The organism is Salinibacterium sp. TMP30, assembly GCF_038397785.1.
In the GTDB taxonomy this organism is placed as follows: Bacteria; Actinomycetota; Actinomycetes; order Actinomycetales; family Microbacteriaceae; genus Rhodoglobus.
The window spans coordinates 402,359-633,044 of the sequence record NZ_CP151642.1; the positions used below are offsets into that span (position 1 = coordinate 402,359).

Genomic DNA, 230,686 nt, shown 5'->3' on the forward strand with positions numbered 1-230,686 from the left:
CGGTCAGGGTCGTGGCTGGGGCCTGAACGTCGGGCAACAATATCGAGGGCAACGGAATCCCGGAGCTTGCCGAAGAAGATATACGACACCGTGAATCCGACGATTGCGGCAATCAGGGCTGAAAGCCACCAGTCAACCTGCGCGACCATCAGCAGCGCAAACACCGCCGCGAAGATTCCGAGCCGCACCAGTGAGTAAATGATCCAAGGTTTCACGCCAACAGTCTAGGCTCGCATCCCGTTTGCAGTCTGCGAGGATAGAATGTCTGTATGCCTCGCTTACTGGTAGTTCTCGCTTTCGCGGTCGTCGCGGTCGACGTGTTCGCCATTGTGGATGTGATCCTGACTGACCGCCGTCGGGTGCGCGCACTTCCCAAAGTGTTGTGGCTGCTGGTCATTCTGCTTCTTCCCGTAATCGGGGTCGTGCTGTGGTTCATGCTCGGCAAGGCACGCAGTGGCAGTGCCGGTCGTACGCGCACGCTTGCCCCCGATGACGACCCGGATTTCTTGCGCAATATGCGCCTCAAAGAAGAACAAGATGAACGCATCCGCCGCCTTGAACAGGAACTAGCAGATCTCGACGATGACGATAAGACCAACTAGCTCTCCGGCAACTAATTTCTCGGTAGCCCTTCTCGAAGAGTTCGTTCGTCTCGGCGTTCGAGACATTGTGGTCAGCCCCGGTTCGCGTTCACAAGCACTTGCGCTCGCGGCAGCCGAATTTGAGAAGCAGGGGCTCCTGCGTCTGCGTGTACGAATCGACGAACGTGTCGGTGCTTTTCTCGCGCTGGGCCTCGCTGTTGAGACGGGCTCACCCGTTCTTGTTGTCACGACTTCAGGAACGGCCGTCGCCAACCTGCACCCCGCAGTGCTCGAGGCACATCACTCTGCCGTTCCTCTCATCATCATTAGTGCGGATCGCCCCGATTCGTTGCGCGGCATCGGCTCAAACCAGACCACGCAACAGCCGGGCATTTTTGGCACCGCTGTTCACCAAACCTGGGATGTCGCAGCGCCCACTGGGGCAGCAGGCGAGATGGATGCTGCGGCGCAACTAGCGCGCGAAGCCATCGCCGCCGTCAATGGCCCCGTGCACCTCAACCTCTCGTTCGACGAGCCGCTCTCCGCGCCGTTCACGTGGCAACCATCAGAGCGCGATGTCGCCCCCGAGCCAGCGGTAGCCCGCCGACATCCCTTCCCGGATCTCTTCAGCGACCTCGATCCTGTCGTGGAAACCACCACGCAGCACTCGCCAGGTGCGCCAACGCGACTTGCGCTCAGCCCCGCCCCCGCGACGGTCGTCATCGCCGGCACCGGTGCTGGGCCGCGGGCGGAACAGGTTGCTCGCGAACTGGGGGCACCACTAATTGCTGAGGTTGCCAGTGGGGCCCACTTCGGCCCCAACCTTGTCGTCGCCTACCGTGAGCTTCTCAACACCGCCAACTTTGGTGATCGAGTGGCGCGCGTAATCGTCTTCGGGCATCCCACGTTGAGTCGCGAGATTCCGGCGCTGATTCAACGAGCTGGGGTTCAGACCATTGTCGTGCGGCATCCATCTGTCGACGACTACAACCCCGGCCGCTGCGTTCGACTGTTCGTTGACGAAGTTTCTGTATCGGGAGATGCGACTGATCGAGCCTGGCTCGGCCGCTGGGTCAGCTCTAGCCGTCAGCTTCTTGAAACCGAAAGCATTGCGCCCGACATCGATGCGGATGCCGGCACGCACGCCAAGTCAGAGCTGGCGATTGTGCGTACCCCGGTTGACCGTCGCATGCTCGCCGAAGCTGTGTGGCGAGCAACGTGGCCGCACGACCGACTTGTGCTTGGTGCATCACGGTTGATCCGCGAAGTAGACCGCGTGGTTCCGGGCAAGAAGATTCCCGTACACGCTAACCGCGGCCTCGCGGGAATCGACGGGACGATCTCCACCGCACTCGGTATCGCCCTTGCCAGTCAAGCCGAGGCCGGAAATGAGGGCGTCACGCGGGTGCTGCTGGGCGATCTCGCGATTTTCCACGATGTTGGTGCACTCATGTTTGGGATGGGGGAGCCGCGCCCGCGCATCCAAGTCATTGTTGGCAACGACGGTGGTGGCACTATTTTTGACGTCCTCGAGGTTGCGAGCCAAGCTGGCGACAGCTTTGACCGCGTGTTGTTGACGCAACAGAACGCATCCATCGAAGCGCTCGCAGTGGCATACGGTTGGCGCTATCTATCCGCGGCGACGCGCGGTGAACTCGATCAGGCTCTCTCGGCGCACCCAGAGCCGACCATCATTGAGGTTCCGCTCGGCCGCTAGTTGTGCCAGCGGAGTAGCCTTGAGCCCATGAGCACCCTCACCCCTGTCTCCGTCGATTTTGAGCTCGCCAGCATTGATCCGTCATCAACTCCCGAGTTTGACGCTGACAAGAAGGATGCCGAAAAGGCGCTCGAAAAAAACGGAGAACGGCTTGCCGAGCTGCAAGAGCGACTCTTCGCCGAGAGCAAGTATGGTGGCGAGCGTCGCGTTCTCCTGGTGCTGCAGGCGATGGATACGGCGGGCAAGGGCGGCATCCTGCGTCACGTGATTGGCGGTGTTGATCCGCAGGGTGTGCAGATTCACGCTTTTAAGGCGCCAACCGAGGAAGAGAAGTCGCATGACTTCTTGTGGCGCATCCGCAAAGAGCTCCCCACCGCGGGCAACATCGGGGTCTTCGATCGTTCTCACTACGAAGACGTGCTGATTCACCGGGTGCGTGGATTCTCCACGCTTGAGACGATCGAAGAGCGTTACGGCATCATCCAAGAGTTCGAGAAAGAGCTCGTAGCGCAGGGAACCACGATCATCAAGGTCATGCTGCATATCAGCGCTGACGAGCAAAAGGAGCGGTTAGCGGAACGGCTCGACCGCGACGACAAGCATTGGAAGTACAACCCTGGCGATGTGGATGAGCGACTGCTGTGGGGCGAATACCAGAAGGCCTATGAGATCGCCCTTCGTCGCACCACCACCGAAAATGCGCCATGGTATGTGATTCCTTCAAACCACAAGTGGTATGCGCGCTGGGCTGTGCAGCAGCTTCTGCTTGAGGCTCTCGAGGGGCTTGACCCGCAGTGGCCGGAAGCCGATTACGACGTTGAGGCCGAGAAGGTGAGGCTCGCCAACAGCTAGCCGAACGCTTCGATGATCGGCCGGAACTTCAGTTCGGTCTCGGCGAGCTCGCGCTTCGCGTCCGAGCCCGCAACAATGCCAGCACCGGCATACGCGGTAATGCGCGTGCCGTCGACTTGCGCACAGCGAAGTGCGACCGCCCATTCGCCATTACCATTCGCATCGACCCACCCGACCGGTCCGGCGTAGCGACCGCGATCAAAGCCCTCGAGTTTGTCGATGATCCGGATTGCTGAGGGGGTGGGAGCGCCAGCCACTGCCGCCGTGGGATGCAGTATTTCGATGAGGTCGAGCGCGCTCGAACGCTCAGTCAACTGGCCCTCAATGTCGGTGGCGAGATGCCAGAGGTTCGGCAGTTGAAGGGCAAACGGGGTGGATGCCGCAACCAGTTCACTGCTCAGCGGCTGCAGGGCATCCATGACGCTGGCAAGCGCAAGCGCATGTTCTTGCTGATCTTTGGGTGATGCTGCCAGGGTTGCTGCGGCTCGCCCATCGGAGATTCGGTCTTCGCCGCGCGCGGCACTGCCCGCGAGGACGCGGGCGCTAACGTGTCCGTTGTGCACCCGCACCAGCGTTTCGGGGCTCGAACCAATGAGTCCGTCTATCGCAAAGGTGAATGTGTCTGGGTAGCGGTGGGTGAGCGCTTCGATCGGTACCCGAAGGTCGGCGCCTGCGGGGAGGGTGGCGACTTGGTCGCGGGCGATCACAATTTTTGCGGCGTTGCGGTGGGAGATTTCGCGCAACGCAGCTCTGACGGTGCTTGTGAAACCTTTAGCGCTCATTTCTCCGGGCGTGAAGGAAATGTGCACGGGCGAGCCGTGCGGTGTGCGGGGGATGCTGGCTAAAACATCCGTGGTGTCGGGGAGCCCGCCAACTTCGCCGACGGTGATGGAGGTTACCCACTGGATTCCGTTTCGGCTGCCGGTGATGATGCGGGGCACAATGAGCACGCTTACAGCGGCGGAGGAGTCGGCGAACGCGAAGCTGCCGAGCGCGACAAGTCCAGTTCCCGCCCGCTTGACACTGTCGTGAACGATTGCGGTGCGCGAAATCTCACTCCACGCTGTCGCCGCCTCGGAAAACCGATTGGGGCCGCGGAATTCGAGGCGGAGCAACTCACCGATTCCGACGATTCCCTCGCCGTCGCGTACGAAGGCGAGGGGGTTGCTGGGGGAGATCCAGTCGAGGATGTCGCCGACAGATGCGCTCGGACGCGTAACAATCGTGAGTGGTTCGCGAGCGCTAGCCATCGCACACGCCTGATTTGGTGCCGGGGATGGGCTGCTCTGGAGCCCCATAGTGCCTCACAAGTATCAGAGTACCTGTCAGTTGGGGCGGAGAAAGTGAGCATCTGGCGCGAGCGCCCTAGACTAAAGGGGTGGGTAAGGCTGACATGAATAAGCGACCGGACGACGTGGCCGGGATGTTCGACGGTGTCGCAAAACATTACGACCGCACGAATACCGTTTTATCGGCTGGAAATGCACTTCTGTGGCGAGCGGCCACGGTGCGGGCGGTTGCTCCAGCGGCGGGCGAACGCATCCTCGATATCGCTTCTGGCACGGGAACGAGTTCTGCTGCACTCCACCGCAATGGCGCCAGAGTCGTTGGACTCGACTTTTCCCCCGGCATGGTTGAGCAGGCCCTCAAGCGTCATAAGAAGATCGAATTCATTCAGGGCGACGCAGAGAAACTCCCATTCGGCGACGATGAGTTCGATGCTGTAACGATCAGCTTTGGTCTGCGCAATGTCAATGATCCTCGTGCCGCTCTCTCTGAGATGTACCGGGTGGTGAAGCCTGGTGGTCGACTGGTGATCACAGAATTTTCGAAGCCGCCCGTCGCGATCCTGCGCGCTGGCTACTTCACCTACTTAAACCGTGTGATGCCGATCATCGCTGACCGCACGAGTTCCAATCCTGAGGCCTACACCTACCTCGCGGAGTCGATTCGTGAGTGGCCAGATCAGGGTGAACTCAGTCAGTGGATTCGGGCTGCCGGATTCACTAGGGTTGCCTACCGTAATCTCACTGCGGGCATTGTTGCCATGCACCGCGGCCACAAGCCCGCTGATGAAACCGTGCTCGCGTCGGTTGCTAAGCGCAAAGACCTTGCCACTCGGCCCATTAAGACCATCAAGACTTCCAAAGACGCCAAACCGAAGCCGTAGCGCTTCGCAAAAGAAATCGGTTGATAGTGAATCGGAGCGTTCCGCCTGCTCGCCGCAGCAATACTTTGAGTTCCTCCTTGGGGCTCGGCGAGAAGCTTTTCGCGTCTAGCGACGAGCGTCGATTTGCTGCTGCCATCGAAGAGGGTCTTGAACAGGTAGAAGCCGGCCTCCTTTCGCAGATGACATTTGCCGACGAGATCGCGGATGCCACGAGTCGCTACCTGCTCGAAGCTGGCGGCAAGCGTGTGCGCCCGGTGCTCACTCTGCTCACAGCTCAGCTCGGCAGTGGCAACAACCCCGATGTTGTTACGGCCGCTCAGGCTGTGGAGATCACCCACTTGGCGTCGCTCTACCATGATGACGTTATGGATGAGGCGCAGTTGCGCCGAGGTGTCCCCAGCGCACAAAACGTGTGGGGCAACTCGGTAGCGATCCTCACGGGCGACCTACTTTTTGCTCGGGCCAGCAAGCTCATTGCGGGTCTCGGGGAGCAAGCTCTCATCCTGCAGTCGAATACTTTTGAGCGCCTGTGCCTGGGCCAGCTTCACGAGACTCTCGGGCCGAAGCCGGGCGAGAATCCGGTTGAGCACTACCTGCAGGTGCTCGCTGATAAGACCGGGTCGCTCATCGCTACCGCGGCCGAGGTGGGCGTGATGTTCTCCGACGCTCCGGATGAGTACACGGTGCCCGTGCGCGACTTTGGCGAGAAGATCGGTGTTGCTTTCCAGCTCATTGATGATGTCATTGATCTCTCCGCTGAAACCGGCAAGACCGGTAAAAAGGCTGGCACTGACTTGCGCAGCGGAGTGGCAACACTGCCGCTGCTGTACCTGCGTGAGCTTGCGGTTACCGACAGCGATGCTGCAGAGCTGCTCACTCGCATCGAGCGCGACGTGAACGCTAATTTCTATGGTGAGGGTGACGACGCAGCAATTGATGCCGCGGTGACTGACCTGCGCGAGCATCCGGTGACGACGAAAACTTTGGAAGAAGCACGTCGCTGGGGTCGCGAAGCGGTTGAAGCACTCGCACCACTGCCCAAAGGCCCGGTCAAGAAAGCTCTCACGCGTTTCGCCGACAGCATTGTCGAACGGTCCAACTAGCACGCCCCACTCGCCCGCGCCCGGGCGCCTCGAGATGAACGGAAATTACAGCCAATGAGCAAGCTCAGACTCGCCATTGTTGGCGCCGGTCCTGCCGGAATCTATGCCGCCGACATCCTGCTTAAAGCAGAACGACAGTTTGAGGTCTCGATTGACCTGTTCGAGCAACTGCCGGCACCGTATGGGCTCGTGCGTTACGGCGTTGCTCCCGATCATCCGCGCATCAAGGGCATTGTCAACGCGCTGCGTGACGTGCTCGACACCGGTAACATCCGCCTCTTTGGCAATGTCACTTACGGCCGCGATATTACGCTCGACGATCTCAAGAAGCACTACAACGCCGTGATTTTCTCTACCGGTGCCGTTCGGGATGCTCCACTGCAGATCCCCGGAATTGATCTGCCAGGCAGCCACGGTGCCGCCGACTTCGTTAGCTGGTACGACGGGCACCCCGATGTTCCCCGCGAGTGGACTCTCGACTCGAAAGAGGTTGCCGTCATCGGCAACGGAAACGTCGCACTAGATGTCGCCAGAATGCTCGCTAAGCACGCAGACGATCTACTGCCGACAGAGATCCCCGCCAACGTCTATGAGGGCCTCACCTCGAGCCCCGTGACTGACGTGCATGTCTTTGGCCGTCGCGGCCCCATGCAGGTTAAGTTCACCCCGCTGGAACTTCGGGAGCTCGGCGAACTCGATGACGTGGACTTGATCGTCTACGAAGAAGACTTCGACTACGACGCCGCGTCGAAAGTGGCCATCGAATCGAATAAGCAGATCATGGTGCTCGACCGCATCTTCACGAAATGGCGCGGCGAAGTCACAGGCACGGCCTCACGTCGCCTGCACTTGCACTTCTACGCTGGCCCCGTCGAGGTGCTGGGAACCGACCGCGTCGAAGGCTTCCGTTATGAGCGCACTAAGCCAGACGGGCAGGGCGGCGTTGTCGGTACCGGCGAATTCCGTGAGGTCGCGGTGCAGAGCCTGTACCGTGCTGTTGGGTACTTTGGGTCGCCACTTGACGGTATCCCTTTCGACGCTCACCGCGGTGTGATCCCCAACCGCGAAGGTCAAGTCATCGACGATAACGACCAGCAAGTGCACGGTGTCTATGCCACCGGATGGATCAAGCGCGGACCCGTCGGTCTCATCGGCCACACGAAGTCCGATGCGATGGAAACCATCAAGAACGTGATGAATGACCAGGCAAACTGGTGGAGCCCCGAGCACGCAGAAGAGCAAGCCGTGGTTGACCTTCTGAAGAGCCGCGACGTTGATTACACTAACCTTCAGGGTTGGCAGCTCCTAGATGCTCAGGAGATCGCTCTCGGAGCGCCGGAGGGTCGTGCGCGCATCAAGCTCGTCGATCGCGCCGAAATGATCGCCGCATCGACGGCTTCCAGCAGCAACTAGCTCGGCAGCAACAGAGTCGACTACTGAACGGCGGCGGTGAGCCGTGCGATGTTGTCGAGTGCCTTGGAGCGCCGGGGGCGTTTCATCCACTCGTCAAGGGTGAGCTCTCGGCTGACACTTCGATACTGGGCTTCGAGCTCGCGCATGTCTTCGATGAACTCGGTGCCGCGCACCATGACCGAGATTTCAAGGTTGAGGCTAAACGAGCGCATGTCCATATTGCTTGAGCCGATCACCGCAACCTGATCGTCGATCGTGAAGTGCTTGGCGTGAAGAACCGTTGGTGTCGGGAACAACCAGATTTTCACACCGGCGCGCAACAGGGTCTCGTAGTAGCTACGCTGTGCGTGATAAACCAGAGCTTGGTCGCCGACCTCAGACACAAAAAGCTGTACGTCTAGCCCACTCTGGGCAGCCGTCGTAATCGCATAGAGCATCGAATCGTCGGGCACAAAATAGGGGCTCGTAATGATCACACGTTGCTGAGCCGCATAGAGCAGCGAGTTGAACAGGCGCAGATTGTTTTCGCCTTCGAAGCCGGGACCGCTCGGCACAACTTGCGCGTCGAGGTTTGCGGTGGTGGCTATTGCCGGTGTTCTGGCGCTCTCGCGCACAAGCAGTTCATCAGTTTCGCTGTACCAGTCGGTAATAAACAGCGCATTGATTCCCGCAACGATTGGACCTTCAAAGCGCACCATGAGATCTTTCCACGTGAGACCGCGCTTTTTGTTGACACGCTTGTTGTAGGTGGAATCCACCATGTTTTGCGAACCAGTGAAGGCGAGGTTTCCGTCGATGACAAGTATTTTGCGATGGTTGCGCAGATCTGGTCGTTGGAACTTCCACTTGAGGGGCTGCACGGGAAGCATCACGTGCCACTGCACACCAATTTGTTTGAGACGGCGGATGGTCGTGAAATATCCGGGCGCACGGAGCGACGCAATGTGGTCGAGCAGAACTCGAACGCGAACCCCACGCTTCACAGCAGCTTCCAGTGCAGTGAAGAACGGAGCGGTCGTAGTGTCGAGGCTGAGAATGTAAAACTCGACGTGCACAAAGTTGGTTGCGTCGTTCACGGCTTCGGTCATCGCATCCAGCGACTCCTGGTACTCAGAGAAAAGCTTCGCCGAGTTGCCACCGACGAGCGGCATCGCGCCGAGGGTGCGATTGAGTTCCACGACTGGCTCAAGCCACGGCGGCCACGGCTGATCGCGCCTCACCTGATCCATTCCCTCGGTGGTATCGAGAATGAACTCGTTGATCTCTCGCTGCTTGTCGCGACGGCCCTTTGGCAGCTTGCGGCTTCCCAGCATCAGGAAAAGCAGGATGCCAACGTAGGGAAGAAAGAAAATTGCCAACAACCAGGCCATTGCGGTTTGCGGCCGCCGGTTGCGGGGAACATAAATGAGAGAAAGAACGCGGACTGCGAAGTCGATGAAAATGAGTACGCCGGCAATGACTGCCGTGAAATTGATCGTGATTCCGCCGACGTCCATGGCTCGAAGTCTATCTATTTACTGAGAGCTACTCGCCCCGCGTCGAGGAGGGTCCCGCGTCAGAGCTAGCGCCAGATTCGGGGCCCGGTCCATTGTTGATCGGGGGACCCTGCCAGGCGGGTGTCTCATCCGGTTCAACGAACGAACGAGCGACCACCACATCGGTCGACGAATGCGCAACAATCGACAGCGCGATCGTGAGCGCGACGAGGTGGAAGATCAGATCACCCTCAGGGATGCCGGCCGTAACCACCACAAGCACGTAGACGACTGACGCGAACCCCTTGGGGCCGAACCACATTGCGGCCACTTGTTCGCGCATCGAGAGCCCGGAGCCGAGGAATGAGACATAGAGTGCCGCGGGTCGGGCGGCGACGAGAGCCAAGATTGCGAAAACCCATCCGGTCCACTCTATTTCGCTCAAGAACTTGAACGACAGCAGAGCACCAAACACCATCAGCGCGAGTAACTTCAGCAACTCGGAGATGATCTCCCCAAACTCTTCAAAGGCTTCGCGTTCCTTCTGCCCGACGGTTGCGACCGTTACGCCAGCCGCGAAGGCAGCGAGGAAGAGGTTTGCGTGCACGGTAGTGGAGAGGGTAAAGACGAGCAGCCCGATAGCGATCGGCACGATTGGCTCATACACACCGACAGCCGCGAACACTTTGGTGTGGAGTGCTTTGATGACGAGCCAGGGCACAGCAACGCCGATAAGGGTTCCGGTGAGGAATTCGATGCCGAGTTCTCCGAGATGAAGATCTTCGGCGCCAGAACTCACCGCTAGGAACACCACAACAAAGGGCAGCGCGAGCCCATCGTTGACACCAGATTCGACATTCAGTAGTTGACGCAAACGCTGGGGGACGCGTTTGTCACCGACGAGAGCTGCGGCGAACACCGGGTCAGTCGGAGCAAGGATTGCTCCGATGAGGAGCGCCGAAGGCCAGTCGAGGCCGACCAGAAAATGTGCGAGCAGCGCGGTGATGCCGAGAGTAAGGGGCAAACCCCAACCGAGAGCCCGACCGGGGAGACGCCACGCTTTGCGAAGGTCAGCCCAGCCCATCTTCATTCCGTCGGTAAAGAGCACCACGAACAGAGCGATCTCGGCGATTGTCGACACTTCGGGCGACCCCGAATCGAGGTTGAGGATGCCCGTAGTCTCCGACCCAATCACAAAGCCGACCACCAAAAACAGCACGGCCGCTGACAGCACGGTTCGCCCTGCGAGCGCAGAGAAGAGCACAGCAACCAAGAGGGTTGCTGCGAAGATCAGCAGGAAGATGTCCACGCTGCGCGGGAGGTGTTAGCGGAAGTTCACGAACTGAAGAGCAACATCGAGGTCCTTGCCCTTGAGCAGAGCCATCGTCGCTTGAAGGTCATCACGGCTCTTGGACTGCACCCGCAGCTCGTCACCCTGAATCTGCGACTTCACACCCTTGGGCGCTTCATCTCGGATCACCTTCGAAATCTTCTTCGCATCCTCAGAGGAGATGCCGTTCTTGAGGCTGATCTCAATTCGATATTCCTTCCCGCTGGGAAAAGGGTCGCCAGCGTCGAGGCTACGCAACGAGATACCGCGTTTGATGAACTTTGCTTCAAGCACCTCAAGCACTGCCTTGACGCGTTCTTCGGCGCTTGCCTTCAGCAGAAGACTCTCGCCGGTCCACTCCACCGAAGCGCCAACGCCCTTGAAGTCGTAACGCTGGGCAAGCTCCTTCTGTGCCTGGTTGACGGCGTTTTCCGCCTCCATTTGGTCAACTTTGCTCACAATGTCAAACGAGGAATCAGCCATGCGCCCATGTTACCCGCGCAGCGCGCAGAACTCTCGTCGGCAAGTTTTGCCGATGTGGTCACGTGGGGGGCAGATTCCTTGTATTCTTGTTCAGCGCGTTCGGTCAGATGAATACATGTGACCGGAGGCGTCACGGCGAGTTACCCAAGTGGCCAAAGGGATCTGACTGTAAATCAGACTGCATCGCATTCGGGGGTTCGAATCCCTCACTCGCCACCACTTATTTCATCACCCCTGTTCTAGCTCTAGGGTTAAGCAATGTCTCACGCCGAACTCCTTGACCTTGCCCGCAGTGTTGCCACGCAGGCAGCAGAACTGGCAGCTCGGCGCCGCCGTGAAGGTGTCGCGGTTGCTGACCGCAAAACATCCTCGGTGGATGTCGTAACGCACGCCGACCGCGAGAGCGAACAACTCATCCGCAGCCTGCTTGCTGACGCGCGCCCCGCTGATGGATTCTTGGGGGAAGAAAGTGCAGCAACAGGAGGCTCGAGCGGGCTGACCTGGGTTGTTGACCCGATCGACGGCACCGTGAATTACCTTTATGGCATCCCTCACTATGCAGTGAGTGTGGCGGTAGTGGAAGGTGAACCCGATCCGTCGACCTGGCGGGCGATCGCCGGCGCTGTCGTCAACCTGGGGGCAAACGAGACCTACACGGGCATGATCGGCGGAGGGTCATTTCTCAACGGTCACCCGTTGAGAGTCGCTGAATCAGTAGACCTCTCAGAGGCTCTTGTGGCAACCGGGTTCTCCTACCTGCAAGAGGTGCGGGCGGAACAGGGGCGGGTCGTCGCCGAACTGCTACCGCAGGTGCGCGATATCCGGCGGATGGGTACTGCCTCGCTAGACCTCTGCATGGTCGCAGCGGGACGGGTCGACGCCTACTTTGAACAGGGCCTCAACCCTTGGGATCATGCGGCCGGTGCACTCATTGCTCGAGAGGCGGGGGCAACCGTAAAAGGTCGTGGCGATAACGCTGAAGGCAAGGACTTTATCTTGGCCGCTGAGCCTACTGTCGCGCTGCTTGTGGACGCTGCATTGGCGAGACTAGACGCCTAGGTAGACCACTTGAAAGTGGGGTGGCGAGTAGACCACTTGCGCGCTAGCCTTTACGAATCTGTTATCTACGCGCAACCCGAACCCGCGTAGTCAACTACCCGAATTATGCATTCACACCTAGCAAGTGAATCGCGTGGAGGAGAAGAATGTCACTGACGAGCATGAGTGCCGCAGTGACGTTCTCCTCACGTGAAACGAGGCTCGTGAAGTGAACCACGACACCGCGTCCCCACAGCAATCAGGAACCGGGGATGACATCCCCCTGACTCGCAGACAATTGCGCGAACGCGAACGCGTAGCAGAACGGCGCACAGCAGTCACGCCTGAGGTGCCTGCGCGCACACGAAAGGCACGAGGCTCCGCCGTAAAATCGAAGCGAGTTCGGGTGTCGCCTGCGACCTTCACCCCGAGTGGCCTACCGCGTCGCCGGGGCAAGGCTCTCGCATCCAAGGCCCTCTCGTTTGTTGCAATGCTCTTTGCCGGCGCGCTCCTGGTGGGCGTCTCGGTGCCGTCGAATGCCTTCGTCAGTTCAGAGGATATGGCAGCTGCCGCAGCCCCGCGATCAGAGGCTGCGAACCTCGCCGCTGACTCACGACCGAATCAGTCACTTGCTGTCTCCGATGACGTTGTCAATGATGTGGCCAGGCAAGACAACATCAAGGTCATCTCATACGCCGAAGTGCTTGCCCTGAAGTATGCGGGAGTGAGCTACGAGTATCGCGCCACTGCTGGTGCGATCCGCTGGCCATTCCCCTATGAAATTCCTATCACCGATGGGTTTGGTGACCGCATCGGTGGTTTCCATAAGGGAACAGACTTTGCGGCCCCCGAGCGCACTCCGATCTACGCGATAGCCGAGGGTGTTGTCTCCTACATCCAGTCCGACTACTCGGGGTACGGCTACAACGCGATCATCACCCACGTGGTCAACGGTCAGCAAGTCCAGAGCCAGTACGCACACATGGTCACTGGGTCGAGTCCGTTAGTTGTCGGGGATCCGATCAGGGTCGGTGATTTCGTCGGCCTCGTGGGGGCAACAGGAATTTCGTATGGTGCTCATTTGCACATCGAGATTCATCTCGATGAGGTCCCGGTGGACCCCTTTGCGTGGTTGACCTCGAATGCTGTCAACTAATCTGGCGCGACGTTCAGATTTCGTTCAAAACCGTACGATGAGCCCTTAAACGGGTGCTAGTCTCTTACGGTGCCAATCGCGCGATATGCGCTTTTGTGTGCCCCCTTAGCTCATTGGTAGAGCACTTCCTTGGTAAGGAAGAGGTAATGGGTCCGATTCCCATAGGGGGCTCGGTCATCCGGTAATTCGGGTGCCGTGGCTGAGTAGCTCAGTTGGTGAGAGCGCACGACTCATAATCGTGAGGTCGCGGGTTCGAATCCCGCCTCAGCTACAAGTGGCGGTTTCATTCTTTGAAACCGTATTCTTCATTCAATTGATTGACCGCGGAGATCTTGATGAGATCTTTCCGTTTGCGGTCGATCCTGACGGCACTTTAGGTCGCGGATCTTGCCGGGGTTCTCGTTACGACGAATAAGCCTGCTTTTGGGCAGGCTGAATTGTTTCGGTCGTGCGGTAGCGGAAGCGGTGTCTAAATTCGGGCGCTGATTACCCTGGCGGTGCGGCGGCCTGAGCGGTGACTAGGCGGGCCAGCGGGCGCTTGTTCTCGTCTTTTCGACGGCGTGCACGTATGGGCTTCTCGACGGCTTTGTCTCGGAGCTTCAGTATGAATGCCGCTATTGACCGCAGGTTGAACGAGCTGATGGAGAGAGCGGTGACTAGGTAGTTCGAACTAAAACCTCGGCCGGAGCGCTTTTTGGTGTTCCCGAGGTCTTCTTGATTGGCGTCTTTGAAGCGCGAGTTCGAAGCTTCGACGAGGTTGCGCATGCCGTAATGATTGGACCACTCTTCGCTCATGTAGGCGAATCGTTGCAAGTGCTTGAGGGGCTGGAGGACACGTGACTTGCCACCGGGTTCTTTTGCCTTGACAGTTTTCTCCGGAATCAGCAGGGGAATCATGATGCTCTTCTTGCCGTCCAACGAAGTATGTGGCACGGGGGACCCGGTTGGATAGGTGAACCTTTGGTAGCCGTCAGGGTCAGGCAGACCCTTGGCAATCATGCGGTAGTTGCTGCGGTTCTTCAGGCGAGCGAGGAGGGCGGCGCGTTTCTGGTTGTAATCGACTCGCTCGAACTCAGACCGCGATTTCTCCAAGTCGACAAGGTCTTTGGTCGCGTCGATGAGTTTTTGGGGCATGCTGCGAACATGCCAGTTTCCATCGACTAGGTAGAGGTCTGCGTAAATCCCTTGTAGTCCTAAGTCCTTAGCTCTGTAGTCGATGACGAGTTCGACCCCGGCTTTGCGGGCGGGAATATGGAACGTCTCGACTCGACTGTTGTTGTAGGCGCGGTCGGCCATGACGAGAAAGCGCTCAAGGCCGAAAGCGGCCTTGTGACGCTCGATGAGCTTCATTCCGTGGCCAACGAGCATTCCAGGTTTATGGAAGCTGATGGCGGTGACAACGGATGGGAACAACTCACTTTCAGAGGGGCGATTCCATACTGTTGTTGCCGTTTCGACTTCGTACCCTGCGACATCAGTTTTCGCGCCCTTGCCATCGTGTTTACCACCGCGACGGTATCGTCCTGAAAAAGGGTCGGGGTTGCTCCGATTGAGCTCCAGGTTGGTCGGGTTCTGCCTTCCTTGCACTGCAATGAGGCTTGCATCTATAGCGCAGTTGCCTTGATATTGGCGCAGGAACTCCTCCGGCATGGTTCGCGCCGACGCGAGCACTAATTGGTTGCAGAGCCAGTCGATACGTTCGAGATTGCGCTCGTGCTGCTCCTTGCTGTCGCCATGGGCTAGGTCCGCGAGTCGTGCGGCGTAGTCCCCGGCTTTCATTCTTCCATCCAGCGGGAACGGGTAGGGGTCGATGTGGCCAAGTATTTGTTTCAGTCCGCGCCAAAAGCGGTGATACCAGTCCATCTTGTCGGATGGCTTGTTCGGGATTCCCAACAGCTCGAAGTGTTTTGTCCCAAACCGTCGGTGAAGAGTGTTCGCGATGTCCAAGTAGACGACGCCTCGCCCCATTTGAATGTGTAGCAGCATGATGGGAAGGATGGCGGTCAAAGGCAGGACGCGTTTACGTCCTGCGTTTGAAGTGCGAGCTTCGCCGTCCCACTGCATAATCTTGTCGTTGATTCCGGAGTTCTCGATGAGCGCGATGGAACTGCGAAGGTAGGCCAGAGATACGGGGCCGAGAGCGTGCTCGTCGTCGCGTTCCTCGGAGCCCATTCCGAATGTGTCGGCCATCCGCTGCTCGCAGAGGGCGAGGGCAGCTTCGCTCGATTCGGTTGTTGTGCTCAAGGGCGCTCATCACCTCGCAGCATCGCGCGATACTCGGCTATCGGCGCGGACTCCACGTAGGCCAAATACTGGTTGAGGTTTTCGAATTGGGCCATGCCGCCAGCACGAAGGAGTTCCTTTATTGAGGTGCCCATTCCGAGGTGGGTAGTTATCCACGTTGCGCGAAGTCGTGTGAGTACAGGAACGACACCCATGGTTCGATACATGAAGTCACTCACCATGTTTTTGCCACTGGGCGCACGCGGCCCGCCCCACAGCAATTCGGCGTCGGGATAACCGTCGACAAGACGCGTTGCCCACTCTTCCCACTCGCGAAGCATGGGCACGGAGCGTTCGTTTCTGCCGCGAACTCTCACAAGCACGCCGTCGTCGTCGATAGTCACGTCAGTGCGGCGAAGAGTGCTCAGCTCACCAGGCTGGAGGCCGGCTCCGACAGTGAACGCGACAAGCAGCATGCAGCGGTGGCGGGAGAGTGCAGTTTTTTGTCCCGCGGCCCACAGGGTATGAGCTTTCATCTCAGCCGCGGTGTAGGGGGCTTGTATCTTGCGCTTGTGCATCGCGGTCATCTTGGGGCGCGAGTTGGGGAGCACGGAGGCTGAGATTGCCAGAAGCACCGAGCGGTAGGAGCCGCCAGTTCCCTCACGCGTAAATTTGGTCGTGCAGTAGCGGTCGATGAGGGTCGGCGCAAAGATGAGCTCGGCGCGGAGTTCCAGGCCGTGTTCTTCAACGCACCACATCACGTATGGGGCGGCAATGCGCATCAACTTGCTGGCATCGCGATTACTTGCGAGCGCCGTGGTGGTGACGGCCTCCATGACGAACGGGCGCGCGTCGTCCCACGCGAGCCGATGCTGTTTCGGCTTGTAGCGTCTAGTCAACAGGGCGATGACCTCCGCGGCAGAGAGCGCCACCCCGGCGCCCGAAGCTTCGGTTTTGGCTGCTTGTTTTGTCGATGGAGTTGAGGATGATGTCTTCATGCCCATCTCTATGCGGCGAGTTTTTCACCGGGTGGGAGTTGTCGCGTTCATTCCCGAAAGCTCGCTCGTCAACGAGGGGACCATAGGGTATCTCGTGACAACAGCTCATGCGACTGCGCTCCCCTCAATTGGTGGTTATAACTACAGCCACTAACTATGGTGAGGGCCGCCGACATTGCCGCTACGCTCGATGCATGAGCCCTCGCCCCTCGCGCGCCCTTCCGGCCGAAATGTGTGAGGACTGGCCCGAAGTGCCATGCGCAGATCCGGTTGCAGAAAAAGCTAGGCAGCTCGTATTGAACCTCCGAGACGCCATCGGAGAGCGCAGTATCCGCGAGATCGCGACGATGGCCAGCGTTGACCGTGCAACGATCGGGGCAGTCTTGCAGGGCAAGTCCTGGCCAGACATCGTCACCTTGGCGAAGCTCGAACAAGAACTTGGTCCGCTCTGGCCTAGTCCATAGCCCTCGTCGGCCCATAATTCGCTACTGGCCCGAATGGGGTCCCTCCCGATATCGGATGTCACCGATAGCCTGTGAGAGCGCACCGCGGATACGACCGCGAGTGCGTTGCTTATGAGGAGACACAGAACGAATGACACGAGCCGTCAAGCTTGAAGACCACAGGTCACTTGAAGTCTGTTCACGGGCGGTGTCGCGCTAATGGCAACCACCACCAAAGAATCGCAGCGCGCTGAACTGCACAAGACGATCTGGCGTATCGCCAACGATCTGCGGGGAAGCGTCGACGGGTGGGACTTCAAGAGCTACGTGCTCGGGATGCTCTTCTACCGCTTCATCTCGGAGAACCTCACCGCCTACGTCAACGCTGGAGAGCGCAAGGCAGGCACCGCAGACTTTAATTACCGGACGCTGAGCGACCCTGATGCCGAGTTCGGGCGCCATGAGACGGTCTCGGAAAAGGGTTTCTACATCCTCCCGAGCGAGCTTTTCGCCAACGTTCAGCAGCGAGCGCAGCAGGACGAGAATCTCAACGAGACCCTGCACGCGGTGTTCCGCAACATTGAGGGTTCGGCGGTCGGCACCGACAGCGAGGACGATCTGAAGGGTCTGTTTCACGACCTCGATGTGAACAGCCCGAAGCTGGGGCAGACGGTCGCGAAGCGCAACGAGAAGTTGGTGAAGCTACTCGACGCGATCGGTGATCTGCCGCTGGGCAACTTCGACGACAACACGATCGATCTGTTCGGCGACGCCTACGAGTACCTGATGCAGATGTACGCATCGAGCGCAGGCAAGTCGGGTGGCGAGTACTACACGCCGCAAGAAGTATCAGAGCTCCTGGCCCGCATCACCGTCGTCGGCAAGACTGAAGTCAACAAGGTCTACGATCCCGCGGTCGGGTCAGGATCACTCCTACTGAAGTTCGCGAAGGTGCTCGGCAAAGAGAACGTGCGTCAAGGTTTCTACGGTCAAGAGATCAACCTGACCACCTACAACCTGGCGCGCATCAACATGTTTTTGCACGATGTGAACTACGAGAAGTTCAACCTGGCCCACGGCGACACCTTGATCGACCCGGCCCACTGGGATGACGAACCATTCGAGGCGATCGTCTCGAACCCGCCGTACTCGATCAAGTGGGACGGCGATGCCAACCCGCTGCTCATCAACGATCCCCGGTTCGCCCCTGCGGGAGTGCTGGCGCCAAAGTCAAAGGCCGACCTCGCGTTCACAATGCACATCCTGTCCTGGCTGGCGGTTAACGGCACCGCGGCGATCGTCGAGTTCCCCGGAGTGTTGTACCGCGCCGGTGCAGAGGCGAAGATCCGCAAGTACCTGATCGACAACAACTACGTGGATGCGGTCATCCAGTTGCCGCCCGACTTGTTCTTTGGCACCACCATCGCGACCTGCATCATCGTTCTGAAGAAGTCGAAGTCCGACAACTCGGTGTTGTTTATCGACGCCTCGGCAGAGTTCACCAGGGGCGGCAGCAAGAACAAACTGGCTGAGGCAAACCAGACGAAGATTCTGGATGCCTTCACGGTCCGCGCTGACGCCGACTACTTCGCGAAGCTGGTCCCCAATGCGGAACTCGCCGAGAACGCATACAACATCGCGGTTTCATCCTACGTAGCGCAGGAAGACACCCGCGAGGTTGTCGACATCGCAGAACTGAATGCTGAGCTCGCACGCATTGTGGCGCGGCAAACTGAACTCCGCACGTCCATTGACGCAATTGTGTCCGATTTGGACAGCGGACAATGAGCCGCATCGATGACTTGATCGCCGAGATTGCTCCACAGGGTCTTCGGATGCTAACCCTTCGAGGGATCGCCCGAGTCAAGAGCGGCGCTGCTGTCAGCAGGCTATCCATTGAGCAGGATTCGGGCCCTTATCCCGTTATCAATAGTGGACGAGAGCCACTGGGCTATATCAACTCCTTTAACACGGAAAATGATCCCATTGGAGTGACTTCTCGTGGAGCTGGCGTGGGGTCCGTAACTTGGCGCGAAGGGCGCTACTTCCGCGGGAACCTTAATTATTCGGTCACGATCCTCGACCATTCAAGTGTTGATACTCGGTTTCTTTACCACTCGTTGCTCTTCCTTCAGCCTCAAATTCAAAAGTTGTGCACGTTTCAGGGAATTCCCGCGTTAAACAAAGTGAACCTAGAGAAGCTGCTCATCTCTGTGCCGCCGCTTGAGGTGCAGCAAGAAATCGCGCAAATCTTGGACAGCTTTTCGGAGCTGGAAGCGGAGCTGGAAGCGGAGCTGGAAGCGGAGCTGGAAGCGCGACAAAGACAATATATCGCTTATAGATCCGAGCTACTTTTGTTCCAGGTGGCCGGAGCCGACGAGTGGCGCCCGGTGCGAGAAGCCGTGAAACAGGTCGCAACCGCGCGCGGAGTGAAACGTCAGGACTACGGGCTGGGATCACTGGTCCCGATTGTCGACCAGGGCCAATCGGTGATTTGTGGCTACACGGACGACGTCTCAATTGCACTTCCGGGTGGCGAATATGTCGTATTCGGCGACCACACCCGCGCCGTTAAATGGGTCGATACTTCGTTCGCGCCGGGTGCCGACGGAACGAAAGTGTTACGTGGCGTGGATGGGGTCCTCACCCGTTACCTCTTCCACGCGCTGTCCGCGCTCGACATCCCGAGCCGCGGATACAACCGCCACTGGGCAGTGCTTAGAGATATGTCGATCCCCGTTCCTTCGTGTGCCGAGCAGCAGCGCATCACGAAAATCCTGGACCAGTTCGATGCACTCGTCAACGATTTGAGCATTGGGCTCCCGGCTGAGCTGGCGGCGCGGCGGAAGCAGTACGAGTATTACCGTGACAAGTTGCTTACCTTCAAGGAGCTGGCGGCGTGAGTGAGAGCGGAATTGGCGCACCGGGCAGCGGCACGCGGTTCGAGCCGATCGCGGTCAGCTCAGAAAGCACCGTCGTGGCCGAATTCGTGCCCGACGCTTCGACTGCGTCGAGCTACCAGTCTGAAAATCAGCTCGAACACGAATTCATTCGGCTGCTGCAATCTCAAGCCTACGAATTCTTGCCGATTACAAGTGAAGAGCAGCTCGTTACGAACCTCCGGGTGCAGTTGGAAGTGCTCAACGGCATCCACTTTTCTGACGCTGAATGGGAGCATTTCTTCAGCGAGAAGATCGCCGGCGCCAATGAGGGCATTGCCGACAAGACTGTGCGCGTCCACGAAGACCACGTGCAATTGCTCCAGCGCGACGACGGGTCGATCAAAAACATTGCGCTGATCGACAAGTCGAACATCCACAACAACAGGTTGCAGGTGATCAACCAGTACGAGGTTGCTGGCGGCCCCGGCACGCTAACAAACGCAGATGCTCGGCCGGCGAAGTATTCGAATCGGTACGACGTCACCGTGCTCGTCAACGGGCTGCCGATGGTGCATGTCGAATTGAAGCGGCGCGGGGTCGACATTCGCGAAGCGTTCAACCAGATCGACCGTTACCAGCGCGACAGCTTTTGGGCTGGCTCGGGCCTGTTCGAATACGTGCAGTTGTTCGTGATCTCCAACGGCACGCTCACCAAGTACTACTCCAACACCACCCGGCGCGAACACCTGACTGAGGTTGGCAAAAAGGCGAGTGGGCCCAAGCGTAAAACGTCCAACTCATTCGAGTTCACGTCCTGGTGGGCGGACGCGCAGAACAAGCCCATCCAAGAGCTCACGGCCTTTGCGAAAACCTTCTTTGCAAAGCACAGCCTGCTGAACGTGCTCACCAAATACTGTGTGCTCACCGCTGACCGGATGCTGCTTGTCATGCGGCCGTACCAAATCGTCGCTACCGAGCGGATCCTGCAACGTATCGATGTCTCCAGTAATTACAAGACGCTCGGCAGCCTCAAGGCAGGTGGCTATGTGTGGCACACCACCGGCTCAGGGAAGACACTCACGTCGTTCAAGGCCGCCCAGCTCGCATCGCGGTTGCCCTCCGTCGACAAAGTGTTGTTTGTCGTCGACCGCAAGGACCTCGATTACCAGACGATGCGCGAATACGATCGGTTCGAGAAAGGTGCTGCGAACTCCAACGCCTCAACGGCTGTCTTGAAGAAACAGCTCGAAGACCCGAACGCGCGCATCATCATCACCACGATTCAAAAGCTCGCCGGGTTTATCGCTGGCAACAAAGGCCACGAGATCTACAGCGGGCACATCGTCATCATCTTCGACGAATGCCACCGCTCTCAATTCGGCGACATGCACACCGCCATCACCAAAGCGTTCAAGCGATACAACCTATTCGGATTCACCGGCACACCGATCTTCGCTGCCAACTCCGGCAGCGGCGGCAACCCTCAATTGAGGACCACCGAGCAGGCATTCGGCGAGAAACTGCACACCTACACAATCGTGGATGCGATCACCGATAAGAACGTGCTGCCGTTCCGCATCGACTACGTCAACACAATCAAGATCGGTGCGGTTGACGATAAGCAGGTCTCCGCGATCGACACCGAGCGGGCGCTGCTCGCGCCGGAACGTGTGCGGCAGGTCGTCTCCTACACGTTGGAGCACTTCGACCAGAAGACGAAACGTGCCGAACACTTCACGCTTGACGGCAAAAGAGTGCACGGTTTCAACGCACTTTTCGCCACCGCCTCCATCGACGCGGCACGGATGTACTACAACCAGTTCGCCATCCAGCAACAAGATCGCACGCCCGACCGCCGACTCAAAGTGGGCTTGATCTTCTCGTATGCCTCCAACGAAGCCGTCGAGGATGGGGCGCTCGACGAAGAAGCCTTCGATGCCGACGGGCTCAGTGGCGATGCGCGCTCTTTCCTAGAAGACGCCATCCAGGACTACAACGAGATGTTCGGACAGAGCTACAGCACCTCGTCTGACGGCTTCCAGAACTATTACAAAGACCTTTCTTTGCGGATGAAGAACCGCGAGATCGACCTCGTGATCGTCGTTAACATGTTCCTTACCGGTTTCGACGCGACCACGCTGAACACGCTGTTCGTCGACAAAAACTTGCGTGCCCACGGACTCATTCAGGCATACTCGCGCACCAACCGCATCCTGAACTCAGTCAAGACTTACGGCAACATCGTTGCCTTCCGAAATCTGGAAGAAGAAACCAACGACGCCATCGCACTCTTCGGTAACAAAGACGCGCGCGGAGTGGTGCTGCTCAAGCCATATGCGGAGTACTACGGCGAGTATGCGGAGAAGGTCACTGAGCTGGTGGAGAAATTTCCGCTCGGAGTGCCCATCGTCGGCGAAGCAGCGCAAAAGGAGTTCATCGCTGTATTCGGAATGATTCTGCGCTTGCAAAACATCCTCACGTCATTCGACGAGTTCGCCGGGCATGAAATACTCACCGAACGGCAGAGCCAGGACTACCGCAGCATCTACCTGAACTTGTGGGCCGATTTCCGCCAAGAGACGGATGCCGAGAAGGAGTCGATCAACGACGACGTCGTGTTCGAGATCGAACTCATCAAGCAGGTCGAGATCAACGTCGACTATATCCTCATGCTGGTTCAGAAGTACCGCGACGAACGAGGAGACGGAGACGACACCGAGATTCGGGCCGCGATCTCCCGAGCGGTAGACGCATCGCCGTCGCTGCGCAACAAGCGAGACCTCGTAGAAGCCTTCGTCGACTCGCTGTCGACCACGGGTGAAGTCGATGAGGAATGGCGAGCCTTCATCGATGCACGACGCGGCGCTGAGCTAGACGCGATCATCGAGGCCGAAGGCCTCAAGCCGGAAGAGACTCGCGCATTCATGGACACAGCGTTCCGTGATGGTGCTATTCAGGCGGGCGGAACAGCCGTCACGCGCATCCTGCCTCCCGTCTCGCGTTTCGCGGCCCACGGCGGGCACGGCGAGAAGAAGCAGCGGGTTCTCGGACAGCTCGGCGCGTTCTTCGAGCGGTTCTTCGGGCTGAACTAAATCGCGCGGCCGCAATTTTCGGCCTCGGCCAGAGGTGCGTTGACACATGCGAGATAGCAATTTTTGAAATAAGTGAAATGAAGTCCCGAGACTCGGGACGATTTGGATGGGAACCAGATGAGTGTTGCGTGGGTTGTAAGAACCGGTCGTTACGGAGAGCGTGATGCGTGGGCGCTTGAGCATGGTTATTCGGGTGCCGGCTGGGGCGAGATCCCGGACCTCACTGAGTGCAAGACTCGCGAGGAGGTCAGCGCCGCCTTGGCCAAGGTGTACACCGACGCCAGCGATGGAGCCCTCGCCAACCGCACTGGACAAATGTGGGCGATCCGCGGCCGCATCGCACCGGGCGACCTTATGGCGATGCCCCTCAAGACGACTAAACGCATCGCGATCGGCAATGTCATCAGCGGGTATGAGTACCTTGCTGATGAAGAGGACCCAGAACGCCGTCACGTCGTGAGGGTCGATTGGAAGGTGACTGACCTTCCTAGGGCCGCAGTGAAGCAGGATCTGCTTTTCTCGCTAGGTAGTGCGCTGTCTGTTTTCGCCCCGTCGAAGAATCACGCTTTCGAGCGGTTGTGTGAGCTGATGGACAAGGGCGCAGACCCTGGCCAAGTGCCATTCATGAACCCGGCAGTTCCCGCAGGTGCCGACGAAAACCTCGTGCTCGACGACGATGTAGATGAGCCGGAGTTGCACGCCGACATCGACGAGATCGCTCTCGACCGCATCACAGCGAAGATCGAAGAGGAGTTTGCCGGCCACGGCCTGGCAACCCTCGTCACCGAGATTTTGGAAGCCGAAGGATTCCTTTGCATGCAGGCTCCGCCGGGACCTGACGGCGGAATTGACGTTATCGCCGGCAAAGGAGTGCTCGGACTGGATTCACCACGAATCATCGTTCAAGTGAAATCGGGTTCTCAAGTCGGCGACCCAGTCGTTCATCAGCTTCAAGGTGTGATGAGTTCACAGGGCGCCGATCAGGGTCTCCTTGTTGCATGGGGTGGCGTGTCCAAACCAGCGCGGGACTCGCTCAAGGGACGCCAGCTCAGCATTCGGGTCTGGGAGTCTGCGGATATTGTTAGCGCCGTCCTTCGAACATACGATCGCCTATCGGAAGACACGCGCACACGTCTTCCGCTGAAGCATGTATGGATGTTGGCGGACTAATGCCCAACGTTGCCGCCGCTGACCTCGATGATGCGCTTCGTGCTCTCAGCGGCGCGACAGTACCTATCGCCGAAGCGCCAGCGCATGTGCCGGACAGACGAGGTCTCTATGCGCTCTACGCCCCGAAGGGAGCGTGGGGCGAGCTGGGCATTGGATGGCGTGACGGGCCACTTTATGTGGGCAAGGCGGAACGTAGCCTCGTATCCCGTGATCTCGGCACTCATTTCATAACCGGCAAGACCGGCAGCTCGACCCTGCGGCGCTCGTTGGCCGCCTTGTTGAGAGACCCGCTGGAACTCGTCGCTGTTCCTCGGAACTTGGTTAAGCCGAGCCGCTTCGCAAACTTCGCGCTCGAACACATCGACGACAAGAAACTAACCGAATGGATGTGGGCGAATCTACGAATCGCAGTTTGGGCTGCGCCCGACAGCGTTTCGAGTTTGGTTCTCGTCGAACGTGCGGTCTTGGCGCGGCTAGAGCCTCCGTTGAACCTCAAGGACGTTCCGAACCCTTCTCGGATGCTTTCGGCAGCCCGGACGGTAATGGCTAGTCAGGCGAAAACGTAGGCGGATAACGTGCCCTCTCAACGCCTGCCTGTTCTGCAAGACGTCGTTAGCTTCATCATTGGGTACTTCGACGAATATGCAGAAGAGGCCCCCGACGTGGCCCCGGAATCAGTCGCGTGGAGAGTTCGACGGCGCCGCTATGGGTGGCAGATCGACACTCAGCCGAGTTCCGGGGAACTTCTGCTGGGGCCCGGCCCCTTGATCGTTGATGGGCGCACTGGCGACTATTGGAGGACCTCGTCCAGCCCAGTAGATGTATTCGGCGAGCCGGGCGTGCTCGGGTGGTCACAGCTCACGAGCCGGCGCCTCTTCGAGCAGTGGAGGCGCGAACGCGGGCTGCCGGATGGAAACATCCTTCGTGGCGCTACTCACATCGAGTAAAGGGCTTCAGCGCAGGAACCCATTCGGTGTTGTCGGACGGTGTCGCTAACGTCTAGATCATGACCTCAGAGAACGCCGCCGAGTCCGCTTCCCCGGAGCGCGCGAGCATGGCCGCGGCCGCCCTCGATCTAGCCAGCGGGGATCTCGTATCGGTGCGGGGAGGGATCTTGACCAAGGTTCACCGCCCCAACCTTTGCTTAGGCACCAACTGTTGGGTGCACAACCCAAGCGAACATCACATGGTTACTTGGCAGATTGACTGGCGAGAACGAAAACGAACTGCGGAACGGCTCTGCCCACACGGCATCGGGCACCCCGACCCGGACGATGTGGCCTTCAACGCCCGCTTGGGGCGAGACGTTACCAACCATAGCTGTGACGGTTGTTGCGTGGCTCCTCTCTGAGCCTTAGCCGCGCTTGGACTTGACGTGAGCCATCGATTGCAGGAGTTCGACCGCTAACTTTCTTCGCATTGAAGGGACAGCCCGTCGGGCTAGGAAGCTCAGTAGCAGACATGACGAGCTGTACCGTCGGGCGGCGCTGTCGGTGCCGTAGTGAATACTCGGGGCATGACAATCGATCTCTCGTGGATTCTCGCAGTGTTGCCGCCAGCGCTGGCCGCTGCTGCTGGCGCGTATTTCAGTGCACGGCTGGGGGTGGCCCATGCTGAGCGGGCAGAAGCGAGTCGATTTCGGCGGGATTCGGCAGAAGAATTGGTTTCCGCTTTCATGACGCTGAGAGATCTCTTACGTGGCGTGCAGCAAAATCGCGACGTCGAGCCCTGGAAAGCTGCGGTGGTCGTCGCCTACGACGCGATCGAAGACGCGAGGTACCGAACCCCGACGAGTTTTCGGCACCTCAAACAGAGTCTCCGTTCCGCGCTGGGAGAGGCGGTTGGCGGAGTGTCGTGGGCCGACCTCCGATCTCCTCGGGAGCAGGAAGAGCTTTCTGAGTACAACCATCGCTGGAATGAGTACGCGATCGAGTATGTGGGGATGGCGCTGGACGCCATCCGGGAGTGGCGCGACGCTCCGGTGAAAAACGCTCCAAAGGTGCGCCTGCTCGCGTTCGACCGGTGGTTGGCTAAGACGGAACGTTACGTTTCTGGCCAAGACAGCGCTCCGGTGACATAACGTCCGATATCGGACTAGTCCGCGGTCTTTGGTCGGGAAATCCAGTCCATTTATGGTGAAAGAGTCAGAGCGGCCTTGAACGATGCAACATTCCAAGAGATTCGCAAAACGCACGAACTCAGTGGGCTAGGGATTCGTGGCTTGCCGCTGATATCGCCATGCAGACGCCACGGAAAGAAGATCATCGTCGTTTAGGGGTGGTGATTGCCACGCGAGGTCAAAGTCCACATCTTGTGACTTCGGTAGCTGTTCTTCAGAGAGCTGCCGAATAAGGATTCGAGATGGGAGTGCGGCTGCTTGCCCAACAAAAATAGCCTCGCGTCGCCGGAGGCTTGAAAGGGTTCTTACAAGTCCTGCTGTCGAGTCGGGCAACATCCCACGGACGTGTTCTCGGTCACGGTCATTGGTGATTCGTAAAACGATCCAGGTGTTGCATTGGGACAGCACAGTTGCTTCGACCTCGCTAGGTCGCTGCGACACTATCATCAGCGCCAGACCATACTTACGCCCCTCCTTAGCTATGCGTCGGATGGCATCTTTCGCGGCCTCATATTGCGCTTCTCCACTACTAGGAACATAGCGATGGGCCTCCTCGCAGACGAGCAGAATCGGACTTCGCTCTCTCTGGCCCGTTGACTGCCAAACCTTGAGATTGAAAAGCGAGCGAGCAATGACCGCGCTGCATATCCCGGCAACTTCATTTGGAACCCCGGAAAGATCGATGACTCTGACCGGTATCGTGCCGCCGATCAGCACACCAATTACTTCGGCGAAGGGGTCGGTAGCGCTTTCCGCCCAGTCGTTCATAAGGAAGTTCAATCTTGCATCTTGTCGCAGCAGATCGAGTTTCGCCAAAATGCTGCGGTGCGAGTCCTTTTTGCTCTCCGCTGAAATTAGAGACGCCTCGTTCGCCACAAGGTCGTATAGCTTTTGGATACTGTACGGGACAGGTGAGTCAACTGTAATGTCGTCCTTAATCAAGCCGAGCGCATCTGCGCCTTGCCTCCGTGCTTCGAGTAGCGCTGTCTTCACGATGTTGGCTTGGCTGGTGGCCACAAACTCGGTTTTGCCGATTAGCAAGTCGAGGGTCTCTTGTAAGGAGAGAAGCCAGTACGGAAGGTTCAAGGAGCCGTCCGAGGTCGATAGGCGTGAACTTTCCGGGAAGGCCGCCTTGTACTCGTTGTGTGGATCAAGGATCACAATTCTTGGGTTCCAGTGTTCAAGATTCTGACGTTGACCGTGTTCCATTATTGAGTGGATCAGCGCAGAGACTGTGGCCGATTTTCCAGCGCCGGTTGAACCCAATATCGCGCTGTGCTTGCCAAGAAGTTCGTTCAAGTCCGCAAAACACGGGGAGCTATTAGAGCCGACGTGAGTTCCTATTTCTATTTGAGCAACGCCATCGCCGCGTCCATATATCTCCCGCAGTTCCCGCTTTGGCGTGAGGTAGAGCGTTTGTTGTGGCAGCGGAAAAGTTGTAACCCCCCGATCAAATCGAAGTTTCCAGGATTTTTCACCACCGTCTTCGGAGAGGTACCACTCGCCTTCTCCGAGGAGATCGGCTTCAATGATTCGTTCGTCTTCAGCCGCGGCAACGCGGATACCCTTCTCTGCCTCGTACTCGGACTTCAGTCGTAAACGGGTCACGAGACCGTAGAGGATCGTTCTCCCGTAATGCATTCGGACTACTGAACCAAATTGACCGATGGCGTATGTTTCGCCTGCGTAAACGCGCGAGAGCTCAGAGATCGAGCTGGCAAGCTCAGCCACGATATGTGCCCCGTCGACCTCGATGATGTGACCTATCGCGAGATTTGGCACTTCTGCTGCTGGGCTTACCGAAATCATTGTTCTCCTTCAGCGATTCGCGCTAGGGTCTCGAACTTCCACCAGGGAAGGTCTGTCTCAGCTTTCTCCGAGGTCAATCCGTGCCAGAAACCAGTTCTGCCGAACGTCAGCACATTTGGCCCGATTGTCGGATCTTGCAGCCAGCCGCTTAGGGACTCGGGCGGCTCCTCGTCGCCGATGAAAGCGACGACAGTAAGCCGCCCATCCGATTGCCGAAGAGCGTCATCGACCTCAGCGTTAATATGTGTATCGCCGAAGCTATAACCACTGATTAGCAGCAGCCGTGAATCGCCAGGTGGGGGATTGAGAACTTTCCGCGCACGTTGAATCAGTTGGGCGAATGGGTCTCTTTGGGCTTCGGCATACTTCGTGGATGCGGGCCAGATCATAACTTGAGAGGCTTCCGGCGAAGGTCGTTGGTTACGAGTGCTGCGTCGGCGTGGGAACGGGTCCCCTGCTAGTTTTGCCCAGTCGATCGAACCGTGGAGTTTGAGTACGCGGGCGGATACCCCCTCCCGCGAAAAAGTACTCTCTGGACTCCACCATCCATTGGGCCCACCTTCTAGACCGTCAGCGTAGATTACCTTTTCGAGCGATAGCGCATCCTCGATGAAAGTGTCGTAGTTAAGAACCAAGTAATCGAAAGTGCGATTAGTTCTGCGACCGGGTCTAACGGACCGGTGCATTGCGGCGATCAACTTCCGGTGATGGTGCAGATCGTTGGGAACTTTGCATCCTTCTATTTGGTGCGCGATTGAGAGTTTTATTGCTGCTAACGACTCTTGGAGCTCTTCAGCAGAGTAATCAGCCGCGCCGATGGCTAAACGAACAGGGCTGCCGGAATGAAGATCTCTCCGTGTCGCGATCGCTAGATGGTCGCTTAGTTCGCTTAGGAAGTCTTCGATATTGCTTCGCTTGCCTCCGTCAAACTCATCTTGGACGGCCCTGAGCACGGATTTGGTGTCTTCGTCCAGCGCATCATCGGCGAGAACCGCCGCAGTTAGCTCCGCCATCAGAGGCATAGATTCGCAATAGCTTGTCCCCGCTCCGAAAAGAAAAGCGATGCTGTCACGGGCTAACAGTTCGTCTAACTGAGAAAGAGCTTCGGAAAAAATGGGGTGATTTCTGATTGGAGCGAAAGAATCTTCGGACATCATCACGCCTCCTGACGGAATAAAGCGATCGAAATGCGTCAAGTTGCCACGCACACCGCTTGCACCCAGCACTATGGCACATATAACAATCGCGAGTGCCCAACGACGCTCAATTGGTGGCGTCACTGTTTCCACCAGGCGAACTATCGTTCCGCCACGAATCCGACTAACGGGCAACCAGCGGCTGCCCACGCGTGAATGTGCGTGCGACTGCTGACGCCTGCCCTGGGTGTTCTAACCTCAGCGTCACGAGAATCGCAAAACGTTGGCATAACGGGTCTGCTGCAAAATCAGCTAGCGGGTCAATACGTCACCTATTCAAGTAGCGGACCCGATACTCGAATGGTTGCTTTGCGCTAAGACTTAAGGCCACCAACGCTTATGCGTCTTCTCGGACTAAGTCGGCGAGCAGGGATGGATAAAGATTTTCAAGCGCCTTGTTGTTGCGGAATCTCGGAAGCGGCAATTGGAACACTGGACGCTGCCCATAGTGCAATTCGAGAGTTGGGTTTCGTGGGAAGCGCGCTTCCGATCCCATGTCCTCATCTGAGTACGGCCGTAAGTCGATGACTGTCAGTTCGGTGAGACTAGCCCTGGACCACGCGGTTGTCCGCACCGTGGCGTTCTGGTGGCCCGCGGTATCAGTTAAGCCCGAAACCTGCGCGTGAATTGCGAGATTCGCGGTAAAGGCGTAAACGTCGTCGCCGTCGATTTGGGAGTCTTGGATGCTGCTGGTGATGTATTCGATGGGGGATCCCGCCGCGAGAGCGTGAATCTGATTCAGCAACTGTTGGTACCAGTGTGGCCACTTGTCTCTGCCCCAAAGCAATACTCGCAGGTTGGCGGATTCGTTGGAGCTGGTGATCGCTTCGCTGATCGCTTCGAGCGCGGTCCACGTAGTGGCCTGGTCGGTAGACGGCATTCAGTACCCTTCCGGTTAGTGGTTCGAAGAGTGAAGGTTAGCGTTGACGCGATTCCGTGAAGTTCCGAATTAGTGAGCGAACTAAAGTCGCAGCGACCTCGTCCGCTCCTCGGTCTAGCGCAGCGCGCGACACAGACTCGTCAGGCAACACATGTACGGGCCCGCTCTCCATGGTCATTGGCGCACTGTTACGTGGGGGTTGCCCAGCCACGCCGATCGTCACCATCGATTTCGAGCTCAGCCCGATGCCGATAGCAATCTTGGTCGCTCTTGTCATGTCGAGCTGGCCCACAAGGCGAAGCGCTGACGCGACGCGAGCGGTCGCGTCCCCTGAGTCCAAAATCTGGCCCATCTGGTCGCTGGGGAGGCGAAATGCTATGGCTGTCTGTCCGTCCGTTGACACTCTGACGGTCGCGAGTGATCCGCTCCGTACGGTGTTCCAACCTCCCGTCGCAGTCGGGGGGACGTTAAGTCGAACTGCGTCACTCGCTTGGTCGATATCGAGCGCTTCAGTAGCACTCACTAACCCCGCGGAACGTACGTGGGATGGGACTCCGGTGAGAACCTGCTCCAGCATGCGCGACGACAAGGGCTGACCGTCTAAGGGAACGACGTGCACTTCCAAGAGGGGGTCGCTCGATGAACCTAAACCCCTGTTTGCGTTATTGCCCTCTAGCCAAGCGACATCCACGATGCCGTCGAGTGGTTCGAACTCTAGTAGCCCCGGAGACTGCTCCAAGCTTCTGATTGCTCCAGCCGCAGCTTGCTGCGCCTCAGCGACTGTCTCAAAGAACTTGAAGAATCGACCCGACCCGTAGTCGCCGAGCGCTCTCTCAAACACTTGCTGCGGTTGGTCGAGCTCGACACCTGTTTTCCGAAGAACAAAGCGAGGTTTCCCTAAGCGTTCGGCAGTAGTCCATTCGTCGTGAGTAGCGGAGCGTCCTGTCTCAGGAAAGATGGTGCCGTAGTGGGGGCCGAGAAGAAGGAGGTAGGCATCACTCGACTCGACCGCTCGAATGCATGCCTCGCGACTAGGAATGGGCTGCGCGGTGAAATCTTCGAAGCGCACTGGCTCGTGGCCCATGGCCATGATTAGGCCAGGAAGTGCGTCGCGTTCGGCTTCGAGTCCGTTGCGGACGCTGCTTATAAAAATCTTCACTCTTACATTGTGCTTGAATCCGCCGACAACATCTCAAGTTCTTGTCGGTACGGACCTCATGATCGGGTCGCTGTTGCGGCTTCGTACCCACAACTGTAAAGAGAAATGCGCCGACAGCGTTTTCAAGCGAGAGGGATAACGGGGGATCGCTGGGCGGTTGTGGAACAAAACCTGTCTTAGCGTGGAACAAGCTCTAGCAAATTCGAGAAGTGCCCAATGGCCGCAAGGCCACTTCGATTTAATGAAAGGGCCACAAGTGGCGGTTTCATTCTTTGAAACCGTATTCTTCATTCAATTGATTGAGCACGGAGATCTTGACGAGATCTATCCGTTCGCAGGAGACCCTGATGGCATTTCGGGTCGCTGATCCTGCCCGAGGCTTCGTTAACGACGAATCAGCCTGCTTTTGGGCAGGCTGAATTGTTTCGGTGAAGCGGTAGCGGAAGTGGTGTCTATATTTTGGCGCTGATTACCCTGGTGGTGCGGCGGCCTGAGCGGTGACTAGGCGGGCCAGCGGGCGCTTGTTCTCGTCTTTTCGACGGCGTGCACGTATGGGCTTCTCGACGGCTTTATCTCGAAGCTTCAATATAAAAGCGGCTATCGAACGCAGGTTGAACGAGCTGATAGCGAGGGCGGGGACGAGATAGTTCGAGCTAAATCCGCGGCCAGAGCGCTTCCCGCGGTTTCCCAGGTCTTCTCGGTTTGCATCCTTGAACCGCGAGTTGGAGGCTTCGACGAGGTTGCGCATGCCGTAGTAACTTGCCCACTCTTCGCTCTTGTAGGCGAACCGTTGCAGGTGCTTGAGCGGCTGGAGGCGACGCGACTTACCTCCGCGCTTCTCGGACTTGACGACTGTCTCCGGAATCATCAACGGAATCATGATGCTGTTCTTGCCGTTGAGCGGAGCGTGTGGCACGGGGACCCGGTTGGATAGGTGAAGCGTTGGTAGCCGTCAGGGTCAGGCAGACCCTTGGCAATCATGCGGTAGTGGCTTCGGTTCTTTAGACGAGCGAGGAGGGCGGCGCGTTTCTGGTTGTAGTCGATGACGAGTTCGACCCCCGCTTTGCGGGCAGGGATATGGAACGTTTCGACTCGACTGTTGTTGTGGGCGCGGTCTGCCATGACGAGAAAACGGTCAAGGTCGAAGGCAGCCTTGTGTCGCTCAATGAGCTTCATTCCGTGCCCGACGAGCGCGCCGGGCTTATGAAAGCTGATGGCGGTGACGACGGATGGGAACAGCTCGCTTTCAGAAGGGCGATTCCAGGCTGTTGTTGCTGTTTCGACTTCGTACCCGGCGATATCGGTTTTCGCCCCCTTGCCGTCGTGGTTATCACCGCGACAATTTGGATTAAATACGGTGGTCAGAGCCCGATTGGGGGGTACAGTTTCTTCAGCAGGCTCGACTTGGCTGTAGGAGTAAGGCCGTCGGAGCTTAACGAAATGGAGCAACACCATGGCAACACTTCTCTGGATCATCGCGGCAATTCTCGTTATTTCTGGCATCGTCGCGATCTTTCGCCGCCAGCTTATCTGGGGCATTGTGCTCATCGTCTTGGGACTGCTGGTTGGTCCAGGTGGTGTGAGCCTCTTCACCTAAGGCCGCGGACCAGCGCGGTATGGAGCGCACGCCGAGTCCTGTGCTTCCCGACCGGGAGCGTGGGTCAGTAGTCGCTGCGCTGGCTATGTGGTGAGTCGCGGTGTAATGATTCCGCGCTTTTGCTGGTGACAGGGTGTGGCCGGGGGAGGTGCTGTCGTTCTGCGCCCCCAAGACCGGGTGTTGCGCGTCTCACCCTCTGCCGGATTTCGTCTGCGCGCCAGAGGAGGGCCGACCAGCGCCCCATTCCGGCTGCACTACGAAACCAACCGGGACAGGCCCGCGATCGGGGCCGCCGCTCGGTTAATCACTTGTGACCAGGTCGTTTGCATCTAAGAGCTCCTCGGTAGCAACAGCTTCGGCATAGCCGTTCGCCACGGGTACACCGCGGACGAGAATTGGTCCTGCGTGCGGTTGAACACGACGCCGAAGGCTCCCCGACTGCCCTCACCCCGTTATCGCGCTACCCCTATGAGAACCAGTCACCGACCGGCGCCCTTGAGTCCGCAGCGCTCGTGCTTGCTCTCTGGTGGGTTTGAGTTTATGCGACATGGGTAACTAATTGGCTCGACCCGGCACGTTTTCCAGTGCGTGCCGCGGTCATCGGGCTCGCGCTCGTCGGGCTCATCATGAGCGTCTCAATCTTTGAATCATTCGGCGATCGTGGTCTGACCTTCGCGATCGCGTACGTCGTGCTCCAGATCGGCCGCAAGGTATTCATGATCGCCGCCGTAGCCCGCCATAATCGCGATCTGTCCCACGATTTCGTCCGCGTCCTCATTTGGCTTGCTGCGTCGGGTGTCTTTTGGATCCTCGGCGGGCTCGTGTCGATCGAATTTCGGATCTGGTTCTGGCTCATTGCGTTCGGGATTGAATACATGTCGGGAGCGGTGGGATTCAGGCTTCCCGGACGAGGTTCGGCACGGATCGAAGACTGGGACATCTCCGGTTCGCACATCGCCCAACGCAGCGCCCTGTTCGTCATCATCGCGCTTGGTGAATTGTTTCTCGTTACCGGCTTTGCGTTCGTTGCCCAGGAGCCTTCCGTCGTCGGCGTCGCCTCTGTACTGCTCGCATTCGTCAACACGGTGACCCTGTGGTGGCTCTATTTCGACCACGCTGAGCGTGCACGGGTGAAGCGATCGCTCGTGCCGACAAACCGGGCCGAATTGGAAATCGCGCGTACACCTGCACTCACGCCATTATTGTCGCGGGGATCGTGCTCGGTTCGGTGGCAGACAAAGAGGTCCGCGGTCATCCGGATGACGCCGTTCGTGCTTTTCGCCGTGATGGCCGCGATTCTCGTAGCGACGGCGGCGTGGGAGACCGTCACCCGCGTGCGCGCAGGGGAAACGATGAGCAGGCAGGGTAGGGCCAGTTTTCGGTAACGGGAGCTGATGTCGCACAACTGAAGCGGGTGAGCACATTCGATACGGTCGATTGAGGCAGGCGCAGGTTTTTCCCGATCCGGTGCGGACTCCACCGTCGAGTGAACCTCGACGCGAGGATGTGCTGCTCGGTGTGACCAAACCTTCAGCAGTCCCCTTCTTTAGATCCTCAAAGCTACGGATCTATTCGGGCCGGACTGCTGGGATGTCCGCTGGTGTTGGAACGATTCGCGGCCTAGCCTGGAATCGGTTTCCGCGCTTTCAAAAACTGCGGTTCCTGATCAGGACTTTTTCAATCGAATGAAACCGCCACAACCTGCCGTTCCTGGACTCGGTTGTCTCCCACGTCATCTTCGCGTTGCGTGAAGCGCACTTGAGCCCGTCGTGCAACGCACTCAAGCGCGCGACAAACAGTGCCGATTCGTCAAAGCTCCACCGTTGAGAGGGCGCCAATTGACGAAGTAATAAGTGAAATATCGTGTCTTTGTCGAGAGATTCATTCGAACTTCATGGTTATTTCATAGAAACGTGTGGTTCTATTTGGGGATGGACTCCTTTATGAAGCCCACATTTGTCGTGCTGGAAAGCTCGACCCTTCGACTGCGGGAGGGTGTGAGCAACCGGTGAACCTATTCCCACGCCCGCGATTGATTCGTGGCTCCGCGCTTGAGCGGGCCATAAGCGCGCCGACCCTGCACACTCAGCGACTCGTGTTGCGCCCTCACCGCATGGACGATGCCCAGCGCTGGCAAGAGATCGAATCGTCGCCCGATGTGCGCGCCTACACCTCATGGCCCAAACGCACCGCTGCCGAGTCGCGTACACACCTTAAACACCGCACCAAGCATGTTGAGCTCAAACAGGCCGACGACTTTTTGGCGTTAGCTATCGAACACGACGGAAAGTTAGTGGGGGATGTCGGGCTGCATTTGCGGTCAGTTTCGCCCTCGACGCGTTTCGCGGAGATCAGTTGGATTCTGCACCCCGATAGCTATGGCCACGGTTACGCGGCTGAAGCCGCCACAGCAGTGATGGAATTCGCTTTCGCTGAAGTGCAGATTCGGTGGCTGGTGGCGATCGTCGATCCGGCCAACGCGGCATCCATCACGCTGGCTAGCCGCTTGGGCTTCACCCAGCTCGACAACGTTGAGGGGGCGCTGACTTTCGTCGCAAGCGGCCCACCCGCACGCCGCCAGAAGCCATACCGCGCAAGCTGACGTGCGCCCGTCCGGCGAAGGTGGAAATGCGGTGCTAGCGTGGCACCCACACCGTCGAAGGGAACGTCATCATGGCGAAAAAGGCCTACACTCCGGAGCAGCAAGTGGATCGGCTGCGGATTTACAACGTCGTCGCAGGCAGTCTGCATCTGCTGCAGGCGATCGGCTTTGCGGTGGTGCTCACGATGCTCAGTTCTCAGGTGCTGTTTGCAGTAACAGCCGACTACTTGGCCGGGCCTCCCGGGGTGCCGATCCCGCCCGAGCGCGTCACGCTGTTCGAAGTCAACATCGGCATCGGTGTTGTTGTGTTCCTCGCTCTCAGCGCGCTATTCCACTTCCTCATCTCTAGCCCGTGGTTCTTCGGCCGCTACAAGAATGGCCTTCTGCAGAATCGCAACTACTTCCGCTGGACCGAATATTCGCTGAGCTCGTCGATCATGATCTGGCTCATCCTGGCCATCAACGGTGTAACCGACATCGCCGCCCTGGTCGCCGTATTTGCGGTGAACGCCGCGATGATCCTCTTCGGAGCGCTGCAGGAAAAATATGAGAAGCCGGGCTCCGGTGGGCTTCTGCCGTTCATTTTCGGCTCGATGGTTGGTATCGTGCCGTGGATCTTGATCCTCATCTTCTTCCTGCGCCCCGGAAGTGAAAACGAGGTTTCCCCACCCGGCTTCGTCGTCGGCATCGTCATTTCGCTGTTCTTGTTCTTCAATACCTTCGCGATCAACCAGTGGCTTCAGTACAAGCAGATCGGCAAGTGGAAGAGCTACCTGCAGGGCGAACGCACCTACATCACTCTGAGCTTGGTTGCCAAGACTGCACTCGCCTGGCAAGTGTTCTCGGGCGCAATCATCCCGGCGATCACTGGCTAATTCTGAGGCGCTGCTAACTCACTAAACACGCAGAAACGCACCCCGAGCAAAGCTGCTTCGGGGTGCGTTTCGTGTTTGTGCTGGTTGTGGCTGATCGCTGGAACCCGAGCGCACCAAGGTGGCTAGCCCCACCGCTAGAGACGGTCTGGGAAACTCACTACTCATCGAGAGCGAGGCTCTCGCTTGGTCCCCGCGCGTTTCACGGTCATTATCGCCACGAATGGCGTTGTCGCTTGCGCACCACTTGGAAGGCGGAGTAAGTGACGAGCTGAGACCTTCCGAACGCAGCCGGGTTAAGGCCTACGCGCGACGGCTATTCGAATCTCAAAATTCCGCCCAGTTATTGAGTGGCTACATGGCCAAGCGGGCGGTGCGGCATTCTTTCTCAGTCTCGGTGGACGACATTTCAGATCTGCGCCGCGACCGCCGACTGGCCTTATCAGGCGTAAGCGCTCCCATCTCGCGAATGTCCGCGTCCGATGTTGTCGAAGGCTATGTGTCGGAGAAGGATCTCCCCATTCTTGTTCAGGAGTATCTTCTGCGAGAAGCTGTTAAGGGAAACGTAATTCTGCGCGTTCCGTCACGTGAAGCACAGGTGGGCCCTGTGTTTGTGGCAGCCGATCTAGCTGATTGGAATCGCCCCAGAGAGCAAAGGCAGGCGCGGATAATACTCGGCGAACTAGACCCGGCAAAGCAGCACGATGATCACGGTTGATCTTGGCGAGCTTGAACCCGCGGCTGCTGCGGCATGGCACGGGCTCATCGACGTCTCGGAGATACTGCCTCAGGGGTGGGCGGTCGCTGGCGGGCAAATGGTTTACTTGCACTGCGCACAGAGAGCGACGTTTCCCGAACGACCAAGCGCTGATGGCGATGTTGTCGTAGATGTTCGCGCCCACGGATACGCACTCCGAGACTTTGTCGCTGCGCTCAAGCACGTTGGTTTTCGATCCGCGGGTTCGACCCTACAGGGATACCAACATAGGTGGGTTCGAGATGACGCTCAGATCGACGTACTGGTTCCACGGCACCTCGGGCCGATTGCTGAAAGGCGAGACAAGGTGACCGGACTATCGACCATTGCTGCCCCGGAGCGCAGCATCTTTTGAACCGTTCAGAGCAGATCGAAGTGCTGATCGATGGGCGACGAGGCGTAGTTCACCGTCCCGACTTAATGGGTGCACTCTCCTCCAAAGCAGCCGCTTTCAAGGAAATTCTTGTAGAGGAAGCCAAAGATAGGCACCTCATTGATGTGCTGACGGTGGCAGGATTTGTTTCACGACGAGAGCTAAGTGGGCGCGAGCCCTGGGAGAAGCTCGAAAAGCATAGAGTGGCGAACGCAATCGGAGCAATCCGGTACCGACCTGACATTCAAGCAAGGTTTGACGACAGTGATGAGCGGCTGGACTTGTTGGTGCTCGCGCTGCGCTACTTCGGGGAGTAGTCGCGAGCGACGCGACAACCGTTCAGCCGGACCGACTCTGCCGTTGACCAAGCCCAAACCCGAGGTAGCGCAGCGCGAAGCCTTTTCTCTAGGGCTAGATGCGAACAATCGCCTTGCCCACGTTTGCGCCGTTCATCATGCCAGTGAAGGCGTCGAAAGCGCTATCGATCCCATCGGTGATGGTTTCGTCATAAACGATCTTTCCTTCGCCCAGCCACCCCTGCATTGCTTCAGCAAACTGAGGTGCGAGGTAGAAGTAGCTGCCCATTGTGAAGCCCTTGATCGTCAGACCACGAGTCACAATGTTCTGGCTGTTGTGGATGCCGGTGTCGCCTTTGGCGTTATAGAGCGAGATCGCGCCACAGATTGCCGCGCGGCCGCCATCCTTGAACGCTCCGAGTGCTGCCGAGAGGTGCTCGCCACCAACATTGTCAAAGTAGACGTCGATTCCGTCGGGAGCTGCAGTGTGAAGCTGTCCGGCGATGTCACCGTCACGGTAGTTGAAGGCTGCGTCATAGCCGTACTTGCTCGTGAGAAGTTCGACCTTCTCGGCGGTGCCGGCACTGCCAACAACGCGTGCGGCGCCAAGGATTCGAGCAATCTGGCCGACCATGGTTCCGACTCCACCTGCAGCGCCCGAGACGAACACGGTGTCGCCTTCCTTGATGTGAGCGATCTGGGTGAGTCCGGTCCAGGCGGTGATTCCGGTGATGCCGAGAACGCTGAGGAACAGCGAGGGCGAGATGCCGGGGACGCTGGGGAGCGCCTTAAAGTGCTCGGCAGGGCCTTGCGCGATGTCGCGCCATCCACGTTGGTGCTGCACGAGCGCACCGACGGCGAGCGCGTCATCCTTCGATTCGATGACCTCTCCGACGGCCGCGCCTCCCATGGTTTCGTGGAGGGAGTAGGGCGCAACGTACGAGCGGCCCCCGTTCATACGACCACGCATGTACGGGTCAACCGAGATGAACGAATTGCGAACGCGAACTTCGCCTCCAGCCAACTCGGGAAGTTCAACCTGAACCTTGACGACGTTCTCGCTGGTGGGTTCACCGGCTGGGCGTGAAGCAAGTTGCCATTGCGTGCTTATGGTGGTGCTCATGTGGTGCTCCTTGAGTTTCTGAATGTGCTGAACGCGGGTGAAGCGCTATGACTTGTCGGCGACGATGCGCTCGGCAATGGCAACGGATGATGCGGGGTTCTGCCCCGTGTACAGCTGACCGTCGACCACCACGTAGGAGGCGAAGGGCTCGGGGGCTTTCGAGTAGTCGGCGCCCAGTTCAACGAGACGATCTTCAACGAGCCACTTGGCCTTGGGGGCAAGACCGCCAATCTCCTCTTCGCTATTCGCGAAGCCCGTCATCTTGCGGCCCTTGAGAACCCATTCGCCGGTCGCCTTGTCGTTTGCGGCGAGGAGTGCGGCGGGAGCGTGGCAGAGCACACCAAGAGTTGTGTTCGATTTCACGGCTTCAACGATGAGCTGGCCAGAGTTGTCGTCGACCGCGAGGTCTTCCATGGGGCCGTGGCCGCCGGGGTAGAAGATCACGTCATAGTCACCGGCGTTGACGGCATCCAAGCGAAGTGGATGCTGCATCACGGACTGTAGGCCGGCGATGCGTGCTTCGAAGTCGGCGACGCGTTCTGCAGAGCCGACACCACCTTCGCTGAGGCTTACGGCGTCGAAAGTAGGGGAGGCGCCTGCGGGGCTGGCGACCTGAACCTTCCAGCCGGCTTCGCTAAAGATGCGGTACGGCTCGAGGAACTCTTCTGCCCAGACACCCGTGGGGTGATGTGTGCCGTCGGCGAGCGTCCAGTGTGATGCAGCCGAGAGAACCATTAGTACGTTTGTCATGACAACTCCTTATCAAACCGATTGGCTCCTTACCAAACCAATTGGTTCGACAGTACGTCGGCGTGTAGGCTAAGTCAAACCAACCGGTTCGATTTGGAGGTGTTTGGTGGTTTCGACAGAAATGCCGCGTGATCAGCTCCGTGGCCGCGAAACAAAACAGCGCGTGCTAGAGGCCGCAGCGGCCGAGTTCGCCGAATACGGCGTTGCCGGTGCGCGCATCAATCGCATTGCAGAAACAGCGAAAGCGAGCAAGGAACGCATCTACGCGTGGTTCGGCGATAAGGATGCGCTCTTCGACCACGTGATGCAGACCGGTCTTGACAGGCTTGCCCACGCGGTGCCGATCGACGCAGACCTCGTCGAATACACCGTGCGCCTGCACAACTATTTCGTCAACGACCACACCGCTCAACGCGTCACCATGTGGGCGTGGCTGCACGATGTCGACACCCTTGGATCGTTCTCCGAAGGACGTGTCGAAGGTTATCGACACAAACTCGAGGTTATCCGCGATGCTCAACACCGTGGCATTGTCGACAACACCTGGAACCCCGAAGAGCTGCTAGCTCTACTGCTCGCCGTCGCCAGCAACTGGGAACGCGCGCCCGCAGAATTGCGCTCGCTGGGTTCTGCCGAATTTGCCGGAGACTTAGAGGCCTGCAGCGCATCGGTGCGCGAAGCTGCCCGACGCCTCGTCGAGCCTCGGAGCTGAACTAGCGCCCGTTACTCTGGCGGTCGACTTGTGCTCGATCGCACTACCAGGTCATAGCCAATCGGAGTGTTCTCGGGTATCTCAGGGTGCTTGCCGGGAATGAGCAGGTTCATCAGAATTTCGACGGCATGCTCGCCCTGCGCCTGGGGATACTGCGAGACCGTGGTGAGTCCAAAAAATTCTGAGAGTTCGTGACCATCGATTCCGATAATGGAGATATCGCGTGGCACGACCAAACCTAGATCGCGTGCGGCAAGAATGCAGCCAATGGCCATCTCATCGGAGGAAGCGAAGATTGCCGTAGGGCGCCGTAGCGGACTGCCGAGGAGCTGCTTTGCAGCGTGATAGCCACCCTGAATCGTGAAATCAGCGGTGGCAAAAAACTCTGGTCGTGGCTCAATCCCGGCCTTGCGCAACGCGGCCTCGTAGCCGTGGCGGCGATTGGTAGGGATGTGGAATTCGAGATCGTAGTCTTCGGAGCCACCAATGTGCGCAATGCGCGTATGGCCAAGCGCCAACAAGTGACCGGTAGCAAGACTCGACACTGCGTCATCGTCTAAGGTCAGGGTTCGCACACCCTCGATCGGGCCACCCACCCCCACAACAGGTTTGCCGAACGCATGAAGCCGCTCAACCTCGGCGGCAGAAAGCTTCAGCGAAACAGTAATGATCCCGTCGATCCGTTTTCGCTGCAAAAACACATCGAACACAGTCTCGCGTTCAGCGACGCTCCCCGAGAGGTTGTACAGCGTGACGTCATAACCGTGTCGCATTAACGCTTGCTGGGCGCCTTCCACGACCGAGGTGAAAAACCAGCGGGCCAAATAAGGCACCATGAGCCCAACATTTTTGGTGCGACCCGAAGCCAAACTCGACGCGGTCGATGACACGACATAGTCGAGAGCGGCCGCGGCCTCCGCAACTTTTTCACGAGCGGACGCCGATACAGGGCCATTTCCGCTGAGCGCTCGCGATACCGTGGCCGTTGAGACCCCAGCACGCTGGGCAACGTCTTCGATGCTCACCATCAGTTGCCCTTCTTTGGATTCTGACGAGATTGGATGCCGACCGGCAGTCAGCGTGCCGTTGCCGATTCTAGCGACCGGGCACCCATTCGCGTGAACAGGCTTACGCGCGCAACCACACAGTCGTGTCTGCAGGCAGTTTTCCGTCGCCGAGCGGACCGCTCGCAAGCAGCACCTCGCCGGCGGGTAGCGCGACCGCAGCATCACCCGTGTTGGCGTACACACGCACGTCGCCATTGCGCAGCGCGAGCACCGTTTTGTCGCCAGAGTCGAGCCACTCGAGCTCGCCCATGCCGAGTTCGTGGGCTCGGCGCAGGGCGAGTGCCATCATGTACATCGTGAGGGTCGAGTCGCTGACGTTGCGCTGTGCGTCGCGGGCGAACGGAGCCCAGTCTGCGGGTTGTGGTAGCCATGAGGCAGCCGTGGGTCCGAAGCCGTAGGAGGGGGCGTCAGCCTCCCAGGGGATCGGCACGCGGCATCCATCTCGACCGTAACGTTCCCCATTGGTGCGGAACCAGGTGGGGTCTTCGCGGGCCTCATCGGGAAGGTCGATTACTTCGGGCAAGCCAAGCTCTTCGCCCTGATAGAGGTAAGAGCTCCCCGGAAGCGACAGCATGAGTGCCGTTGCAGCCCGCGCACGATGTAAGCCCAACTCGGGATTCGGGAGACCGGCGGAGCGCGGGCCAATACCGTGGCCTTGAGGGTTCACCGCGGTGAGCGCGAGTCGTGAGGCATGACGAACAACGTCGTGGTTTGAGAGCACCCACGTGCTGGGCGCGTCAACCGCAGAGAACGCGCTAATCGATGCATCAATGACAGCACGAAGTGGCTCAGCCGCCCACGGAGTTTCCAAATAGGGGAAATTGAAAGCCTGATGCATCTCATCGGGACGCACCCAGTTGGCCATGTCGGTGAGAGGATCAACCCACGCCTCAGCGGCGAGAATGCGCTCGCCGTCGTAGCTGTCGAGAACGCGGCGCCATTCGCGGTAAATCTCGTGCACGCCATCCTGAGCCCAGTACGGTGCTCGGGATGCCGCAAGCTCGGCAGCGTCGGCAGCGGTACCGGTTCCGCCCATGCTGCCGCCCGCGACGGGAGGGGTCCAGTCGGGTAGGCGGTCGGCTTTGATCATTCCGTGGGCGACATCCACTCGGAATCCATCGACGCCACGGTCGAGCCAGAACCGAAGCACGTCTTCGAACTGGCGGCGAACCCACGGATTGTGCCAGTCGAAGTCGGGCTGGGTGCTGTCGAACAGGTGCAGGTACCACTGGCCGGGGGTGCCGTCAGAATTTTCGGTGCGGGTCCAGGCTTGGCCGCCGAAGACGGAGTCCCAGTTGTTGGGCGGGAGTTCGCCGTTCTCGCCGCGCCCTTCGCGGAAAATGTAGCGGGCGCGCTCATCGCTGCCGGGTGCTGCGGCGAGCGCTTCTTGGAACCAGCGGTGATCACTTGATGAGTGGTTGGGAACGAGGTCGACGATCACACGCAGGTCGAGTTCGTGAGCACGCGCTGTCATCGAGTCGAAATCGTCGAGCGTGCCGAAGAGCGGGTCGACGTCGCAGTAATCGGCAACATCGTAGCCGGCATCGCGTTGCGGCGAGGTGTAGAAGGGCGACAGCCAGACGGCGTCGATGCCGAGCTCAGCGAGTTCCGGTAATCGGTCACGGATGCCGAGCAAATCCCCCATTCCGTCGCCATTAGAGTCGGCGAACGACCGGGGGTAGATCTGATAAATCACGGCGGAACGCCACCATTGGCTGCTCGGGAGAACGCTAGTCATAGTCGCCACAGTATCGCTTTCTTTCAGAATAGCTAAGCGCTTGCACACGCGTTGTTCTGATTTCTCCCCGAAAAGGTTGTTCATTTCGGCAATGCGGGCGTGCCGCGCCATTGCCCTATGGGGCATAGATGAAAGCGCTTGCAGTTTGCGACGGCTTCACTGACGAAAGGCAGCACCAACGAGAGTGAACAACGGCGCCTCAGCGCGGAAGTGCGCCAGCTCACGCGCTCAGCGCCCGCCAGAGCCCTGCTCTACCGAGGGCTCACGTGCCGCATTTGCATGCTGTGTTTGGTGTTAGTTGACGACTCGGGTGTTAGGTTCTGGTTGTCGTGGACGAGCGCGCGTGGGGCGCCCGCGCTAGGAGAGTGGAGTCGGATGCCGTTGGTCGCCAGCAGAGAACGATCTGCCGCCCCCTTTCTGCGAGCGCTGGCGATTGAGTCCTTGTGGGCGGTAGCGGCTGTTGCCCTCGCCCTCACCGTGGTGACCCACTTGGCGGGGCCCGCAGGCCGGGCCGAGCTGATGTTTCTCGATGGCGACTCGATGATCGTGCCGCTGTTCTCGCACTCCATCCTTGAGGGCACTGCGGAACAGTGAGCGATGTCTGCGGTGCTGAACTTTGTGGGGCTCTATCTCGCCTTTCGTGTTGCCGCCGTCACCATCGCCAAGGGAAACCGGGCGGCGCTTGCGGCAACCGCGGGGTTCGTGGCGGTATGTATGACCGCGCTGACGGAGAGCAACGGTGACGGTGACAGCCTGCAACTTGCCTCCCTGCTCGCGATGACCACTTACTATGCCGCGACCGTTCTCGGCGCGGTTCTCACCGTCAGACTCACGCGCCGCATTCTCGAGACCATTTCGCTGCAGCGAGTGCTCGCGATAACGGTGTTTGTCGTCGCAACCGTGTCGGTGTTCTCCAATCCGCTCTATCTCGCTTGGGTCACCGCCCCGCTCGTTCTCGTTGTGCTTGTCGTGTGGGCGGGGGCCGTGTGGGGGCGATCTCCGACGTGGGCTCTCGCCGCGCTTGTTGGAGGGTCTGTGCTTGGGTTGTTGCTCAGGATCCCGTTGGCGCCGTGGATCGTGGCGAACCCCGATAACTATTTTCAGCCGGGGCGTGCACGCGGGTCCTTCGCCTACTACTGGTCTCTCCTCGTCGAGCGACTCTCAAGCCCCGCGGGTGTTTTCGCAGTCGCGATGGTGATTGCGTTGAGCTTGCTCGGCGCATGGCTAACGGTGCGCTCGCTGCGACAGGGCGCAATCGCCTCGGCCGTTGTGGCGGCGTACTCCTGGTTCGCCCCACTGGCTGCCACCGTCGGGTTCATCCTGATGGGCACCGAAGCAGCCCGTTACTTGCAACTCTGGGCTTTCGCGCCGGCTCTCGCGCTTGTTGTTCTTGTAGCGGATGCTCGGCCCGCGAAGCTCGCAGCAGCACCGTGGCGACGGCTCGCCGCAGTCGCCGCGATCCCCGCTCTGCTGGGTGGAGTGCTGTTCGTCGTTGCGCTTCCGGCAGCCGTCGAGCGAGCGACCGCTGCAGATCCGTCTCTTGAGTGTGCGGTCAACTGGGTAAACCAATCGGGCGCGGTCGGTGCTGGGCAGTTCTGGAGCGTACGAGCGATCAAGACTCACGTGGCTAACCCGTCGCAACTCATCCAAGTCGACTTTGCGCTCCGGGATTACGCCTGGATGGTGGACCGAGCAGACTTTGCCCAGCCTGCGGTGTCATTTTTGATCGTTGACGACCAAAGCGTTCCCTTCACGCTTCCGCCCGGCGCAGAGAATCCTTCCTCGGCCTCGATCGATTGCGGGCGCTTCCGGATTCTCGACTACAGCCCGGCGAGCATCATTCGGCCGTAACGTCGATCAGCACTTTGCCGACCGCTCCGCTCTCGACCATGGCATGGGCATCCGCTGTGTGTGCAAGGTCGAAACGGTGGAGGGGCAAACCAGTCTCTTCGCCTACGCTCAGCGCGCCGTCGCGAAGTGCAGCGTTGATGGCCTCGGCCGCAGCATGAAGGACAGCGGGGCCCACCGTGTAGAGCAGCACAAATTGGTAGCGCACGTTGAGGCTGAAGTGGCGGCGAACGTCGAGAGTCACGAGGTCTCCGCCATTGTTGGCGTAAACGGCGATTGACCCACGATTGCGGATGACGGCGAGGTCGAGTTCAGCATTCTGGGCGGGTGCGACTTCGACGATGAGGTCCACGCCGTCCGGTGCAATCGCACGAATCTGCTCGACGATGTCGGCGTCGGTGTAAGTAAGCACGTGCTGTGCGCCAGCGGCGGTCGCGAGTGCAGCTTTCGCCGGCCCGCTCACTGTGGTGACGACGGTTGCTCCGCCCCAGCGAGCAAGTTGGATCGCTGCGTGGCCCACGGCACCCGCCCCACCAGCCACGAGCACGACCTTGTCGGCGAGGGCGCCCGGATGAAGTCGACCTGGTCCGTCTTCGGCCACCGTCAGCGCGCGGTACGCCGTGATCGCAGGAACACCGAGGCTCGCACCCTGGTCAAAGCTGGCGCTAGCGGGAAGGGCGAAGACCCGTTCTGCCGGAAGCACGGAGGTTTCTTGGCTCGCGCCACTGCTTGCGCGTTGATAGGCGGCGAGTGCTAGCCAGACGCGGTCGCCGACGCTGACATGCTGCACGTCAGAGCCGATTGCCTCGACGATACCGGCGCCGTCTTGGCCGGGAACAACATCATCGAAGGGCAACGCCTGGCCGGGAGCCCCGCCGCGGCGCGACTTCCAATCAGTGGGGTTCACACCACTCACCACGATCCGAACGCGCACCTCGTCAGGCCCGGGTTCGAGGAACGGCCGATCAACGAGCTGAAGTACGGAGGGGTCACCGGTCTCGCTGTAGACAATTGCTTTCATAGCAAGGTCAACGTGGCTGCGTTGCGGGATATTTCCCCCACCACGAAAATCGCCGTCTCAGGGATCCGCTACGCCGCGATCGACTCCCGAGCCGCAACAAAAGCCTTAACACAGCGAGTGATGTCGTCGCTGGAGTGGCCAGCCGACACCTGCACGCGAATACGGGCTTTTCCTAGAGGCACGACGGGGAACGAGAAGGCGATCACGTAGACGCCATGCTCGAGCAGAGCATCCGCCATCGCAACAGCTTCGTGCTCATCCGCGAACATGACCGGAATGATGGGATGCTCGCCCGGCAGTAGCGTGAACCCGGCCTCAGCCATACCGCTGCGAAACTGCTCTGCGTTAGACTTCAGCTTCGCCCGGCTCTCCGCACCGTCAGCCACAAGGTTGAGCGCTTCGATCGAGCCTGCCACCACCGACGGGGCGACAGCATTGGAGAACAGGTAGGGGCGGGCGCGCTGCCGAAGCAGTTCCACGATTTCGGCGTGAGCGCTGATGTATCCACCCGAGGCGCCGCCGAGTGCTTTGCCGAGGGTGCCCGAGATGATGTCGACGCGGTCGGAGACACCGCAGTGTTCGGGGGTTCCCGCGCCGGTGTCGCCGACGAAGCCCACGGCGTGCGAGTCGTCGACCATGACCATTGCGTCGTACTGTTCGGCGAGATCGCAGATCGCTTCGAGGGGGGCAAGATAGCCGTCCATCGAGAAGACTCCGTCGGTGACGATGAGGCGGCGTCGGGCATCCTTCGCCGCTATTAACTGGGCTTCAAGGTCGGCCATGTCGCGGTTCTTGTAACGGTAGCGCGCCGCCTTCGACAGGCGAATTCCGTCGATAATCGACGCGTGGTTGAGTTCATCCGAAATCACCGCATCCTCGGCACCGAGCAGCACCTCAAAGATGCCGCCGTTCGCATCGAAACAGGAGGGGAACAGGATGGTCGCCTCCATGCTCAGCAGCGCCGAGAGCCGGTTCTCTAACTCAACATGCTGGGTCTGGGTGCCGCAGATAAAGCGCACGCTCGCCATCCCGAACCCCCAGTCGTCGAGAGCTTCCTTGGCGGCGGCGACGAGTCGTGGGTGGTTAGCGAGACCGAGGTAGTTGTTGGCGCAGAAGTTGAGCACCGGTTTTCCTGCCGACTCCACGTGGGCCGACTGGGCGGTATCGAGCTGGCGCTCGGTCTTGTAGAGGCCTGCCGAGCGGATCTCTCCCAGAGTTTCGTTGAGTTGTTCGCGAACGGTTCCGTACATTGTGTTCTCCTAAAATCGTGTGGGGCGACCGAGTTGGGTCTGCAGGTCGCTAGGCCGGGTGGCGCCCAGTCGGGCTACGACCAATCGATGATGACTTTGCCGCTGTTGCCGCGGCGGGCGGTCGCGAATGCTTCTTCCCAGCGCTCGGCGGGGAACCTGTCAGTGACGACGCCTGAGACATCCAAACCGGTGTGCACCATGGCGTTCATCGCGTACCAAGTCTCGAACATCTCGCGGCCGTAGATGCCCTTGATGGTGATCATGTGGGTCACGACGGTCGCCCAGTCAATGCTGATTGGTTCCGCGGGGAGACCGAGCATGGCGATGCGGCCGCCCTGATTCATGTTGCTGATCATCTCGGGCAAGGCAGTGGGGTGCCCGCTCATTTCGAGGCCGATATCGAAGCCTTCCTTCATTCCCAGTTGCTCTTGCGCTTCGGCGATGCGCACCTTGGACACGTTGATCGCGAGGCTCACTCCCATATCGCGGGCGAGTTGGAGTCGCTGCTCGTTGACATCAGTCATCACGATGTGGCGGGCACCAATATGGTGGGCAACTTTGGCGGCCATGAGCCCGATGGGTCCAGCTCCGGTGATGAGCACGTCTTCCCCAACCATCGGGAACGACAGTGCGGTGTGCACGGCATTGCCGAGCGGGTCAAAGATTGCGGCAAGCTCCGGGTCGATATCGAGTGGATGCTGCCACACATTCTGTTCCGGAATGACAACAAACTCAGCGAATGCCCCATCGCGGTTCACGCCAATGCTGGAGGTGAACTTGCACAGGTGGCGACGGCCAGCACGGCAGTTGCGGCAGTGGCCGCAGACGACGTGACCTTCGCCAGAGACGAGGGCGCCGACCTCAACCGAGGTGATTCCTTCGCCGAGTTCAACGACGTGGCCCGAGAATTCGTGGCCCGGAATGAGGGGAGCGTTGATAGCACCGGCGGCCCAGACATCCCACGATTCAATATGCAGGTCGGTGCCGCAAATCCCTGTGCGGGCGACACGGATCTTGACCTCTCCACGCCCCGGGGTGGGCTCTGGTCGTTCGGCCAAGATGAGGCCTGGTCCGGCCTTGTCTTTATAGAGGGCTTTCATCGTTGATTCCTCTCATGCATGACACTGGCGACTGGTGCGCACTTGTGGCGTGCACCATCCGACGTGTCCGCTGCTGTGTCTCAGCGCTTTAGCACTGACAACAAATTCCACTCGTTTGCGGGCGTCATACAAATCATAATTTGAATGAGTGGTGTTTAACACGAATGTCCCCGTTCAACTTCTTGCAAGAGAAACACCCGATACACTTACAAAGTGATGGGGACTGCACGTATAGCGCTGATCGGCGTGCTCGCGATCGCGATAGTCGCCAATATCCTCCAGTTTCAGAGTATCGATGAGGCTGCACCCGACAACTATGAGGCGATTAGTCGCAAGCCGAGTTCTGACATCGTCGAAATTGCGGGTGGAAACGCGGCGGTCAATCGAGCATACGGGCTCTATTGGGCCATTTCTGAAGACCAGCCTGCTGCCGAAATAACGATGTCTGCAAACGATGAAGTCGCTTTCGTAGTCACCAGATTCCTCACTCTGGGCTTTGCCAAGGCCGAGAGCTTTGAACTCTCAGCAATTTCGCTCTCCGATGAAACGACACTAGACAGTCTTCTCGATAGTCCAGATGTGTCATCCGTTCAGACTGGTCTCTATGACGGGCACGGCCACCGGAGTGAGAACTGGTTCTATGTGCGCGGAACATGTGACAGTGCCGATGTTCCCTCTCTTCTGATTGGCCATTTGCCAGAAGACGCTGGGGAAGCATTTGTTGTCGTGGATAGCTGCCTAGTGCCGAATAGCGGGGTCAACGGATGATCGTTGAAGTAACCCTAATCTTGGCTATTGTTCTCGGGGGATCCGCCCTCATGCAGTCTTTCGGCGCTCGCGGCCTTGGGGTTCCGATCTTGGGAGCGACCGCGGGCCTCGCGCTCTACCTCTGCATTGGTGCGATTCAAGTGATGACCCCGGTGACAAGCTCTCCGATCCTCACAATCGCGCTGACGGTGCTTATTCCCAGCACACTGTGGTTGTGGCTCCGGCTGAGTAAGCGAGCGGAGTTCGGTCTTCGGCCAGGCTGGGCGGCGATCATCGTCGCTGGCGTGGTCGGATCAGTGGCTGTGTTTCGTGCGCTTCCGCAGGTTGCCTGGTCGAACGACAGCTTGCAGTATCTGCTCAACGGATCACTTATTGCGAGCAACAACATCACGATCGCGTCCACCTCGCTTCTCCCCAAGAGGCTCATCGGGGTGCCCGAGTTGCACGCCGCAGCGAATCTTGGCGGCGAATACTATGTGCAGTCGATCACTCCGCTCATAGCAGCGCTCCTGCTCGCACTTCTCGCGTGGATGCTGTGGGAGTCGCTGTCGCCTCACCTCAGCCGTTGCGCGTTGACCCTGCTTGTCGTTGGGGGGGTCGTGTTCCTCGTATCAATGAACCGTTTTGTCTTCCATGCCTTCTATCTCAACGGCCACCTGTTGTTCGGCATGTTCATGCTTGTCGTCGTCGGTGGCGGGTGGATGCTGGTCTCAACCGATTCGGTCAAGAAAACGGCTCTCGTCATCGCAATGGCGCTCGCTGTTGGAGCGCTGGTTTTTGTGCGCGCAGAGTCATCGATCTTGGTATTTCTTGTACTGTTACCGATCCTGTTCCATCATTCGGTAAGCAGAATTCATAAGTCAGTTCTTCTGGCGGTGCTTGGGGCAGGAACTATTGCGTGGCAATCATTCATGGCTGCCGTGTATCTCGCTCAGGGGCTTTCCGTTGCTTTCTCGATCTGGGGTCTGCTCGGGTTCGGCGTCATGATTCTTGCCGCCATCCCCTTACTCCAGTGGAATCAGCTCATGAAGCGTGGTCGCCTCGTTTTGGTGCTTACTGAGGTTGTTCTGTGGTTAGCACTTCTTGCGCTTTTTGTTCGTGAACCGCAGATCCTGATCGAAAGCGTTTCAGCGACGTTTGAGAATGTGTTTCTCGGCGCTGGTTCGTGGGGTCTGTCGCTCATATTCATCGTGGCGCTGCTTGTGATCGCGTCCTTTATCGCGACACCGAATCGGGTCAACCTCCGATTCCCGCTGACGAGTTTTATTCCGCTAGGGTTCTTGCTCGCTTATTTGCGCGACGCGGCGTACCGGGTGGGCGACGGTGACTCTCTCAACCGGATGTGGATTCAGCTCATCCCCGTTGCGCTGTTCTACGTGCTCATCGCGCTCGGTGTTGGTCAGTGGCGCCGTCGCTCATCGGCCCCATCCTCCGCACCAGCGCCAATCTCCTTGGCTTCGTAGCAGATATAGTTGCTGTGGCGTTGACGTGCCTGCGCTCAGCTGAGCGGGCTCGGCGCCTCGTGACGTTCTGGAGTGCGGAGAGAATTTGCTGAAAAAACTCAAGACCATCGCTACGAATCTTTTAGCGATTTCGTGGATTCGAAAGTGCTATGAGCTCGTCAATCGAGTATTTCTCGAAACATTCGGTTCGAGTCGAATCCTTGCGCACTTTTTTTATATGTTCGCGTTTCTTGCATTCAACCGCGAGCAAGCGGGCGTCCTCCGCGGGCGTCGAAATTACTACCGAAACAAGAATCACGACCGAACCTCGCGCGTGGAGTTGCGTCGCAACATCCATCGCCTGGAAAAGGGCATCATCATGATGCCTCGGCGGGACATCTTTGCGCGGGATTACATCACCGAGACGGTCGAATTTTACGAGCTGGCCGCTCGCCAGTGCTCGACAGATCCATCTTCGCTGGAAGCGAGCGAAGTCGAGTGGGCTAACAACGTCTTGACGGAGTACTTCCGCGTCAGCACGGGGAGCGATCCGGTCGTAGATTCAGCGCGCAAGCGCTTCTTCGAGCTGGAATATCACCCCTCCGACAACGGCAAGGTACCCTATGTGAAAAAGAACCTGTCGAGCATTTCGTACGATCAGCTTCACGAACTAGCAATGCAGCGTCGTTCAGTTCGCTGGTTTGAACAGAAGCCGGTACCCCGCGAACTGGTCGACAAAGCTCTCCTCGTCGGACGCCAATCGCCCACGGCGTGCAATCGTTTGCCTTACGAGTTCCGCGTGTTCGACGACCCGGCCATCGTCAGCACAATCGCTGGCCTACCGTTCGGTGCAACAGGCTACGCACAAAACATCCCAACGATCGTCGTGGTTGTGGGCAAGTTGGAGAGCTACTTCAGCCCGCGCGACCGACATGCGATCTACATTGACTCGTCACTGGCCGCGATGTCATTCATGTTTGGTTTAGAAACTCTTGGGCTCAGTTCAAGCGTGATCAACTGGCCCGACTTCGAGCCGCTTGAAGCCAAGATGCAGAAGACGCTCAGCCTCGACGTCACCGATCGAGTGATCATGTTGATCGCCGTTGGCTACTCGCACCCCGAGGGCCTTGTCCCTTACTCGCAGAAGAAGGAACTCGACACCTTCCGCTCATACAACAAGTTGCGATGACCACCCCGTCATCGTCGAAGCTACCTAAGCGACTTCTGAGGTACGGGCTTACCGCGGTAGTCCTTGCATTCATCGCTGTACTGTTCTGGCGCGCTCTTTCTGACAACTGGGCCGAGGTTCAAGCGCAGCAGTTGCAGTTCAATTGGCTGATGGTTGCTGGGGTTGCGCTATTTGCCGTCGCGGTGCCGATCTCTGGTCTGCTGTGGGGCGCAATCGTCAATCGGCTCACCGACCGACCGGCCGTGTCACCTCGGGAAGCTATGGCTGTGCACTCTGCATCGTGGCTGCTCAAGTACGTGCCAGGCCAGGTAGGGTCACTGCTCAATAAGATTCTGTGGGGCAAACAGCGCGGCATCAGCCGCAGCGTGATGGTGATTTCGTTCATCTATGAGAATGTTTTCCTTCAAATCTCATCCATTGTTCCCAGCGCGGCAATCTTGCTTGTCAGCGTTGGCCTCGCCGTATTCCAAGACAACGCAATCACGCTGCTTCTTCCCCTCCTCGCCCTTATCCCTCTGCTCGTGGTACTCGACCGCAGGCTATTCCATCCGGTCATGAATTTCGGGGCACAGCGGATTCTCAAACAGCAACTTCCGAAGGAGTACTTCCTTCCGCCAGTCGCGGTTGGCGGCTACCTCGTAAGTTTTGTCGGCCCGCGAATTATCAATGCGGTTGGATTCGTTGTGGTCGCTGCATCGTTTCTTGACGTGTCGCCAGCCGCGTGGCTTCCTCTTGGAGCAGCGTATGTACTTGCAGGGGCTATCGGCATCTTGGCAGTTTTTGTTCCCAGCGGTCTCGGGGTGCGCGAAGCGGTAGTCTTCGCATTTGCTCTTCAATATGTCACTCCAGCACAGGCGGTTATTCTCGCGCTGCTTGCTCGGCTACTGAGTACGGTTGCGGATGCCCTGGTGGCATTGTTCTACTTGTTGCTCAGGGTTTCGTTGAGGCGTCGACCCCCTAAGCTCGTTCAGGGCACTTAATGTGCCTCACTGACTTCCGTTTATACGCCGCCACAATCTAAGATTCACGCGCTGAATCTTTCGCACCTGGAGCTGATTTTCTCGTGAAAGTTTTCGTTCAAATCCCTTGCTTGAATGAAGAGCACACTCTGCCACTCGTTCTCAAGTCGATTCCGAAAGATATCCCCGGTGTAGACGAGCTGCACGTTTTAGTGATCGATGATGGTTCAACCGATCGCACCATCGAGGTGGCCAAGGAACACGGCGTCATTCACTTTGTGCGCCACTCCGGCAACCGGGGCTTGGCTCGCTCGTTCTCCGACGGCGTCAGTTACGCGCTCGCTCACGGTGCCGACATCGTTGTGAACACGGACGGCGATAACCAGTATCCCCAGGACCGAATCCCCGATCTCATCGCACCGTTGATGAGTGGGTCTGCAGACATCGCAATCGGCGACCGTCAAACGGCCACCATCGCTCACTTCTCGCCCTTCAAGCGACTCCTTCAGCGCTTCGGCAGTCGGGTTGTCAACATGGCTGCAGGAACTGATGTTCCGGATGCCGCGAGCGGATTCCGCGCGTACTCACGCGAGTCGCTGCTCCGGCTCAACGTCGTCACCGAGTTCAGCTACTGCATGGAGACGATCATCCAGGCGGGCCACAAGAGGATGCGCTTGGCGAGCGTTCCGATCGAGACGAATGCGAAGACTCGCGAGTCTCGCTTGTTCTCGTCGATCTGGCAGCATGTGGGAGAGTCCGCAAGAGCTATCATTCGTAGCTACCTCATGTTCCGCCCGCTGGCGTTTTTCTTGCCGTTGGGAACTGCGCTCACTGTTGCTTCGTTGATTCCATTCGTTCGCTATCTAATTCTGTGGCTGTCGGGCACTACGGGCGACCACATCCAGTCGCTGATTCTTGGTGCTGCATTGCTTGTTGGAGGCTTGTTGAGCTTCGCGCTTGGTCTGCTCGCCGACCTCATGCGCATCAACCGCATTCTGCTGGAGGACTCAATGGAGCGCACGAAAAGGATTGAATTTGGCCCCGGCTACACGGCTGTCAAGCAGCGCGGAAAGAGTGCATAGTGACGGCTCCACACATTACGATCATCGGTTCTGCGTTAGCAGGTAATAAGGGCGCTTCAGCGATGCTGGAGAGCGCGATTCAGACGTTGAGTCCGCGCATTCCCGGTGTCAGTTTCACCCTGCTCAGCATGTATCCGGAAGAGGATCGCGCTCAGAACGTCTACGACAACCTCGACATCGTGGCTGCGCAACCGCGCCAACTCGGTGTGACCATCAATTCGCTCGCTCTGCTGTACCGAGTAATTCCGCCGCTTCGGCCGCTCATCCGCAAAAAGTCTAAGGCGATCGCCGCCGTGGCGAAGTCACAAGTGCTCCTTGATCAGGGGGGTATTACTTTCACTGATGGTCGCGAGAAGTTTCTGCTGTACAACGTGGCATCCATTCTTCCTGCGATGTTTGTGAAGACCCCGGTTTTCAAGTGCGCTCAGGCGATCGGCCCATTCAAGAACCCAGTAAACCGCCGTGCGGCACGCTTCTTCTTGCCCAAGGTGCACACCATCGTTACCCGGGGGGCGAAGACTCATGAGTTTGCCGAAGCTCTGGGCCTATCGAACCTCTATGCGGGTGCCGATTACGCATTCTCGCTGCAGCTTGATGGCAGCGAAGGTGCTGTAGTTTCGCGCGAATTTGATATGACGTTTTTTGAATCGGGCACTGTCGTTGGTGTGTCGCCAAGCGTCGTTCTGCAGAAAAAGGTCGATGCTCGCGACGGTGACTACATCGGGCAGACTGCCGATTTCATCAAGCATCTCCTCACCTCCGGCCGCAAGGTCGTAATCCTGCCTCACAGCGCGCGTGAAGACTCGACGAAGACGCATAACAATGATCTGCCGCTCTGCCGTGAGATTTTCGATCGCATAGGAGCCGATACGAATCTGCTGTTTATCGACAAGGAGCTGCCGTCACAGCAGCTTCGCTACATTATTGGCGAGTGCGATCTCTTCGTTGCAAGTCGTTTTCATGCAATGGTCTCGGCGTTGGCTATGGCCGTGCCTACACTCGTAATCGGGTGGAGCCACAAGTACCAAGAGGTGCTTGAGATGTTTGAGGCAGAAGAGTGGGCAATGCCCCACAGCGAAGCGGAACTTGGCGCGCTTGTAGCGCGCTTCGAGCAGCTTGCCGAGGCGCGCACCGAGGTTGCTGCGTCGCTGCGGCAGCACCTGCCTGCTGTTCAAGAGCGCTCACTGGCTCAAGCGGATCTCATTGCGACCATTGTGACGGAGCGGGCAGCCTAGAAGCCCAATGCTGCACTAGCGGTGGTGAACGTGCTCCCGGTCGATGTTGCTTTCGGGCTCGATTTGGAACGTTGAGTGCTCGATGCTCAGTGAAAAGTGTTCAGCGACGCACTTCTGCAGCGAGGGAAGCATTTCGGCGGCATGGCCGTCGATGAAGCAAGAGTCTTCGACGATCACGTGGGCGGTGAGCACGGGCAGGTCAGAGGAGATGCGGGTGATGTGGAGGTCGTGCACATCAGTCACATGCTCCATATCCATAATGTGTGCACGAACGTCTGCGGGATCGATGCCCTTGGGGGTGGACTCCAGCAGCACGCCGACGCTCGCCTTGAGCAGAATGATGGTGCGGGGCACGATCAGTATGGCGATCAGGATGCCGACCACGGCATCCGCCTGATACCAGCCAAAGAGGGCAATCACGATTGCGCTGAGGATCACACCGACAGACCCGAGGGCGTCGTTGACGACTTCGAGGAACGCGGCCTTCATGTTGAGGTTCGAGTTGCGCCCGCCGGTCAGCACGATCATGGCGGCGATGTTGGCGACGAGGCCGATGATTCCAAAAATCAGCAAACCTGTTGGCTGGATTTCGGGTGGATCGAAGAGTCGTCGCACGCCCTCGATGAGGGCGTAAATACCGACCGCAAAAAGCAAGCTCGATTGGGCCATCGCGCTGAGAACTTCGGTGCGTTTGAGGCCCCACGAGTGGGTGGCGGTCGCGGGGCGTTGCATGAGTCCGGCCGCGAGCAGTGCCATGAGAAGGCCAGCAGAATCGGTGAGCATGTGCGCGGTGTCGACGAGTAGCGCGAGGCTGCCAGTGACAATCGCACCGATTGCCTGAGCGATAAAGACGCCGACGGTGATGATGAAGGCGATGAGCAACCGAGTGCGGTTCCTATTTCCGGTGGCGTGGTTGTGGCTGGTGCCCATCAGCGTGCCCCAGTCATGGCGCCGCGCCGAAGCTTTTCGCGGGCGCTTGCGCGATACGCGATCCTATTTCGGCTCATGAGCCGAGTCTAACTGGCCGACCTGCACCGCGCCGAGGGTGGGTCTGCGAGCACAGGTCGAGAACTAGATCGTAGGTTTAGCCGCGCCCTTGGCCGCCGCGGATTGTGTCAGCTGAAGCTGTCGCTGATGGCGCGCCTTCGCTTCGTCGAGCGTTGTGCAAGTGCCGAGTGGGTGCGCGTGCTCGTCGGTGATGAAGTATTCACCGCGGGAACTTCGCTCGATCATGCCAGCGAATTCACCGCCAACGTTGCCCACCCAGAGACCAGCTTGGATGCTTGTCCACGCCACCGTCGGGCGTGCCTTGTCTGCTGAACCTTCGGTCGGACGGGGTGAGGCAATCGTCATAGTTTTCTACTCCTTCGAGTTCACACTATTGAAGACATCAGACACTGTGCGGTGAATCGTGCGGCAGTGAAGATGTACTCTATCTCCGATTCAACCCCTCGTGCCTATCCCACACAGCCGCCGCAAGTTATCATCGGTGTGAGTGGCTCGGAGCAGTGCTGATCGTTGCCGAACACTTGACAGTTGCGCTACCGCGGTGGCGAAACTGTCGGTAGCACCCGCTGGCTCAAGGCCCGACGGTGCATCGATTGGCATACCGTATTTCTCGTTACAGAAAGCTGCCATGACCTCGACCGATTCCATCCTGCGCGGGTATTTGAGTGACAACGCTGCCGGTGCTTCGCCACAGATATTGGATGCCGTTGTTGCGGCATCCGCTGGCCCGGCAGCTCCCTATGGCAATGATCCGCTCACGGCCCGGATGCGTGCCAAGATGGCGGCAGCGTTCGAGTGCGAGCTCGACGTCTTCGCGGTCGGTACGGGTTCGGCGGCAAACGGGATTGGTCTTGCGGCATTGACGCGCCCGTGGGGAAGCATTCTCGCGCATGCGGATAGCCACATAAACAATGATGAGGCTGGCGCGCCGGAGTTCTTCACCGATGGCTCAAAGATCGTCTTGCTGGGTGGCGAGCACTCCAAGATTGACCCGGATGAGTTGCGGGTGGCGGCGCACGCCGGCCGGGGCGACGTTCACAGTGTTCAGGCCTCGGTGCTCAGCATTACGCAGGTAACGGAGACCGGCAGCGTGTACACGATTGATGAGCTGCGCGAGCTGACAACAATCGCCCGTGAGGCAGGGCTCCGCATCCACATGGATGGCGCCCGCTTCGCAAACGCACTCGTTGCACTCGACGTCAGCCCTGCCGAAATGACCTGGAAGCTCGGCGTAAACATGCTCTCGTTTGGCGCAACAAAGAATGGTGCGCTCACTGCGGATGCCATTATTTCCTTCGATCCGACCCTCGCAACGGAGTTGTCGTTCCGGCACAAGCGCGGTGGCCAACTGACCTCCAAGATGCGGTTTCAGGCCGCCCAGCTCGACGCCTACCTCACCAATGATTTGTGGCTCGATAACGCCCGTCAGGCGAACGCAATGGCGGCGCGGCTGCGCGCGGGGATCGCGGATGTCGCAGGCGTGACCGTCACGAGCGAACCCGGCAGCAATATCCTCTTCGCCGTCTTCCCTGACGAGCTCTCAGAAGCGCTCCACGATCGCGGTTTTGGTTTCTACACCAACCGTTGGGAGCCTGGTGTCGTGCGCATCGTGGTGTCGTTCGCGCATGAGGCTGCTGACATTGACGAGTTTGTGGCTGCCATTCGCGAACTTGCCTAGCTCGACGTCGCGGCATTCGACGCTTGGGGTGAACCAATTCGCGACGCGGTGCTCGAACTGCGGGGTCCGCTTTTGAGCACTGCGACCGAGACAGATGGCGTTGGCACGATTACTGAGACGCTCATGTGGGGCCAGCACACGAATCTGGGGAGCGAGACGCATAACGGCAGCACGGTCCGGATTGCTCCTGCTGGTAGCGTGGTCACTCACTATCGGCGCGATCAGGAGTGCACCTGATCCGAACGGGAAGAGGTGGGGCGGATGCCGGTGGTTCTGACCGTGCTCGGCGTTGCCGTCATCCTGATGGTCCTTGTCGATGTTTTTCTGACTATTCTGAGTACCTCAACGGCCGGTCCGCTGACCCGCGCATGGTCGCGCCCGATGTGGAAAACCCTCTTGGCGATCCATCGCCGCACCCCGATCCACCGGGCGCTGAGCATGACCGGTCCACTCATGGTCGTGATCTCGATCTTGGTTTGGTATGGACTACTCGTGTTTGGCACTTGGCTGATTTATGTTGCTCATCCCGGCTCAGTGGTTAACAACACCACCCGAATTGCCTCAGACCCCGGGCAAGTTTTCTACTTTGTTCCGACTACCTTGACAGGGCTCGGTTACGGGGATTTGGTTCCGGATGGCTATCCGTGGACCGCTATCGCAACCACAATGGCACTCCTGGGCACGTTCGTGCTCACACTCTCGCTGTCGTACGTTATCTCCGTCGTCTCTGCGGCGATTGCCCGACGCGCGATGGCGTCTGGGGTTCGCGCGCTCGGCGACAACCCGGTGAGCGTAGTGCGCCATGCTCAGCTCGACGACCCCGTGAATTCGATGCAGAACTACGTAGCGAGCGTGGCGTCGCTGGTGAGCAAAGCTGCTGAATCCCAACGCGCATACCCGGTACTGCGGTACTTTCACAGCGCCAGAGCGGCAACCGCTGCAGCGCCAGCAGTGCTCCTACTGGCCGATGCCGCCTTCCTCCTTCGAATTCAACAAGCAGAGCACGAGCCAGTCCGGGGAATTACGGTTGTGATCGAGAGCGCCGTCGCCGAATTCATCGAAGCAAAAACCACGCGTTCGCCACCGGCATCATCGACGGGGGAGAATAGTCTTCGCGCCTATGCCGTCGAATTGGGGATCGATGTCGACCCCACATCCGTATTCGAACGTCAACTTAACACCTATCTCCCGCAACGAGAAACTCTCGTCGCTGCTTGTGCCGACGACGGGTGGACAGTGCCATAGCGCTGCCTGCCAACCGCACTCTTGAGGATCCCCAACACGAGGCGCAGCTTTAACGCACACCCTCGACCGGACCTGAATCGTTGAGGTAGCCATAAGGTGCGAGAGTTAAAGTGATCGTGTTAACCGCCCCCTGAGATCGCCCCGCCACTGGCAGGACAAGATGAATAAGGAGAGAGCAATGGGAAACGACAATGGAAAGATCGACCACAAGGCCGAAGAGCTCGGCGGCAAAGCTAAGGAAGTCGCTGGCGATGCCACTAACGATGAGTCGTTAGAAGCTGAAGGAAAGCGCGAGCAGGCTGCCGCAAACCTCAAGCAGGCCGGCGACAACGTGAAAGACGCTGTCACTGACTAACAACTTGTTGTGGTTGGCCCGCACCGGATCGGTGCGCGCCAACTCTCATTTAGTACCGGTTCGCTTCGCGTGCAGGCTCCTTCATCGCTGCGGCTCGGTCACGTTTAGTCATCCTCAGCGTCCACATCCACAGCGTCTTCTTACTCAGGCGGATACCACAGTCGATCACCGTCGACTTTCGCAAACCGCGTCAGTGCGTGAGGCTTTGTGGATGTAGCGCTCATGATGTCCCCGACGGGGATGTCGCGCACGAGGAACGCATCCCCGATCAGGGAGCGGTGGCAGCGCCAGGGCACCGCTTCAGCGCACATGATTGCAACGATGCTTTCGGTAGCAGCCGCACGTAGTTCGCGAAGTCCCTCGGCGAATTCCGGGGTCTGCATGTAATCTGCATAGTTGCGAAAACTCTTGTTCCTCCAGGCGCCATTGATCGACTTGTGACTGGCTGGCGTGTGCCGGAGACCCCCGAGTTCGGCAATCCGCTCATACCGGATGCCCTCAGCAGTCAGGCTGTGCGAGAGTTCCTGTTCGCCAAACTGCGGGTTATGCCGGGAGCCGGGTACCGTGCGAACATCAACCACTCGATCGACATCGTTTGCCCGCAGCATCCGAATGAATTCTTCGATTGAATGGGTGGAATGGCCGATCGTAAAGATTGTTTGCGGTCGCACGGTGGGGCCCCGTTCTGATGTTCTAGCGACCGAGCCCGTCTTCTGCTCGCGGAACATCGCCGCGCCATTCTCCGGACTCAAAACCGTTGGATTCGATGAGTCGCTTGAACTCGGCCAAGTCCTTGCCGATTTGCATGTCATCGATCTGCAAGATCTCGCCAGCTTTCTCGACGAACCCTTCTGGCTTCCAGTCCATCTGCAGGGTGACCTTGGTGGAGTCGTCGCTGATGCGGTAGAAGGTCACTACACCTGCGTGAACCTTATCTCCGGTACTGTTCCAGGCGATCCGCTCATCGGGGTGCTGCTCGACGATTTCGGCATCAAACTCTCGATCGACCCCACCCACGGATACTTCCCAATGGAGTTTGCGGTCGCCGAGCTGAGTAATCGACTTCACTCCTGACATGAAGGCTGGAAAATCTTCGAACTGGGTCCACTGGTTGTAGGCGACACTGATCGGAACTTCGACCTGAATATCTTTGGATACGGTTCCCACGAAAATCCTCCTAATGAATTGAAACTGTCGTGTTCTGACCGTAGAAAGGGAACCCTGTGAATTCCTGAGTTTTGTCAGCCTTCGTTCAGCTTCCGTGCTCACATTCCTCCCAGCTAAAATCGATCCACCACGGTGAGCACCGTCTAAGGAGGAAGAGCGCGATCATGCCTGAACCGATCGAATCGACTACCCAATCCGCACAGTGGTTGCCTGACGATTGGCAGCATCCTCGACACGTGGTTTTGTCGACCGGGCACCATCTTCGTCCGATCCGAGCGGACGATACGGATCTAGATATGGAAGCCGTGATGGGGTCGCGCGAGCGGCTCTGGTCAATTTACGGTGAGGCGTGGGGATGGCCACCGGCGACGTTGACGCCGGAACAGGACCGCCACGACCTTCAGCGTCATGCCGATGAGATGGAGACCCACGAGTCATTCAACTACGCGCTTTTCGATGCCGCCGAAACAGAACTGATCAGGTGCCTTTACGTCGGTCCCACTGACAAGGCGGGTGCGGACGCGGACATTTCGTGGTGGGTACGCAACGAGTACGTTGGTTCGTCCGTCGAGCATGCGCTTGATGCTTTTGTGCCGAGCTGGATCGCACACGATTGGCCGCTGAAGTCACCGCGGTACATCGGTCGTGACCTGAGCTGGGCCGAATGGCTAGAGATCCCTAGCGACGGTTACTGACCTTCAGCGAGTACGCCTAGCGTCGCCGCAACTTTTGTGCTGAGCTCCTTCCCGAGGGCACCGCTCTCGATAATCTTGCTGCGAAGATTAGGGTCTCTACCGACGACATCATCCCGTTGCTGGCCCGATTCGGATTTATGATTCGGGGCTCTTGTCAAGCTCCTCACCGTGCCGCAGGCGTGGATAGGTTCGTTCGTTCGGAAGGCCCCTTCGAGAATGCCTATGCCGGGCTTCAGGAGGTCATCGCGAGGTTCACCAGAAACCTGCTCCAAGGTCGGGAGGCGCGAAGCGCTGCGTATGTACTCGCTTGTCCGCCGCTGTGAGCCGAGTGTGAGCTTGAACTCGAGATACGTCCGCGTGCCCAAAACTGGGTGTGTCAATTGATTGGTACACGTGGGACTCTATATCAATAAGTCGATACAGGGAGACAAATGACGTTGGACAATGGGATAGCCGTAATTCTGGCAGTGCTTGCTACCTCTCTGATCGGTCACAACGTGCGAGAGCGGCGCGTTCACGCTGCGCGATCGACGTCGTGATCACCGTTGACCAGTCGCTCGCGGCGCCCGTATTCGAACAGATCCGGGGGCAGATCGCGCACGCCATCCGCAGCGGCGCACTCGAAGCCGGTGCCCGGCTTCCCTCAATACGTCAGCTTGCGGTGGATCTTCGCGTAGCGCCCGGAACGGTCGCGCGAGCCTTCACCGAACTGGAGAGTGCCGGGCTGATCCGCAGCGATCGACGTGGTGCCCGTGTCGAAGAGACGGATGTCGCGAGCGAGGATCTTCGTGCTTCAGCAGAGCAGTTCATCCGCAACGCGCGCAGCGCATCGATCCCGCTCGAGGACGCCCTCAGCATGATCAGAGCCGACTGGTCGGCGGCAGCCACAAGTAACTTTTAGGAAAAGTCGGTGGCGACCGAGTTGCGGTGATATTCGAAAATCATGCTGGTGTTGGTGGAGGCGACGCTGTGTCGGGCGGAGAGGTGGTCGACGACGAAGAGGCGAACGCTGGAGGAGTTTTCGACAGCAATGTGAACCAGGAAGTCGTCGTTACCGCCGACGAAGAACAATTGGATGACTTCTGGCAGCCGGCGAACTTCGTCAGTGAACACCTGAATGCTCTCTTGGCGGGCGCCCGGACGCAGCGATACTCCAATAATCGCTTGAAGACCCCGGCCGAGCTTCGCTTGATTAAGCGCTGCGTGATATCCGGTGATAAGGCCGCGGTCGAAGAGTGACTTGATGCGGGTGTGGGCGGTGGATGCTGCGATCCCCACCGCATTGGCGATAGCGGCGTTACTCACCCGAGCATCTCGAGAGAGGAGGGCAAGAATCTTTGTGTCGATCGGGTCAAGGTCATCGGACATGCGAAGATCCTGCGGTCAAAATGAATTTGGGAGACGACTTCGGCACCATTTTACGCACTTCACCTCTTGTTCCCGATTAAAATTCGGACTTTCTCATAAAATGTAGAATTTCTGACAGGCTAAGCGCACAACTGCGAAAGGTCAATCGATGTATATTTCCGTGCCTGCTGAAATCAAGAACAATGAAAACCGTGTTGCGATCACTCCTGCGGGTGTCGACACCTTGGTGGCAGGCGGACATGTCGTCACTCTGCAGTCAGGAGCCGGCATTGGTAGTGGCTTTTCCGATGCGGATTACGCTGCAGCGGGCGCGCGCATCGTCGTTGCGGCTGACGAGGTCTGGGCATCCGCCGAACTCGTCGTGAAGGTGAAAGAGCCGATTGCGTCGGAGTATGGCTACTTTCGCAAAGATTTGACCCTCTTCACGTACCTGCACTTGGCGGCCGACCGCGCCCTGACCGAAGCCCTTGTTGCTTCCGGCACCACCGCGATCGCGTACGAAACCGTTCAAGGCGACGACCGGTCGCTTCCCCTGCTCGCCCCCATGAGCGAGGTCGCTGGTCGACTGTCGATCGTCGCTGGCGCCCACGCTCTGCTCAAGGCTGAGGGTGGCGGCGGGCAACTGTTGGGCGGAGTTGCGGGAACCCCGAAGGCAAAGGTCGTCGTCATTGGCGGTGGTGTCGCTGGTGAACACGCTGCAGCGAACGCTTTGGGTTTGGGCGCAAACGTCACGATCATCGACATTTCCTTGCCGCGTCTTCGCGCGCTCGAAGTGCGTTTCAACGGTGAAGTACAGACTCGTGTCTCGACGCGCTACGAAATCGCCGAGCAGCTTCTCGAGGCCGACCTCGTCATCGGTTCGGTGCTGATCCCCGGAGCCGCAGCCCCCAAGCTGGTCACCGACGAAATGGTTGCGTCGATGAAGCCCGGTTCGGTGCTCGTCGACATTGCGATCGACCAGGGCGGATGCTTCGAAGGCTCCCACGCCACCACCTACGACGACCCCACCTTCGCCGTGCATAACTCGCTCTACTACTGCGTCGCCAACATGCCCGGTGCTGTCCCGCGCACCTCGACGCGCGCGCTCAGCAATGCGACTCTTCCGCACATCGTCGCAATCGCGAACCTGGGATGGGATGTCGCCGCTGCTGCGTCCCCTGCCCTCGCTCGCGGCCTGAACGTGTACGCCGGCGAGATCGTCAACGAGGGCGTTCGTGCGGCAATGGCTGTCGCCTAATCACCAGCCGCGGATGCCCGCGAAAGGAGGATGGTCGGCCCGTTCGCGGGATTTGCTAGCGGAGTTCACTAGCTAGGCTGGGCTGAGAAAACTTCAGCACGGATGGGGGCATCGTGACGGCGAAACCGGTGGCAGTAATCGCAGGGGCGAGTGGCTTTGTGGGCACTGCGTTGGTGCAGGCGTTCCGCGACGATGGCTACGACGTTCGACTCATCGGCCGCTCGGCTGAGGTGACGTGGAACGATCCTTCCGGTATCGCCCGGGTGATCGATGGTGCCGCTGTGGTGATCAACTTGGCGGGCAAGTCGGTGAACTGCCGTTACACCGACGCCAACCGCAACGAGATTCTGCGGTCTCGAGTCGACACCACTCGGGCATTGCGAGAGGCGATCGCCACTGCATCCAACCCGCCTGCGGTCTGGTTCAATTCGTCGACCGCCACCATCTACCGCCACTCGACCGACCGCCCCAATACTGACGCCGATGGTGAGCTTGGTGATGGATTCTCGGTCGATGTTGCCCGCAACTGGGAGAACGAATTCTTCGACGGGGACCTGCCGCAGACCCGGCGCGTCGCACTGCGCATGGCGATTGTGCTCGGCGATGGCCCGGCAACAAACATCCTGTTCCGCCTTGCGCGCATCGGTTTGGGCGGCCCCCAAATCGACAGCTGGTGGTTTCCGCACCGGCGCTACCGCGGCATCGGTCCGTCGCCTTCGGGCAGCGAGCGAACGTCGTGGCACCGCACCTCAGGCAAACAAAAGTTCAGCTGGGTGCACATCGAGGATGTGATGGGCGCGGTCAGATTCCTCCTCGCCCGCGAGGACATCGACGGCCCCATCAACATCTCGTCTCCGCACCCCGCCGACAACCGCACCCTCATGCGCACCCTGCGGCGCGCAGTCGGTGCACCTTTCGGCCTACCCGCCTGGAAGTGGATGCTCGAGCCCGCCATGTGGGTTCTCCGAACCGAGCCCGAACTTGTGCTCAAAAGCCGGTGGGTTCTGCCCGGTGCGCTGACTGACGCCGGGTTCACATTCGCGTATCCCGACCTCAACGATGCCGTCGAGGATATTGCCGCTCGACAGTGACGGCCGAGCCGCGACGCACAACGCCGCCTACGAAACGTCGATTTCGACTGTGCTGTCTAGCCCTAGCAGTGGGGGTCGGCAGATTTTGGCATAAGCCCCCATCCGGTATCCGCTTCTTCTAATGTGAGTTCTGAGGAGTTTCTGAACACGGGAACTCCTCCCGTTGAACCCGAATTTGTTAAAACCCGAATTCACTTAACCCTTTGCCAGCCTGACCCGACCGGCAGCCTTCGTTGGCGCCCGACCCGTGGGTCTTGATGGTGCTACGTGAGGTACCTTCTGATGCTTACCCGACACGCCCATTCCCGTGCGCGGAAACATGCCGACGGTCGAGCGCGCCCGCTTCGGAAGTCGATCTCTGCAGCAACGGCTCTGCTGGTCGTGGCGGCGACGCTCATTCCGACAACCGCGGCGTTCGCTTTTGAGCCTGCAGCCGTTCGGAACGTCAAGTCAGCGAATGCGACCGTCGTTGGGCCCGGTGACACCTTCAATTGGATGATCGAAGTCGGCTGCTCGGTGCTGACTGACGAATGTGTCGATGCAATTCTCACGGACGACATTCCCGCGGATTTCATCGTCCCCGCTCCCGAAGATATTCTCCTGACGCCCGCGCTCAGTGCGTCCGAGCGCACCATCACTGTGAGCGGGCAAACCGTCACTGTGGCATTTCACCAAGATCTGACAAAGCCGGCCGGCGAAAAGGGCCTCACTAACGGCACCGTCACGGTGACGATTCCGGTGACTGTACGATCCGACCTGGACTACACGCCGACCCCGCGCACCGTGGAAAACACTTCGGAAATGGTCGCGGAGAACGCCCCCATGCGCCCCAGTACCGCCTCCGTTCAGATCAACGTTCCGTTGGAACTTGCCACTCAACCCGCAAAGTCGTTTTCGCCTGCGACAAACATTGCGGTAGCGGGCCTCGGAACTCAACTGACTCTGGGTGGGGCGAACACGTCGAACGCCGCCGTTTCGTCGCTCACGATTCAAGACCCGGTGAACCCGGCAGCGGCAGGCAACATCTTTCGCACGGCGCTCGAACTGAAGAGTCTGAACTCAGTTTCGTGGCCTGCAGGGGCGACCTCGGCCGTAGTCTCGCTGTGGGACACTTCTCAGCCAACACCGGCGTGGGTGGATGCTCCTTCCGTCAGTTCTGGTGGCACTCTCGTCTTCCCGGCCGGGGTTAGCCCCGCGGACGCTGGGGGAGTCCGTATAGCTTTCTCCTCTGGCGCATCCGCCGCTATTCCACGAGCGGCCAGCGCGAACTTCGTACTGGGCCTCGAGAACCGCGTTGGCATCACTCCCGCGTCCTATCCCAACACGTCGCAATCGGTAGTGGTGCGTGACGCACTTTCGGCAAACAAGCCGGTCACCGCCAACTATGTGGTGACGGCTGCGACGAGTGCCGTTTCTGCCGGAAAGTCGATTACACCTGACCGGATGTCGACGGTTGCGTTCGGCGCTAGCGATCTCACCACCGGCACCGTTACTCTCACGGGGGGCAATGCTGGCTCGATTCCGCTCACGTCGCTCACCATCTCGGAACCTTCTGACCCGACGCTCGTGGATGGAACTAATCCGCTCGCTCCCGCCCATACCGGCGGCGGACTGATTTTCAGTGGATTCACCGGGGGCGTTGCCTGGCCAGCAGGCGCAACCGCCGCGAACATCACCTACTATTTTGCCGACGGAACCACCAGTTCGGTGCTCGCGGCGACCGCCCCCGGACTGCCCGTCGCGGGATCCCCGAAGCGGGTCACCGGATTCAGCGTCACATTCACCGGAACGATGGCGCAGGGAGTCTCCGCAACCGTACCGTTCACGATAAAGGCGAATCCGCTGCAGGTTTTCCCCAACCTGAGCGTGCTTTACACCAACCAGATCAAAGTCACTGCGGTTGATAAATACAGCCAGAATGTCGGACCGAAGTACGCGTCTGACACCGTGACCGTTCTCGCTGAACAGGTTAATCTCGAGACCTCAAAGTCACTCTCTCGCGGTTCCCTCCGGGCCTCAACCGGACAGTCCACGACAGCGACCCTCACGACTCACATTCTCGACTACCCAAACTCCACGCGCGCGCTCAACCACATCGAGATGATCGATCCGTCAACCGGCACCGGCCTCACTGACTGGTACCAGCATTTTGATGCCACGAAACTCGTGGTAACCCCCGTACCGGGCGACGCGACCCTCACGATTTCGTACCGTGACTCAGCAGGAACGTATACAGCTCTCACTGTGCTCGGCCCGGGAATTCAGAACTACGACATTCCCTCCGGGGTCCGTGACAGCATTTACGGTCTCAAACTCAGCTGGGACAGCTTTCCGGGGTTTCAGCCAGACCAGACTCTCGTCGCGAACGTCGAATATGCGCTCCGCTCGACGCTCAGAGACACCGCAACTCCGCTGCCAAATGCGGCAGCGGTAGTGGAGAATTGCAGCGCCTCCAGCGGAACTAGTGGCGCAGGCGCAACAGCCTTGTCCTCCAACAACGCCGTCGCTAACCCCTGCCCGACCGTCACGCTGGTTCCCTTTGACAATTCAGGGAGCGGGGGCGCAGCGAACCTACTCGACAAGAACTTCATCAACACAAACAACAACAACAGCCAAAGTGTGATGAACACTCGCAACAGCGAGAGCACGCGGGCACGACTCTCGTGGTCAACGGACGGTTACACCGGAGTGAACCAGATGGTGGTCTATGACGGGGCTGTCGATGCTTCGGGAAACCCAGACCCGGCTGCGTTTGCCAAAGGAATGTACGACGCCTACAACCTGACTCAGATTCCCAAGATCAACGTCGTCGACCCGCTCGTGAAGTACGACAAGGTCGCCATCGAGTTCTTCAGCACGACGAGCTCGACCTGGGTCACGATCGCCGGATACTGCACGGTTGCAGCGCCCTGCGAAGGCGGCACAGCAGCCACTCGCCTTCTCTCGACCGCGCAACAGGCCGACTTCGTCGCTGTCCGGTTCACGTTCACGGAGGGTGCGAATCGTCCGGGGCTTGCTCCTGCCCCCGGCAGCGGCGTTGCCGACTCCATCGGCAATAACCGGAACATCGACCTCGTGTTCCAAATGCGAGACACTCTGCGCAGCAATTCGGCGTCGCCGGTCGTTGACGGCTATCGCTACAACGCCAATGTGACGACGGCGACACTGCCCGCTCTCGGGCATAGCGTCATTAGAAACGATGCGTGGTCGCAGGCGACTCTCGCGGTCGGTGGTCCGCTCACGGATCGAGCAGCCGACACCCTCGAGCTTCGTGACCCGCCGCTTGCCGTTTCGGCTAACAAGACGTGGACGGGTGGCCCGATTCCGATCCCCGATTCCTCAGTAACATCGCAACCCTCAAGCCGGGTTACGCTCACGGCTGTAAACCAGACGGCCGCAAAAGTGAACTCGCTGACGATTAGCGAACCGAACACCTCAGTAGCGACGCCCAACGATTCGCCCTTCGAGGACTGGAACCTTACGCGGTTCCAGTCAGTTACTCACCCGTCTGGTGCGACGGGCCTCACTGTCACCGTCATCCGGTCTACCGGCGGAAACCTCACCGTGACCGGCTCAAACTTGACCACCGTTACCTCAACAGTTCTCGGCTGGTCTGCCGCGCAGCTCGCCGATGCGACGGCGTTCACGTTCGCCTACACGGGCCAGATCAAAGCCAGCAACGGCACAGCGACCATTGTGTTCGACTTGGGACTACGAACGGTAAAGCGAAGCGGTGGCGCAGTCGTCGCTGGCACGGACTACAACTCAACGCAGGCGACCGTTGCTGACACCCGATGGGACAGCGCGAGCCCAGTGACCGCTCCGACGTTCAGCGACGCAACACTGTCCGCACGCAAAGGCGCAAACATCGCCCTGGTTGCCACCAACATTGGGGTCTCGACGTCCAAGACATTTGGCAAGACATCCGAAACCGAACCGAATCGCAGCGTGTTTCCCCTCACGCTTGACGCCACGCCCAGTGGCAGCGAAAGAGTGCAGTCCCTGACCATCACGGATGACCGCGCAACGTTCTGGAATGCGTTCAACTTCACCGGAGTCTCGACTGGCACGCCAGTACTCCCCGTGTTCAGCCCAACCTCCTCGGGAAGCGCAACCGTGATTCAGGTCGAGGCCTGTGTCAGCGGAACGTGGACCGCATCTACCGTCGCAAGCACTCCAGGCTCCGGCTGTGTCGACCGCGGCGGTTCATGGGTTGGCGCCGGAACGTGGAAGACTGCTGCTCAAGCGCAGGCGAACTTCTTGCCTACCGGGGTAACTGCAAGTCAGGTTGAAGGTCTCCGGTTCACGGTGAAACGACTTGACAACTCGCAGTGGGAGAACCCACAGGCACCAAAGGTGAGCATCCCGATCCTCGTCCAACGACGAGTCGATCTGCGCACAGGGGATCCGGTTCGCACAGACCTAGCAGGCAATGCGGCGTCGCCAGGCGAAGCTGACGCTGGCATCACCACGAACTCGCTTCGTGCCGATGTGCTCGGAATCTGGGACAAGACGGCAACCGCGAACAACTCGGCCACGTACCTGTTCAAGCATGCGACCACAGGCGTGCAGGTGCAAAAGCGCCCGACGGGTGTGAAAGCGCCTGGTCGTCTCTTCGACTACACGCTCACGGTGACCAACACCGGAACCTGGCCCATCCTGAACCCGATCATCACCGACTACCTGCCCAGTGACGCCACTGGCGCACAGCTCATCTTTGACCAAGACAAACCGTGGACCTACAAGTACGCGCTGTCGGGTGCCGCGCCAGCACCGGTTAACGGAACTGCTCTGCCTACCGGTACTAGCGGCCCGAATGTTGATGTCACTGCGGATTCCTTTGGTCCGACCGAAATCCAGTTCACCTTCCCGACCGGGTCGGTATTGGAAGTCGGACAGGTCTACGTGATCACTATCCCGATGATGTTCCGTCCCGGCCTTGTCAACGACACCAATGTCACGAACAGGTTCGGAATCAGTGGCGATCGCGCATTTGATACCTGCACCGCCCCCGCAGGGTTCACCGCGAGCTATGACGCACCGAGCGGCGAGTGCTCTACCGCAACGACGGTCCGTCCATCCGAACAGGCTGCGCTTCGGGCGCTCATGACGGTAAAGGCCGAGCTCGACGCTGATTACCCGACCGATCAAGGTTTCATCGGGGGAACGAACGCGGACTGCACAGCGGCAAAGAGCAGTGCCGGCTTCTCCCAACTTCCCTGTATCCCCCTGACGCTTCCCGGCCAGAAGGAAACCTGGCGCCTGACCGCGCAAAACACCGGGACAACCAACATGCCGCGGCTAGTGCTCTCGACAAGGCTCCCGGATGTGAGTGACCAGACAATCCTCGACGGGTTTGTGCGCGACTCACGCTGGGCCGCCGGCTTCGCAGACGAGATCACGGCAAACATTGGCATCCCCGGCGCCACGATGACCGTGTACTACACGACGGCAGCAGCGCCCTGTAAAGCGGTACTGCAGACTCCGTCGAACGCGAACGCGTGCGGTAATGACCCGGCAACAGGATGGGCCGTCTGGACCGCCGGCGCCCTCGCTGACCCGACTGTCGTCACTGGGCTCCAATTCGTGATCGACTTCGCTGACGCAGAGCTGTTCAAGCCGGCCGACACGGTCACCATCGATATCGTGACCCGAACCGCTGCGCTGTCAGCGACACCGGGGGCAAACACGACGGCACAGAACTCACTGTCGGCATCCGCGATCACGAGAACCGGTGCGACCGATACGCGGGTCACGGCACTCGACTACTCGGTCGTTTCCGTTGCGTTGGCCACAGGTGGTCTTCGCCTAGAAAAGGACATCACTGGCCCTGCAGCATCGTTCATCCCTAACGGTCAGACCTTCGCGGGCAAGCTCGTCTGTACGTCTCTGACCGAGACGATCGAGCGCGATTACACCATGACGGTAGACACCACTACGGTGCCAGAGACGGTTCCGGTAGTGACATTCAACGACCTGCCTGGTGGTGCTGACTGCACTGTGACCGAGACCACGGCAAGCGGTCAGACTAGTTACACCGCAACGACAGTGACAATCGATCCGCTGATCACCGATCCCGCAGTCTTCCCGATGGTGACCTTGACCAATGACTACCAGCTGGCTGGTCTCACGGTGGCGAAGACGGTCACCACAACGGCCCCGGTTATCCCGACGGAGTTCGCATTTACCGTGAGCTGCACGTTCCTGGGTGTGGCTGTTCCGCTTTCGCTGGCGGATGCATCGTTCACGTTAGACGACACCGAGTCCCGCACCATTACAGGGATTCCGGTGAACTCCAACTGTGTTGTGACAGAAACCGACCCGAAGAGCGCTGACGCAACGATCATGACGGCGAGTACAGACTCGACGCACGCCGGATCGAGTGTCTCCGTCGACAACACCGCTCGCACTGCGACCTTCACTAGGTTGAGCCCGAACGGCGTCGGCGGTGTGATCACGAACACGGCCAATGCCAATAACAGGTTTGACGCCCCCGCAGCCCTCATAGTCACGAAGAAGCTACTCGGCGACGGCGCAGCCCAGTTCGGTGAAGACAAGACCTTCAACGTGGCCGTGTTGTGCACCTTTGGGGCGACCACCCAGTATGACGATTCTGTGCTGTTGAATGCGGGCAACGCTTGGCAGGTGGTGCTCGAGAACATCATCGCGGACTCAGATTGCACTTTCACCGAGTCGACTCTTCAGGGTGCGGATGCCGTAGTCATTACGCCGAATGACGGTAGCGACGCGACCGTTGGGCAACTCACAGTGCCCGCGCCGACACTCGCAGTGCCGTCTCCGGTCGTTAATATTGATGTCACCAACTGGTTCCTGACTGGCTCAGTAGAGGTCACCAAGACGTTTGCGGGAGACCGTGGCGCGATCGACAAGTTTGCGCGCAACCCCGTACCTGAGATCGAGTTCGAGTTCAGCCTGAGCTGTCTGCGTGACGGGGAAAGCGTTGTCATTCCCGGCGGGGCAACTCGCACGGTGACGGCAGCATCCCCGGTCGCGGATTACACCGGCCTTGCTTCTGGAGCGGAATGTGCGCTTACAGAAACCCGCACAGGGGGCGCAAGCATCACAAGAGTTCTGGACGAAAACTCCGCAGAGCTCGTCGATGGTGAATTCACCATCGCGGTCGACAACACCGTGCTGACAGTCGATGATCAGGCTCAGCCGGACCTTTCGGTAGAGAACACGTTCCGGTTCGCTGATGTTGCTGCAACCAAAAAGGTCATTGATGCGGGCGATGCTGGTTCTCGGTCTGCTGGACCATTTGAACTCACGCTCATCTGCACGCTCGACGACAGGGACATCAGTGCCGCGGAGAACGCCGCACAGTCCATCCTGAACGGTGAGACTGTCATCTGGACAGAACTCGCCGAGGGAGCGGACTGCACGATCGTGGAGACAGTCACGGGAGGTGCGACCCAGACAACGACGACGCTGATGGCGGCTGACCGCAGCGCTGGACCCTCAGTTGAGGGAACTTCGGTGACACTCCTGCCACTGCGCTGGACCGGTGCCGATGCGCCCAACGCGATTACCTTCACGAACTCGTTCCGCCTCGCCTACACCGGTTCAGGTTCAGGTTCCGCGTCGCTCGTGATGCTGCCGCTGGGGCTGATCCTGGTGGGTGGACTGTTCCTTGGTTTGGTGGCCATCAAGCGTCGTAGTCACCGAGAGACAGCGGCAACCAAGTAGCGTTACCTCTATCGGTGCACGGGTGGGCTGTGATGAGCACAGTCGCGTGGTCGCCACGAAAGGCGCGGCATCCCATGAAGCTGGTCGTTGTTGGAGGAGTTGCGGGAGGGGCATCCGTTGCCGCCCGCGCACGCAGGCTTGACGAGAGTGCAGACATTGTTGTGCTAGAGCGCGGCCATCACGTCTCATTCGCGAACTGCGGGTTGCCGTACCACATTGGTGAAATCATCACCGAGCGCGATCGGCTGCTGCTTCAAACGCCGGAGAGCCTGCGCGAGTCCCTCAATATTGACGTGCGCATTGCCAGCGAAGTCACCTCAATCGACCGAACAGCCAAGACGGTCACAGTGCGAGAAGTGGACACCGGCCGCGAATACGTCGAAAGCTACGACAACCTCGCCCTCTGCACCGGAGCAGAAGCAATCCGCCCGCCCCTGCCGGGAATCGACCTGCCAGAACTCCACGTTCTGCGCCGCATCGGCGACATGGATGTCATCAAAGCCGAACTCGATGCCGACCTTGCGCTTGCTTCCAGCGGCGCTCGCGGTCCGGTCCGCTGTGTCGTCATCGGCGCCGGTTACATCGGCCTCGAAATGGCGGAGAACCTCAAACACCGTGGGGCGATCGTGGATGTCGTGGAGATGAGCGACCAGATTCTCCCGCCGCTCGACCACGAGATGTCCGTTCCCGTCGAACACCACCTGCGCAGTCGGGGGATCAGTCTCCACCTTTCCACCGGGGCTGCAGCTTTCACCCGGCGTGACGGTGACGGAATCACGGTAGAGCTCACCAACTCGACCAGTCTTGACGCGGATGTTGTCATCCTCTCGGTGGGAGTCCGACCCAGTGTCGACCTGGCCCGGGCTGCAGGGCTCGAACTGGGTGAGCATGGTGGACTGTCTGTCGACACCCACATGCGCACGTCTGACCCCAATATTTGGGCTGCTGGTGACTCGGTCGAAACGCCAAACACTGTACTGCCCGGCTCGTGGCTTGCTCCGCTAGCAGGGCCCGCTAATAGGGAAGCCCGCGTCGCTGCGGAAAACATCTGCGGGCGTGACACGGAGTACACGTCCACTCAGGGCACCTCCATCGTGAAGGTGTTCGAGATGGTCGCGGGTGGAACCGGCGCGACCGAACGCCAACTGCTCGCCGCGAATGTTCCTTACCGCGCCGTGCACGTGCATCCGTCGGGTCATGCCGGCTACTACCCGGGCACGGCGATGATGCACATCAAGCTCCTCTTCGCGCCCGATGCCGGAACAGTGCTCGGTGCACAGGTCACCGGGTTTGATGGGGTCGACAAGCGACTCGACGTCTTCGCCACCGCACTTCGGGCTGGACTAACCGTGTGGGATCTCCAAGAGCTCGAACTTGCTTACGCCCCACCGTTCGGCTCAGCGAAAGACCCGGTCAACATGGCCGGCTTCGTTGCCAGCAATGTGCTGCTCGGTGACCTGAACCTTTGGTATGCGCAGGATTATCCCCATGCCACAGAGGGTGCACGCATCATTGACGTTCGCACCCTGGAAGAGTTCTCCATCTTCCACCTCCCCGGCGCCGAGAATGTGCCGCTCGCCACACTGCGCACCGACACCGGCGACTGGGACAGGGCAACGGGGCTTCGCCTCTACTGCTCGGTGGGCTTCCGCAGTTACCTCGCGTACCGCATCCTCGTGCAGCTTGGTTTCACGGATGTCGCAACGCTGTCGGGCGGATCCGAAACGTTCCGTGCGTGGCATGAGGTTGAACCGCTCCAGGATGGCCCTGTCGAGCCGGAAACTTCGTACGCCGAAGCAGCCGAAACTCTCAACGCCGCTCGAGTCGCAGCGCACCTCGCGAACGGTACCGGTGTCTCGGTCAACCTCGACTGCACCGGGCTCGCCTGCCCTGGCCCGATCATGAAGCTTTCCACGGAGATGAAGGGTCTCAATCTTGGCGACCAGATCGTGGTCCATGTGTCTGACCCCGGATTCGCAAGCGACGCACCAGCGTGGGTGCGCCGTAATGGTCACGAACTTCTCGCCATCGAACCGGAGGGGCCCGGCTATGTTGCCACCATCCGAAAGGTTGGCCCAGAAGCGCTCGCGCTCGCCGGTGGGGGAGCGGTCGTTGCAGTGCCCGCCACACCGAAGATCTCGTTTGTGGTGTTCTCTGGTGACCTTGACAAGCTGATAGCCGCGTTCATCATCGCCAACGGGGCGATCTCGATGGGCGAAGAAGTGTCAATGTTCTTCACTTTCTGGGGGCTCAACTCGCTGCGCAAGCAGAAGCCACCGAAGCGTCAACGCAAAACCATGGACAAACTGTTCGCCGGGATGATGCCCGCCGGAGCCGATAAGCTCACCCTCTCCCAAATGCACATGATGGGGGCTGGAACAGCGATGATCAAGAAAACGATGAAAAAGAACGGCGTGCACTCCCTCCCTGAGCTGATGGAATCCGCAATGGCCGGAGGCGCGCGTGTCATCGGCTGCACGATGACCATGGACCTGCTCGGAATAGCCGAGTCGGACCTCATTGACGGTGTCGAGCTTGGCGGCGTTGCTACGTTCTTGGGTGAGGCGGCAGAGTCAACCACTACGCTGTTTATCTAGCTGACTAGCCGCACGACTTCATGTAACTTTCAACGAAACTCGGGAGCGAAAGTCGACCTCGATGGAGAAATTCTGTGCTGCTGAAATTGTCCTGTAGAATCATCGTCAACAAGGGGAGTACTCCCGTCTGCGGTCGGCCCGTCAATACGTATGCATTCTTGCATTCCGGGCCGTCGGTTCTGAGATGATCAGAGCGGAGGAGACCTTGGCGCCATATGTACGCCAAATCTATGCCAACCCCTTTGGAGCATGCTCATGCAGGTGACACCCCTGATCTGGATCATCACAATCGCTGTGACGATTCTCTTTTTCATTTACGAGTTCTTCGTGCACGTGCGCAAGCCGCACGAGCCCACCATTGGTGAGTCGGCCCGCTGGTCGGTGTTCTACATCAGTCTCGCGCTGCTGTTCGGCGTCGGCATTGGCATGGTTTCGGGATGGACGTTCGGCGGCGAGTACTTCGCCGGCTACCTCACCGAGAAGGCGCTCTCGATCGACAATCTCTTCGTCTTCCTGCTGGTCATGAGCGCGTTCGCGGTGCCGAAGATTTATCAGCAGAAGGTGCTGATGATTGGCATCGTCATCGCCCTCATCCTGCGGGGTGGCTTCATCGCCATCGGTGCGGCCCTTATCGAGAACCTGTCATGGATCTTCTACATCTTCGGTGCGCTGCTCCTCTTCTTGGCCTACCGGCAGGCATTCTCCAACCACGAAACGGACCCGGCCAATAACGGGTTCATGCGTTTCGTGCGCCGACACTTGGCGGTGACCGACCAATACCACGGTGACAAGCTGACCGTGAAGAAGAACGGTAAGCGGTTCGTCACTCCCATGCTGCTCACGATTGTCGCTATCGGCTTCGTTGACCTAATCTTCGCCGTCGATTCCATCCCCGCCATTTACGGGCTCACGAACGAGGCGTACATCGTGTTCACGGCAAACGCCTTCGCGCTGATGGGGCTGCGGCAGCTGTTCTTTCTCATCGGTGGTCTGCTCCAGCGTTTGGTGTACCTGGCGCAAGGTCTCGCGGTCATCCTGGCGTTCATCGGTGTGAAGCTCGTCTTCCACGCCCTTCATGTCAACGAATTGCCGTTTATCAACGGTGGGGAGCCACTCCTGTGGGTGCCTGAGATCCCCATCTCGTTCTCTCTGCTCTTCATCCTCGCCACGATTACGGTGGCTACCGTCGCGAGCCTGCTCAAGACCCGCGGAAAAGGTTCGCATCCTGGCACCCCAACGCCGATCGATTCCGCAAGCCAGAATGAGCACTCGAAATGAGCATGTTTTCTCCATGCTGACTGGTGTCGAGACGCTGTGCGAGCGAAGGAGACTGAAATGACCGTAGTGATCGCCGGTTGTGGTGATCTGGGCACCGAGACTGGGCTGCGTTTCGCCGCTCTGGGTCATCGCGTGATGGGGATGCGACGCTCAGCCGAGAAACTCCCGCGCGAAATTGAAGGACAGTCGGTTGATCTGTCGGCGGAGGTGCCGACGCTACCGGCCGACACCAGCATCGTGATGATCGCCATGAGCCCCGATGAGCGCAGCGTCGATGGATACCGGGCGGCATATGTCGACAGCGTTCGCAGCATCGCGACGGCCATCAAGCGCGATTGCACTGTGCCGCCACGTGTCTTGTATGTGTCGTCGACGGCGGTCTACGGCGTTGACGACGGCGGCTGGATCGACGAGGCGACTCCGGCTGAACCTGCCGCGCCGACAGCAGTCGTGCTGCGAGCAGCGGAGGAGTTGTTGCTCGAACAGCTCCCTGACGCCACGATCCTGCGCCTGGGAGGTATTTATGGACCAGGACGGACTCGACAGATTGATCGCATACGTGGCGGGGTCGAGACGATTTCGCGTGAATCGCGATTTACCAATCTGATCCATCGCGACGATGCTGCGGCGGCCATCGTGCACCTCATGGCCATGCCAGCGCGACCCGAAACTTTCTACATTGGTGTTGATGATTGCTCGGTCGATCAGCATGAAGTTATCGAGTTTTTGGCACGCAGCCTGGACGTGCCCGTGCCACCAGTTGCCGCCGAATCCGGCAGCCCTGAGAGAGCCCGTGGCAAACGATGCCGCAATACTCGGCTGCGCGAATCAGGATTCGTATTCACCTACCCCACCTACCGGGAAGGTTATGCGGCTGTACTGACAGGAGCTGGTGCGCGCCACCCCTAGACGGGCCAGCAAATTTGCACCCGTCACTGAGGCTCAATCCACGATCTCGATTTGAGTTTTGATAAAAGCCCGGTCAGATTCGGAGAGGTGTTGGCGAGAACGGGGAAGGCTGCATGCGAGCAGAGCTTCAATCTCTTTTAGCACCAAATTACTGATCTTGCCTTCGAGATCCTCTTGCAACTCGTGTTTCGCCGTGATGCTCAGCTCGGGCCACCATCGCTCAATAGGGGGAAGTTTGTCGTGTGTCTCCATGGGTTGTGTCTCCGTTCTCGGTAGAACTACTCTCTTCTCGATGACCCTAACGCGGCCCCAGGCGTTCACCAAACAATGTACCGATGGGAATATCAGTGGCTGCGTGTACGTTTTAAAGAAAGTACGGCGACACGCCGAGACACTACATCTTGTGTAATGACATGGGTGTCATTCCCCGTATATAGTGAAATCTCCGACAAACCGTCGGTAAACTTCGAGAAGACTTTAAGGAGGATCGAATGGATAACGACAACGACAACGTCGGTGGATACGCAATTCCCGTCGACCCAATGGATCTTCTGCAGTGCGACAGCTGCCAGTAAAAACTTACTGAGCTCGCACCTCAACAGATTCCTGAAGCCCCGGCCGACCTCACCGTCACCGGGGCTTCACCCATTAACCGGAGCAACCTAACCCGAGCAAGGCCACACACCGGCAACCCTCGCCAACCCGCGCGCTCACAACATTGCCTAAGCTGGTAACCGTGCCAGTGAATCCAGAACTACAAGGCCGGGTCTTCCCGCCAACATCCCCCTACCTCGTCGGTCGAGAAAAAGTGCGCGAGTTTGCACGCGCCGTCTTCGCCCAAAGCCCCCTCAACCACGACCCCGAAGCCGCGATAGCAGCCGGCTACGCCGACGTTGTCGCACCCCCCACCTTCGCGGTCGTCATCCAAGAAGCAGGCCTCGCCCTGCTCCTCGCCGCCCCCGACACCGGCATCGACTTCTCGCGCATCGTGCACGGCGAACAAAAGTTCACCTACACACGGCCCATCGTTGCCGGAGATGAACTCACCGCCATCCTCACCGTCACCAGCATCAAATCGCTCGGCGGCAATGACATGATCACCGCCGAAACCTCCATCAGCGACAGCACCGGCAACCACGTCGTCACCGCAACCTCCGTACTCGTCATGAGAGGCACAGAATGAGCGACCTCGTCGTCGGCCAAGAACTCATCACCGGCAAAGTCACCCTCACCCGCTTCTCCCTCGTGCGCTACGCGGGAGCATCCGGAGACTTCAACCCCATCCACTACCGCGATGACGTCGCTGCATCCGTTGGGCTCCCCGGAGTTCTCGCCCACGGCATGCTCACCATGGGCCTCGCCGTGCAACCCGTCATCGACTGGATGGGCGACCGCGGCGACCTCATCGAATACGGTGTGCGCTTCACCCGCCCCGTCGTCGTCGACGGCAACGGCGGAGTCACCATCACCGTCACCGCCAAAGTTGGGGCTATCGAAGAAGACGTGACCCGCATCGATCTCACCGTCAGCGCAGCCAATCAGACCGTGCTCGGCAAAGCCCAAGTGAGGGTCAAGCTCCACCAATGACCGACTCAGTCCCCCGCGACAACACAGCACTCGCTGACAGCACAGTGCTCGCCGACCTCACCACCATCCGAGTCGGCGGGCCCGCACATGAACTGCTCCGCCCGACCACCGAAGACGAGCTCATCGAAAAGGTGCGCGAAGTATGGAAACGCGGCGACGAATGGCTGCTCATCGGCGGCGGCTCCAACTTGGTCATCAGCGACGAAGGATTCGACGGCACCGTCATCCACATTGCCACTCGCGGCATCCAGATCGTCACGCAAGATGACACCTCGTTGCACATCCGGGTGCAAGCGGGCGAATCGTGGGATGGCCTCGTCAAACGCCTCATCGCCCGCGGCTGGGCCGGCATCGAAGCGCTCAGTGGTATCCCCGGATCGGTCGGTGCAGCACCCATCCAGAACATCGGAGCCTACGGTCAAGAAGTTGCGAGCGCACTAGAGGGCATCGACTTTCTCGAATATTCCAGTGGCGAGCTCGTGCACCTCAGCACCGCCGATCTCACCCTCGGATACCGCAGCTCCGTAATCAAGAGCGGCCGTGCCGGAGTTGTCGTCGCCGTCTACTTCGCACTCACCGCAACGCCGAACAGCACCGTTCAGTATCAGCAGCTTGCCACCGCTCTTGGCGTGAACGTCGGCGACGAAGTTCCCGTGCACCAAGTGCGTGACACCGTGCTCGCACTGCGGGCATCCAAAGCAATGGTGCTCGACCCCAACGAACCAGACTCTGCAAGCTGTGGCTCGTTCTTTACCAACCCGATCGTTCCCGAAAACATTGCCCGCGCCCTCTCAGCGGATGCCCCGCGATGGGTCATCGATGATGAACCGGTTGCCGACATTGCCGTTCCTCTCGGCGAGGCGCCCGCCCTTCCGCCGGCCCCAAAACCGCGCATGGTCAAACTGAGTGCTGCCTGGCTGATCGAGCACTCCGGCGTGAAAAAAGGGTTCCGACTTCCTGGATCTCGCGCGGCCGTCTCGACCAAACACAGTCTCGCGATCGTCAACCGCACCGGCGCAACTGCCGCTGAAGTATCAGAACTGTCGCGCTACATTGCCGCCCGCGTATTGGGTGAGCACGGCATCCGCCTGCAGCCCGAGCCTGTCGCAGTTGGTGTTGAGCTCACCTAGCTGAGTTGAATTGAACTAGCCATGCCGCGTTAGCCGCGCTGAGCCAGCAACCCCAGCTCCATCGCTTTCGTGACAGCCCGCGTGCGGTCCTTCACCTCGAGCTTCTCAAACACGTGGATGAGGTGCGTCTTCACCGTCGCCTCGCTCACGAACAGGGTGGCGGCAATCGCCCGGTTGCTATTGCCCTTGGCCACAAGCGCGAGCACTTGGGTTTCGCGTTCGCTCAGTGCAACTCGCACAGGTTCGCGCATCCGATTCACCAGGAGAGCGGCAATCGACGGAGCCAGCGCCACCTCACCCCGCGCCACCGACCGCAGTCCGGCCAAGATTTCCTCCTGCGGGGCAGCCTTCAGTAGGTAGCCACTGGCGCCAGCCTCAATCGCGGCGAGGATGTTCTCGTCAGACTCATAGGTCGTCAAGATCACAACGCGAACATCGGGACGTGCTGCCACAAGCTGCGCGGTCGCCTCGGCACCTCCGAGTCCGGGCATGCGCAAATCCATGAGCACGACGTCGGGGGAGAGCTGCGTGGCTAGGGCGACCGCCCCGGCGCCGTCGCCGGCCTCGCCGACAACATCAATGTCATCCGCAGAGCTCAACAGCCCGACGATTCCACTGCGAACAATGGGGTGGTCGTCAGCAACAACAACACGGATCATGCGAGCACGTCCCTCGGGATAATGGCGCGCACAGTGGTTCCTGTGCCCGAACTGTCGATATCGAGTCGGCCATTGACGAGCCCCAATCGTTCGCTCATCCCTTCGAGGCCGAAGCCAGTGTGAGTCACTGCAGGATCAAATCCGCCGCCGTTATCTCTCACCGACAGGGTGAGCCCGACACCATCTGCGGTGACGACGATCGTGGCGGTGGTCGCCTCTGCGTGCTTGCGCACATTGGCGAGTGCTTCTTGCGCGCAGCGCAGAACGACCACTTCGGTTTCGCGGGCGATCGCGGGTAGAGCCTGGGCGTCCACTGTCACGGTCAGTTGGGTTTCGCGACTGTAGCGTTCCGCCAGCCGTTCAAGCGCGCTGGTGATCCCCTCACCTGTGAGCCCCACCGGTGCGGATGCCGCCACGAGCGCCCGTGTTTCTGCTAACGCCGCGCGGGCACTGTCTTCGATCAGCTCTAGCTGTTCGGCTGCGGCAGCGATCTGGTTGTTGTCGAGTTCGCGCTTAGCTCTTTGGGCAACGAGAACCAGCCCGGTGAGGTCTTGCGCGATGGTGTCGTGGATTTCCCGGGCGAGCCGTTTTCGTTCGCTAGAAATTCCGGCATCGCGACTGATGGCGGAAAGTTCGTCGCGGGTGGAGCGTAGTTCGTCGACAAGGGTTTGTCGCTGGTCGCTGAGGCGGGAAATTTGGGTGATCCAGAGCCCAAGAGCGAGACTGAAAATGATCGACAGCCCCACGATGGTGCCGCTGTAGAGCAGCGCTTCGGCACTGGTTCCGTTGTGAATTACGAAACCCACGCCGACAGAGAGAGCTACCGCAACGTTGCCGATGATCGCGTTGCGGGTGCGTTCGGTGATGATCCACACGAGGGGATACGCTATCGCTTGCAAGATGGCCATTGAGGGTAAAAATGCGACACCAGTGCCGACAATCACTACGAGAATTCCGATGTAGACGAGCGCCGTGATCTTGCTGTTGAACGCACGGATGCCGACGATGAACCAGGTGAGGAGAAACGCGACGAGGGTGACTCCGGCCCCGATTTGGTCGCTCAGCGTCGCCCAACCGGAACCGGCAACGAGTACGACCATTACCAGCGTCGTGACGACGACGGCGATACTGATCCAGCGCAGGTAACCCATTTAGCTATCCTTGCGGATCCACCGGAAAGTCAGGCGTGTCGCGATGAGCCCCAGAACCAACCAGAGACCGGTGGCGATCGCAACGCCGGACAGATTCCAGCTCTCTGACTGTTCAAGAACTTCGAAGCTTGCGGGCAGAAACACTTCCCGCATGCCCTGCGCCATCCACTTAAGAGGGAAGGCACTTGCGAAGTTTTGTAGCCACTCAGGCAACAGCGAGAAGCCCAAGTACACGCCGGAGATGAACTGCAGCACTAGGGCGATGGGTATCACTACCGCTGTGGCACTTTTCCCGGTGCGGGGCAGCGCACTTAACGCGATGCCGAGCACGGCGGATGTTGAGACACCCAGTATGAAGACCCAGGCAAAGGTGAGCCATTTGCTCGGTTCGCTCGGCAGTTCAACCCCGAAGGCGACACTCGCGACCAGGATCACGAGGGTTGCTTGCAGCACCCCGGTCACAAAGACTCCACCGATCTTGCCAATGAAGTAGCTCATGATGGGCAGTGGTGTTCCGGCGAATCGCTTGAGCGTGCCGTCGCTGCGTTCCATCGCAATGTCGATGGCCATGTTTTGCAGGCCGCTCAAAAGGAGCCCGGCGGCGAGCATCCCGGGCAGGTAGAACGCGGCAGCAGTCAACGTTTCGCCGCCTGTTCCAAAGTCCTGTTCGCTAAAGGCGAGGGAGAAGATGGTGAGCATCACTACGGGGAAAAGGAAAGTGAAAAACACGGAGTCGCCTTGGCGGAAGTAGGCGCGCACTTCATATTTGATGCGGCTAACACCGAGCGTCAGTGTGCGGCCAAAATTGATTCCATAACTGCGGCCGGTGAAGACCTTCGGCTCTGAGGTTGTGGTGCTCATCGCGCGTTCTCCACTTCGGGTGCCGTCGTGTGCTCGGCGACGAGCTGCAGGTAGATGTCTTCGAGGCTGGGACGAATGATCTCGAGCCCAGCAGGTTCGGCGCCGTTCAGCATGAGGGATGCTACGAAGGCTCCCGGGCTGTGAGTGCGTTCTTCCCGCGCTGTTCCTCCATCGCGCCAACGCACAATCGGTACACGTGAGTCTGCGCCACCGAGTTCGTCGATTGCTCCGATGTCGATCATCTTTCCCCCGGCGATAACTCCGGCGCGGTCACCCAATTGTGCTGCCTCGTCGAGGTAGTGGGTGGTGAGCAGGATGCTCGTACCGTCCGACTTGAGTGAGCGGATCAGACGCCAAAACTGTTGACGAGCCTCAGGGTCGAAGCCTGTGGTCGGTTCGTCGAGGAAGAGCAACTCGGGGTTTCCGATGATGCCGAGCGCGACATCCACTCGCCGCCGTTGCCCGCCCGAGAGCTTGCGGATGAGGGTGCCCGCTTTTTCTTCGAGCCCCACCGAGGCAATGACTTCGTCAACACCGCGCGGGTTGGGGTAGTAACCGGCAAAATGGCTGAGCTGCTCGCGCACCGTCACATTGCCGCTCTCGCCCGAGGCCTGCAGCACGATTCCGAGTCGCGCCTTCCAGTCGAGGCCGCCCTTACCCGGGTCGACACCGAGCACGCTCGCGGTTCCACCGGTACGATCCCGATAACCTTCGAGGATTTCGATTGTGGTCGACTTGCCGGCACCGTTGGGGCCAAGTAGCGCAAAGGTTTCACCTCGCTGAATCTCGAAGCTGACCGAATCAACGGCGGCAAACGTGCCGTAAGTTTTGCGCAGATTGTTAACCTGCACGACAGGGGCGGTGGTGTTCATTCCTCTATCGTCGCGTGTTCGAGCCTCGCGCAACAGATACTCACGGTTAGAGGTCTATCAACCGATCGGTTGATGCGAACCTTTCGACCACTTTCAGGGGGCCCGCTCGCAGTATGCGGATGGATGCCGCGTGCAGTCTGTCGATGGCACGGTACTGGGTGAGCACACGCTAACCTATGATCACGCCGGCGAGCAGCCGGGCCGCTAGGGCTCAGTCGCTGCCAGGCTCGGGCTCGGCATCAGATTCAGGCCCAGCTCCCGGCTCAGATTCACCCTCAGCTCCGATCTCCGCAGCATCCGCCAACATCACTCTCAGTTCGGCGTCGAAGAGCGCAGCGTCGAAACCTTCATCGGGGGATTCGCGAAGCAACAGGGTCGCGGTTGCATGAACGCGTCGGCGGGTGTCACCGTCTGCGGCAGCTGCTTCAAGCAACGGTGTCGCAGCGTCTTCCAAGGCGACCAGAGCGCGACTAAGGCTGAGCTGTACGTCGCGATCACCACGACTGAGGTGGTGCACTAACGCGGCGGATAACGCTAACTCGCTGCCTTCCGGCACGAGCACTACGGCAACCCGCCACGCTGTGCGGGCTACCTGATCATCGGCGTCGTTCAGAACTTCCGGCGTGATGGCCACCCATCCACGAGGGTCACCGATCTTCGAAAGCGTGTGCAATGCCTGACTGCGGGCTTGCGCATTCTCTGAGTGCACTTCGTCGATCAGCAGCGGAACGGTCTCCGAGGCCGGATGCCGCATCAGTGCCCACGTGAGTGTCTCGCGAACGTTGAGGTCGGGTTCAATCGCGCAGCGTGCGAGGAGCGGCTCAATGTATTCCGGGCGCGGATGTGTTCCGGCTGACATTGCAGCCTGCAATCGAGCTGAGGCGGGTGCAGAAGTGAGCGCTGCGCGCAGTCTGCCGGCGGCGGCCGCGGCGTCGCGCGGCGGGGTGATGTCCATTGGATCCTCCACCGAAACTTCGGCGGCTTAGTTAGCTAAAGAGTTTTTGCAACCGCTTCACGCCTTCGAGGAGTGCGTCGTCGCCGAGGGCGTACGAGAGGCGCAGGTAGCCGCTGGGTCCGAATGCTTCGCCGGGCACTACAGCAACCTCGGCTTGGTCGAGAATCAGGTCGGCGAGTTCGAGGCTAGTGGTCGGGGTGACTCCGCCCCATTCGCGGTTGAGCAGACCCGAGACATCCGGGTACACGTAGAACGCACCTTGAGGTGTCGGGCAATTCACGCCCTCAATCTTGTTGAGTTCGGAGACCATGAGCTTGCGGCGACGATCGAAGGCGAGACGCATTTCTTCAACGGCATCTTGCGGGCCGGTGAGGGCTTCGATGGCAGCGCGCTGCGAAATGTTGGAGACGTTGCTCGTGAGGTGCGACTGCAGGTTCGCGGCCCCCTTCATGGCGTCGACGGGGCCCACCATCCAGCCAAGGCGCCAGCCGGTCATCGAGTAGCTTTTGGCGACACCGTTCACGAGGATCGTGGTGTCGGCGAGCGCCGGAACAGCTTCAACGATGGAGACGGCACGAACTCCGTCGTAGACGAGGTTTTGGTAGATGTCATCACTGATCACCCAGATACCGTGCTCGAGAGCCCACTCACCGATGGCTTTGGTTTGCTCGGGGGAGTAGACGGCACCGGTGGGGTTTGAGGGCGAGACGAAGAGCAGCACCTTGGTGTTCTCGGTACGGGCAGCTTCAAGCTGCTCAACCGTCACAAGGTAACCTTGGTCGGCACCGGCGAAGACTTCGACCATGGTGCCACCGGCGAGCTTTATTGCTTCGGGGTAGGTGGTCCAGTACGGGGTAGGAACGATCACGTCGTCGCCCTGGTCAACGAGGGTCGCGAATGCTTGGTAGACGGCCTGCTTGCCACCGTTGGTGACGACCACCTGGTTAATTCCGACCTCGAGGCCGCTGTCGCGCAGGGTCTTCGCCGCGATCGCTTCCCGCAGTTCGGGTAGGCCTGCTGCTGGTGTGTAACGGTGATTCTTGGGGTCGAGCACTGCTCGGGATGCCGCATCCACAATGTTCGCGGGCGTCGCGAAATCGGGTTCACCTGCCGCATAGCTGATGATGGGGCGGCCTGAGGCGAGAAGCGACTTGGCTTTTGCGTCCACTTTGAGGGTGGCCGACTCGGCGATGGCGGAAATTCTGGCAGAGAGGCGAGGTGAAGTCACCGGTCAAGTCTAGGGCTTCACGCGTGGCTGTGCCCAGAGATTTCAGGCCGCGTACAGGCTCCGTTCGCGCTCACGCTGGGGCACAATGCGAGGGACAATGGAGGTGCGACGACGTGGGGGCCGGACCTCGCATTTGATGAGCGCTCCGGATGACGTACACTGGAAGAAGTAGTTGAAAACTGCCATACTTTCGCGCGCCTGCTCCTCACTTCGTGAGAGTAGATCTGCGAGGGTGTGGGGCGAGAGATTCAGGTCTCTTGCAGAGGGTGGTGGCTCAATTGGTAGAGCAGCGGTCTCCAAAACCGCAGGTTGCAGGTTCGAGTCCTGTCCGCCCTGCAAGTCCCGATCCGTCTTTCACGGCCCGGGCCGAGCAAGCCGAAGTATCGGAAGGTAAATAAGAGTGGCCAAGAAAGTCGTAGACGAGCCCAGCGAGGACGTCGTCGCCAAGGCGAAGAAGGACAGCGAGCAACGTCGTGGACCCTTCGGGCGCATGGCACTCTTCATCCGTCAAGTAATTAATGAACTCAAGAAGGTTGTAACGCCGACAAGGCGTGAACTAATCAGCTTCACGCTGGTCGTTCTTGTGTTCGTTGTCATCATGATGGCCATCGTTTCCGGACTTGATTTCGGGTTTAGCGCGTTGGTCAACTTCCTGTTTGGTAACCCTGAACTAGTGGTCTAAACCTTCACCGACCGCCCTTCACAAACCGCAACGGCTACAAGCCGAACTGCAGAGCAACGAAAAGAGATTTAGTGTCCGAGAACCACCGCGAAGACTCCGAGCTCGCTACGGCAGCAGAGCAGTCCTCCGAGGAGGATGAGGCGCAGACGGGTAACACCCTGGCTGAGGCAGAGCGTTCTGAAGACTCCGCCGAGCACCAGGCAATGCACGTTGAAGGCAGCTCGACTGATGTCGACGCCGATCTTGCTGGCCTCCTTGAGGCTCTGGATGCTGCAGTCGACCCCGAAGCCGATGCTGCGGTAGACGACGCACTTGACATTGATGATGCGGCCGAGGCTGACGCATCTGTGGCTGCCACTGACGACGAAGCATCTGATGATGCTGAGACTGCTGAAGGCGAAGAGGCTGAGGTTGACCCGTACGCCGAGTTCCGCATGGATCTGCGTCTTCAGCCGGGCAAGTGGTACGTCATCCACTCCTACGCCGGGTTCGAGAAGCGCGTCAAGCACAACATGGAGAACCGTAAGGTATCGATGGCTATGGAAGATTATGTTTTCCAGGTCGAGGTGCCCATGGAAGATGTTGTCGAAATCAAGAACGGCCAGCGAAAGCTTGTCAACCGCGTTCGCATCCCTGGTTACGTCCTGGTTCGCATGGAGCTCAACGAAGACAGCTGGTCAGTTGTTCGTCACACCCCAGGAGTTACTGGCTTCGTTGGCAACGCGCACAACCCGGTACCGCTGCGCTTTGAAGAAGCTTTCAACATGCTGAAGAGCCTTGTTGAGATCGTCGAAGCGCCCGCAACCAAGGGTTCGTCGACCAAGGGCAAGACTGCTGCGCGTTCCATTCCTGCCGAGATTGACTTCGAGATCGGTGAGACCATCACCATCAAGGAAGGTTCGTTCGCGGGCCTGCCCGGTTCGATCAGCGAGATCAAGGCGGATAGCGGAAAACTCATCGTTCTGGTTTCGCTCTTCGAGCGTGAGACCCCGGTCGAGCTCAGCTTCGATCAGGTCACCAAGCTTTAAGGGCTAACGCTCCTAAAAAACCACCGCGCCTTCAGGGGTGCGGGAGAGCTGGCCACACGGGTCAGTTCGTACAGTAAAGGAAACACAATGGCACCGAAAAAGAAGGTTACAGGTCTGATTAAGCTTCAGATCCAAGCCGGCGCCGCCAACCCCGCACCGCCCATCGGGCCTGCGCTGGGTCAGCACGGCGTTAACATCATGGAGTTCTGCAAGGCGTACAACGCCGCGACCGAGGCACAGCGTGGAAACGTTATCCCGGTAGAGATCACTGTGTACGAGGACCGTTCATTCACGTTCATCCTCAAGACCCCGCCGGCAGCAGAGCTCATCAAGAAGGCTGCTGGAGTTCCTAAGGGATCGGGCACGCCGCACACCGTCAAGGTTGCGAAGCTCACAAAAGACCAAGTACGCACGATCGCCGAGCAGAAGATGGCTGACCTCAACGCCAACGACATCGACGGCGCAATGAAGATCATCGCGGGCACTGCTCGTTCGATGGGAATCACGGTGGAGGCATAATGTCCAAGAATTCCAAGGCATACAAGGCCGCCGCCGACAAGCTTGAAGAGGGTAAGTTCTACACGCCCACTGAGGCTGTTACTGTTGCTCGCGAGACGGGTTCGAAGAAGTTCGACTCCACCGTTGAGGTTGCTCTTCGCCTGGGCGTAGACCCTCGCAAGGCTGACCAGATGGTTCGTGGCACCGTTATCCTGCCTCACGGCACGGGTAAGACGGCACGCGTTATCGTTTTTGCGACCGGTCCTGCAGCCGAGGCAGCTCTTGCTGCTGGCGCTGACGAGGTCGGTGGCGCAGAGCTCATCGAGAAGGTCGCTGCGGGTTACACCAGCTTCGACGCAGCCGTCTCGACCCCTGAGCTCATGGGTCAGGTTGGTCGTTTGGGTAAGGTTCTTGGCCCTCGTGGCCTCATGCCTAACCCGAAGACCGGAACGGTTACGCCAGACACCGCTAAGGCTGTTTCTGACATCAAGGGCGGAAAGATCGAATTCCGTGTCGACAAGCACTCCAACGTGCACTTCATTGTCGGCAAGACGGCATTCACCGCCGAGCAGCTCGACGAGAACATCAAGGCAGCGCTCGAAGAAGTTCTTCGTGCCAAGCCCAGCTCTTCGAAGGGTCGCTACATCACCAAGGCAACCGTCTCCACGACCTTTGGTCCTGGCATCCCGGTCGACGTCAACTCGATCTAGTACTGCCGCAGTGAACGGGGGTCAGCGTCTGCTGGCCCCCGTTTTCACATCCCCGAGGAGATCATCGTGATTGTCACCGTTCGCCCTGCTCTGCTCTCTGATGCTGAACTCTTGCATGATCTAGCACTCCAGACGTTCCCGCTCGCGTGCCCTCCAACGACCACGCCCGAGGCGATAGCCGAGTTCATCACACAGCACCTCTCGGTGTCGTCATTTCGTGGCTACCTCAACGACAAGACCCGCGAAATTCTGATTGGCGAAGTCGATAGTCAGCCCGCAGGTTACGTTCTGTTCTGCAGCGACGAACCGAGTGATCCGGATGTTGCGAATGCGCTCACTGTGCGACCAACGATCGAACTCAGCAAATGTTATGTTCTCAGCAACTTTCATGGCACGGGAGTTGCGCGTGCTCTGATCGTTGACGGTATGGTGCGGTCACGTTCTCAGGGATTCGCCGCTATGTGGCTCGGCGTCAATCAGGAGAACATTCGGGCAAATCGTTTCTACGAGAAGATGGGTTTTCGACTCGCTGGCACCAAGAAGTTTCTCGTAGGGGAGCGGTGGGAAGACGACTACGTTCGTGAGCTGCTTCTCGACGACAAGGCTTAAAGGGCTCTGTTTTCGCTATTGCTGCGTCGTCGTCGTGCCCTACGATTGTGGAATGCCCGCATCGTTGACCTCGCGCCTGCGAGCGTTGAAGCGATGACCGCAGTTGCGCCGCAGCAGATTGCTCTCGCGGCGCTTGAAGGCTATGCGGCGGTCGCCGGCAGCATCGCCGTTGGTGTCGCACTTGTCCTCATTTGGATGTCGCGGCTCGCGGTTCCGCGCGAGCTCTATGTCAGCGAACTCGGCGCTGAGGGTGAACCCACTGCCGCAGCGTTTGAGATCGCACTGCTGTTGATTGTGGGCGGCGGATCCGCAGTTGCGTGGTCTGCTCGACGTGTTCGGGCCTGGCCCCCACTGCTCGTGCTCGGCTCGCCTGCGCTGTCGTTGTGGGTGGGTTGCGGATTCTTCCTTCTCGCCTCACAGGTGACCTGCACGTCCGGGTGCCCGTTGCCCTACGGTCCCACCTTCACTTGGCAGGACTTCACGCACACTCTCGCTGCTGTGATCGCATTTGCGGCAGCATGCTGGGCCATGATTCAGACATCGTTCGCGCGGGAACATCGAGTGCTCGCCCGCATGTCCCTCATCACGGCAATTGCTGTCGCAGTCATTGCCGGCACCGGCGGTCTCTTCTCGCTCTTCCGTTTTCAGGTTGCGCTCGGAAGCCGTCTCGAGTTTGTGGCAACCACTATCGCGATTGCCTGGCTCATGATTCTCGGTACTGTGATCGCCACGCGAAAACTGGGACGTGGCCGAGCGAGCGAACTGGCCAGCGTCAGCTAGTTCGCGAGAATCGACTACCTAGGGTGCGCGCATGAGGTCGAGCAGCCGATCGGCGAGACCCACCAGCGCATGAATCTGGTCTTCGTCGCGTTCAACCCACAGGAATTTCGGCTCGCCATGCACCGGCACGAAATCGTCGTGCTGTTCCCACACCACTAATGTGCGATCCGCTCCCAGAACGTATTGCTGCCACCACACCTGACGTAGGTACGAGCGCGGGATGCTGCGCCACGCCTTGTGCGTGGTCTTGATCTCTGACAACACAACTGCCCCATCGACCATTGCAACACCGTCAGGGGTCGCAAGATGGAGCGGCTGATCATGCGCGTGATACAGCGCCGAACTGGACTGGATGCCGTGCTGGGACAGCACCCACCGTGCGATCTCCGGCTCCCGGAGGCGCCCATGATCGGTGAACGCGTTACCGCTGAAACCGGAGCCGAGAAGTTTGCTTTCGACCAGCCCGCGCAAGGATTGTTCGGTTGCTAGGCGGGCGGCATCCGTTGCAGTCACGCCACGGCTTCGAGCACGAAGCCAAGCAACCCGATCCTCGGCATGGGCGACAACCCGGTCACGGTGATTGGGCGCAACCGGCTCCCATAGATCGAGTTCCGGCTGCATAGTCACCTCACTATTCTCTCGCGTCTGCAACGGTCTTCTGCGCCCACCGCGCAGAAACTCCAATTCAGCGCTACCAAGTGCGTCGTTGGCACGCGTCACGTCATCGAATGGGTCGCGGTACTGGCAGACTAGGCGCATGCGAGCTGGACGAACCGATAATGCGTCCCCGTCGAGTCTTTATCGTCGGTGGTCAGTTGCGGCAGCGGCGACACTATTCGCGATCGTAGCGTTTATCCCTGCTGCCGGGGCCGCGGCATCCACCGGGTCGATTCCGCCAGACGTCTCTGCGTTCGCGATGGCCGACGATGGACTCATCCTTGAGCTCGAAGAGTACTTTGGTGTCGACCAGCGCGGCGACGGTCTTGATTTCTCGGAGGGCATCGAGCTTGGCGAAATTGACCGCATTTTTCTGTGGTCAGATGCATACCACTCGGGGCAATCCATTGAGACTCCCGTGCAGTATGTGAACCGCTGGAAGGTTCCTGTTCTTATTGGTGACGAGCCTGTCGGGATCGCGATGATCGGAATCGATCCGGCAACGGTCGAGCCAGAAATGATTGACTTCATCCGCAGCCCTGGCATAGCGCTCGCCCTCGATGACATCAACACCGACGCGACCCTCGTATTTGAGCCTGAGACGGGTGCATGGTTCAGTCTCAGCGACGGGTCAATCATTCCCCTCGTTCGTGGCGACAGCGGAATCGCAGAAGAGACCACCCTCGCCCAATACCAGCCCATGCTCACGACCCGCGTCGTTGACGTCGTCGAACCGACCCCCCAGCCGGACCAGGGTTCCGTGCAGTCGGTCGTGCTGATCGCTACCACCGCAGTGGTGCTGCTGCTTGCCCTCCTCGTTCCCACGATCATTGGTCAGGTGCGCGAACGACGCGCACGGCAAGCAGCGGGTGAGGGCGAGGGCGAGGGCGAAACAGCTACCGACGTTCACGACGATGTCAAGCACGACGATGTCAAGCACGACGCTGAACCCCACAACGCCGAATCCCGAGACGCTGAATCCCGCAACGCTGAACCCACAGTGACCGATGTCGCCGCTGACACCGCTGCGCCTGAAGTGCCAGCAACGCCTGACGTGGATGCGGCCGCGGTCGCTCCTGCTGAAACAACGGCCACAGAACCGGGAACAGCCGCGAAGCCTGTGGATGAGGAGAAGGTGGCGACGGCGAAGTCACCAGCCGCGAAGCCCGCTACTCCCAAGAAAGCGCCGGCAAAGAAGACGCCTGCCACGACCAAGCCTGCAACTACCAAGCCCGCGACGACCAAGCCCGCGACGACCAAGCCTGCCACGAAGAAGCCAGCGACCAGCACCTCGGCAACAAAGAAGCCAGTATCCAGCCCCTCGGCAGGGGCAAAGCCGCTGGCCAAGAAGCCCGCACCCAAGAAGCCCGCACCCAAGAAACCTGCCGCGTCGAAGCCGGCGCCTGCGAAGCCGGTGGCGTCAGAGTCGCCTAGTGCGACAGAGTCGTCGGTAGACTAGCCAACTGTGAGTTTGTTGCGCTCGCCGCTTGATCACGACATCCGGCGGTTGGCACTTCCCGCGCTGGGTGCCCTTGTCGCTGAGCCCGTTTTTCTGCTCACCGATACTGCGCTTGTTGGTCACCTCGGCAGCGAGCAATTGGGTGGGCTTAGTGTCGCAAGCGCCGTGCTGCAAACCGCGGTTGGGCTACTCATCTTTCTCGCATACTCCACCACTCCAGCAGTAGCGCGCTGGCTAGGTGTCGGCAATCGTGCGCGGGCGGTCGCGGCAGGTGTCGACGGGGTCTGGCTCGCCATCGGTTTGGGAGTGCTGCTCGTCATCTCCGGCATTCCCGCGACGCCGTGGCTCATTAGCCTCTTTCGCGCGGATGCCAGCATCGTCGAATACGCCAACCAGTACCTCTCAATCTCCATACTCGGTCTGCCAGCGATGCTCATCACCTTCGCGGCATCCGGACTCCTGCGAGGTCTCCAAGACACCCGAACCCCACTCGTCGTGGCTGTTGCCGGATTCGCCGCCAACGCTGTGCTCAACGTGCTGTTCATTTATGGATTCGGATGGGGGCTCGCTGGCTCCGCGATCGGCACGGTCGTCGCAAGTTGGGGAATGGCGTTTGCCTACATCGTGATGCTCATTGTCATTGCGCGCCGTGAGGGCGCACGGCTGCGGCCGCACCTCGGTGGAATGTTGGTGGCGGGGCACGCCGGAGCCTGGCTGCTGCTGCGCACCGCGTCACTGCGGGCCGCGATGCTCGCGACGATCGCTGTAGCGACCGGCTTCGGAGTGCCAGAACTTGCAACCGTACAGATCGCTCTGACTATTTTTGCCACCCTCGCGTTCGTGCTCGACGCCCTCGCGATTGCCGGTCAAGCGATGATTGGCAAGGAGCTTGGTGCAAGCGATGTTCCGCGCGCACGCGCAATCACTCGGAGGCTCATCGAACTGGGTGTCGGCAGCGGGGTGCTCCTTGGCCTTGCGGTTCTGGTGATGTCGCCGTGGGCCGGATTTGTCTTCAGTTCCGAACCAGATGTTCGCACAGGGTTGGCTGCACTTCTGCCCGTACTCGCCCTCGGCATCCCCGTAGCTGGATTTGTATTCGTTCTTGATGGGGTGCTGATCGGTGCGGGGGATGCCCGCTATCTTGCGCTCACCGGGCTCATCAATTTGGCCGTGTACGTGCCACTGCTCTGGTGGGTCGCGGCCGCAGAGCTCACCGCTGTACCAGCCCTGGTGTCACTGTGGTTCGCGTTCGGCCTCGGGTACATCGGTGCACGAGCGGTGACCTTGGGGCTGCGCGCGCGCGGAAATCGTTGGCTCATCACCGGGGCGACGCGGTAGCCGGCATCCCCGTCAATTTGCAGCAATCCTCCCGATACCGTAGTCTTACCGAAGCCAAAGACCGCCGGTTGTTTGCATGCGCGAGAGTGTGTGTGATCGAAGTTCGTGAAAACGAAGGCCAGCGCAGGTGTGTGAAGTAGATTTTCGGCCAGATCTGGTCGGAACTCAGCTCCGTGCCTCTGCGTTTGTGCAGTAGGGCCGGAGCTTTTTTGTTTCCAGCCACTCTTTACCCTTCCGTGCGGCTCTGAGGCAGACACACATCAACCAGTAGGGAGCACCATGGCGAACAAGGAAGCATCGGTCGCCGAGATGACGGAACTTTTCCGCAGCTCGACCGCCGTTCTGCTAACCGAGTATCGCGGACTCACTGTTGCCCAGCTCAAGACGCTGCGCAAGTCAATCAGTGAGCACGCAACATACGCCGTGGTGAAGAACACGCTGACAAAGATTGCAGCAAATGCCGCAGGGATCTCGTCATTCGACGAGGAACTTGTTGGTCCTTCTGCAATCGCATTCGTACACGGTGACCCAGTCACTGTTGCGAAGGCTATGCGTGACTTTGCCAAGGCAAACCCTCTTCTCGTGGTGAAGGGTGGTTACTTTGACGGTAACGCGCTCACCGCAGCAGAGGTCACCAAGCTGGCCGACCTGGAAAGCCGGGAGGTGCTCCTTGCGAAGTTTGCTGGAGCAGCAAAGGCTTCACTGTTCGGCGCCGCGTATCTGTTCAACGCACCGCTCGCTCAGGCCGTTCGCACGGTCGACGCGCTGCGCGAGAAGCAGGATTCCGCGCAGTAACGCGCGGGTTAATTAGCTTAAGAAATATAGGAGAAAATCATGGCGAAAATGTCAAGCGACGACCTCATCGAGGCCTTCAAGGAACTGACCCTCATCGAGCTCAGCGACTTCGTTAAGAAGTTCGAAGAGGTCTTCGAGGTCACCGCTGCTGCTCCGGTTGCTGCTGCAGCTGCTGCACCTGCTGCTGGTGCCGCTGAAGAAGTTGAAGAGAAGGACTCATTCGACGTCGTTCTCGAGTCAGCTGGCGAGAAGAAGATCCAGGTCATCAAAGAGGTACGTACCCTTACGAGCCTTGGCCTCGGCGAAGCGAAGGCAGTCGTTGATAGCGCTCCCAGCGTTGTACTCGAGGGTGCAAACAAGGAGACCGCGGAGAAGGCAAAGGCTGCTCTTGAAGAAGCCGGCGCAACCGTAACCCTTAAGTAGTATCCAGCCTCACTAGAGGCTTGCTCGGTCAGTATGGCGTCACCCTTCGGGGTGGCGCCATACTGCGTTAAATACCTTCACAAGAAGGCCACCTCGCGGAAATCGCGAGAATCTCGGTATCAGCGCACGCACGAAGGTGAGCATTAGGGAGAGAGGTGGGGCGCCTGGTAACCAGCCGAGCGCCCCACCAACGTGCCGATTCCGTCGACACCGGGGATCAGATTCCGGAGGCGGAATTACGGCACGAGAACCGCTGGGCGCGTAAAGAAGTACGGGCCAGCGGAAGTGGTCTACCAAATGTATCGAGGCGAAACTACCTCGGCAACACCGCTATGGGTGATTGCCGGGTTAGTCGCGGGTGATCTCGACTTGAAGCCCCAACTCACGCGATTTGTGAATCGCTTCGGTGCGCGACGTTACACCAAGTTTCCGGTAGATGTTCTTGAGGTGCGACTTGACGGTATTGACCGAAATGAAGAGTGACACCGCGATCTCGGCGGAACTGCTGCCACGCACGAGTTCCCGTGCGATCGCTCTCTCGCGATCGCTCAGCGACAGAGAATCCTGCGGGCGAAGAACAACCGTCAGTCCATCGAGGCGCTTGACGAGGGTGCCTACCGCTAGCGGCTGACTGCGAGTTGCCGCGCGCGTGAGCATTAACTGTACGGTTTCGCTTGGCACGAGCCTGAATGGGCTGTGCAGACGATTGCGGGTGACGAGGCGCAGCGACCGATCGAATGCGACATCCGACTTCTCATCATTGCCGAGATTCAGATTCGCTGCCGCCTTAATGAGGAACACGTCAGCGAGCGTTCGTGCGGAATGCGCGTCACCGAGAAGTTCGCAATCGCGGAGGGCGTCAAGCGTTCCTCGATAGTCTCCAGTGACAAAGCGCAGATGAGCCACGAGACGACTGGGGCATACCGTGTGATGCTGTGTGGGGGTTAGGTGCGCCAGCACATCCCACGCAGCGCCAGAGTCGCCAAGCTGCAAGAACGCTGCGGCGCGCAATCCACCAATCTCGGTGTCCACGAAACTTAGTGGTTGCCATTCATCTAGAGAGTGGAGCGAGGCACGTAACTGATCGAGACCCTCGTGCGGATTCCCGGCGAATAGCTCAACGTATGCCTGCGCGTAGAGCCCTAGAGGCTCCCAGTCGGATTCGATGATCGACGACTGCAGAACGGAAATCTTTCCCTCTGCGGCATCCGCCCCTCGCTGGTTCACGGTGATGAGCAACTCGGTGAGCAGCGCAGGTGCGTTGAATCGGCTGCGGCGCAGGGCAGGGCTTGCGCCCGTCGACTCCGCGCGTGAAACATAGCTCAATGCGTGCTCAAAGTCTCCGAGCAAGAACTGGATGAGCGCAAGGCCGCCAAACACATCGAGTTGGTCGGCGACACTCAGATTTTTTTCTGCGAGTGACCCGGCCAAGCGATAGTCCGCCTTGGCGCGGTCGAAATCACCGGTGTGCAAAAGGATTGCGCCACGGTGCAATGCTATTTCGGCGCTGAGGGGGATGCGCTTGGCAAGGGGGATGACATCGGGGCCCTCCGCGATCGAGCTAGCGATCGTGATTGATGCGAGGGCATCGTCTAGGCGCCCCAGAGACCGCAACGCGGCGGCATGATGCACGTGATGTGTTGCCCGCACTATCGCCGGTGTTGCGGGGCTGAGCAGCGCAGACGCCGCCTCAAAATAGGGAAGCGCTGCCGACCGGTCGGCAGCCTCCACCGACCGGAAACTTGCTGCGTAGCAGGTCACTAGCCACGGATCGCTATGCCACAAGCTTGAGGGAGTGGAATCGAGTAGTTGGCGGATGAGGCAGCCGGCAGTGCCCGCGAGTTGCGGCCAGACGGTGCTGAGCTCGTTGAGCGCGAGCGCAAAGCTTTCATCAGAGTGAGCCGCACCGAAGGCGCGCTCAAGCGTTCTCACATCGGCTGTCGCCATCTTCTACCCCCTCTTCGAAACGATCGTCTCGATGAGTTCGTGGTTCTCGCCTGGTCGGGTGGGTAACGCGAGAGTAATAAGACTAGCCCCCACAGCGTGTCTGGCTTGCGTTTGTTCCACGGAACCCCCCATAATGGGCACGTTGCACTACTGACCCCGAACGTGTGACACCACCCGATAGAGCACCCGGAATTCCCCGCCGGTCTGATGCGTCCCCTGCGCGTCAGGTTCGAATATTTCCGCGTCGCTCGCTACCCGAGAGCGAAACCCCGAGTGAACAACTTTAAGGCGCGTTGGCGCGCCGCAAATCGAACCCCCCGATTCGATAAGTCCACTGGACAACCAAGCAAGCGTTGGTCGTTGAGAGACACCCGAGGCATCGCCGCAATCGTTGCGCTCGCGCTGGTCGCCGGCTCCGGTCTCGCCGTCGTTTCCGTATCTTCTGCCGCTGAGGCACACACTCCGAGCATTTCGGTTTCGTGCGAGGGTGTCACGGTTACCGGCCTCTACTACGAAGCGAGCGGGTCAGGCGAAGGTCAGCAAAATCTCATCAAGTTCCAGCTTGCCGGCGGTGAACAGCAGATCATCCCGTTCAGCAAGAATGGGTCTCACTTCTTCGCGTTCCCGAGCTCGACGGCTGCTTACACTTTCACCGCATCGGTGACGGCCTGGAACAACCCGACTCACAGCAGTTGGAACCGCGCGTGGACCAAGACGTCCACGCCGTGCGTGTCGCAGAGCATCATCGATGTCACCGCCCCTCGCTGCGACGTTCCCGGTGGTTCGACTGACATCACCGCGACGTTTACAAATCTCGTTGCTGACCGCAAGTACGAGGTAACCCTCGCCGGTGGCGCAAGCGGAACGACGACCTCGAGCTACACACCAACGCAGACCAAGGGAAGCTTCACTTGGAAGGAAACAGCGGCTGGACCTAGCTACACCGTAACGATCACCGACACGACCAACCGCGATCTGACGGCAAGCAAGACCGTCACCTCGGTTCCATGCCCTGAAGTGTCGGGCATTGCGATCACGGCCACCGAGTGCACCGTTCCTGGTGAAGGTGCATCGATCAAAGTGAACCTCAGCAATCTCGTTGTCGGCCGTGAATACCGCATCGATGTGGTCAACGCGAGCTCGAACGCAGTCGTCGATACCCACACTTTCGTCGCCAACGCGGCAACAGGTGCCTATAACTCCGCAGCGACGCCTTCGGCTAGCTACTTCGCAACCGTCGTAGACACAAGTGTGGCCAATGCGGTGCCGCTCACGAGTGCGACGCACGCCTTCCTCCCGTGCCCTGAGCTACTCGTCAAGCCGACGCTTACTGCTACGCAGTGCAACGTGCTCTCGGCCGAGGCCCAAGGCAAAATCGTGGTTGCTGTTGAGGGGCTCGTTCCTGGCCGCGCCTATAGCGTGATCGTGACCGATCCAGCGAACACACCGGTTCTCACGCTGAACAACTTCGTTGCAACGGCTGACCGCTATGACGCTGAGTTGGCGAACCTTGCTGAAGGCAATTACACGGCAACAATCACCGACGTTCTGCTCCCTAGCAACACTGCCAGCGCGACGGTAACGCTGCACCCGTGTGCAACTAACGAGACGACAATTGAGCTTGCAGCCGAACAGTGCACGGCTCCTGGCGGCACTTCGGCGCTGACCGCAACGGTCTCGAGCTTCGCCGTAGGCCGCGACTACACCGTGACGCTCATGCGTGACAACGTGGTTGTCGCCGCGGCGCAGTCGCTTGATTCGAGCACTGCCGATGCGAAGTCGTTCAGGTTCGATGCACTTGCGCCAGACAACACCTACCGGGTGCTCGTCACCGACACGAAGTCGAACCCGACCGTAATCGCAGCAACAGATATTCACCTCGCTGCCTGCCCTGATGACCCGATCGTCATGATCAGCCAGACCGAATGCAACGTTCTTGGTGCGTCAAGCATCGCCGTGCTGGCATCCGACCTGGTTGTTGGTCAGACCTACACAGTTTCAGTAGTTACCAAGCTCGGTGACGATGCTGTCGAAGGGGTCGTACCGATCACCTTCGAAGCTGACCTACCGACGCTCGCGCTCACCTTTACCGGAGTTCCCAATGGAGTGGCCTATACCGTTTCCATTGTGAACGCAGCTCAGACGCTGCGCGCGGAGAGTGACATCACGCTGGAAGAGTGCGATCTGCCCACCTTCCCGCTACCGCCCGAGGAGCCACCAACAACGGATCCTCCGATTGACCTGCCCACCCTCCCGCTACCGCCTGACGGCCCACCAACAACAGTTACCTCGATTGACCTGCCCACCCTGGCATTCACAGGCTCGAGCACTATCGCTCCGACACTCGCTGGACTCGGGTTCCTGCAGCTCGGATTGGTGCTCGTAGGGTTCAGCATTGCGCGACGACGTTCGGTAGTTCGCAAAGGCTGATCCCGACTGTTCGGCGGGCAACTTCGGTTGCTCGCCGAACTTCCCTCTACGGTTTCTCGCACAGCGCACTCAGGCGCTGTGCGATTGGCCGTTAACGAAGAAACGGCGAACTAGTCTCGAACTATGAGCACAGTAGGTGGCGCCCGACGCGGCGGCCGAGTTAGTGGCGGCGACTATTCGGCTCAAAAAGCAGAGAACGCCGCAGCACCCAAGATCCCCAACCTGCTTCGTCGGATCGCCCAACTCTTTGAACCTCACCGCGCCACGCTCGGTCTCACGATCACCCTCGTGCTGATCGGTGCAGCAATCAGCGTGCTCCCGCCGCTGCTCACCAAGCGCGCATTCGACGAGGGCCTATTTCCCCCGGATAGCGACCCCAACATCCCGATCCTCCTGCAGCTCGTCAGCATTATGGTGGGACTATGGATCGCTTCGGCCGCACTTGGCGTCTGGCAGACATATCTCACCGCGACCGTCGGTAACAAAGTGATGGGCGCACTGCGCGTGCGACTATTTGATCAATTGCAGCGGATGGAACTCGCGTTCTTTACGCGAACCAAGACGGGAGTCATCCAGTCACGGCTCCAGAACGACGTCGGCGGTGTTGCTGGCGTGCTTAACAACACCGTCTCGAGTGTCATCGGAAACACGGTGACCGTCATCGCCGCATTCATCAGCATGCTTGTGCTGAGCTGGCAACTCACCATCGTTGCCGTTGTCGTACTCCCCGGAATCGTGGTGGCACAACGCCGAGTCGGCCAAATTCGTGCGCGGATAGCCACCAAGACCCAAGAGTCTCTCAGCAACATGACTGCGATTACGCAAGAGTCGCTCAGCGTCTCTGGCATCCTGCTCTCCAAAAGCTTCAACCAGCAAACCGTGGAGACTGAACGTTACGCGCAAGAGAACGACCTGCAGGTTGACCTGCAGGTACGTCAGCAAATGAGCGGCCAATGGTTCTTTGCCACAGTAAACATCTTCCTGTCGATCATTCCCGCGATCGTCTACGTTGTCGCCGCGTACCTTATTACTGGTGGCGTCGACGTCACAGCAGGAACGATCGTTGCGTTCACGACGGTGCAGGCGCGATTGATGTTTCCGCTGCTGGGTCTCATGCGGGTTGCGCTCGACCTTCAAACCTCATCCGCGCTTTTTGCCCGAATTTTCGAGTACCTCGACCTCACACCAGCCATCACAGATAAGCCAGACGCTCGACCGGTACGAAAAGCCGCGCTGGGAGCGGTCGCATTCGACAACGTGACGTTCCGCTATCCCGATGCCGACGCATCCACTAAGGCGACGCTTCAGTCGGTGAATTTTTCGATCGAGCCCGGCCAGTATGCCGCTTTCGTGGGGCCCTCAGGTGCAGGCAAGACAACGGTTTCCTACCTGATCCCGAGACTGCACGAGGCGAGTGAGGGGCGCGTGATGTTTGCAGGGGATGACGTGCGCGACCTATCGCAAGACTCCTTGATCAAAAACATCGGCATCGTTAGCCAGGAAACGTACCTCTTTCACGCGAGCATTGGCGAGAACCTCTCCTACGCGCGGCCCGATGCGAGTGTTGAGCAACTGGAGGCCGCAGCCCGTGCGGCCAACATCCACGAAACAATCATGTCGTTCCCTGACGGCTACGCGACGATTGTGGGCGAGCGAGGTTATCGATTGTCGGGTGGCGAGAAACAACGGATCGCCATTGCGCGCGTGCTCCTCAAAGACCCGAGTGTACTCATTCTCGATGAAGCCACAAGTGCGCTGGACTCCATCTCGGAACGCACCGTTCAGGGGGCGCTAGACACAGCATCGAGAGGTCGGACGACGATCGCGGTAGCGCACCGGCTCTCGACCGTGCGCTCAGCCGACGTGATCTTCGTTGTTGACGCTGGATCGATTGTGGAGCGGGGAACTCACGCGGAACTGCTCGAACGAGGTGGGGTGTACTCGCGGCTGTACGCGGAGCAAAACCGCACCGACTAAAAAATTGCGCAGCATTTTTATACAAGAACCATTGCACAATTGTTCTTGTATAAATACTATGAATGCATGACCGAAGACCGCGCGGCATCCGCAGCAAGCTCAATTCTCCTCGACAGCATCAAACGGATGCGAGCCCTCGCACATCCGTTGCGGATGAAGCTATTAGCTGAGCTCCGCATCACCAGCCCAGCCACCGTTGGCATGCTCGCTGGTGAGGTCGGGGAGTCCGCCGGCACCGTGAGCTACCACTTGAAAGCACTCGCCTCCAGTGGCTTTATCGAACTCGTTGACAACACCTCAGGCGATCGCCGTGAAACTTGGTGGAGGGCGAGCCACGAGTTCACAGAATTGGGCGCTGTGGAGCCAGGAGCCTCCCCAGAGTTTAGAGAGGCCAACAATCAGCTGCGCCATCAGTCGATTGATATCTTGGCAACCGAGATGCATCGCGCGGTGGAGCGGGAGCGGGAACTGCCCGCAGAATGGGAAGGTGCAGCAGGAGCCTCAGATGTCACAGCCTTTCTAACTGCCACCGAACTAGCGACGGCGACGGCAGAACTCGAAGCCGTTCTCAGCAAATGGCACGAATGCAGTGACCGCACGCGAGCGGATGCGCAGGGGGTGTACCTGATCGCCCAAGCGTTCAGACGACCGTGAGCACGCTGAGTGAGCGGAGAGAACTATCGCCAGTCGGCGGTAGCCGGTTGGCTGCCTGGCCGCTGATTGTTCTGCTCAGCGCACACGGACTTTCATTGGTGGGGAACGCGGTAACGGTGATCGTTGTGCCTCTCTATGTACTTCAACTCACAGGCTCGGTAGCCGCGACCGGAGTGGCCGGAGCCTTCGCAACAGTGCCAATGATTATCGGTGGTGCACTTGGCGGTGTGCTCGTCGACCGATTCGGCTTTCGGCGGGCAGCAGTCGTCGCCGATGTCGCGAGCGGGGTAACAGTGCTTGCGATACCGCTGTTGGCCCTCACCATCGGTATGTCTTTCAGCGTCTTGCTGCTTCTTGTCTTCCTCAGCGGGCTTCTCGACACTCCAGGGCGCACGGCGAAAGAGGCGCTGGTGCCCGACTTAGCTGCTAAGGGCGACGTGCAATTGACGCGCGCGACCGCAGCAAGCTCAGCGATTTCGCGCTCCGCGATGCTCATCGGTGCCTCTCTTGCTTCCGTTCTGCTGGTTTCCATTGGTGCTCTGAACTCTCTGTTCGCGGATGCTGTCACCTTCGCCGTCTCTGCTGTACTGATCGGTGTTGTATTGCCACGCTCAGCGACGTCGGAAACGACGGCACCGGAAGGGATGCCGCCGGCAAGCGTGTGGGCGGAGTTCGTGGAGGGTGTCCGGTATGCGGCTCGAACCCCGATCATCCGGAGCGTTGTCATTCTTGTTGTAGTGACGAACCTGATAGACGCCGCCGGATTCTTGGTTCTGTTCCCTGTCTTTACGCGCACGGTTACGCAAGACGGTTCGCTGTTCGGGCTCGTTATGGGGTGTTTCGCCGGTGGTGCTGTGGTTGGTGCCGTTACGTTCGCCAAAGTCGGGCATCGACTGCCGCGGAGAGCGCTGCTGATTGGCGGCTTTCTCATCGCCGGACCAGTACCATACCTAGCGATGTTCGCGATGGTGTCGCCAGCAACCCTACTGATGGCGATGGCAGTCGCAGGCCTTGCTGCCGGAGCGATCAATCCGCTACTAACCTCGACTCTTTACAAGTTGGTTCCGCGTGAGCTGCGTGCACGAGTGTTGGGAGTGCTCACCACAGGGGTTACGGCGGGGATGCCGCTAGGTAGCCTTCTCGCGGGCTCTGCGGTCGAGCTTTGGGGGCTGGCACCAGTTCTGTTGAGTGCCGCCGCCGTTTACGGAGTTTTCGCCCTGAGCCCACTTTTCGGCAAATCGTGGTTGGCGCTTAAGCGGGCGTAGGCTGGGTTAGTCCTCGGGGTTGCGGGCACTCTCTTTTTGTCGCGCCCACTATGGGCAATCTCCTAGCAAGGATTCGTTTGACTACCGTCGTTCATCCTGGTGACTCGCTATCTGCACGCCAGCGTCTCGTCTATGTCCTCGTGCTGGGCGCATTGACCGCGCTTGGCCCTTTCACCGTTGACCTCTATCTTCCTGCCTTCCCGCTCATCGAGGCTGACCTGCAGACCACCGCTGCCGTGGTCCAGCTCACTCTCACAGCAACGACGCTGGGGTTCGCGCTTGGCCAGCTCATTGTCGGTCCGCTGAGTGACCGTTTAGGCCGACGACTTCCACTTATTGTGGCAACCAGCGTGCATTTAGTGGCGAGCCTCGGAGTAGCACTCGCGGGCAACATTGAGTTGCTGTTCGTCTTTCGGCTGGTGCAGGGGATGGGTGCTGCGGCAGGTGCTGTAGTAGCGATGGCTGTTGTGCGTGACCTCTTCGGAGGATTGCCGCTCGTGCGGATGCTGTCTAGGCTCGCGCTCGTTCAGGGTCTCGCACCGATCTTGGCTCCGCTTATCGGTTCGCAGTTACTGCTGATCACCCCCTGGCGCGGAATGTTTGTATTCTTGGCGATCTATGGCGCCCTCGTGCTCCTAGCCGCCTGGTTCTTTATCGTCGAAACCCTGCCGCCGTCTCGCCGTCGGGATCTCGGTCACGCCACCGCACGGGATCGCTACAAAGCTCTCTTCACCGACCGAGTGTTCGTGGGCACAGCCATCATCGCTGGTATGACCTTTTCCGGGCTCTTCGCGTATCTCTCGTCTTCTCCCTTCCTTCTGCAGAACGTTTACGGTCTCGATCCGCAAGCTTTTGGGCTCGTGTTCGCTGCCAACTCGATCGGCATTGTGGTCGGTGTGCAAACAAGTGCATTCCTGATGCGCTATATCGGGCCACAGTGGATCCTCGCGGGCGCCGGTATCGGGTTGCTCCTCTCGGCATCCGCGATCGTGTACTTGAATGTTGTGAACGGTGATCTGTTCGCCGTGCTCATACCGCTCTTCCTGTTCGTTATGTTCTGTGGCTTCTCGTTCCCTTGCACGCAAGTTCTCGCGCTGGCAAATCACGGGGGAGAAGCAGCAACCGCGGCATCCGTCTTGGGAGCCGTGAACTTCGGTCTTGCCGGTCTCACCTCGCCCATTGTCGGAGCATTTGGCATCACGAACGCGATTCCGATGGGAATAGTGATGGGGTGCACGGCGACGGTCTCGATTATCGTGATGTGGGTCGTGGTGCGCCCACGCTCGGTGCCCGCTCTCTCGCGCTAAGACAGCACTGCCCAGCACGATCTGACGGACGCGCGGGCCCGATGTGATCCTTCTGTATCGGTAATTCTTGAGGTTTGCGCGCTATCGTGAAGGCGTGGATCAACAGCTCTCTCACGCTAATGCTCGTCGTGTCACCGCGTTCTGGCCGCTAATAAGCGGCGTGGGAGCGTTGACCCTTGCCGTTCTTCTCGGGGTGCTGATCGCGACTCGCACCAGCCCAATAAGCCTCGATCAGCTTGTGCTCGACGAATTTCTTGAGAATCGTGCTGACCTCTTTACTGTGCCAGCGCTTGTAATGAATTTCATTGGCGGTGGATGGTTTGGCGTGTTTGTCGTGCCTTTGGGTGGCGCGCTTGCTTTCTTCATTGCCAAGCGACGATGGGCGGCGCTGTATTTCATTGCGGCATCCGCGCTCAGCGCTGGAGTTGTTCAGTTACTCAAGACAACCTTCGGACGCGCGCGCCCCTCTGAGATTCTGGTGACAGCCGATCTTGGCTCATTCCCGTCGGGGCATGTGGCGAATTCTGCGACGCTTGCGGTTGTTTTGATCATCCTGTTGCAGCGCCGTTGGGTATGGATTGCTGGCGTTATCTACACCATTTTGATGGTTCTGAGCCGCACCTATCTGGGTGCACATTGGCTCAGCGACACAATCGGCGGTGCATTAATCGGTGTTGGTGTCGCGGTGATTCTGTGGGCGCCGTTCGCACGAAAGATCTCCGCCGAAAGTGGCTGAAAGCAACCAGGAGTTTGGTCAACCGCAGGCGAAAATCGTGGCCTAAACGAGTGCTTGGGGGTCACCACTACATAGGCTCCAGACGCATGACGGATGCCGCCGCGTAACTAGAAGCAGCCAAGAAGGCCCTAGCCGAAGCTCAGGCTGCGCTCACGGCCGCCGAAGCAGCATCAGTGGATGCCACAACTGCTACGTCGAACCCGGCGGCACCTAACCCAGCGGTACCCAACCCGGCGGCGAAGTCAGCGACGGTAGACGGCCCGCTCAACGACGCTGAAGTGGCCGCAGTTCGCGCTGGGTACGCCGTTGAGGGAGACGTTCTCGAGATGGGTGCACTCGTCAACGGTGGAGTGCTCGCTGACGTACCTGTTCGCATCCCGGTCGCGATGCTTAACCGTCACGGTCTGGTTGCTGGCGCAACGGGAACGGGTGTTCCGATTCGTGCGACGGTATCGAGCTTTGGCCCGCTGCTGCTCTCAAAGGTGTTGGGCCTCAATGACACTCAGGAGTCAAGCCTAGGGTTGATCTTCCACTACGCAGACCAGGAGAGGTTGCCGCTTGCCGACCTCTTCAATGACCTCCCCGAGCCCCGCTAACGGCGACGTATGGCATCGCCGTCGTTCGTGAGTCTGCTCGAGAAATTTTGGCCGTAAAGCTGAATGCCGCAGCGGAAGCGGATGCTGCTGTCGAGGCTGCAAACGAGGCGGAGAGGGCGGCGAAAGCCACCGCGAAAGAGCGAGCAAAGGTGCAGGCTGAGTATGACCGTGTGCTCCGGGACTTGAACAAAAAGCCCACGGCGAAGACGTCGACGCGCGCTACCGCCCGCACATCGACGCGCACGCCGCCGAATGTTTTTGGTGACGTGTTGGGTTCATGAACTGGACAAACGGTGGTTCGTGAGGTTCTGCGCGGAATTTTCTCCACGTTCAAGCGACGCTAGCGCTCACGACAATCCGGATGCCGATCTGCGCGGAATGGTGGGCGATTTTTGGCCCAAAATCCTTGCATTTCCGCGGTTTTGGGCGGCACAACCATGACGTAACCCTCGTGGCTGTGCGTCAACTCCTGCAGGCTGTTGCCAAATCGTGATCATCCAATTTCGCGAAAAATGGTTGCGTTCACTTGTCAAACCCAAGGCGGAGGAAGTTTACTGGGCTACGTCCGATTCACTTCTTGAACGGAACAGCACTCACTTTCCAATGGAGGAACACAGAATGCGTAAGCCACTTTCCATTATCGCAGGGGCGGTGGCCTTAGGCCTCGTTCTGGCGGGCTGCTCAAGCACCCCAAGCTCCGACCCCGAAAATGCTAACCAGGTTGAGGTATTCACCTGGTGGGCATCAGGATCCGAAAAGGTCGGACTCGACGCTCTCGTCAAGGTTTTCCAAGAGCAGAACCCCGATGACGAGTTCATCAACGCGTCTGTGGCTGGCGGCGCCGGTTCGAACGCGAAGGCCGCGTTGGCGTCACGCCTCGAAGCCGACAACCCGCCCGACACGTTCCAGGCACACGCCGGAGCAGAGCTCACGGACTACATCAACGCCGGTCAACTTCAAGACCTCAGCTCGTTCTACCAAGAGAACGGGCTTTCCGACGTCTTCCCCGCGAGCCTCCTTGAGCGCCTCACCGTTGACGGCGCAATCTACTCCGTGCCCAGCAACATCCACCGTGCAAACGTCGTCTGGGCCAACACCCAGGTACTGAAGGATGCCGGCATCGACCCGATGGCAGCACCCGCCGACATCGACGCCTGGATCTCAGATCTCAAGAAGCTCAAGGACGCAGGCGTAGAGACCCCGCTCGCACTCGGAACCGAGTGGACCCAGATGCAGCTCTTCGAAAACGTTCTCATTGCAGACCTCGGTGCCGAAGGCTACTCGGGACTGTGGACCGGCGACACCGCGTGGGACGGCGCAGGCGTTGAAACCGCTATCGCCCACTATGGCGAACTTCTTGACTACACGAATAGCGACTTCGCCGGACTTGACTGGGATGCCGCAACACAGATCGTTCTTGACGGCAACGCCGGCTATAACGTTATGGGTGACTGGGCCGAGTCTGCATTCCAGCAGGCTGGTTGGACCTACGACAACGAGTACACCACCTGGGCAACACCAGGAACCGACGGAGTTTTCGACTTCCTCGCTGACTCGTTCACCCTCCCCGTTGGTGCTCCCCACGAGCAGGCCGCAACCAACTGGTTGAGGACTATCAGCTCGGCAGAGGGCCAGAAGGCATTCAACCTCGCCAAGGGTTCGATCCCTGCACGCACCGACACGGTTGCCGCTGACTACCCCGCATACCAGCAGACCGCGATCAAGTCATTCGGCGAAGACACCGTTGTGAGTTCACTCGCCCACGGTGCAGCCGCGAGCATCGCATGGTCGGGAGACATCTCCTCGGCCATCGGTAAGTTCGGTGCCGACCGCGATGCAGCTTCGTTGCTTTCCGGGCTCGTCGCTGCTTCTGACAAGGCTCAGGGCTAACTAGCACTACGAGAGCTAGCGGGTGGGGGCAGTAATGCCCCCACCCGCTACCGTGCACACCGAGGAGCTCGCGCGTGAAAAAAGGGTACAAAAACTGGGGGCCACCGCTCCTCTTGGTATCCCCGACGATCATCGTCATCGGGATATTCGTCTATGGCTTGATCGGCGCAAACGTCGCGGTCTCGTTCAGTAATCGGAACAGTCTGGTTCCGGCAACCGAGTTCGTTGGACTCGACAACTACTTCGCTCTCTTTGCCGAAGAGCGCTTCATTCATTCGCTGCAGAATCTCGGTGTTTTCACCGTGTTCTTCATCGCAGGAACAATGATTTTTGGCTTCCTATGGGCATGGATGCTCGACAAGGGCGTCACCGCTGAGGGTGTCTTCCGCTCGGTGTTCTTGTTCCCGATGGCGATCTCGTTCGTGGCATCCGGTGTTGTGTGGCGCTGGTTGCTCAATAGCGCTGAGGGTGATCGTGCATCCGGATTGAACCGGATCTTTGAGAACCTCGGGCTCGGTTTTCTTCAGAACTCTTGGTGGAATGAGCCAGGTTGGGGCATGGCAGCAATCGCACTTCCCGCGATCTGGCAGCTGGCCGGCTATGTGATGGCACTCTTCCTCTCGGGGTTCCGTGGCATTCCTGAAGAGCTGCGTGAAGCCGCTCGCATGGATGGCGCAACCGAGTGGAAGCTCTACCGTTACGTGATCTTCCCCCAGTTGAGCCCCGTCGCACTTTCCGCCCTCATTATCGTCGGGCACATGTCGCTGAAGGTATTTGACCTGATCATGGCGATCACGAAATCGATCTACCAGACCGAGGTGCCCGCAACCTATTTGTGGGTTGCCCTCACCGCCAATGACTACGCAAAGTCAGCAACGATTGCGACAATTCTGTTGCTGTTCGTCGCCGTGCTGATCGTGCCCTACTTGGTCTACACGGCCCGTGCAGAGAGGAAGCAGCGATGAGCGTTGGCACTGGACTCGGAAAAAGGCCGAGAACCTCAGCCCAGCCGGAGATGCCAGGGCAGTCAGAACTCCGCAACCGCAAACGAATGAGTCGCACCGTAAAGTACGTGTTCCTCATACTGTTCCTCGTCATCGTGCTCATGCCCGTGTACGTACTCATCGTCACGAGCCTGAAGCCACCACAGGATGTCAACCCGGCAACCTCATGGGGCTTACCCGTTCGGTGGCCCTGGGAGCCCGCGCTCGAGGGCGGACCCACCGGTTTCGACAACTGGGCGCTCGCCTGGAATGCGCTTTCGGCATCCATCGGTCGCACCTTCTTGTTGGCGATTCCCGCAGCGCTGATCTCGTCGTTCCTGGGGGCGATGAACGGTTTTGTGCTGGCACGCTGGCGATTCCCGTACGCAGACATCGTGTTCACCGTCATCCTGTTCGGAATGTTCATTCCTTACCAGGCGATCATGACGCCGCTGGTGCAGATGAAGACGTCCCTTGGTCTGCCGAGTGATATCTCCACGCTGCTGATCGTTCACGTCATTTATGGTCTGCCGATCTGTACGCTGATCTTCCGCAACTATTACGCGGGCATTCCGCACGAGTTGATGGAAGCGTCGCGGATGGACGGCGCCGGGATGCTGCGCACGTTCGGCAGCATCGTGTTGCCGCTGTCGCTTCCCGGTTTTGTTGTGACGATCATCTGGCAGTTCACGTCGGCCTGGAACGACTTCTTGTTCGCCCTGTTCCTCTCGAACCAGAACGACGGACCGGTCTCGCTGTCGCTCAACAATCTGGCTCAGGGCGCCCAGCTCGCTAATTATGGTGCTGCTATGGCTGGCGCGTTGCTTGCGTCGCTGCCGACACTGATTGTGTACATCGTGCTGGGAAAGTACTTCATCGGCGGGCTCATGAGTGGGTCAGTCAAGAGTTAACCTCCCCGCAGGGCAGGTGCCGCGGAACCGACAATCGTGTAATCGATGTGGGTCCGTGGCATTTGTCGTTAAGAGGTAAACGTGTTGACGAAGCCGAGCACCAGGATCAGAATGGCGGCGGTCAGTGCTGTGCCGCCGACAGCAACGAGCACTACCAGTAGGGGGCGGCGCTCGAGAACATACAAAGCGTGCGGATAGTCGTTCCGAAGTTCACCCATCGAAACAGTCTCGGGAATGCTGTGCACGGGAACATCGAGGGCTGCAACGATGACATTCATGTCTTCGCGGGTCCAGTATTGGCCGCGCATCCGCAGCAAGCGACGCTTGTTGGCGCCCAAAACAACGAGCTGGGGCCGCGACTCGGAGCCGTCGCTCGTGTACACCTCGGCGAGAAGGATGGATGCCGCGTCAGCTTTGTCAAACGTGCTCAACTGGCCAAAGAACCCGCGCTCGGTTACGAGGGACGAGTCGGGGCCGATCCAGATTGCACTGCGAAAGTAGCCAACAGCGCCCGCGCAGGCGAGCAAGATGGCGGCAAGCTGAGCCACGACGACGGCAAGCCAGTGGCCGTCAGGCAACACGATCACATACAGCACGCCGAAGACGGGGCCGATAAACGCGAGTGCTGCGAGAATTCCTCGATTGAGCAGCGCTCGGGGCAGCAGAAGGCGGGGACGGGGTGCATCTGTTTGGACCGGATCGCGGCTGACTCTGTCATCCTGCAATTGCAGTCCCTTCGTCGGACCGCAAGCGGCATCAGTCTTGAGGAGCGGAGAATGGGGGATTCGAACCCCCGAGGGCTTGCACCCAACACGCTTTCCAAGCGTGCGCCATAGGCCACTAGGCGAATTCTCCTGGCGAATCGAACACGCACAAGCGCAAACGACCTCAAGTGATCATAACGGCGCGGGCGGTTCAGCGGTAATCGACGGCGCGTGGCGACCAGATTAGTGAGGCACTGCTGGGGCGCGAGTGGCCACAGATTTGGGTAGACTGGTTTCGGCTCCTCGCGTGGCGCCATCCAGGCCAATTCCCCCAGGACGGAAACGTAGCAAGGGTAACCGGGCTCTGGCGGGTGCGCGAGGGGTCTTTTCTTTGTAGAGGTACGTTGGTTGGCCGGCCGGATCCATGTTCGGCGCGTAGGCTGAATCTGTGGCGAGAAACATCTACATCACTTCTATCGAGGGTCACGCTGGCAAGTCCACAGTCGCCCTCGGTCTGCTCTATACGCTCAGTCGCGAAGCGAAACGAGTGGGGGTGTTTCGCCCGGTCGCGCGCACGAGCAACGAACGCGATTATGTGCTCGAGATGCTGCTCGCGCATGATGCCGTTGATCTCAACTATGACGATGCGGTTGGTGTTGGCTACGACGACGTGCACACCGATCCTGACGCCGCGTTGAGTCGCATCATCGAACGCTTCAAAGCTGTCGAGGCGCAGTGCGATGTTGTAGTGATCGTCGGTTCTGATTACACGGATGTTGGCAGCCCAACCGAACTTTCGTATAACGCGCGAGTTGCAGCGAACCTTGGTGCTCCGGTGCTCCTCGTTCTGGGTGGCCAGTCTGAGGACGGAGTGGACCGCACCCCCGATGACCTCGCTCAGGTGTATGCAATCGCGCATCAGGAGTTGGATGCCGCCCACGCGCACCTGGTTGGCGTGATTGTGAACCGCTCTGACCCCGATCAGCTGCCGAAGATTATCGAGGGTGTCAGCGCCGCTGTCGGCGGCGATACCCCCGTGTGGGCCATTCCCGAGGATCCGTTCCTGATCGCGCCGAGCTTGGCGTCGCTTCTGGAGGCCGTCGACGGCGAGCTCCTCAAGGGCGATAGCGAGCTTCTGCTGCGTGAAGCCCTGGGCGTTGTTGTTGCCGGAATGACGATGGAGAACGTGCTGACCCGGCTGATCGAAGGTTCGGTTGTTGTGGTTGCCGGCGACCGATCAGATGTGTTGCTCGCGACACTGATGGCGCACGCTTCGGAGACGTTCCCGTCGCTGGCGGGCGTCATCCTGAATGGCGGGTTCGAGATTGTGCCGCAGGTTGAGCGACTTATTGATGGCCTTGATCTCTCGTTGCCTGTGATTCGAACCTCGTTCGGCACCTATGACACCGCGCGAATCATCACCAAAACTCGGGGGCGCTTGGCTGCAGATTCGCCTCGCAAGTTCGACACCGCACTTGCCCTGTTCGAGCAGCACGTGGATTCTGAGGTGCTCTTGCAGCGGCTCGAGCTGAACCCGCCCATGGTGGTTACGCCGCTGATGTTTGAGTACGGACTGCTGGATCGTGCTCGGCAGCACCTGCAGCACATTGTTCTTCCTGAGGGCAACGACGACCGCATTCTCCGTGCGTCGAGCACACTCTTGCGCCGAGGGGTTGTCACGCTGACGATTCTGGGGGATGAGGGTGAAGTGCGCAGGCGTGCGGCTGAGCTCGGTCTCGATATTTCGGGTGCGAGCATCCTGAGCCCCTTCGATGAGCCACTGCGTGAGCGTTTCGCTGCCGAATATGTGCGCCTGCGTGCCCACAAAGGAATGACAATGGAGGTCGCGCGCGAGACCGTTACTGATGTGTCCTACTTCGGCACCATGATGGTGCACCTAGGGCTCGCCGCCGGAATGGTTTCGGGAGCCGCCCATACGACGGCCCACACGATTCGACCGAGCTTTGAGATCATCAAAACCAAACCGGATGTGTCAATTGTGTCCAGTGTGTTCTTGATGTGCCTCGAAGATCGGGTGCTGGTTTATGGTGATTGTGCCGTAAACCCTGACCCGGATGCCGCCCAGCTCGCTGACATCGCAATCTCGTCGGCAGCAACAGCGGCACAGTTCGGAATTGATCAGCGGATTGCGATGCTGTCGTACTCCACTGGATCGTCGGGCAGCGGGGCGGATGTTGATAAGGTGCGCGCGGCAACCGCCCTCGTCGTCGAGCGTCGGCCCGATCTCGCGGTTGATGGCCCCATCCAATACGACGCCGCAGTGGATGCCGCCGTCGGCAAATCCAAAATGCCCGACTCCGAGGTTGCGGGGCGCGCCACCGTGTTCATCTTCCCTGATCTCAACACGGGCAACAACACGTACAAGGCTGTTCAGCGCAGCGCCGGAGCGATCGCAATTGGGCCAGTGCTGCAGGGTTTGCGCAAACCTATTAACGATCTTTCGCGGGGTGCGCTGGTGCAAGACATCGTGAACACTGTTGCGATCACCGCGATTCAGGCTCAGGGAGTTGCTGCCGAGGCCGCCGCTGCCGCCGCTGCCGCTGGACTGCTCGCTGCTGCCGAAGTGCCCGCTGCTGCGGCGGGGGAGCATTCATGACCACCGTCTTTGTTGTGAACTCGGGCTCCTCGTCAATTAAGTGGGAGCTGTTGGATGCCGAGTCCGGTTCCATCTATAGCGGCGGCATTGTGGAACGCATCGGGGAACCCGGCGGAGGCGCAGCAAACCACGATGAGGGGATGCATCAGATTTTGGCTGGACTTGGCAACGAGCATCCGGCGGTTGTTGGACATCGTGTTGTTCATGGGGGAGCGGAGTTTACGGCCGCGACTGTCATCACTGATGAGGTTGAGCGGCGGCTTGACGAGATTTCGGTGCTCGCGCCGCTGCACAATCCCGAAAATCTGAAGGGCATCCGGGCTGCACGGGCCGCTTTTGCGGATGTTCCGCACGTTGCTGTCTTCGATACCGCGTTTCATGGCACCCTCCCGCCCGAGGCCTTTACCTACGCAATCGACGCCGACGTTGCTCGGGAGCACGGAATCCGCCGCTACGGTTTTCACGGCACCTCGTACCGCTACGTCGCGGGGCGCGCTGCTGCCATGCTCGGCCGGGACCTCGCCGACCTCAAGCTCATCGTTTTTCATCTCGGCAACGGGGCGTCGGTGTGTGCGATTGACGGCGGCCGAAGCATCGACACCTCAATGGGAATGACCCCGCTTGAGGGTCTTGTGATGGGTACGCGCTCGGGCGACATCGATCCGGGCGCGCTCTTTCATCTGGGCCGGGCAGGCATGACCCTGCCCGAGCTTGATCAGCTTCTCAACCGTCGCAGTGGCCTCCTAGGTATGACGGGCACCGGCGATATGCGTGACGTCCAATCTGCTGCGGATGCCGGTGATGAGACCGCGAAAGCCGCGCTCGCGGTCTATTACCACCGGCTTCGTCACTATCTTGGGGCCTATCTGGTGGCGCTGGGTGGTGCCGACGCGATTGTCTTTACGGCAGGTGTGGGCGAAAACAGTGCCGCAACACGACGCGAGACAGTTGCCGGGCTGGAGGGATTCGGAATCGCATTGGATGTCCACGCGAACTCTCGCAGCAGCACCCAAGCGCGCGTGATCTCGCGAAATGACTCGGCAGTGAAGGTTCTCATCATCCCGACCAACGAGGAGCTACAGATTGCGCGTGAAGCGGTGGCAGCCGTTTCTCTCTAGAGGACAGAATGTTCGGCAACCTCACTCTGGGCAAAGAAGTTCGCACCCAGTCGTGTTCGCTCGACACACGTTGGGATCGTCAGTGGGCACGACTACGCTAGGGGCGTGGTTGCTGCCTTATATCGCCGATACCGGCCCGAGACTTTCGCTGAACTCATCGGCCAATCTCAGGTGACCGATCCACTGCGCACAGCATTGCGCACCGACCGGGTGAATCACGCCTACTTGTTCAGCGGTCCGCGTGGGTGTGGAAAGACGACATCCGCCCGTATCCTTGCCCGCTGCCTCAACTGCGTTGAGGGTCCAACCGACACCCCCTGTGGGGTTTGCCCGTCGTGTGTTGAGCTTTCTCGTGATGGCGGCGGATCGCTGGATGTTGTCGAGATTGATGCCGCAAGCCACAATGGCGTCGATGACGCCCGGGACTTGCGTGAGCGTGCTGTGTTTGCTCCCGCCCGCGATCGTTTCAAGATTTTCATTCTCGATGAAGCGCACATGGTTACTCCGCAGGGCTTCAACGCGATGCTCAAGATTGTTGAAGAGCCGCCCGAGCATGTGAAGTTCATCTTCGCAACCACCGAACCAGACAAAGTGATTGGCACGATTCGTTCGCGCACCCACCACTATCCCTTCCGCTTGGTTCCTCCCGCCCAGATGCTCGACTACGTTCAGCAACTGTCCGAGAGCGAAAAAGTAGAAGTCGAGCCCGGAGTGCTCCCGCTGGTTGTTCGTGCTGGCGGCGGCTCTGTGCGTGACACCCTTTCGCTGCTCGACCAGCTGATCGCTGGCTCTGACACCGCCGTCGTCGGCTACGAGCGGGCTGTTGCTCTGCTCGGCTATACCCACGCTGAACTGCTTGACGAAGTTATTGACGCCCTCGGTTCTGGTGATGCGGCTGCCGCATTCTCGTCGGTAGATCGGGTCATTCAGACCGGTCAAGATCCGCGACGCTTCGTTGAAGACCTTCTCGAGCGGATGCGCGACCTCATCGTCGTTGCGGCCACCGCCGACCACGCGGCATCCGTTTTGCGCGGCATCCCTCAAGACCAGCTAGAGCGCATGGCGAAGCAAGCGCACACACTCGGTGCTGCCGAACTCTCACGCGCTGCCGACGTCATTAACGCGGCACTTTCGGAGATGACGGGTGCCACCTCGCCGCGACTGCACCTCGAGCTCATGGTTGCGCGCATTCTGGTTCCCGCAAGCGACAACACCCAACGTGGTGCGCTCGCGCGTGTGGAACGCCTTGAGCGTCGTATTGGCATCGAAGGCGACGGATCGCTTGCTTCGGCGCCGCCTGCAGCCGCACCAGTACAAGAATGGGCACCCACGGCACCGCGCGCCCCGGCGCCGAACGCAGAATCCCCCCAGACGGCCCGGGACTCTCGGGACGAGGCTGCCCGTGAGGTTCCTGCGCCGGCAAATGCTGCGGCTTCGGCAGCCGCGCCCGCGCCCGCACCCGCCGCATCTGGCTCCGTGCTCTCCACGGCGGCCGCTGCTCCTCGCACCACTCCGGTCTCAATCCAACAGGTCAAAGATTCGTGGCCCGAGATTCTTGACGTTGTGCAGAAACTGAAGCGCACCGCCTGGATGGTTGTCTTCACTGCCAAGCCCCTTGAACTACGCGACGACAAGATTTTGGTGCTTTCCTTCCCGAGCGAACGAGATGTTGATGCTCTCAAGCAGCGCAGTGCCCCCGGCGAAGGCGTCGGCGACTACCTCAAGAAAGCATTCGTGCACGTGCTGGGCTTCGAGCCAGCACTCATTGCACGAGTAGAAGGCGCTTCTGCCGTGCCTGCGGCAACTGCACCCCGGTCGGCACCGTCCGCTGCCGACGAGATCCCCGAACCGGAGGAACCTGCACCGGCCGAAGACCGTGAGCCCGGTGGGTGGGCTGTAGCTGCCATTCCCGAGTCCGAGCCAGAACCCGACGTTGATCCGTCGATGTCTCGCAGCGGCACCGCCGGGGCGTCGAGCTCGGCCAAGCAAGGTCAGTCGGCAGCACAAGAGAAGCAATCGAAACAGTCGTCGGCACCTTCCCCACCATCCGCGAAAGCTCCAGACGCAGCATCCGCACCACCGACAGAAGCACCGCGACCATCAATGTCCGCCGCGGCCGCAAAGATTGATAAGTCCCGTTACGGGGAGTCAGTGGTGCGCGAACTGTTGAACGCGACCTTCATCGAAGAGCAGCAGGTTGCTCCGCGAGTGACACCCCAGCCGAGAGACGAGTAACCCGTGTACGACGGAATTGTTCAAGAACTAATTGACGAGCTTGGTCGACTTCCTGGCATCGGCCCCAAGTCTGCCCAGCGCATCGCATTCCACATTTTGCAGACCGAAAGTTTTGATGTTCGCCGACTCGCAGAGCTGCTCAATGACATCCGCGACAAAGTTCACTTCTGCGCTATCTGTGGAAACGTCACCGAGCAAGAAACCTGCTCAATCTGCCGTGACCCGCGACGGTCGCCCGCATCCATCTGTGTTGTCGAAGAAGCCAAAGACGTTGTCGCCATCGAGCGCACTCGAGAATTTGCTGGCCTGTATCATGTACTCGGTGGAGCTATCAGCCCCATCGACGGAATCGGCCCCGACCAGTTGCGCATCAAGCAACTCTTGGGCCGGTTGGCTGACGGTGTCGTCACAGAAGTCATCATCGCGACCGACCCCAATCTCGAAGGTGAAGCAACCGCGACCTATCTGACGCGGCTTCTGGTTCAGCCCAACCTTCGAATTTCGCGCCTCGCATCGGGTCTCCCGGTCGGCGGAGACTTGGAATACGCCGACGAGGTCACACTTGGACGGGCCTTCGAAGGCCGCCGGACTGTCGACCACTAGCCCTGGTCGATCACTAGTACTCCCCGTAACGCAATTAGCGGGAAGTGCCTGCACCGTTAGACTCGCACTCGGGGCACGTGTTGCCCGCTAGACCTCGCTTCAGGAGAACAATGAGCCTCATCGTTCAGAAGTTCGGTGGCTCATCTGTTGCCGACGCTGAGAGTATCAAGCGCGTCGCAAAGCGCATCGTCGAGACCCGCAAAGCGGGAAACGACGTCGTCGTTGTGGTGTCTGCCATGGGCGACACCACCGATGAACTATTCGATCTTGCCGAACAGGTCGTGCCGGTACCCACGGGCCGCGAGCTTGACATGCTGCTGACGGCAGGCGAACGAATTTCGATGGCACTCCTCGCGATGGCGATCAAAAGCTTGGGTGTTGATGCCCGCAGCTACACCGGCAGCCAAGCGGGAATGGTCACGGATGCCCAACACGGTGCCGCGCGCATTGTTGAAGTCTCTCCGCGCCGCGTTCAAGAAGCTCTCGACGATGGCGCTGTCGCTATTGTTGCCGGCTTTCAGGGTTTCAATCGCGTAACCGGAGACATCACCACTCTCGGTCGCGGCGGCTCAGACACCACCGCTGTCGCACTTGCTGCAGCGCTCGGCGCAGAGACCTGCGAGATTTATACCGACGTTGATGGTGTCTTCACCGCCGACCCCCGCATTGTGAAGTCGGCGCGCAAAGTGAACGTTGTTACGTGCGAAGAAATGTTGGAGCTTGCGGCGGCAGGCGCAAAAGTGCTTGATGTGCGCGCCGTTGAGTATGCGCGCCGGCACGGGGTAACGATTCACGTGCGTTCCTCGTTCAATAACAACACGGGCACGTTAGTGGTCAATCCGAAGGATGGAGAGAGCGTGGAAGAAGCAATCATCACAGGTGTTGCCTCCGATCTGAGCGAAGCGAAGATCACGGTGGTTGGGGTTCCTGACGTACCCGGTAAGGCTGCACAGATCTTCACGATTGTGGCCTCAGCGAATGCGAACATTGACATGATCGTGCAGAACGTTTCGCTGGCATCCACTGGCCGCACCGATATTTCGTTCACGTTGAAAAAGTCGGATGCCGAAGATGTGCTGCGCGCGTTGACCTTCGAGCAAGAAGAGGTTGGTTTTGAGTCGCTGCAGCACGATGACCAGATCGGAAAGCTCTCGGTCGTCGGCGGCGGAATGCGCACGAATGCTGGTGTCTCGGCACGACTGTTCACCGCGCTGTTTAAAGCGGGAATCAACATGGAGATGATTTCGACAAGTGAGATTCGTATCTCGGTTGTCACTCGTGCCGATACGGTTGCTGAAGCGGTGCGGGTTGTTCACACCGCTTTTGGCTTGGATGGCGACGAAGACGCGGTCGTTCACGCAGGTACCGGCCGCTAGTCGGCCACATTTGTTCACGGTTCGTGGTTTGATGGCGAACACAGAGTCGAGGTAGAGGTTCTCATGGGTAATGCGGGCGTCCGTATTGGTGTTGTTGGGGCAACCGGTCAGGTTGGGGCTGTTGTGCGTCGTCTCCTTGACGCGCGCGACTTTCCGGTCGCGGAGATTCGGTTCTTTGCTTCGGCGCGAAGTGCTGGCACGACTTTGCCGTTCAAGGGTGAGCAGATCACCGTTGAAGATGCATCCATTGCCGACCCCACCGGCCTTGATATTGCGATCTTCTCTGCGGGTGCTACGACCTCGAAGGCGCAGGCACCACGGTTCGCTGCTGCTGGCGTCACCGTGATCGACAACTCTTCGGGCTGGCGCATGGACCCTGACGTTCCGCTTGTCGTGAGTGAGGTCAACCCACACGCGATCGATCAGGCGGTGAAGGGAATCATCGCGAACCCGAACTGCACCACGATGGCAGCAATGCCCGTTCTGAAAGTTTTGGATGCTGAGGCTGGCCTTCAGCGTCTGATCGTCAGTACCTACCAGGCTGTGTCTGGCGCGGGTCTTGCCGGTAGTGAAGAACTGCGGGAACAGGCTGCTGCGGCTGTTGCTCAGAACACGATGGGCCTCGTTGACGATGGTGCAGCGGTCACGATGCCGGCACCGAACAAGTTTCCGAAGAACATTGCCTTCAATGTCGTTCCGCTCGCGGGCAGCATCGTCGACGACGGTCTCTATGAGACTGACGAAGAGAAGAAGTTGCGCAATGAGAGCCGCAAGATTCTTGAGTTACCTAACCTTCTGGTGAGTGGTACGTGTGTGCGTGTTCCCGTGTTCACGGGCCACTCGCTGTCGATCAACGTGGAGTTTGCCAAACCGCTGAGCCCCGAGCGTGCGAGAGAATTGTTGGGCGACGCTCCCGGTGTGAGCCTCAGCGACATCCCGACACCGCTGGATGCAGCGGGCGCAGACCCCAGCTTTGTTGGCCGCATCCGCGCGGATGAGGGTGTGCCCAACGGTCGCGGACTTGCGTTATTCATCAGCAACGACAACCTCCGAAAGGGTGCTGCGCTCAACGCGGTGCAGATTGCCGAGCTCGTCGCAGCGAAGATTACGGCAAAGGTTTCGGCTTAACGGGAGCCATCCCACTTCGTAACCGCACCGAATTCCCGATATGAGATCACACTCCGTAGCTCGCACGATCCTCGCAACTGTGATGGTCGTGGCCGCGCTTGCTCTTTCGGCGTGCACGAGCTCGGCCGCCTCGGATGAGGTTGTCGTCTCTACGGTCGCTGTCGCCGGTGAGCTTCGGGTCGCTTTCTATGGCGACTCGTACACGCGTGGCACGGGGGCGTCGACCGAGGAAAGGCGCTGGTCGACGGTTCTTGCTGAGCAGCGCGGGTGGAGTGAGTTCAATCCGAGCGTCAGCGGTTTGGGGTTCGTGAGAAATAGGACCATTTTCGGCGAAGGTGACCTGCCGAGTTTCATTATCGCTGATAATCCGGACATCGTCATTGTGACCATGGGGCTCAATGACAACTTCACTTTCGACACCCAGTCTGCTGAGCTCCGCGCCCAAATTGTTGATGATTTCGACCGCCTCGTGACGGGGCTTCCGGATGCCCGGCTCATTGTGGTTGAGCCCTTCTGGTACAAGGCTGAACGCCCCGCTTCGGTTGACGTGATCATTTCGTGGGTGCACGATGCTGCGACCGTAGTCGGCGCTGATTACATTCCTGATGCCTCGTATTGGCTCGCGGGGCAGCCTGAGTGGATGGCCAGTGACAGCCTTCACCCCAATGATGCCGGTCATGCCGCGATTGCCTCTCAGCTGGATCAGGCTCTTCGCACCTTAGGTCTCTGACAGATGGATAACCTGGAGTCGTGAAGTGGAGTCGTTGACGAACACGTCAACGGCAATCGTTTGCGCCGCCCGCACCGAACGCTGTGTATGAAGTTCGATTCTGTAGCCCGAACCATCGCCGCGACCGTAGTCGTTGCGGCGACCCTCGGCCTGTCCGCGTATAGCACTCCACCGCCGACGGATGTCCGTGACCCCGATGCCACTCGGGTCGCCTTCTACGGTGATTCGTACACGCTCGGCACGGGCGCGTCGTCGGCAGATAACCGCTGGTCGACGGTGGTCAGCGAGCAACGAGACTGGAGTGAGTTCAATCCCAGTGTCAACGGCTTGGGATTCATCAACAACCGAAGCATTTTCGGCGAGGGTGACCTGCCAAGTCTCATCATCGCGGATGATCCCGACATCGTGGTCGTGACAATGGGCCTCAACGACAATTTCAGTTTCGACTCACGGTCCGACGACATCCGCGCCCAAATCACTGACGACTTTGACCGGCTAACGACGGCGCTTCCGGATGCCCGTTTCATTGTTGTTGAGCCATTCTGGTACACGGATGAGCGCCCGGCCTCGGTCGAAACGATCATCGGCTGGGTGAAGGATGCAGCAACCGACAATGGTGCTGACTACATTTCTGGAGCATCGCGGTGGATCGAGGGTCACCCCGAGTGGATGGCCAGTGACGGTCTGCACCCCAATGATGACGGCTACACCGAGATAGCGAAGCGCATGGATCAGGCGCTTCGCAACTTGGGCCTCTAGTGGGCGGCTAAAGTGGAGTTGTGAAGAAAACCGTCGACGTCGCGCTTATCGGCGGCGGAATCATGAGTGCCACCCTGGGAACGCTGCTCAGCAAGTTGCAGCCCGACTGGGATATCCAGATTTTCGAGCGCTTGGGCGACCTCGCCGAAGAGAGCTCAAATCCTTGGAACAACGCTGGCACCGGACATTCCGCGCTGTGCGAACTCAATTACACCCCCCAAACTAGCGACGGCTCGATCGATATTTCGAGCGCCGTCAAAGTCAACGAACAGTTTCAAGTGTCGCGCCAGTTCTGGTCCCATCTTGTGGCTGACGGCTCGCTTCCCGAACCGAGCTCGTTCATCAACCCCACGCCGCACATGAGTTTTGTCTGGGGCGAGACAAACGTTGAATACTTGCGCAAGCGTTTCGAAGCGCTTAAAGGCCACCCCCTCTTTGCGGGCATGGAGTACAGCGAAGATCCTGCCGTCATCCATGGCTGGGCACCGCTGATGATGCCGGGTCGGCGCAAGTCTGAGCCTGTTGCAGCCACCCATATTGCTTCAGGCACAGATGTGGACTTCGGTGCACTGTCACACTTCATGGTTGACACGCTGGTCGAGTCTGGCGCGCAGCTCAACACCGGCATTAGGGTCACGAACCTCACGAAGCAGCGCGATGGTTTGTGGAAGATCGCGTTGCGCCACGACGTTGGGGAGACCCCGGTCGAGCCGGTGACGGCCCGTTTCGTTTTCGTGGGTGCTGGTGGTTACGCCCTCAACCTGCTGCAGAAGTCAGGAATCAAAGAAATTCGCGGCTTCGGGGGGTTCCCTGTCAGCGGTGAGTTCTTGCGCACTGATAACCCTGAGATCGTGGCCGCACACAGTGCCAAAGTTTACGGAAAGGCTTCGGTGGGCTCGCCCCCGATGTCGGTGCCTCACCTCGATCTGCGCATGGTTAATGGCCAGGGCAGCCTGATGTTCGGCCCGTACGCCGGATTCAGTCCCAAGTTCTTGAAGACAGGTTCCGTTCTCGACCTGTTCGCGTCGATTCGTTGGCACAACCTGTTGCCGATGGTTGCGGCGGGGCTGAGCAACCTTTCGCTCGTGAAGTACCTGGTGGGGCAGCTTATGGCGAGCCCGGAGACGAAGTTCGAGGAACTCCAGAACTTTGTTCCCAATGCAACGCCCGAGGATTGGTACAGCATTACGGCGGGACAACGCGTGCAGGTTATGAAGAAAGACCCGAAGAAGATTGGTGTCTTGCAGTTTGGCACCGAGGTGGTGTCGTCGGCTGACGGCAGCATCGCGGGCCTGCTTGGTGCTTCACCGGGTGCATCCACTGCAGTGCCGATCATGCTGGGCTTGGTCGAGAAGTGCTTCCCTGAGCGCATGAATGAGTGGCGTCCGAAGATTGAGAAGATGATCCCGAGCTTCGGGCAGCAACTTGCTGACTCTCCTGAGTTTGCTCATGAAACGCTCGAGCGCACAGCGAAGGCATTGCACATCCGCCCTTAGTGGAGCGACTCGTGCGCAGGGCTGCCCTGATGCGCGATGTACCCCGAGAATGGGGTACGTGACGTACCCCGAATCCTGGCATACTGTAGTCGATACAGCATGACGACGATGGGGAGCGCGGATGTCGATTGGCTTGCCTGCGCACTTGCGCCAAAAGAGTGTCAGCCGAGCGTTCGCTCGTGGAGGAAGCACGATCGCGTTCATGTGTTTTGTTCTTGTGTTGCTCGGTGTGTTGAGCATTTATGCTCACGATAACAGTGTCATTCTGTGGCCGGCTGCGTTAGCTCTCGTGCCGGTTCTCATTACGGTGGCGCTGGTCAACCGTGGCCGCACACTGTTCCTATCGGTTGCTCACATTTTCATCAGCGGCCCCGCCATTTACTTGTTCGCTTTCACGGTCATTTCCGAACTGGAACCTCTCGGTGAAGCTGGCATGTACCTATTGAACCTTTCGCGGATCGCACTGATGCTGGTGGGCGGTGCAGGGCTCACCGCTGTGTCGAGTGTCGTGTGGTGCACTCTCGGGCTTCTCGTTGCTGAAACGGCGGTCACCATAGCTGCCTTGCAGTTGCTCGGGACCACTGTTTTCGACGCCAAAGTTTACGTCAGCTACGCAGCAGTTGTTGCTGTGCTGACCACCTTCCACTTGAGCCAGCGCGGGGTTCGCCGTGTCCAATCCGATCTGCACCGAGCGGCGCGCGATGATGAATTGGCGCGGTTGCGTTACGAGATCGAGTCAACCTCGACGGCAATGGTGCACGACACGGTTCTTGGACACCTCGCGGCGATCGCTAATGCACCCTATGGTGCAATAAGCGCCCAACTACAGCGGCAGATGGCGAGGGACCTCGAGATCCTTGTTGGCGAGGAATGGCTTTCCGGGCCAGTAGCTGAGCAGGAGAATACCGGTCACACAGCCTGGCAGAACAGCGAGTTACTCACTGCGGTTTCGGAGGCGCGTGAGTTGGGGCTCGATGTAGATCTCACTGGCGACTTGACCGCACTCTCACGCCTAGCTGGTCCGGCTGCTGCGGCTGTAGGCCCAGCGGTCAAACAGTGTCTGGTCAATGTGATCAAGCATTCGGGCGCGATGCATGCGGAGGTAGCGATTTTTGGCTCGCCGGCCGAAGTTAGCGTCCTTGTAGTGGATGCAGGACAAGGTTTTGATCAGGCTGAAACTGGTGAGGACCGTCTCGGTTTGCGTCAGTCGGTGCGACGTCGTATAGAGCTGGTGGAGGGTACGGTTCAGCTGTGGTCCACTCCAGGGCGAGGAACCTCGGTGATGATCCGTGTTCCGGTTGCGATAAATGAACTATCACAGCAGGGGAGAGTAGCTACGTGACCTCTTCTGTCTCTGTTCAGAGGATTGATCCGCTGGGCACGCTCGATGGCAGGCTCGTAGCTCTTGCCGCGGCGATCAGCATTTTCGTCTTTGCAGTAGTCATGACGTGGCACAATTCAGCACACATCACCGGCCCGCTATGGGCTGTTGCAGCAGTACTTTTTGTCGCGCTCACCTCGCTCGTGATTGTGGTGGCAACGGGCCCTCTCCGGCCGCCGTTCTCCCGTTCGATGCATCTTGCTGCTGTTTTCTCAGCTGTCATCGCGTTCGCTTGTAGCTCGGCATCGATCGGCCATATTGATGACTTAATGTCTAGCTACTGGGCGCCGATTGTGATTGGTGTGACCTGTATGACGCTGGCGCCCTACCGACCGGTGAGTGAGCTTCTCATCGTGGGTGTTGCCGCTTCCGTTCTTGTCGGGTTAATCGCGGTGGGTGAAGCACCCGTTGCAGGTTTCGAATCCTCGTCCATCGTTGCTGCTCTCTTTTCTCCCACCCCCGTGCTTGCGATGTCGTTCGGTGGCGCAGCTTTTGCTCGGTCGTTGGTGCTGAGCCATCAACGTTGGGAATCTCGCGCCAGGACCGGAGCTCGTCGCCAACGTGATCGAGAACATGTCAGCGTTGCGCGTTCGGTGCAACAGGACCGCATAACGATCCTCAACCGCGACGTGGTGCCGCTGTTCACAGAACTATCGAAGCGGGGAATCGTGTCGCCCGAAGACCGCACGAGAGCTGCGGAGTATTCCGCTTCACTGCGCCAGCTCATGGTCACCGAGGTGAACCGCAGTTGGCTTGAGGCTGTAGTGGCGAGCTCCTTCGGCGCGCTTGACGATGGCAATCGAGTTCGAGACCCGCACCGGCTAGCCTCTGGCATGACGGCGCATCAGCGCACAGCGTTGCGTGCAGCCGTGCTCGCTGTTGCCACCGGAGGTGAGCTGGTGCGTGACAGCGTGCGGCTCGCTATCGAGAAAACACCCTCGGGTGCAGTGATCATCGTGCACGCGACAGTAGCGTCACCAGAGTCATCGTGGCGCTCGTCCCTCGCGCCATATTTTGCGGTACTCCGCGTGGTCTTTACTGGTCTTCAGATTTCGTACAACTCATCCTCCCTCATTGTTAGGTTCACTTATGACACCCCCTGAATCCCATCTCAGCGCGCACCTCGGGGATCGTGCGCCCATACGACTCGCCATCTTGGATGACCATGAGGTGCTGCTCGACAGCCTCAATAGCTGGATCACCAACAATGCCCCAGATTTTGATGTCGTTCTGACGGCAAGCACCTGGCTCCAGCTTGTGCACAGCGATCGTTTTCCCACAGAGTTAGTCTTCCTCGACTTCCAGCTCAAGGAACCAGTATCGATCGAGGCGCGGGTGCGTACGTGTCGTGCTGCGGGAGCTAAAGTGATCGTTCTCTCCAGCCTCGACAGTCGAGAGGCGCGAGAGCGCGCTCTTTCCGCTGGGGCTGCCACCTTCCTCTCCAAATCACTACCCATGCAGGAGGTGATGGATGCTGCCCGCCAAGTTATGGGTGTTCAAGCCGAAGGTGGCGCGCAACTTGACTGGCGCCCCCTTCCCTCTGGTTCAGCTGACCAATCGAAGCCAAAACTCAGTGCCGGTGAGGCGGATGCGCTGACGCTGTACGCTTCTGGACTAAGCACACCCGAGGTCGCGGAACGCATGAATGTGCAATACGAGACTGCGAAGACGTATCTTCGTAGGGTGCGCGAAAAATACGCGAAGGCCAACCGGCCGGCAAGCAAAAAGGCTGACCTGATTCGTCGGGCCGCTGAGGATGGATTTCTCCGCTGATGAGCAAACTGTATTTCCGCTATGGGGCCATGAACAGTGGCAAGAGCACCGCACTACTGCAGGCCGCGTACAACTATGAGGAACGCAACCAGCAGGTTCTGTTGGCAAAGCCCCACATCGACACCAAGGGCGACAACGCCATCATTTCGCGACTCGGTGTGACCCGCCAGGTAGATTTCACCATCGCCCCCACCGACGACGTCTACGAAGTCTTTGCGCGCGAACGCGCCCGCGTTCTTGAGGAGACAGGTTTGCCGGTGAGCTGCCTGCTCGTCGATGAGGCGCAGTTCTTTAGCGAAGCGCAAGTGGATGACCTGCTTCGTATCGCCATTGTTGAGGGTGTTCCGGTGCTGGCGTATGGCATCCGCACCGACTTTCAGACGGTTGCCTTTCCTGGCAGTCGACGGCTTCTCGAAATTGCGCACTCGCTCGAAGAGCTCAAGACAATCTGCCGGTGTGGTCGCAAGGCTGTCTTCAATGCGCGCACCGTGGGCGACGAGTTCATTTTCGACGGCGACCAGGTCGCGATCGACGGAGCGGATGTTGGCTACCAGTCGCTGTGTGGCGCCTGCTACCTGGAGGAAAGCGGCGGCGTTCTCAACAGCGGTTGGCGTCCCAAGATCGAGTTCAGCTACGGAAGTGCTCCCGACCCCGACTTCGCCTAAACAATGACGGCACGGCACGGTTGGGCAGGCTTCCAACCCGCCACCCTGCCGAGCTGCGGGTTAACGACTAAACGCCCTCCTGACGGAAGGCGTCTAGCGGACTCTGAGACGAAACAGAGATTTTGTCGGGGTAGCGGGATTTGAACCCACGACCTCTTCGTCCCGAACGAAGCGCGCTACCAAGCTGCGCCACACCCCGATCGTTGACCACTTGCGTGATCAACGGTTTAAGAATAGCCGATATCTCCGGCGGTAAGAGTCACCACTACTGCTTCGGGTCTGCACGCGAAGCGAACGGGAGCATAAATCGAGGTTCCCAGGCCCGCGCTGACGTTTAAGAACGCTGCACGACGTAAGTGGTGCCAGATGCTGAGGCCGCTCGCCTGCTCCCGGGGGATGTCGCAGTTGGTGACGAGAGCGGGCATTCCGGGAATCCGAACTTGCCCGCCATGAGTGTGTCCGGCGAAGATTGCATCGGCGCCGTTGGTGACGAGGGCGTCGAGCACGCGGCGGTACGGGGCGTGCGTCACGCCGATCGACACGGTTTCTGGGCCGTATCTGTCATCCGCCCATCCGACGTTCTCGCGCATCTCTTCGACGTTTGCGGGCAAGCGATCGAGTCGTTCCCAGCCGCGGTGCGCATCTGCGGTGCCGAAAAGTTCAAGCCGTGATCCGCGCAGCTCTAGGGCTCGGGCGTGGTTGTTGAGCGAGAGCCACCCGAGTTGGTCCTCAAAATAGGAGTTGAGGGCCTCCGTGTCAAGGTGCTCGACGGGGCTGTGGCTTGAGGTGGGCGCGGTGAAATAGGTGAACGGATTCTTAAACTGCGGACCGTAGTAGTCGTTCGAGCCGTGAACGAACACCCCCGGGGTCCCCTCAAATGGCTCGAAGGCGCGTTTGATACCGAGGATGCCGTCAGCGTGGCCCAGATTGTCGCCAGTGTTGATAATGAGGTCGGGTTCGTAGACGGTGAGCCCACGTACCCAATCCTGCTTGCGCGTCTGCCACGGGGCCATGTGCAGATCGGAGATGTGCAGCACGGTGATGTCACGTGCGCTCGGATCGAGGATCGGCAGTGTTTCATGGCGGACCGTGAAGCGGTTGCGCTCAACGAGTGAGCCCCACGCGAATGCGGCGACGCCTGCCGCGGCTACCGCACCGAGTGCGGTAGCCGCGGGGGAGAGGCGACGGGTCATGAACAGGGAGCGACCTGCGCCACGACGAGAGTTATCGCTGTGTCCGCCTTGCCCACCGTCCCTGGTGCCGGGTTAGACGACGTAACCTTGTCGACCCGTGGATCGGCAGGAAGTACCATCTCACAGCCCTGACTGACGTTTGTGAATCCGGCGCCGTTCAATATTCCTTGGGCGGTGGCGAAGTCGTATTCTTTCCCGTTGCCAACGGCATCGGGAATCTTTTTCTTGTTGCCCTTACTGGTGTAGACCGTGACGGTTGCACCGGCTGCAGATTGTGTGCCTGCTGCTGGATCAGTTCTCACAATCAGGCCCGCTGGCAGCTCAGAGTCAACTGATCCGCCATCCGCAAAGTTAAAGCCGAGGCTCACGAGTACCGACTTGGCCTGCTCAAGAGACTGCAGCCGCACGTCGGGAACTTCCGTGCCCGAACCGGTGAGCAGCTTAGGGTCGGGGGCGGCGAACGCGCCACCCGGGTATTTGAGGTTAAGGGCGGTATCGGTTGCTTTTGTAATGTAGTGGCGCAGGCGGTAGCCCTGAACGCCCTCATACGAGACGCGACTCATATCTTGATAGCCGATGCTGTTGCCGACCCACGTGGCGGTGCCATAGCGGGTGGTTCCCGTAGCCATCCAGGTTTGCACAGCGCCGTCAGTGGTTCCAGTCTTACCGAAGATGGGGATGCCATCATTGGGGTCAGAGTAGGCAGCGTTACCGCGGTTCAGGACCTCTTGCATTACGTAGGCGGCGGTCGCTGCAACTTCAGGCGAGATTGCTTGACGGCAGTTCTTCTCTTGGCCACCGAGATCGTTGTTCCGAGCGTCGATTGCTTTGTCGATGATGATGGGTTCGCACCAGAGTCCACCGGCGCCGATTGCAGCATAGGCAGACGCCATACTTAGCGGCGAGACCTCATTGGTTCCAATGATCGAAGAAGGCACCGTCTTTAGTTCCTTGCCATCCGCCCGCTCGACCCCTAGGCTCGCCGCTACGTTGCGGATGTTACACAGATCGAGCTGCAAGGCCATGGAATAAAAGATGCCATTGATCGACTCTGCGGTACCTTCGGCGACACTATAAATTCCGCGCTCGTTGGCATTGTTTCCGAACTTGACTGGCGCGTCTGAGTATGGTCCGTTGCAGCTATCGAGAAACTTCGACCCCGGAATATCGCGAGCCGTGCCTAAGAGGCGCTCGTTGATGCCCTTGCCCTGATTGAGCCATTCAATCAGAGTGAAGGCTTTGTAGGACGATCCGGGCTGGAAGCCTGTAGACCCACCGTATTCGAAGCTCGTGTTGTAATTTACGGCGGAGCTATCGACGCCTCCACCATCAGCGGTGTCGTTGAATTTCTTATTCTCAGCCATCACCAGTACTCGGCCCGTGCCACCTTCGACGGTTGAGGTCGCGCTGCCCAGGGCATAGGACGTTTCGCTGGGTGGCGCATACGCCCAGGTAGCCTGCTGCGAGGGAATTTGAGCGTCGAGGTCGAGGGTTGTGTAAACCTTGTAGCCGCCCTGCTTCCAGTTTGCCGCGCGCTCCTCCGGGGTGTCACCGAGGAATTCGAAGTCCTTCACGCTCTTGACGACGTAGTCGCAGAACCATTTTGCATACTCGTACGCAGCGGTGCAGCCATTCTTGGGTGACGAGGGAACCACGGTCTCTTCGTCGACAGGGATCGCGATCGCTTCGTCATACTCAGCTTGCGTGATCGAGCCGACATCGAGCATCGCGAACAGGATGACATTGCGACGATCTTGATTGGCCGGGAAGTATTCGGGGTCCGAGAGGTTTCTCACACTGGGCTCTTGCACGATCGCTATCAAGCTCGCGGCCTGCTCGAGCGTGAGGTCTTTGGCGTTGACACTGAAGTAGCGCTGTGCCGCGGCTTGGATGCCGTAAGTAGCGTTGCCGAAGTTGGCGATATTGAGATACGCGGTAAGAATCTCTTTCTTCGTGTACCGCTTCTCGAGCCCGATGGCGAGCTTCATTTCCTTGAGCTTGCGGTCGAACGAGGTGCGCACGGCTTCCTCATAGGCAGCCTTGCGAGCATCCTCGTTGGGGAGCGATTCAGCTTCGGAGATGTAGGTGTTCTTGACGAGCTGCATGGTGAGGGTGGATGCACCACTCTCGATTCCTGAGCTAACGACGTTACCGACGGCAGCACGCACGAGGGATGTGAGGTCGACCCCACCGTGATCAAAGAAGCGGCGGTCTTCACCGGCGACGGTGGCATCCAACGCATACTGGGAGATCTGGTCGTAGCCGACCTCTTGACGGTTCTGGTCGTAGATGGTGGCGATCGGGTAGTAACCGTCAACATTGCCCCGACCAGTGAACTGCGCGTAGAGAGTGTTGCGTTCGGGCTGCTGGCCGATTTCAAGGTAGTCAGGGAGTCCATCGAAGATGCCGATGGTACTGGAAGCGGTGATGCCGGTAACGGCGAGCGCGGGGGCGACCATGGCGGTGATGAGCACGCCAGAGAGCGCGCTAAAGCTAATGAGCCCGGCAAGAGCCGAGATCACGCCACGACGCGGAGTTTTTTGGGCAGACATATGATCAACAGTAAGGGATCATTGATAACGCCATGCTGAACGGGAGCCGCTAATATGCCCACTTGGGAGTACCTGACAACACCACTGATGGTGCACAATTCCACCGCAATCCTCAATAATTGGGGTTCTGAGGGCTGGGAACTTGTGCAGGTTGGTACCGGCCCTGAAGGGGGCCCAGTCGCTTATTTCAAACGCATCAAGGAAGAGAACAACTAATGTCACAGCTTGATGAGCGTCTTGCGGAGCTGAATCTCACCGTTCCTGAGTCTTCCCGACCGCTTGCCGCCTATGTGCCTGCAATGGTCACAGGAAACCTTGTTTACACCTCGGGTCAGTTGCCTCTCGTTGATGGCAAACTGCCAGCAACCGGCAAGGTTGGTGCCGATGTGGATGCCGATGCCGCCTATGAGTACGCCAAGACTTGTGTGCTGAACGGTCTTGCTGCCGCGAAGAGTGTTATTGGATCGCTGGATCGCATTACGCGCGTGGTGAAGGTTGTGGGGTTTGTGGCTTCAGATCCAAGCTTTACTGGTCAGCCTGGAGTGATCAATGGCGCGTCTGAACTATTGGGTGCAATCTTTGGTGAGGCGGGCAAGCACGCTCGCAGTGCTGTGGGTGTTGCTGTTTTGCCCCTCGATGCTCCTGTGGAGATCGAGTTCGTTTTCGAGTTCGCGTGATCGAAGTGTGGTACCCCGGTCAGGCCGGGGAGAATGCGCCACTGCGTGAGCTAGATCTGGGCCCGTGGGATTCGGCGCACGATGGGGTAACGCTCAGTGCGCGTCGCCTTGTTCAAGATAGCCGTGAGGTTCGCGAAGGCGACATTTTTATTGCAATCGGCACTACGGCATCCCCGGCTCTGCCGTATATCGAGCCAGCGTTAGCGCAGGGCGCCGTTGCAGTGCTCGTAGATGCGGCGGCAGCGGAGGGCGTGCACCTCGGCGAGCGCGTGTATGCGATTGCGAATCTGCGCGACGTGATCGGGTCGATGGCGGATTCTTTTGTGGGGCATCCATCGCGCACGATGTCGATGGTCGGTATCACCGGAACCAACGGCAAAACGTCGACGGCGCACTTGCTAACGCAGGCGTGGCAGCGGTTGGGCCTGACATCAGCGACGATCGGCACTCTTGGTGCCGGCATTACGGGTGAGCACCGGATCAACATGGGCATGACGACCCCGCAGGTCACCACCGTTCACCAGTTCTTGGATGACTTTTATCGTGCCGGTGTGACGAACGTGGCCATGGAGGTCAGCTCTCATGCGCTTGAGCAGCGCCGCGTTGATGGTGTTGAGTTCGCCATTGTTGCGTTCACGAACTTCACTCGCGATCACCTCGATTATCACGGGTCGATGGAGGAGTATGCGGCGCAGAAGGCAAAGATTTTCACGCTGCCGGGGGTAAAGACTGCCGTGCTCAATCTGGATGATGCGGCCGCCGAGAACCACTTCCACCACTCTCTGCCCGTGGGCATGCGTGGTATTGGGATGACCTCGAATGGTCACGCCGAAGCGAGCGTGCGCGCCGACAATGTGCAGCTCACGACCGAGGGTCTAGAGTTCGATCTCGTGATTGAGGGCGAGAGCCATCACGTCGCAAGCGGCCTCATCGGTCGCTTCAACGTCGACAACCTGCTTACCTGCGCGGCAGTGCTGTGGGCTCAGGGCATCGCACCGCGAGTGATCGCCGAGGTATTGGCGCCCCTCGAACCGGTGCTGGGTCGCATGACTCGCATCCGCGAGAACGACCAACTTCCGCTGGTTGTTGTGGATGCTGGGCACACCCCTGACGCGGTGCGCCACGCGGTCACGGCTCTTCGCGAGTCTGGCCACACCCGCGTCGTAACCGTTTTTGGTGCAACGGGCGATCGTGACCCGGGCAAGCGCCCGCAAATGGCCCGCATTGTCGAAGAGGGTTCGGACCTGATCGTGGTCACAGACGACGACGTGCATAACGAAGACGGCGACCAAATCGTCGCGCACATTCGGGCAGGGTTCAAGCATCCGGAGCGGGTCGTGGAGATTCGCGACCGCGCGACCGCGATCGCCTATGCGATTGATGCAGCGAACCCGGATGACGTAGTGCTGTTGCAGGGCAAGGGCCACGAACCATACCAAATCATTGGCAACGAACGCGTGCCGTTCAGTGACATCGATACCGCTATTCGCCTGCTCAAGGAGCGCGCGAACTAGCAGCAGCGTATCTGGCTATTGGCTATTGGCTACTTGAGCTTGTCGGAGATGATCTGCATCACGGTTGTGTCGGCGAGCGTCGTAGTGTCGCCAATTTCGCGACCTTCTGCGACATCCTGAAGCAGGCGCCGCATAATCTTGCCCGAACGTGTTTTGGGAAGTTCGGAGACGATGAAGATGTCACGCGGGCGCGCGATCGCACCGATCTCTTTCGCGACGTGCGAGCGAAGGAGGGCGCTTGCTTCGGCAGCGGTCTGCGCACTCTCCTGGTTGGACTTGATAATCACGAATGCGACAACGGCCTGACCGGTAGCTTCGTCAGCGGCACCGACAACTGCGGCTTCGGCGACGATGTGGTTGGAGACGAGAGCGGACTCGATTTCGGTGGTCGAGAGGCGGTGACCGGAGACGTTCATGACGTCATCCACTCGGCCAAGCAACCAAATGTCACCGTCTTCATCGACGTGAGCGCCGTCGCCGGCAAAGTATTTCGGAGCGTCGAGGTTGGGGAACTTTGACCAATAGGTTTCCTTGAAACGCTCAGGGTCACCCCAAATGCCGCGCAGCATGGCAGGCCACGGTTCGGAGACCACAAGCAGTCCACCGTTGGGCGGGTCGACGCGGGTGCCATCTTCGCCAAGGATGTCGATCTTTATTCCGGGAATCGGAACCTGTGCCGAACCCGGCTTCAGAGTTGTTAAACCGGGCAGCGCAGATACCATGATTGCTCCGGTCTCGGTCTGCCACCAGGTGTCAACGATGGGCGTCTTGCCAGCACCGATCACATCGCGGTACCAAATCCACGCCTCAGGGTTGATGGGCTCACCCACCGACCCAAGAACGCGAATCGAACTGAGGTCGTACTGCTCCGGAATCTGTCGCCCTGCCTTCATGAAGGAACGGATGGCGGTGGGAGCGGTATAGAAAATGCTCACCCCATACTTCTGGATGATCTCCCACCAGCGACCCTGGTTCGGCGTGTCAGGGGTTCCCTCGTAAAGCACCTGAGTGGCACCGTTCGCGAGCGGACCGTACGTTACGTAGGTGTGGCCGGTGATCCAGCCGACATCGGCCGTGCACCAGTAAACGTCTGTTTCAGGTTTCAGATCGAACACGTTCTTGTGGGTAAACGCGGCCTGCGTGAGATACCCACCACTTGTGTGCAGGATGCCTTTCGGCTTGCCCGTTGTGCCCGAGGTGTAGAGCACAAAGAGCGGGTTCTCGGCGGGGAACCCCTGCGCCTCATGCTCGGGCTCCGCAGCCTCAATCTGATCGTGCCACCACAAATCGCGACCCTCGGTCCACTCCACATCGTTGTCGCCGCGCTTGACGACCAACACATTCGTGACAGTGGATTCCCCGTTGGCGAGTGCGGCATCCACTGCCGCTTTGAGCGGGAAGACTTTACCTTTTCGCCAGCCCCCATCAGCCGTGACGACCAGTTTGGCGCTCGCGTCGTCGATGCGACTGCGGAGGCTTTCAGCGCTGAAGCCGCCGAAGACCACGGAGTGGGCGGCACCGAGACGCACGGTGGCGAGCATGGCGATGACGGCTTCGGGAACGAGGGGCATGTAGATGGCGACGACGTCACCCTGGCCGACGCCGAGGGCTGACATTGCGTTGGCGGCGCGCTTCACTTCTGCGGTGAGTTCGGCGTACGTGATGCTGCGGCTATCGCCGGGTTCACCCTCCCAGTGGATGGCGATTCGGTCACCGTTGCCAGCGAGCACATGGCGGTCAAGGCAGTTGTAGGCAACGTTGAGCTCGCCATCGGCGAACCACTTGGCAAATGGTGGGGTAGACCAATCTAAGGTTTCGGTGAATGGCTTGTGCCAGTGCACATACTCGCGAGCTTTATCGGCCCAGAACTCTACGCGGTCTTCTTTGGCTGCGGCGTACAGATCAGCGCTGGCCTCGGACGCCGAAGAAAAGGCGTCTGATGGGGCAAAACGGCGTGATTCGTGCAGAAGACTGTCAATAGAATTACTGGTCATGTGATCCTCTTCGATCGTGTGATTGCGGTTCTCGATCTTGTGCTTTCTGAAAGTATTCCACCGATTCTAGAACCTCCATTGCGGGCACATACCGTTGCGTTACACTAAGAGTCGCTGAATGCAAGTTCGGCACGCGGCAATCTTGATTCCCCCCAATCGATTGCCGCGGTGGCGGCGCCTGTTCCCCCCAATAGGCGCCGCCCCTCTCTCGTTAAGTGGTGTTTGTCGCTAGCCGGGGTTTGTTGCCGGCTGGTGCTTGTCGTTCGCCAGTCTTTCTCGTTATCGGCGGTACGCGCTTCTCCTCCACACAGACTCCTGTTTGTGCCCGGGCACCTCATCGGAGTCTCTTTCGTCCTAGCGTCGTGACCACTCTTTAGTGTTGCCGCGTGACTGAGACATCAAGCGACCCCGATACTGTCCCGTTTGTTGCGCGTCGACGGCTTACTGCTGAGAGTGGTCTCGGCGTGCGCGCAACCCACGGTGGCTCGTTTCCGGGGCCAAGTGCTGACGCCGGTGTTGGCGCCGGTGCTGGCGCTGGCACCAGTGTCGGTGTTGGAGTCGGTTCGGGTTCGACTGCTGGTGTGGGGCTTCGGGATGCCGCGGCGCACGTTGTGCACGAATTCGGGCCTCTTGCGCCCTATGTTGGTCGCCCCAACATCACCGATGTCTTCGTGAATGGTGCCGAACAGGTGTGGATTGACCGCGGTGGTGGCTTGGAGTCCGTGGGCGATGTGGGAATGACGGAGGCAGATGTGCGGGCGCTCGCGGTGCGTCTCATCAACCTTGGTGGTCGCCACATCGATGAAGCAACCCCGTGCGTTGATGTGCGCCTGGCCGGTGGTGTGCGAGTGCATGCAGTGCTGCCGCCGATCTCGCCCAACGGAACCCTGCTATCTATTCGGGTCCCCAGTCATCACCCTTTTGGGCTTGCCGAGCTCGATTTTGCGGGCTTCTTCACCGAGGTGCCGCTAGAGCGCGTGAAGGCTCTCATCGACGAGCGAGAGAACGTGCTCATCTCGGGCGCATCGGGAGCAGGCAAAACAACATTCTTGGGCGCACTGTTGGGGGCGGCATCCGAGTCTGAGCGCATTGTGGCGATTGAAGATGTTGCTGAGCTGCGGGTGGAGCACCCCCACTTTGTGTCGTTGGAAGCGCGGCAGGCGAACCTTGAGGGTGCCGGTAGTTACGGTTTGCCCGCGTTGGTGCGGGAGGCCCTACGAATGCGACCCGACCGTCTGGTCGTGGGGGAGTGTCGCGGTGCGGAGATTCGCGAACTGTTGAGCGCGCTCAATACCGGTCACGATGGCGGTGCGGGCACTCTGCATGCGAACTCGCTGAAGGATGTGCCGAGCCGCTTGGAGGCGTTGGGCGCGCTCGCCGGGTTGGATGCTTCCGCAATTGCCCGGCAGGCGGTGAGTGCGATTGGCGCGGTGCTGCACATCGATCGGGTCGACGGCAGGCGCAGGCTCACGCGCGTGGGGCGACTCATTCTTGACGCGCATGACCGGCTGGCGATCGTCGAACTCGAATGACACGTGAGCCCTCCCAACTGCCAGAAGTGGCAAGCGTCACCCAACGTCTGGCCGTGCTGCTGAACGCTGGGCTCACACCTTCGTCGGCCTGGCAGCATGTGGCACGCGGACAGCCTGCGGAGAGCGTGGCGGCGGCGGCAGCGGTGGTGGGTGACGAGCCCGCGGGCGCACCGGAACGGATAGTGCGGGCATCCGAAAATTTGCCTTCGCTCGATCGACAAGCGTGGAACTCGCTGGCTGCGGCCTGGTTTGTCGCAACCCAGGCTGGTGCACCGCTTGCCGAAGCTCTGCGCACCCATGCGCGGGCGTTGCGGATGCTCGTGCACGTGCAGCGCGAAGTTGCCACCGCCCTCGCTGCTCCGGTTGCGACGGCGCGCATGGTCTTAGCACTCCCGGCGCTCGGACTCGTGTTCGGGGCACTGCTGGGTTTTGACACCCTGGGAGTGCTCGTCACGACACCGATCGGATGGGGTTGCCTTGTGGTGGGAGGCGGGCTGATTGTTGTGGCCGTGCGATGGAATCGCCGGCTCGTGCGCTCGGCAACACCCACTCGTGCAGCACCCGGTTTGGAATGTGAACTCATGGCCATTGCGGTCTCAGCTGGTGGGTCTCTTGTGCAAGCACGGGCTGTTGTTTCTGGCGCGCTTGATCGTTTCGGCCTCTCCAGTGATGGTGATCACCTTGATGAAGTGCTGCGGCTCTCGCACGAGGCCGGGGTTCCTGCCGCCGAGCTACTGCGGGCCGAAGCTGGCGAGCTGCGTCGTGCTGCGGACGCGGATGCCCGAGCCAGCGCCGCCGCACTCTCCGTGCGGCTCATGCTCCCCCTCGGGTTGTGCGTGCTCCCCGCTTTCATGGTGCTCGGGGTGCTGCCCCTCATGGTTGCAGTCATCTCATCCACGGTTGCAGGGTTCTGAAGTTGTTCCACACCTTCGATGACCTTGTGCCGCAGCGGGTACTCGCTCGGCAGGATTGAGGTACTCGGCCGCAGACTGCGCAACAGCGCACGAAGGAGTACCTCATGAACGATCCGCACCTTGTCCAGTTTGCCGCCCCTGAACCGGGGCGTGCATCACAAAAATGGTTGCTGCGGCGACCCAACTTGTTGGCTCCCGCGCACTCTGGGGCTGCGTTCGCGATCTTGCGCGCACGACTCCGGCCAGCGCGCGGTGCTGCCACCGCGGAATACGCGATCACTACTCTTGCCGCGGTCGGTTTTGCTGGCTTGCTCGTCGTGGTGCTCCGATCCGGAGAAGTGCGCGGGATGCTCACCGACATTGTTCGCAGTGCACTTTCTCTTCCCTCGTAATGGCGAGAGAGGGGCCGACGACGGGCATGAAGCCCGTAGCGAGCGCGGCAGCGTCACCGCAGAATTCGCTCTCGCGTTGCCCACGGTAGCGCTTGTACTCGTCTGCTGCCTCAGCGGCGTGCAGTTGGCAGGGCTGCAAGTTCGCCTGCAAGATGCGGCGGCCGTGTCAGCGCGCAGCCTTGCACGAGACGAAACCCACGGAAGTGTCTCGGCTACGGCATCCGCCCTCGTCGCCTCAGCACAGCTCACCGCGCAACGCCGCGACGACCTCGTGTGCGCGACGGTAACTGTCCCGGCGCGCAACGCACTGCTCGGACTGCTACCGATCACACTCAGCGCCAGCAGTTGTGCGCTCGCCGGAGGTAAATAGTGCATATGCGGGTGCGAGATGGGCCCGCAAAAATGGTGTCGCACAGCCGCAGAGAGAACAGGCCGATACGCGACGAACGCGGCGCCGGCACCATCCTCATGGTCGGCCTCATCGCAACCGTTATCGCACTCACCGCCCTCGTCATCCCTCTTTACTGGGCGCTGAGCGTTAAGCACGCGCTCGCCGGAGCAGCCGACGCCGCGGCGCTCGCCGCCGCAGACACCGCCAGTGGGCTCATCGCCGGCTACCCCTGCGACAACGCGATACGACTCGCAGCCGCAAATGACGCCCATATAAAGGAGTGCACAGTCGATGGGCGTATTGTCACGGTTACCGCAAGTCGCCGCATTCTCGGCATACTGGTCACAACGAGCGCAACAGCAGGCCCACCCCCAACCGGGGCGGATTAGGCAACTGAGCGGTCGGTGTGTGTATTGTGTCGCAGACAGTGGCGCTGCCACCGGTCAAGTGCGTCATCACCCAAGGAGTCCCGTGTCTGGCACGAAAAAGCTTGTCATTGTCGAGTCGCCCACCAAGGCCAAGACGATCGCCAAGTACCTCGGTGACGACTACGACGTGCTCTCCTCCGTCGGTCACATCCGCGACCTCGTTGAACCACGCAACCTGCCACCCGAGCTCAAAAAGGGATCACTCGGCAAGTTCTCAGTCGACGTAGAAAACGACTTCGAGCCCTACTACGTAGTCTCAGACGCCAAAAAGAAAACCGTCTCCGAACTCAAAAAAGCACTCAGTGGAGCCAACGAGCTCTACCTCGCAACTGATGAGGACCGCGAAGGAGAAGCCATCGCCTGGCACCTCCTCCAAGTACTCAAACCCAAAGTGCCCGTCAAGCGCATGGTGTTCCACGAAATCACCGAAGACGCCATCGAAGCAGCCATCAACAACACCCGCGACGTCGACACCGCGCTCGTCGATGCCCAAGAAACCCGCCGCATCCTCGATCGCCTCTACGGCTACGAAATCTCACCCGTACTGTGGCGCAAAGTCGGCCCAGGCCTCTCCGCCGGTCGCGTGCAATCCGCCGCCACCCGCCTCGTTGTTGAACGCGAACGTGAACGCCTCGCGTTCATCACAGCCAATTACTGGGATCTCATCGCCCAACTCTCGCCCGACAGCGAAACCAACAGCTTCGAATCCAAACTTGTGCGCCTTGACGGCAAGCGCGTTGCCGCCGGCCGAGACTTCGATGACCGCGGAAACCTCAAAGGCGACGCTGTAGCCCTCGACGAAAAAGCTGCCCAAACTCTTGCAGACGCACTGCGGATGCCGAGCACCACCATTGCCGTTAAAACGGTAGAAACCAAGCCATACACGCGTCGCCCCGCAGCACCCTTCACCACCTCAACGCTGCAGCAAGAGGCCGGCCGCAAGCTGCGCTACTCCGCCCGCCAAACCATGAGCGTCGCCCAATCGCTCTACGAAAACGGTTACATCACCTATATGCGAACCGACTCATCGTCGCTCTCGCAACAGGCCATCACCGCAGCCCGCAGCCAAGCTGTTGCGCTCTACGGTGCTGACGCCGTGCCAGACAAGCCGCGCGTCTACGCCAGCAAAAGCAAAAACGCTCAAGAAGCGCACGAAGCCATTCGCCCCTCCGGCGATACCTTCCGCACCCCCAGCTCGCTTCAGTCCACGCTGCGCGGCAATGACTTCAAGCTTTACGAACTGATCTGGAAGCGCACCGTCGCCTCACAGATGGCGGATGCCAAAGGCTCAACGGCATCCATCACCATCACCGCTGGGCAAGCGCCCGTCGCCGAATTCTCAGCCAGCGGAACCATCATCACCTTCCGCGGCTTCATGCAAGCCTACGAAGAAGGCCAAGACGAAGAACGCAACGCCGCCGCCGAACCCAAAGAAGCGAAACTGCCTCCCCTCAAGGAAGGCCAAAAGCTCACCCTGCTCGACATCGAAGCCAAAGGTCACGAGACCAGCCCGCCGCCGCGCTACACCGAAGCAAGCCTCGTCAAGAAGCTAGAAGAACTCGGCATTGGTCGCCCCTCAACCTACGCGTCAATCATCTCCACGATCATTGACCGCGGCTACATCACGCCGCGCGGCCAGGCACTCGTGCCCAACTGGATCGCCTTCTCCGTAGTGCGACTGCTCGAAGAATACTTCGGCGATCTCGTGCAATACGACTTCACCGCAGGCATGGAAGATGACCTCGACCGCATCGCCGGCGGAAGCCAGAACCGTGTCGAATGGCTCAAATCGTTCTACTTCGGCGACGACAAATACCGCGGCCTGCGCACCGTCATCGACAACCTCGGTGAAATCGACGCCAAAGAGATCAACTCCATGCGACTCTCGGATGACGTGACACTGCGCATCGGAAAGTACGGACCGTACCTAGAGACCCCCAGTGACGACCCCGAGAAACCTCGCCGCATCAACATCCCCGAAGCACTCGCGCCCGACGAACTCACCCTCGTCAAAGCACAAGAACTCATCGACGCCCCCATCGTGGGAGACCGAGTCATCGGCACCAACCCCGAAACGGGCAAAGAGATCGTCGCCAAAGACGGCCGTTTCGGCCCCTACGTGACTGAGCTCGAACCGGAAGCAGAGCCCGCTCCCGAGCCCGTCGAAGAGATCGACCCCAAGACGGGCGAAGTCAAAAAGGCCAAGAAGCCCAAGAAGGTTGCGGTCGTCAAGCCGCGTACAGCATCCATCTTCAAGACCATGGAACTCGACTCCATAGATCTGGACACCGCACTCAAGTTGCTCAGCCTTCCGCGAGTTGTCGGGCTCGACCCCGAAACTAACGTAGAAATTACCGCGCAAAACGGACGCTACGGCCCCTACCTCAAGAAGGGCGTCGAGACGCGATCGCTCACCAGCGAAGACCTCATCTTCGATATCGATGTCGCCGGCGCCGTAGAGCTGTATGCGCAACCTAAGTACGGCGGACGCGCAGCATCCAGCGCTCTCAAAGAGTTTGATGCCGACCCGGTAAGCGAAAAGCCCATCAAGATCAAAGATGGCCGCTTCGGGGCCTACGTGACCGACGGCACGACCAACGCCACCATCCCTCGCGGCGAAACTGTCGACGACGTTGACTTCGAGCGCGCAGTGCAACTGCTCGCCGACAAGCGGGCCAAGGGACCAGTCAAACGCAAGACAGCAGCCAAGAAGCCCGCAGCCAAGAAGCCGGCGGCGAAGAAAAAACCCGCTGCCAAAAAACCCGCTGCTAAAAAGCCCGCGGCGAAGAAACCGGCAGCCAAGAAACCTGCCGCCACAAAGCCCGCCACAAAGGCAGCAGCAGCGAAATCGGCTGCACCGTCGGTTGACGAAACCCAGTAGCGTGCCCGGACTTTTCATCACACTTGAGGGCGGCGACGGTGCGGGCAAGACCACCCAATCAAAGCTCCTCGTGGAATGGCTTGAAGATGCAGGACACACTGTTGTTGTGACCCGCGAACCCGGCGGCACCGACCTGGGTAGTGAGCTCCGCGAAATCGTGTTGCACCGCCGCGGCGACATGGATCCCCGCGCCGAAGCACTCATCTACGCGGCAGACCGTGCTCACCACATCGCAACAGTGGTGCGGCCAGCACTCGAACGTGGCGAGATTGTCGTTCAGGATCGCTACATCGACTCATCGGAGGCCTACCAGGGTGCCGGGCGAGTGCTCGGAGCAGACGAAGTGCGCGACCTCTCACTCTGGGCAACCCGAGGGCTGTTACCCGACGTCACGGTGCTGCTCGACCTTGACCCCGCCGACGGCCGCAAACGCCTCGACAGTGCACGCACCCGCTACGATCGGCTCGAAGCGGAGAAACAAGAGTTCCACACTCGAGTGCGCGACGCTTTCCTCGAACGGGCCGCGCAAGAGCCCGATCGAATCCTTGTGGTGGATGCCGCGCAAGACGTCACGGAGATCGCCACCGCGATCCGTGAGCGCATCCAGAATCACCTACCGCAGCCCGCTTAGACTGAACGCATGTCGTTGTGGGAGGGCCTAACCGGCCAAGCTGAGGCGATCGCCATTCTCGAGGCTGCCGCGTCATCGTCGGCATTGGGGAGCACCGACGAATCGTCGATGACCCACTCGTGGCTCATCACGGGTCCCCCCGGTTCTGGCCGTTCGAACATTGCCTACGCCTTTGCTGCAGCCCTGCTCGGCACTCGCGGTGACGAAACAGAAGAGTCCGTGTTCAAGCAGGTTATGGCTCGTACGCACCCAGATCTGGGTGTGCTCAGCACTGAACGCGTCATCATCTCAATCGACGAAGTGCGCAAGCTCGTTTCGTCGTCACAATTTTCTCCCTCTGTTGGCCACTACCGCGTCATGATCATCGAAGACGCTGACCGAATGGCCGAACGCACCTCGAACGTACTCCTCAAAGCGCTCGAAGAGCCGCCGCCCCGCACCGTCTGGATCCTGTGCGCCCCCAGCGAAGCAGACCTCATCCCCACCATCCGATCGCGCGTGCGTTGCGTGCGACTTCGCACCCCAGCGATCGCCGATGTTGCTCAACTCTTGCAAGACCGCGATGGTGTTGCCCCCGATATTGCCTTGCGTGCCGCGCGCGAAGCTCAAAGCCACATCGGCATGGCGCACCGCCTGGCCACCAATGCGGATGCCCGCGAACGACGCGAACGCACGCTCACCACAGTTTTGGAGATCCGCACCGTCGCTGACGCCGTAATCGCAGCCACGACTCTGCTTGATCTGTCGAAAGCGGATGCCACAGCCCTCACCGAAGAACGGGACGCCCAGGAACGCGAAGCTGCGCTGCGCTCGCTCGGGGTCGCCCCCGGCGGAACCATCCCGCCGGCGTTGCGGGCCCAGCTGAAAGCGATGGAAGAGGACCAAAAACGGCGCGCGACCCGGGGGCTGCGCGACGGGATCGACCGCATCATGGTTGATCTCCTCTCGTTGTACCGAGACATTTTGTTAACTCAGATTGGCGCTCCGGGAGAACTCATTAACCTCAGCATTCTCAACAACATCAATGCTGTCGCCGCCCGCACAACACCGGTCGCGACGCTGGCAATCATGGATGGCATTGCTGAAGCGCGCCGCCGCATCGAGAGCAACGTTGCTCCTGCGCTTGCGCTTGAAGCGATGCTCGTGAAAGTTGTTGTTTCGGGACGCGGCGTATGAGCCGCACCCGCCGCGCTGTCCGAGCCATCGCAGCCCGCATGCACCGCTCTGCCAGCCGCGCCGGCCGCACGCGCGGTCGTCTCTTCGGCGTGACCTCAGCCGCGCTTGCTGTCTCTCTGCTGCTTAGCGGTTGTGTTTCGTGGTTCATGCCGTCGGCATCCAGCATGACGTCGACGCCCACCGGTGAAGCGGTGGCTCCGGGGCTTGAGCGTTTCTACCAGCAGGTGTTGGAGTGGGCGAACTGTGGCGACGCTGTGCAGTGCTCCACGGCGATTGCACCGGTCGATTGGGAGAACCCCGATGGTGACACAATCGAGCTGGCGCTCGTTCGCCAGACTGCGCGCGGCAATGACCGCATCGGTTCGCTGCTGGTGAACCCGGGTGGTCCCGGTGGTTCCGGTTTCGATTTTGTCGCGGATAGCGTGGATTACGCCACGAGTGAGGCCCTGCAGTCACAGTTTGATGTGGTTGGTTTTGATCCTCGTGGGGTGAACCGTTCCACGCCGGTGTCGTGTTATTCCGATCCGGCGGAGCTCGACGAGTACATTTATGGGATTACACCGGGGGAGAAGGGTACCGACGAGTGGATTGCTGCCGCCACGGAAGTGTCCGCCCAGTTCGCTCAGCGATGCCTCGACGAAACGGGCCCATTTTTGGGCTTCGTTGACACTCCGAGCGCTGCACGCGACCTGGATATGCTTCGGGCTGCTCTGGGGGACACGACGCTGAACTACCTGGGTTACTCCTATGGAACGTTGCTGGGGCAGGTGTATGCGGAGTTGTTCCCGGAGAAGACGGGAAGGCTTGTGCTTGACGGTGCGGTCGACCCCGCGGCATCCGAATTTGAGGCGACGAAGGCTCAAGCCCAGGGGTTTGAGCGTGCGCTGAATGCGTTTTTGGTGGACTGTGCTGGCGCGAGCGATTGCCCTTTCACTGGATCGACCGAGCAGTCGCGCACCCTGATTCGCACGTTGTTGGATCGTCTCGATCAGAGCCCCCTCGGCAATGCTGATGGCCGCAAACTGGGCAGCGCGACGATGTTCACGGCGATCATCCTGCCCCTGTATAGCCAAGACAATTGGGCGTACCTGCGGCAACTTTTCACCACGGTGTTGCAGGGCGACGCAAGCATCGCATTCGATCTCGCTGACAGCTATAACGGCCGTGGGCCGGATGGTGCGTATCTTGAGAACCAGACTGAAGCGTTCATTGCGATCAATTGTTTGGATGCTCGACAGCCGGCGGACAACGACCGGATGCGTGAGCAGGCTGCCAAGCTTGCGGTCGCGGCTCCGATATTTGGTCCGCAGATGTCGTATGGCGAACCCGGTTGCGCTAACTGGCCGGTAGAGGCGAAGCGCGAGCGGGTGGCGATCGCGGCCCCGGGCGCTGCCGACATGCTGGTGATCGGCACGACGAATGACCCCGCGACTCCCTATGAGTGGGCTCAGAAGGTGGCCGACAATCTGGATAGCGGGCACCTCATCACGTATAACGGTGAGGGTCACACGGCGTACAACAAGTCGAATGCGTGCGTAAATACGGCGGTGGAAGACTTTCTGCTGAAGGGCGTGGTTCCGGGCGCTGACCCGAACTGTTAACCGCTAGGCTCGGGCCGTGAACTCCGTCCACTCCGCCCCCAGAACCCACGCGCGCAGACTCTATCTGGTGGTGCCTGCCCTCGCGCTGACCGTGCTGTTAAGCGGTTGCGTGAACATTCTGGGGTTGTTCGGCGATCGATCTGAACCGACCGGTGAATCGGTGTCAGCTGAGCTTGCCCCGTATTACGAGCAGGTGCTCACTTGGGTTGACTGTGGCGATGGTGCGCAGTGCGCTGAGGCGACTGCGCCAATGGATTGGGCGAACCCGACGCCGCAGACGGATATCACTCTTGCGTTGGCTCGTCATACGGCAACCGGCGAAAGCTTGGGGTCGCTGTTTGTGAATCCGGGTGGTCCGGGCGCTTCCGGGTATGACCTCGTGCATGACGATGTCGATTTTGCGGTGAGTGAGACTCTACGGGAGAACTATGACGTCATCGGGTGGGATCCTCGCGGTGTTGGCCGTTCGACGCCGGTGACGTGCCTCGACGATGAGGGCCTTGACGAGTTCATTTTCGGGATTCCGGATGCGCCGATCGGCAGCGATGCGTGGCTTGCGGAGAGCGAAGATGCTGCGATCGGGTTCGGTGAGGCGTGCTTCACGAACACTGGGCCTGTCTTGCAATTCATCGATACGCAGAGCACGGTCCACGATCTTGACATGTTGCGCGCGATTGTTGGCGACGAGAAGCTGCAGTACTTGGGCTATTCGTATGGCAGTGATATTGGTTCGTATTACATCGAGAACTTTCCCCAGAACGTGGGCCGCATTGTGCTCGATGGTGCGACGGACTCGTCGATTTCGGTGTTTGAGGTGGGCCGTGTGCAGACGGCGGGGTTCCAGCGCGCACTCGAAAACTACTTGGCGGCGTGCCCCACATTGTTCGATGACTGTCCGTTCACGGGCGGTGTGGATGACGCACTGACGACCATCCGCGAACTTTATGATCGCTATGACGCGACCCCGGTGGCTGCCCCCGATGGCCGCATGATGGATGCCGGTGTCATCGATATTGCGATGAGTACGGCCCTCTATTCTCAGGAGTCGTGGCAGTTTCTCAATGACCTCTTCTCGGAGGCTGCTGTCGACGAGACGGAGACCGCGTTCTTCCTGGCTGATTTCTACTACAGTCGCGACGTTGATGGAACCTACACTGACAACTCGCTAGAGGCATTTATCGCGATCTATTGTGTCGACTATCCGGTAGAAGCTGACCCGGCTGTGTTGGTGAAGCAGCAGGAGCTCATGCGTGAGGCGTCACCGACGACCTACCGAGACTTCCCTCCGACCGGTGACCTCACGTGCGTGAATTGGCCGTACCAGTACATCGGGCCCGGCATTACTGAACTAACCGGTGAGGGTGCTCCCCCTGTGTTGATCGTCTCGACCACTGGCGACCCGGCGACCCCCTACGAGTGGGGTGTTGCGTTGAGCAAGCAGCTGCAGAGCGCGCAACTCATCACCTACAACGGCGAAGGTCACACCGCTTATAACGGTGGAGTGACCTGTGTAGATGATGCTGTCGACAACTATTTTGTCAGCGGAACGGTGCCGGATGCCGACCCCAACTGTGGTGCCTAGACTCACGTTCGCGGCGGGGGTGAGCGAACCCGAAAACTTCGGCTAAGCTTTCTTGCTGTGCCTCATGCAAATGTGGCCGGCCGCCTTAGCTCAGTCGGTAGAGCATCTCACTCGTAATGAGAAGGTCGTCAGTTCGATTCTGACAGGCGGCTCCATTCAGCGGCAAACTCCCATGCCAGTCTCTTAAACTGAGATCATGAAGTACCGCAACGAGCCGATCTACACCGCAGCGATCGGTGCCGGTCGCGCCATGTTCGGTGCCCTACGGGTGCGCCGTACCATCATCGGGGCCGAGCACTTACCCAACGAGGGTGGGGCCGTGATCGCCATGACCCACTTTGGGTACCTAGAATTTGCCCTTGTCGAGTGGGCGACGTGGCTCCACAACCGCCGCCGCATCCGTTTCATGGCGAAGAAGAGCGTGTTCCAGAAGCGAGTGGTCGGTTCGTTCATGCGCAATATGAAGCACATCCCTGTCGATATGAAGGCGGGAGCCAGCGCCTACGCTGCCGCCGTCACGGCCCTGAAGTCGGGTGAGCTGATTGGGGTATTTCCCGAAGCCGGGGTGAGCGCGTCGTTCACCATTCGCGACTTCAAGACCGGTGCTGTGCGCTTGGCGGCAGAAGCCGGAGTGCCACTCATTCCGCTGGCCTTGTGGGGCGGGCAACGCCTCATGACCAAGAACCGCAAAATCTCGTTGCGTGAGCGCGTTGGCGTGCCCATCATGATGGTCGTCGGCGAGCCAATCACGGTGACGGCGGCGGATGACGCGACGGCAGCCACGGCGCGACTGAAGGCGGCCATGGAAAGTCTTCTTGAGAAAGCGCAACAGGCTTACCCGCTCAAGGGCGCTGGCCAGTGGTGGCAGCCGCGTCACCTCGGGGGCACGGCCCCGACCCCAGAGGAGGCGGCCGCAGCCGACGCTGAGCGTGAGTTGCGGCGGGCGCAGGTGCCTCGCAAGGGGCGGGTAGAAGCCCAGTGAGCTTGCCGCTGACGGGCCGTGAAGCAACAATGAAGCCATGGTCACTACTTCGGCAACCGGGCAGACGATCGGCCTCACGCAGGATCAAATGGATGAGCTCGTTGACGAACTCGGACTCACGACAGTGCCTCCCTTTAACGAAGGGAAGACGGTCATCCGGTTGGGTGGTAGGCGTTCCCTAACGGGGCAGCCAAGGGCTCCGTTCCCTCGCTGAAACCTTGTGCACTCGCGGATCTCGGTCTCGAAACGCTCATGCCCATCGACCAGGGCGGCGTGAGTATGAGCCTGCGCTTCCCAGCTGGGCGCGGCGAAGCCCTGGTAAGAGACGTGGCGCATGAACTGGAGAGCAAGATCATCGAGTACGAACCCTGACTCTTCTTGAGGGTTGCACGCCCGAACGGGGGTCGTTGACGCGGTAGGCGGCACCCGTCCGGTCTGCTTAGGATTGAGTTAACCAATGACACGCGACCGCGGCTCGACTCCACAGAGAGGGCCGCGTTCTCTCTCACCGAAATGGCATAACCGGCGTGAGCCGGCGACGCAAAGCCACGGGACCCCATAAGGGTCAGCCGGGCTGCCGAACTGAAGAGCAGTACTTTTTATGCGCAAAAAACTCCTCCATCGAGCTGCAACCGATCCCGGCCCCCCGGCCTCGATCGAAGCCTCCGAGAATACCAAGACGCAGACCCCCGACGCGGTTAACTCAACCAGGGGTGCCGTGCGGAGATGGGTATCCGCGTCAGTTATGCGCGCAGGTGTGGCAGCAGGGGAGAGGCGCACCCAGGACCTTCCGCGACCCTCCGACCACCCGAGCGGGCACGCCCGAGGCGTGAACAGCCAACGCCTTCTCGTGGTGGGGTCTGGACCGGCGGTTGGTTGGGGAGTCACCAGCCATGAGCTGGGCCTGCCCGGTGCCCTCGCACGAGCGCTGTCGGATCTCACCGGTTTCGGCTGCACGGTGGATGTCATTGCGGACCCAAGCCTGACCCCGGCGGGCGTTGTTGCCGCAGTGGAATCTGTTTCCGGTGATCGCTATGATGCCGTTGTCGTCACGGTCGGAGTGAACGACGCCCTGTCCCTTACCCCTCCCGCTGAGTGGGGTATGCGGTTGCGCGAAATGGTGGCGGGCCTCAAAACTAATTTTCCAGCGGAATCGCCTCTCTTCATAGTGGGCATCCCCCCGATCCATTCCATCCCCCTCTTCAGCGCCAGAGTCAGTGCCGCGGCCGATACTCACGCCCGCCGGCTCAATCAAGTGACTCTGAATCTGACTTCTCTTGAGCCCCGAACCGTGTACCTGCCCCTGCTGGCTGCTTCGGCGCACGATTATTCGGTGAAGAATAGCCGACACCGTACGGCACACGAATATACGCGGTGGGCGTCACAGCTGGCCCATCAGATGGTGCCCCACCTTGTCGGTGGCCCACGTGATGCGCGCGAAAATGGCGCACCGGCACCGGGGGATGAGGAGAAGCGTCAGCACGCTGTCGACCACCTCTATCGCGCTGCTCTGCACAAGGACCTCGGCCTAATCCTTGACAGGATTACATCCATGGCCAACAGGGCTTTTCACACGCAGACGGCGCTTCTCACCGTCCTCGGCCCTGACTTTCAATGGAATCTCGCCCATTCCGGTCCGAATTTGGGGGAAGTGCCCCGCCACCTCTCTTTGTGCGACACCACGATCCAATTTGGGGACGTCCTCGTCATCCCTGACACGCTCGCGGACGCACGGTTTCGCGACAACCCGCTGGTCACGGCAGGCCCACGCATCCGCTTCTACGCAGGATTCCCCATAGAATCACCCTCAGGTGAACGGATCGGCGCTCTCTGTGTCATAGACACTCAACCCCGTCGCCGACGCGGCGATATAAATGAGCCCCTAATTCGGGAACTGGCCCTCATGGCGCAGCGCGAACTGTGGCAGCACCTCGGTGACGACGGATCAGCTCCTGCCTAGCTGGGCCTAGGCGCCAATCCGCAAAACCGGGCCACGCCCCTGTCCCCCAAAGAGCGGATAGACCCGTCACCCAGACCCCCCTTTAACGGGTATTTCCGCATGTTTCCGGGCTTTTTCTCTTGCGCACCTGTGACTTCACACCTAGTTTTGGGCTTAGGACGCAGGGGGAACCGCGTCCGATCATTCGTCTGGGGGGCGATTTTTCATGGGGAGAGTTCCGTTCTTAACGGCGGCATTTACCGTCGTACTGGTGGGGGTAGTTCCTTTCGTCGGGGGAGGCGGACCGGGTCTCACTGACATCGCCACCGCAAACTCGGTGGCACGTTCACCGCTGTTCGCATCCACGGCTACAGGCCCGATCGAACAATCAACGACGGCTGTCGCAATCGCGAGTGTTGAACGAATCACCGAAGTATCACTCGCCGCAGAACTCGCGGCACAAGCCAAGGCACTCACGATCGACTCCGAGCACCTCGCGCAGAAGGCGGTGCCGAAGCCGAAGCCCATCGTTGTTGCGCCCGTTGGCGGTGGCAGTGCATCCGTCGCGCAGATTCGTGCGGCCTACGCAGCAGCCGGCCAGTCCTGCCCGGGCAACGTCGGTGGTGGTGTCTCTGGTGCACCCAGTCGCAGCTCAGCGCAGGGAGTACCCGGAACCACATCGGGCGACCTCTCCTCTTTCGCCTACGCGTACAACTCGATCCGCGTTTCCAACTGTTTGCAGCCAATTCCGCTGTCGAACTTCCGGTATGACTCGTGCATGGAAGATCGCCTGTTCTGGATGGCCGAATCACCCAGTTCAAACCCTCTAGACGGTTGGGGTCACAACGGCACAGCGCGCTCTGACGGCGTTCCGGCGTGGGGTTGCGATGGCAACCTTGCCGGTGGCTCCGGCAACAGCGGTGCGACCGTTGCGTCTAAATGGTGGGAATCGGGAGCGCATCGCGCATCCCTATACCGCCCGGGTGCCAGTATCGGCGGGGCGTGCATCGCCTTCGCCATGACCCATGGAGGTATCGACGAACCGTACGGCTTCACCCGTGCAGCAGCGCGGTGGACTTGGTGCTAGGCCACACATGCAGGCGCTGATCTCGGGCATCCGGGTACTATAACCGGGTGACCGAATCAGCTGACAGTGAGCCGAACGCACCGGGCGGAATACGAGCGCTGGTAGCCAAACACCCCACCGCAGTCGCGGTGGTAGTTGCGGCTGTCGTGTTTGTACTGCTGGCAGTAGCCGCAGTTTTCGCCGGAATTTCGGTTGGCTCCGCTAACTCGGCAGATGATGTCACCCCAGACGAAGTCACTGCTGAGCGGCGGAGCCAACCGGATGCTACCCCCGCCGCCGTGTCTGTGCGCACGTGTTCGGTAGAAAATCTTGCCTCCGTCGCAGCGTTCCCCTCTTTGGTTGGTGTAGTGACGGATGTCGCTACAGGCGACGTGCTGTGGAACCGTTCAGCAGATCAACCGGCAAGCCCCGCCCACATCGTTACCGCGCTCACCGGTGCTGCCGCGCTTCAAGCTCTCGGCCCAGACACACGCATCAGCACAAAAGTGATTGACGGTTCAACGCCCGGATCGATCGTGCTTGTCGGCGGTGGCGATCCGACGCTCGCAACCACAAACGCTTCGTTCTACCGTGATTCCCCACAGATATCGAGCCTCGCTTCGCAGGCGATGACACGCTATGAAGAACTCCATCCCGGTGTTCCCATCACCCAGATTGTGTTGGACTCCACACTCTGGAGCACCAGCGATGCCTGGGATTCGAACTGGCCCGAGCGCGAACGCACCGGTGGCTATCATTCCTCGGTGACCGCCCTCATGATCAATGGCGACCGTGCCGACCCGACTATCGCGATCAGTCCGCGTGGCACCGACCCTGTGCAGTCTGCGGGAGAAGCATTCGCGCAGGCTGCCGGCCTGCCCGCTGTCAGCTTCTCCCTCGGTGCAGCAGTCGGCAGCACAGTATTGGCCGAGGTGAAGTCGCAACCGGTGAGCATCCTCGTGGAACAGATGCTGGTCAGTGGTGACGACTCGCTTGCCGAATCTTTGGCGCGCCTTGTCTCCAAGAAGTTTGGTCTCAACGGTTCAGCGGCTTCTCTGAGTCAAGCAATTCCTAGTGCGCTGACGGATGCAGGGCTCACGGAGGGCGGAACAATCACCATCACCGACGGGTCGGGCCTCAGCCCCAAGAACCAGGTTCCGCCGCTGTTCGTTGCACAGTTCATGTCTGAGGGTGCCTCAGGCGCCGGCGCGATCGCCGCTGCCGTTGCGATGCTTCCGATCGGGGGCGAGAGTGGCGACCTCTACAACCGCTTCGAGGGTGATGCTGCTGTGGCATCCGGGCAGCTTGCGGCAAAATCGGGGTGGACCAATCAAGAACACTCCCTCGGAGGAGTCGTGAATACCCAAGATGGTACTGAACTTGCTTTCGCTTTTTACGCAATTGGTGAAGGAATTTCGCAGGATGCGCGCACCGCGATCGACAACCTTGTGGCCGGTGTCTTTGCGTGTGGCAATAATCTCAGCAACTACTAGACAGACCGCTCTACACTTGGGTCGTGGTTGCTGCACTGTTCATCATCGACGTTCAAAATGACTTCACTGAGGGTGGCGCTCTCGGTGTTGCAGGTGGTGCTGCCGTCGCAGCGAATATCACCAACTTTCTGTGGGCAAATGCGGACCACTACTGCGTGATCATTGCCTCCCGCGACTGGCACGATGCTCACAACGACAACGGTGGCCACTTTGCGACGGACGCCGAACCCAACTTTGTTGATACGTGGCCCGTTCACTGTGTGGCCGACACCTATGGCGCGGAATATCATGCGGCGCTCAACACTCAGCAGATCGGCACCCATGTGCTCAAGGGCCAGGGGGTTCCCGCGTATTCGATCTTTGACGGAATCACCGATGACGGGGAAGCTGTGCCTGCGCTGCTTGATCGTCTCGAAATCGAACGCATCGACATTGCGGGTCTTGCCACCGACTACTGCGTGCTGGCATCTGCAATGGATGCGGTTGCCACCGGCAGAACCGTGACGGTACTCACCGATCTGATTGCCGGCGTCGCACCCGAGTCGAGTGCAGCCGCGCTCGAAACGATGACAAAGGCCGGCATCACGCTTGTGCCCGGCGATGAGTGAGGTTGACGAGCTGAGGCTCCCCGGCTTCATCGCCGAATCTGAGGTGCTGCCCCCGAGCAAAAATTTGGGCCTGCGTCTGCTTGCCCTGCTCATTGGTTTAGGGCTGTTGGTCGGCGTTTCTGTGGCTGGTGGTGCTGCACTACTCACCATGATTTGGCCCGATCGGGCGGGCATGTGTGACGCATCGGCGGGGCCCTGTAACGACCTCACGGTTGAGCAAATCGCCCAGTTCTCCGCGATCGACTTGCCGGCGTCTGCCACGATCGATGACGCCCAATACGCCCAGGTTGAGAGCAGCGGGTTGCTCTTTGCCACGGTTGTGCTTGCCGACGGTGATACGGACCCTCTCCGCAGCGTCGACTATCGAGTGTCACCGTCACTGCCGTGGGCCTCCGAGGTTGATGCGCTCATGCTCGACAATCTGGTGCTGTATGAGGGCGTCGAATCGGTTACCGGTCCCGGCTTCGAAGCAGCCAGTGGGCAACGCGCCGACGGCCGCACCGTGATTCTCATCCGCGTCTCGCGAGCAATCTAGCGTGCCCGTCATCCCTGTCGCTGAGCTCAGCGATCCGCGTCTCGCCGACTATTCCCACCAGACCGATGTCGCCCTGCGTAAAGCGCAAGGCACCGAACATGGGCTCTACCTTGCCGAGTCTGCGCTCGTGCTCCGGCGGGCACTGCGCTCCGGTCACCGTGTGCGTTCGGTTGTGGCTCTCGACACCTCCGTCGACGAGATTGTCGAACTCGTGGGCGACGACGTGCCTATCTTCACCGGCGATGGTGCGTTGCTGGCCAAACTGACCGGCTACGAGCTGCACCGTGGTGTGATCGCGTCGATGCATCGGCCGCCGCTGCCCACCCCTGAAACTCTGATTGCGGATGCTCGCCGCATCGTCATTCTGGAGAACGTTGTTGACCCCACCAATGTTGGTGCCATCTTTCGGTCGGTCGCCGGCATCGGGGCGGATGCGGTGCTCGTCACCGAGCAGTGCTCTGACCCGTTTTACCGCCGCGCGATCCGTGTCTCGATGGGAACCGTGCTGCAGGTGCCGTGGACCCGCATCGGCAACTGGACCGACACTCGCGCGCTGCTCACGGCATCCGGATTTCAGATTGCCGCACTTGCTCTCGAAGACGGTGCGGTGTCACTGCGCGACTATGCAGCTGATGCTCCCGAGCGAGTTGCGCTAGTGCTCGGCACCGAAGGCCACGGCCTCACTCGCGAGGCAATCGAGGCTGCGGACACGATCGTGCAGATCCCGATGCGCCACGGCATCGACTCGCTCAACGTTGCCGCGACAGCGGCGGTCGCGATGTTCGCGCTCGCGGTCGACTAGCGGCCGGTGGTAAACGAGCAGCTGCCGCCTAAACCAGCAGCTGGTGCTTGGCGAGCTCTTTATAGAGCGGGGTCGACTTCACGAGTTCGGAGTGCGTTCCAACGCCCACTACCGCTCCCTTGTCGAGTACGACGATCTGGTCAGAGTCGACAACGGTCGAGAGACGGTGCGCGATCACAATGAGGGTGCGGTTTTCGGCCACAGCGTCGATGGCTTCGCGGAGCATTTGCTCGTTGAGTCCGTCCAAGCTGGAGGTCGATTCATCGAGAAGCAGAATGGGGGGAGCGGCGAGCAGCGTGCGCGCGATGGCGAGACGTTGACGCTCACCACCCGACAGCATCACTCCGTCTTCGCCGACGGCGGCATCCAAACCATCACGGTTGCGTTCGAGCACTGCGGTGAGGTTGACGGCGGCGAGCACGTTCACGCACTCCTCGTCGGTGGCATCCGGGGCGCCGATGAGGAGGTTCTGGCGGAGGGTCCCAGCCAGCACGGGCGCGTCTTGTTCGACGTAGCCGATCTGCGCGCGCAACTCTTCACGATTGAGGCCGCGAAGGTCATCACCTCCCAATCGCACAACTCCACCGGTGGGGTCGTAGAAGCGCTCGATGAGAGCCAAGATGGTGCTCTTGCCGGCGCCCGAGGGGCCAACGATGGCGGTGCGTTCGCCGCGAGCCACCGAGAAGCTGACGCCGCGCAGAACGGTGAGGTCGATTTCTTCGGCGGCCGCTTCAGCACCACCATGTTTGAGTTCGGCGAGCTCTGATTCCACTTTCACGAGCACTGAATCGCGGGGGTAGGAGAACTCGACCCGGTCGAAGCTGATCGCGGCATCCGTCTCGATACTCGCAACGGCAACCACGTCGGCATCTGATTCGAGCTCGCTCGGCAGTTTGATGATCTCCTGAATGCGACCGAGAGCACCCAGCGCCTGGTTCACGGCGGTGACCGCACCGAAGGCTTGGCCGAGCGGCATGATCATGAGGAACAGGAACAGGATGAACGCCACCAGGTTCGCGACGGTGATTGCACCGCTGGCAACACGGAATCCACCAACACCAAGCACTACCAGAAACGACACCTGCAACGCGATTCCAGCAATCGGAACAACGAGCGCAGAAATCTTGGCAACGCTGATGCCCATCTCCCAGGCGCCAACGGCATCCTTTTCCACAGCGTTAATCTCACGCTCGGTGGCGTTGGATGCTCGTACCGTGCGCACAGCAGAGATTGCGCGTTCCACGGCCGCAGCCAGGTCCCCGACCTTGCGCTGAGCTTTCTGGCTCGCCACCCGGATGCGGCGCGACAGAGTCGTCACCGTCACTACCGCAATGGCGATTACCAGCACGGTGAGGCCGAGCAGCACGGGGTCAATGATGAGCATCGCGATAAGCGCACCGATGAAAGTGACCGAGCCACCGATTGCTTCGACAAGGCCCTGGGTGAGCACGGCACGCAGCAGCGTGGTGTCACTGCCCACGCGGGAGACAAGGTCACCGGTGCGGCGACGGTCGAACTCTGAGATCGGAAGGTTGAGCATCCGGCTCACTAAACGGCGACGACTGGAGAGCACGACGCCCTCACCGGTGCGCTGCAGCAGATAGTGCTGAAAACCACTGATAAGACCGGAGGCCACAACGAGACCAACCAGCAGCCACACCAGTGTGCCGAGCGATTCATTGGCCTCCACAATCGTGATGACCTGACTGACCAGTAGCGGCTGCGCGAGCGACGCGCCAGCACCGAGCAGGCTCAGGATGATCACGATCACGAGAACCTTGCGGTGCTCAAAGAGGTAGGGCAGCAGTTCGCTGAACCGGGCGCGGGGGCCGTCGTCCGGGTTGTCGCGTGAAGCGGAGCGGCCGCGGCGGGGCGTTGACGTGTGTGAAGTCGAACTCATGAGGTTTCTTGATCCCAAAAGGAAATAGCGCAAAGGTGCCGCACGCATTCGGCGACATCGGCATCAGCAATCAGCCTCTAAAACACTATGCCTTCTGGCTGGGTGCTGCGTACAACATCCGGTGTATCTGCGGGGGCGTTGGCTACACAGTGAGTTAGGGAGCGAGTGCCCCGAGAAGTGCAAACACCGCACCCAGAATGGCGAGCACAAACACGGCGAGTGCCCACAGAAATAGGGGCGCAGCGCTGGTGAGCCGAATGCGATCAGTGGATGCCCGAACCAGCGTCAGATGCACGGTGCGGTATCGACGGTGCCCCACCCAGAACAGCACCGCGGTCATCACGAGACCAGCCGCCGCCACGGCATAGCTGCCGACGCTGACGGTGTTGAGCAGGAGGCGGGCGGAGACGAGCGCGGCGATCGCGAAGGAGAGCACGGTGCGCTGCCAGGCGAGGGCGGTGCGTTCCGCCTGCAGCCCGGCATCAAAGGGGCGATCAAAGGCGCGTGTCACTGGAGCAGCAGGCCAATCGCCAGCAGCAGACCGGCAACAACGACGCCGCCACCGATGGGGCCAGCAAGGTTAGGGGAGGGAAGCGGGCGACCCAGACGAAGCGATTGTTCGGCCTTCGCCCAGCCGAACCACGCTTGGAGAGGCGCGAGGACGCCCAGCAGAATCAGCAGCAGGGATGCGCCGAGTCGGAATCCCGGAGCAATCGGTAACACGAATGCCTCCAGTGCGACCCCGGCGGCGATCAGCGCGAGGGCGGTGCGTATCCACGCCAAAAAAGTGCGCTCATTCGCCAAGCTGAAGCGGGCATCCGGCTCGCTGCCGACACCATAGACGCGGCGCGGAAAGCGACGAGGTGCGGGTGGTTCGGGTGCATTCACGAGCGCGCCTTCATGCCCCGATCCTGTTCTCCACGAATCTGCCGCAACAGCACCGCGGTCGCGATAGCCGCGTTAGCGGCTTCTTCACCCTTGTCTTCTTTTGAGCCCTCAAGCCCGGCGCGGTCGAGACCCTGCTGCTCGTCGTCAAGCGTGAGCACACCGAAACCCACCGGTTTGCCGGTGAGGATTGATACTTGCGTGAGGCCGCTGGTGGCGGCATCCGAGACGTATTCAAAGTGGGGTGTTCCGCCACGGATGATTACGCCAAGCGCAACCACGGCATCCGCCCCAGCATCGAGCGCTGCCTTGCTCGCGACGGGCAACTCGAAACTTCCGGGCACGCGAATCTCGGTCACGGTGGCGTTGGCCGCAGCAAGCGCCCGGTGCGCACCAGCGAGGAGACCATTGGTGATTTCCTCATGCCAGTGACCGGCAACGATAGTGACCTTCAGGCCGGTGGCATCAGTAGTAATTTCGGGGGAACCTGCGCCACTCATAGTGCGCCTCTCTGTGTGCTCAGGCGTGCCTCAGTGAGCACAGCCGTGGACGGAAGAGCGTGGCCCATACGGTCACGCTTAGTTTCGAGGTAACCCTCATTGTTTGCGCCTATGCCAACAACTAAGGGGACGAGGTCGGCGACGAGCACCCCCCGCTCCTCAAGCTGACGCTTCTTCTCCGGGTTGTTGCTGAGCAACCGTACCGACGAAATGCCCAGATCTTTGAGGATGCCAACAGCGGCACCATAGTCGCGAGAATCGACAGGCAAGCCCAAGGCCAGATTCGCATCGAGGGTGTCAAGCCCATCTTCCTGCAGGCGATACGCCCGCAGCTTGTTAACGAGCCCGATGCCGCGACCCTCATGGCCACGTAGATAAATAACGGCACCACCGTCACGCTGCACAGTCTCGAGCGCAGCATCGAGTTGGGGGCCACACTCACACTTGAGGGAGCCAAATGCTTCGCCCGTTAGGCACTCCGAATGCACACGCACGAGGGTGGGTTCATCACCGATGCGATCGAGTGTTCCCGGAGAAATGAGGGCAACATGGTCGGCACCGGTGGAGTTGTCACGGTACGCGCGCACCGTAAATGACCCATGCGTAGTGGGGATTGTGGTCTCAACCTCGAATGACACCCGAGCCATCTCCGGGACAGGCTCCATCGGTACAGCAATGGTGTCGCACCGGTACTCATCGAGCCAGTGCATCAGGTCAACAATGGTAATCACGAGCACGCCCTCGCGCGCGCCGAACTTGATCAGGTCGGGCAGACGCATCATCTCACCAGAGTCGTGCACGATCTCCGAAATTGCGGCGACCGGGCGCAGTCCCGCGAGTTTCATGAGATCGACGGATGCCTCGGTGTGGCCGTCACGCTCACGAACACCGCCATCGACCGCACGAAGCGGCAGGATGTGGCCTGGACGGTGGAGGCTTGCCGGCATCGACAGCGGGTCGGCGAGCACCCGCAGGGTGTGGGCGCGATCGGCGGCACTGATGCCGGTGCTGAGGCGTGCCGCGGCATCCACCGACACTGTGTAGGCCGTGCCCCGGGGGTCCTCATTGATGCTCACCATCGGGGGGAGAGCCAAAGCATCGGCGATCTCGTTGGTCATGGGAGCGCAAATGAACCCGGAGGAGTGGCGCACCATCCACGCAATCCACTCCTGGCTGGCGAGTTCGGCCGAGATGATGACATCGCCCTCGTTCTCGCGACCCTCATCATCGGCGACGATAACGGGGCGACCCGCGCGCAACTCTTCGATGGCTTCCGGGATAGTGGCCAGACTCATGACTCGGTCCTTTCATGACGTACAGTTGCGTCGGTGAACTCAGCCATCCGGGCCACATGGCGCGCCAGAATGTCTGTCTCGATATTGACGGAGTCGCCCACAGTGAGCGCCCCCAACGTTGTTGCGGTGAGGGTCTCCGGGATCAGCGAAACCTCAAACCAGTCGCGGCCCACAGCACTCACCGTGAGCGAAACACCGTGCACGGCAATCGACCCCTTGCGTGCAACCAGCGGGGCCAGCTCCTCGGTCAGGCTGAAACGCAGAACGCGCCAGCTGCCCTCATCCTCGATGCTCAGCACGGTGCTCGTGCCATCGATGTGACCCTGCACGATGTGACCACCCAGGCGATCACCGACCTGCATGGCGCGCTCGATATTGACGTGATCGCCGGCGGCAACAGTGCCGAGGGTGCTCATATCGATCGTGATACCCATCACGTCGGCCGTAAACCAGTCCGGGCCCTGATCGACAACGGTGAGGCACACACCGCTCACGCTGATTGAGTCGCCATGGCCGGCATCCAGCACCGCGCCGCGCGCGCGAACGGTGAGTCGGGCGCCGTCTGCGGTCTCAGCAAAATCGACAACCTCGCCGAGCTCTTCAATAATTCCGGTAAACACGGTTACTCTCCTGTCGCTGTCGCTGTCGCTGTCGCTGTCGCCGAGCGGGCGACCATCGTTTCGGTCGCCGGCCGGGCGACAATCAGCACATCGTTGCCCAGGGGGCGAAGTTCGGTGATGCTGAGCTCTTTCGCGTCAGCAATGGTGGCAACCCCGAGTTCGCCGAGCGCGACCTTGGGGCCGCCCAGCAGTTTTGGGGCCAAGTAGATGAGCAGTTCATCCGCAAGACCGGCAGCAATGAACGCACTGGCAATGGTGGGGCCACCTTCAATAAAGATGCGCCGGATGCCTGCCTCAAACAGCTCAGTGAGTGTGGCGTTTAGGTCGCTACCGTCGAACTGCTGAAGTGCGTGGGGGTGCTCGCGAAGTCGCGCACCCGCCGGAATCTCGCGCCGCCCCAGCACCACCGGCTGCGGTTGCCACTTGAGCAATTCGCCGGCGTCTCCCCGCGCGGTCAGGCTCGGGTCATCGGCGAGCACAGTGCCCGTGCCCACGACGATCGCATCGGCACGGGCGCGCTGCTCATGCACATGCTGACGGGCAGCAGTGCCCGTAATCCACTGGCTGGTGCCATCGGCCGCCGCAGCGCGACCGTCAAGACTCGACGCCCACTTCACCGTGACGTGGGGGCGCTGTAGCCGCGCTGCCGTGAGCCAGCTGTGCAAAAACTCTTCTGCCTCCGCCGCAACAACACCACCAATGACCTCGACACCGGCATCGCGCAACCGTTGGCTGCCGCCGCCCGAAGTCTTGCCCGGGTCAGACACCGCGTACACAACCCGGGTCACACCCGCAGCGATCAGCGCCTCAGAACAGGGGCCGGTGTGGCCCTGGTGATTACAGGGTTCAAGCGTAACGACGGCAGTAAGACCCGCAGCATTGCCTCCGAGTTTCGAGAGAGCATCCACTTCGGCATGAGGAGTGCCAGTACCGTGATGCCACCCTTCCGCCACAATGGTGCCGGCGTCATCCGTGAGCACGCAACCGACCTGCGGGTTGCCGCCGGTGATGGGGCCGTGACTGGCAAGAGACAGCGCGTGAAGCATCAGCTTCTCGTACTGTGCCTGCTGTGCTGGTGTCGTCATCCGGCTCTCGTCTCGTGGGACGGCTCCGGGAAATGGGTTCGAAAAACCCGCTCCACAATTTCGGCACGCGAAACCTGTGAAGCTGTGCTTCCTCTCATCCGGACTGAGAAGCCTTGCGACTTCATTACCGTCGGTCCCGGAATTTCACCAGGTCAACCGTCCCGAAGCTTTCACTTCGTCGCGGGTCGCGGACTATCACCGCCGGTTCGGAATTTCACCGACCCCGGAGCACGTTTTACTTTACTTAGTGTACTCAACGCGGTCGCGCGCCAAGTATTCCCGCCCAAACTCCCAGTTTGTTGCGGTTTTTGACGCGGCGTCAGTCGAGAATTGCCTCAAGTTCATCAAGCGACTGGATGACGGTCACGCCAGCACCGCGAGCTTCGTCGAGTTGGGCGGTGGTTGCGCTGCGCTCGCGGTCGAGCCACACCCCGGTGAGGCCAGCGTTTGCGGCGCCCAGCGCATCCGTCGTTAAGCGGTCGCCGACGTAGATTGCGTCTGCTGGGTCGACGCCAAAGAGTTCGCAGGCGTGGTGAAAGATTCGGGGATCGGGTTTGGTGTGACCGAATGCGCCGCTAGCGACCACATGGTTGACGCGGTCGGCGAGGTCGACGGCGGTGATCTTGGCGGTCTGAAATTCGGGTTCGCCATTCGTGATGATCCCGATGCGAACAGCGGGGGACCGAGCATGCAGTGTGTCAAGGCACGCGAGGGCATCGTCGTGGAGGCGCCAGGCTGCGCGGTAGCTCTCGAAATAGGTGTCAAACCAGCGAGTGGCTTCGGTATCTGTGAGAGTCACGCCGTAGGGTTCAACAAAACCTCGGGCACGGGCTTGTCGTTGCCCTTCGAAGTTCACTTCTCCGCTGAGGTAGCGGTGGTAGTGAAACTCCTCAAGTGCGGTCCAGCGCACGCTTTCGGTGAAATCGGTGGGGCCGTCAGCGAAGGCAGAGCCGAGCACGCGACGGTAGTTGCGAATCCCTGAGTCGACTGCTGCACGATGTGCGAGGAGGGTATCGTCGAGGTCAAACAGTGCAACGGTGATGCTCATGCGGCCCTCTCGGAGGGGGCTAGATGGGCCACGGCTCACCAGATTCGGCCTCATAGCTGGGGTTCTCGCCGGGCGCGGTGAGGGTCGCCCACCAGGCAGGCGGATGAGTACCACCGCGGTACTCGCTCGACGAGGGTTCGACGCCGGTGTAGACGAAGCCGAGGCTTTTGGCGATGGCGGCGGACGCCTCATTACCGACGAGTGCTTCCCAGCGCACTTCGGGGCGGCCAGTGGAGAAGACCCAGCGCGTGACCTCAGCAGCGGCCTCTTTCATGAAGCCTTTGCCGCGGAAGGGTGCACCCATCCAGTAGCCGATGGTGTCGTTGTAGACGCGAAAGCCGATCACGCCGAGCAGCTCGGTCGTGCCGGTTTTGCGGATCGCCCACGTATATTCGTCATCGTCGTCCCACCACTGCGGCACCAGATTGTTGATGAAGAACTCGGCATCTGACTTTGCGTATGGCCACGGGATCGTCAGCGTGTGCTCAAAAATGGGGTCCTGACAGTGGGCGGTCATCAGCTCAATGTCGGCGGCGGTGAGGGCGTCGAGAGTGAGTCGTTCGCTGGTGAGAGTAAAAATCTGCATCAGCGCACCCGCGGCAGGAAGCCGATTCGGTCGTAGGCGCGAGCGAGAGTGGCTTCGGCCATCTCACTGGCGCGTTCAGCGTTCTTGCTCAGCATGCGGTCGAGTTCAGCGGGGTCATCGAGCAGTTCGAGCGTACGGGCGCGCACGGGGGCGAACTCTTCGGTCACAACCTCGGCTACCTCTTTTTTGAGGTCTCCGTATCCTTTGCCCTCGAATTGCGCTTCAAGGTCGGCAATGGATGTCCCGCTGAACGTGGAGTGCAGCGTGAGCAGATTCGAGATGCCCGGCTTTGCTGCCGTATCGAAACGAATCTCGCGGTCGGCATCCGTTACAGCAGATTTGATTTTCTTTGCCGTCTTAGAGGGTTCGTCGAGCAACCACAGCACTCCCGCATCCGTCGCCGCCGACTTGCTCATCTTCGATTCGGGGTTCTGCAGGTCGTAAATTTTGGCGGTGGCCTTCTGAATTTGGGGTTCGGGAATCACGAAAGTGTCACCGAAGCGGGAGTTGAAACGGGCGGCAAGGTCGCGCGTGAGCTCGATGTGCTGACGCTGATCTTCACCGACCGGCACAACCGCGGTGTCATAGAGCAGGATGTCGGCAGCCATCAGCACGGGATAAGTGAAGAGGCCAACAGAGGCGGCGTCGTTGCCCTGCTTGGCAGACTTGTCTTTGAACTGGGTCATGCGCGATGCCTCACCGAACCCGGTGATGGTGTTCAGCACCCAGGCGAGTTCGGCGTGGGCGGGCACCTGCGACTGCACGAAGAGCACAGAGTGTTCAGGGTCGATGCCGCCAGCAATGTACTGGGCCGCGGTGCGACGGGTTTGTTGGCGCAGCAGTCCGGGTTCTTGCGGCACGGTGATGGCGTGCAGGTCAACGACACAGAAAACAGCGTCGTAGTTTTGCTGCATTTGGCGCCACTGCATGAGTGCGCCAACGTAGTTGCCCACGTGGAGCGAGTCGGCAGACGGCTGCATGCCTGAAAACAGGCGAGGAGTGGTGCTCATAGGCTAATTCTTTCAGATGGAATAGTCGACAACGACCGGGGCGTGATCGCTCCAACGCTCATCCCAGGCTCCCGCTTTGTCGATGTGGTAATCCGCAACGGCAGCGGCAAGGCCGGGGGTGGCGACGTGGTAGTCGATGCGCCAGCCGGTGTCAGTGTCAAAAGCTTGACCGCGCTGCGACCACCAGGTGTACGGGCCGTCGATTTCGCCAGCGAACTGGCGGCCGACATCCGCCCAGCCAAGACCGGGGCCGGTCGTGCCGTCAACGCATTCGATGGTCTCGCCGGCCGCTCCAAAGATGCGATCGAAGTACGCACGCTCTTCGAACAGGAAGCCAGCCTTTTTGCGGTTGCCACGCCAGTTCTTGATATCGAGTTCGCGATGGCCAACGTTCAGGTCACCGACGATGAGGGCGTGGTCGCTGTGGGCGGCAAGTTCGGGCAGGCGCACGAGCATGGCCTCTAAGAACTTGTACTTCTCGACCTGCTTAGGAGTGTCAACAACGCCAGAGTGCACGTAGGTGCTCACGACGGTGACGGTCGTGCCGTCAACATCGAAGTCGGCTTCGAGCCACCGCCCAGCACTGTCGAAATCATCGGCACCGAGCGCAACCCGGTGAGCCAGAGGAGCGGATGCCGAAGACCCCTTGCGCGAAGCCAGCGCGACCCCCGCGCGGCCCTTCGCGGTCGCGGCATCATGCAGGATGTTCCAGCCATCGCCCAGCAGCCCTTCGACGTCTGCGTCGGCGGCGCGCACCTCTTGCAGCGCGAGAATGTCGATGTCACGGGCATCCAACCACTCGCCCATGCCTTTGCGGTAGGCGGCGCGGACACCATTGACGTTGACGGATGCGATGCGAAGACGTGTTGCCATGCTTACAGACTATCGAGCGTCACGTGACGAAAGTTTCGTCACGTGGCCTACTTCTTATTCGTGCGCGTGAACAGGCGCTTGAACGCGCGCATGAACCCGTTGCCATTGGCATCGTCGTCGGAATTCTCGCTCTCACGCTCACGATCGGTCGCGCGTTGTTCACCAGTGTCGGCCCCGTCAGCGGGTTCCTGTTCCTTAACTGCACGCGGAGCATCCGGGTCGCGCTTATCACCGCTGATCTCGACATCGGCGTCGTCGGCGGAAACTGCAATCCACGCTGCGCCGATCAGGATGATCTGGCAGATCAGGTTGAACCAAATGAGTAGACCGATAATCACCGCAAATGACGCGAGTAGTGGGTTGCGGGTTGCCCCGTCGAGCAGGAAGCTTCCGCCGAACTTAAGGGCGCCGAGTGCGATTGCGGCGATGATGGTTCCCTGCGCGAGCAGCTTAAACGGAATCTTGATTCCCGAGATCACCCGGTAGAACACCCCAAGAGTTGCGGCGTCGAGAACGAACACAATGATCACCGCAACAATTTGGGTTGCCGTTCGCGCAGCTAGAGAATCTTCGTTGATGGAAACGAGGTCGAGCACCCAGTTGAGGGCAGCAGTGCTTCCCACCGAGAGTGCTGCTGACGCAATCACGGCGAGCCCGAAGCCAATAGCAAGTCCGGCATCTTTCAGTTTCAGCACCAGAAAGTTGGTTTCTGAATTATCGAGCCCGAACATCGAACGGATAGCACTGCGACCAGAGGCGATCCAGCCCAGCGCAGTGAAAGCCAAACCGACTGCGGCGATCACACCGGTGATGCCCAACACCTGTGAGTCTGCAAGAGTTTCGCGTGTGATCGCACCGTTGCCGCTTCCGTCACCGATCAGTCCCGGAACGTTCGTTGAGATGAAGTTGTAGACGGCATTGAGCAATGCTGGATCGCCCTGCACTACGAGTCCGGCAACGGCGAAGGCGACCCAGAGCGCAGCGAATACGGCAAAGATGGCCTGGTACGAGAGCCCAAAAGCTAGCACTAGGCCGAGCTTGTCGGCATAGTGCAGAAACACTCGCACCGGGCGAAGCCCCATCACCCGATCGATGGCTGGTTTCAGTCGTTGAGCAAGCTGCATCCCTTAAGAATAGCTAGGCTGACTGTGCATAACGCAGAAGAGAGGATCACATCACATGGAACTTCAGGGTGTTGGGGTTGGACGATCAGTTGCCATTGGGAAGGTCGTGCGCATGCCCGATCCACTTCCTGAACCGAAAGATGCGCACCACTCTGGCGACGTCGCTGCAGAGAAAGAGGCCGCAGCGTCAGCTCTAACATTTGTGGCTGCCGATCTTCGCGGGCGGGCGCAGACGGCGGATGCCGAAGCCAACGAGGTGCTGTCAGCCACAGCCCTCATGGCTGAAGACCCCTCCGTTCTTGAGAGCGTCAACGAAATTATTGATGCCGGCAAGACCGCGGAGCGCGCCGTCTTCGAGGCGTTCGGTCAATTCAAGGAGATGTTGATTTCCCTTGGCGGAATGATGGCCGAGCGTGCCACCGACCTCAGTGATGTCAGTCAGCGCGTTGTTGCTCACCTTCGTGGTGTTGCTGTCCCCGGCGTACCGCAGCGCGAGGAACCATTCGTTCTCGTTGCCGATGACCTCGCCCCCGCAGACACTGCTTTGCTCGAGCTCGACAAGGTGCTTGCGCTCGTCACCCGCCGGGGCGGCCCGACGAGCCACACCGCTATTCTTGCGCGCTCGAAGGCGATCCCGGCAATCATGGGCGTTGCGGAAGCTCTCGACCTCGCCGACGACACCCTGGTGATTGTGGATGCCGGTGCCGGAACGGTCACAACCGATCCCTCTGACAAGCAGCAAGCCGCCGCAGAAGCTCGCATCGCGGAACTTGCGGCCGCAGCCAACGTCCCCATCACCGATGGTGCGCTCGCCGATGGCACTCTCATTCCATTGCTCGCTAACCTCGGCACACCCTCAGAGGCAGCCCAGGCTGTTGAGTTGGGTGCGGAAGGTGTCGGACTGTTCCGCACCGAACTGATGTTCCTCGACGCCACAACAGCACCGACGGTCGAGGAGCAGACCGCCGAATACACGGAGATGCTCAAACACTTCCCGGGCAAGAAGGTTGTTGTTCGTGCTCTCGATGCCGGCGCAGACAAGCCGCTGAGCTTCATGGCTATGGGCGAAGAGGTCAACCCCGCCCTCGGCCAGCGTGGGCTGCGCTCACTGCGCGTCAACGAAAATATCCTTCGCGATCAACTCACCGCTCTCGTCAACGCCCAAAATGCGACCGAGGCCGACCTCTGGGTGATGGCTCCGATGGTGTCAGATGCTGAAGAGACTGACTACTTCGTTGCCCTCGGCCGCGAACTTGGCCTCAACACCGTCGGGGTTATGGCAGAGGTTCCTTCCCTCGCAGTCCTCGCCGATCAGGTCGCCGAGCGCAGTGACTTCGTCTCCATCGGATCAAACGACCTCACCCAGTACACTCTCGCAGCGGACCGCATGCTCGGCACCTTGGCCAAGTTTCAGGACCCGTGGCATCCCGCGGTCCTCCGTCTCGTGAAGATGCTCGGTGATGCTGGTGCTGCTGCGGGCAAGCCTGTCGGCGTCTGCGGTGAAGCCGCGGCTGACCCCCAGCTGGCCGTTGTGCTGGTCGGCTTGGGCGTTACTAGCCTCTCAATGACGCCTCAGGCGCTCGCCGATGTGCGTGCCGAGCTCAAGACAGTAACCCTCGAGCAGGCCAAAGCGCGAGCAGCAGCGGCCATCAACGCGACCACGGGTCCCACAGCCCGCGAAGCGGCCGCCCACGCTGGCTAGCGGTACTCAGGGTTCTGATCGAACCCGAAACGTTTGCCATCTTTCCATTCGGCGGGCACGTTGCCTTCGGCAGGGATCCCGCCATTGGCGTTCAGCATGGTGGCCAAGTGGATGAGATTGTGCGCCATGAATGTCGTGTTGCGGTTGGTGAAGTCATTCTCCGGGCCACCTGAACCCTCGTCGAGGTAGCTGGGCCCCGGCCCAGCTTCACCGATCCAGCCAGCATCGGCCTGCGGTGCAATCGTGTAACCGACATGCTGCAGACTGTACAGAATGTTGGATGCGACGTGCTTCACGCCGTCCTCATTTCCGGTGACGAGCGCCCCGCCGACCTTTCCGTAGAACACGTATTGGCCTTTGTCGTTGGTCTGGCCGCTGTGGGCGTAAAGACGCTCGATGATTTTTCGTGATTCAGAAGATTGATCGCCGAGCCAGATTGGCCCGGCCACGATGAGGATATCGGCATCTTTGACGAGTGGCCAGAGCTCGGGCCAGGCATCATCGTCCCACCCATGCTCACGCATATCGGGGTACACGCCGGGAGCGATGTTGTGGTCGACCGCGCGAATAACCTGCGTGGAAACTCCGGCGCTTTCCATTACGTGGCGGCTGCGGTCGATAAGCCCGCCAGTGTTGCTGAGCTCAGGCGAACGCTTGAGCGTTGTATTGATGTAGAGCGCCTTTAGTGTCGTCATGCGCTCTAGAGTACGCCGCTCATCCACAACAAGAACCGGCCCTAATAAAGATCGGCCCTAATAAAGATCGGCCCTAATAAAGATCGGCCCTGCCGCTACGAAGGTAGGGACAGGGCCGATCTCATGTCGTGCAGGGTGTGCGGTTACGCGTGTCCCTTAATGATTGCCTGCTTCACTTCGGCAATTGCCTGCGTGACCTGGATGCCACGAGGGCAGGCATCGGTACAGTTGAAGGTTGTGCGGCAACGCCACACGCCCTCTTTGTCGTTGAGGATGTCGAGGCGAACCTGTGATCCTTCGTCGCGCGAGTCGAAGATGAAGCGGTGTGCGTTGACGATTGCGGCTGGGCCAAAGTACTGTCCATCGGTCCAGAACACGGGGCAGCTCGATGTGCACGCGGCGCACAGGATGCACTTGGTGGTGTCATCGAAGCGTGCGCGCTCAACGGGGCTCTGCTTGCGCTCCTTGCCGCCCTTGGTGGCGCCAGCCATCAGGAACGGGTTGATCTCCTTGTAGGAGTCGAAGAACGGTTCCATGTCTACGATCAAGTCCTTCTCCAAGGGGAGGCCCTTGATGGCTTCAACGTAGATCGGCTTGGTGATGTCGAGGTCCTTGATCAGCGTCTTGCAGGCCAGGCGGTTGCGGCCGTTGATGCGCATTGCATCCGAACCGCAGACTCCGTGGGCGCACGAGCGACGGAAGGTCAGAGACCCATCCATCTCCCACTTGATCTTGTGCAGGGCATCGAGAACGCGGTCGGTCGCGTGGACCTCTACGTCAAAATCTTCCCAGCGCGGCTCCTCGTCGACCTCAGGGTCGAAACGGCGGATGATCAGCGTTACCGTGAAGGTCGGGATGACCTCTGGTACGGCAGGCTTCTTGTCAGCGACGGCAGTGCTCATTAGTACTTTCTCTCCATCGGCGGGTAATTCGTGATCACAACCGGCTTCCAGTCGAGCCGGATGTGATCACCCGCCTCTTCTGATTCTGGGTCGCCCGTGAGGTACGCCATCGTGTGCACGAGGAAGTTCTCGTCGTCTCGATCGGGGTAGTCCTCACGCATGTGGCCACCACGGCTCTCTTTGCGCGACCGTGCCGAGAATACGAGTACTTCAGCGAGGTCGAGCAGGAAGCCCAGCTCCACAGCCTCAAGCAGATCGGTGTTGAACCGCTTGCCCTTGTCGTGGAGCTGAATGTTCTTGTAACGTGCGCGCAGTTTCTGGATGAGGGTCGTGACCTCTTCGAGGCTTTCATCCGTTCGGAAAATCTGTGCGTTGCGATCCATGGAGTCTTGCAATTCTTTGCGGATCACGGCGATACGTTCGGTGCCATCTCCGGCGCGAACTATATCGAGAATGCGCTTCACGCCACCTGCCGGGTTCTCGGGCAGCGGCACAAACTCGGCGGTCTCCACATATTTGACGGCCGACTTTCCGGCGCGCTTTCCGAAGACGTTGATGTCGAGCAACGAGTTCGTTCCCAGGCGGTTGGAACCGTGAACAGACACGCACGCGCACTCGCCGGCAGCGTAGAGGCCTTTGACGACATCCGTGTTGTTGCGAAGCACTTCAGCTTCGACGTTGGTCGGGATGCCGCCCATGGCGTAGTGCGCGGTGGGCAGCACGGGAACAGGCTCGGTGTACGGCTCGACGCCCAGATAGGTGCGAGCGAACTCGGTGATGTCTGGCAGCTTCTCGTCGATCACAGCAGGCTCAAGGTGGGTGATGTCGAGGTACAGGTAGTCCTTGTCAGGACCAGCTCCACGGCCTTCTCGAATCTCGGTTGCCATTGAGCGCGCAACAATGTCGCGCGGTGCGAGGTCTTTCAGCGTTGGCGTGTAACGCTCCATGAAACGTTCCCCCTCGGCGTTGCGCAGGATCGCGCCTTCGCCTCGAGCAGCTTCGGAGAGCAGGATGCCGAGGCCAGCCAAACCGGTGGGGTGGAATTGGAAGAATTCCATGTCTTCAAGGGGCAGGCCCTTGCGCCAGATGATTCCGACACCGTCACCGGTGAGGGTGTGGGCGTTGGATGTTGTCTTGAAGATCTTGCCGAATCCGCCGGTGGCGAAGATGGTCGCCTTCGACTGGAACACGTGCAGTTCACCCGTGGAGAGTTCGTACGCGACAACACCGGATGGCTGTTCGACGCCGTCAACTTCAGTCATTACCAGGTCGAGTACATAGAACTCGTTGAAGAAGTTGATGCCGAGCTTGACGCAGTTTTGGTACAGCGTCTGAAGGATCATGTGACCGGTGCGGTCGGCGGCGTAGCAGGCGCGGCGAACCGGTGCCTTGCCGTGCTCACGAGTGTGGCCACCGAAACGACGCTGGTCGATCTTGCCGTCTTCGGTCCGGTTGAATGGCAGACCCATGTTTTCGAGGTCGATAACCGCATCGATTGCTTCTTTGGCGAGGATCTCGGCAGCATCTTGGTCAACCAGGTAGTCGCCACCCTTGACGGTGTCGTAGGTGTGCCATTCCCAGTTATCATCTTCGACGTTTGCCAACGCCGCAGCCATACCGCCTTGAGCTGCACCGGTGTGCGAGCGCGTCGGGTAGAGCTTGGAGATGACTGCGGTCTTCGCGTGCGGCCCCGCTTCAATCGCGGCGCGCATACCGGCGCCGCCGGCGCCCACGATCACAATGTCGAACTGGTGGTAGTGGACTCCATCGATGATGGTTCCGTCGGCGATATCGCCGGTATTAATCGTAGACAATTAGCGTCCCTCACAGATGCTGGCGAGTAGAGCTGGGTCAGCTCCGGCGGGGCAGGGATCGAAGGTGGTGATCACCAGGGTTCCCAAAAGAATCAGGATCGCCGTGGAGGTGGCGATACCGTTCAAAAGGACTTTGCGCACTGTGGGGTTGGATGCGTAGTCGTTGACGAGCGTGCGCATTCCGTTGCCGCCGTGGATCAGTGCGAGCCACAGCATGAGGCCGTCCCAGACCTGCCAGAACGGGTCGGAAAGCTTTCCGCCGACGAAGGCGAAGTCGATAGCTTTGACGCCTTCACCGGTGAAGAGATTGACGAAGAGGTGGCCAAAGATGAGAACCACGAGTACAACGCCGGACGCGCGCATGTAGATCCATCCCCATTTTTCCCAGTTGACTCCGCCGGTGCGGCGGCCACGGGTGGGGGTGCGGGGGGCTTCGATGAGACTCATGCTCAACCTCCGAAGACGTGCATTAGGTGGCGGGGGACGAATCCGGCGAGCAGTACCAGCCAGATGCCGATGACAACCCAGAACATGGCGCGCTGATGTTTTGCGCCGAATGCCCAAAAGTCGATCAGGATGATGCGCAAACCGTTGACAGCATGGAAACCGATGGCCGCGACGAGCGCGATCTCACCGAGACCCATCAAGGGCGTCTTGTAGGACTCGATGACGACGTTGTAGGCCTCAGGACTCACTCGGATAAGAGCGGTGTCAAGAATGTGCACGAGGAGGAAGAAGTAGATGGCAACACCGGTAATACGGTGGAGCACCCACGACCACATGCCTTCGTTGCCCCGGTAGAGGGTGCCAGCTGGTCTTTTGGGGGAGCTAATCTTCGGGGGAGACTTCGGCTCCGCCACTAGGTTACTCGCCGACTTCTCTGGCACGAGGACCCTCCTTGCGGTGTGGGGTCGCGTCCACCGCGACCGATGAGTGTCCGCACAGGCGGACCTCCCCAGTCTATTCCTGCTCACGGTGCCCCGCTTTCCACCTCACGCTAAATAGCCCGTATTCGGGGATGTTTTCGCGAATTCTCGGAAAGTTAACGGGCTGGCGCCGACCAGAGTGCAGAAACTTTCGACGGAGTCGCGCCTACGCCAACGCCTACCGGGTCGCGGGGGCAACAGCCCCCGCGATCGTTGCCTCATAGTGTGCGATCAGTTGCGCGCACACACCACCCCACGATTTGCCGAGCACCCTTCGCCGTCCAGCTTCGCCCATACGAGCACGCAACTCCGGATCAATGGCAAGGGCCTCAACGAAGGCGCGAAGTTGACGCTCGTTGTCTGCCTCAAAGAGGAAACCGTTCGTACCGTGAACAACGAGATCGATCGGGCCACCTGCGCGCGGTGCTACGACGGGAAGCCCAGCGGAGTGAGCTTCCTGAAGCGTCTGGCCGAAAGTCTCTTCCGTTCCGGTGTGCACAAAAATGTCGAAAGCAGCGTAGGCAGTGGCCAACTCTTCGCCGCCCAACTTTCCCAACCAGGTAACGGGGATGCCGGCAAGCGCCCTCCTCACATTGGGAACAGATGGGCCGTCACCCACTATGGCGACGCGCACGCCGCTGAGGCCGTGGAGGGCTCGCAAGCGCTCCACCTGTTTCTCGGGGGCGATGCGACCGACGTAGCCGACCACCACTTCACCGTTGGGTGCCAGCCGCTTTCGCAGCTTTACCGCCGCCGGGGTCAGTTTCTTGCTCGGGTGATACAGGGTGAGGTCGACTCCGCGACCCCAACGCTCGAGCTTGGTGAGACCGATCGCTCGCAGATCGAACATGGCCGTTGTTGAGGGAGCGAGAGTGAGTTGGGCACCGTCGTGGATCCAGCGCACGATGCGCCACGCGAGTTTCGTCGCCGGGCCCAGACGATTGCGGCGGGCGTAGCCAGCGACATCCGTTTGGAAGATCGCCACCGCGGGAATACCCAGTCGGTTGGCTGAGGAAATTGCTTGGGCGCCCAAAAGGAAGGGAGCAGCCGCATGAACTATCTCGGGGCGAAAGTCAGCAATCAGTTTGTGCACTTGAGGGTTGGGGAGCCCAACGGGAAATTGGCGATAGGCCAGAGCCGGAACCGAGTGCACGGTGAATCCCGCATACGTTGTGGGTGCTCCCGCTGACGGGCAGATAATAAACGCCTCATGGCCCTCAGCGCTCAAATGGTCGAGCACTTTAAGCACGCTATTGGTTACGCCATTGACAGTAGGGAGGAAGCTTTCGCTAACAATGGCGACCCGCAAATTCAGCACCTCAATCGGTTGTCGTGTGCTCACGCTAGGAGGTGCAGATATCCGGCGAGTTAACGGGCGCTGAAGTCTCAGGTCGGGCGCCGAAGTCTAAGGTGGAGTTATGAGCCAACTTCAGGCCCCGTTTGACAATTTCTACAGCGTGATCCCTGCCGGTGGTATCGGATCGCGGTTGTGGCCGCTATCGCGGGCAGATGCCCCCAAGTTTTTGCACGACCTCACTGGGTCAGGCCAGACGCTGCTTCGCGACACCTGGGATCGTCTGGTTCCGATCTCCGGTGCAGACCGAATTATGGTTGTCACCGGGCGAGCGCATCGCGCGGCCGTCGAAAGACAACTTCCCGAACTCAGCGACCCCAACGTGGTGCTCGAGAGCGAGCCGAAAGATTCCTCGGCCGCGATCGGGCTTGCTGCAGCGATCCTGCTCAAGCGCGACCCCAACGTGGTGATCGGATCGTTTGCGGCGGACCATGTGATTCGGGACATCCGTGGATTCCGCCGCAGCGTTCGCGAGTCAATTGCGGTGGCCAACGCTGGATTCATCGCCGCCATCGGAATCACACCGTCTGAACCAGCGATCGGATTCGGTTATATCCACTGCGGTCGCCCCATTGAGATTGACGGTGCTCCGAGCGCCGTCTCCGTAGAGTCTTTCGTTGAGAAGCCTGATTTTGAGACGGCCCAGAAGTACCTGGCCAGCGGCGACTACCTCTGGAACGGCGGAATGTTCATTTCCCGGGCAGACGTGCTGCTTGAACAACTGGGCAGAGCAGAACCAGAGCTCCTTGCGGGCCTCACAGAACTGGCAGAAGTCTGGGACACCCCGGAACGCGGTGCCGTCGTCGACCGAGTCTGGCCGCACCTCACCAAGATCGCGATTGATTACACCGTTGCCGAACCTGCTGCCGCGGAGGGACGCCTGGTTGTCGTGCCTGGCGACTTTGATTGGGATGACGTTGGCGACTTTGCATCGATCGCTAAGTTGCACTCTGGTGGGCGCAAATCTGACCTCGCGATCCTCGGCGAAAATGCCCGTGTGCTTGCCGACAAATCCACCGGAGTAGTGATTAGCCAAACTGACCGGCTTATCTCCCTAATTGGGGTAAACGACATCGTAGTTGTCGATACTCCCGACGCCTTGCTGGTTACGACAACGGCGAACGCTCAGCGCGTAAAATCTGTGGTGGATGCTCTAAAAATCTCTGGACGAAACGACGTGCTGTGACGGCGTGATTTCGCGTTTGTAACCTTTCGGCTTCAGCGCTCATATTCGCACAATCATTTCTCGGATTCTTCGGTAGCGTAGGGGCATTATGTTTCGACAATTTCTGTCGAACAGCATCTTGGAGGACACCTTGAGAATCAGCACTCACGGCCGCGCACTCAGCGGCATGGCGCTCGTTGCAACGAGCGCACTCGTACTCGCCGGTTGCGCAGCAGCACCCGACGAGACCGGCGGAACTGCGGGCGGCGAAACGCTCGATTTCCTTCCCTGCATGGTTTCCGACTCGGGCGGGTTCGATGACAAGTCGTTCAACCAGCTCGGTTATGAAGGGCTTGAGTCAGCAGCTAATGACCTCGGCGTTGAATTCCTCACCGTTGAGTCGACGAGCGATGCAGACTACGCACCGAACATTGAGAGCCTCATTGCTGAGGGTTGCGACTTGATCGTTACGGTCGGATTCAACCTGTCGGCAGCGACGGTTGAGTTTGCTATCGCAAACCCCGACGTCAATTTCGCTATCGTCGACGACGCGGCAGACAACGACTTCAACGGCGAAACAGATGCAGATAACATCAAGCCGATCCTGTTCGACACCGCGGGTGCAGCATTCCTCGCAGGTTACGCAGCAGCGAGCTACTCCAAGGCTGGTGTTGTCGGAATGTACGGCGGGATGAACTTCCCCACCGTTTCCATCTTCATGGATGGCGCAGCTCAGGGCGTTGACTACTACAACTCCGAAAAGGGAGCGTCAGTCACGGTCCGTGGTTGGGACCAGGCAGCACAGGATGGAACGTTCATCGGTAGCTTCGCTCCCGGCACCGACTCACGTGCAGCCGCTCAGAACCTGATCGACCAGGGTGCAGATGTACTGCTGCCTGTTGGTGGCCCTATCTTCCAGAGCGCGGTTGAGGCAATTCGCGACTCCGGTAAAGACATCGCCATGATCGGCGTAGACGCAGACCTTACCGAGACCGAGACCGCAGCAGCGGACTTGTTCCTCACCTCGATCCTCAAGCAGATCAAGGTTGCTGTTGCAGACGTCGTGAACAATGCGGCTGAGGGAACGTTCGACACCACCCCGTACGTAGGAACGCTCGAAAACGGTGGAGTCGGTATTGCGCCGTTCCACGACTTCGAGTCAAAGGTTGACGGCGGCCTCGCGGCAGAGCTCGTCACCGTAAAGGACGGCATCATTTCGGGTGACATCCCCGTGAAGTCGTACCTTAACTAGTTAGTCAGAGCTGAAGGGGGCTGGCCTGAGGGTCAGCCCCCTTCGTTCTGGAATAGTCATCTGAGGCTATTCTTGTGAAACCCAACGACGGCGATGACGCCGTGACAGCACTGAGGAGAGATCGTGAAGCTTGAGTTGCGAGGTATTACCAAGCGCTTCGGTGACCTAATCGCGAATGACAATATTAATCTCACGGTCGAAGAGGGCGAGATTCACTGCCTCCTTGGTGAGAACGGCGCGGGCAAGTCAACGTTGATGAATGTGCTCTACGGTCTGTACCAGGCGGAAGAGGGCGACATCCTCATCGATGACGAGGTTCGCCACTTTGCAGGCCCTGGTGACGCGATGCGTTCCGGCATCGGCATGGTTCACCAACACTTCATGCTGATCCCCGTGTTCACGGTCGCCGAGAATGTCGCGCTCGGCCACGAAGAGGTTTACGGTCCCGGTCTTCTGAACTTGGAAGCCGCTCGCACCTTGGTGCGAGAAATCTCCTCGCGATTCGGTTTCGACATCGATCCCGACGCGCTCGTCGAGGATCTGCCGGTCGGCGTTCAGCAGCGGGTAGAAATCGTGAAGGCGCTCTCCCGCGAAGCAAAGGTGCTCGTTTTCGATGAGCCCACCGCTGTGCTCACACCCCAGGAGACTGACGAGTTTATGGCCATCATGCGCCAACTCAAGTCAGAGGGAACCTCCATTGTTTTCATCACGCACAAGCTGCGTGAAGTGCGCGAAGTCGCTGACCGCATTACGGTCATCCGCCTCGGCAAGGTTGTGGGTGAGGCCGACCCCAGCGCAAACAAGGAGGAACTTGCTTCGCTCATGGTGGGTCGGGCGGTTGACCTCACGATTGACAAGGCTCCGGCTCAGCTCACCGACAATGCCCTCATCATCGAATCGCTGTCGATTGCCGATGATTTTGGCAACCGCGCCGTGAAAGATCTGAGCGTGACAGTGCAGGGCGGCGAGATCCTCGCGATCGCCGGGGTGCAAGGCAACGGGCAGACTGAGCTTGCTAAGGCTCTCCTGGGGTTGCAGGACCGTACCTCCGGTTCGATTACTTTGAACGGCAAAGAGCTTTTGGGGCTCAGCGCACGTCAGATATTGGATGAGGGCGTCGGTTATGTTCCAGAAGACCGGACGCTCGACGGGCTTATTGGTGGTTTCAGTATTGCCGAGAACCTCATGCTTGACCGCAGCGACGGTGCACCTTTCGTGAAGTACGGCACGCTACAGACTGACGTTCTCAACGAATTTTCTGACGAAAAACTTGAGTCGTTTGACATTCGCGCCCAGGGAATCCACGAGAGTGTCTCCCAGCTGTCGGGCGGCAACCAGCAGAAGGTTGTCTTGGCGCGAGAATTGAGCCGCGAGCTCTCGTTGTTGGTCGTTTCGCAGCCCACGCGGGGCCTCGACGTTGGTTCGATTGAGTTTGTTCACGAGCAAATCGTTGGCGTGCGTGATCGCGGTGTACCCGTGATCGTGGTGTCGACTGAGCTCGATGAAGTTTCTTCCCTGGCTGACCGTATTGCGGTCATGTACAAGGGTCAGATTGTTGGAATCGTTCCGGCGGACACTCCCCGTGAACAGCTCGGCCTCATGATGGCTGGCGAACGCGTTACGGAGGAGGCGGCATGAGTGAGCCCACACCCCAAAAGCCCAAAGGCCAGAAGTCTGAGGAGGCGGCTCTTACGGAGGGTGCCGAGAGCTCGGAAAACAGCCAGGACACCGCACGGTGGACGAATGCGTTCCGCGAAATCGCCTCCGGCAATGCGCTGCTCTCGTTACTCGCTGTTGTTCTCGCCATCCTGATCGGTGGTGTGCTCATTGCGCTGACCGATTCTGATGTGCAGGATGCGGCCGGGTACTTCTTCGCTCGCCCGGGCGATTTGTTCGCGGCGATCGGCAGTGCCGTTGGCGGCGCGTACTTGGCTCTGTTTCAGGGATCAATCTACGACTACCGTCGCGATGACTTCGTATCGGCCATTAAGCCGTTGACGCAGACCCTAGTGTTCGCGACTCCGCTGATTGCTGCTGGCTTGGGCGTAGCAATCGCGTTCCGTGTAGGGCTATTCAATATCGGTGGCCGTGGACAGATCATCGTCGGCGCGGCATTTGCTGGTTACGCGAGCTTCGCATGGGACCTACCCATCGTGTTGCACGTCATCGTTGCCGTCACTATGGGAATCATCGGTGGAGCACTGTGGGGCGCAATAGCCGGTGTGCTGAAAGCGCGCACAGGCGCGCACGAGGTGATCGTGACGATCATGCTCAACTACGTCGCCTACTACCTAATTAGCTTTTTGCTCCGCACCGATCTCCTCAAGAATCCTGGCTCCAGTAACCCGAAGACGCCGCCGGCAGCAGACACGGCAGTTTTGCCGCCCATTTTTGGCGACGCCTTCAAACTTCACTGGGGTTTTATCGTTGTTATCGCGGCAACCGTGCTCGCCTGGTGGTTGGTTGACCGTTCAAGCCTTGGTTTCAAGTTCCGCGCGGTGGGCCTCAACCCGCACGCGGCACGGGTCGCCGGGATTAAGGTAGAGCGCCTCTACGTCTACGTGATGCTGATCGCCGGCGGTTATGCAGGTCTCGCCGCCAGCACCGAAGTTCTTGGCACAACAACCAGTGGTTTCACTTCTGGTGTGGATGCCGGAATCGGCTTCGACGCGATCACCGTTGCGCTCCTTGGCCGGTCAACTCCCTGGGGCACGTTTGCCGCTGGAGTCCTGTTCGGCGCGTTCAAGGCGGGTGGCTTTACTATGCAGGCTTCCCAGAGCATCCCGATTGACATCGTTCTGGTAGTTCAATCACTGATTGTTCTCTTTATTGCTGCGCCACCGCTCGTGCGCGCTGTGTTCCGTCTGCCGCAACCCGGCGCTCGTGCAAAGAAGGTGGTTGGCTAATGACTGTCACCAAGACATCTGAGGGACCGGGTCGAACAGATTCGAAGATTCAGCGTCGCAGCTGGAAACTGCCCATCGCGTTCGCGCTTGTATCTCTCATCTCGGGCGTGCTGTTTATCGGCTTCGCTGAAGACGCACCGACCGGGTTCGACCTGTCGACGAGCACCGATCTGTTTCGCTTGCCGGTTATCCAGTTGCCCGCACTGGCAACCGGTGTGATCGTCACCATTGTGATGGCGCTCATCGCGGTCGGCTCTGCCTTTGTGATTTCTCAGAATCGCACCGTACCGACGTGGATTCCGATTCTCGGTGCCGTGGTTGCTCTCGCCGGATTCCTCACCTGGGCTGCCGCCGACGAGACGCTGCGAGTTCCTGAACTTTTTGCTGGCGCACTTGTCTTGGCGGTGCCGCTCGTATTCGGAGCGTTGGGTGGAGTTATTTCTGAGCGCGCCGGTGTTGTCAACATCGCCATTGAAGCGCAGTTGCTTGCCGGAGCTTTTGTATCGGCAGTAGTAGGAACCATCACGTCATCGCCGTTCGTCGGGCTGCTTGCCGCTGCTGTCGCCGGAATGCTCGTGTCGTTCTTGCTCTCGGTGTTTGCGATCAAGTACCTCGTAAACCAGATCATCGTCGGTGTCGTCATCAACGTGCTGGTCTCCGGTCTCACCGGATTCCTTTACTCGCAGTGGCTTACCGAGAGCCCAGAACAGCTCAACAACCCCGAAGGTTTTTCGGTGATCGCGATTCCGATCCTGAGCGGCATTCCACTCATCGGGCCAGTTTTCTTCAAGCAGACCTTTATCGTGTACCTGCTCTACGTAATCGTGGCGGTGGTTGCGTTTGCGCTGTACCGCACCCGCTGGGGGCTCCGCCTGCGTGCCGTGGGCGAGCACCCCAAGGCTGCTGACACCGTCGGCATCAACGTGAAGCTCACTCGTTTCTGGAACGTCGCTCTCGCCGGTGCAATTGCTGGATTGGGTGGAGCGTTCATCACGCTCAGCCAGACCGGTCAGTTCGGTAAAGACGTCACCGCGGGTGCCGGCTTTATTGCTCTCGCCGCGGTGATCTTCGGCCGCTGGGATCCGATCAAAGCAACCCTCGCCGCGCTATTGTTCGGGTTCGCCAGCAACCTGCAGAACGCGTTGAGCGTTGTTGGCTCGCCGGTTCCGAGCGAGTTCATGCTCATGCTGCCCTACGTCGTAACGATCATTGCTGTCGCCGGTTTGGTCGGCAAGTCTCGGCCGCCAGCAGCATCCGGAACACCGTATATAAAGGGGTAACGTCATGACGATCGAGCCGCAATCAATCGACTGGGATGCGCTGAGGCTCGTCGCCACAGACGCCATCACTCACGCCTACGTTCCCTATTCGAAGTTCCCGGTTGGCGTCGCCGCAATTGTCGACGACGGCCGGGTCATTTCGGGTGCAAACGTAGAAAACGCCTCCTACGGCCTTACGCTGTGTGCTGAGTGCGCGCTAGTGTCATCGCTGCACATGACCGGTGGCGGCAAACTTGTTGCCTTCACCTGCGTCGACGGAAAGGGCAATGCCCTGATGCCGTGTGGCCGCTGCCGCCAACTTCTCTTTGAGCACTCAGCCGACGGCATGCTGCTCGAAACGGTGTCGGGCATCAAAACAATTGACGAAGTGATTCCCGACGCGTTCGGGCCACGCACCCTTGAGGAGTACCACGGTGAATAACAGCGCAGATGCCACAATCGTCGAACGTTTCGACGTCGTCGACCTCATTCACACCAAGCGCGACAAGGGCACCCTCACGACCGACCAGATTAACTGGCTCGTGGATGCCTACACTCGCGGCTACGTTGGTGACGAACAGATGGCTGCCATGACTATGGCGATCTTTATCAACGGCATGGAGCGCGAAGAGATTCGCGACCTCACCCTGGCGATGATCGCCAGCGGTGAAACTCTCAGCTTCGAGGGACTCGGCAAAGAGACGACAGACAAACACTCCACGGGAGGAGTGGGCGACAAGATTACGCTTCCTCTTGCACCCCTCGTTGCCTCGTTCGGTGTTGCGGTGCCGCAGCTCTCGGGCCGCGGCCTCGGCCACACCGGCGGAACGCTCGACAAATTGGAGAGCATCCCAGGCTGGCGTGCCGACCTCACCAACGAAGAGTTCTACGCGCAGCTCCGCGGAGTTGGCGGCGTCATTTGCGCCGCGGGGTCTGGTCTCGCCCCGGCAGATAAAAAGCTGTATGCCCTGCGCGACATCACCGGAACCGTCGAAGCTATTCCCCTGATTGCCTCCTCCATCATGAGCAAGAAAATTGCCGAAGGCACTTCGGCCCTGGTGCTTGACGTGAAGTTTGGTTCGGGCGCATTCATGAAGGACGCTGCCCGCAGTCGTGAGTTGGCCGAAACCATGGTTCGACTGGGCAAGGATGCTGGCGTTAAGACTGTCGCACTGCTGACCAACATGAATGTTCCACTGGGACTCACTATCGGAAACGCCAATGAGGTGCGCGAATCCGTCGAGATTCTCGCCGGTGGTGGTCCTGCCGACGTGCGCGAACTGACGATCGCTCTTGCGCGTGAAATGCTCGCCCAGGTAGGCCTGCCAGACGCTGATGTTGAGGCTGCTCTCGACAACGGCCAGGCGATGGATTCTTGGCGCGGCATGATTCAAGCTCAGGGTGGAGACCCGGATGCTGAACTGCCTCAGCCCAAAGAAAGTCACGTTGTGACCGCTGATCGCGATGGTTTTCTCGTCGAACAAGAAGCTCTGCCTTTTGGTATTGCCGCCTGGCGTCTGGGTGCCGGTCGTGCACGCAAACAGGATCCTGTTCAGCACGCCGCCGGCATCGACCTTCATGCGAAGCCCGGTGACACGGTGCGCAAGGGCGAACCGCTGTTCACGATGCACGCCGATGAACCGGCCAGGTTCGCCCGCGCACTCGAGTCGCTTGAGGGCGCTTACCGTATTGGTGATGCGGGGGAGACCGTGCACGATGGTGGCCCCTTGATCGCTGGACGCATCGACTAGCGCGCACTGCGCTCACTGCGCTCCGGCTGAATGGAGTGGCTCATCCGCTGACGTAGAGTTGGTCAAATGACACAAGCGGATGAGACCGCCGCCGGTGCCCCTGCGGTGCTGAGCGACACCGATAAATGGCGTGCCTTTTGGGTATGTGTTGTAGTTGCTGCGATCACGATTCTTGACCTCTCAAAGGTCAATGTCGCGTTGCCGTCTATTGAAGAAGCGCTTGGCGCCAGCTCAACCCAGTTGCAGCTCATCGTTTCCGGCTATGTGCTGACGTTCGGTCTGGTCTTGGTCCCTGCGGGTCGACTGGGCGACCAGCGGTCGCGCAAAGCTCTCTTCTTGACCGGTCTGACCGTGTTTACTCTTGCGAGTATTGCGTGTGCCGTCGCGCCGACGGCGGAATTGTTGTTGGCGTCGCGACTGTTGCAGGGCGTTGCGGCCGGCATCCAGATGCCTCAGGTCATTGGACTGATTCAGCAGTTGTTCCGTGGGCCAGAACGGGGCCGCGCATTCGGTCTGTTTGGCGCAATGATAGGCATCGCAACCGCCTTTGGCCCGACCCTCGGCGGGCTCATGATCGCCATCGGTGGAGCTCAAGACGGCTGGCGCTACATCTTCTGGATGAACGTTCCCCTCGGCATCATTGCCGTCATTCTGGCGTGGCGAATCCTGCCGGCAACCTCCAAGGCGAGCTATGCGCGATTAGATCTCGACCCGATCGGCATCGCCATCTTCGGTGTAACAGTGCTGGCACTCATGTGGCCGTTCCTCTTTACGACTGGAGCGCCAACGGATGACCCGAACCGCTGGTGGCTGCTCGCACTGTTTGTACTGGCTGCTGCCGCATTCGTTGCTTGGGAGCGCCGCTACGCTGCGGGAGGCCGTGCACCCCTCGTGCCGCTGAAGCTCTTCCGGGTCAGTTCTTTTCGCAATGGCACCATGCTGGCCACCGTCTACTTCGCGGCGATGCCCGCCATGTTCCTGTTGACGACGCTCTACCTTCAGCTCGGCCTAGGTCTTGAACCCGTATTTGCCGGAATGGTGACGATCGGGTTCGCGCTCACGAGTGCGGTCGCATCGTGGCGAGGCGGAATCCTGGTCGAACGCTATGGGCGTTCCCTCGTTGTCGTGGGCCTCGCGATTCTTCTGGTCGGCCTCGGCGCGCTCATGGCCGCAGCGATTCTCACACCGCCCGAGGTGACGCCGTTTGCCATGGCTGCTGCCCTGTTCATCGGCGGAACCGGTGGAGGACTCGTTATTTCGCCCAACCAGACGCTGACGCTGCACGACATCCCGCCACGTGAGGGTGGGCTCGCCGGCTCCGTCGGGCAACTGGGTCAACGAATCGGCACCGCAACGGGCACCGCCGTCGCACTCTCGCTGTTCTACTCGACGCTCTACAACGAGCGCAATAGTGGCGAAAGCAACCTCGACCTTTACCACCACGCCTATGGTGTGGGAATGATCGCGACAACCCTGTTCTTCTCGATCGCCATGCTGATCGGAGTTGCCGACCTCCGTGCCCGTAAGCGTCGCGCGCGGGAGCTCGCCGCGGCCTAGCGCACCCCGCTGCACTCAGGAAGCGGTGGCCTTCCACTGTGGGCTAGAGCTGCGGATCACCGATACGCTCAAGGGCATCAACAACCATTCCCCAGAACTTGGGATGGTCAAGTTTGCGAGCGACCTGAGTCGTGCAGTCAGCGGGGGCTGGCGCGCGAAAATCAGCCACGGTCATTCCGAGAGTGAGTGTTCCGGTTAGTTCGACATCCAACGGCACCTTCACGACCTGCATGACGCTCGGATCGATGACGAATGCCACAGCACAGGGGTCGTGCACGGGGGGATGATCGAAGCCCTGAGCCTCGCGGTAGGTCTCGCCGAAGAACTCGAGCAGCTCACCGACGAAGCGCGCCGGGCCTGTGCCAACGGCCGCGATTGATGCCGCAACTTCGTCAGTAGCAAGAGCCTCATGGGTGAGGTCGAGACCGACCATCGTCAGCGGCCAGCACTCGTTGAAGACAATATGAGCGGCTTCGGGGTCGATCACGATATTGAACTCGCTCGTGGCGCTCCAGTTGCCAACGTTCACGCCGCCACCCATGAGCACGACCTGCTTGACGCGCTCGGCGATGCGGGGTTCTTTGCGCACAGCGAGGGCGATGTTGGTGAGTGCGCCGGTAGGGACGAGAGTTACAGAGCCGGGATCGTGCGCCATGACGGTGTCAATGATGAAGTCGACGGCGTGCCGGGCATCCAACTCGATGGTGGGTTCGGGAAGCACGGGTCCGTCGAGACCAGATTCACCGTGGATGGATTCGGCAACCTCAATGGGACGCACCAGCGGGCGGTGTGCGCCGCGCGCGAAGGGTACATCGGTGATGCCTGCCACGCGGGCGATCGCGAGGGCGTTGCGAGTGACCTTCTCAATCGTTTGATTGCCCATCACGGTCGTTACTCCGAGGAGTTCGATTTCAGGGCTCCCGTGTGCCAGGAGCAGGGCGATCGCGTCGTCGTGTCCAGGATCGCAGTCGAGGATTATCTTCTCAGCCATAACGAGAAGCATATATGAAAATTAAATTCATATATGTAGAGTGGCGTCATGACTAGTGAACTTGTTGCCCGCGCCGCAGCTCGCCTGACGTGGGTTCGATCCCGCATGACGTTGCTTGCCGCGGTGCGCGCGCAGTTCGCCGCAACTCAGCCATTCGCAGGTCACCGCATTGGTATGTCGCTGCACATCGAACCTAAGACGGCCGTGCTGCTGGAAACGCTTTCCGCTGGCGGGGCCGAAATCGTTGCCACAGGCAATCACGGGTCAACTCAAGACGACGTCGTAGCGTTCTTGCGCGAGCAGGGGATGACCATCTTCGGCAGCCGCGATGACACTCTTGAGCAGCACCACGCGAACGTCGCGGCGGTCGTAGCCGCCGAGCCAGACATTCTGCTCGATAACGGGGCAGACCTCGCTGCGGGCATCATCGCTTCTGGGCGTGCAGGTGAAATCGTTGGCGGAACCGAAGAAACCACCTCTGGTGGTTATCGCTTGCGTGCCGAAATGGCCGGTCACGTGCCGTTCCCCATTGTTGTCATCAATGACAGCCCGTTGAAAGCGATCGGTGAGAACAAGCACGCCGTAGGCCAATCTGTCGTCGAGAGCTTCATGCGCATCACCAACCTCATGGTTCCCGGCCGCCGCTTCGTGGTGGCAGGCTATGGCTGGTGCGGTCGCGGAGTCGCCCACTACCTGCGGGCGCTCGGTGCAAAAGTTGCCGTCGTTGAGGTTGATGACATCAAGGCATTCGAGGCGGCCCTCGACGGCTACCGCGTGGCAAACATTCTCGACCTTGCCGAGTGGGGAGAAGTTTTCATCACGGCCACCGGTCATCCACAGATCTTGGGCACCGAGTTCTTCGACGTTGTCGCCGACGGTGCCATGCTCGTGAACTGCGGTCACTTCCCGTGGGAGATCGACGTGCCTGCCCTGCGAGCATGCTCGACCAGCACCACCGAGATCGACACCGCCATCGAGCGCATTGATCTGCCAGGAGACCGCCACGTGACGCTGATCGCCGAAGGGCGAATGATGAACCTCGCTGGCCGCGAACCCAAAGGCAACTCGATCGAGTCGATGGACCTCGGTTTTCTTCTTCAAGCGCTCTCGCTAGAACGCGTCGCCACCGCAGCAGGCACCCTCGAACCCGGTGCGCAGCCTGTCCCCGACACCATCAACCGCGAAATTGCCCGACGGATGCTCGCCGCAATGAATGCGGACCGATAGTGCCTGCCGCACCCGAATATGCGGCTCCCGCTCTCGATAAGGGCCTCGATATTCTCGAGTTGCTCGCGGCAACCTCAGGCGCGCTCAGTCAGTCAGAAATTGCGGAAGCCACGCAGCGAAGCACGAACCAGATCTTTCGCGTGTTGTCGACGCTCGAACGACGCGGTTATGTGTTCCGCAACAAGCAGTCTGGCCTCTACGTGCTGTCGATGAGACTGTTCGAACTCGCGCACCAGCATCCGCCCGTCCGGGGACTCATCAGTGTCGCCCTGCCAGTAATGCAAGAACTCGCACAAGACACCCGGCAGTCCTGCAACCTCGCACTGATCGACGGCACAGAAGTACGCGTAATTGCGCAGGTCGAATCACCCGCCGATTTTGGCTTTCGGGTTCGCGTCGGAGCCGCTTTCGATATCGCAACCACAGCAACCGGTGCCGTGCTCGCAGCCGACAGCCCACAGTCCCTCGTTCGTGCAGACACCCTTCAACCGGGCATCACCGACGTCGTTGCTCCTGTGCGCGGTGCATCGGGCACGGTAGCCGCACTCACGGTTCCCTACGTCGCTACCACTTTCAGCGAAGTTGATGCCGAACGCGTACTTCAGTTGGCTACTCGCGCGGCGAAAGAAATCTCCGATGTTCTCCGCGGTGAAGCATTTACCGGATCTTAACGTCATCCAGCAAAGCCACAGAGGGCTTTCAGAGATTGTCACGGTAGATTTAAGGGCATGAACGCCGCTGTTGATAAATATCTGATGCCCGGAGGCGGCGCAAGCATTACCGCGCTACCGAAAGTCTCCCTGCATGACCACCTCGATGGCGGATTGCGGCCCCAAACCATCGTCGAAATTGCCGCCGAGATCGGTTACGAACTCCCCGAAACTGAGCCGGGGAAACTCACCACTTGGTTCGCTGAGCACGCCGATTCCGGCTCACTCGTCGACTATCTCAAGACTTTTGACGTCACCATCGCTGTAATGCAGTCGCAAGAGAACCTGCAGCGGGTCGCCCGCGAATTTGTCGAGGATCTTGCCGACGACGGCGTCATTTACGGAGAAATCCGCTGGGCACCTGAGCAGCATGTGCAGTCAGGGCTCGATCTCGACCAGGTCGTGAGTGCCGTGCAAGATGGTCTCGAAGAGGGTGTCGACACGGTTCGCGCGAGCGGACGCAGCATCCGCGTCGGCCAACTCTTGACTTCGATGCGGCATACTGACCGCGGCACAGAGATCGCTGAGCTCGCGCTTCGCCACCGCGATCGTGGAGTTCTTGGCTTCGATATCGCGGGACCGGAGGCGGGGTTCCCCGCGAGCCGTATGCGTGATGCTTTCGATTTGCTCGCCCACAACTACCTTCCTGCCACAGTGCACGCGGGTGAAGCGGATGGCCTCGACAGCATCCGCAGCGCACTCTTTGATGGTCGTGCCCTGCGTCTCGGCCACGGCGTGCGCCTTGCCGAAGACATCACGATCGCGCGCGAAGACGATGAAAACACCTACGTGTCGCTTGGCAACCTTGCTCAGTGGGTTAAGGACCGCGAGATCGCACTGGAACTGAGTCCCTCGTCTAACCTTCAGACAGGCGCGATTGAGCAGTGGGGCGACGAAATGATCGACCACCCCTTCGACCTGCTCTACCAGCTCGGATTCCGCGTCACCGTCAACACTGACAACCGGCTCATGAGCGCCACGACGCTGAGTCGTGAACTCTTCTTGCTCACTGAAGCGTTCGGGTACGACCTCACCGACCTAGAAATTTTCCAGGTCAATGCTGCTGCGGCAGCGTTCTTGCCCGTCGAGGAGCGCGAAGAGCTGTCGGAGGCCATCAGCGTTGGCTTCGGGAGAGCATAGCGATGTCGCTGCCTCCCCTTCCTGAATCTGCGATCGACATTGGTGCTTTTGCCGCTGATTGGCGTGCTGCTGTTGCGCTTTCTGGTGCAGCTCTTGCACGGTCAGGTGCTGCGAAACCTGCGTACGCCGCTGAGATGATTCGGATGATCGAAGATCACGGGCCCTACGTGGTAATTGCACCGGGGCTTGCCTTGGCGCACGCCCGCCCGGGCCCGCAGGTCATCACCAATGGGCTCTCAATTGTGACGCTATCCGAGCCCGTGCGTTTCGGTCATGCCCACAACGATCCGGTTCGGGTGGTACTGGGGCTGGCGATTTCTGAGGCGGGGGCGCACTTAGCGGCCGTTGCCGCAGTGGCGAACATTTTTAACGACTCCTCAGCGATCGACCAACTGGCTGAAGCAACCTCGGCAGCAGAAGTACAACAGATTATGGGGGTCACACTGGCATGAAAATTGTGACGATTTGCGGCGCGGGAATCGGCAGTTCCGGAGTGCTCAAAGTCAACGCCGAGCGGGCGCTCCGAGCACTCGATCTTGAAGCTACCGTTGTCGCGGCCGATGTGAGTAATGTGCGGGTTGTTGCCGCGGACGCGCAAATCATCCTTACTACCCAAGAGTTTGTCGAGGCGATCGGCAAGACAAACGCCGACATCATCGTGATTGTGAACCTTTTCGATACCTCAGAGCTCAAACAGAAGCTCGAGGATGCGCTCGGCTAAACCCCGGCCGCCTTCAGCTGGACCCCGGCCCTAAGCTAAGAGCTCGCGCATACCCGACTCCAGTTGAGTGGCAACAGCCTCTGCGGCAGCGTGTCGCTCGGCGCCATCGCCTTCGCTACTTGACGCATCCACATAGAACTTGAGTTTGGGTTCGGTTCCGCTGGGCCGCACGATAACGCGGGCCCCGCCATCGAAGTCCATGCGCAGAATGTCGCTTGGGGCGAAGCCATCGATACCGTCTAGGAAATCGGCGAATGCGGTGACTGTTAGTCCTCCTACCTCGGTGGGGGCATTCGCGCGTACTTTCGACATCATCTCGCCGATCTGCGAGACCTTGTCGAATCGCATCGACACTTGCCGTGAGGCGAACGCGCCGAAGCGTTCCGTGAACTCATCGAGGCGGTCGAGAACGGTCTTACCGTGAGCCTTGAGTTCGGCAGTAAGCGACAGGAAATCGACCGATGCCGAGATGCCATCTTTGTCGCGAACCTTATCGGGATCAACAAGGTAACCGAGGGCTTCTTCGTATCCGAAAGCCAAACCGTCGATACGGGAGATCCATTTGAAGCCTGTGAGAGTGTCTTGATAGGCCAAGCCATAGTCGGCTGCGATTGCGCGCAGTGCGGGCGACGAGACGATGGATGCCGCAAGAACTCCCACCCCGTTGGCCCGTTCTGCTGCGCGCCAGCCGAGGAGAATTCCCACTTCGTTTCCGCTCAAACGCCGCCATTCGCCATCACGACCAGCAACAGCGACCGCGAGGCGGTCGGCGTCTGGATCGTGGGCAATGGCCACATCGGCTCCCACTTCTCGGGCTTTGGCGTAGCTGAGATCCATCGCGCCGGGCTCTTCGGGGTTGGGGAAAGCCACCGTGGGGAACGTGGCGTCGGGGTGAGCCTGTTCTTCGATAAGAACGGGGGCCGTGAATCCGGCTTTCGCGAACACGGTCTTGCTAGTTTCCCAACCGACACCGTGCATCGCGGTGTAGGTGTAGATGAGCTCGGCGCCCGGCTTGGCGAGCGCAGCGGTGCGAGCAATGTACTCGTCGACGACGCCGTCATCAGTCGTGACAAAGTCAGTCGAGCGTGGCAGTTCGCTGATGGAACCCTTCGCGACAACATCAATCGCGTGGGCAATCTCGGCGTCTGCGGGCGGAACAATCTGCGAGCCGTGGTTGTCGCCGCCCAGGTAAACCTTGTAGCCGTTGTCGTTTGCGGGGTTGTGGCTGGCGGTCACCATGACGCCAGCACTGACATCGAGGTGGCGCACAGCGAAGGCAAGTACCGGGGTGGGCAGCAGCCGGGGAAGTAGCGTGGCACGCACCCCAGCACCGGCCATGATCATGGCGGTGTCGCGGGCGAAAACCTCAGAGTTCACGCGACCGTCATACCCAATCACAATGCTGGGGCTGGGCTCATGGGCCAGCAGGTAGGCGGCAAGTCCCGCCGCCGCCTGAGTGACCAAAACGCGGTTCATGCGGTTGGGGCCAGCGCCCAATTCGCCGCGCAGGCCGGCGGTGCCGAAGGCGAGCCGCGAGTCAAAGCGGTGATGAAGGCCGGCGATCGCCGTCTCGTCACCGTTGATGGCATCCGTAATGAGCGCTTCGAGCTCGGTATGGGTGACGGCATCGGGATCCTGTTCGAGCCAAGCGTTTGCTGCGGCGATCAGTTCTTCGGTGCTCAACGCTTCGGCGCTCATAGTGCGGACACAATCTGTGCGAGCAGGCTACTAATTTGTTCTTCAGCGTCTTTGCCTGCCTGAATGACTTCTTCGTGGCTGAGGGGGGTGGTTTGGATGCCGGCAGCAAGGTTGGTAATGAGCGACATTCCCAAGATTTCCATGCCTGCTTGGCGCGCGGCGATCGCTTCGAGCGCCGTGGACATTCCCACGATGTGACCGCCCATGATCTTCGCCATCTGCACTTCGGCGGGGGTTTCATAGTGGGGTCCGCGGAACTGGGTGTAGACGCCCTCATCGAGGCTGGGGTCGATCGATCGAGCAATCTCGCGCAGTCGTTTGCTGTACAGGTCAGTGAGGTCGATAAAAATTGCGCCCTCTAAGGGGGAGTCGGCGGTGAGGTTGAGGTGGTCGCTGATAAGCACGGGGGTTCCGGGCTTCCAGGTCTCTTTGATGCCACCGGCACCATTGGTGAGGATCATTGTTTTCGCACCGGTGGCTGCTGCGGTTCTTACGGAATGCACGACGCGACGAACGCCGTGGTTCTCGTAGTAGTGGGTGCGGGCACCGATAACGAGCGCGCGTTTTCCGCTGGAGAGGAGCACCGAACGGAGGGTGCCAACATGGCCTTCGAGCGCGGGCTTAGAGAAACCAGGGATCTCGGCTGCCGGAATTGTCGCGGTGGTCTCGCCGATGAGGTCGGCGGCTTTGCCCCAGCCGCTACCCAGGGTGAGGGCGATGTCGTGCTTCTCCACTCCCGTGAGTTCCGCGATTGCTGCGGCGGCGGATTGCGCGACTACGAACGGGTCTGCGGTGGGGTCGTCGAGGGGGTTTGAGGTTGGCGACTGTGACATGGAATCCACTCTAAACGGTGGGGGCTGCAACACGCCCCCGCATTCGACGCGAATCTGAGCAGTGCACACGTGTTTGCCGGTGGTTTGTCGCTGGGGCAGAAGCGCGAGAGAATTGGCTTATGGCCTATGAGTTCGAGCGCACCCAACGAATTGCAATACTCGGTGGTGGCCCCGGTGGCTACGAAGCAGCCCTTGCGGGTGCGCAATTGGGCGCGGAGGTGACGCTCGTTGAACGTGCCGGCGTCGGCGGCTCAGCCGTGCTCACCGATGTGGTTCCGTCGAAGACGCTTATCGCGACCGCAGAAGCCACAAATGCGATTCGGGATGCCGCTGATCTTGGCGTGCAGTTCTACTCGCGCGGCGACTCTGGTCGTGTGGTTCGCCCCGAGATCACAGTCAACTTAGCCGCCGTTAACGCGCGCCTCATGCGCTTAGCTCAGCAACAATCTGACGACATGAGGTCGCAACTGATCAAAGCTGGCGTGCGCGTCATCGAGGGCGAGGGCCGACTTGATGGCCCCCAGCGACTCGTGGTATCAACCGGCAAGGGTAAGGCAGGTACCGACTTCGACGAGGTCGACGCTGACACCGTGATCGTCTCGGTTGGTGCACGACCTCGCCTGCTCGACTCTGCGATGCCCGACGGCAAACGCATTCTCACCTGGACTCAGCTCTACACGCTCACCGAAACTCCCGAGCACCTAATTGTCGTTGGTTCCGGTGTTACCGGCGCCGAATTTGCCTCTGCCTACACCGCGCTCGGTGCCAAAGTCACCCTAATTTCCTCGCGTGACCGCGTGCTGCCCGGTGAAGACGAAGACGCTGCGCGCGTGATTGAAGATGTCTTCAAGCGCAACGGAATGACGGTGCTCTCGAAGTCGCGGGCAGAATCCGTGAAGACGACAACCGACGGCGTTATCGCGACACTTCACGATGGAACAACTGTCGAGGGCAGCCACTGCCTGATGGCCGTTGGTTCTCTGCCCAATACCGAAAATTTGGGTTTGGAAGAGGCCGGCGTGCAGCTGACCGACTCTGGCCACATCCGCGTCAACCGCGTTGCCCGCACGTCGATGCCGTCGATCTATGCCGCCGGCGACTGCTCAGACTTCTTCCCGCTTGCCTCGGTCGCATCGATGCAGGGTCGTACCGCTGTGTTCCACGCAATGGGCGACGGTGTGACGCCGATTGAATTGCGCAACGTGGCATCCAACATCTTCACGCAGCCAGAAATTGCCAGCGTGGGCTGGACGCAGAAACAGATCGAGGATGGCCTCGTGCAGGGCACCATCTATAAGTTGCCGCTCGCATCGAATCCCCGCGCCAAGATGATGGGCATCAAAGACGGTTTCGTGAAGCTGTTTGCTCGCACCGGCTCGGGCACCGTCATTGGTGGTGTCATCGTTGCGCCTAACGCGTCTGAGCTGATCATTTCGGTCGCACTCGCCGTAGAGCACCGCCTCACCGTCGACCAGATCGCTCGCGCATTCTCCGTCTACCCATCACTGACGGGCAGCATTACGGATGCCGCACGCGCCATGCACATCGTTCACTAGTCGCTCACAGCGCACCTGCTAGCCGCAGCCGGGGAAATAGTTGGCCGCAGGGAACGGGCCGCAGGGCTAGTTGCTGATCGGTAGTGGTTCACTGCGATCAGCTCGGAGCGCGATTTCTGCTTCCGAAGCTGCACCATCCTTGAGCGCCATTACGTGCTCGACGAGCTTCGTGGCAGTCTGCTCATCAACAACGAGGTCAGTAATTACTTTGGCGCGCAGTGCTGCGAGCAACGGCACAACCTTGTTATCGCCGGCGACACTGCAGATGCGGCGGGGTACTTCACGCAGTTCTGCTGGTGTGGGCCCCGTTGCACGTGCGTTCATTGAGAGGTCTTCGTAGGTGCCGTCGGCGCGCAAGAATATTGTGCAGACGTCGCCGACGATTCCTTCGCTGTCGAGGGTCTGGATGTCGCCAGCTTCGAGATAGCCAGCCGAGTAGACGTGGCTGGGCACTTCGCCCGCGATCGCACCGATGGAGAACAGGGCGATGTCGGCTCGGCGCTGGTAGTCAAGCACGCGCACAATTGACCTTTCCGACCACATTGCGTTGCGAGTTTCTGCGAAATCGAAGAACGCGGGAACGGGGAACAGGTGCACTTGGGCGTCAAAAGCTTCACCAAACCTGGCGATAAGGTTGCCGGCGTATTCGACTCCTGAGGTGCGCACATTTGCCGCTCCATTGAGCTGCACGATTGCGCTTCCGCGGGTGGGCTTCTTGCCTAAGTGGCGTGCGATTGCCGCGAGAGTTGTGCCCCAAGCAACACCCATAATCATGTCGGAATCGAACCATCCGGTCACGATACGCGCGGTGGCTTTTGCCACCTGATCGAGCCGTTCGGCTTCGTCAGCGAGGTCAGCAACGGGCACAACGTGAGCTTCGATTCCGAAGCACGCTTCGATCCTTTTTGCGAGTCCGGGGCCGCGAGTTGGGGTAGGTCGGAGCGAGATTTCGACGAGTCCACTTTCACGTGCATCGCGAAGGAGGCGAGAGACACTCGACCGTGACATGTGCAGGTGGTTGGCGATGGTATCCATCTTGATGTCTTGCAGGTAATACATCGACGATGCGGCCAGCATTGCCTCTTCGCGTTCCATGTCGTCCATCCTTGCACGTTCGTGCAGATGTGCTGCTCAGTTTGTCATTCGGTACTGCCAGCGTAATACGCTGCACTAATTGGTTCATCCCAGACGATTCACAGCATCACCTCGAGCAAACCATCACCAGAAAGAAACACAGCTTTCATGACTGACGAGTCCCTCACCCGAGCAACCCGCGACAGCGCGATTCAGCGCCTTGTCGACAGCACGCAGCCCGGCCGTGAGCTTGATGTACTTGTCATTGGCGGCGGAATCACCGGAGCGGGAATTGCACTGGATGCCGCCACCCGCGGTCTCGACACCGTCGTCGTTGAGGCCCAAGACTGGGCTGCCGGCTCATCCAGCCGCGCCAGCAAGCTGATTCACGGCGGCCTGCGCTACCTGCAGATGTTGGATTTCAAGCTCGTGCATGAGGCGCTCACCGAGCGCGACCTGCTGTTGAATGCTGTGGCCCCACACCTCGTGCGCCCACTGCCGTTCCTCTACCCTCTTCGCCACCACGTGTGGGAGCGCGCGTTTGTTGGCGCCGGAATTGCGCTCTACGACTTCCTCGCCACGGTAACCACGAAGAGCGTGAAGGGTAAGCGGAGTGTGCCGTGGCACCGCCACCTGTCACGCAAACAGCTTGCCGAGCGCTTCCCCGGACTCGCACACGATGCCGCCGTCGGCGCCATCGAGTACTGGGACGCGAATGTTGACGACGCACGCTACGTTGTCAACGTTATTCGCACCGCTCACGCCCACGGTGCGCACGCTGCAAGCCGTACACAGGTCGTCGAAATCACTCAGACCAAAAAGGGTGTCGTCAACGGCGCAATCCTCATCGATCTCGAAACGGGCACGACGTTCCCCGTTCGCGCGAAAGCCGTGATCAACTCCACCGGCGTGTGGACGGGCGAGACTCAGGCCCTCGCTCACGAAAGTGGCGGGTTAAAGGTGCTCGCGTCCAAGGGCATCCACATTGTTGTTCCGCGCGAACGCATCTCGGGTGAGGCGGGCCTCATCCTGCAGACCTCCAAGAGCGTACTGTTCGTGATCCCGTGGTCGCGCTACTGGGTCATCGGCACCACCGATACCCCGTGGAAAGAGAACCTGCTCAACCCGGCTGCTACCGCGGATGACATTGACTACGTCATCGCCGAAGCCAACGCGGTGCTTGCTAACCCCATCGATCGCTCCGATGTGATCGGCACCTGGGCCGGACTTCGTCCGCTACTCCAGCCGGGCACCATGGAGGGCACCAACTCTGCGAAGGTCTCGCGTGAGCACACCGTCGCCTCGCCCATTCCTGGCCTGACCGTGATCGCTGGCGGCAAGTTCACCACCTACCGCGTGATGGCGAAAGACGCGGTCGACTTTGCGCTCGGCAAGGACGCAGCCAAAGCGAATCCGTCAACGACAGCATCTGTGGCTCTGATCGGAGCTAATGGTCTCGACGAGGCTCGTGACAACGCGCCCGCCCTGGGCGAGCGTTTCGGCTGGAGCGAGCAGATGATCGACCACCTGTTGCACCGCTATGGGGCGAAGATTTCGGAGATCGCGGCGATTGCCGACGCAGAGCCGATAATGTCGCAGCCACTCGAACACGCATCCGCGTACCTGCGTGCCGAGATTGTCTATGCGATCACCCACGAGGGCGCGCTGCACCTCGAAGACCTCATGGTGCGCCGCACTCGCATGAACTACGAATACCTCAACGAGGCGGTTGCGGCCGTGCCCGAGGTCGCAGAAACTGCCGCGAAACTGCTGGGCTGGGATGAGCAGACTACCGCGCACGAAGTTGCTGTCTACCACCAGATGGCGGATGCCGTAGCGGCTGCGGCTCGCACTCGTGATGACGAAAGTGCGTCTGACGTTCGTGAAGCAGCACCCCAGATCGTGCCGCTCGCGTCACCTGCCACCGACGATACCCAGCAACCTCAGCACCCGTAGTCCGCACCAACAGCGCCCCGAACGCACCCTGACGATCAATGGAGATACGCCGAAAATGACACAGTACATTTTGTCGATTGACCAAGGAACGACGAGCTCACGCTCGATTATCTTTGATCATGAAGCGCGTATCGTCTCAAGCGGTCAGCTCGAACATGAGCAGATTTTTCCGCGCGCAGGCTGGGTCGAGCACGACCCCATCGAGATCTGGAACAACGTTCGCGAGACCGTTGGTCTTTCGCTCTCCCGCGCCAACCTCACGTACCAAGACATCGCTGCGGTGGGCATCACCAACCAGCGCGAGACGACCGTGGTCTGGAACAAGATCACCGGCGAGCCAACAACAAACGCCATCGTGTGGCAAGACACTCGAACGCAGCATATCGTGAATGAACTCGCGGGCAGCGACGGTCTCGACAAGTACAAGACCATTACGGGTCTTCCTCTTGCGCCCTACTTTGCCGGACCCAAGGTCACTTGGATTCTCCGCTACGTTGACGGTGCCCAAGAGGCTGCCGACCGCGGTGAACTCTTGTTTGGAACTATCGACACCTGGCTGCTCTGGAACCTCACCGGCGGAATCGACGGGGGACTGCACGCGACCGATGTCACCAACGCCTCCCGCACCATGTTGATGGATCTCGACACCCTGCAGTGGAGAGAAGATATCGCTGCAGACATGGGCATCCCGATGTCGATGCTGCCCGAGATTCGTTCCTCGAGCGAGGTCTTTGGGCATTGTCGCGACCACGGTTCGCTGCCCGGTGTGCCCATCGCGGGCATCCTTGGCGACCAGCAGGCCGCCACTTTCGGCCAAGCGTGCTTTACCGAAGGCATGGCCAAGAACACCTACGGCACTGGCAACTTCTTGCTGCTGAATACAGGGACCAAGCGGGTACACAGCGACAACGGGCTCATTACGACGGTCTGCTACAAGATTGGCGACGCGGCTCCTGTCTACGCCCTCGAAGGCTCGATCGCGGTCACCGGATCGCTCGTTCAGTGGTTGCGCGACAACCTCGGCATGTTTTCCGATGCCCCCGACATCGAACGCCTCGCCCGCGAAGTTGACGATAACGGTGGCGCCTATTTCGTGCCCGCCTTTTCCGGACTCTTCGCCCCATACTGGCGACCGGATGCGCGGGGTGCCCTTCTGGGACTCACCCGCTACGTCACCAAGAACCACATCGCCCGCGCCGCACTCGAGGCCACCGCGTACCAAACGCGTGAGGTCATGGATGCAATGAACGCGGATGCCGGTGTCGACCTCGCTGAACTGCGCGTCGACGGCGGCATGGTGGAAAACGAACTTCTCATGCAGTTTCAGGCTGACCAGTTGGGGGTCGATGTCATCCGCCCTCGCATCACCGAAACCACCGCGCTCGGCGCCGCTTTCGCTGCCGGGATCGCGATCGGTTACTGGGAAAGCGAACACGATGTCATCGCGACCTGGAACGAAGACAAGAGGTGGACGCCGCAGATGGCGCGCCTCGAGAGAGATCAGCTTTACCGCAATTGGAAGAAAGCGGTAACCAAGACCATGGGCTGGGTTGATGAGGACGTGGAGACCTAATTGACCTGCCAAACCCATGATGGACGCGAGTCAGTCGCGTTCGGAACCGTACAGCAATCGATACCCACGAAGGGGTAGGGAATCAATGAAAACCTCGCTAGTTAAGAGGAACAGCTTCTGGCTCGTTCTCTCGTTAGTCATGATGTTGGTCGCATCTATTGGTGCGTCCATCGTGCAAACCGGTGCCGGCTCTATCACCGTCAAGGACATGCGGTGGGAAACCTCGTCTGGCCAGATGATGAGTGCACTGCTCTTCAAGCCGGACACGGCGACCGAAGAGAACAAGGTTCCTGCGATCGTGGTTAGCCACGGTTGGTGGAACAACCGTGAGATGCAAGATGCCAACTACGTCGAGCTTGCTCGTCGTGGCTACGTCGTTGTGTCGATCGACATGTACGGGCACGGCAACTCATCGCCGCTGCGTACCGACAATTTGGCTCTGGGCGGAACCGGAATGTACGACGCGGTGAAGCTCGTCGCCGACTTCCCCTACGTGGACACCGACAAGATTGGTGTTAGCGGTCACTCAAACGGTGCTCGTGCAGCCAACTACTCGATGTTTATCGACAACGCTGCTGACCAGCAGCTCATCTCGGCAGTGCTGCTCGTCGACAACGACCCTGTCTACACAGATGCTGAGAACGAGAACGCGTATTTCAACCTGTATGGTGCGCGCGATGTCGGACTTGTGGCTGACCAATACGACGAGTTCTTCTTCCGCAGCTACAGTGCAGAGGGTGCTGTTCTGACCCCGCCGCGCGACTACATCGGCACTCCGAATGCTCAGTCGTTCCTCCACTTCGGGGCTGCACCGGATGAGATTTCTGACACCCGTGAGCCTGGGGAGTTCTACACCGACACCGTCGACGGCGAGCAGGCCTTGCGCGTGGTCTATACACCGGCAGAAACACACCCGTGGGGAACCATCTCGGCCACCACGGTAGGAAGCCAGATCGAGTTCTTTGAGGAAGCTTTCGGTGCACCAAACCCCATCGCAGCAGGCACACAGGTGTGGCAGGTTAAGGAAACCCTCACGCTCATCGGTCTGATCGGCTTTGGAATCTTCCTGCTCGCCTTTACCCGTGCAATGCTCACGACCCGCGCCTTTGCTGGTCTGCGCGCTCCGGCAGCGGTGGTTGTTCCCTCAACACGCAAGGGACTTGGTTGGTTCTGGGGCGGGTCGGTTGTGCTGGCGATCATCTCCGGTTGGAGCTGGTTGATCCTGGCGAACACGCCCTGGGTTGGCGCGATTGCGTTCAACATCGTGCCGTTCTTCATGCCACAGGGCGCGGTATTCTTCGTAGCCTTCTGGGCCGCGATCAACGCTATCGCCGCGATCATCGTCATGACCGTCTCCTACCTGGTATTCGGACGCAAGAATGGTCTCGACCTTCGCGCATCCGGAGTGTTGCCGGGGTGGAAGAAGTTCTTCCACGGAATCGGACTCGGTGTTGTTGTCGTGGTTGCCGCATACGGTCTCGTATTCGTGCTCGACTACTTCTTCAAGACCGACTTCCGCTGGTGGGTTATCGCCGTCAAGGCCTTCACGCCTGACAAGGTGGGAATCGCGCTCATGTACCTGCCGCTGTTCGCGATCTACTTCATCGCGAACTCGGTTGCGGTCAACTCCTTCAACCGTTTCTCGGTTCGTGGCAAGGAGTGGATCAACACGGCACTGCTCGCGTTCTTCAACGCTCTTGCACCGATCGTTTTGGTTGTCGTTCAGTACACGACGTTTTTCGTCACGGGCTACACGATCGATGGTTTCCCGGGCATCTTTAGCATCTGGCTGTTCCCGGTCATCCTGATTTTGGCCGTCACCGCAGTCATTTCGCGCAAGATTTACCGTGAGACGAACAACCCATACATCGCCGGCTTCATCAACGCGGCGATCGTTACCCTCATTTCGGTAACAAACACGCTCACCGCAGCGTAAGTACACAGCCACCGATCCTGAATCGGTAGCAACAACGGTGCCCCGGTCGATACCTCGACTGGGGCACCGTTGCGTGGGGGCAGCTCACACTCCGAATTAACCACAGAAGCGTGCCCGCCATCTGGCGGTCTCAGTCGTGAACATCAGGGAATAGCGGATGCGCGGCTGCGGTTTTGGCTAGGGACGCGATCGGCGTCACAGCGAAAGGGAACTCGTGAATCAGCAGGTTCAGTTTGGACTCGGCACATTTGGCGACGTCACGGTAGACGAGAATGGCGCGCCACTGAGTCAGGCCCAAGTTATCCGCAACGTTGTTGCCGAGGGCGTCTTGGCCGACGCGCTTGGCATCGACTACTTCGGTGTCGGCGAGCACCACCGTGATGACTTTGCGATTAGTGCGCCCGAAACGGTGTTGGCGGCGCTCGCGGTAGCGACGGAAAACATCAAATTGGGTTCGGCAGTCACTGTGCTGAGCTCCGATGACCCGGTGCGGGTCTACGAACGATTCGCGACCGTTGACGCGCTCTCAAACGGCCGTGCCGAGATCATCTTGGGGCGCGGATCGTTCACCGAATCATTCCCCCTCTTTGGCTATAACCTCGCGGACTACGAGACGCTCTTCTCCGAGAAGCTCGACCTCTTCGCTGAGCTCATCACGGAAGGGCCCATCACGTGGAAGGGCACGCTCAGGGCCCCCCTTAATAATCAAGACGTCTTTCCTCGCACCGAATCAGGCAAGCTCAACACCTGGATTGGCGTTGGCGGAAGCCCAGAGTCTGTCGTGCGTGCCGCACGCTACGGGATGCCGCTTGTTCTCGCCATCATCGGCGGCCAGCCGGAACGGTTCGCGCCCTATGCCGAACTCTTCCACCGCGCACTTGCCGAGCTTGGGCAGCCAGACCTGCCGATCGCCGTTCACTCGCCCGGCTACATCACCGACTCGGATGACGATGTTGTGGACGAACTCTGGCCCCACTACAGCGTGATGCGTGACCGCATCGGTCGCGAACGGGGGTGGCCGGCATCCACTCTCGAAGAGTTCATGGGAGAGGTTCAGCACGGCTCCCTGTATGCGGGATCGCCGGAAACCGTAGCGCAGAAGATGGCTAAGACCATCTCTGCGCTCGGGATCCAACGATTCGACATGAAGTACAGCGCTGGCACTTTGCCTCACGAGCAAATGATGCGCAGCATTGAGTTATACGGAACCCAGGTGATTCCTCGTGTGCGAGAACTTTTAGCTGACGCTTCCTAATCGGCCTTCGGAGCTTCGGGAATCTCGGATTCCGGGGCAGCATTGGCATTGGCATTGGCATTGGCATTGGCATTGGCGCGGCTACGACGCGAGCGGCGCTTCGATCGCACAATGAGCAAGATGATGCCGGCGATGATTGCGGCAAAGACGAGCCACGGAAGAAGCACTCCGATGGTGACGAGTAGTCCGGCGAAGAAGGCGACGAAACTGTTCCACCCGGTGATGATGCCGGCGAAGAAATCGTCAGGCTCAACACTGGGAGCGTCGGCAACCGACACGAGGGTGAGGGTGAGTGTCGACATCGCTACTTGATCATCGAAGTATCGCTTCTGTGATTTCAGGCTTTCGAGTTCACCTTGGCGACTGGAAATCGCCGTTTCCAGCTGGATAAGGGTGTCGGTGTCCTCCGCCGTGCTCAGCAGTGCCAGCAAACGTTCGACGGAAGCATCGAGTGCGGTAATTCGTGCCTCAAGGTCACGGGATTCCATGGTGACGTCGACCGAGTTGGTGGAGACTTCCTGCAGAGTTCCGAGCTTCTTGAACTTGTCGAGCGTGGCGGTGAGCTCAGAGGCGGGTATCCGCAGAGTCAAGGTTGCGCTTCCTCGTTCTCCGTCACGGGGCGCGTATTCGCTACGTCCGTCTACGCGGCCCCCAACGGACTCAGTGATTCGAATCGCTTGGGCACTCGCGTCATCCGGACTCTTCACTGTCACCGACATGTAGCCGGTTGTTATGACGTCACGACTCGTGTCGGCAATGGTGGCGTCGTCGTAGGCTATTCCGCCTTCGGCAACGCTGTCGGCCGCACCCGAACGCCCGTCCGCTGATCCCTCGACTAGGTACTCTTGCGTATCGCCCGGTGCCATCTCAGTAACCCCCGCCGAGCATCCCGAGAGTGTCAGGGCCGATAGTGCCAGTGCGGTCGTTATGAATAGTGTGCGCCTCATGGTTTCACCGTAGGGCCGCACGACCCCTAAAAACTACCCAACGTTTCTGACTTTTTGATCGTCACTCGCGTCTGCACCTTGATGTCATCTGGGAGAAAGCTTGGCCTTATGCGGAAACTGAGGGCACTGTCGGCCTTCATGCGTATCGTGAGACTGTGCTCCACGATGGGGCATCGCAAGACGCGGATTACCAACTATCTGGAGGAATCATGGGCTTCATTGATAACGCAAAGGATACCGGCGAAGCAACCGCCAAGAAGGTTGGCGAATTTGTTGACGACACAAAGGAGCGCGTAAGCGACGCAGCCGATAAAGCCCAAGCAGACGCTGAGGTGTCGAAGGCTGAAGCCGATCTTGAGCGCGCGAAAGCTGAGCGCGAAGCCACTGAGGCTAAGAATGAATACAAAGAAGACCTGCGCTAATTAGTTTCCTTCGTCCGGTATCCCGGCACCTGCGACTGGGATACTAGACGCATGGGCATTTGGCGCAGCATTCGGCGAAGACTACTTCCGTCGTTGGCTCCGAAACTCAATATCGCCGCAGATGAAGGCGAAGGCCCGGTAATAGTCTTCCTTCACGGGATTGCCTCGTCTGCGGCGACCTTTGCGGGAGTCATTCCCCAATTGTCAGACCACTATCGCTGTATTTCTTTTGACCTTCTCGGTTTTGGTGAGTCTCCGAGTCCCCCAGAATCGAACTTCACCATTGAAGATCACGTGGCGGCGATCAATTCCACGATTCATTCGCTGAAGCTGGACGCTCCTTTCATCCTGGTGGGCCATTCGTTGGGGAGCCTGCTTGCAGCCCGATTTGCCGCTATGCATCCCAGCAGAGTGAGCCGCTTGATGATGGTGAGCCCACCGATCTACGTTCCCCCGGAGCAAATTGGCGACCCGCTTGTTCGGGCTCGAGTAGGTGCCTACCTGCGCGCCTACGAGTTTTTGCGCACGAACAAGGAATTCACGATGGCAACCGTCGACAGGCTGCGGCGGCTATTTCAGCTCGACGACATTCTTGATGTTTCGGAGGGCAATTGGCGCGCGTTCGTTTTGAGTCTGCAGAACTGCATCGAATCTCAGACGACGGTGAGCGACATTGCCGCGGTCAGAGTTCCCATCGATGTCATTTACGGTTCTTTGGATCAGTTCATAGCACCCGGAACGATGCGAATTATTGAACAAATGCGTCACATCACGATGCACCGGGTTGAGGCCAACGATCACCTCGTTCGCCGGAGACTTGCAAGCAAAATCGTTGAGGTAATTGCGGCCGGCCGCAAGGTTTCTGGCAAAAACTAAGGGCTCGGAATAGCCTTCCACAATCGTGGTCGAAGCCACCATGACCAAACTGGATGAGCCTGGCCATCCCGCTGCACGCAGCAGGTACCCGTGGCGTTGTCGCCCTTGATTCGGAAATTCAGGAAAATGGTCGAGTAGTCAGTGTTGAAGCAACGTCAGTCGAGGGCCCGCTTCGAGTGAATGCGGCGTTGAGGGGAGCGGCAGACGGCCGTGCATCCGCTTGTGCGGGACTCTCTCGGCCTCGGCCTCGTGCTTGTGATCAGCCCCGACCCCCGGTTTCTTTCAGTGTGGGCTTCTCATAAGGAATGGCGTTTTTCCTGAGTTTCACGAGGCAGGCATCCGACCCACAGTGGTGCGGCTAGTAGCTCTCAAGCACCGTCGTCACTGCCCACACGACGCTCGCACCGATGAGGGCGGCGAAGAGCAACAACCAAACGACAGACGGGATGCCGGTGCGCGTGAAAAGCAGGTAGGCATCGGAGGTGCTCAGTTGGTCGCGACGACGGGTGTGCACACCGATCACGGTCGCGAGGCCGCGCACGCTACCAACGAGAAGGGCGATCGCGATGACCAGAAGCACGTAGCTCTGCTGTTCGGGGGTCGCCCATACCCAGAGGGCTGCGCTCGCTGCTGCCGAAACTGCGACCACCAGAAAGCCGAACAGGTTGCGGATAACGAGCAGAGTCAGGATAAGGATGATGCCGCCCACGAACAGGGCCAGCGCCGTGTACCCCTGCGTGACGCACCACAACTGGATGGCACCCACGATTGCCGGAGCGGGATAGCCGAGCGATCCGCTGATCGCAGACCCGAGTGCACCGCGCCCGCTGCTCACCGCTTCTCCCGAATGGTTCATGCGAATCTTCATGCCGTGCACAAAACGGCCGGTCAGAATGGCACCCACCGCGTGACCCAGTTCATGCACAAGCGTCGTGAAAAGCCCGAACCACTTCCAGATCGGCTGCGGAATGCTGAGCACGGCTGCGGTGGCTGCGATCACGATCAGCACAGTCGGAGAGATCTCGACCGGCGTTGTGCGGGCAAGGGAGTCGAGAAAGTCAGCCATGCCCAAATTCTCTCACCTGCATTCGCGATCTACCCCCTCGTTGAGGGCGTAGCGTGATCTCATGGATATTCGCACTCTCGGCCGCACAGGTCGCTCCGTTTCAGCAATCGGTCTGGGAACCTGGCAGCTTGGTGCCGACTGGGGTGATGTGAGCGAAGCGGATGCCCGCGGAGTGCTCGACGCAGCAGTTGACGGGGGAGTCACTTTCTTCGACACCGCCGATGTCTACGGCGACGGCCGCAGCGAATCACTTATCGGCCGCTACCTCGCCGATCGCCCAGAACTCGACATCACTGTTGCTACCAAGATGGGTCGTCGCGAAGCGCAAGTCGCTGCCAACTTCACCCTCACCAAATTCCGTGAATGGACCGACCGATCACGTCGTAACCTCGGCACCGACACCCTTGACCTCGTGCAACTGCACTGTCCTCCGACTGTTGTTCTCAGCATGGATCGGGTTTTTGACGACCTCGACGCTCTCGTCGCTGAGGGCGCAATCGCCGCCTACGGTGTGAGCGTTGAGACCGTGGATGAGGCACTCGCCGCCATCGCCCGCCCCAGTGTAGCCAGCGTGCAGATCATCCTCAACGCGTTCCGACTGAAGCCCTTGGATGCTGTGCTGCCGGCAGCACTCGATGCCGGCGTCGGAATCATTGCCCGCGTGCCCCTCGCCTCGGGTCTCCTCAGTGGCAAGTACACCGTAGACACCACGTTTGCGGAGAACGACCACCGCACGTATAACCGCGGCGGAGAGGCTTTCGATGTGGGGGAAACTTTCTCGGGCGTCGACTTTGAGATTGGTATTGCTGCAGCCCAAGAGTTCGCGGCCCTCCTCGCGGGTGAGCCAGCCGTCGCCGACTTCTCCACCCCGCAGGTTGCTCTCGCATGGGTTGCTCAGCAGCCCGGCGTGAGCTCGGTCATCCCAGGTGCACGCAACATTTCGCAAGCACACTCCAACGCTGGTGCAGGGGATGTTCCCGCGTTGAGTGCGGGCTTCATGGCTGGCGTGTGTGACATTTACGACCACCACTTCCGTGCCGCCGTGCATCCGCGCTGGTAGAGCCGTAAGCGCGAACTACATGCGTAGCGTGCTGATGGGTTCCGTGTCGGGGATGGGGCTCGCGTCTTTGCCGCGCAGGTCGGGGTGCCAGCCGCGTAGCAGTGTCGGCACGATCGCGCCGAGAGCGGCAATCACTGTGGCGGCCCAGAATCCACCGATGGGCCCGTTGGCGTCAATGAGGAACCCGGCGACCGCGCTGCCGAGGGCGGCCCCGATGAGCTGCCCGGTGCCGACCCATCCATAGGCCTCCGCTGTATCGCTGAACTTCACACTTGCTGAGACGATCGCAAAAATTACGGCGAATGCTGGGGCGATGCCGATGCCGGCGATCAACAGCATGATGGCCAGCCACCAGAAGTTGAGGCTGAACATTGCCAGGGCCATGCCGACGAACACGATGAACATGCGGCGGGCGAGTGCCCACGGGCCAATGGGTAGATGGCCAAGGAGCAAGCCGCCAACGAGTGAACCGATTGCCCAAATTCCGAGCACAAAACCGGCCTGTGGGCCGTCATGACCGAACACCGACACTACGGATGCCTCAACCGCTGCGGCGGCGCCCACCAACAGGAAGCCAGTGATTGTTGCCAACATCACGGGCGGACGACGCAGAACTGTACCGAAGGACCGCTTGCTGCGCGGGATGCGCACCTGCCCGACTTCGGGGCTTGCGATGAACCACGCTCCACCACCAAGGAGGAAGGTGCCGGCAACCAGGATTGCCGTCGTCGTCGAGATTTGGACGGCGAGGAAGGTCGCGGCCACCGGGCCGGCGACCCAAATGATTTCTTGGGCCGATGCATCTAGGGAGAAGAGTGGGGTGAGTTGCTTCGAGTTCACCATCTTCGGGTAGATGGTACGAACTGCAGGCTGCACGGGCGGGTTGCTGAGCCCGGCGATGAGGCCGACGACCATGAACATACCGACGCTGAGGGGCGCGAGCGCAATGGTGAAAATCGCGGCTGCCGACACGATGAGGGTGAGGATGAGCACTTTGCGCATTCCCCAGACGCCCATCCAGCGGCTCGTGAGGGGGCCGGCGACGCCTTGGCCCACGCTTGTTGTTGCGAGCACAAGGCCGGCAGCGCCGTATGAATTGTGGATCTGTTCGACGTGAAGGAGGATCGCCAGGGAGAGCATGCCGCCGGGAAGGCGTGCGGTGAGTTGCGCGCCGATAATTCTGGCGATGCCCGGAGTTTTCAACAGGTCGATGTATGCGTTCACAAGAACTCAAGCTTAGCGGCCAGGGAGGCGTGAATTGCCGGGCTTTTTGAGTGTCAGAGGTTATCCATAGGCTGTGGAAAAGTCCGCGAAGTTATACACACCTGTGGATGACACGCCCACTACATCTAGGGTTAGCGGCAACGACCACCCACGATATATAGTGGTGGAACCGCTTGACCGGGGGTCGCGGATAGAGCAATTTATAGTCATTTTGAGGGAGTTTTTGTGGCAATCACAGTCGTCAAGCGCAACGGTACGCGGGAGCCATACGATGCGAACAAGATCAACCTCGCAATTGAAGATGCCAGCACTGGTCTCGACGACAACATCACGTGGGTTACCCAGATCGCATCCGAGCTCGAGCTGACCCTCTTTGACGGCATTACGACCCAACAGCTCGACGAAGCAGTCATCCAAGTTGCCCTTCAGAACGTTAAAGATGACCCTGCATTTGATGTCGTGGCTGCACGCCTGCTGCTCAAGACCATCTACAAGCGTGTGCTCGGTGACTACACCGACGCAGCTGACCTCAAAAAGCTGCACAAAGAGCACTTCGCCCCCAATGTCACCCGTGGCGTGGAAGAGGGCCTGCTTGACCCACGCCTCACCGAGATGTTCGACCTCGAAGCACTCGCCGAGCACCTTGAGCCCGCACACGATGAACTGCTCAAGTACATCGGTGTTGTTACGCTCAACAACCGCTATGGCATCAAGGGTCGCAACGGCGACGCTCTTGAGGTCCCTCAGTACTTTTGGATGCGCATCGCCATGGGCCTCTCGCTGAACGAAGCGAACCCCAACGAGGCTGCGCTCAAGTTCTACCAAAAGATGTCTAGCCTCGAATACTTGGCTGCCGGCTCCACTCTCGTCAACGCGGGAACGATTTACCCGCAGCTGGCCAACTGCTTCGTGATGGAAATGCAAGACGACATGGAGCACATCGCTAAGACCACGCGCGATGTCATGTGGCTCACCAAGGGCACCGGCGGAATTGGCCTCTCGGTCACCAAGCTGCGGGCGCAGGGTTCGCCCATCCGCTCTAACAACACCACCTCCACCGGCCCGATCCCGTTCATGCACACGATCGACTCCATCCTGCGTGCGGTTAGCCGTGGTGGCAAGAAGTTCGGCGCGCTGTGCTTCTACATGGAGAACTGGCACATGGACTTCCCCGAGTTCCTCGAACTCCGCAGCAACTCGGGTGACCCCTACCGCCGCACCCGCACCGCCAACACTGCGGTGTGGATCAGCGATGAATTCATGAAGCGCGTTCAGAACGATGACGCGTGGTACCTCTTCGACCCGCTCGAAGTTACCGACCTCAACGAGCTCTACGGCAAAGCATTCTCTACGCGCTACAACGAATACGTCGCCATGGCTGAGGCCGGCGAAATGCACATGTTCAAAAAGATCGGCGCTCGCGAACAGTTCAAATCGATCCTCATTTCCTTGCAGACCTCAAGCCACCCCTGGCTCACCTTCAAAGACACGATCAACAATCGTGCGCTCAACAACAACACGGGCACGATTCACCTCTCCAACCTCTGCACCGAAATCACGCTGCCGCAAGACGAAGACAACGTCTCCGTCTGCAACCTTGCCTCGATCAACCTTTCGCGTCACCTTCTGCCGGAAGGCGGAGTCGACTTCGCGAAGATCGAAGAGAGTGCACGACTGGCCGTACGCCAGCTCGACAACCTCATCGACATCACGCGCTCCAGCGTGAAAGAGGCCGACTTCTCCAACGAGCAGAACCGTGCTGTTGGCCTCGGTGTGATGGGCTTCACCGACATCATCGAGAAGCTGGGCTACAGCTATGAGAGCGAAGAGGCCTATGACCTCATCGACGAAATCATGGAGCACGTCTCCTACGCCGCCATCGACGCCAGCACCGAACTCGCGAAAGAGCGCGGTGCCTATGCAAACTTCGAAGGCAGCCGTTGGGCCGAGGGCCTCGTGCCGCTCGACTCCATTGCGCTCACCGAAGAAGACCGTGGCATGGAGATCAAGGTCAACCGCAAGACACGACTCGACTGGGATGCCATGCGCGAGAAAGTCAAGGGGGGAATGCGCAACGCAACCCTCATGGCTATCGCCCCCACCGCGTCCATTGGGCTCGTTGCTGGCACCACGCCCGGTCTCGACCCGCAGTTCTCGCAGATCTTCAGCCGCTCAACCTCGAACGGCAAATTCCTTGAAGTGAACCGCAACCTCGTGTCGACGCTTCAGGAGCATGGTCTCTGGGAGAAAAACCGCGAAGCGATTCTGCGCAGCCAGGGTGACATCCAAAATGTTGCTGGTATCCCGGATGACATTAAGGAAGTCTTCAAGACAAGCTTCCAGCTGTCGCCGTACTCGTTCCTTGAGGTTGCCGCTCGTGCCCAGAAATGGATCGACCAGGCCATCAGCCGCAACATGTACCTCGAGACCCGTGACCTCGGCGACATGATGGATATCTATTTCGACGCCTGGTCGCGTGGCGTCAAGACCACCTACTACCTGCACATGAAGCCTCGCCACCAGGCAGAGCAGTCCACGGTGAAGGTCAACAAGTCAGAAGAAATTTCTTCGACCAAGGCCGCAACCTCATCCTCTGCTCAGCAGGGTGCAGCCCCCGCAAGCTCAACGCCAGCACGCCGAGGCTTCGGCGGATTCTCTAAGAAAGAAGACTCATAATGAACCGAGAGAACTCCATCGACGAGTACTACGTTCCGTCCGACCCCATGGACGATCTGCAGTGCGATAGCTGCCAGTAACGAGCACGGGAATGCTCCCGCCCACGGCAACCGAATGACGTGGGCGCACCCAAAACATCACAACGCGCAACCAAGAAAGAAGTAGCCAAGACAATGGGAATTCTAGGAACAGGCCTGCAAGATGGCCTATTGCTGAAGCCAATCAAGTACCAGTGGGCGATGGACCTGTACGACCAGGCCGTAGCCAACACCTGGTTCCCGAATGAGATTCAGCTGGGCGAAGACATCGCCGACTTCAAGAAGATGACTGATGAAGAGCGTCACGCGGTGACCTTCCTCATGAGCTACTTCAACCCGAACGAGCTGCTCGTTAACAAGGCACTCGCCTTTGGTGTGTACCCCTATGTTTCAGCCGCAGAATGCTCGCTCTACCTTGCGAAGCAAATGTGGGAAGAAGCAAACCACTGCATGAGCTTCGAGTATGTGCTCGAGACCTTCCCGATCGACCGCGAAGCCGCCTACAACTCTCACGTTGACGTGCCGTCAATGGCTCGCAAAGAAGAGTTCGAAATGAAGTACATCCGTCGCATGACGGAACAGACCCTTGACATCAACACCATCGAGGGTAAGCAAGACTTCATCCGCAACCTCGTTGCCTACAACGTCGTCCTTGAAGGAATCTGGTTCTACTCGGGCTTCATGGTTGCTTTGTCGTTCCGCCAGCGCAACCTGTTGCGCAACTTCGGTTCGCTCATGGACTGGGTTGTTCGCGACGAGAGCTTGCACCTCAAGTTCGGTATCAACCTGATCCTGACCGTGCTCGAAGAGAACCCTGAGCTTCAGACGGAAGAGTTCGCCGACGAGATCCGCCAAATGATCTTGGATGCTGTGGAGATGGAAGAGGCCTACAACCACGACCTGCTCCCCGGCGGCATCCTCGGACTCAACGCCAACTACATCAACCAGTACGTGAAGTACCTGGCTGACCGCCGCCTTGAAGAGCTCGGATTCGAGGCCCACTACAAGGTCTCAAACCCCGCCAAGTGGATGGCAACCGCCAATGACACTCTTGAGCTCGTAAACTTCTTCGAATCAACCAACACATCGTACGAGGCGAACGCGTCAGCAACAACCAAGGTAAAGGTTTAGTGGAACTGACCGTTGAGTGGGTTGATTGGTTAGACCCACGAGCGGTCCAGCAGCGTGAACTGATGGAGCTCGAGACGACGGCAATGTATGCCGATCGTCAGGCCGAACTCGATGAGGCGGGCCGCATCGCCGTAAGTGCTGCGTTGACGGTTGCGCCCTCCGACGTCAGTCACACGGTGTTGGTACTCGATGGCGATATCGTCATCGGTCATGCGGCACTTCGCCCTTTCGGGCAATCGCTCGAAGTGAAGAAAGTGTTCGTTGATTCGAATCATCGGGGCAAGGGTGCTGCGCGCCGTCTCATGAACGAGTTGGAAGGTGTCGCCCGCGAGGGTAATGCGCACTCCTTGGTGCTCCAGACCGGTCACGTACAGGTGCCAGCAATGGTGCTCTATGAGAGCCTCGGCTACCAACGGATTGATGCTTTCGGCCACTACGCCGCCATCCCATTCGGGGTGTGTTTTGAGAAGACGCTGTAGTTCGTTCAGGTAGGCCATCTATGCTGCACTGGACGGGGGATACCGTTCAACGATCTAAACCGGAACAATTGCACTGTGAGACTTTTTCGGCGGCGCCCGCGCCTCAATCTGGGCAAATTTAGGGCGCCCGAGCCTGTCGAAGAGGCACCTATCGAGCGTGTTGTCGAAGAGGGTGTACTCATCGCACGCAATGCTGTGCGCATGGCGGTCAAGAACCGAATAATTGTGGATGCCGCCCGTGACCACCTTGATTACGACGACGGTGCGCTGGCAGGCCTCGTGCACGTCGAGTTCGACCAACTCGCTGACCAGGCGGAGCGTTTGCTGCGGGTAACGCACACTGACCGTAACCGCGAAGTGCAAGTAGGGCTCGCTGAGGGACTGCGCCAAGCATCCATGGATGGCGAACTTATTTCGGGCATCATCGACGAAGCTCGAGAGCTTGCGTGGAGCGAAATCGGCACCGCAATCATTGCCAAACTTCGCGTTGCGTACCTCCCCACCGAAGACCCCCTTTACGAAGCCCAGCGCAAGCGTCGGCTGCGCGAATTGCGCACCATAAACTTTGCCGAGCTCGAAGCTGCGGCGCAGGGCGAATACTAACCAGTACCGATTTCGACACCGCTGAGCAGCAATAATCTCAGTTCCACATCACATATTCGGCACATTGTTGAGGGTCTCGCAGTCACACGGCGCAAGTGGGCGAATAATTGCGCGCGCCCGGCGGTAGGCTGCCAACGTCGGCGTTTCATCGAGGTACGCCCTACGGGATTCGCATTTCGCATTCGTCGGCCGCATTCACTTGGATATAGAAAAGGTTGGACCATGAGAATCAAATTCGCGATACCAGCACTGGTCGTAATTTCGGCCCTCGCACTGTCAGGTTGTGTTGACAACAGCACCGGCACAGAAACCGACGGTGGTGGAGCTGTAGATGTGGGCATCGACTCGGCCGCAGCAGCCCTGCTTCCTGACGATGTGAAAGCATCCGGCAAGCTGGTTATCGGCATCGACCCAACTTACGCCCCCAACGAATACAAAGACGATGCGGGCAACCCGATCGGCTGGGAAGTCGACCTCGGCGACGCCATGGCGGCAAAGCTTGGACTGGAGACGCAGTACGAAATCTCTAGCTTCGATAAAATCATTCCGAGTGTTACTGGTGGTAGCTACGACATCGGACTCTCGTCGTTCACCGACAACGAAGAGCGCGAGAAGAGCGTTGACTTCGTCAACTACTACGAGGCCGGTATTCAGTGGGCCCAGCAGATCGGCAAAGACGTCGATCCAGCCAATGCGTGTGGCATGACTGTTGCCGTGCAGACGACGACCTACGAAGAGACCGATGAGCTTCCGGCCAAGTCGAAAGAATGCACCGACGCTGGCAAAGAGCCCATCAACATCCTCAAATTCGACAAGCAGGACGAAGCAACCAACGCTCTCGCCCTCGGGCGCGCCGACGCCATGAGCGCCGACTCACCCATCACCCAGTACGCGGTGAGCAAGGTAGCCGACAAGATCGAACTCGCCGGAGATTCGTTCGACACCGCACCGTACGGTATCGCCGTGCAGAAGGATTCGCCTCTCGCGGCAGCCCTCCAGGCAGCACTGCAGTCGATGATTGATGACGGCAGCTACAAGTCGATCCTCGAAGAGTGGGGCGTCTTCAGCGGCGCTGTTTCGGAGATCGCCATCAACGCGGCAACAACCAGCTAGGTAGATGACTGTGTCAGACTCTGGCCGTTCGGCGACACCCGCAAGTGTGTCGCCGAACGGCACTGACCAAGCGGAGGCGATCAGGGCGATTCGTCTTCGCCACCCGTGGCGTAATGTAATCGCGGTCATTCTCGTGGCGATGCTGGTTCTGTTTGTTGTTGATGCGTCGCAGCGGGAAGCCTATAGCTGGGATAACTTCGCCAAATTCATCTTCGACAAACGTATATCCGAAGCTGCTGGGTACACCCTCCTGCTTACCGTCTATGCGATGATCCTGGCGATCGTTCTCGGTGTCACCCTCGCGGTTATGAGACTCTCAGATAACCCCGTGGTCAAGGGCATCGCGTGGCTCTATCTCTGGGTGTTCCGCGGAACTCCTGTGTATGTGCAACTCGTATTTTGGGGACTGTTCGCGACAATCTACTCGTCGATTGACATCGGCATCCCTTTCACCGAGCCGTGGGTCTCCCTGGACACCAATGCGGTCATCAGCGTGTTTTGGCTTGCCGTCATCGGGCTTGCGCTGAACGAGTCCGCCTACATGGCAGAGATTGTGCGCGCCGGCATCCTTTCGGTGGACAAGGGTCAGGATGAGGCCGCCACCGCTCTCGGTATGTCGTGGCTGCAGACAATGACTCGCGTCGTTATCCCGCAGGCGATGCGCATCATCATTCCGCCAACCGGCAACGAAGTTATTTCGATGCTGAAGACGACCTCGCTGGTATCCGCAGTACCGTTCAGCTTTGACCTCTACGGAAGATCCCGGGATATCTCCGCAGTGATCTTTGACCCCATCCCGCTGTTGCTGGTGGCATCGGCGTGGTACCTCCTGTTCACCTCGATTCTGATGGTGGGCCAGTACTTCCTTGAGAAGCGTTTCTCGCGTGGTGTCGGGCAGGCACGGCCAGAGAAGAACGACAATGCTACGGGAACGATCCCTCTCGTGACCGGAGTCATCGATACACCCGGATCCGAACCGGAGCCCGGCACCGATACTGATGCGTCAGGAAAGGAGCACCGATGACTGCTGCAGCCACAAGCGAAGCGCCCATGGTGTACGCCGACCGTGTGTCGAAAAGCTTCGGATCCAACGAGGTGCTGAAGAGCATCTCGCTCACGGTTCCCCGCGGCGAAGTAATGTGTCTGGTCGGGCCCAGTGGTTCCGGCAAGTCAACGTTCCTTCGCTGCATCAACCATCTCGAACGTGTCGATGCGGGCAGGCTCAGCGTCGACGGTGTTCTGGTCGGGTACGAAGAACGCGGTGACAAGCTCTATGAGCTCAAGCCGCGTGAAGCTGCTCGTCAGCGCCGCGATATCGGCATGGTTTTTCAGCGCTTTAATTTGTTCCCGCACATGACGGCCCTAGAAAACATCGTCGAAGCGCCCATTCGAGTCAACAAGGTGAAGAAGGATGCCGCAATCACGCACGGCAGGGAACTGCTTGCTCGCGTGGGACTCGCCGAAAAGGAAGATGCCTACCCTGCACACCTCTCCGGTGGCCAACAGCAACGGGTAGCGATCGCTCGTGCACTCGCCATGGAACCGAAGCTCATGCTGTTCGATGAGCCCACATCGGCGCTCGACCCTGAACTAGTGGGAGAAGTGCTCGACGTGATGAAGGGTCTCGCCCAGTCGGGCATGACGATGATTGTTGTCACCCACGAGATGGGCTTCGCGCGCGAAGTCGCCGACCAGCTCGTCTTTATGGATGGTGGCGTTGTTGTTGAGTCTGGCGATCCAGACGAAGTGCTCGGCAACCCGCAGCATCAACGCACGAAAGCGTTCCTCTCGAAGGTTCTGTAACTTCAGGTCGATCCGGATGCGCTGCCTAGCGCGGCTGCATCCGGATCGCACCATCCAGACGAATGACCTCGCCGTTGAGCATCGGGTTCTCGACGATGTGCTGCACAAGTGCCGCATACTCACCGGGGCGACCCAGACGTGACGGATGTGGCACTTGCGCGCCGAGAGAATCTTGCGCCTCTTGGGGCAGCCCGGCCATCATCGGCGTCTCGAAGATGCCCGGTGCGATCGTCATGACGCGCACCTGGGCCGAAGCAAACTCGCGGGCCAGCGGCAGAGTCATCCCGGCGACGCCCGCTTTTGACGCAGCATACGCGGGTTGTCCGATCTGCCCATCGAAGGCCGCGACGGACGCCGTATTCACGATCACACCGCGCTCATCATCAATAGGTTCGGTCTCAACCATCGCGGCCACAGCCAAACGGATCACGTTGAAGGTGCCCGTGAGGTTGATCCCAATCACGGTTTCAAAGGATTCGAGGGGCAGCACACCCTTGCGTCCCAGTGTCTTCCCTGGGGTGGCAACGCCGGCGCAGTTCACGACAATGCGCAACGAACCGACCGAGCTAGCGAGGGCGACGGCAGCCTGAACGTCAGCCTCAGAGCGAACATCGGTGGGCGCGAATCGGAAGCCATATTCTTCGGCAATCTCGACTCCGCGAGAGCTGGGAAGGTCGGCGATGGTGACCAACGCACCCTGCGCGGCGAGAGCGCGAGCGGTAGCCAAGCCAAGACCGCTAGCGCCACCGGTGATCAGTGCTGCGGCATCCTGAATTCTCATGCAATCCTTTCGATGAGTGTTGCGTTTGCCATTCCGCCGCCTCCGCACATGACCTGAAGTCCGTAGCGGCCGCCGGTGGCGTCGAGCTGATTGACGAGGGTGGTGAGCAGGCGTGTGCCTGAGGAGCCGAGGGCGTGGCCGAGAGCAATCGCTCCACCGCGTGGATTCATGGTGGCGGGGTCAACCGGGAATTCCTGTAGCCACGCCAAGGCGACCGACGCGAAGGCTTCGTTGACCTCAATGCTGTCGAGCTGGTCGAGGCGGATGCCGCTGCGCTCCAAAACACGATGCGTCGCGGGGATGATCCCGGTCAGCATCTCAATCGGGTCGGAACCGACCACGGCAAAGGAGTGGAAGCGTGCGCGCGGCGTGAGGCCGAAAGCGGCAGCGCGTTCCTCGCTCATGATGAGCACTGCGGAAGCGCCGTCGGTGAGTGGCGACGAATTTCCTGCTGTCACGCGCCACTGAATCTCGGGAAAGCGTGCCGCGACTTCTTCGTCGTAGAACGCGGGGGAAAGGCCGGAGAGTCCGTCGGCCGTTGTGCCCGAGCGGATGGTCTCATCGCGCCGCAGCCCACCAATGGGCAGGATCTCACTGCTGAAGTCGGCGAGGGCAGCGCGCGAGTGCGAGACGGCGGCGAAGACATCGAGGTCATCACGGTCAAGACCCCAGCGCGTGGCAATAAGTTCAGCCGAAATGCCCTGATTGACCAAGCCCTCGGGGTAGCGCTCGCGAAGTAGGGGGCTCATCGTGCTCTGGCCGAGTGTTGCTTGCCCAATCGGGTGTGAACTCATCAGTTCAACACCGCAGGCAATCACGACATCGTTCACACCGGCCATCACCGACTGGGCGGCGAAATGGGCTGCCTGTTGACTTGACCCGCACTGGCGGTCAATCGTGGTGGCCGGTACCGACTCGGGGAATCCCGCTGCCAGCACCGCGTTACGGGTCACATTCACGGCCTGCTGGCCAGACTGCGTGACGCAACCACCCATCACGTCATCGATGGTTGCCGGATCAAGGTCGTTTCTGCTGAGCAGCCCTTGGAGCACCGTCGCGAGTAAATCGACAGGGTTCTCTTCTGAGAGTGCTCCGCCGGGTTTGCCTCGGCCTGAGGGCGTGCGAATCGCGTCAACGATGACTGCCGTTGTCATGCCTCAACACTAATCGTGGGTGGGGGTGGGGGGGAAGAGCCGCGGCGGCTCAGCTCTGAGGCCGGTTCGATCCGGAACGTCTAGGCCGGTTCGATCCGGAACGTCTAGGCTGGTTCGACACCAAACGCACGAGCGAGTTTGTCGATCTTCTGGGCACGACCGAGGCGGGGTAGGTCGCTGCCGTCGCGGATGACACTCCCACGAGCCTCGAAGTCTTCCAAGAATTCACGAGCCCACGCAACGTCCGACCGGGTGGGGCTGATGACTTCGTTAATGATCGGCAATTGTTCGATATCGAGACACAGCTTTCCGGTCATGCCGAGCGCAACAGCCATACTGCCCTGCTCGCGAAGAACTGGATGGTTGGTGCCAACAGTGGGCCCGTCAATGGGGCCAGGTAGGTTGCCGACGCGGCTCGCAATGACAAGGCGCGAACGGGGGTATGCCATCGCGAGGTCGTCAGAACTGGTTCCGGTGTCGCGACGGTAGTCTCCGCTGCCGAACGCCAGACGGTATACACCGCGGGCGCGGGCGATCGACGCCGCTTCTTCAATGCCGAGGGCGGACTCCACGAGGGCGATGACGGGCGTGGCACCCTTCAGGCGGTCAAAAGTTTCGGAGACGTGAGCTGCTGCCTCAGTTTTGGCGAGCATGACACCACGCAGGCCAGGGAGCCCGGCGAGAGCATCCACATCATCTGACCAGAAATCTGAGGTGCGATCGTTGATGCGCACCCAACCGCTGCCGCCCTTGCTTAGCCACGAGACCACAGCATCGCGAGCGGTCGACTTTAGGCGAGGGTCTACGGCATCTTCGATATCGAGGATGATCTGGTCGGCGCGCGATCGTTCGGCGGCATCAAAATCTTCGGGGCGGGTTGCGGCAACCAGAAGCCATGAGCGCGCAATCTCTGCGGATACGTCGTGGGTGGTGGGGCGGGAGGTGGTGCTTTCGGACACGCGGTAGCTGCTTTCTTTCAGAAGAGGGGCGACGTTCTCGTGCCACTCGCAGCCTCAAGGGTACCCGGTGCTGGCTGTGTGGCACAGAAATCGGCAGGTTTACGAAGCGAGCACTTTGGCGATGCGTTGCACGCTGACCGATTCGGCTGTTCCCAAGTGTTGCGCGAAGAGGCTCAAGCGGAGTTCTTCGAGCATCCAGCGGGCTCGGGCAATCTGTGGTTCAGGATGAGGTTCAAGCGGGAGGGTGCCCCCAGCGTCGTTGTAGCGGCGGGTCGCGAGCTCGACTTCTGACATCCATCCGCGGTCTTTGCCAGGGTTTTCGGTGAGCTTCGTTACGCGGTGTTCGATGCCCTTGAGGTAGACGGGAACGCGGCGCAGCTGGGTTAGTCCGGTGGCTGACACGAACCCCGGATACACGAGCGAATCGAGCTGTTCGCGAGCATCACCGAGCGGCGCAATGAGATGCATGCTTGTTGCGGCACGTATCGCTTTATCGGCCAGTCGTACGCCAGAAACTATGGATGCCACGAGCGAGACGGTGGCAAAGAGTGAATCAACCAGCCCTGCCGAGATCTCGTTGCGCAGCGACTCGAACTCGCGCTGCGAGAAGATTTCGCGATCGCCCATCACGGAGTCAACACAGGCGCGCAGACAGTCGTCGAAGAGGGCATTCGTTGAGCGATATGGGCTTTGCGCGAGTACGAGTTTTTCGTTACCGGTGAGGTGCTCGTTGATGTACCCGAGCGGCGAGGGAATCGCTAACAGCAGCAGGCGACGCACACCGCTCCGGTGCGCGATGGTCTGATCGTGCGGTGTTGACATGAGGCGAAGGGAGACTGAATCGCCGTCGTCAACGAGCGCGGGGTAGGCACGGATGGTGTTACCACCGTGTTTGGTGTCGCGTGAGCGGTCGAGTTCGCCAAAGTCCCAGATCGTGATGCCGGAACGTTCGAGCGTTTCTGTTGGTCGTTCGACGGCACGCGCAACACTCTCGCGGGCGACCGGCTTGAGGCTTGCCTGCAGGCTGCGCAGTGATTTGCTTGCGCCAACTTTCTTGCCACGCTCATCGATCACGGCGAAGGTGACCCGTAAGTGTGCGGGTACGCGTTCGAGGTCGAAGTCGGATGCCGAAACTGTGGCGTACGTCAGGCGGGCGATCTCTTTCGCTAGGAATTCGGTCAGTGAGGCACCGTCGTCGAAGGCGGCGGTCGCCGGATCGGTGGGAGCCGCCTCGAGCAGGCTGCGGGCCCAGTCGGCGGCCGGAACAACGTTGCGCCGAATCGGTTTCGGCAGCGACTTGATCAGCGCCGTCACGAGTTCATCGCGCAGTCCGGGCACCTGCCAGTCGAAACCTTCGGGGCGCAAACCGGCGAGTAGCGGAAGCGGCACTGCGACGGTCACACCATCGTCATCGGTGCCCGGCTCGAAACGGTAGCTGAGGGCGAGGGTTTGGTCGCCGCGCACCCACGTGGTGGGAAACTTGGTGTCGTCGACTTCGGCGTCATCCGCGTTCTCGAGGAGGTCGTTTGTGGTGAGCGTGAGCAGGTCGGGGGAGTCGTGGCGGGCTTTCTTCCACCAACCCTCGAAGTCTCGAACCGACGCGACAGTTGCGGGCACCCGTGTGTCGTAGAACTCAAAAATTGTTTCATCGTCGTGCAGGATGTCGCGGCGGCGGCTGCGTTCTTCGAGCTGCTCGAGGTCTCGCCGCAGTGCACGGTTCGATGCATCGAAGCCCCACACGCGTTTGTCGCGCTTGGTGAGATCGTCTTCGCCTTCGACGAGGGCGTGCCGAATGAAGAGTTCGCGGGCGGCAGGAAGATCGACGCGGGAGAATTGGATGCGCCGGTGGGCAGCGAGCGTGACGCCGTAGAGCGTCACCCGTTCGAAGGCGACAGCGGCACCCTGCTTCTTTTCCCAGTGCGGTTCGGAGTAGCTGCGCTTCACGAGATCACCGGCAAGCTTCTCCGCCCAGACGGGATCAATCGACGCATTCATGCGAGCAAAGAGTCGACTGGTTTCGACGAGCTCTGCACTCATGATCGCGTTGGGCTGTTTCTTTGCGAGGGCTGAGCCGGGGAAGATAACAAACCGGGTTTGGCGGGCACCAATGTAGTCACGTTTGGCTACATCCTTAAGCCCGAGGTGGCTGAGCAGTCCGGCAAGCAGCGACCGGTGGATGCCGTCAGGGTTCGAGTGGGCGTCGCCAATAACGAGGCCAAGCGGTTTGGCCAGGCGGCTCAACTGGCGGTAGACGTCGTGCCATTCGCGCACGCGCAAATAATTGAGATATTCGCTTGTGCACAGTCGACGGAATTGGTTACCCGAGAGCGCTTTCTGTTTCTCTTCGAGATAGCTCCAGAGGTTGAGGAGGGTGAGGAAATCACTCGTGGGGTCGATGAAGCGCGCGTGCTGTTGGTCGGCCTGCGGGCGTTTGTCGAGGGGGCGTTCTCGCGGGTCTTGAATGCTGAGTCCGGCAACGATGGCCATGACTTCGCGGGTCGTGCTGTGCTGTTTCGATTCAAGCACCATGCGGGCAAGCCGCGGGTCGATCGGCAGTTGGCTGAGTTGTTTGCCGATGCGGGTGATGCGCGGGGCTGCGTCTTTCGCGTCCTTACCGGGCTTTGCGTTCTCAATGGCACCGAGTTCGGTGAGTAGGTCGAGGCCGTCTTTGATGCCGCGCGAGTCTGGCGGCTGCAGGAACGGGAAGTCGGCAATGTTGCCGAGGCCGAGCGAGATCATTTGCAAGATCACGGCGGCGAGGTTGGTGCGCAGAATCTCGGGTTCCATGAACTCGGGCCGCGAGGTGAAGTCTTCTTCGGAGTAGAGGCGGATCGCGATTCCGTCGCTCGTTCGCCCTGAACGTCCTGAGCGCTGGTTGGCACTCGCCTGGCTGATGGCTTCAATGGGCAGACGCTGAATTTTGGCGCGGGTGCTGTAGCGACTGATGCGTGCAGTTCCGGCATCGATGACGTAGCGGATGCCGGGCACGGTCAGGCTGGTTTCAGCAACGTTGGTGGCGAGCACGATTCGACGTCGCGTGCCGGGGGTGCGGCGCGACTCGAATACGCGGTGCTGTTCTGCCGAACTCAGTCGACCGTAGAGGGGGAGCACTTCGGTGCCTTCGTGAAGACCGCCACCACTGATGCGTCCTCGGATTGCTTCTTCGGCATCCCGAATTTCGGTTTCACCGGAGAGGAATACAAGCACATCGCCATCGCTTTCGCGGGCAAGTTCGTCGAGGGCGTCGTTAATGCCTTCGAGGTAGTCGCGGTCGACACGGTTAGCAGCCTCTTCTTCGGCGTCTTCGGCTTGCAGCTCTCCGCTGGCACCATCTTCGGCGACGAGGGGGCGATACCGAATCTCGACGGGGTAGGTGCGGCCTGTCACTTCGATGATCGGGGCACCGTCGAAGTGTTTGGAGAAGCTTTCGGGGTCGATCGTGGCGCTCGTGATGATGATGCTGAGGTCGGGGCGGCGCTCGCGAAGTTGTTTCAGGTAGCCGAGCAGAAAGTCGACGGTGAGGCTGCGTTCGTGCGCCTCGTCAATGATGATCGCGTCGTACTTTTTGAGGTCACGGTCACGATGGATCTCGTTCAGCAGGATGCCGTCGGTCATGAGCTTCACGCGCGTATTTTTACCCACGCGGTCGGTGAACCGCACTTGGTATCCGACAAGGTCGCCCAGTTCACTGCCGAGTTCTTCGGCAATACGCTCCGCAACGGTGCGCGCAGCAATCCTTCGGGGCTGCGTATGCCCAATGGATGTCTTACCCAGTTCCAGCAGAATCTTGGGCAGCTGGGTGGTCTTTCCGCTTCCCGTGGCACCCGCAATGATCACTACCTGGTTCTCGCGGATGGCCTTCGCAATGTCGTTCTTGCGCTGGCTTACTGGCAGCTCAGGAGGGTAGGTCACTACGACGTCAGAAGGCAGCTTCGCTGCAGTACTGGCGGAGTGATTCTCGGATGCGGACATAGCCCTTCAGCTTACGCGCTGTGGCATGCCGACTACTGCGTTGGTGTCAACCAGCCGCGCAATGCTCTAGTGACCAACGGCAGTAGCGCGTAGACCATCACCGGGGTGAGGCACACAGTGGTGACGAGCACGCGCACCACGAGCGGCAGCGAATCCCAGCCGGGCGCGAGCATCGTGACAAGGTATGTGAAGAGAAGATTGAGAGGAACGAAGCCAAGCCAGATGGTGACGGCTTGCTTCCAGCGTGGTGGTATGTCGGCAACGCCACCGGCATGTTCGACGGTGACCTCGGTGGGTTCGTCGAACCAGCCCTCGATGCCGGTTTGCATCCACGCGGTCGCTTCGGCGATGCGGGCCGGGTCGACGGTGCGTTCAATAGAAACGGTGATGGGGGTGTTGACCATGGGGTCCCAGCGCACTCCGTTTCGGCTGCCCAGCGGCGACTATGGCATGGTCAGTGACTTGATTTCGTCGGCCGTTAATGGAATCCACGGTGTGCCGTCGGGGTCTGAGGAGAACGCCGCGGGGCTGTCGCCCTGGTTCCACCATTTCGCTTCGTAAGGTACTCCGCTGAACAGAATGCGGTCACCCTCTTCGTAAATGGCGGTGCCATCCCAACTCGGGTAGGTACCGCTCGGCAACGTGGGCACCTTGACGGGCGTTTCTCCCTCGAGTACGGGGCCGACGAGCGTCCAGGGGGTCTCCCATGAGTTGAGCACAGGGTTGTCGGGCAGTTCATCACGCGTCCACCATTTGGCTTGGTAAACATTGCGGTGCCAGACCACTTTGGTTCCGGCCAAGTAGCTGGCGTCTTCCTGCCAGATTGCGTACGGGCTGGTCGCGGGGTCATCAACGAAGTCATTGGGGTCAGCTGGTTCTTCGGTGGTGATGGTCTTCGCCGAACTGGCGACCTGTCCGTCAAAGCCGTCAGCTAAGACATCCGCAAAGAAGAAGTCGCCCTGAGCGACACCGCTGCAGGAGTCAGAAACCCGCGAGGTGTCGGCGTAGTTGGGCCCACACGTGGTGTCGCGGTTGAGCGACCACATCGACATGCGTCCGGTGCCTTTGTCGAGCGCAAACTCGTTGAGCGCCGTGGCATCTTTCATGGTGAAAACTTCAGCCTCGATGTCGTTCTGGCCAATCATCGGGGTTGCGCCGAGCTTGGTCCAGATGGTGGCATCCGTCAGTTCAATACCGGCAGTGTCATAGAGAATTCCCAGTTGACGGTGGGTTTCCTGCAGCGAGCGAATGGATGCCGCACCGCTGGTTTCGCCGTCGGCCAGACTCTGGCCGAAGTTCATCGTCATGATGTTCACCCCAGCAAGGTCAACGCCAGCATCGAGCATCTGGGTGATCGCGGTGGTTCCGTCTTCGGTGAGGCCAAAGGTTGCGGCGGGCAGCGTAAGCCACACGGCGAGGTCGTCACCAGCAGAACGTCGTGCTTGTTGCAGGGTGGCCATCGCGGCGGCACGGCGTTCCCCGGCAGCAGTGTCGCTGAGGTTTTCGCCTTCGATGTCGAGATCAATCGTGGTCGAGGCGTAACGCTCGAGTACTGAATCATAGCCAGCAACGAGTTCAGCAGGGTCGGTGCAGGTCGTCGAGAGCTCGTTGTTCAGTAGTCCACCAAACGAGACAGCGACATCGCCTCCCTGCTGTTGCAGGCGTGCGATGCGACGGTCGAGGTCGAGTGAGATCGCTGCTTCATCCATTGTGTAGGCGGTTCCCCAGGTGGGGGTGCAGCCCTCATTAGTTGCAGCAACGATGAACGAGAGCATGACCTCTTTGCCGCTTTCTTTCGTTGCGGCTTCGAACTCGTAGCTGGGGGTCGCCGTGACATCCACGTAGGCAGCGAACCACGGGTCTGGTGCGGGTGCTGCCTGAGTGGATGCCCATGCCTGGTAGGCAAAGAGTCCACCGGCGGCGACGGCGACGGCTACAACCGCGGCCATGACGAGTCGCCAGAATGAGAGTCTGTGGGTTGCGGTCCTCATGATCGAACCTCACTCTCAGCTTCGGCAGGTGGGAGCATCTCGGCAAACACAAGGGAGTCGCGCACCTTGGTGTGTACCCCGCTGTCGTCGCCGTAGTAGAGGATTGAGCGCCAGTCGAGCTCTGTTGATTTCGGTGCGGGTTCTTCCTTTTTCTTCTTCGGCTTGCGCTCGACAAAGAGGGGCCGGGTGACGCCCAACCAAATGTCGACAATAGTGTTCCAGATGCCGATGTAGGAGACGACTGCGAGGCCGGCGAGAATCAGGTTGAACGCGGCGAAGGCAGCATTTCCCCAGTTACCAGCGTTGAGGTCGCGCCAGAAAGTGAAGCCAGAGAACGTGATGATCACGAGTGGTGCGAGCACATAGAGTAATGGCGTCGAGGTGCGGTTACGCACTTTGGGGGTGCGAGCGAACGGGATCTTCTTGCTGGTGATGGCCTGCTCGAGTGACTTGAGCACTCCCGCAAGGTTCACGGGAAGCAGGATCAGGTTGAAGCCATAAATGCGGAAGATGTCGGTGAATTTGTAGCCGCTGTAGCGAAGGTCGCTGCCCATGGCCAAGAAATATGGCACTGCGGCAAGAAGCACGACGGGGCTGAGTAGTCGGCTGTCATACGGGTAGGCCAGCAGAAACACGAGGCCGAAACTCGCCCACGTGATTGACGTCATGTAGTTCACGCGCAGGAAGAACTCGGTCCACGGCACTGTTTCGCCTCTGGCCCGACGCTCACGCATCTGACGCATCAGTTTCGGCATGATGAGCAGTCCACCATTAGCCCAGCGACGACGTTGCACAACGAGCGAACCGAAGTCGGGCGGGGTGGCGCTATAGCTGAGGCGCTCCGGGTAGTTCACGAGTGTCCAGCCGTGAGCACCAAGGTCGATGCTCGACTCGGTGTCCTCGATGACGGTGCGGTCTTGAACATACCGCTTGACCGTGAAGCCACCCTCGGTTTCGGTTTCCACAATGTCGTCGAGGGCAGCCTTGCGAATGACGGCGTTGGCCCCAACCCAGAAGGTTGCGCCATAGTACGACTTGCCCTGATGCAGGATGTGCTGGAGGTCTGTCGTAGCGCCGGAAAGCCGTTCGATGCGGGTGCTTGCTCCGCGGAACGACGAGTACGGAGTCTGGGTCACGGCAACTCGAGAGTTGTCTGCCTGCTCGAGCAGGTAAACGAGACGAAGGCAGTAGTCGCGCAGCAGCAGCGAGTCGGCATCCAGCGTTAACAGGTACTGCGAATCCGGGATCGCGAGATCGCCGGGTTCCGCGTGGCTTACGGGCCGAAGCACTGTGCCGGTCGGCGTCTCTTCTGGGCGGTAGTTGCCACCCATCAGGCCGATGTAGGCGTTGAGGTTCATCGCCTTGTTCGCTTCGTGCGATACCGACGTGTACAGCTTGCGCTCGAAGGTCGAGAGATCGGCGGTGAACGTCCACGCGAGGCGACGGTACAGTTCCCGCATGCGGGCAGTCGGCGGAACCATACGCTCGTCGCGGGCGGCACCCAAGGCATCCGCCGTCAACTGCAGCTCCCCAGCAAGCCCCTGAATGACCTGGGTCACAAAGAACTCATCAACGTGGTCAATGCGCTGCTCGCTAGCAGCTTTGTTCTCGAGCCACTCTGCCGCCCACAGGTAATGCTCGGCGAGGTCATCAAGCTCGAACAGTCCGACGGTGCCGCCGTGCTGCACGCGTCGCTCGAACGTGGCGAGAGCCTCGCCGAAGCGCTCACGGGGGGCCGCGAGCTCAGACTGAATTTTCTCCGCAATCTCACGCGATGCCGCCAACTGTGCTGCGGCATCCGGGTCTGTGGGAAATGGGGGGTCGTCGAGCAAGAGCACGACGCGCAAAGTCGGGTACTCCTGAAGGCATGCCGACCAGAGGGTCGCGCGTACGACATCCGGCTCTTCGCTGTAGCTGGGCACCAGCACGGTGATGGAACCCTGGTTTTCGGCGAAGTGGCGGTCAAGTTCAGCGCGAGGCACACGGGCATGGGCGCGGAATCGTTGATAGGCACCATGTCTGGCGATCAAATACATGAGCGCAGAGAAGGTGAGGAAGGTCACAACGATCACGTACGAGATGGCTTCGGTAGTGAACCTGAAGCTCTCGGTGCCGTTGTTGATGAACTGACGCACGATCGTGTAGATCACGTAGGTCAGCCAGAAGACAATCGTCGCAACAATCGCAAGACGCGCTAGCGCAATCGTACGATCACTGGGTGCAGGATGCACGGTGGGCAATAGTGTGAGGCGTGTTTCTGAGCCCCATTGGCGGCGCCGGGCAGGCGCAGCCGTACTATTCGTAGGCATGGTTGGTGATTCCCCTAAGCAAGATCGGCATCTTTCGGGTAGACGCCGTCGGGTATCTTGCGTATTTCAGTATCAACAGTGTCGTCGGTGATCGCAAGAATCACACCGACTGTTCAGCAAGTGGTCTACCTCTCGAAAATGCTCTAGTAGGCTGCGTTCACGCGTTGAATACTGTCGTTCACCCGGGGGAGGAATGGATGCCTCAGACCATCGCCATCATTGGTGCTGGGCCATCGGGGTTAGCTGCTGCCCGCGCGCTCGACAAGGCGGGCATCCGCTACGTCGGGTTTGAATCGGCAGACGATGTCGGCGGCCTCTGGAACATCGATAACCCGCGCAGCACGATGTACGAATCCGCGCACCTGATCTCTTCGAGGACGACGACTCAGTTTCGTGAGTTGCCGATGAACACGACGGCTGATTACCCCGGTCATCGTGAACTCAAGCGTTACTTTCGCGCGTTCAGTGATCGATTCGATTTAGGCGAGAAGTTTCGGTTTAACACCACCGTCGAGAGGGTCGAACCCTCTGGAGACGGTGGGTGGAATGTGACGACCCGCTCGACAGATTCCGATAGCGGCATGTTGCCGAGCGATGAGCGGAACACTGAACGCTTTGACGGCGTGATCTTGGCCAACGGAACATTGGCGCATCCCAGCATCCCCACCTTTGATGGCGAGTTTTCTGGCGAGATCATTCACTCAAGCCAGTACAAGAAAGCCACGATGTTTGCGGGCAAACGTGTGCTCGTGGTTGGGGCCGGCAACAGCGGGTGCGACATCGCGGTGGATGCCGTGCATCATGCTGACAGTGTCGACCTGAGTGTGCGGCGCGGCTACTACTTTGTACCGCGCTACCTGTTCGGTAAGCCGGCGGACACCCTCAACCAGGGGCGCCCGCTCCCGGCCCGGATCAAGCAGTTCATTGATACTCGCGTGCTGAAAGCGTTCACCGGAGATCCGGTGAAGTTCGGCTTCCCGCGGGCCGACTACCGCATCTATGAGTCGCACCCAATCGTGAACACTCTCGTGCTTGGCCACCTGGGACAGGGCGATTTGCGCATCGTTCCGGCGCCCGCACGGTTCGACGGCACTACGGTGCATTTCGCTGATGGCACTCAGGCCGACTACGACCTCATTGTTCTTGCGACGGGGTACAGCCTCGACTATTCGTTCGTCGACAGAGAGCACCTTAATTGGACAGGTATGGCACCTGAGTTATATCTCAATATTTTCCCGCCGAACTTCAACGGTCTCTATGTCATGGGCATGATCGAGGCGAGTGGGATTGGCTGGCAGGGTCGGTATGAGCAGGCCGAGCTCTTGGCTTCCTATCTCGCGGCGAAAGACGACGCTCCGCAGGCCGCGGCCGACTTTAAAGCTTCCGCGAAGCGGCCGTGGCCCGACCTCACCGGCGGCTATCAGTACTTGGCTCTTGAACGTATGTCGTACTACGTCAACAAAGATGCTTACCGGCGCACACTGCGGCGTCTGCGTGAAACCCTGACCCGAAAGGCACACTCATGACAATCGATGATGCGATTCTCAACTTCAGTCCAGGGTCGCTCATCGCCTTGAGCGTCGTGCTGGGCTTGATCATGTTCGGGATTGCCCTCGACACCAGTCTCGAAGACTTTCGGGCAGTACTGAAAGCACCTCGAGCGTTTGCGATTGCTCTGACTGCACAGATCGTTTTGTTGCCCGCCGTGACCTTCGGACTCACCCTTCTTTTGCAGGTTGGCCCGTCCATTGCGCTCGGGATGATTTTGGTTGCCTGCTGCCCACCAGGCAACATTTCGCAAGTGCTCACGTACCGCGCTCGGGGTAACGTCGCGCTATCGGTGTCGATGACAGCAGTCACCAATGTGGTCTACATCGTGATGTTGCCCGTTAACCTGTCGCTGTGGGGCGGTTGGCATCCCACAGCATCGGCAATTCTCGAAACTGTGAGCCTCAATGGCTGGCAGATGCTCTTGGAGATCGTGTTAATCATTGGGCTGCCGTTTGCGGTCGGTTTCGCGATCAAGAACCGTTGGCCGGCGTTTGCTAAGAAAGTACAGCCGACGGTCAAGTGGGTAAGCCTGCTGGCGCTGCTCGGGTTCATTATTGCGGCGCTCGCCGGAAATTTCGCGTTCTTTATTGCCTATGTAGGGGTCGTGCTGTTGGCTGTGTTCTTGCATGACGCGGTTGCTCTCGGCCTCGGCTACGCGAGCGCCCGACTGGGTGGCCTCGCGCTCTATGAGGCGAAAGCTGTCACCTTCGAGGTGGGTATCCGCAACGCTGGCCTCGGGCTTGGACTGGTGTTTGCCTTCTTTGGCGGTCTAGGCGGTATGGCTGTGGTGGCCGGCTGGTGGGGCATTTGGGACATCATCGCGGGGCTCGCTCTGGCTACATGGTGGGGACGCCGCAAGGCACGGGGTGCCAGTGACGGTTCGGGGCCGAACTCCGGTGTGCCCGCGAGTGGTGCGGAGGCAGTCGCATGACCCGGGTGCTGGTTACGGGTGGCAGCGGATTCTTGGGTACGTCTGTGGTGGCAGGGTTGGCTGCATCCGACAGTGTTGAGTGTGTGGTGAGCGCCGACATTCGCACACCGGGGCCGGGAGTGCGCCAGCCGGGTGTGCTCTATGAGCGCGTGGATGTGACGGATGCCGCAGATCTGCCAGCACTGTTGCGCCGTCACCAGATCGACACCGTTGTGCACCTCGCTTCGATTGTGAATCCAGGTCAAAGCACCACGGTCGCGCAAGAGTTCGCTGTTGATGTTGGGGGATCGCGTGCGGTATTCGCGGCCTGTGTCGAGGCGGACGTCTCGCGAGTGGTGGTCTCGTCGAGCGGTGCAGCCTACGGTTATCACTCAGACAATCCGGAGTGGATTACCGAGAGTGACCCATTGCGCGGAAATGATGATTTTCCTTACAGCAGGCACAAGCGGATGGTCGAAGAGATGTTGGCCGAGCTGCGCGAGACTGCACCACAGCTCACTCAAACGATCTTTCGCATTGGCACGATTCTTGGTCCGGGAGTCAAGAATCAGATCACCGCACTGTGGGATTCACGTCGGGTGTTGACTATTGCGGGTGCGGAGAGCCCATTCGTTTTCATATGCGTGGATGACGTTGTTCGGGCGATGGTTCGGGCGGCAACCGGGGGACCCTCAGGAATTTTCAACGTTGCGGGCGATGGAAAGCTGACGGCGAAAGAAATCGCTCATGCCCTGGGCAAAAAGCAACTCGTGCTTCCTGCCTGGGTGCTTGCGGCCGCACTCTGGATCGGGCACGTCCTGCGGTTGACCCCGCACGGGCCCGCGCAGGTGAAGTTTTTGCGTTACCGTCCGGTGCTCGATAATACGGCGCTCAAGGAATCGTTTGGCTTCACTCCCTTAAGAACGAGTCGTGAAGCTTTCGAGGGTTACATAGAGGCACGCCCGAGGCACTAGAAGGTACTTGTGTATACAGTTCCCCCAGAATTCGGCTTGATTTCTCCCGAATCAGGCATAGGCTGGAGGTCTTGTATACAGACTGCCGCGTGCTGATTCCGCGCATTCATCAGGGGAGGTGCGCATGGCAACACCGTTGAGGGCCAGCGAGCGCGCCTACCAAACCCTGCGCGACGACATCGTTGACTGGCGTCTGTCGCCGGGGACCATTCTGGGCGAAGTTGAGCAGGCGGCGCGACTAGGAGTCTCTCGCACCCCACTGCGAGAAGCACTTTCTCGACTCATCACGGATGGACTTGTCTCAAGCCAATCCGGTCGCGGACTGGTGGTTACTGATGTGTCAGTTGCCAACATCCGCGAACTCTTTGATGTGCGCAAAGCGCTCGAAGTGAAGGCCGTGCGATTGGCGGCTATGCACCACACGGGTAGCACGTTCGCCGACCTTGAACTCGAATTCGACGCTGTTCCCGAACTGCTCGCCCGCGACGACAGCGACCGCAGTGCCTACTTTGACCTGGTGCGCCGCTTCGATGATGCCGTCGATGATGCGGTTGACAATGACTACCTCATTGGTGCGCTCAACTCGTTGCGCACCCACCTTGTGCGCGTGCGTCGGCTTGCCAAAGACAACCCGGAACGCCTCGCCGCGGCTGCCCGCGAACACTTGCTCATTGTTCAGGCGATCGTCGCGAGCGACCCCGAACTTGCCGCTCATGCCACCCATGTTCACCTCCACCACGCGCTCACGAGCGCTCTAGCCATGGCCGCAGAATCCCCCCTGCGCGCCGCCAAGTGAAAGGCACTACCGTGAAAAACCACTCCCTGCGTGTTTACCGCAGCGACGAAAATCTGGCCCGCGAAGATCAGCTCGCGCACAACATTGCCGAGATTGCCTCCGAGCAGCTTGAACCGACGGATGCCGTCACCGACATGGTCATCAACCGTGTGATCGACAACGCTGCTGTTGCTACTGCCTCCCTCACCCGCGCGCCGGTAGTGTCTGCGCGAGCCCAGGCCGAGCGTCACCCTGCGGAGCCGGGGTCCACCGTCTTCGGTTCCGACCTTCGCGTCAGCCCCGAGTGGGCAGCCTGGGCCAACGGGGTCGCCGTGCGCGAGCTCGACTATCACGACACTTTTTTGGCGGCGGACTATTCGCACCCCGGCGACAACATCCCGCCGATCCTCGCTGTTGCCCAGCACACGGGACGCACAGGCGCTGAACTGCTGCGCGGAATTGTCACGGGCTACGAAATTCAGATTGACCTTGTGAAGGCAATCTGCCTGCACAAGCACAAGATTGATCACGTTGCCCACCTCGGCCCGAGTGCTGCTGCTGGCATCGGAACTCTCCTTGGTCTTGACACCGAAACCATCTTCCAAGCTGTCGGTCAAGCCCTCCACACGACCACCGCGACCCGCCAGTCGCGCAAAGGCGAGATCTCCACGTGGAAGGCTTACGCCCCCGCTTTCGCTGGCAAGATGGCTGTTGAAGCCGTTGACCGTGCCATGCGCGGGCAGACCAGCCCCACCCCGATCTATGAGGGCGAAGACGGTGTGATTGCGTGGATGCTCGACGGTCCCGACGCGCACTACGAGGTTCCGCTGCCCGAGCTGGGGGAGCCGCGCACGGCGATCCTCGATTCCTACACGAAGGAGCACTCGGCTGAGTACCAGGCGCAGGCGTGGATCGACCTCGCCCGCAAACTGGGGCGCGAGCATCCGGAACTCACGGTCGACAACATCAACCGCATCGTGCTTCACACGAGCCACCACACGCACTATGTGATCGGCTCGGGCGCTAACGACCCGCAGAAGTATGATCCCAACGCGAGTCGCGAAACGCTCGACCACTCCATTCCGTACATCTTTACTGTGGCGCTGCAAGACCAGGAGTGGCATCACGTCAACAGCTATGCCCCTGAGCGTGCCAACCGCCCTGACACTGTCGAGTTGTGGAAGCGTGTCACCACTCAAGAAGATGCTGAGTGGACGCGCCGCTACCACTCGATCGATCCCGCCCAGAAAGCCTTTGGTGGCCGCGTTGAGATCGAACTGACCGACGGAAGCCGCATCGTCGAAGAGATCGCCGTTGCTGATGCGCATCCGCTCGGCGCTCGGCCGTTTGCTCGCGAGCAGTACATCACCAAGTTCCGCACCCTCGCCGATGGCGTGCTTGCGAGCGACGAAATCGAACGCTTCTTGGCCGCAGCCGAACGACTGCCGGAACTGTCGGCATCCGAACTGGGTGAGCTGACCGTGCGAGGCAACTTCCCCGCCACCACCGCCAAAGGAATCTTCTAATGCTGTACTCACAGACCGACCCCGCAACCAAGCGCGCCCAGTTTCGTGAGCGTCTGGCGAGCGGTGAACTGTTGCGCGTGCCCGGTGCCTTCAACCCGCTGAGTGCTCGCCTCATCCAAGACAAAGGCTTCGATGGTGTCTACATTTCGGGTGCCGTTATCAGTGCCGATCTGGGGCTGCCCGACATCGGTCTGACGACGCTGACTGAGGTTGCCGGTCGCTCCCAGCAGATTTCGCGGATGACCGACCTGCCCAGTCTCGTTGACGCCGACACCGGTTTTGGCGAACCCATGAATGTGGCGCGCACCGTGCAGACCCTCGAAGATGCGGGTGTCTCTGGCCTCCACATCGAAGACCAGGTCAACCCGAAGCGCTGCGGACACCTCGACGGTAAAGCCGTGGTCGACACCGACACCGCGCTCAAGCGCATCCGATCGGCGGCCGACGCCCGACGCGACCCGAACCTGCTGATCATGGCCCGCACGGACATCCGCGCTGTTGATGGTTTGAATGCCGCGATGGACCGCGCGAAACAGCTCGTGGATGCCGGTGCTGACGCTATCTTCCCTGAGGCGATGAGAGACCTCAGCGAGTTCGAGGCCATGCGCACCGCTGTCGATGTTCCGATCCTCGCGAACATGACCGAGTTCGGTAAGAGCGAACTCTTCACGACAACGCAATTGAGCAATATCGGCGTAAACATTGTTATTTACCCCGTTACGCTGTTGCGTAGTGCAATGGGGGCCGCAGAACGCACCCTCGATGCGATCAACGCCAACGGCACCCAGCAGTCTGTCGTCGGCGAGATGCAGACGAGGGCACGCCTGTATGAACTGCTTGACTATGAGGGCTACAACGCGTTCGATTCGTCGGTCTTCAACTTCACTCTTGACGGCCACCACTAACTTCATAACCCCACTCGAACTTTCACTCGATACCACCACCGAGGAGCACAATGACTGACCTAACAGGCACCCCAGACACCGAAATCCGCAAGGGTTTGGCCGGTGTTGTTGCCGACACCACCGCAATCTCGAAGGTGAACCCGGAAACAAACTCGCTGATGTATCGCGGCTATCCCGTGCAGGAGTTGGCTGAGAAGTGCACCTTTGAGGAGGTCGCTTATTTGCTGTGGCATGGCGAGCTGCCGACTGGCGAGCAGTTGGAAGAATTTCAGAACGTCGAGCGTGCGCAGCGCCACCTCGATGCCCACACGAAGCGTGTAATCGACGAGCTTCCGCTTTCTGCGCATCCAATGGATGTCGTACGTACCGCCGTCAGCGTGATCGGTGCTGTGGATGACACCCTCACTGACCCCGCCAGTATGATTGATGCAGACCTGAACCTGCAGCGTTCACTGACCCTGTTCGCTAAGTTGCCGGCGATCATCGCCTATGACCAGCGCCGCCGCCGCGATCAGGAGTTGGTAGAACCCCGCGACGATCTGAGCTATTCTGCGAACTTCTTGCACATGACTTTTGGCGAGGTTCCTGACCTTGTCGTCGTGAGCGCGTTCGATGTGTCAATGATTTTGTATGCCGAGCACTCGTTCAACGCCTCCACGTTCACCGCTCGAGTCGTCACGAGCACGCTGAGCGACCTCTACAGCGCGGTCACCGGCGCGATTGGAGCGCTCAAGGGTCAGCTGCACGGAGGAGCCAATGAAGCAGTCATGCACGTCTTTGAGGAGATCGGCACCGCCGATAAGGCTGAAGGCTGGCTTGAGACTGCTCTTGCAGAGAAGCGCAAAATTATGGGCTTTGGGCACCGCGTGTACAAAAACGGTGACTCGCGTGTTCCCACGATGAAAGCTGCGCTCGAAACACTGGTTGCGGAGTTTGATCGCCCCGACATGATGGAGCTGTATGACGCTCTGGAGACGGCCATGACGAGCCGCAAGAACATCAAGCCCAATCTCGACTACCCGAGTGGCCCTGCCTACAACCTCATCGGGTTCGACACCGACATGTTCACGCCGCTGTTCGTCGCGAGCCGTGTCACCGGCTGGACTGCTCACATCATGGAGCAGGCCGCCTCGAACGCTCTCATTCGTCCGCTCGCCGCCTACTCGGGCGTTGACGAACGGCACATTCGCTAGGAGCTTTACCGGCTGGGATCAAATCGTCAGCGGCGAGTGGCAAGATGGGAAAATGACTGTTCCCCTAATTCAACTCAACGACGGCAATTCGATCCCGCAGCTCGGGTTCGGTGTATTCAAGGTTGACCCCGACGAGACTGAGCGGATTGTCACCGACGCGCTTGAGGTTGGCTACCGCCACCTCGATACGGCAATGATCTACGGCAACGAAACCGGTGTCGGCAACGCGATCACGGCATCCGGTATCCCTCGCGACGAGTTGTTCATCACCACCAAGCTGTGGAACAGCGACCAGGGCACTGACTCTGTTCGCGACGCCATGGATTTGAGTCTCGAGAAGTTGGGGCTCGACTATGTGGATCTGTACCTCATCCACTG

The 230,686-nt window shown here is 59.7% G+C and carries 207 protein-coding genes, 7 tRNA genes, 1 other RNA gene, 2 pseudogenes and 2 riboswitches (2 of these 219 cut by a window edge); of the genes and pseudogenes, 144 read left to right on the top strand and 73 right to left on the bottom strand.

Annotated elements, in window-relative coordinates; translation table 11 throughout:
• Positions 1-215: the 5' portion of a DUF4229 domain-containing protein gene (locus AADH44_RS01995; protein WP_341953759.1), read on the bottom strand. The gene continues 64 nt to the left of window position 1, outside the view; 215 of the gene's 279 nt are visible here — the first part of the coding sequence; it begins with the start codon at positions 213-215; its stop codon lies off the left edge, out of view.
• A 54-nt stretch (positions 216-269) separates the two neighbouring features.
• Here AADH44_RS01995 and AADH44_RS02000 point away from each other — a divergent pair, with 54 nt between their 5' ends.
• From AADH44_RS02000 to AADH44_RS02010, 3 genes are read left to right on the top strand one after another with little or no spacing between them, the layout of a single operon-like run.
• Positions 270-602 (top strand): PLDc N-terminal domain-containing protein, encoded by a 333-nt coding sequence (locus AADH44_RS02000; protein WP_341953760.1) that lies wholly within the window; start codon positions 270-272, stop codon positions 600-602.
• Positions 583-2,298, top strand: a complete 1,716-nt coding sequence (gene menD / locus AADH44_RS02005; RefSeq protein WP_341953761.1) for a 2-succinyl-5-enolpyruvyl-6-hydroxy-3-cyclohexene-1-carboxylic-acid synthase — start codon at positions 583-585, stop codon at positions 2,296-2,298. Before AADH44_RS02000 ends, menD begins: the two co-directional genes overlap by 20 nt.
• A 27-nt stretch (positions 2,299-2,325) precedes the next feature.
• On the top strand, positions 2,326-3,150 hold the full coding sequence (locus AADH44_RS02010) for a PPK2 family polyphosphate kinase (RefSeq protein WP_341953762.1): 825 nt from the start codon (positions 2,326-2,328) through the stop codon (positions 3,148-3,150).
• Here the strand turns inward: AADH44_RS02010 and AADH44_RS02015 are convergent.
• Positions 3,147-4,400: an isochorismate synthase gene (locus AADH44_RS02015; protein ID WP_341953763.1), complete on the bottom strand. Its 1,254-nt coding sequence runs from the start codon at positions 4,398-4,400 to the stop codon at positions 3,147-3,149. The two genes, AADH44_RS02010 and AADH44_RS02015, sit on opposite strands and share 4 nt — an antisense overlap.
• Before the next feature lie 143 nt (positions 4,401-4,543).
• Here AADH44_RS02015 and ubiE point away from each other — a divergent pair, with 143 nt between their 5' ends.
• Genes ubiE through AADH44_RS02030 form a run of 3 tightly spaced genes read left to right on the top strand, consistent with a single transcriptional unit; the run spans position 4,544 to position 7,836 of the window.
• Positions 4,544-5,320: a bifunctional demethylmenaquinone methyltransferase/2-methoxy-6-polyprenyl-1,4-benzoquinol methylase UbiE gene (ubiE, locus tag AADH44_RS02020; RefSeq protein WP_341953764.1), complete on the top strand. Its 777-nt coding sequence runs from the start codon at positions 4,544-4,546 to the stop codon at positions 5,318-5,320.
• A gap of 26 nt (positions 5,321-5,346) precedes the next feature.
• Positions 5,347-6,423 carry a polyprenyl synthetase family protein gene (locus AADH44_RS02025; RefSeq protein ID WP_341953765.1) on the top strand — a complete coding sequence of 359 codons (1,077 nt, stop codon included), beginning with the start codon at positions 5,347-5,349 and terminating at the stop codon, positions 6,421-6,423.
• Between the two features lie 54 nt (positions 6,424-6,477).
• Positions 6,478-7,836 (top strand): FAD-dependent oxidoreductase, encoded by a 1,359-nt coding sequence (locus AADH44_RS02030; RefSeq protein ID WP_341953766.1) that lies wholly within the window; start codon positions 6,478-6,480, stop codon positions 7,834-7,836.
• A gap of 20 nt (positions 7,837-7,856) precedes the next feature.
• Here the strand turns inward: AADH44_RS02030 and cls are convergent, their stop codons facing one another.
• The 3 genes from cls to AADH44_RS02045 are packed head-to-tail and all read right to left on the bottom strand — an operon-like array spanning position 7,857 to position 11,124.
• A complete protein-coding gene (cls, locus tag AADH44_RS02035) occupies positions 7,857-9,332 on the bottom strand; it encodes a cardiolipin synthase (protein WP_341953767.1) in 1,476 nt (491 codons plus the stop codon).
• Between the two features lie 28 nt (positions 9,333-9,360).
• Positions 9,361-10,620 (bottom strand): cation:proton antiporter, encoded by a 1,260-nt coding sequence (locus AADH44_RS02040; protein WP_341953768.1) that lies wholly within the window; start codon positions 10,618-10,620, stop codon positions 9,361-9,363.
• Positions 10,621-10,635: 15 nt separating this feature from the next.
• A complete protein-coding gene (locus AADH44_RS02045; protein WP_341953769.1) occupies positions 10,636-11,124 on the bottom strand; it encodes a YajQ family cyclic di-GMP-binding protein in 489 nt (162 codons plus the stop codon).
• A gap of 134 nt (positions 11,125-11,258) precedes the next feature.
• On the opposite strand from AADH44_RS02045, the gene AADH44_RS02050 reads away from it, so the two are divergent.
• The 5 genes from AADH44_RS02050 to AADH44_RS02070 all read left to right on the top strand — a co-directional run bounded on the left by AADH44_RS02050 (position 11,259) and on the right by AADH44_RS02070 (position 13,589).
• A tRNA-Tyr gene (locus tag AADH44_RS02050) sits at positions 11,259-11,343 on the top strand.
• 39 nt (positions 11,344-11,382) lie between these two features.
• Entirely contained in the window at positions 11,383-12,183 is an 801-nt protein-coding gene (locus tag AADH44_RS02055) for an inositol monophosphatase family protein (RefSeq protein WP_341953771.1), read from the top strand.
• A gap of 208 nt (positions 12,184-12,391) precedes the next feature.
• The gene (locus AADH44_RS02060; RefSeq protein ID WP_341953772.1) at positions 12,392-13,318 is read left to right on the top strand and encodes a M23 family metallopeptidase; all 927 of its coding nucleotides are present in this window, start codon (positions 12,392-12,394) and stop codon (positions 13,316-13,318) included.
• 99 nt (positions 13,319-13,417) lie between these two features.
• Positions 13,418-13,489, top strand: a tRNA-Thr gene (locus AADH44_RS02065).
• Positions 13,490-13,515: 26 nt separating this feature from the next.
• A tRNA-Met gene (locus tag AADH44_RS02070) sits at positions 13,516-13,589 on the top strand.
• A 215-nt stretch (positions 13,590-13,804) separates the two neighbouring features.
• On the opposite strand, the gene AADH44_RS02075 is transcribed toward AADH44_RS02070, so the two are convergent.
• Entirely contained in the window at positions 13,805-15,562 is a 1,758-nt protein-coding gene (locus AADH44_RS02075) for a hypothetical protein (RefSeq protein ID WP_341953773.1), read from the bottom strand.
• On the bottom strand, positions 15,559-16,539 hold the full coding sequence (locus AADH44_RS02080) for a hypothetical protein (protein ID WP_341953774.1): 981 nt from the start codon (positions 16,537-16,539) through the stop codon (positions 15,559-15,561). Before AADH44_RS02080 ends, AADH44_RS02075 begins: the two co-directional genes overlap by 4 nt.
• Positions 16,540-16,733: 194 nt before the next feature.
• On the opposite strand from AADH44_RS02080, the gene AADH44_RS02085 reads away from it, so the two are divergent.
• The 8 genes from AADH44_RS02085 (at position 16,734) to AADH44_RS02120 (ending at position 26,206) form a co-directional block, all read left to right on the top strand.
• Positions 16,734-17,003 carry a helix-turn-helix transcriptional regulator gene (locus AADH44_RS02085; RefSeq protein WP_341953775.1) on the top strand — a complete coding sequence of 90 codons (270 nt, stop codon included), beginning with the start codon at positions 16,734-16,736 and terminating at the stop codon, positions 17,001-17,003.
• 198 nt (positions 17,004-17,201) lie between these two features.
• Positions 17,202-18,770: a type I restriction-modification system subunit M gene (locus AADH44_RS02090; protein ID WP_341953776.1), complete on the top strand. Its 1,569-nt coding sequence runs from the start codon at positions 17,202-17,204 to the stop codon at positions 18,768-18,770.
• Positions 18,767-19,885, top strand: coding sequence for a restriction endonuclease subunit S (locus tag AADH44_RS02095; RefSeq protein ID WP_341953777.1), 1,119 nt, complete (start codon positions 18,767-18,769; stop codon positions 19,883-19,885). The genes AADH44_RS02090 and AADH44_RS02095 overlap by 4 nt, the downstream gene beginning before the upstream one ends.
• The gene (locus AADH44_RS02100; RefSeq protein WP_341953779.1) at positions 19,882-22,956 is read left to right on the top strand and encodes a type I restriction endonuclease subunit R; all 3,075 of its coding nucleotides are present in this window, start codon (positions 19,882-19,884) and stop codon (positions 22,954-22,956) included. The genes AADH44_RS02095 and AADH44_RS02100 overlap by 4 nt, the downstream gene beginning before the upstream one ends.
• A 117-nt stretch (positions 22,957-23,073) precedes the next feature.
• A complete protein-coding gene (locus tag AADH44_RS02105) occupies positions 23,074-24,126 on the top strand; it encodes a restriction endonuclease (RefSeq protein ID WP_341953780.1) in 1,053 nt (350 codons plus the stop codon).
• Positions 24,126-24,692: a GIY-YIG nuclease family protein gene (locus tag AADH44_RS02110; protein ID WP_341953781.1), complete on the top strand. Its 567-nt coding sequence runs from the start codon at positions 24,126-24,128 to the stop codon at positions 24,690-24,692. Before AADH44_RS02105 ends, AADH44_RS02110 begins: the two co-directional genes overlap by 1 nt.
• A 9-nt stretch (positions 24,693-24,701) precedes the next feature.
• Positions 24,702-25,073 (top strand): hypothetical protein, encoded by a 372-nt coding sequence (locus AADH44_RS02115; RefSeq protein ID WP_341953782.1) that lies wholly within the window; start codon positions 24,702-24,704, stop codon positions 25,071-25,073.
• 569 nt (positions 25,074-25,642) lie between these two features.
• A complete protein-coding gene (locus AADH44_RS02120) occupies positions 25,643-26,206 on the top strand; it encodes a hypothetical protein (RefSeq protein WP_341953783.1) in 564 nt (187 codons plus the stop codon).
• 126 nt (positions 26,207-26,332) lie between these two features.
• On the opposite strand, the gene AADH44_RS02125 is transcribed toward AADH44_RS02120, so the two are convergent.
• The 6 genes from AADH44_RS02125 to AADH44_RS02150 all read right to left on the bottom strand — a co-directional run bounded on the left by AADH44_RS02125 (position 26,333) and on the right by AADH44_RS02150 (position 32,744).
• Positions 26,333-28,054 carry an ATP-binding protein gene (locus tag AADH44_RS02125; RefSeq protein WP_341953785.1) on the bottom strand — a complete coding sequence of 574 codons (1,722 nt, stop codon included), beginning with the start codon at positions 28,052-28,054 and terminating at the stop codon, positions 26,333-26,335.
• Entirely contained in the window at positions 28,051-29,343 is a 1,293-nt protein-coding gene (locus tag AADH44_RS02130; RefSeq protein WP_341953786.1) for an SIR2 family protein, read from the bottom strand. The genes AADH44_RS02125 and AADH44_RS02130 overlap by 4 nt, the downstream gene beginning before the upstream one ends.
• 244 nt (positions 29,344-29,587) lie before the next feature.
• Positions 29,588-30,130, bottom strand: coding sequence for a hypothetical protein (locus AADH44_RS02135; protein ID WP_341953787.1), 543 nt, complete (start codon positions 30,128-30,130; stop codon positions 29,588-29,590).
• A gap of 37 nt (positions 30,131-30,167) precedes the next feature.
• Positions 30,168-31,289, bottom strand: coding sequence for a DUF4062 domain-containing protein (locus tag AADH44_RS02140; RefSeq protein ID WP_341953788.1), 1,122 nt, complete (start codon positions 31,287-31,289; stop codon positions 30,168-30,170).
• A gap of 469 nt (positions 31,290-31,758) precedes the next feature.
• Complete coding sequence (locus AADH44_RS02145) at positions 31,759-32,205, bottom strand: hypothetical protein (RefSeq protein ID WP_341953789.1); 447 nt, start codon at positions 32,203-32,205, stop codon at positions 31,759-31,761.
• Positions 32,166-32,744, bottom strand: a complete 579-nt coding sequence (locus AADH44_RS02150) for a hypothetical protein (RefSeq protein WP_341953790.1) — start codon at positions 32,742-32,744, stop codon at positions 32,166-32,168. The genes AADH44_RS02145 and AADH44_RS02150 overlap by 40 nt, the downstream gene beginning before the upstream one ends.
• Between AADH44_RS02150 and AADH44_RS02155 the strand changes: the two genes are divergently transcribed.
• On the top strand, positions 32,743-32,886 hold the full coding sequence (locus AADH44_RS02155) for a GPGG-motif small membrane protein (protein WP_341953791.1): 144 nt from the start codon (positions 32,743-32,745) through the stop codon (positions 32,884-32,886). The two genes, AADH44_RS02150 and AADH44_RS02155, sit on opposite strands and share 2 nt — an antisense overlap.
• A 551-nt stretch (positions 32,887-33,437) precedes the next feature.
• Positions 33,438-34,271: pseudogene (locus AADH44_RS02160) on the top strand (low temperature requirement protein A); the annotation flags it as partial.
• Positions 34,272-34,293: 22 nt separating this feature from the next.
• Here the strand turns inward: AADH44_RS02160 and AADH44_RS02165 are convergent.
• Positions 34,294-34,401 (bottom strand): annotated as a pseudogene (locus AADH44_RS02165) (IS481 family transposase); the annotation flags it as partial.
• 493 nt (positions 34,402-34,894) lie between these two features.
• On the opposite strand from AADH44_RS02165, the gene AADH44_RS02170 reads away from it, so the two are divergent.
• The 5 genes from AADH44_RS02170 to AADH44_RS02190 all read left to right on the top strand — a co-directional run bounded on the left by AADH44_RS02170 (position 34,895) and on the right by AADH44_RS02190 (position 37,807).
• Complete coding sequence (locus AADH44_RS02170) at positions 34,895-35,488, top strand: GNAT family N-acetyltransferase (RefSeq protein ID WP_341953792.1); 594 nt, start codon at positions 34,895-34,897, stop codon at positions 35,486-35,488.
• A 71-nt stretch (positions 35,489-35,559) separates the two neighbouring features.
• A complete protein-coding gene (heR, locus tag AADH44_RS02175) occupies positions 35,560-36,363 on the top strand; it encodes a heliorhodopsin HeR (RefSeq protein ID WP_341953794.1) in 804 nt (267 codons plus the stop codon).
• A 466-nt stretch (positions 36,364-36,829) separates the two neighbouring features.
• Positions 36,830-37,078 (top strand): hypothetical protein, encoded by a 249-nt coding sequence (locus AADH44_RS02180; protein WP_341953795.1) that lies wholly within the window; start codon positions 36,830-36,832, stop codon positions 37,076-37,078.
• Entirely contained in the window at positions 37,065-37,472 is a 408-nt protein-coding gene (locus tag AADH44_RS02185; protein ID WP_341953796.1) for a type II toxin-antitoxin system HicA family toxin, read from the top strand. The genes AADH44_RS02180 and AADH44_RS02185 overlap by 14 nt, the downstream gene beginning before the upstream one ends.
• A gap of 20 nt (positions 37,473-37,492) precedes the next feature.
• Positions 37,493-37,807 carry a hypothetical protein gene (locus tag AADH44_RS02190; RefSeq protein WP_341953797.1) on the top strand — a complete coding sequence of 105 codons (315 nt, stop codon included), beginning with the start codon at positions 37,493-37,495 and terminating at the stop codon, positions 37,805-37,807.
• Between the two features lie 94 nt (positions 37,808-37,901).
• Here AADH44_RS02190 and AADH44_RS02195 read toward each other — a convergent pair whose 3' ends face one another.
• Together AADH44_RS02195 and AADH44_RS02200 are read right to left on the bottom strand one after the other, a co-directional pair.
• The gene (locus AADH44_RS02195) at positions 37,902-38,909 is read right to left on the bottom strand and encodes an NADP-dependent oxidoreductase (RefSeq protein ID WP_341953799.1); all 1,008 of its coding nucleotides are present in this window, start codon (positions 38,907-38,909) and stop codon (positions 37,902-37,904) included.
• A gap of 45 nt (positions 38,910-38,954) precedes the next feature.
• On the bottom strand, positions 38,955-39,659 hold the full coding sequence (locus AADH44_RS02200) for a type 1 glutamine amidotransferase domain-containing protein (RefSeq protein ID WP_341953801.1): 705 nt from the start codon (positions 39,657-39,659) through the stop codon (positions 38,955-38,957).
• Between the two features lie 106 nt (positions 39,660-39,765).
• Between AADH44_RS02200 and AADH44_RS02205 the strand changes: the two genes are divergently transcribed.
• Positions 39,766-40,371, top strand: a complete 606-nt coding sequence (locus AADH44_RS02205; protein ID WP_341953802.1) for a TetR family transcriptional regulator — start codon at positions 39,766-39,768, stop codon at positions 40,369-40,371.
• An 11-nt stretch (positions 40,372-40,382) separates the two neighbouring features.
• On the opposite strand, the gene AADH44_RS02210 is transcribed toward AADH44_RS02205, so the two are convergent.
• Positions 40,383-41,399: a LacI family DNA-binding transcriptional regulator gene (locus AADH44_RS02210; protein ID WP_341953803.1), complete on the bottom strand. Its 1,017-nt coding sequence runs from the start codon at positions 41,397-41,399 to the stop codon at positions 40,383-40,385.
• A 100-nt stretch (positions 41,400-41,499) separates the two neighbouring features.
• Entirely contained in the window at positions 41,500-43,176 is a 1,677-nt protein-coding gene (locus AADH44_RS02215) for a glycoside hydrolase family 13 protein (RefSeq protein ID WP_341953805.1), read from the bottom strand.
• A gap of 375 nt (positions 43,177-43,551) precedes the next feature.
• On the opposite strand from AADH44_RS02215, the gene AADH44_RS02220 reads away from it, so the two are divergent.
• Entirely contained in the window at positions 43,552-43,770 is a 219-nt protein-coding gene (locus AADH44_RS02220; protein ID WP_341953806.1) for a hypothetical protein, read from the top strand.
• Between the two features lie 3 nt (positions 43,771-43,773).
• Entirely contained in the window at positions 43,774-45,027 is a 1,254-nt protein-coding gene (locus AADH44_RS02225; protein WP_341953807.1) for a hypothetical protein, read from the top strand.
• Here the strand turns inward: AADH44_RS02225 and AADH44_RS02230 are convergent.
• The 3 genes from AADH44_RS02230 to tdh form a co-directional block, all read right to left on the bottom strand.
• The gene (locus tag AADH44_RS02230) at positions 45,014-46,045 is read right to left on the bottom strand and encodes an NADPH:quinone reductase (RefSeq protein WP_341953808.1); all 1,032 of its coding nucleotides are present in this window, start codon (positions 46,043-46,045) and stop codon (positions 45,014-45,016) included. The genes AADH44_RS02225 and AADH44_RS02230 overlap by 14 nt on opposite strands.
• A 68-nt stretch (positions 46,046-46,113) precedes the next feature.
• The gene (locus AADH44_RS02235) at positions 46,114-47,295 is read right to left on the bottom strand and encodes a glycine C-acetyltransferase (protein ID WP_341953809.1); all 1,182 of its coding nucleotides are present in this window, start codon (positions 47,293-47,295) and stop codon (positions 46,114-46,116) included.
• A gap of 74 nt (positions 47,296-47,369) precedes the next feature.
• Complete coding sequence (tdh, locus tag AADH44_RS02240; protein ID WP_341953811.1) at positions 47,370-48,395, bottom strand: L-threonine 3-dehydrogenase; 1,026 nt, start codon at positions 48,393-48,395, stop codon at positions 47,370-47,372.
• A gap of 213 nt (positions 48,396-48,608) precedes the next feature.
• Here tdh and AADH44_RS02245 point away from each other — a divergent pair, with 213 nt between their 5' ends.
• The 6 genes from AADH44_RS02245 to AADH44_RS02270 all read left to right on the top strand — a co-directional run bounded on the left by AADH44_RS02245 (position 48,609) and on the right by AADH44_RS02270 (position 55,070).
• Positions 48,609-49,163, top strand: coding sequence for a hypothetical protein (locus AADH44_RS02245; RefSeq protein ID WP_341953812.1), 555 nt, complete (start codon positions 48,609-48,611; stop codon positions 49,161-49,163).
• Positions 49,160-50,626, top strand: a complete 1,467-nt coding sequence (locus AADH44_RS02250) for a hypothetical protein (RefSeq protein ID WP_341953813.1) — start codon at positions 49,160-49,162, stop codon at positions 50,624-50,626. The genes AADH44_RS02245 and AADH44_RS02250 overlap by 4 nt, the downstream gene beginning before the upstream one ends.
• 313 nt (positions 50,627-50,939) lie before the next feature.
• Positions 50,940-51,794, top strand: a complete 855-nt coding sequence (locus tag AADH44_RS02255) for a nitroreductase family protein (RefSeq protein WP_341953814.1) — start codon at positions 50,940-50,942, stop codon at positions 51,792-51,794.
• A complete protein-coding gene (locus tag AADH44_RS02260) occupies positions 51,791-52,774 on the top strand; it encodes a lysylphosphatidylglycerol synthase domain-containing protein (RefSeq protein ID WP_341953815.1) in 984 nt (327 codons plus the stop codon). The genes AADH44_RS02255 and AADH44_RS02260 overlap by 4 nt, the downstream gene beginning before the upstream one ends.
• Before the next feature lie 110 nt (positions 52,775-52,884).
• Positions 52,885-53,835 carry a glycosyltransferase family 2 protein gene (locus AADH44_RS02265; RefSeq protein ID WP_341953816.1) on the top strand — a complete coding sequence of 317 codons (951 nt, stop codon included), beginning with the start codon at positions 52,885-52,887 and terminating at the stop codon, positions 53,833-53,835.
• The gene (locus AADH44_RS02270; protein WP_341953817.1) at positions 53,835-55,070 is read left to right on the top strand and encodes a polysaccharide pyruvyl transferase family protein; all 1,236 of its coding nucleotides are present in this window, start codon (positions 53,835-53,837) and stop codon (positions 55,068-55,070) included. Before AADH44_RS02265 ends, AADH44_RS02270 begins: the two co-directional genes overlap by 1 nt.
• Before the next feature lie 15 nt (positions 55,071-55,085).
• On the opposite strand, the gene AADH44_RS02275 is transcribed toward AADH44_RS02270, so the two are convergent.
• Together AADH44_RS02275 and AADH44_RS02280 are read right to left on the bottom strand one after the other, a co-directional pair.
• Positions 55,086-56,000, bottom strand: coding sequence for a cation diffusion facilitator family transporter (locus AADH44_RS02275; protein WP_341953818.1), 915 nt, complete (start codon positions 55,998-56,000; stop codon positions 55,086-55,088).
• Positions 56,001-56,141: 141 nt separating this feature from the next.
• Positions 56,142-56,423: a hypothetical protein gene (locus AADH44_RS02280; RefSeq protein ID WP_341953819.1), complete on the bottom strand. Its 282-nt coding sequence runs from the start codon at positions 56,421-56,423 to the stop codon at positions 56,142-56,144.
• A gap of 283 nt (positions 56,424-56,706) precedes the next feature.
• Here AADH44_RS02280 and AADH44_RS02285 point away from each other — a divergent pair, with 283 nt between their 5' ends.
• The 3 genes from AADH44_RS02285 to AADH44_RS02295 all read left to right on the top strand — a co-directional run bounded on the left by AADH44_RS02285 (position 56,707) and on the right by AADH44_RS02295 (position 59,356).
• The gene (locus AADH44_RS02285; RefSeq protein ID WP_341953820.1) at positions 56,707-57,756 is read left to right on the top strand and encodes a low specificity L-threonine aldolase; all 1,050 of its coding nucleotides are present in this window, start codon (positions 56,707-56,709) and stop codon (positions 57,754-57,756) included.
• 261 nt (positions 57,757-58,017) lie between these two features.
• Positions 58,018-59,001: an ion channel gene (locus AADH44_RS02290; protein ID WP_341953821.1), complete on the top strand. Its 984-nt coding sequence runs from the start codon at positions 58,018-58,020 to the stop codon at positions 58,999-59,001.
• Between the two features lie 178 nt (positions 59,002-59,179).
• Positions 59,180-59,356 carry a CsbD family protein gene (locus tag AADH44_RS02295; protein ID WP_341953822.1) on the top strand — a complete coding sequence of 59 codons (177 nt, stop codon included), beginning with the start codon at positions 59,180-59,182 and terminating at the stop codon, positions 59,354-59,356.
• Between the two features lie 140 nt (positions 59,357-59,496).
• Here the strand turns inward: AADH44_RS02295 and AADH44_RS02300 are convergent, their stop codons facing one another.
• Complete coding sequence (locus AADH44_RS02300; RefSeq protein WP_341953823.1) at positions 59,497-60,027, bottom strand: DUF488 domain-containing protein; 531 nt, start codon at positions 60,025-60,027, stop codon at positions 59,497-59,499.
• A 22-nt stretch (positions 60,028-60,049) separates the two neighbouring features.
• A complete protein-coding gene (locus AADH44_RS02305) occupies positions 60,050-60,523 on the bottom strand; it encodes an SRPBCC family protein (protein ID WP_341953825.1) in 474 nt (157 codons plus the stop codon).
• Positions 60,524-60,687: 164 nt separating this feature from the next.
• On the opposite strand from AADH44_RS02305, the gene AADH44_RS02310 reads away from it, so the two are divergent.
• Together AADH44_RS02310 and AADH44_RS02315 are read left to right on the top strand one after the other, a co-directional pair.
• Positions 60,688-61,218, top strand: coding sequence for a hypothetical protein (locus AADH44_RS02310; RefSeq protein ID WP_341953827.1), 531 nt, complete (start codon positions 60,688-60,690; stop codon positions 61,216-61,218).
• A 535-nt stretch (positions 61,219-61,753) separates the two neighbouring features.
• Positions 61,754-62,119, top strand: a complete 366-nt coding sequence (locus AADH44_RS02315) for a GntR family transcriptional regulator (RefSeq protein WP_341953828.1) — start codon at positions 61,754-61,756, stop codon at positions 62,117-62,119.
• On the opposite strand, the gene AADH44_RS02320 is transcribed toward AADH44_RS02315, so the two are convergent.
• Entirely contained in the window at positions 62,116-62,586 is a 471-nt protein-coding gene (locus tag AADH44_RS02320; RefSeq protein WP_341953830.1) for an Lrp/AsnC family transcriptional regulator, read from the bottom strand. The genes AADH44_RS02315 and AADH44_RS02320 overlap by 4 nt on opposite strands.
• Positions 62,587-62,734: 148 nt before the next feature.
• Between AADH44_RS02320 and ald the strand changes: the two genes are divergently transcribed.
• From ald to AADH44_RS02350, 6 genes are all read left to right on the top strand, one after another.
• A complete protein-coding gene (ald, locus tag AADH44_RS02325; protein WP_341953831.1) occupies positions 62,735-63,823 on the top strand; it encodes an alanine dehydrogenase in 1,089 nt (362 codons plus the stop codon).
• A gap of 110 nt (positions 63,824-63,933) precedes the next feature.
• Entirely contained in the window at positions 63,934-64,914 is a 981-nt protein-coding gene (locus tag AADH44_RS02330) for a DUF1731 domain-containing protein (protein WP_341955031.1), read from the top strand.
• A 282-nt stretch (positions 64,915-65,196) separates the two neighbouring features.
• Positions 65,197-72,621, top strand: a complete 7,425-nt coding sequence (locus AADH44_RS02335) for a DUF5979 domain-containing protein (RefSeq protein WP_341953832.1) — start codon at positions 65,197-65,199, stop codon at positions 72,619-72,621.
• A 32-nt stretch (positions 72,622-72,653) separates the two neighbouring features.
• Positions 72,654-75,218, top strand: coding sequence for an FAD-dependent oxidoreductase (locus tag AADH44_RS02340; protein ID WP_341955033.1), 2,565 nt, complete (start codon positions 72,654-72,656; stop codon positions 75,216-75,218).
• A 255-nt stretch (positions 75,219-75,473) separates the two neighbouring features.
• Positions 75,474-76,496 (top strand): TerC family protein, encoded by a 1,023-nt coding sequence (locus tag AADH44_RS02345; protein WP_341953833.1) that lies wholly within the window; start codon positions 75,474-75,476, stop codon positions 76,494-76,496.
• 57 nt (positions 76,497-76,553) lie between these two features.
• The gene (locus AADH44_RS02350) at positions 76,554-77,405 is read left to right on the top strand and encodes an SDR family oxidoreductase (RefSeq protein WP_341953834.1); all 852 of its coding nucleotides are present in this window, start codon (positions 76,554-76,556) and stop codon (positions 77,403-77,405) included.
• A gap of 33 nt (positions 77,406-77,438) precedes the next feature.
• Here AADH44_RS02350 and AADH44_RS02355 read toward each other — a convergent pair whose 3' ends face one another.
• The gene (locus tag AADH44_RS02355) at positions 77,439-77,657 is read right to left on the bottom strand and encodes a hypothetical protein (RefSeq protein WP_341953835.1); all 219 of its coding nucleotides are present in this window, start codon (positions 77,655-77,657) and stop codon (positions 77,439-77,441) included.
• A 484-nt stretch (positions 77,658-78,141) separates the two neighbouring features.
• On the opposite strand from AADH44_RS02355, the gene AADH44_RS02360 reads away from it, so the two are divergent.
• The 3 genes from AADH44_RS02360 to AADH44_RS02370 are packed head-to-tail and all read left to right on the top strand — an operon-like array spanning position 78,142 to position 80,122.
• On the top strand, positions 78,142-78,588 hold the full coding sequence (locus AADH44_RS02360; RefSeq protein ID WP_341953836.1) for a MaoC family dehydratase N-terminal domain-containing protein: 447 nt from the start codon (positions 78,142-78,144) through the stop codon (positions 78,586-78,588).
• Positions 78,585-78,992 (top strand): MaoC/PaaZ C-terminal domain-containing protein, encoded by a 408-nt coding sequence (locus AADH44_RS02365; RefSeq protein WP_341953838.1) that lies wholly within the window; start codon positions 78,585-78,587, stop codon positions 78,990-78,992. Before AADH44_RS02360 ends, AADH44_RS02365 begins: the two co-directional genes overlap by 4 nt.
• Complete coding sequence (locus AADH44_RS02370; RefSeq protein WP_341953840.1) at positions 78,989-80,122, top strand: UDP-N-acetylmuramate dehydrogenase; 1,134 nt, start codon at positions 78,989-78,991, stop codon at positions 80,120-80,122. The genes AADH44_RS02365 and AADH44_RS02370 overlap by 4 nt, the downstream gene beginning before the upstream one ends.
• Positions 80,123-80,151: 29 nt before the next feature.
• On the opposite strand, the gene AADH44_RS02375 is transcribed toward AADH44_RS02370, so the two are convergent.
• The 6 genes from AADH44_RS02375 to AADH44_RS02400 all read right to left on the bottom strand — a co-directional run bounded on the left by AADH44_RS02375 (position 80,152) and on the right by AADH44_RS02400 (position 85,848).
• Positions 80,152-80,781, bottom strand: coding sequence for a response regulator transcription factor (locus AADH44_RS02375; protein ID WP_341953842.1), 630 nt, complete (start codon positions 80,779-80,781; stop codon positions 80,152-80,154).
• Positions 80,778-81,932: a sensor histidine kinase gene (locus tag AADH44_RS02380; protein ID WP_341953843.1), complete on the bottom strand. Its 1,155-nt coding sequence runs from the start codon at positions 81,930-81,932 to the stop codon at positions 80,778-80,780. Before AADH44_RS02380 ends, AADH44_RS02375 begins: the two co-directional genes overlap by 4 nt.
• Entirely contained in the window at positions 81,933-82,793 is an 861-nt protein-coding gene (locus tag AADH44_RS02385) for an ABC transporter permease (RefSeq protein WP_341953844.1), read from the bottom strand. It lies immediately after the preceding gene.
• Positions 82,790-83,665 (bottom strand): ABC transporter ATP-binding protein, encoded by an 876-nt coding sequence (locus tag AADH44_RS02390; RefSeq protein WP_341953845.1) that lies wholly within the window; start codon positions 83,663-83,665, stop codon positions 82,790-82,792. The genes AADH44_RS02385 and AADH44_RS02390 overlap by 4 nt, the downstream gene beginning before the upstream one ends.
• 211 nt (positions 83,666-83,876) lie before the next feature.
• Positions 83,877-84,620, bottom strand: a complete 744-nt coding sequence (locus AADH44_RS02395; RefSeq protein ID WP_341953846.1) for a HEAT repeat domain-containing protein — start codon at positions 84,618-84,620, stop codon at positions 83,877-83,879.
• Between the two features lie 31 nt (positions 84,621-84,651).
• On the bottom strand, positions 84,652-85,848 hold the full coding sequence (locus tag AADH44_RS02400) for a pyridoxal phosphate-dependent aminotransferase (RefSeq protein WP_341953847.1): 1,197 nt from the start codon (positions 85,846-85,848) through the stop codon (positions 84,652-84,654).
• A gap of 263 nt (positions 85,849-86,111) precedes the next feature.
• On the opposite strand from AADH44_RS02400, the gene AADH44_RS02405 reads away from it, so the two are divergent.
• The 7 genes from AADH44_RS02405 to AADH44_RS02435 all read left to right on the top strand — a co-directional run bounded on the left by AADH44_RS02405 (position 86,112) and on the right by AADH44_RS02435 (position 90,155).
• Positions 86,112-86,184 (top strand) — tRNA-Trp (locus AADH44_RS02405).
• A gap of 64 nt (positions 86,185-86,248) precedes the next feature.
• Positions 86,249-86,530 (top strand): preprotein translocase subunit SecE, encoded by a 282-nt coding sequence (gene secE / locus AADH44_RS02410; protein WP_341953848.1) that lies wholly within the window; start codon positions 86,249-86,251, stop codon positions 86,528-86,530.
• 71 nt (positions 86,531-86,601) lie between these two features.
• Positions 86,602-87,558, top strand: a complete 957-nt coding sequence (nusG, locus tag AADH44_RS02415) for a transcription termination/antitermination protein NusG (RefSeq protein ID WP_341953849.1) — start codon at positions 86,602-86,604, stop codon at positions 87,556-87,558.
• Between the two features lie 87 nt (positions 87,559-87,645).
• Positions 87,646-88,077, top strand: a complete 432-nt coding sequence (gene rplK / locus AADH44_RS02420; RefSeq protein WP_341953850.1) for a 50S ribosomal protein L11 — start codon at positions 87,646-87,648, stop codon at positions 88,075-88,077.
• Positions 88,077-88,766 carry a 50S ribosomal protein L1 gene (gene rplA, locus AADH44_RS02425; RefSeq protein WP_341953852.1) on the top strand — a complete coding sequence of 230 codons (690 nt, stop codon included), beginning with the start codon at positions 88,077-88,079 and terminating at the stop codon, positions 88,764-88,766. The genes rplK and rplA overlap by 1 nt, the downstream gene beginning before the upstream one ends.
• A gap of 66 nt (positions 88,767-88,832) precedes the next feature.
• Positions 88,833-89,375, top strand: a complete 543-nt coding sequence (locus AADH44_RS02430; RefSeq protein WP_341953854.1) for an N-acetyltransferase — start codon at positions 88,833-88,835, stop codon at positions 89,373-89,375.
• 93 nt (positions 89,376-89,468) lie between these two features.
• Complete coding sequence (locus tag AADH44_RS02435) at positions 89,469-90,155, top strand: DUF998 domain-containing protein (RefSeq protein ID WP_341953855.1); 687 nt, start codon at positions 89,469-89,471, stop codon at positions 90,153-90,155.
• Between the two features lie 18 nt (positions 90,156-90,173).
• Here the strand turns inward: AADH44_RS02435 and AADH44_RS02440 are convergent, their stop codons facing one another.
• Positions 90,174-90,776, bottom strand: a complete 603-nt coding sequence (locus AADH44_RS02440; protein WP_341955035.1) for a YqaJ viral recombinase family protein — start codon at positions 90,774-90,776, stop codon at positions 90,174-90,176.
• Between the two features lie 136 nt (positions 90,777-90,912).
• Here AADH44_RS02440 and AADH44_RS02445 point away from each other — a divergent pair, with 136 nt between their 5' ends.
• The 4 genes from AADH44_RS02445 to rplL all read left to right on the top strand — a co-directional run bounded on the left by AADH44_RS02445 (position 90,913) and on the right by rplL (position 94,827).
• Entirely contained in the window at positions 90,913-92,271 is a 1,359-nt protein-coding gene (locus AADH44_RS02445) for a hypothetical protein (RefSeq protein WP_341953856.1), read from the top strand.
• 6 nt (positions 92,272-92,277) lie between these two features.
• Complete coding sequence (locus AADH44_RS02450) at positions 92,278-93,609, top strand: MATE family efflux transporter (protein WP_341953857.1); 1,332 nt, start codon at positions 92,278-92,280, stop codon at positions 93,607-93,609.
• A gap of 279 nt (positions 93,610-93,888) precedes the next feature.
• Positions 93,889-94,404 (top strand): 50S ribosomal protein L10, encoded by a 516-nt coding sequence (rplJ, locus tag AADH44_RS02455; RefSeq protein WP_341953858.1) that lies wholly within the window; start codon positions 93,889-93,891, stop codon positions 94,402-94,404.
• Positions 94,405-94,443: 39 nt separating this feature from the next.
• Entirely contained in the window at positions 94,444-94,827 is a 384-nt protein-coding gene (rplL, locus tag AADH44_RS02460) for a 50S ribosomal protein L7/L12 (RefSeq protein ID WP_341953860.1), read from the top strand.
• Positions 94,828-95,175: 348 nt separating this feature from the next.
• On the opposite strand, the gene AADH44_RS02465 is transcribed toward rplL, so the two are convergent.
• Positions 95,176-96,774, bottom strand: coding sequence for a LuxR C-terminal-related transcriptional regulator (locus AADH44_RS02465; RefSeq protein ID WP_341953861.1), 1,599 nt, complete (start codon positions 96,772-96,774; stop codon positions 95,176-95,178).
• Positions 96,775-97,134: 360 nt separating this feature from the next.
• Between AADH44_RS02465 and AADH44_RS02470 the strand changes: the two genes are divergently transcribed.
• The 11 genes from AADH44_RS02470 to AADH44_RS02520 all read left to right on the top strand — a co-directional run bounded on the left by AADH44_RS02470 (position 97,135) and on the right by AADH44_RS02520 (position 109,523).
• The gene (locus AADH44_RS02470) at positions 97,135-99,204 is read left to right on the top strand and encodes an RTX toxin (RefSeq protein WP_341953862.1); all 2,070 of its coding nucleotides are present in this window, start codon (positions 97,135-97,137) and stop codon (positions 99,202-99,204) included.
• Positions 99,205-99,327: 123 nt separating this feature from the next.
• Positions 99,328-101,181, top strand: coding sequence for an ABC transporter ATP-binding protein (locus AADH44_RS02475; protein ID WP_341953863.1), 1,854 nt, complete (start codon positions 99,328-99,330; stop codon positions 101,179-101,181).
• 66 nt (positions 101,182-101,247) lie between these two features.
• Positions 101,248-101,835, top strand: a complete 588-nt coding sequence (locus AADH44_RS02480; protein ID WP_341953864.1) for a helix-turn-helix domain-containing protein — start codon at positions 101,248-101,250, stop codon at positions 101,833-101,835.
• Complete coding sequence (locus tag AADH44_RS02485) at positions 101,832-103,100, top strand: MFS transporter (RefSeq protein WP_341953867.1); 1,269 nt, start codon at positions 101,832-101,834, stop codon at positions 103,098-103,100. Before AADH44_RS02480 ends, AADH44_RS02485 begins: the two co-directional genes overlap by 4 nt.
• Before the next feature lie 77 nt (positions 103,101-103,177).
• Positions 103,178-104,407, top strand: coding sequence for a multidrug effflux MFS transporter (locus tag AADH44_RS02490; protein WP_341953868.1), 1,230 nt, complete (start codon positions 103,178-103,180; stop codon positions 104,405-104,407).
• 94 nt (positions 104,408-104,501) lie between these two features.
• Complete coding sequence (locus AADH44_RS02495; protein ID WP_341953869.1) at positions 104,502-105,143, top strand: phosphatase PAP2 family protein; 642 nt, start codon at positions 104,502-104,504, stop codon at positions 105,141-105,143.
• A gap of 173 nt (positions 105,144-105,316) precedes the next feature.
• A complete protein-coding gene (locus AADH44_RS02500) occupies positions 105,317-105,739 on the top strand; it encodes a helicase HerA-like domain-containing protein (protein ID WP_341953870.1) in 423 nt (140 codons plus the stop codon).
• Positions 105,740-105,786: 47 nt separating this feature from the next.
• On the top strand, positions 105,787-106,020 hold the full coding sequence (locus AADH44_RS02505) for a hypothetical protein (RefSeq protein ID WP_341953872.1): 234 nt from the start codon (positions 105,787-105,789) through the stop codon (positions 106,018-106,020).
• Between the two features lie 337 nt (positions 106,021-106,357).
• The gene (locus tag AADH44_RS02510) at positions 106,358-107,629 is read left to right on the top strand and encodes an ABC transporter substrate-binding protein (RefSeq protein WP_341953873.1); all 1,272 of its coding nucleotides are present in this window, start codon (positions 106,358-106,360) and stop codon (positions 107,627-107,629) included.
• A 74-nt stretch (positions 107,630-107,703) separates the two neighbouring features.
• Positions 107,704-108,594, top strand: a complete 891-nt coding sequence (locus AADH44_RS02515; protein WP_341953875.1) for a sugar ABC transporter permease — start codon at positions 107,704-107,706, stop codon at positions 108,592-108,594.
• Entirely contained in the window at positions 108,591-109,523 is a 933-nt protein-coding gene (locus AADH44_RS02520) for a carbohydrate ABC transporter permease (RefSeq protein ID WP_341953876.1), read from the top strand. Before AADH44_RS02515 ends, AADH44_RS02520 begins: the two co-directional genes overlap by 4 nt.
• Before the next feature lie 68 nt (positions 109,524-109,591).
• Here AADH44_RS02520 and AADH44_RS02525 read toward each other — a convergent pair whose 3' ends face one another.
• Positions 109,592-110,248 carry a hypothetical protein gene (locus tag AADH44_RS02525; RefSeq protein ID WP_341953877.1) on the bottom strand — a complete coding sequence of 219 codons (657 nt, stop codon included), beginning with the start codon at positions 110,246-110,248 and terminating at the stop codon, positions 109,592-109,594.
• Between the two features lie 45 nt (positions 110,249-110,293).
• Positions 110,294-110,378, bottom strand: a tRNA-Ser gene (locus AADH44_RS02530).
• A gap of 143 nt (positions 110,379-110,521) precedes the next feature.
• On the opposite strand from AADH44_RS02530, the gene ffs reads away from it, so the two are divergent.
• The 14 genes from ffs (at position 110,522) to AADH44_RS02600 (ending at position 126,108) form a co-directional block, all read left to right on the top strand.
• An RNA gene (gene ffs / locus AADH44_RS02535) (signal recognition particle sRNA small type) lies at positions 110,522-110,618 on the top strand.
• Positions 110,619-110,675: 57 nt separating this feature from the next.
• Positions 110,676-112,844, top strand: coding sequence for a phosphate acetyltransferase (gene pta, locus AADH44_RS02540; RefSeq protein WP_341953878.1), 2,169 nt, complete (start codon positions 110,676-110,678; stop codon positions 112,842-112,844).
• Positions 112,841-113,962, top strand: a complete 1,122-nt coding sequence (locus AADH44_RS02545; RefSeq protein WP_341953879.1) for an acetate kinase — start codon at positions 112,841-112,843, stop codon at positions 113,960-113,962. Before pta ends, AADH44_RS02545 begins: the two co-directional genes overlap by 4 nt.
• Positions 113,963-114,067: 105 nt before the next feature.
• Entirely contained in the window at positions 114,068-116,197 is a 2,130-nt protein-coding gene (locus tag AADH44_RS02550; protein WP_341953883.1) for a DNA polymerase III subunit gamma and tau, read from the top strand.
• 3 nt (positions 116,198-116,200) lie between these two features.
• Positions 116,201-116,800, top strand: coding sequence for a recombination mediator RecR (gene recR, locus AADH44_RS02555; RefSeq protein WP_341953884.1), 600 nt, complete (start codon positions 116,201-116,203; stop codon positions 116,798-116,800).
• 110 nt (positions 116,801-116,910) lie between these two features.
• Complete coding sequence (locus AADH44_RS02560; protein ID WP_341953885.1) at positions 116,911-118,176, top strand: aspartate kinase; 1,266 nt, start codon at positions 116,911-116,913, stop codon at positions 118,174-118,176.
• Between the two features lie 63 nt (positions 118,177-118,239).
• Positions 118,240-119,304 (top strand): aspartate-semialdehyde dehydrogenase, encoded by a 1,065-nt coding sequence (locus AADH44_RS02565; protein WP_341953887.1) that lies wholly within the window; start codon positions 118,240-118,242, stop codon positions 119,302-119,304.
• Between the two features lie 40 nt (positions 119,305-119,344).
• Complete coding sequence (locus tag AADH44_RS02570; RefSeq protein WP_341953889.1) at positions 119,345-120,034, top strand: SGNH/GDSL hydrolase family protein; 690 nt, start codon at positions 119,345-119,347, stop codon at positions 120,032-120,034.
• Positions 120,035-120,121: 87 nt separating this feature from the next.
• On the top strand, positions 120,122-120,793 hold the full coding sequence (locus AADH44_RS02575) for an SGNH/GDSL hydrolase family protein (protein WP_341953891.1): 672 nt from the start codon (positions 120,122-120,124) through the stop codon (positions 120,791-120,793).
• Between the two features lie 20 nt (positions 120,794-120,813).
• Positions 120,814-122,289, top strand: coding sequence for a malate:quinone oxidoreductase (locus AADH44_RS02580; protein ID WP_341953893.1), 1,476 nt, complete (start codon positions 120,814-120,816; stop codon positions 122,287-122,289).
• Positions 122,290-122,410: 121 nt separating this feature from the next.
• Positions 122,411-123,631, top strand: coding sequence for an ATP-binding protein (locus AADH44_RS02585; protein ID WP_341953894.1), 1,221 nt, complete (start codon positions 122,411-122,413; stop codon positions 123,629-123,631).
• Entirely contained in the window at positions 123,628-124,773 is a 1,146-nt protein-coding gene (locus AADH44_RS02590) for a hypothetical protein (protein WP_341953895.1), read from the top strand. The genes AADH44_RS02585 and AADH44_RS02590 overlap by 4 nt, the downstream gene beginning before the upstream one ends.
• Positions 124,760-125,443 carry a response regulator gene (locus tag AADH44_RS02595; protein ID WP_341953896.1) on the top strand — a complete coding sequence of 228 codons (684 nt, stop codon included), beginning with the start codon at positions 124,760-124,762 and terminating at the stop codon, positions 125,441-125,443. The genes AADH44_RS02590 and AADH44_RS02595 overlap by 14 nt, the downstream gene beginning before the upstream one ends.
• Positions 125,443-126,108, top strand: coding sequence for a thymidine kinase (locus AADH44_RS02600; RefSeq protein ID WP_341953898.1), 666 nt, complete (start codon positions 125,443-125,445; stop codon positions 126,106-126,108). Before AADH44_RS02595 ends, AADH44_RS02600 begins: the two co-directional genes overlap by 1 nt.
• A gap of 125 nt (positions 126,109-126,233) precedes the next feature.
• Here the strand turns inward: AADH44_RS02600 and AADH44_RS02605 are convergent.
• The 3 genes from AADH44_RS02605 to AADH44_RS02615 all read right to left on the bottom strand — a co-directional run bounded on the left by AADH44_RS02605 (position 126,234) and on the right by AADH44_RS02615 (position 129,853).
• Positions 126,234-126,307: transfer RNA gene (locus tag AADH44_RS02605), tRNA-Pro, on the bottom strand.
• A gap of 28 nt (positions 126,308-126,335) precedes the next feature.
• The gene (locus tag AADH44_RS02610; RefSeq protein WP_341953900.1) at positions 126,336-127,301 is read right to left on the bottom strand and encodes a metallophosphoesterase; all 966 of its coding nucleotides are present in this window, start codon (positions 127,299-127,301) and stop codon (positions 126,336-126,338) included.
• Positions 127,298-129,853: a transglycosylase domain-containing protein gene (locus AADH44_RS02615; protein ID WP_341953902.1), complete on the bottom strand. Its 2,556-nt coding sequence runs from the start codon at positions 129,851-129,853 to the stop codon at positions 127,298-127,300. Before AADH44_RS02615 ends, AADH44_RS02610 begins: the two co-directional genes overlap by 4 nt.
• A gap of 54 nt (positions 129,854-129,907) precedes the next feature.
• Between AADH44_RS02615 and AADH44_RS02620 the strand changes: the two genes are divergently transcribed.
• The 3 genes from AADH44_RS02620 to AADH44_RS02630 are packed head-to-tail and all read left to right on the top strand — an operon-like array spanning position 129,908 to position 132,044.
• Positions 129,908-130,069 carry a hypothetical protein gene (locus AADH44_RS02620; protein ID WP_010205641.1) on the top strand — a complete coding sequence of 54 codons (162 nt, stop codon included), beginning with the start codon at positions 129,908-129,910 and terminating at the stop codon, positions 130,067-130,069.
• Positions 130,069-130,530 (top strand): RidA family protein, encoded by a 462-nt coding sequence (locus AADH44_RS02625; protein ID WP_341953904.1) that lies wholly within the window; start codon positions 130,069-130,071, stop codon positions 130,528-130,530. The genes AADH44_RS02620 and AADH44_RS02625 overlap by 1 nt, the downstream gene beginning before the upstream one ends.
• The gene (locus AADH44_RS02630) at positions 130,527-132,044 is read left to right on the top strand and encodes a UDP-N-acetylmuramoyl-L-alanyl-D-glutamate--2,6-diaminopimelate ligase (RefSeq protein ID WP_341953906.1); all 1,518 of its coding nucleotides are present in this window, start codon (positions 130,527-130,529) and stop codon (positions 132,042-132,044) included. The genes AADH44_RS02625 and AADH44_RS02630 overlap by 4 nt, the downstream gene beginning before the upstream one ends.
• Positions 132,045-132,073: 29 nt before the next feature.
• On the opposite strand, the gene acs is transcribed toward AADH44_RS02630, so the two are convergent.
• A complete protein-coding gene (gene acs, locus AADH44_RS02635; RefSeq protein WP_341953908.1) occupies positions 132,074-134,038 on the bottom strand; it encodes an acetate--CoA ligase in 1,965 nt (654 codons plus the stop codon).
• A gap of 386 nt (positions 134,039-134,424) precedes the next feature.
• On the opposite strand from acs, the gene AADH44_RS02640 reads away from it, so the two are divergent.
• The 19 genes from AADH44_RS02640 to AADH44_RS02730 all read left to right on the top strand — a co-directional run bounded on the left by AADH44_RS02640 (position 134,425) and on the right by AADH44_RS02730 (position 152,991).
• Entirely contained in the window at positions 134,425-135,570 is a 1,146-nt protein-coding gene (locus AADH44_RS02640; RefSeq protein ID WP_341953910.1) for a TadA family conjugal transfer-associated ATPase, read from the top strand.
• Positions 135,567-136,484 (top strand): type II secretion system F family protein, encoded by a 918-nt coding sequence (locus tag AADH44_RS02645; RefSeq protein WP_341953912.1) that lies wholly within the window; start codon positions 135,567-135,569, stop codon positions 136,482-136,484. The genes AADH44_RS02640 and AADH44_RS02645 overlap by 4 nt, the downstream gene beginning before the upstream one ends.
• A 104-nt stretch (positions 136,485-136,588) precedes the next feature.
• Positions 136,589-136,876 carry a DUF4244 domain-containing protein gene (locus AADH44_RS02650; RefSeq protein ID WP_341953914.1) on the top strand — a complete coding sequence of 96 codons (288 nt, stop codon included), beginning with the start codon at positions 136,589-136,591 and terminating at the stop codon, positions 136,874-136,876.
• Positions 136,854-137,246, top strand: coding sequence for a TadE family type IV pilus minor pilin (locus tag AADH44_RS02655; RefSeq protein ID WP_341953916.1), 393 nt, complete (start codon positions 136,854-136,856; stop codon positions 137,244-137,246). The genes AADH44_RS02650 and AADH44_RS02655 overlap by 23 nt, the downstream gene beginning before the upstream one ends.
• A gap of 5 nt (positions 137,247-137,251) precedes the next feature.
• Positions 137,252-137,656 (top strand): Rv3654c family TadE-like protein, encoded by a 405-nt coding sequence (locus tag AADH44_RS02660; RefSeq protein ID WP_341954891.1) that lies wholly within the window; start codon positions 137,252-137,254, stop codon positions 137,654-137,656.
• An 82-nt stretch (positions 137,657-137,738) separates the two neighbouring features.
• Positions 137,739-140,576 carry a type I DNA topoisomerase gene (gene topA, locus AADH44_RS02665; protein ID WP_341953918.1) on the top strand — a complete coding sequence of 946 codons (2,838 nt, stop codon included), beginning with the start codon at positions 137,739-137,741 and terminating at the stop codon, positions 140,574-140,576.
• A gap of 1 nt (position 140,577) precedes the next feature.
• On the top strand, positions 140,578-141,207 hold the full coding sequence (gene tmk / locus AADH44_RS02670; RefSeq protein ID WP_341953919.1) for a dTMP kinase: 630 nt from the start codon (positions 140,578-140,580) through the stop codon (positions 141,205-141,207).
• Between the two features lie 9 nt (positions 141,208-141,216).
• On the top strand, positions 141,217-142,383 hold the full coding sequence (locus AADH44_RS02675) for a DNA polymerase III subunit delta' (RefSeq protein WP_341953920.1): 1,167 nt from the start codon (positions 141,217-141,219) through the stop codon (positions 142,381-142,383).
• Positions 142,380-143,984, top strand: a complete 1,605-nt coding sequence (locus tag AADH44_RS02680; RefSeq protein ID WP_341953923.1) for an alpha/beta hydrolase — start codon at positions 142,380-142,382, stop codon at positions 143,982-143,984. The genes AADH44_RS02675 and AADH44_RS02680 overlap by 4 nt, the downstream gene beginning before the upstream one ends.
• 16 nt (positions 143,985-144,000) lie before the next feature.
• Positions 144,001-145,566, top strand: coding sequence for an alpha/beta hydrolase (locus tag AADH44_RS02685; RefSeq protein ID WP_341953924.1), 1,566 nt, complete (start codon positions 144,001-144,003; stop codon positions 145,564-145,566).
• Between the two features lie 79 nt (positions 145,567-145,645).
• Positions 145,646-145,721: transfer RNA gene (locus tag AADH44_RS02690), tRNA-Thr, on the top strand.
• A gap of 41 nt (positions 145,722-145,762) precedes the next feature.
• On the top strand, positions 145,763-146,548 hold the full coding sequence (locus AADH44_RS02695; protein WP_341953926.1) for a lysophospholipid acyltransferase family protein: 786 nt from the start codon (positions 145,763-145,765) through the stop codon (positions 146,546-146,548).
• A 37-nt stretch (positions 146,549-146,585) separates the two neighbouring features.
• Positions 146,586-146,762: a hypothetical protein gene (locus tag AADH44_RS02700; RefSeq protein WP_341953928.1), complete on the top strand. Its 177-nt coding sequence runs from the start codon at positions 146,586-146,588 to the stop codon at positions 146,760-146,762.
• A 291-nt stretch (positions 146,763-147,053) separates the two neighbouring features.
• Positions 147,054-147,130: riboswitch (cyclic di-GMP riboswitch) on the top strand.
• 247 nt (positions 147,131-147,377) lie between these two features.
• Entirely contained in the window at positions 147,378-148,508 is a 1,131-nt protein-coding gene (locus AADH44_RS02705; protein WP_341953930.1) for a GAF domain-containing protein, read from the top strand.
• 205 nt (positions 148,509-148,713) lie between these two features.
• Entirely contained in the window at positions 148,714-149,574 is an 861-nt protein-coding gene (locus AADH44_RS02710; protein ID WP_341953932.1) for a hypothetical protein, read from the top strand.
• Positions 149,575-149,621: 47 nt separating this feature from the next.
• Positions 149,622-151,046 carry a D-alanyl-D-alanine carboxypeptidase gene (locus tag AADH44_RS02715; RefSeq protein WP_341953934.1) on the top strand — a complete coding sequence of 475 codons (1,425 nt, stop codon included), beginning with the start codon at positions 149,622-149,624 and terminating at the stop codon, positions 151,044-151,046.
• 23 nt (positions 151,047-151,069) lie between these two features.
• Positions 151,070-151,654, top strand: coding sequence for an isochorismatase family protein (locus tag AADH44_RS02720; protein WP_341953936.1), 585 nt, complete (start codon positions 151,070-151,072; stop codon positions 151,652-151,654).
• Positions 151,647-152,189, top strand: a complete 543-nt coding sequence (locus tag AADH44_RS02725; RefSeq protein WP_341953938.1) for a hypothetical protein — start codon at positions 151,647-151,649, stop codon at positions 152,187-152,189. Before AADH44_RS02720 ends, AADH44_RS02725 begins: the two co-directional genes overlap by 8 nt.
• 1 nt (position 152,190) lies before the next feature.
• Positions 152,191-152,991, top strand: coding sequence for an RNA methyltransferase (locus AADH44_RS02730; protein ID WP_341953940.1), 801 nt, complete (start codon positions 152,191-152,193; stop codon positions 152,989-152,991).
• 28 nt (positions 152,992-153,019) lie between these two features.
• Here AADH44_RS02730 and AADH44_RS02735 read toward each other — a convergent pair whose 3' ends face one another.
• The 12 genes from AADH44_RS02735 to AADH44_RS02790 form a co-directional block, all read right to left on the bottom strand.
• Positions 153,020-154,891 (bottom strand): ABC transporter ATP-binding protein, encoded by a 1,872-nt coding sequence (locus AADH44_RS02735; RefSeq protein WP_341953942.1) that lies wholly within the window; start codon positions 154,889-154,891, stop codon positions 153,020-153,022.
• A 154-nt stretch (positions 154,892-155,045) separates the two neighbouring features.
• Positions 155,046-155,402, bottom strand: a complete 357-nt coding sequence (locus AADH44_RS02740) for a DUF202 domain-containing protein (RefSeq protein WP_341953943.1) — start codon at positions 155,400-155,402, stop codon at positions 155,046-155,048.
• Positions 155,399-155,779 carry a DUF202 domain-containing protein gene (locus AADH44_RS02745; protein ID WP_341953944.1) on the bottom strand — a complete coding sequence of 127 codons (381 nt, stop codon included), beginning with the start codon at positions 155,777-155,779 and terminating at the stop codon, positions 155,399-155,401. Before AADH44_RS02745 ends, AADH44_RS02740 begins: the two co-directional genes overlap by 4 nt.
• Positions 155,776-156,276 (bottom strand): 6,7-dimethyl-8-ribityllumazine synthase, encoded by a 501-nt coding sequence (ribH, locus tag AADH44_RS02750; protein ID WP_341953946.1) that lies wholly within the window; start codon positions 156,274-156,276, stop codon positions 155,776-155,778. The genes AADH44_RS02745 and ribH overlap by 4 nt, the downstream gene beginning before the upstream one ends.
• The gene (ribB, locus tag AADH44_RS02755) at positions 156,273-157,571 is read right to left on the bottom strand and encodes a 3,4-dihydroxy-2-butanone-4-phosphate synthase (protein ID WP_341953948.1); all 1,299 of its coding nucleotides are present in this window, start codon (positions 157,569-157,571) and stop codon (positions 156,273-156,275) included. The genes ribH and ribB overlap by 4 nt, the downstream gene beginning before the upstream one ends.
• On the bottom strand, positions 157,568-158,191 hold the full coding sequence (locus AADH44_RS02760; protein ID WP_341953949.1) for a riboflavin synthase: 624 nt from the start codon (positions 158,189-158,191) through the stop codon (positions 157,568-157,570). The genes ribB and AADH44_RS02760 overlap by 4 nt, the downstream gene beginning before the upstream one ends.
• Before the next feature lie 2 nt (positions 158,192-158,193).
• The gene (gene ribD, locus AADH44_RS02765) at positions 158,194-159,276 is read right to left on the bottom strand and encodes a bifunctional diaminohydroxyphosphoribosylaminopyrimidine deaminase/5-amino-6-(5-phosphoribosylamino)uracil reductase RibD (protein ID WP_341953951.1); all 1,083 of its coding nucleotides are present in this window, start codon (positions 159,274-159,276) and stop codon (positions 158,194-158,196) included.
• Positions 159,277-159,358: 82 nt separating this feature from the next.
• A riboswitch (FMN riboswitch) is annotated at positions 159,359-159,510 on the bottom strand.
• A gap of 85 nt (positions 159,511-159,595) precedes the next feature.
• Positions 159,596-160,324, bottom strand: a complete 729-nt coding sequence (locus AADH44_RS02770) for an HAD family hydrolase (RefSeq protein ID WP_341953953.1) — start codon at positions 160,322-160,324, stop codon at positions 159,596-159,598.
• Between the two features lie 19 nt (positions 160,325-160,343).
• Positions 160,344-160,910, bottom strand: coding sequence for a GNAT family N-acetyltransferase (locus tag AADH44_RS02775; protein WP_341953955.1), 567 nt, complete (start codon positions 160,908-160,910; stop codon positions 160,344-160,346).
• Positions 160,910-161,920, bottom strand: coding sequence for a tryptophan--tRNA ligase (trpS, locus tag AADH44_RS02780; RefSeq protein ID WP_341953957.1), 1,011 nt, complete (start codon positions 161,918-161,920; stop codon positions 160,910-160,912). The genes AADH44_RS02775 and trpS overlap by 1 nt, the downstream gene beginning before the upstream one ends.
• Positions 161,921-161,932: 12 nt before the next feature.
• Entirely contained in the window at positions 161,933-162,793 is an 861-nt protein-coding gene (locus AADH44_RS02785) for an exodeoxyribonuclease III (RefSeq protein WP_341953959.1), read from the bottom strand.
• Between the two features lie 47 nt (positions 162,794-162,840).
• The gene (locus tag AADH44_RS02790) at positions 162,841-163,917 is read right to left on the bottom strand and encodes a YihY/virulence factor BrkB family protein (protein ID WP_341953960.1); all 1,077 of its coding nucleotides are present in this window, start codon (positions 163,915-163,917) and stop codon (positions 162,841-162,843) included.
• Between the two features lie 55 nt (positions 163,918-163,972).
• Between AADH44_RS02790 and ptsP the strand changes: the two genes are divergently transcribed.
• Positions 163,973-165,619: a phosphoenolpyruvate--protein phosphotransferase gene (gene ptsP, locus AADH44_RS02795; RefSeq protein WP_341953962.1), complete on the top strand. Its 1,647-nt coding sequence runs from the start codon at positions 163,973-163,975 to the stop codon at positions 165,617-165,619.
• On the opposite strand, the gene AADH44_RS02800 is transcribed toward ptsP, so the two are convergent.
• The 6 genes from AADH44_RS02800 to AADH44_RS02825 all read right to left on the bottom strand — a co-directional run bounded on the left by AADH44_RS02800 (position 165,616) and on the right by AADH44_RS02825 (position 171,265).
• Positions 165,616-166,314 (bottom strand): flavodoxin family protein, encoded by a 699-nt coding sequence (locus AADH44_RS02800; protein WP_341953964.1) that lies wholly within the window; start codon positions 166,312-166,314, stop codon positions 165,616-165,618. The two genes, ptsP and AADH44_RS02800, sit on opposite strands and share 4 nt — an antisense overlap.
• 143 nt (positions 166,315-166,457) lie before the next feature.
• Entirely contained in the window at positions 166,458-167,216 is a 759-nt protein-coding gene (locus AADH44_RS02805) for a succinate dehydrogenase iron-sulfur subunit (protein WP_341953966.1), read from the bottom strand.
• A complete protein-coding gene (gene sdhA / locus AADH44_RS02810) occupies positions 167,216-169,030 on the bottom strand; it encodes a succinate dehydrogenase flavoprotein subunit (RefSeq protein ID WP_341953968.1) in 1,815 nt (604 codons plus the stop codon). The genes AADH44_RS02805 and sdhA overlap by 1 nt, the downstream gene beginning before the upstream one ends.
• Positions 169,031-169,477 (bottom strand): succinate dehydrogenase hydrophobic membrane anchor subunit, encoded by a 447-nt coding sequence (locus tag AADH44_RS02815; protein ID WP_341953970.1) that lies wholly within the window; start codon positions 169,475-169,477, stop codon positions 169,031-169,033.
• A gap of 2 nt (positions 169,478-169,479) precedes the next feature.
• On the bottom strand, positions 169,480-169,917 hold the full coding sequence (gene sdhC / locus AADH44_RS02820; protein ID WP_341953972.1) for a succinate dehydrogenase, cytochrome b556 subunit: 438 nt from the start codon (positions 169,915-169,917) through the stop codon (positions 169,480-169,482).
• Positions 169,918-170,134: 217 nt separating this feature from the next.
• Entirely contained in the window at positions 170,135-171,265 is a 1,131-nt protein-coding gene (locus AADH44_RS02825) for a glycosyltransferase family 1 protein (protein WP_341954893.1), read from the bottom strand.
• Between the two features lie 109 nt (positions 171,266-171,374).
• Between AADH44_RS02825 and AADH44_RS02830 the strand changes: the two genes are divergently transcribed.
• From AADH44_RS02830 to AADH44_RS02865, 8 genes are all read left to right on the top strand, one after another.
• Positions 171,375-172,496, top strand: coding sequence for a mannose-1-phosphate guanylyltransferase (locus AADH44_RS02830; protein WP_341953974.1), 1,122 nt, complete (start codon positions 171,375-171,377; stop codon positions 172,494-172,496).
• A gap of 130 nt (positions 172,497-172,626) precedes the next feature.
• Complete coding sequence (locus AADH44_RS02835; protein WP_341953976.1) at positions 172,627-173,727, top strand: BMP family ABC transporter substrate-binding protein; 1,101 nt, start codon at positions 172,627-172,629, stop codon at positions 173,725-173,727.
• 123 nt (positions 173,728-173,850) lie between these two features.
• The gene (locus AADH44_RS02840; RefSeq protein WP_341953978.1) at positions 173,851-175,365 is read left to right on the top strand and encodes an ABC transporter ATP-binding protein; all 1,515 of its coding nucleotides are present in this window, start codon (positions 173,851-173,853) and stop codon (positions 175,363-175,365) included.
• Positions 175,362-176,633, top strand: coding sequence for an ABC transporter permease (locus tag AADH44_RS02845; protein WP_341953980.1), 1,272 nt, complete (start codon positions 175,362-175,364; stop codon positions 176,631-176,633). The genes AADH44_RS02840 and AADH44_RS02845 overlap by 4 nt, the downstream gene beginning before the upstream one ends.
• A complete protein-coding gene (locus AADH44_RS02850) occupies positions 176,633-177,913 on the top strand; it encodes an ABC transporter permease (RefSeq protein WP_341953982.1) in 1,281 nt (426 codons plus the stop codon). Before AADH44_RS02845 ends, AADH44_RS02850 begins: the two co-directional genes overlap by 1 nt.
• Before the next feature lie 4 nt (positions 177,914-177,917).
• Positions 177,918-178,334: a cytidine deaminase gene (locus tag AADH44_RS02855; protein ID WP_341953983.1), complete on the top strand. Its 417-nt coding sequence runs from the start codon at positions 177,918-177,920 to the stop codon at positions 178,332-178,334.
• 16 nt (positions 178,335-178,350) lie between these two features.
• The gene (locus AADH44_RS02860; RefSeq protein WP_341954895.1) at positions 178,351-179,643 is read left to right on the top strand and encodes a thymidine phosphorylase; all 1,293 of its coding nucleotides are present in this window, start codon (positions 178,351-178,353) and stop codon (positions 179,641-179,643) included.
• Positions 179,644-179,709: 66 nt separating this feature from the next.
• Complete coding sequence (locus tag AADH44_RS02865; RefSeq protein ID WP_341953984.1) at positions 179,710-181,200, top strand: MFS transporter; 1,491 nt, start codon at positions 179,710-179,712, stop codon at positions 181,198-181,200.
• A 43-nt stretch (positions 181,201-181,243) separates the two neighbouring features.
• Here AADH44_RS02865 and AADH44_RS02870 read toward each other — a convergent pair whose 3' ends face one another.
• Entirely contained in the window at positions 181,244-182,191 is a 948-nt protein-coding gene (locus AADH44_RS02870) for a nucleoside hydrolase (protein WP_341953985.1), read from the bottom strand.
• Between the two features lie 48 nt (positions 182,192-182,239).
• On the opposite strand from AADH44_RS02870, the gene AADH44_RS02875 reads away from it, so the two are divergent.
• From AADH44_RS02875 to AADH44_RS02895, 5 genes are read left to right on the top strand one after another with little or no spacing between them, the layout of a single operon-like run.
• Positions 182,240-183,418 (top strand): adenosylhomocysteinase, encoded by a 1,179-nt coding sequence (locus AADH44_RS02875; RefSeq protein WP_341953986.1) that lies wholly within the window; start codon positions 182,240-182,242, stop codon positions 183,416-183,418.
• Positions 183,418-184,089, top strand: a complete 672-nt coding sequence (locus tag AADH44_RS02880; RefSeq protein ID WP_341953988.1) for an IclR family transcriptional regulator — start codon at positions 183,418-183,420, stop codon at positions 184,087-184,089. Before AADH44_RS02875 ends, AADH44_RS02880 begins: the two co-directional genes overlap by 1 nt.
• A gap of 57 nt (positions 184,090-184,146) precedes the next feature.
• Positions 184,147-185,268 (top strand): adenosine deaminase, encoded by a 1,122-nt coding sequence (locus AADH44_RS02885; RefSeq protein WP_341953991.1) that lies wholly within the window; start codon positions 184,147-184,149, stop codon positions 185,266-185,268.
• Between the two features lie 2 nt (positions 185,269-185,270).
• Positions 185,271-185,720, top strand: coding sequence for a PTS sugar transporter subunit IIA (locus AADH44_RS02890; RefSeq protein WP_341953993.1), 450 nt, complete (start codon positions 185,271-185,273; stop codon positions 185,718-185,720).
• Positions 185,717-185,989, top strand: a complete 273-nt coding sequence (locus tag AADH44_RS02895; protein WP_341953994.1) for a PTS sugar transporter subunit IIB — start codon at positions 185,717-185,719, stop codon at positions 185,987-185,989. Before AADH44_RS02890 ends, AADH44_RS02895 begins: the two co-directional genes overlap by 4 nt.
• A 30-nt stretch (positions 185,990-186,019) precedes the next feature.
• Here AADH44_RS02895 and AADH44_RS02900 read toward each other — a convergent pair whose 3' ends face one another.
• Together AADH44_RS02900 and AADH44_RS02905 are read right to left on the bottom strand one after the other, a co-directional pair.
• Complete coding sequence (locus tag AADH44_RS02900; protein WP_341953995.1) at positions 186,020-187,687, bottom strand: phospho-sugar mutase; 1,668 nt, start codon at positions 187,685-187,687, stop codon at positions 186,020-186,022.
• Positions 187,684-188,520, bottom strand: a complete 837-nt coding sequence (locus AADH44_RS02905) for a purine-nucleoside phosphorylase (protein WP_341953996.1) — start codon at positions 188,518-188,520, stop codon at positions 187,684-187,686. Before AADH44_RS02905 ends, AADH44_RS02900 begins: the two co-directional genes overlap by 4 nt.
• A gap of 119 nt (positions 188,521-188,639) precedes the next feature.
• Here AADH44_RS02905 and AADH44_RS02910 point away from each other — a divergent pair, with 119 nt between their 5' ends.
• On the top strand, positions 188,640-190,076 hold the full coding sequence (locus tag AADH44_RS02910) for an NAD(P)H-quinone dehydrogenase (protein WP_341953997.1): 1,437 nt from the start codon (positions 188,640-188,642) through the stop codon (positions 190,074-190,076).
• A gap of 66 nt (positions 190,077-190,142) precedes the next feature.
• Here the strand turns inward: AADH44_RS02910 and AADH44_RS02915 are convergent, their stop codons facing one another.
• The gene (locus AADH44_RS02915; protein WP_341953999.1) at positions 190,143-191,171 is read right to left on the bottom strand and encodes a sugar-binding domain-containing protein; all 1,029 of its coding nucleotides are present in this window, start codon (positions 191,169-191,171) and stop codon (positions 190,143-190,145) included.
• Between the two features lie 147 nt (positions 191,172-191,318).
• Here AADH44_RS02915 and AADH44_RS02920 point away from each other — a divergent pair, with 147 nt between their 5' ends.
• From AADH44_RS02920 to AADH44_RS02935, 4 genes are all read left to right on the top strand, one after another.
• Positions 191,319-193,106, top strand: a complete 1,788-nt coding sequence (locus AADH44_RS02920; RefSeq protein WP_341954001.1) for a glycerol-3-phosphate dehydrogenase/oxidase — start codon at positions 191,319-191,321, stop codon at positions 193,104-193,106.
• Positions 193,107-193,161: 55 nt separating this feature from the next.
• Positions 193,162-194,679: a glycerol kinase GlpK gene (gene glpK / locus AADH44_RS02925; RefSeq protein ID WP_341954003.1), complete on the top strand. Its 1,518-nt coding sequence runs from the start codon at positions 193,162-193,164 to the stop codon at positions 194,677-194,679.
• 85 nt (positions 194,680-194,764) lie between these two features.
• Complete coding sequence (locus tag AADH44_RS02930) at positions 194,765-196,615, top strand: CocE/NonD family hydrolase (RefSeq protein ID WP_341954005.1); 1,851 nt, start codon at positions 194,765-194,767, stop codon at positions 196,613-196,615.
• 214 nt (positions 196,616-196,829) lie between these two features.
• Positions 196,830-197,870 carry an LLM class flavin-dependent oxidoreductase gene (locus AADH44_RS02935; RefSeq protein ID WP_341954007.1) on the top strand — a complete coding sequence of 347 codons (1,041 nt, stop codon included), beginning with the start codon at positions 196,830-196,832 and terminating at the stop codon, positions 197,868-197,870.
• Here the strand turns inward: AADH44_RS02935 and AADH44_RS02940 are convergent.
• Positions 197,867-198,817, bottom strand: coding sequence for a DUF4349 domain-containing protein (locus AADH44_RS02940; protein WP_341954008.1), 951 nt, complete (start codon positions 198,815-198,817; stop codon positions 197,867-197,869). The genes AADH44_RS02935 and AADH44_RS02940 overlap by 4 nt on opposite strands.
• 155 nt (positions 198,818-198,972) lie before the next feature.
• Between AADH44_RS02940 and AADH44_RS02945 the strand changes: the two genes are divergently transcribed.
• Both AADH44_RS02945 and AADH44_RS02950 read left to right on the top strand, forming a co-directional pair.
• Positions 198,973-199,239 carry a hypothetical protein gene (locus AADH44_RS02945; protein WP_341954010.1) on the top strand — a complete coding sequence of 89 codons (267 nt, stop codon included), beginning with the start codon at positions 198,973-198,975 and terminating at the stop codon, positions 199,237-199,239.
• Positions 199,240-199,290: 51 nt separating this feature from the next.
• Positions 199,291-200,115: an alpha/beta hydrolase gene (locus tag AADH44_RS02950; protein ID WP_341954012.1), complete on the top strand. Its 825-nt coding sequence runs from the start codon at positions 199,291-199,293 to the stop codon at positions 200,113-200,115.
• 358 nt (positions 200,116-200,473) lie between these two features.
• On the opposite strand, the gene AADH44_RS02955 is transcribed toward AADH44_RS02950, so the two are convergent.
• Positions 200,474-201,181, bottom strand: a complete 708-nt coding sequence (locus AADH44_RS02955) for a M50 family metallopeptidase (protein WP_341954014.1) — start codon at positions 201,179-201,181, stop codon at positions 200,474-200,476.
• 61 nt (positions 201,182-201,242) lie between these two features.
• Between AADH44_RS02955 and AADH44_RS02960 the strand changes: the two genes are divergently transcribed.
• Complete coding sequence (locus AADH44_RS02960) at positions 201,243-202,241, top strand: aldo/keto reductase (RefSeq protein ID WP_341954016.1); 999 nt, start codon at positions 201,243-201,245, stop codon at positions 202,239-202,241.
• Between the two features lie 15 nt (positions 202,242-202,256).
• On the opposite strand, the gene AADH44_RS02965 is transcribed toward AADH44_RS02960, so the two are convergent.
• Complete coding sequence (locus tag AADH44_RS02965; protein WP_341954018.1) at positions 202,257-203,465, bottom strand: MFS transporter; 1,209 nt, start codon at positions 203,463-203,465, stop codon at positions 202,257-202,259.
• Between the two features lie 225 nt (positions 203,466-203,690).
• Between AADH44_RS02965 and AADH44_RS02970 the strand changes: the two genes are divergently transcribed.
• From AADH44_RS02970 to AADH44_RS03000, 7 genes are all read left to right on the top strand, one after another.
• Positions 203,691-206,141 carry a ribonucleoside-diphosphate reductase subunit alpha gene (locus AADH44_RS02970; protein ID WP_341954020.1) on the top strand — a complete coding sequence of 817 codons (2,451 nt, stop codon included), beginning with the start codon at positions 203,691-203,693 and terminating at the stop codon, positions 206,139-206,141.
• A gap of 173 nt (positions 206,142-206,314) precedes the next feature.
• On the top strand, positions 206,315-207,310 hold the full coding sequence (locus AADH44_RS02975) for a ribonucleotide-diphosphate reductase subunit beta (protein WP_341954021.1): 996 nt from the start codon (positions 206,315-206,317) through the stop codon (positions 207,308-207,310).
• Complete coding sequence (locus AADH44_RS02980) at positions 207,310-207,789, top strand: GNAT family N-acetyltransferase (RefSeq protein ID WP_341954022.1); 480 nt, start codon at positions 207,310-207,312, stop codon at positions 207,787-207,789. Before AADH44_RS02975 ends, AADH44_RS02980 begins: the two co-directional genes overlap by 1 nt.
• 75 nt (positions 207,790-207,864) lie before the next feature.
• Positions 207,865-208,392, top strand: coding sequence for a hypothetical protein (locus tag AADH44_RS02985; protein WP_341954023.1), 528 nt, complete (start codon positions 207,865-207,867; stop codon positions 208,390-208,392).
• 222 nt (positions 208,393-208,614) lie between these two features.
• Complete coding sequence (locus AADH44_RS02990; protein WP_341954024.1) at positions 208,615-209,505, top strand: ABC transporter substrate-binding protein; 891 nt, start codon at positions 208,615-208,617, stop codon at positions 209,503-209,505.
• Between the two features lie 4 nt (positions 209,506-209,509).
• Entirely contained in the window at positions 209,510-210,529 is a 1,020-nt protein-coding gene (locus AADH44_RS02995; protein ID WP_341954025.1) for an amino acid ABC transporter permease, read from the top strand.
• Between the two features lie 26 nt (positions 210,530-210,555).
• Positions 210,556-211,308 (top strand): amino acid ABC transporter ATP-binding protein, encoded by a 753-nt coding sequence (locus AADH44_RS03000; protein ID WP_341954896.1) that lies wholly within the window; start codon positions 210,556-210,558, stop codon positions 211,306-211,308.
• A gap of 25 nt (positions 211,309-211,333) precedes the next feature.
• Here AADH44_RS03000 and AADH44_RS03005 read toward each other — a convergent pair whose 3' ends face one another.
• From AADH44_RS03005 to AADH44_RS03035, 7 genes are all read right to left on the bottom strand, one after another.
• Entirely contained in the window at positions 211,334-212,089 is a 756-nt protein-coding gene (locus tag AADH44_RS03005) for a 3-hydroxyacyl-CoA dehydrogenase (protein ID WP_341954026.1), read from the bottom strand.
• Positions 212,086-213,243 (bottom strand): thiolase family protein, encoded by a 1,158-nt coding sequence (locus AADH44_RS03010; RefSeq protein ID WP_341954027.1) that lies wholly within the window; start codon positions 213,241-213,243, stop codon positions 212,086-212,088. Before AADH44_RS03010 ends, AADH44_RS03005 begins: the two co-directional genes overlap by 4 nt.
• A gap of 104 nt (positions 213,244-213,347) precedes the next feature.
• A complete protein-coding gene (locus tag AADH44_RS03015; protein ID WP_341954028.1) occupies positions 213,348-214,202 on the bottom strand; it encodes a CoA ester lyase in 855 nt (284 codons plus the stop codon).
• A gap of 99 nt (positions 214,203-214,301) precedes the next feature.
• Complete coding sequence (hrpA, locus tag AADH44_RS03020) at positions 214,302-218,174, bottom strand: ATP-dependent RNA helicase HrpA (protein WP_341954029.1); 3,873 nt, start codon at positions 218,172-218,174, stop codon at positions 214,302-214,304.
• Between the two features lie 32 nt (positions 218,175-218,206).
• A complete protein-coding gene (locus AADH44_RS03025; protein ID WP_341954030.1) occupies positions 218,207-218,578 on the bottom strand; it encodes a hypothetical protein in 372 nt (123 codons plus the stop codon).
• Positions 218,579-218,617: 39 nt separating this feature from the next.
• Positions 218,618-220,165, bottom strand: a complete 1,548-nt coding sequence (locus AADH44_RS03030; RefSeq protein WP_341954031.1) for a carbohydrate-binding protein — start codon at positions 220,163-220,165, stop codon at positions 218,618-218,620.
• Entirely contained in the window at positions 220,162-222,474 is a 2,313-nt protein-coding gene (locus tag AADH44_RS03035; protein ID WP_341954032.1) for a glycosyltransferase family 2 protein, read from the bottom strand. The genes AADH44_RS03030 and AADH44_RS03035 overlap by 4 nt, the downstream gene beginning before the upstream one ends.
• 197 nt (positions 222,475-222,671) lie before the next feature.
• On the opposite strand from AADH44_RS03035, the gene AADH44_RS03040 reads away from it, so the two are divergent.
• From AADH44_RS03040 to AADH44_RS03075, 8 genes are all read left to right on the top strand, one after another.
• Positions 222,672-224,000 (top strand): NAD(P)/FAD-dependent oxidoreductase, encoded by a 1,329-nt coding sequence (locus tag AADH44_RS03040; protein WP_341954033.1) that lies wholly within the window; start codon positions 222,672-222,674, stop codon positions 223,998-224,000.
• On the top strand, positions 223,997-224,956 hold the full coding sequence (locus AADH44_RS03045) for a bile acid:sodium symporter family protein (protein WP_341954034.1): 960 nt from the start codon (positions 223,997-223,999) through the stop codon (positions 224,954-224,956). Before AADH44_RS03040 ends, AADH44_RS03045 begins: the two co-directional genes overlap by 4 nt.
• Positions 224,953-225,909, top strand: a complete 957-nt coding sequence (locus AADH44_RS03050) for an SDR family oxidoreductase (protein WP_341954035.1) — start codon at positions 224,953-224,955, stop codon at positions 225,907-225,909. Before AADH44_RS03045 ends, AADH44_RS03050 begins: the two co-directional genes overlap by 4 nt.
• A gap of 124 nt (positions 225,910-226,033) precedes the next feature.
• On the top strand, positions 226,034-226,705 hold the full coding sequence (locus tag AADH44_RS03055; protein WP_341954036.1) for a GntR family transcriptional regulator: 672 nt from the start codon (positions 226,034-226,036) through the stop codon (positions 226,703-226,705).
• 11 nt (positions 226,706-226,716) lie between these two features.
• Positions 226,717-228,210 carry an MmgE/PrpD family protein gene (locus AADH44_RS03060; protein ID WP_341954037.1) on the top strand — a complete coding sequence of 498 codons (1,494 nt, stop codon included), beginning with the start codon at positions 226,717-226,719 and terminating at the stop codon, positions 228,208-228,210.
• Positions 228,210-229,115, top strand: coding sequence for a methylisocitrate lyase (prpB, locus tag AADH44_RS03065; RefSeq protein WP_341954038.1), 906 nt, complete (start codon positions 228,210-228,212; stop codon positions 229,113-229,115). The genes AADH44_RS03060 and prpB overlap by 1 nt, the downstream gene beginning before the upstream one ends.
• 50 nt (positions 229,116-229,165) lie before the next feature.
• Positions 229,166-230,308, top strand: a complete 1,143-nt coding sequence (locus AADH44_RS03070; protein WP_341954039.1) for a bifunctional 2-methylcitrate synthase/citrate synthase — start codon at positions 229,166-229,168, stop codon at positions 230,306-230,308.
• A 52-nt stretch (positions 230,309-230,360) separates the two neighbouring features.
• Positions 230,361-230,686 carry the 5' portion of an aldo/keto reductase gene (locus AADH44_RS03075; RefSeq protein WP_341954040.1) on the top strand. Its footprint extends 505 nt past the window's final position, so only the first 326 of its 831 coding nucleotides appear in the window; its start codon is at positions 230,361-230,363; its stop codon lies off the right edge, out of view.

What these genes read in the sequence shown, in the direction of transcription:
- AADH44_RS02000 (WP_341953760.1), top strand. Translation starts at nt 270, where the DNA reads ATGCCTCGCTTACTGGTAGTTCTCGCTTTCGCGGTCGTCGCGGTCGAC.
- menD (WP_341953761.1), top strand. Translation starts at nt 583, where the DNA reads ATGACGATAAGACCAACTAGCTCTCCGGCAACTAATTTCTCGGTAGCC.
- AADH44_RS02010 (WP_341953762.1), top strand. Translation starts at nt 2,326, where the DNA reads ATGAGCACCCTCACCCCTGTCTCCGTCGATTTTGAGCTCGCCAGCATT.
- AADH44_RS02015 (WP_341953763.1), bottom strand. Translation starts at nt 4,400, where the DNA reads ATGGCTAGCGCTCGCGAACCACTCACGATTGTTACGCGTCCGAGCGCA.
- ubiE (WP_341953764.1), top strand. Translation starts at nt 4,544, where the DNA reads ATGAATAAGCGACCGGACGACGTGGCCGGGATGTTCGACGGTGTCGCA.
- AADH44_RS02030 (WP_341953766.1), top strand. Translation starts at nt 6,478, where the DNA reads ATGAGCAAGCTCAGACTCGCCATTGTTGGCGCCGGTCCTGCCGGAATC.
- cls (WP_341953767.1), bottom strand. Translation starts at nt 9,332, where the DNA reads ATGGACGTCGGCGGAATCACGATCAATTTCACGGCAGTCATTGCCGGC.
- AADH44_RS02045 (WP_341953769.1), bottom strand. Translation starts at nt 11,124, where the DNA reads ATGGCTGATTCCTCGTTTGACATTGTGAGCAAAGTTGACCAAATGGAG.
- AADH44_RS02055 (WP_341953771.1), top strand. Translation starts at nt 11,383, where the DNA reads ATGTCTCACGCCGAACTCCTTGACCTTGCCCGCAGTGTTGCCACGCAG.
- AADH44_RS02080 (WP_341953774.1), bottom strand. Translation starts at nt 16,539, where the DNA reads ATGAAGACATCATCCTCAACTCCATCGACAAAACAAGCAGCCAAAACC.
- AADH44_RS02085 (WP_341953775.1), top strand. Translation starts at nt 16,734, where the DNA reads ATGAGCCCTCGCCCCTCGCGCGCCCTTCCGGCCGAAATGTGTGAGGAC.
- AADH44_RS02090 (WP_341953776.1), top strand. Translation starts at nt 17,202, where the DNA reads ATGGCAACCACCACCAAAGAATCGCAGCGCGCTGAACTGCACAAGACG.
- AADH44_RS02095 (WP_341953777.1), top strand. Translation starts at nt 18,767, where the DNA reads ATGAGCCGCATCGATGACTTGATCGCCGAGATTGCTCCACAGGGTCTT.
- AADH44_RS02105 (WP_341953780.1), top strand. Translation starts at nt 23,074, where the DNA reads ATGAGTGTTGCGTGGGTTGTAAGAACCGGTCGTTACGGAGAGCGTGAT.
- AADH44_RS02110 (WP_341953781.1), top strand. Translation starts at nt 24,126, where the DNA reads ATGCCCAACGTTGCCGCCGCTGACCTCGATGATGCGCTTCGTGCTCTC.
- AADH44_RS02120 (WP_341953783.1), top strand. Translation starts at nt 25,643, where the DNA reads ATGACAATCGATCTCTCGTGGATTCTCGCAGTGTTGCCGCCAGCGCTG.
- AADH44_RS02125 (WP_341953785.1), bottom strand. Translation starts at nt 28,054, where the DNA reads ATGATTTCGGTAAGCCCAGCAGCAGAAGTGCCAAATCTCGCGATAGGT.
- AADH44_RS02135 (WP_341953787.1), bottom strand. Translation starts at nt 30,130, where the DNA reads ATGCCGTCTACCGACCAGGCCACTACGTGGACCGCGCTCGAAGCGATC.
- AADH44_RS02155 (WP_341953791.1), top strand. Translation starts at nt 32,743, where the DNA reads ATGGCAACACTTCTCTGGATCATCGCGGCAATTCTCGTTATTTCTGGC.
- AADH44_RS02150 (WP_341953790.1), bottom strand. Translation starts at nt 32,744, where the DNA reads ATGGTGTTGCTCCATTTCGTTAAGCTCCGACGGCCTTACTCCTACAGC.
- heR (WP_341953794.1), top strand. Translation starts at nt 35,560, where the DNA reads ATGGCGAAAAAGGCCTACACTCCGGAGCAGCAAGTGGATCGGCTGCGG.
- AADH44_RS02180 (WP_341953795.1), top strand. Translation starts at nt 36,830, where the DNA reads ATGTCCGCGTCCGATGTTGTCGAAGGCTATGTGTCGGAGAAGGATCTC.
- AADH44_RS02185 (WP_341953796.1), top strand. Translation starts at nt 37,065, where the DNA reads ATGATCACGGTTGATCTTGGCGAGCTTGAACCCGCGGCTGCTGCGGCA.
- AADH44_RS02195 (WP_341953799.1), bottom strand. Translation starts at nt 38,909, where the DNA reads ATGAGCACCACCATAAGCACGCAATGGCAACTTGCTTCACGCCCAGCC.
- AADH44_RS02200 (WP_341953801.1), bottom strand. Translation starts at nt 39,659, where the DNA reads ATGACAAACGTACTAATGGTTCTCTCGGCTGCATCACACTGGACGCTC.
- AADH44_RS02210 (WP_341953803.1), bottom strand. Translation starts at nt 41,399, where the DNA reads ATGGTGAGCATCGAAGACGTTGCCCAGCGTGCTGGGGTCTCAACGGCC.
- AADH44_RS02215 (WP_341953805.1), bottom strand. Translation starts at nt 43,176, where the DNA reads ATGACTAGCGTTCTCCCGAGCAGCCAATGGTGGCGTTCCGCCGTGATT.
- AADH44_RS02220 (WP_341953806.1), top strand. Translation starts at nt 43,552, where the DNA reads ATGCCGTTGGTCGCCAGCAGAGAACGATCTGCCGCCCCCTTTCTGCGA.
- AADH44_RS02225 (WP_341953807.1), top strand. Translation starts at nt 43,774, where the DNA reads ATGTCTGCGGTGCTGAACTTTGTGGGGCTCTATCTCGCCTTTCGTGTT.
- AADH44_RS02230 (WP_341953808.1), bottom strand. Translation starts at nt 46,045, where the DNA reads ATGAAAGCAATTGTCTACAGCGAGACCGGTGACCCCTCCGTACTTCAG.
- AADH44_RS02235 (WP_341953809.1), bottom strand. Translation starts at nt 47,295, where the DNA reads ATGTACGGAACCGTTCGCGAACAACTCAACGAAACTCTGGGAGAGATC.
- tdh (WP_341953811.1), bottom strand. Translation starts at nt 48,395, where the DNA reads ATGAAAGCCCTCTATAAAGACAAGGCCGGACCAGGCCTCATCTTGGCC.
- AADH44_RS02250 (WP_341953813.1), top strand. Translation starts at nt 49,160, where the DNA reads ATGATCGTTGAAGTAACCCTAATCTTGGCTATTGTTCTCGGGGGATCC.
- AADH44_RS02260 (WP_341953815.1), top strand. Translation starts at nt 51,791, where the DNA reads ATGACCACCCCGTCATCGTCGAAGCTACCTAAGCGACTTCTGAGGTAC.
- AADH44_RS02275 (WP_341953818.1), bottom strand. Translation starts at nt 56,000, where the DNA reads ATGGGCACCAGCCACAACCACGCCACCGGAAATAGGAACCGCACTCGG.
- AADH44_RS02280 (WP_341953819.1), bottom strand. Translation starts at nt 56,423, where the DNA reads ATGACGATTGCCTCACCCCGTCCGACCGAAGGTTCAGCAGACAAGGCA.
- AADH44_RS02285 (WP_341953820.1), top strand. Translation starts at nt 56,707, where the DNA reads ATGACCTCGACCGATTCCATCCTGCGCGGGTATTTGAGTGACAACGCT.
- AADH44_RS02290 (WP_341953821.1), top strand. Translation starts at nt 58,018, where the DNA reads ATGCCGGTGGTTCTGACCGTGCTCGGCGTTGCCGTCATCCTGATGGTC.
- AADH44_RS02295 (WP_341953822.1), top strand. Translation starts at nt 59,180, where the DNA reads ATGGGAAACGACAATGGAAAGATCGACCACAAGGCCGAAGAGCTCGGC.
- AADH44_RS02310 (WP_341953827.1), top strand. Translation starts at nt 60,688, where the DNA reads ATGCCTGAACCGATCGAATCGACTACCCAATCCGCACAGTGGTTGCCT.
- AADH44_RS02320 (WP_341953830.1), bottom strand. Translation starts at nt 62,586, where the DNA reads ATGTCCGATGACCTTGACCCGATCGACACAAAGATTCTTGCCCTCCTC.
- ald (WP_341953831.1), top strand. Translation starts at nt 62,735, where the DNA reads ATGTATATTTCCGTGCCTGCTGAAATCAAGAACAATGAAAACCGTGTT.
- AADH44_RS02335 (WP_341953832.1), top strand. Translation starts at nt 65,197, where the DNA reads ATGCTTACCCGACACGCCCATTCCCGTGCGCGGAAACATGCCGACGGT.
- AADH44_RS02340 (WP_341955033.1), top strand. Translation starts at nt 72,654, where the DNA reads ATGAGCACAGTCGCGTGGTCGCCACGAAAGGCGCGGCATCCCATGAAG.
- AADH44_RS02345 (WP_341953833.1), top strand. Translation starts at nt 75,474, where the DNA reads ATGCAGGTGACACCCCTGATCTGGATCATCACAATCGCTGTGACGATT.
- AADH44_RS02350 (WP_341953834.1), top strand. Translation starts at nt 76,554, where the DNA reads ATGACCGTAGTGATCGCCGGTTGTGGTGATCTGGGCACCGAGACTGGG.
- AADH44_RS02355 (WP_341953835.1), bottom strand. Translation starts at nt 77,657, where the DNA reads ATGGAGACACACGACAAACTTCCCCCTATTGAGCGATGGTGGCCCGAG.
- AADH44_RS02365 (WP_341953838.1), top strand. Translation starts at nt 78,585, where the DNA reads ATGAGCGACCTCGTCGTCGGCCAAGAACTCATCACCGGCAAAGTCACC.
- AADH44_RS02370 (WP_341953840.1), top strand. Translation starts at nt 78,989, where the DNA reads ATGACCGACTCAGTCCCCCGCGACAACACAGCACTCGCTGACAGCACA.
- AADH44_RS02375 (WP_341953842.1), bottom strand. Translation starts at nt 80,781, where the DNA reads ATGATCCGTGTTGTTGTTGCTGACGACCACCCCATTGTTCGCAGTGGA.
- AADH44_RS02380 (WP_341953843.1), bottom strand. Translation starts at nt 81,932, where the DNA reads ATGGGTTACCTGCGCTGGATCAGTATCGCCGTCGTCGTCACGACGCTG.
- AADH44_RS02385 (WP_341953844.1), bottom strand. Translation starts at nt 82,793, where the DNA reads ATGAGCACCACAACCTCAGAGCCGAAGGTCTTCACCGGCCGCAGTTAT.
- AADH44_RS02390 (WP_341953845.1), bottom strand. Translation starts at nt 83,665, where the DNA reads ATGAACACCACCGCCCCTGTCGTGCAGGTTAACAATCTGCGCAAAACT.
- AADH44_RS02395 (WP_341953846.1), bottom strand. Translation starts at nt 84,620, where the DNA reads ATGGACATCACCCCGCCGCGCGACGCCGCGGCCGCCGCCGGCAGACTG.
- rplK (WP_341953850.1), top strand. Translation starts at nt 87,646, where the DNA reads ATGGCACCGAAAAAGAAGGTTACAGGTCTGATTAAGCTTCAGATCCAA.
- rplA (WP_341953852.1), top strand. Translation starts at nt 88,077, where the DNA reads ATGTCCAAGAATTCCAAGGCATACAAGGCCGCCGCCGACAAGCTTGAA.
- AADH44_RS02435 (WP_341953855.1), top strand. Translation starts at nt 89,469, where the DNA reads ATGACCGCAGTTGCGCCGCAGCAGATTGCTCTCGCGGCGCTTGAAGGC.
- AADH44_RS02440 (WP_341955035.1), bottom strand. Translation starts at nt 90,776, where the DNA reads ATGCAGCCGGAACTCGATCTATGGGAGCCGGTTGCGCCCAATCACCGT.
- AADH44_RS02445 (WP_341953856.1), top strand. Translation starts at nt 90,913, where the DNA reads ATGCGAGCTGGACGAACCGATAATGCGTCCCCGTCGAGTCTTTATCGT.
- rplJ (WP_341953858.1), top strand. Translation starts at nt 93,889, where the DNA reads ATGGCGAACAAGGAAGCATCGGTCGCCGAGATGACGGAACTTTTCCGC.
- rplL (WP_341953860.1), top strand. Translation starts at nt 94,444, where the DNA reads ATGGCGAAAATGTCAAGCGACGACCTCATCGAGGCCTTCAAGGAACTG.
- AADH44_RS02465 (WP_341953861.1), bottom strand. Translation starts at nt 96,774, where the DNA reads ATGGCGACAGCCGATGTGAGAACGCTTGAGCGCGCCTTCGGTGCGGCT.
- AADH44_RS02475 (WP_341953863.1), top strand. Translation starts at nt 99,328, where the DNA reads ATGAGCACAGTAGGTGGCGCCCGACGCGGCGGCCGAGTTAGTGGCGGC.
- AADH44_RS02480 (WP_341953864.1), top strand. Translation starts at nt 101,248, where the DNA reads ATGACCGAAGACCGCGCGGCATCCGCAGCAAGCTCAATTCTCCTCGAC.
- AADH44_RS02510 (WP_341953873.1), top strand. Translation starts at nt 106,358, where the DNA reads ATGCGTAAGCCACTTTCCATTATCGCAGGGGCGGTGGCCTTAGGCCTC.
- AADH44_RS02520 (WP_341953876.1), top strand. Translation starts at nt 108,591, where the DNA reads ATGAGCGTTGGCACTGGACTCGGAAAAAGGCCGAGAACCTCAGCCCAG.
- AADH44_RS02545 (WP_341953879.1), top strand. Translation starts at nt 112,841, where the DNA reads ATGACCACCGTCTTTGTTGTGAACTCGGGCTCCTCGTCAATTAAGTGG.
- AADH44_RS02560 (WP_341953885.1), top strand. Translation starts at nt 116,911, where the DNA reads ATGAGCCTCATCGTTCAGAAGTTCGGTGGCTCATCTGTTGCCGACGCT.
- AADH44_RS02565 (WP_341953887.1), top strand. Translation starts at nt 118,240, where the DNA reads ATGGGTAATGCGGGCGTCCGTATTGGTGTTGTTGGGGCAACCGGTCAG.
- AADH44_RS02570 (WP_341953889.1), top strand. Translation starts at nt 119,345, where the DNA reads ATGAGATCACACTCCGTAGCTCGCACGATCCTCGCAACTGTGATGGTC.
- AADH44_RS02575 (WP_341953891.1), top strand. Translation starts at nt 120,122, where the DNA reads ATGAAGTTCGATTCTGTAGCCCGAACCATCGCCGCGACCGTAGTCGTT.
- AADH44_RS02585 (WP_341953894.1), top strand. Translation starts at nt 122,411, where the DNA reads ATGTCGATTGGCTTGCCTGCGCACTTGCGCCAAAAGAGTGTCAGCCGA.
- AADH44_RS02595 (WP_341953896.1), top strand. Translation starts at nt 124,760, where the DNA reads ATGACACCCCCTGAATCCCATCTCAGCGCGCACCTCGGGGATCGTGCG.
- AADH44_RS02600 (WP_341953898.1), top strand. Translation starts at nt 125,443, where the DNA reads ATGAGCAAACTGTATTTCCGCTATGGGGCCATGAACAGTGGCAAGAGC.
- AADH44_RS02610 (WP_341953900.1), bottom strand. Translation starts at nt 127,301, where the DNA reads ATGACCCGTCGCCTCTCCCCCGCGGCTACCGCACTCGGTGCGGTAGCC.
- AADH44_RS02615 (WP_341953902.1), bottom strand. Translation starts at nt 129,853, where the DNA reads ATGTCTGCCCAAAAAACTCCGCGTCGTGGCGTGATCTCGGCTCTTGCC.
- AADH44_RS02620 (WP_010205641.1), top strand. Translation starts at nt 129,908, where the DNA reads ATGCCCACTTGGGAGTACCTGACAACACCACTGATGGTGCACAATTCC.
- AADH44_RS02625 (WP_341953904.1), top strand. Translation starts at nt 130,069, where the DNA reads ATGTCACAGCTTGATGAGCGTCTTGCGGAGCTGAATCTCACCGTTCCT.
- acs (WP_341953908.1), bottom strand. Translation starts at nt 134,038, where the DNA reads ATGACCAGTAATTCTATTGACAGTCTTCTGCACGAATCACGCCGTTTT.
- AADH44_RS02645 (WP_341953912.1), top strand. Translation starts at nt 135,567, where the DNA reads ATGACACGTGAGCCCTCCCAACTGCCAGAAGTGGCAAGCGTCACCCAA.
- AADH44_RS02650 (WP_341953914.1), top strand. Translation starts at nt 136,589, where the DNA reads ATGAACGATCCGCACCTTGTCCAGTTTGCCGCCCCTGAACCGGGGCGT.
- AADH44_RS02660 (WP_341954891.1), top strand. Translation starts at nt 137,252, where the DNA reads ATGCGGGTGCGAGATGGGCCCGCAAAAATGGTGTCGCACAGCCGCAGA.
- AADH44_RS02675 (WP_341953920.1), top strand. Translation starts at nt 141,217, where the DNA reads ATGTCGTTGTGGGAGGGCCTAACCGGCCAAGCTGAGGCGATCGCCATT.
- AADH44_RS02680 (WP_341953923.1), top strand. Translation starts at nt 142,380, where the DNA reads ATGAGCCGCACCCGCCGCGCTGTCCGAGCCATCGCAGCCCGCATGCAC.
- AADH44_RS02695 (WP_341953926.1), top strand. Translation starts at nt 145,763, where the DNA reads ATGAAGTACCGCAACGAGCCGATCTACACCGCAGCGATCGGTGCCGGT.
- AADH44_RS02700 (WP_341953928.1), top strand. Translation starts at nt 146,586, where the DNA reads ATGGTCACTACTTCGGCAACCGGGCAGACGATCGGCCTCACGCAGGAT.
- AADH44_RS02710 (WP_341953932.1), top strand. Translation starts at nt 148,714, where the DNA reads ATGGGGAGAGTTCCGTTCTTAACGGCGGCATTTACCGTCGTACTGGTG.
- AADH44_RS02725 (WP_341953938.1), top strand. Translation starts at nt 151,647, where the DNA reads ATGAGTGAGGTTGACGAGCTGAGGCTCCCCGGCTTCATCGCCGAATCT.
- AADH44_RS02735 (WP_341953942.1), bottom strand. Translation starts at nt 154,891, where the DNA reads ATGAGTTCGACTTCACACACGTCAACGCCCCGCCGCGGCCGCTCCGCT.
- ribH (WP_341953946.1), bottom strand. Translation starts at nt 156,276, where the DNA reads ATGAGTGGCGCAGGTTCCCCCGAAATTACTACTGATGCCACCGGCCTG.
- ribB (WP_341953948.1), bottom strand. Translation starts at nt 157,571, where the DNA reads ATGAGTCTGGCCACTATCCCGGAAGCCATCGAAGAGTTGCGCGCGGGT.
- ribD (WP_341953951.1), bottom strand. Translation starts at nt 159,276, where the DNA reads ATGACGACACCAGCACAGCAGGCACAGTACGAGAAGCTGATGCTTCAC.
- AADH44_RS02770 (WP_341953953.1), bottom strand. Translation starts at nt 160,324, where the DNA reads ATGAGCATCACCGTTGCACTGTTTGACCTCGACGATACCCTCCTCGCA.
- AADH44_RS02775 (WP_341953955.1), bottom strand. Translation starts at nt 160,910, where the DNA reads ATGCAGATTTTTACTCTCACCAGCGAACGACTCACTCTCGACGCCCTC.
- trpS (WP_341953957.1), bottom strand. Translation starts at nt 161,920, where the DNA reads ATGAGCACCACTCCTCGCCTGTTTTCAGGCATGCAGCCGTCTGCCGAC.
- AADH44_RS02785 (WP_341953959.1), bottom strand. Translation starts at nt 162,793, where the DNA reads ATGGCAACACGTCTTCGCATCGCATCCGTCAACGTCAATGGTGTCCGC.
- AADH44_RS02790 (WP_341953960.1), bottom strand. Translation starts at nt 163,917, where the DNA reads ATGCAGCTTGCTCAACGACTGAAACCAGCCATCGATCGGGTGATGGGG.
- ptsP (WP_341953962.1), top strand. Translation starts at nt 163,973, where the DNA reads ATGGAACTTCAGGGTGTTGGGGTTGGACGATCAGTTGCCATTGGGAAG.
- AADH44_RS02800 (WP_341953964.1), bottom strand. Translation starts at nt 166,314, where the DNA reads ATGACGACACTAAAGGCGCTCTACATCAATACAACGCTCAAGCGTTCG.
- AADH44_RS02805 (WP_341953966.1), bottom strand. Translation starts at nt 167,216, where the DNA reads ATGAGCACTGCCGTCGCTGACAAGAAGCCTGCCGTACCAGAGGTCATC.
- AADH44_RS02815 (WP_341953970.1), bottom strand. Translation starts at nt 169,477, where the DNA reads ATGAGTCTCATCGAAGCCCCCCGCACCCCCACCCGTGGCCGCCGCACC.
- AADH44_RS02830 (WP_341953974.1), top strand. Translation starts at nt 171,375, where the DNA reads ATGAGCCAACTTCAGGCCCCGTTTGACAATTTCTACAGCGTGATCCCT.
- AADH44_RS02845 (WP_341953980.1), top strand. Translation starts at nt 175,362, where the DNA reads ATGAGTGAGCCCACACCCCAAAAGCCCAAAGGCCAGAAGTCTGAGGAG.
- AADH44_RS02850 (WP_341953982.1), top strand. Translation starts at nt 176,633, where the DNA reads ATGACTGTCACCAAGACATCTGAGGGACCGGGTCGAACAGATTCGAAG.
- AADH44_RS02855 (WP_341953983.1), top strand. Translation starts at nt 177,918, where the DNA reads ATGACGATCGAGCCGCAATCAATCGACTGGGATGCGCTGAGGCTCGTC.
- AADH44_RS02865 (WP_341953984.1), top strand. Translation starts at nt 179,710, where the DNA reads ATGACACAAGCGGATGAGACCGCCGCCGGTGCCCCTGCGGTGCTGAGC.
- AADH44_RS02870 (WP_341953985.1), bottom strand. Translation starts at nt 182,191, where the DNA reads ATGGCTGAGAAGATAATCCTCGACTGCGATCCTGGACACGACGACGCG.
- AADH44_RS02875 (WP_341953986.1), top strand. Translation starts at nt 182,240, where the DNA reads ATGACTAGTGAACTTGTTGCCCGCGCCGCAGCTCGCCTGACGTGGGTT.
- AADH44_RS02885 (WP_341953991.1), top strand. Translation starts at nt 184,147, where the DNA reads ATGAACGCCGCTGTTGATAAATATCTGATGCCCGGAGGCGGCGCAAGC.
- AADH44_RS02890 (WP_341953993.1), top strand. Translation starts at nt 185,271, where the DNA reads ATGTCGCTGCCTCCCCTTCCTGAATCTGCGATCGACATTGGTGCTTTT.
- AADH44_RS02895 (WP_341953994.1), top strand. Translation starts at nt 185,717, where the DNA reads ATGAAAATTGTGACGATTTGCGGCGCGGGAATCGGCAGTTCCGGAGTG.
- AADH44_RS02900 (WP_341953995.1), bottom strand. Translation starts at nt 187,687, where the DNA reads ATGAGCGCCGAAGCGTTGAGCACCGAAGAACTGATCGCCGCAGCAAAC.
- AADH44_RS02905 (WP_341953996.1), bottom strand. Translation starts at nt 188,520, where the DNA reads ATGTCACAGTCGCCAACCTCAAACCCCCTCGACGACCCCACCGCAGAC.
- AADH44_RS02910 (WP_341953997.1), top strand. Translation starts at nt 188,640, where the DNA reads ATGGCCTATGAGTTCGAGCGCACCCAACGAATTGCAATACTCGGTGGT.
- AADH44_RS02915 (WP_341953999.1), bottom strand. Translation starts at nt 191,171, where the DNA reads ATGGAACGCGAAGAGGCAATGCTGGCCGCATCGTCGATGTATTACCTG.
- AADH44_RS02920 (WP_341954001.1), top strand. Translation starts at nt 191,319, where the DNA reads ATGACTGACGAGTCCCTCACCCGAGCAACCCGCGACAGCGCGATTCAG.
- glpK (WP_341954003.1), top strand. Translation starts at nt 193,162, where the DNA reads ATGACACAGTACATTTTGTCGATTGACCAAGGAACGACGAGCTCACGC.
- AADH44_RS02930 (WP_341954005.1), top strand. Translation starts at nt 194,765, where the DNA reads ATGAAAACCTCGCTAGTTAAGAGGAACAGCTTCTGGCTCGTTCTCTCG.
- AADH44_RS02940 (WP_341954008.1), bottom strand. Translation starts at nt 198,817, where the DNA reads ATGAGGCGCACACTATTCATAACGACCGCACTGGCACTATCGGCCCTG.
- AADH44_RS02950 (WP_341954012.1), top strand. Translation starts at nt 199,291, where the DNA reads ATGGGCATTTGGCGCAGCATTCGGCGAAGACTACTTCCGTCGTTGGCT.
- AADH44_RS02955 (WP_341954014.1), bottom strand. Translation starts at nt 201,181, where the DNA reads ATGGCTGACTTTCTCGACTCCCTTGCCCGCACAACGCCGGTCGAGATC.
- AADH44_RS02960 (WP_341954016.1), top strand. Translation starts at nt 201,243, where the DNA reads ATGGATATTCGCACTCTCGGCCGCACAGGTCGCTCCGTTTCAGCAATC.
- AADH44_RS02975 (WP_341954021.1), top strand. Translation starts at nt 206,315, where the DNA reads ATGGGAATTCTAGGAACAGGCCTGCAAGATGGCCTATTGCTGAAGCCA.
- AADH44_RS02990 (WP_341954024.1), top strand. Translation starts at nt 208,615, where the DNA reads ATGAGAATCAAATTCGCGATACCAGCACTGGTCGTAATTTCGGCCCTC.
- AADH44_RS02995 (WP_341954025.1), top strand. Translation starts at nt 209,510, where the DNA reads ATGACTGTGTCAGACTCTGGCCGTTCGGCGACACCCGCAAGTGTGTCG.
- AADH44_RS03000 (WP_341954896.1), top strand. Translation starts at nt 210,556, where the DNA reads ATGGTGTACGCCGACCGTGTGTCGAAAAGCTTCGGATCCAACGAGGTG.
- AADH44_RS03005 (WP_341954026.1), bottom strand. Translation starts at nt 212,089, where the DNA reads ATGAGAATTCAGGATGCCGCAGCACTGATCACCGGTGGCGCTAGCGGT.
- AADH44_RS03010 (WP_341954027.1), bottom strand. Translation starts at nt 213,243, where the DNA reads ATGACAACGGCAGTCATCGTTGACGCGATTCGCACGCCCTCAGGCCGA.
- hrpA (WP_341954029.1), bottom strand. Translation starts at nt 218,174, where the DNA reads ATGTCCGCATCCGAGAATCACTCCGCCAGTACTGCAGCGAAGCTGCCT.
- AADH44_RS03025 (WP_341954030.1), bottom strand. Translation starts at nt 218,578, where the DNA reads ATGGTCAACACCCCCATCACCGTTTCTATTGAACGCACCGTCGACCCG.
- AADH44_RS03030 (WP_341954031.1), bottom strand. Translation starts at nt 220,165, where the DNA reads ATGAGGACCGCAACCCACAGACTCTCATTCTGGCGACTCGTCATGGCC.
- AADH44_RS03035 (WP_341954032.1), bottom strand. Translation starts at nt 222,474, where the DNA reads ATGCCTACGAATAGTACGGCTGCGCCTGCCCGGCGCCGCCAATGGGGC.
- AADH44_RS03040 (WP_341954033.1), top strand. Translation starts at nt 222,672, where the DNA reads ATGCCTCAGACCATCGCCATCATTGGTGCTGGGCCATCGGGGTTAGCT.
- AADH44_RS03045 (WP_341954034.1), top strand. Translation starts at nt 223,997, where the DNA reads ATGACAATCGATGATGCGATTCTCAACTTCAGTCCAGGGTCGCTCATC.
- AADH44_RS03050 (WP_341954035.1), top strand. Translation starts at nt 224,953, where the DNA reads ATGACCCGGGTGCTGGTTACGGGTGGCAGCGGATTCTTGGGTACGTCT.
- AADH44_RS03055 (WP_341954036.1), top strand. Translation starts at nt 226,034, where the DNA reads ATGGCAACACCGTTGAGGGCCAGCGAGCGCGCCTACCAAACCCTGCGC.
- prpB (WP_341954038.1), top strand. Translation starts at nt 228,210, where the DNA reads ATGCTGTACTCACAGACCGACCCCGCAACCAAGCGCGCCCAGTTTCGT.
- AADH44_RS03070 (WP_341954039.1), top strand. Translation starts at nt 229,166, where the DNA reads ATGACTGACCTAACAGGCACCCCAGACACCGAAATCCGCAAGGGTTTG.